Annotated in this window: 212 protein-coding genes and 10 tRNA genes (2 of these 222 running past the window's edge); 130 read left to right on the top strand and 92 right to left on the bottom strand. The window is 41.9% G+C overall.

Annotated features, from left to right (window positions below):
- Together gppA and rhlB are read right to left on the bottom strand one after the other, a co-directional pair.
- Positions 1–1402, bottom strand: the 5' portion of a protein-coding gene (gene gppA / locus PR767_RS04935) for a guanosine-5'-triphosphate,3'-diphosphate diphosphatase (RefSeq protein WP_004907271.1). 101 nt of this gene lie to the left of the window's left edge; 1402 of the gene's 1503 nt are visible here — the first part of the coding sequence; the start codon lies at positions 1400–1402; the stop codon falls past the left edge of the window.
- An 11-nt stretch (positions 1403–1413) separates the two neighbouring features.
- On the bottom strand, positions 1414–2700 hold the full coding sequence (gene rhlB, locus PR767_RS04930) for an ATP-dependent RNA helicase RhlB (protein WP_004907274.1): 1287 nt from the start codon (positions 2698–2700) through the stop codon (positions 1414–1416).
- A 117-nt stretch (positions 2701–2817) separates the two neighbouring features.
- On the opposite strand from rhlB, the gene trxA reads away from it, so the two are divergent.
- From trxA to PR767_RS04835, 19 genes are all read left to right on the top strand, one after another.
- The gene (gene trxA, locus PR767_RS04925; RefSeq protein ID WP_004907277.1) at positions 2818–3144 is read left to right on the top strand and encodes a thioredoxin TrxA; all 327 of its coding nucleotides are present in this window, start codon (positions 2818–2820) and stop codon (positions 3142–3144) included.
- Between the two features lie 718 nt (positions 3145–3862).
- On the top strand, positions 3863–5122 hold the full coding sequence (rho, locus tag PR767_RS04920) for a transcription termination factor Rho (protein ID WP_004906109.1): 1260 nt from the start codon (positions 3863–3865) through the stop codon (positions 5120–5122).
- Between the two features lie 629 nt (positions 5123–5751).
- Positions 5752–6837: a UDP-N-acetylglucosamine--undecaprenyl-phosphate N-acetylglucosaminephosphotransferase gene (gene wecA / locus PR767_RS04915; protein WP_004907283.1), complete on the top strand. Its 1086-nt coding sequence runs from the start codon at positions 5752–5754 to the stop codon at positions 6835–6837.
- A gap of 29 nt (positions 6838–6866) precedes the next feature.
- Positions 6867–7925 carry an ECA polysaccharide chain length modulation protein gene (gene wzzE / locus PR767_RS04910; protein WP_004907286.1) on the top strand — a complete coding sequence of 353 codons (1059 nt, stop codon included), beginning with the start codon at positions 6867–6869 and terminating at the stop codon, positions 7923–7925.
- Positions 7926–8022: 97 nt separating this feature from the next.
- Entirely contained in the window at positions 8023–9153 is a 1131-nt protein-coding gene (wecB, locus tag PR767_RS04905) for a non-hydrolyzing UDP-N-acetylglucosamine 2-epimerase (protein WP_004907290.1), read from the top strand.
- Positions 9150–10412 (top strand): UDP-N-acetyl-D-mannosamine dehydrogenase, encoded by a 1263-nt coding sequence (wecC, locus tag PR767_RS04900; protein ID WP_004907293.1) that lies wholly within the window; start codon positions 9150–9152, stop codon positions 10410–10412. Before wecB ends, wecC begins: the two co-directional genes overlap by 4 nt.
- The gene (gene rffG, locus PR767_RS04895) at positions 10403–11476 is read left to right on the top strand and encodes a dTDP-glucose 4,6-dehydratase (protein ID WP_181937065.1); all 1074 of its coding nucleotides are present in this window, start codon (positions 10403–10405) and stop codon (positions 11474–11476) included. Before wecC ends, rffG begins: the two co-directional genes overlap by 10 nt.
- An 8-nt stretch (positions 11477–11484) precedes the next feature.
- Positions 11485–12366 carry a glucose-1-phosphate thymidylyltransferase RfbA gene (rfbA, locus tag PR767_RS04890; protein ID WP_109912165.1) on the top strand — a complete coding sequence of 294 codons (882 nt, stop codon included), beginning with the start codon at positions 11485–11487 and terminating at the stop codon, positions 12364–12366.
- Positions 12344–13084, top strand: a complete 741-nt coding sequence (rffC, locus tag PR767_RS04885; RefSeq protein WP_109912164.1) for a dTDP-4-amino-4,6-dideoxy-D-galactose acyltransferase — start codon at positions 12344–12346, stop codon at positions 13082–13084. The genes rfbA and rffC overlap by 23 nt, the downstream gene beginning before the upstream one ends.
- Positions 13071–14201 (top strand): dTDP-4-amino-4,6-dideoxygalactose transaminase, encoded by a 1131-nt coding sequence (rffA, locus tag PR767_RS04880; RefSeq protein ID WP_004907307.1) that lies wholly within the window; start codon positions 13071–13073, stop codon positions 14199–14201. Before rffC ends, rffA begins: the two co-directional genes overlap by 14 nt.
- Positions 14201–15451 (top strand): lipid III flippase WzxE, encoded by a 1251-nt coding sequence (gene wzxE, locus PR767_RS04875; protein WP_272519959.1) that lies wholly within the window; start codon positions 14201–14203, stop codon positions 15449–15451. Before rffA ends, wzxE begins: the two co-directional genes overlap by 1 nt.
- Positions 15448–16530, top strand: coding sequence for a TDP-N-acetylfucosamine:lipid II N-acetylfucosaminyltransferase (locus PR767_RS04870; RefSeq protein WP_004907311.1), 1083 nt, complete (start codon positions 15448–15450; stop codon positions 16528–16530). The genes wzxE and PR767_RS04870 overlap by 4 nt, the downstream gene beginning before the upstream one ends.
- Positions 16527–17882: an ECA oligosaccharide polymerase gene (wzyE, locus tag PR767_RS04865; RefSeq protein ID WP_004907313.1), complete on the top strand. Its 1356-nt coding sequence runs from the start codon at positions 16527–16529 to the stop codon at positions 17880–17882. The genes PR767_RS04870 and wzyE overlap by 4 nt, the downstream gene beginning before the upstream one ends.
- A 9-nt stretch (positions 17883–17891) precedes the next feature.
- Positions 17892–18659 carry a lipopolysaccharide N-acetylmannosaminouronosyltransferase gene (wecG, locus tag PR767_RS04860; RefSeq protein ID WP_109912161.1) on the top strand — a complete coding sequence of 256 codons (768 nt, stop codon included), beginning with the start codon at positions 17892–17894 and terminating at the stop codon, positions 18657–18659.
- Positions 18660–18950: 291 nt separating this feature from the next.
- Positions 18951–20327, top strand: coding sequence for a bifunctional threonine/serine APC transporter ThrP (thrP, locus tag PR767_RS04855; protein ID WP_109912160.1), 1377 nt, complete (start codon positions 18951–18953; stop codon positions 20325–20327).
- Between the two features lie 167 nt (positions 20328–20494).
- Positions 20495–20571 (top strand) — tRNA-Arg (locus tag PR767_RS04850).
- Between the two features lie 79 nt (positions 20572–20650).
- A tRNA-His gene (locus tag PR767_RS04845) sits at positions 20651–20726 on the top strand.
- Between the two features lie 15 nt (positions 20727–20741).
- Positions 20742–20827, top strand: a tRNA-Leu gene (locus PR767_RS04840).
- A 50-nt stretch (positions 20828–20877) separates the two neighbouring features.
- A tRNA-Pro gene (locus tag PR767_RS04835) sits at positions 20878–20954 on the top strand.
- A gap of 1363 nt (positions 20955–22317) precedes the next feature.
- Here the strand turns inward: PR767_RS04835 and hemY are convergent.
- Genes hemY through hemC form a run of 4 tightly spaced genes read right to left on the bottom strand, consistent with a single transcriptional unit; the run spans position 22318 to position 26482 of the window.
- Positions 22318–23511: a protoheme IX biogenesis protein HemY gene (gene hemY / locus PR767_RS04830; protein WP_272519958.1), complete on the bottom strand. Its 1194-nt coding sequence runs from the start codon at positions 23509–23511 to the stop codon at positions 22318–22320.
- Positions 23512–23513: 2 nt separating this feature from the next.
- Positions 23514–24782, bottom strand: a complete 1269-nt coding sequence (gene hemX / locus PR767_RS04825; RefSeq protein ID WP_272519957.1) for a uroporphyrinogen-III C-methyltransferase — start codon at positions 24780–24782, stop codon at positions 23514–23516.
- 3 nt (positions 24783–24785) lie between these two features.
- Positions 24786–25541 carry a uroporphyrinogen-III synthase gene (locus tag PR767_RS04820; protein WP_272519956.1) on the bottom strand — a complete coding sequence of 252 codons (756 nt, stop codon included), beginning with the start codon at positions 25539–25541 and terminating at the stop codon, positions 24786–24788.
- Positions 25538–26482: a hydroxymethylbilane synthase gene (gene hemC, locus PR767_RS04815; RefSeq protein WP_004907329.1), complete on the bottom strand. Its 945-nt coding sequence runs from the start codon at positions 26480–26482 to the stop codon at positions 25538–25540. Before hemC ends, PR767_RS04820 begins: the two co-directional genes overlap by 4 nt.
- Before the next feature lie 592 nt (positions 26483–27074).
- Here hemC and PR767_RS04810 point away from each other — a divergent pair.
- Positions 27075–29651: a class I adenylate cyclase gene (locus PR767_RS04810; RefSeq protein ID WP_004907332.1), complete on the top strand. Its 2577-nt coding sequence runs from the start codon at positions 27075–27077 to the stop codon at positions 29649–29651.
- A gap of 51 nt (positions 29652–29702) precedes the next feature.
- On the opposite strand, the gene cyaY is transcribed toward PR767_RS04810, so the two are convergent.
- Complete coding sequence (gene cyaY / locus PR767_RS04805; RefSeq protein ID WP_004907335.1) at positions 29703–30020, bottom strand: iron donor protein CyaY; 318 nt, start codon at positions 30018–30020, stop codon at positions 29703–29705.
- Positions 30021–30255: 235 nt separating this feature from the next.
- Between cyaY and lptM the strand changes: the two genes are divergently transcribed.
- From lptM to PR767_RS04760, 9 genes are all read left to right on the top strand, one after another.
- Positions 30256–30441: an LPS translocon maturation chaperone LptM gene (lptM, locus tag PR767_RS04800; RefSeq protein WP_004906065.1), complete on the top strand. Its 186-nt coding sequence runs from the start codon at positions 30256–30258 to the stop codon at positions 30439–30441.
- 21 nt (positions 30442–30462) lie between these two features.
- Positions 30463–31287 carry a diaminopimelate epimerase gene (gene dapF, locus PR767_RS04795; protein ID WP_272519955.1) on the top strand — a complete coding sequence of 275 codons (825 nt, stop codon included), beginning with the start codon at positions 30463–30465 and terminating at the stop codon, positions 31285–31287.
- Between the two features lie 24 nt (positions 31288–31311).
- Positions 31312–32016, top strand: a complete 705-nt coding sequence (locus PR767_RS04790) for a DUF484 family protein (protein WP_109912157.1) — start codon at positions 31312–31314, stop codon at positions 32014–32016.
- Positions 31998–32927 carry a tyrosine recombinase XerC gene (gene xerC, locus PR767_RS04785; protein ID WP_272519954.1) on the top strand — a complete coding sequence of 310 codons (930 nt, stop codon included), beginning with the start codon at positions 31998–32000 and terminating at the stop codon, positions 32925–32927. The genes PR767_RS04790 and xerC overlap by 19 nt, the downstream gene beginning before the upstream one ends.
- Positions 32927–33643, top strand: coding sequence for a 5-amino-6-(5-phospho-D-ribitylamino)uracil phosphatase YigB (gene yigB / locus PR767_RS04780; protein WP_004907349.1), 717 nt, complete (start codon positions 32927–32929; stop codon positions 33641–33643). Before xerC ends, yigB begins: the two co-directional genes overlap by 1 nt.
- A gap of 87 nt (positions 33644–33730) precedes the next feature.
- Positions 33731–35893 carry a DNA helicase II gene (gene uvrD / locus PR767_RS04775; protein ID WP_004907350.1) on the top strand — a complete coding sequence of 721 codons (2163 nt, stop codon included), beginning with the start codon at positions 33731–33733 and terminating at the stop codon, positions 35891–35893.
- Positions 35894–36255: 362 nt separating this feature from the next.
- Entirely contained in the window at positions 36256–36801 is a 546-nt protein-coding gene (locus PR767_RS04770; protein ID WP_272519953.1) for a hypothetical protein, read from the top strand.
- Between the two features lie 261 nt (positions 36802–37062).
- On the top strand, positions 37063–37647 hold the full coding sequence (locus tag PR767_RS04765) for a 2OG-Fe(II) oxygenase (RefSeq protein ID WP_123382189.1): 585 nt from the start codon (positions 37063–37065) through the stop codon (positions 37645–37647).
- Positions 37648–37854: 207 nt separating this feature from the next.
- On the top strand, positions 37855–38124 hold the full coding sequence (locus PR767_RS04760; RefSeq protein ID WP_110731577.1) for a hypothetical protein: 270 nt from the start codon (positions 37855–37857) through the stop codon (positions 38122–38124).
- Between the two features lie 83 nt (positions 38125–38207).
- On the opposite strand, the gene prfH is transcribed toward PR767_RS04760, so the two are convergent.
- Both prfH and PR767_RS04750 read right to left on the bottom strand, forming a co-directional pair.
- Positions 38208–38819 (bottom strand): peptide chain release factor H, encoded by a 612-nt coding sequence (gene prfH / locus PR767_RS04755; RefSeq protein WP_272519952.1) that lies wholly within the window; start codon positions 38817–38819, stop codon positions 38208–38210.
- The gene (locus PR767_RS04750) at positions 38816–39952 is read right to left on the bottom strand and encodes an RNA ligase RtcB family protein (RefSeq protein WP_117162652.1); all 1137 of its coding nucleotides are present in this window, start codon (positions 39950–39952) and stop codon (positions 38816–38818) included. The genes prfH and PR767_RS04750 overlap by 4 nt, the downstream gene beginning before the upstream one ends.
- A 543-nt stretch (positions 39953–40495) precedes the next feature.
- Between PR767_RS04750 and PR767_RS04745 the strand changes: the two genes are divergently transcribed.
- Positions 40496–40639, top strand: coding sequence for a Hok/Gef family protein (locus tag PR767_RS04745; RefSeq protein WP_109912151.1), 144 nt, complete (start codon positions 40496–40498; stop codon positions 40637–40639).
- A gap of 151 nt (positions 40640–40790) precedes the next feature.
- Here the strand turns inward: PR767_RS04745 and PR767_RS04740 are convergent, their stop codons facing one another.
- From PR767_RS04740 to PR767_RS04725, 4 genes are all read right to left on the bottom strand, one after another.
- Complete coding sequence (locus tag PR767_RS04740) at positions 40791–42509, bottom strand: amidohydrolase (protein ID WP_109912150.1); 1719 nt, start codon at positions 42507–42509, stop codon at positions 40791–40793.
- A gap of 101 nt (positions 42510–42610) precedes the next feature.
- The gene (locus PR767_RS04735) at positions 42611–43963 is read right to left on the bottom strand and encodes an APC family permease (protein ID WP_004907367.1); all 1353 of its coding nucleotides are present in this window, start codon (positions 43961–43963) and stop codon (positions 42611–42613) included.
- Between the two features lie 804 nt (positions 43964–44767).
- Positions 44768–45661 (bottom strand): EamA family transporter RarD, encoded by an 894-nt coding sequence (rarD, locus tag PR767_RS04730; RefSeq protein ID WP_004907370.1) that lies wholly within the window; start codon positions 45659–45661, stop codon positions 44768–44770.
- A gap of 156 nt (positions 45662–45817) precedes the next feature.
- Positions 45818–46288 carry a thioesterase family protein gene (locus tag PR767_RS04725; protein WP_004907373.1) on the bottom strand — a complete coding sequence of 157 codons (471 nt, stop codon included), beginning with the start codon at positions 46286–46288 and terminating at the stop codon, positions 45818–45820.
- A 154-nt stretch (positions 46289–46442) separates the two neighbouring features.
- On the opposite strand from PR767_RS04725, the gene pldA reads away from it, so the two are divergent.
- The 5 genes from pldA to PR767_RS04700 all read left to right on the top strand — a co-directional run bounded on the left by pldA (position 46443) and on the right by PR767_RS04700 (position 52175).
- The gene (gene pldA / locus PR767_RS04720) at positions 46443–47336 is read left to right on the top strand and encodes a phospholipase A (RefSeq protein ID WP_004907375.1); all 894 of its coding nucleotides are present in this window, start codon (positions 46443–46445) and stop codon (positions 47334–47336) included.
- A gap of 110 nt (positions 47337–47446) precedes the next feature.
- Entirely contained in the window at positions 47447–49273 is a 1827-nt protein-coding gene (recQ, locus tag PR767_RS04715; RefSeq protein WP_272519951.1) for an ATP-dependent DNA helicase RecQ, read from the top strand.
- 20 nt (positions 49274–49293) lie between these two features.
- Complete coding sequence (pldB, locus tag PR767_RS04710) at positions 49294–50289, top strand: lysophospholipase L2 (protein WP_004907380.1); 996 nt, start codon at positions 49294–49296, stop codon at positions 50287–50289.
- Between the two features lie 13 nt (positions 50290–50302).
- Positions 50303–51115, top strand: coding sequence for a sugar/pyridoxal phosphate phosphatase YigL (gene yigL / locus PR767_RS04705; RefSeq protein WP_004907381.1), 813 nt, complete (start codon positions 50303–50305; stop codon positions 51113–51115).
- A 256-nt stretch (positions 51116–51371) separates the two neighbouring features.
- The gene (locus PR767_RS04700; protein WP_109912146.1) at positions 51372–52175 is read left to right on the top strand and encodes a tetratricopeptide repeat protein; all 804 of its coding nucleotides are present in this window, start codon (positions 51372–51374) and stop codon (positions 52173–52175) included.
- A gap of 3 nt (positions 52176–52178) precedes the next feature.
- Here the strand turns inward: PR767_RS04700 and PR767_RS04695 are convergent, their stop codons facing one another.
- The 4 genes from PR767_RS04695 to rsgA all read right to left on the bottom strand — a co-directional run bounded on the left by PR767_RS04695 (position 52179) and on the right by rsgA (position 58006).
- On the bottom strand, positions 52179–52517 hold the full coding sequence (locus tag PR767_RS04695; protein WP_004907384.1) for a hypothetical protein: 339 nt from the start codon (positions 52515–52517) through the stop codon (positions 52179–52181).
- 8 nt (positions 52518–52525) lie between these two features.
- A complete protein-coding gene (gene mscM / locus PR767_RS04690; protein ID WP_109912145.1) occupies positions 52526–55867 on the bottom strand; it encodes a miniconductance mechanosensitive channel MscM in 3342 nt (1113 codons plus the stop codon).
- A 33-nt stretch (positions 55868–55900) separates the two neighbouring features.
- Positions 55901–56797 (bottom strand): archaetidylserine decarboxylase, encoded by an 897-nt coding sequence (gene asd, locus PR767_RS04685; RefSeq protein ID WP_117162648.1) that lies wholly within the window; start codon positions 56795–56797, stop codon positions 55901–55903.
- 156 nt (positions 56798–56953) lie between these two features.
- Positions 56954–58006 (bottom strand): small ribosomal subunit biogenesis GTPase RsgA, encoded by a 1053-nt coding sequence (gene rsgA / locus PR767_RS04680; RefSeq protein WP_004907389.1) that lies wholly within the window; start codon positions 58004–58006, stop codon positions 56954–56956.
- A 110-nt stretch (positions 58007–58116) separates the two neighbouring features.
- Between rsgA and orn the strand changes: the two genes are divergently transcribed.
- From orn to PR767_RS04660, 4 genes are all read left to right on the top strand, one after another.
- Positions 58117–58662, top strand: coding sequence for an oligoribonuclease (gene orn / locus PR767_RS04675; RefSeq protein WP_109912143.1), 546 nt, complete (start codon positions 58117–58119; stop codon positions 58660–58662).
- 264 nt (positions 58663–58926) lie between these two features.
- Positions 58927–59002: transfer RNA gene (locus PR767_RS04670), tRNA-Gly, on the top strand.
- 40 nt (positions 59003–59042) lie between these two features.
- A tRNA-Gly gene (locus PR767_RS04665) sits at positions 59043–59118 on the top strand.
- Positions 59119–59157: 39 nt separating this feature from the next.
- Positions 59158–59233 (top strand) — tRNA-Gly (locus tag PR767_RS04660).
- A 686-nt stretch (positions 59234–59919) separates the two neighbouring features.
- Here PR767_RS04660 and queG read toward each other — a convergent pair.
- On the bottom strand, positions 59920–61101 hold the full coding sequence (gene queG, locus PR767_RS04655; RefSeq protein WP_110731582.1) for a tRNA epoxyqueuosine(34) reductase QueG: 1182 nt from the start codon (positions 61099–61101) through the stop codon (positions 59920–59922).
- 287 nt (positions 61102–61388) lie between these two features.
- On the opposite strand from queG, the gene tsaE reads away from it, so the two are divergent.
- From tsaE to rplI, 16 genes are all read left to right on the top strand, one after another.
- Positions 61389–61853 (top strand): tRNA (adenosine(37)-N6)-threonylcarbamoyltransferase complex ATPase subunit type 1 TsaE, encoded by a 465-nt coding sequence (tsaE, locus tag PR767_RS04650; RefSeq protein ID WP_004907392.1) that lies wholly within the window; start codon positions 61389–61391, stop codon positions 61851–61853.
- 14 nt (positions 61854–61867) lie between these two features.
- A complete protein-coding gene (gene amiB, locus PR767_RS04645) occupies positions 61868–63154 on the top strand; it encodes an N-acetylmuramoyl-L-alanine amidase AmiB (protein ID WP_109912141.1) in 1287 nt (428 codons plus the stop codon).
- Between the two features lie 11 nt (positions 63155–63165).
- Positions 63166–65139 (top strand): DNA mismatch repair endonuclease MutL, encoded by a 1974-nt coding sequence (gene mutL, locus PR767_RS04640; protein WP_115168106.1) that lies wholly within the window; start codon positions 63166–63168, stop codon positions 65137–65139.
- Entirely contained in the window at positions 65132–66073 is a 942-nt protein-coding gene (gene miaA, locus PR767_RS04635; RefSeq protein ID WP_109912139.1) for a tRNA (adenosine(37)-N6)-dimethylallyltransferase MiaA, read from the top strand. The genes mutL and miaA overlap by 8 nt, the downstream gene beginning before the upstream one ends.
- Before the next feature lie 107 nt (positions 66074–66180).
- Positions 66181–66474: an RNA chaperone Hfq gene (gene hfq, locus PR767_RS04630; protein ID WP_004906005.1), complete on the top strand. Its 294-nt coding sequence runs from the start codon at positions 66181–66183 to the stop codon at positions 66472–66474.
- Between the two features lie 92 nt (positions 66475–66566).
- Complete coding sequence (hflX, locus tag PR767_RS04625) at positions 66567–67847, top strand: ribosome rescue GTPase HflX (RefSeq protein WP_272519950.1); 1281 nt, start codon at positions 66567–66569, stop codon at positions 67845–67847.
- A 100-nt stretch (positions 67848–67947) separates the two neighbouring features.
- Positions 67948–69153 carry an FtsH protease activity modulator HflK gene (gene hflK / locus PR767_RS04620; protein ID WP_109912138.1) on the top strand — a complete coding sequence of 402 codons (1206 nt, stop codon included), beginning with the start codon at positions 67948–67950 and terminating at the stop codon, positions 69151–69153.
- Positions 69154–69155: 2 nt separating this feature from the next.
- Positions 69156–70157: a protease modulator HflC gene (hflC, locus tag PR767_RS04615; protein WP_272519949.1), complete on the top strand. Its 1002-nt coding sequence runs from the start codon at positions 69156–69158 to the stop codon at positions 70155–70157.
- A gap of 280 nt (positions 70158–70437) precedes the next feature.
- Complete coding sequence (locus PR767_RS04610) at positions 70438–71739, top strand: adenylosuccinate synthase (protein ID WP_004907406.1); 1302 nt, start codon at positions 70438–70440, stop codon at positions 71737–71739.
- Positions 71740–72068: 329 nt separating this feature from the next.
- Positions 72069–72491, top strand: coding sequence for a nitric oxide-sensing transcriptional repressor NsrR (gene nsrR, locus PR767_RS04605; protein WP_004907407.1), 423 nt, complete (start codon positions 72069–72071; stop codon positions 72489–72491).
- 42 nt (positions 72492–72533) lie between these two features.
- Complete coding sequence (gene rnr / locus PR767_RS04600; RefSeq protein WP_272519948.1) at positions 72534–75002, top strand: ribonuclease R; 2469 nt, start codon at positions 72534–72536, stop codon at positions 75000–75002.
- A gap of 84 nt (positions 75003–75086) precedes the next feature.
- The gene (rlmB, locus tag PR767_RS04595) at positions 75087–75836 is read left to right on the top strand and encodes a 23S rRNA (guanosine(2251)-2'-O)-methyltransferase RlmB (RefSeq protein ID WP_004907412.1); all 750 of its coding nucleotides are present in this window, start codon (positions 75087–75089) and stop codon (positions 75834–75836) included.
- A gap of 155 nt (positions 75837–75991) precedes the next feature.
- On the top strand, positions 75992–76387 hold the full coding sequence (gene rpsF / locus PR767_RS04590) for a 30S ribosomal protein S6 (RefSeq protein WP_004905988.1): 396 nt from the start codon (positions 75992–75994) through the stop codon (positions 76385–76387).
- 8 nt (positions 76388–76395) lie between these two features.
- The gene (gene priB / locus PR767_RS04585; protein ID WP_004907414.1) at positions 76396–76713 is read left to right on the top strand and encodes a primosomal replication protein N; all 318 of its coding nucleotides are present in this window, start codon (positions 76396–76398) and stop codon (positions 76711–76713) included.
- Between the two features lie 4 nt (positions 76714–76717).
- The gene (gene rpsR / locus PR767_RS04580; protein ID WP_000135199.1) at positions 76718–76945 is read left to right on the top strand and encodes a 30S ribosomal protein S18; all 228 of its coding nucleotides are present in this window, start codon (positions 76718–76720) and stop codon (positions 76943–76945) included.
- A 38-nt stretch (positions 76946–76983) separates the two neighbouring features.
- Entirely contained in the window at positions 76984–77433 is a 450-nt protein-coding gene (rplI, locus tag PR767_RS04575) for a 50S ribosomal protein L9 (RefSeq protein ID WP_004907418.1), read from the top strand.
- A gap of 124 nt (positions 77434–77557) precedes the next feature.
- On the opposite strand, the gene PR767_RS04570 is transcribed toward rplI, so the two are convergent.
- Positions 77558–78157, bottom strand: a complete 600-nt coding sequence (locus tag PR767_RS04570) for a LysM-like peptidoglycan-binding domain-containing protein (protein WP_272519947.1) — start codon at positions 78155–78157, stop codon at positions 77558–77560.
- 218 nt (positions 78158–78375) lie between these two features.
- Between PR767_RS04570 and PR767_RS04565 the strand changes: the two genes are divergently transcribed.
- Positions 78376–78996 carry a peptidylprolyl isomerase gene (locus PR767_RS04565; protein ID WP_004907421.1) on the top strand — a complete coding sequence of 207 codons (621 nt, stop codon included), beginning with the start codon at positions 78376–78378 and terminating at the stop codon, positions 78994–78996.
- Between the two features lie 124 nt (positions 78997–79120).
- Complete coding sequence (gene cysQ, locus PR767_RS04560; RefSeq protein ID WP_004907423.1) at positions 79121–79861, top strand: 3'(2'),5'-bisphosphate nucleotidase CysQ; 741 nt, start codon at positions 79121–79123, stop codon at positions 79859–79861.
- A gap of 44 nt (positions 79862–79905) precedes the next feature.
- Here the strand turns inward: cysQ and mqo are convergent, their stop codons facing one another.
- From mqo to PR767_RS04540, 4 genes are all read right to left on the bottom strand, one after another.
- Positions 79906–81399, bottom strand: coding sequence for a malate dehydrogenase (quinone) (mqo, locus tag PR767_RS04555; protein WP_109912134.1), 1494 nt, complete (start codon positions 81397–81399; stop codon positions 79906–79908).
- 8 nt (positions 81400–81407) lie between these two features.
- Positions 81408–81797 carry a cupin domain-containing protein gene (locus PR767_RS04550; protein WP_272519946.1) on the bottom strand — a complete coding sequence of 130 codons (390 nt, stop codon included), beginning with the start codon at positions 81795–81797 and terminating at the stop codon, positions 81408–81410.
- 319 nt (positions 81798–82116) lie between these two features.
- Entirely contained in the window at positions 82117–82704 is a 588-nt protein-coding gene (nudK, locus tag PR767_RS04545) for a GDP-mannose pyrophosphatase NudK (protein WP_004907428.1), read from the bottom strand.
- Between the two features lie 114 nt (positions 82705–82818).
- The gene (locus PR767_RS04540; RefSeq protein ID WP_115168329.1) at positions 82819–83223 is read right to left on the bottom strand and encodes a YgiW/YdeI family stress tolerance OB fold protein; all 405 of its coding nucleotides are present in this window, start codon (positions 83221–83223) and stop codon (positions 82819–82821) included.
- Between the two features lie 180 nt (positions 83224–83403).
- On the opposite strand from PR767_RS04540, the gene qseB reads away from it, so the two are divergent.
- Together qseB and qseC are read left to right on the top strand one after the other, a co-directional pair.
- On the top strand, positions 83404–84066 hold the full coding sequence (gene qseB, locus PR767_RS04535) for a quorum sensing response regulator transcription factor QseB (RefSeq protein ID WP_272519945.1): 663 nt from the start codon (positions 83404–83406) through the stop codon (positions 84064–84066).
- Positions 84066–85427: a quorum sensing histidine kinase QseC gene (gene qseC / locus PR767_RS04530; protein WP_272519964.1), complete on the top strand. Its 1362-nt coding sequence runs from the start codon at positions 84066–84068 to the stop codon at positions 85425–85427. Before qseB ends, qseC begins: the two co-directional genes overlap by 1 nt.
- Before the next feature lie 169 nt (positions 85428–85596).
- Here qseC and PR767_RS04525 read toward each other — a convergent pair whose 3' ends face one another.
- A complete protein-coding gene (locus PR767_RS04525) occupies positions 85597–86157 on the bottom strand; it encodes a YtfJ family protein (RefSeq protein WP_272519944.1) in 561 nt (186 codons plus the stop codon).
- 290 nt (positions 86158–86447) lie between these two features.
- Between PR767_RS04525 and PR767_RS04520 the strand changes: the two genes are divergently transcribed.
- On the top strand, positions 86448–86654 hold the full coding sequence (locus PR767_RS04520; protein WP_109912131.1) for a DUF1107 domain-containing protein: 207 nt from the start codon (positions 86448–86450) through the stop codon (positions 86652–86654).
- A gap of 75 nt (positions 86655–86729) precedes the next feature.
- Here PR767_RS04520 and PR767_RS04515 read toward each other — a convergent pair whose 3' ends face one another.
- Both PR767_RS04515 and msrA read right to left on the bottom strand, forming a co-directional pair.
- Positions 86730–88097 carry a hemolysin family protein gene (locus PR767_RS04515; RefSeq protein WP_109912130.1) on the bottom strand — a complete coding sequence of 456 codons (1368 nt, stop codon included), beginning with the start codon at positions 88095–88097 and terminating at the stop codon, positions 86730–86732.
- 253 nt (positions 88098–88350) lie between these two features.
- The gene (gene msrA / locus PR767_RS04510) at positions 88351–88992 is read right to left on the bottom strand and encodes a peptide-methionine (S)-S-oxide reductase MsrA (protein ID WP_272519943.1); all 642 of its coding nucleotides are present in this window, start codon (positions 88990–88992) and stop codon (positions 88351–88353) included.
- A 133-nt stretch (positions 88993–89125) separates the two neighbouring features.
- Here msrA and tamA point away from each other — a divergent pair, with 133 nt between their 5' ends.
- The 3 genes from tamA to PR767_RS04495 are packed head-to-tail and all read left to right on the top strand — an operon-like array spanning position 89126 to position 94992.
- A complete protein-coding gene (tamA, locus tag PR767_RS04505) occupies positions 89126–90868 on the top strand; it encodes an autotransporter assembly complex protein TamA (protein WP_004907439.1) in 1743 nt (580 codons plus the stop codon).
- Positions 90865–94641: an autotransporter assembly complex protein TamB gene (gene tamB, locus PR767_RS04500; protein ID WP_272519942.1), complete on the top strand. Its 3777-nt coding sequence runs from the start codon at positions 90865–90867 to the stop codon at positions 94639–94641. The genes tamA and tamB overlap by 4 nt, the downstream gene beginning before the upstream one ends.
- A gap of 3 nt (positions 94642–94644) precedes the next feature.
- Positions 94645–94992: a gamma-glutamylcyclotransferase family protein gene (locus PR767_RS04495; protein ID WP_110731586.1), complete on the top strand. Its 348-nt coding sequence runs from the start codon at positions 94645–94647 to the stop codon at positions 94990–94992.
- Positions 94993–95134: 142 nt separating this feature from the next.
- On the opposite strand, the gene ppa is transcribed toward PR767_RS04495, so the two are convergent.
- Positions 95135–95665: an inorganic diphosphatase gene (ppa, locus tag PR767_RS04490; protein WP_004905951.1), complete on the bottom strand. Its 531-nt coding sequence runs from the start codon at positions 95663–95665 to the stop codon at positions 95135–95137.
- A gap of 206 nt (positions 95666–95871) precedes the next feature.
- Positions 95872–96879 carry a class 1 fructose-bisphosphatase gene (gene fbp / locus PR767_RS04485; RefSeq protein ID WP_004907443.1) on the bottom strand — a complete coding sequence of 336 codons (1008 nt, stop codon included), beginning with the start codon at positions 96877–96879 and terminating at the stop codon, positions 95872–95874.
- A 163-nt stretch (positions 96880–97042) separates the two neighbouring features.
- On the opposite strand from fbp, the gene mpl reads away from it, so the two are divergent.
- Positions 97043–98425: a UDP-N-acetylmuramate:L-alanyl-gamma-D-glutamyl-meso-diaminopimelate ligase gene (gene mpl / locus PR767_RS04480; protein WP_109912127.1), complete on the top strand. Its 1383-nt coding sequence runs from the start codon at positions 97043–97045 to the stop codon at positions 98423–98425.
- Between the two features lie 89 nt (positions 98426–98514).
- On the opposite strand, the gene PR767_RS04475 is transcribed toward mpl, so the two are convergent.
- The 4 genes from PR767_RS04475 to argR form a co-directional block, all read right to left on the bottom strand.
- Entirely contained in the window at positions 98515–99690 is a 1176-nt protein-coding gene (locus PR767_RS04475; RefSeq protein WP_272519941.1) for an anaerobic sulfatase maturase, read from the bottom strand.
- Position 99691: 1 nt separating this feature from the next.
- Positions 99692–101416 carry an arylsulfatase gene (locus PR767_RS04470; protein WP_272519963.1) on the bottom strand — a complete coding sequence of 575 codons (1725 nt, stop codon included), beginning with the start codon at positions 101414–101416 and terminating at the stop codon, positions 99692–99694.
- A gap of 120 nt (positions 101417–101536) precedes the next feature.
- Positions 101537–101938: a DUF6122 family protein gene (locus PR767_RS04465; protein WP_115168097.1), complete on the bottom strand. Its 402-nt coding sequence runs from the start codon at positions 101936–101938 to the stop codon at positions 101537–101539.
- 87 nt (positions 101939–102025) lie between these two features.
- Positions 102026–102496, bottom strand: coding sequence for a transcriptional regulator ArgR (gene argR / locus PR767_RS04460; protein WP_004907450.1), 471 nt, complete (start codon positions 102494–102496; stop codon positions 102026–102028).
- 492 nt (positions 102497–102988) lie between these two features.
- Between argR and mdh the strand changes: the two genes are divergently transcribed.
- Positions 102989–103927 carry a malate dehydrogenase gene (gene mdh, locus PR767_RS04455; protein ID WP_004905937.1) on the top strand — a complete coding sequence of 313 codons (939 nt, stop codon included), beginning with the start codon at positions 102989–102991 and terminating at the stop codon, positions 103925–103927.
- 72 nt (positions 103928–103999) lie between these two features.
- Here the strand turns inward: mdh and PR767_RS04450 are convergent, their stop codons facing one another.
- Positions 104000–104974, bottom strand: coding sequence for a LysR family transcriptional regulator (locus PR767_RS04450; protein WP_004905935.1), 975 nt, complete (start codon positions 104972–104974; stop codon positions 104000–104002).
- 260 nt (positions 104975–105234) lie between these two features.
- Between PR767_RS04450 and PR767_RS04445 the strand changes: the two genes are divergently transcribed.
- The gene (locus tag PR767_RS04445) at positions 105235–106422 is read left to right on the top strand and encodes an amino acid permease (protein ID WP_227024203.1); all 1188 of its coding nucleotides are present in this window, start codon (positions 105235–105237) and stop codon (positions 106420–106422) included.
- Between the two features lie 25 nt (positions 106423–106447).
- A complete protein-coding gene (metC, locus tag PR767_RS04440; protein ID WP_110731587.1) occupies positions 106448–107620 on the top strand; it encodes a cystathionine beta-lyase in 1173 nt (390 codons plus the stop codon).
- Between the two features lie 93 nt (positions 107621–107713).
- On the opposite strand, the gene PR767_RS04435 is transcribed toward metC (PR767_RS04440), so the two are convergent.
- A complete protein-coding gene (locus tag PR767_RS04435) occupies positions 107714–107986 on the bottom strand; it encodes a helix-turn-helix domain-containing protein (protein WP_004907453.1) in 273 nt (90 codons plus the stop codon).
- Between the two features lie 516 nt (positions 107987–108502).
- Here PR767_RS04435 and PR767_RS04430 point away from each other — a divergent pair.
- On the top strand, positions 108503–108850 hold the full coding sequence (locus PR767_RS04430; protein WP_109912123.1) for a DNA-binding protein: 348 nt from the start codon (positions 108503–108505) through the stop codon (positions 108848–108850).
- A gap of 131 nt (positions 108851–108981) precedes the next feature.
- Positions 108982–109344 (top strand): DNA-binding protein, encoded by a 363-nt coding sequence (locus tag PR767_RS04425; protein ID WP_004907457.1) that lies wholly within the window; start codon positions 108982–108984, stop codon positions 109342–109344.
- Positions 109345–109384: 40 nt separating this feature from the next.
- Here the strand turns inward: PR767_RS04425 and ispB are convergent, their stop codons facing one another.
- Positions 109385–110356: an octaprenyl diphosphate synthase gene (gene ispB, locus PR767_RS04420; protein ID WP_004907459.1), complete on the bottom strand. Its 972-nt coding sequence runs from the start codon at positions 110354–110356 to the stop codon at positions 109385–109387.
- Between the two features lie 334 nt (positions 110357–110690).
- On the opposite strand from ispB, the gene rplU reads away from it, so the two are divergent.
- From rplU to cgtA, 3 genes are all read left to right on the top strand, one after another.
- The gene (gene rplU / locus PR767_RS04415) at positions 110691–110999 is read left to right on the top strand and encodes a 50S ribosomal protein L21 (RefSeq protein ID WP_004905925.1); all 309 of its coding nucleotides are present in this window, start codon (positions 110691–110693) and stop codon (positions 110997–110999) included.
- 19 nt (positions 111000–111018) lie between these two features.
- Positions 111019–111276: a 50S ribosomal protein L27 gene (gene rpmA, locus PR767_RS04410; RefSeq protein ID WP_004905922.1), complete on the top strand. Its 258-nt coding sequence runs from the start codon at positions 111019–111021 to the stop codon at positions 111274–111276.
- A 165-nt stretch (positions 111277–111441) separates the two neighbouring features.
- Positions 111442–112617 carry an Obg family GTPase CgtA gene (cgtA, locus tag PR767_RS04405; protein WP_004907460.1) on the top strand — a complete coding sequence of 392 codons (1176 nt, stop codon included), beginning with the start codon at positions 111442–111444 and terminating at the stop codon, positions 112615–112617.
- Between the two features lie 60 nt (positions 112618–112677).
- Here the strand turns inward: cgtA and dacB are convergent, their stop codons facing one another.
- A complete protein-coding gene (gene dacB / locus PR767_RS04400) occupies positions 112678–114126 on the bottom strand; it encodes a serine-type D-Ala-D-Ala carboxypeptidase (protein WP_110731588.1) in 1449 nt (482 codons plus the stop codon).
- Positions 114127–114372: 246 nt separating this feature from the next.
- On the opposite strand from dacB, the gene greA reads away from it, so the two are divergent.
- Positions 114373–114849, top strand: a complete 477-nt coding sequence (gene greA / locus PR767_RS04395) for a transcription elongation factor GreA (protein ID WP_004907463.1) — start codon at positions 114373–114375, stop codon at positions 114847–114849.
- Positions 114850–114967: 118 nt separating this feature from the next.
- On the opposite strand, the gene yhbY is transcribed toward greA, so the two are convergent.
- Positions 114968–115261, bottom strand: coding sequence for a ribosome assembly RNA-binding protein YhbY (yhbY, locus tag PR767_RS04390; protein WP_004905914.1), 294 nt, complete (start codon positions 115259–115261; stop codon positions 114968–114970).
- 135 nt (positions 115262–115396) lie between these two features.
- Here yhbY and rlmE point away from each other — a divergent pair, with 135 nt between their 5' ends.
- The 16 genes from rlmE (at position 115397) to PR767_RS04310 (ending at position 133699) form a co-directional block, all read left to right on the top strand.
- Positions 115397–116026: a 23S rRNA (uridine(2552)-2'-O)-methyltransferase RlmE gene (gene rlmE / locus PR767_RS04385; RefSeq protein WP_004905912.1), complete on the top strand. Its 630-nt coding sequence runs from the start codon at positions 115397–115399 to the stop codon at positions 116024–116026.
- 48 nt (positions 116027–116074) lie between these two features.
- Positions 116075–118084 carry an ATP-dependent zinc metalloprotease FtsH gene (gene ftsH, locus PR767_RS04380; RefSeq protein ID WP_004907466.1) on the top strand — a complete coding sequence of 670 codons (2010 nt, stop codon included), beginning with the start codon at positions 116075–116077 and terminating at the stop codon, positions 118082–118084.
- Between the two features lie 67 nt (positions 118085–118151).
- The gene (folP, locus tag PR767_RS04375) at positions 118152–118988 is read left to right on the top strand and encodes a dihydropteroate synthase (protein ID WP_004907467.1); all 837 of its coding nucleotides are present in this window, start codon (positions 118152–118154) and stop codon (positions 118986–118988) included.
- A 4-nt stretch (positions 118989–118992) separates the two neighbouring features.
- Complete coding sequence (gene glmM, locus PR767_RS04370) at positions 118993–120330, top strand: phosphoglucosamine mutase (RefSeq protein ID WP_004907470.1); 1338 nt, start codon at positions 118993–118995, stop codon at positions 120328–120330.
- A 220-nt stretch (positions 120331–120550) separates the two neighbouring features.
- Positions 120551–120895, top strand: a complete 345-nt coding sequence (gene secG, locus PR767_RS04365) for a preprotein translocase subunit SecG (protein WP_004905902.1) — start codon at positions 120551–120553, stop codon at positions 120893–120895.
- A 115-nt stretch (positions 120896–121010) separates the two neighbouring features.
- Positions 121011–121100, top strand: a tRNA-Leu gene (locus tag PR767_RS04360).
- Positions 121101–121159: 59 nt separating this feature from the next.
- Positions 121160–121236, top strand: a tRNA-Met gene (locus PR767_RS04355).
- A gap of 252 nt (positions 121237–121488) precedes the next feature.
- Complete coding sequence (gene rimP, locus PR767_RS04350; RefSeq protein WP_004907471.1) at positions 121489–121941, top strand: ribosome maturation factor RimP; 453 nt, start codon at positions 121489–121491, stop codon at positions 121939–121941.
- 23 nt (positions 121942–121964) lie between these two features.
- Entirely contained in the window at positions 121965–123473 is a 1509-nt protein-coding gene (nusA, locus tag PR767_RS04345; protein ID WP_004905898.1) for a transcription termination factor NusA, read from the top strand.
- A gap of 23 nt (positions 123474–123496) precedes the next feature.
- Positions 123497–126235 (top strand): translation initiation factor IF-2, encoded by a 2739-nt coding sequence (gene infB / locus PR767_RS04340; protein ID WP_109912120.1) that lies wholly within the window; start codon positions 123497–123499, stop codon positions 126233–126235.
- 85 nt (positions 126236–126320) lie between these two features.
- Positions 126321–126731, top strand: a complete 411-nt coding sequence (gene rbfA, locus PR767_RS04335; RefSeq protein ID WP_004905894.1) for a 30S ribosome-binding factor RbfA — start codon at positions 126321–126323, stop codon at positions 126729–126731.
- Positions 126731–127684, top strand: a complete 954-nt coding sequence (gene truB / locus PR767_RS04330) for a tRNA pseudouridine(55) synthase TruB (protein ID WP_109912119.1) — start codon at positions 126731–126733, stop codon at positions 127682–127684. Before rbfA ends, truB begins: the two co-directional genes overlap by 1 nt.
- Before the next feature lie 112 nt (positions 127685–127796).
- Entirely contained in the window at positions 127797–128066 is a 270-nt protein-coding gene (gene rpsO / locus PR767_RS04325; RefSeq protein WP_004905890.1) for a 30S ribosomal protein S15, read from the top strand.
- A 402-nt stretch (positions 128067–128468) separates the two neighbouring features.
- A complete protein-coding gene (gene pnp, locus PR767_RS04320; RefSeq protein WP_004907477.1) occupies positions 128469–130592 on the top strand; it encodes a polyribonucleotide nucleotidyltransferase in 2124 nt (707 codons plus the stop codon).
- A 93-nt stretch (positions 130593–130685) separates the two neighbouring features.
- Entirely contained in the window at positions 130686–131603 is a 918-nt protein-coding gene (gene nlpI, locus PR767_RS04315) for a lipoprotein NlpI (RefSeq protein WP_004907480.1), read from the top strand.
- 170 nt (positions 131604–131773) lie between these two features.
- Positions 131774–133699, top strand: coding sequence for a DEAD/DEAH family ATP-dependent RNA helicase (locus PR767_RS04310; protein WP_109912118.1), 1926 nt, complete (start codon positions 131774–131776; stop codon positions 133697–133699).
- Between the two features lie 248 nt (positions 133700–133947).
- Here the strand turns inward: PR767_RS04310 and btsR are convergent, their stop codons facing one another.
- On the bottom strand, positions 133948–134664 hold the full coding sequence (gene btsR / locus PR767_RS04305) for a two-component system response regulator BtsR (protein ID WP_110731590.1): 717 nt from the start codon (positions 134662–134664) through the stop codon (positions 133948–133950).
- A gap of 19 nt (positions 134665–134683) precedes the next feature.
- On the bottom strand, positions 134684–136369 hold the full coding sequence (locus PR767_RS04300) for a sensor histidine kinase (protein WP_004907485.1): 1686 nt from the start codon (positions 136367–136369) through the stop codon (positions 134684–134686).
- A 543-nt stretch (positions 136370–136912) separates the two neighbouring features.
- On the opposite strand from PR767_RS04300, the gene PR767_RS04295 reads away from it, so the two are divergent.
- The 3 genes from PR767_RS04295 to PR767_RS04285 are packed head-to-tail and all read left to right on the top strand — an operon-like array spanning position 136913 to position 140195.
- A complete protein-coding gene (locus tag PR767_RS04295) occupies positions 136913–137884 on the top strand; it encodes an HlyD family secretion protein (RefSeq protein ID WP_004907488.1) in 972 nt (323 codons plus the stop codon).
- 11 nt (positions 137885–137895) lie between these two features.
- On the top strand, positions 137896–139041 hold the full coding sequence (locus tag PR767_RS04290; protein ID WP_004907489.1) for an ABC transporter permease: 1146 nt from the start codon (positions 137896–137898) through the stop codon (positions 139039–139041).
- A complete protein-coding gene (locus PR767_RS04285) occupies positions 139041–140195 on the top strand; it encodes an ABC transporter permease (protein WP_004907491.1) in 1155 nt (384 codons plus the stop codon). The genes PR767_RS04290 and PR767_RS04285 overlap by 1 nt, the downstream gene beginning before the upstream one ends.
- Here PR767_RS04285 and PR767_RS04280 read toward each other — a convergent pair.
- The 3 genes from PR767_RS04280 to ubiU all read right to left on the bottom strand — a co-directional run bounded on the left by PR767_RS04280 (position 140192) and on the right by ubiU (position 142404).
- Positions 140192–140425 (bottom strand): hypothetical protein, encoded by a 234-nt coding sequence (locus tag PR767_RS04280; RefSeq protein ID WP_226537978.1) that lies wholly within the window; start codon positions 140423–140425, stop codon positions 140192–140194. The two genes, PR767_RS04285 and PR767_RS04280, sit on opposite strands and share 4 nt — an antisense overlap.
- Before the next feature lie 90 nt (positions 140426–140515).
- Positions 140516–141391: a U32 family peptidase gene (locus PR767_RS04275; RefSeq protein ID WP_109912114.1), complete on the bottom strand. Its 876-nt coding sequence runs from the start codon at positions 141389–141391 to the stop codon at positions 140516–140518.
- Between the two features lie 17 nt (positions 141392–141408).
- Positions 141409–142404 carry a ubiquinone anaerobic biosynthesis protein UbiU gene (ubiU, locus tag PR767_RS04270; protein WP_272519940.1) on the bottom strand — a complete coding sequence of 332 codons (996 nt, stop codon included), beginning with the start codon at positions 142402–142404 and terminating at the stop codon, positions 141409–141411.
- A gap of 514 nt (positions 142405–142918) precedes the next feature.
- Here ubiU and ubiT point away from each other — a divergent pair.
- On the top strand, positions 142919–143443 hold the full coding sequence (gene ubiT, locus PR767_RS04265) for a ubiquinone anaerobic biosynthesis accessory factor UbiT (RefSeq protein ID WP_004907497.1): 525 nt from the start codon (positions 142919–142921) through the stop codon (positions 143441–143443).
- The gene (locus tag PR767_RS04260; RefSeq protein WP_004907498.1) at positions 143437–143940 is read left to right on the top strand and encodes a GNAT family N-acetyltransferase; all 504 of its coding nucleotides are present in this window, start codon (positions 143437–143439) and stop codon (positions 143938–143940) included. Before ubiT ends, PR767_RS04260 begins: the two co-directional genes overlap by 7 nt.
- Here PR767_RS04260 and PR767_RS04255 read toward each other — a convergent pair.
- Positions 143913–144251, bottom strand: coding sequence for a GIY-YIG nuclease family protein (locus PR767_RS04255; protein WP_004907500.1), 339 nt, complete (start codon positions 144249–144251; stop codon positions 143913–143915). The two genes, PR767_RS04260 and PR767_RS04255, sit on opposite strands and share 28 nt — an antisense overlap.
- 270 nt (positions 144252–144521) lie before the next feature.
- Here PR767_RS04255 and PR767_RS04250 point away from each other — a divergent pair, with 270 nt between their 5' ends.
- Positions 144522–144773: a DUF1471 domain-containing protein gene (locus PR767_RS04250; protein ID WP_004907501.1), complete on the top strand. Its 252-nt coding sequence runs from the start codon at positions 144522–144524 to the stop codon at positions 144771–144773.
- Positions 144774–145067: 294 nt separating this feature from the next.
- Positions 145068–145517, top strand: a complete 450-nt coding sequence (locus PR767_RS04245; protein WP_184957458.1) for a YhbP family protein — start codon at positions 145068–145070, stop codon at positions 145515–145517.
- Here PR767_RS04245 and nrdG read toward each other — a convergent pair.
- The 6 genes from nrdG to PR767_RS04215 form a co-directional block, all read right to left on the bottom strand.
- A complete protein-coding gene (gene nrdG / locus PR767_RS04240) occupies positions 145514–145978 on the bottom strand; it encodes an anaerobic ribonucleoside-triphosphate reductase-activating protein (protein WP_004907505.1) in 465 nt (154 codons plus the stop codon). The two genes, PR767_RS04245 and nrdG, sit on opposite strands and share 4 nt — an antisense overlap.
- A 4-nt stretch (positions 145979–145982) precedes the next feature.
- Positions 145983–148121, bottom strand: coding sequence for an anaerobic ribonucleoside-triphosphate reductase (gene nrdD / locus PR767_RS04235; protein ID WP_109912112.1), 2139 nt, complete (start codon positions 148119–148121; stop codon positions 145983–145985).
- Between the two features lie 430 nt (positions 148122–148551).
- Positions 148552–148938: a 2-iminobutanoate/2-iminopropanoate deaminase gene (gene ridA, locus PR767_RS04230; RefSeq protein ID WP_004907508.1), complete on the bottom strand. Its 387-nt coding sequence runs from the start codon at positions 148936–148938 to the stop codon at positions 148552–148554.
- 162 nt (positions 148939–149100) lie between these two features.
- On the bottom strand, positions 149101–149565 hold the full coding sequence (gene pyrI, locus PR767_RS04225; RefSeq protein ID WP_004907509.1) for an aspartate carbamoyltransferase regulatory subunit: 465 nt from the start codon (positions 149563–149565) through the stop codon (positions 149101–149103).
- A 13-nt stretch (positions 149566–149578) separates the two neighbouring features.
- Positions 149579–150514, bottom strand: a complete 936-nt coding sequence (pyrB, locus tag PR767_RS04220; RefSeq protein ID WP_004907510.1) for an aspartate carbamoyltransferase — start codon at positions 150512–150514, stop codon at positions 149579–149581.
- 34 nt (positions 150515–150548) lie between these two features.
- A complete protein-coding gene (locus PR767_RS04215) occupies positions 150549–150680 on the bottom strand; it encodes a hypothetical protein (protein WP_255456629.1) in 132 nt (43 codons plus the stop codon).
- A 276-nt stretch (positions 150681–150956) separates the two neighbouring features.
- Here PR767_RS04215 and PR767_RS04210 point away from each other — a divergent pair, with 276 nt between their 5' ends.
- Positions 150957–151313: a hypothetical protein gene (locus tag PR767_RS04210; RefSeq protein ID WP_036958764.1), complete on the top strand. Its 357-nt coding sequence runs from the start codon at positions 150957–150959 to the stop codon at positions 151311–151313.
- Between the two features lie 61 nt (positions 151314–151374).
- Here the strand turns inward: PR767_RS04210 and phnV are convergent, their stop codons facing one another.
- From phnV to phnR, 5 genes are all read right to left on the bottom strand, one after another.
- Positions 151375–152172, bottom strand: coding sequence for a 2-aminoethylphosphonate ABC transport system, membrane component PhnV (gene phnV / locus PR767_RS04205; protein ID WP_004907512.1), 798 nt, complete (start codon positions 152170–152172; stop codon positions 151375–151377).
- Positions 152173–152174: 2 nt separating this feature from the next.
- Positions 152175–153035: a 2-aminoethylphosphonate ABC transporter permease subunit gene (gene phnU / locus PR767_RS04200; RefSeq protein ID WP_109912110.1), complete on the bottom strand. Its 861-nt coding sequence runs from the start codon at positions 153033–153035 to the stop codon at positions 152175–152177.
- Between the two features lies 1 nt (position 153036).
- Entirely contained in the window at positions 153037–154146 is a 1110-nt protein-coding gene (gene phnT / locus PR767_RS04195; protein WP_210850602.1) for a 2-aminoethylphosphonate ABC transport system ATP-binding subunit PhnT, read from the bottom strand.
- A gap of 6 nt (positions 154147–154152) precedes the next feature.
- Positions 154153–155166: a 2-aminoethylphosphonate ABC transporter substrate-binding protein gene (locus PR767_RS04190; RefSeq protein ID WP_004907517.1), complete on the bottom strand. Its 1014-nt coding sequence runs from the start codon at positions 155164–155166 to the stop codon at positions 154153–154155.
- Positions 155167–155293: 127 nt separating this feature from the next.
- Positions 155294–156013 (bottom strand): phosphonate utilization transcriptional regulator PhnR, encoded by a 720-nt coding sequence (gene phnR, locus PR767_RS04185; RefSeq protein WP_272519939.1) that lies wholly within the window; start codon positions 156011–156013, stop codon positions 155294–155296.
- Between the two features lie 138 nt (positions 156014–156151).
- Between phnR and phnW the strand changes: the two genes are divergently transcribed.
- Both phnW and phnX read left to right on the top strand, forming a co-directional pair.
- Positions 156152–157255 (top strand): 2-aminoethylphosphonate--pyruvate transaminase, encoded by a 1104-nt coding sequence (phnW, locus tag PR767_RS04180; protein ID WP_272519938.1) that lies wholly within the window; start codon positions 156152–156154, stop codon positions 157253–157255.
- Positions 157256–157264: 9 nt separating this feature from the next.
- Positions 157265–158074, top strand: a complete 810-nt coding sequence (gene phnX / locus PR767_RS04175) for a phosphonoacetaldehyde hydrolase (RefSeq protein WP_115168076.1) — start codon at positions 157265–157267, stop codon at positions 158072–158074.
- Positions 158075–158119: 45 nt separating this feature from the next.
- On the opposite strand, the gene argF is transcribed toward phnX, so the two are convergent.
- Complete coding sequence (gene argF, locus PR767_RS04170) at positions 158120–159145, bottom strand: ornithine carbamoyltransferase (RefSeq protein ID WP_196719599.1); 1026 nt, start codon at positions 159143–159145, stop codon at positions 158120–158122.
- A gap of 169 nt (positions 159146–159314) precedes the next feature.
- Between argF and rraB the strand changes: the two genes are divergently transcribed.
- Entirely contained in the window at positions 159315–159722 is a 408-nt protein-coding gene (rraB, locus tag PR767_RS04165) for a ribonuclease E inhibitor RraB (RefSeq protein ID WP_180359503.1), read from the top strand.
- A gap of 68 nt (positions 159723–159790) precedes the next feature.
- On the opposite strand, the gene PR767_RS04160 is transcribed toward rraB, so the two are convergent.
- The 4 genes from PR767_RS04160 to pepA all read right to left on the bottom strand — a co-directional run bounded on the left by PR767_RS04160 (position 159791) and on the right by pepA (position 165664).
- A complete protein-coding gene (locus tag PR767_RS04160) occupies positions 159791–160294 on the bottom strand; it encodes a GNAT family N-acetyltransferase (protein ID WP_272519937.1) in 504 nt (167 codons plus the stop codon).
- Positions 160295–160455: 161 nt separating this feature from the next.
- Positions 160456–163326: a valine--tRNA ligase gene (locus PR767_RS04155; RefSeq protein WP_272519962.1), complete on the bottom strand. Its 2871-nt coding sequence runs from the start codon at positions 163324–163326 to the stop codon at positions 160456–160458.
- Positions 163327–163363: 37 nt separating this feature from the next.
- The gene (locus PR767_RS04150; protein ID WP_004907529.1) at positions 163364–163813 is read right to left on the bottom strand and encodes a DNA polymerase III subunit chi; all 450 of its coding nucleotides are present in this window, start codon (positions 163811–163813) and stop codon (positions 163364–163366) included.
- 339 nt (positions 163814–164152) lie between these two features.
- Positions 164153–165664, bottom strand: coding sequence for a leucyl aminopeptidase (gene pepA / locus PR767_RS04145; protein WP_004907531.1), 1512 nt, complete (start codon positions 165662–165664; stop codon positions 164153–164155).
- A 339-nt stretch (positions 165665–166003) separates the two neighbouring features.
- Between pepA and lptF the strand changes: the two genes are divergently transcribed.
- Positions 166004–167101, top strand: coding sequence for an LPS export ABC transporter permease LptF (gene lptF, locus PR767_RS04140; RefSeq protein ID WP_110731596.1), 1098 nt, complete (start codon positions 166004–166006; stop codon positions 167099–167101).
- Positions 167101–168177, top strand: a complete 1077-nt coding sequence (gene lptG / locus PR767_RS04135) for an LPS export ABC transporter permease LptG (RefSeq protein WP_004907535.1) — start codon at positions 167101–167103, stop codon at positions 168175–168177. The genes lptF and lptG overlap by 1 nt, the downstream gene beginning before the upstream one ends.
- Positions 168178–168237: 60 nt before the next feature.
- Here lptG and PR767_RS04130 read toward each other — a convergent pair whose 3' ends face one another.
- The 3 genes from PR767_RS04130 to ampH form a co-directional block, all read right to left on the bottom strand.
- Entirely contained in the window at positions 168238–168735 is a 498-nt protein-coding gene (locus PR767_RS04130; RefSeq protein ID WP_109912102.1) for a hypothetical protein, read from the bottom strand.
- A gap of 124 nt (positions 168736–168859) precedes the next feature.
- On the bottom strand, positions 168860–169303 hold the full coding sequence (locus tag PR767_RS04125) for a hypothetical protein (protein WP_123382204.1): 444 nt from the start codon (positions 169301–169303) through the stop codon (positions 168860–168862).
- Positions 169304–169505: 202 nt separating this feature from the next.
- Entirely contained in the window at positions 169506–170729 is a 1224-nt protein-coding gene (gene ampH / locus PR767_RS04120; protein ID WP_272519936.1) for a D-alanyl-D-alanine-carboxypeptidase/endopeptidase AmpH, read from the bottom strand.
- A gap of 413 nt (positions 170730–171142) precedes the next feature.
- Here ampH and PR767_RS04115 point away from each other — a divergent pair.
- A tRNA-Leu gene (locus PR767_RS04115) sits at positions 171143–171227 on the top strand.
- Between the two features lie 317 nt (positions 171228–171544).
- Complete coding sequence (locus PR767_RS04110; protein ID WP_272519935.1) at positions 171545–172810, top strand: tyrosine-type recombinase/integrase; 1266 nt, start codon at positions 171545–171547, stop codon at positions 172808–172810.
- Positions 172811–172955: 145 nt separating this feature from the next.
- Here PR767_RS04110 and PR767_RS04105 read toward each other — a convergent pair whose 3' ends face one another.
- The 14 genes from PR767_RS04105 to PR767_RS04040 form a co-directional block, all read right to left on the bottom strand.
- Complete coding sequence (locus tag PR767_RS04105) at positions 172956–174425, bottom strand: serine/threonine-protein kinase (RefSeq protein ID WP_272519934.1); 1470 nt, start codon at positions 174423–174425, stop codon at positions 172956–172958.
- Positions 174422–174979 carry a hypothetical protein gene (locus PR767_RS04100; RefSeq protein WP_238795283.1) on the bottom strand — a complete coding sequence of 186 codons (558 nt, stop codon included), beginning with the start codon at positions 174977–174979 and terminating at the stop codon, positions 174422–174424. The genes PR767_RS04105 and PR767_RS04100 overlap by 4 nt, the downstream gene beginning before the upstream one ends.
- Positions 174972–176657, bottom strand: a complete 1686-nt coding sequence (locus PR767_RS04095) for an ATP-binding protein (protein ID WP_272519933.1) — start codon at positions 176655–176657, stop codon at positions 174972–174974. Before PR767_RS04095 ends, PR767_RS04100 begins: the two co-directional genes overlap by 8 nt.
- A complete protein-coding gene (locus PR767_RS04090) occupies positions 176647–177804 on the bottom strand; it encodes a hypothetical protein (protein ID WP_272519932.1) in 1158 nt (385 codons plus the stop codon). The genes PR767_RS04095 and PR767_RS04090 overlap by 11 nt, the downstream gene beginning before the upstream one ends.
- Before the next feature lie 2 nt (positions 177805–177806).
- Entirely contained in the window at positions 177807–178655 is an 849-nt protein-coding gene (locus tag PR767_RS04085) for a hypothetical protein (protein ID WP_272519931.1), read from the bottom strand.
- Positions 178656–178665: 10 nt separating this feature from the next.
- Positions 178666–182952, bottom strand: a complete 4287-nt coding sequence (locus PR767_RS04080; protein WP_272519930.1) for a hypothetical protein — start codon at positions 182950–182952, stop codon at positions 178666–178668.
- Complete coding sequence (locus PR767_RS04075) at positions 182949–184235, bottom strand: hypothetical protein (protein WP_272519929.1); 1287 nt, start codon at positions 184233–184235, stop codon at positions 182949–182951. The genes PR767_RS04080 and PR767_RS04075 overlap by 4 nt, the downstream gene beginning before the upstream one ends.
- A gap of 17 nt (positions 184236–184252) precedes the next feature.
- Positions 184253–185800: a restriction endonuclease subunit S gene (locus PR767_RS04070; RefSeq protein ID WP_272519928.1), complete on the bottom strand. Its 1548-nt coding sequence runs from the start codon at positions 185798–185800 to the stop codon at positions 184253–184255.
- A 2-nt stretch (positions 185801–185802) separates the two neighbouring features.
- Positions 185803–187956 (bottom strand): HsdM family class I SAM-dependent methyltransferase, encoded by a 2154-nt coding sequence (locus PR767_RS04065; protein ID WP_272519927.1) that lies wholly within the window; start codon positions 187954–187956, stop codon positions 185803–185805.
- Between the two features lie 62 nt (positions 187957–188018).
- Positions 188019–188372 carry a hypothetical protein gene (locus PR767_RS04060; protein WP_214214369.1) on the bottom strand — a complete coding sequence of 118 codons (354 nt, stop codon included), beginning with the start codon at positions 188370–188372 and terminating at the stop codon, positions 188019–188021.
- Between the two features lie 244 nt (positions 188373–188616).
- Entirely contained in the window at positions 188617–189531 is a 915-nt protein-coding gene (locus tag PR767_RS04055; protein WP_196554296.1) for a restriction endonuclease, read from the bottom strand.
- A gap of 439 nt (positions 189532–189970) precedes the next feature.
- Entirely contained in the window at positions 189971–190267 is a 297-nt protein-coding gene (locus tag PR767_RS04050) for a hypothetical protein (RefSeq protein ID WP_272519926.1), read from the bottom strand.
- Between the two features lie 119 nt (positions 190268–190386).
- The gene (locus tag PR767_RS04045) at positions 190387–190596 is read right to left on the bottom strand and encodes a helix-turn-helix transcriptional regulator (RefSeq protein ID WP_272519925.1); all 210 of its coding nucleotides are present in this window, start codon (positions 190594–190596) and stop codon (positions 190387–190389) included.
- 105 nt (positions 190597–190701) lie between these two features.
- Entirely contained in the window at positions 190702–191289 is a 588-nt protein-coding gene (locus PR767_RS04040) for an inovirus Gp2 family protein (RefSeq protein ID WP_272519924.1), read from the bottom strand.
- A gap of 489 nt (positions 191290–191778) precedes the next feature.
- On the opposite strand from PR767_RS04040, the gene PR767_RS04035 reads away from it, so the two are divergent.
- The 9 genes from PR767_RS04035 (at position 191779) to PR767_RS03995 (ending at position 197556) form a co-directional block, all read left to right on the top strand.
- A complete protein-coding gene (locus tag PR767_RS04035; RefSeq protein WP_272519923.1) occupies positions 191779–192546 on the top strand; it encodes a hypothetical protein in 768 nt (255 codons plus the stop codon).
- 52 nt (positions 192547–192598) lie between these two features.
- The gene (locus tag PR767_RS04030) at positions 192599–193462 is read left to right on the top strand and encodes a GTPase family protein (RefSeq protein WP_272519922.1); all 864 of its coding nucleotides are present in this window, start codon (positions 192599–192601) and stop codon (positions 193460–193462) included.
- 91 nt (positions 193463–193553) lie between these two features.
- Positions 193554–193979: an antirestriction protein gene (locus tag PR767_RS04025; RefSeq protein ID WP_272519921.1), complete on the top strand. Its 426-nt coding sequence runs from the start codon at positions 193554–193556 to the stop codon at positions 193977–193979.
- 14 nt (positions 193980–193993) lie between these two features.
- Entirely contained in the window at positions 193994–194830 is an 837-nt protein-coding gene (locus tag PR767_RS04020; RefSeq protein WP_272519920.1) for a DUF932 domain-containing protein, read from the top strand.
- Positions 194831–195040: 210 nt separating this feature from the next.
- Entirely contained in the window at positions 195041–195748 is a 708-nt protein-coding gene (locus tag PR767_RS04015; protein WP_272519919.1) for a helix-turn-helix transcriptional regulator, read from the top strand.
- Positions 195745–195921 (top strand): hypothetical protein, encoded by a 177-nt coding sequence (locus tag PR767_RS04010; protein WP_272519918.1) that lies wholly within the window; start codon positions 195745–195747, stop codon positions 195919–195921. The genes PR767_RS04015 and PR767_RS04010 overlap by 4 nt, the downstream gene beginning before the upstream one ends.
- 5 nt (positions 195922–195926) lie before the next feature.
- On the top strand, positions 195927–196400 hold the full coding sequence (locus PR767_RS04005; protein WP_272519917.1) for a hypothetical protein: 474 nt from the start codon (positions 195927–195929) through the stop codon (positions 196398–196400).
- A 150-nt stretch (positions 196401–196550) separates the two neighbouring features.
- Complete coding sequence (locus PR767_RS04000) at positions 196551–197039, top strand: hypothetical protein (protein ID WP_272519916.1); 489 nt, start codon at positions 196551–196553, stop codon at positions 197037–197039.
- Between the two features lie 64 nt (positions 197040–197103).
- Positions 197104–197556: an IrmA family protein gene (locus PR767_RS03995; protein ID WP_272519915.1), complete on the top strand. Its 453-nt coding sequence runs from the start codon at positions 197104–197106 to the stop codon at positions 197554–197556.
- Between the two features lie 722 nt (positions 197557–198278).
- Here the strand turns inward: PR767_RS03995 and PR767_RS03990 are convergent.
- Positions 198279–198461: a hemagglutinin repeat-containing protein gene (locus PR767_RS03990; RefSeq protein WP_272519914.1), complete on the bottom strand. Its 183-nt coding sequence runs from the start codon at positions 198459–198461 to the stop codon at positions 198279–198281.
- A gap of 288 nt (positions 198462–198749) precedes the next feature.
- Here PR767_RS03990 and PR767_RS03985 point away from each other — a divergent pair, with 288 nt between their 5' ends.
- Together PR767_RS03985 and PR767_RS03980 are read left to right on the top strand one after the other, a co-directional pair.
- Complete coding sequence (locus PR767_RS03985) at positions 198750–199640, top strand: LysR family transcriptional regulator (protein WP_004907568.1); 891 nt, start codon at positions 198750–198752, stop codon at positions 199638–199640.
- Positions 199641–199654: 14 nt separating this feature from the next.
- Positions 199655–200539, top strand: coding sequence for a dihydrodipicolinate synthase family protein (locus tag PR767_RS03980; protein WP_272519913.1), 885 nt, complete (start codon positions 199655–199657; stop codon positions 200537–200539).
- A 63-nt stretch (positions 200540–200602) separates the two neighbouring features.
- Here the strand turns inward: PR767_RS03980 and PR767_RS03975 are convergent, their stop codons facing one another.
- Both PR767_RS03975 and purB read right to left on the bottom strand, forming a co-directional pair.
- Positions 200603–201982 carry an MmgE/PrpD family protein gene (locus tag PR767_RS03975; protein ID WP_272519912.1) on the bottom strand — a complete coding sequence of 460 codons (1380 nt, stop codon included), beginning with the start codon at positions 201980–201982 and terminating at the stop codon, positions 200603–200605.
- Between the two features lie 77 nt (positions 201983–202059).
- Positions 202060–203427, bottom strand: a complete 1368-nt coding sequence (gene purB / locus PR767_RS03970) for an adenylosuccinate lyase (protein WP_109912793.1) — start codon at positions 203425–203427, stop codon at positions 202060–202062.
- Between the two features lie 392 nt (positions 203428–203819).
- Here purB and metC (PR767_RS03965) point away from each other — a divergent pair, with 392 nt between their 5' ends.
- Together metC (PR767_RS03965) and dcuC are read left to right on the top strand one after the other, a co-directional pair.
- Complete coding sequence (metC, locus tag PR767_RS03965; protein ID WP_272519911.1) at positions 203820–204995, top strand: cystathionine beta-lyase; 1176 nt, start codon at positions 203820–203822, stop codon at positions 204993–204995.
- 34 nt (positions 204996–205029) lie between these two features.
- On the top strand, positions 205030–206400 hold the full coding sequence (gene dcuC, locus PR767_RS03960; protein WP_004907576.1) for a C4-dicarboxylate transporter DcuC: 1371 nt from the start codon (positions 205030–205032) through the stop codon (positions 206398–206400).
- A 316-nt stretch (positions 206401–206716) separates the two neighbouring features.
- Here dcuC and PR767_RS03955 read toward each other — a convergent pair whose 3' ends face one another.
- The 13 genes from PR767_RS03955 to PR767_RS03895 form a co-directional block, all read right to left on the bottom strand.
- Positions 206717–207583 carry an MrpH family fimbial adhesin gene (locus PR767_RS03955; protein ID WP_272519910.1) on the bottom strand — a complete coding sequence of 289 codons (867 nt, stop codon included), beginning with the start codon at positions 207581–207583 and terminating at the stop codon, positions 206717–206719.
- A 6-nt stretch (positions 207584–207589) separates the two neighbouring features.
- Complete coding sequence (locus PR767_RS03950) at positions 207590–208120, bottom strand: fimbrial protein (protein ID WP_004907582.1); 531 nt, start codon at positions 208118–208120, stop codon at positions 207590–207592.
- A gap of 18 nt (positions 208121–208138) precedes the next feature.
- Positions 208139–208651: a fimbrial protein gene (locus tag PR767_RS03945; protein WP_042851490.1), complete on the bottom strand. Its 513-nt coding sequence runs from the start codon at positions 208649–208651 to the stop codon at positions 208139–208141.
- 2 nt (positions 208652–208653) lie between these two features.
- Complete coding sequence (locus PR767_RS03940) at positions 208654–209151, bottom strand: fimbrial protein (protein WP_004907589.1); 498 nt, start codon at positions 209149–209151, stop codon at positions 208654–208656.
- Between the two features lie 10 nt (positions 209152–209161).
- Positions 209162–209698: a fimbrial protein gene (locus PR767_RS03935; protein WP_226538001.1), complete on the bottom strand. Its 537-nt coding sequence runs from the start codon at positions 209696–209698 to the stop codon at positions 209162–209164.
- Between the two features lie 10 nt (positions 209699–209708).
- The gene (locus PR767_RS03930) at positions 209709–210317 is read right to left on the bottom strand and encodes a fimbrial protein (protein ID WP_109912791.1); all 609 of its coding nucleotides are present in this window, start codon (positions 210315–210317) and stop codon (positions 209709–209711) included.
- Positions 210318–210356: 39 nt separating this feature from the next.
- On the bottom strand, positions 210357–211133 hold the full coding sequence (locus PR767_RS03925) for a fimbria/pilus periplasmic chaperone (RefSeq protein WP_228367295.1): 777 nt from the start codon (positions 211131–211133) through the stop codon (positions 210357–210359).
- Positions 211134–211202: 69 nt separating this feature from the next.
- Positions 211203–213872, bottom strand: coding sequence for an outer membrane usher protein (locus PR767_RS03920; RefSeq protein ID WP_004907604.1), 2670 nt, complete (start codon positions 213870–213872; stop codon positions 211203–211205).
- 92 nt (positions 213873–213964) lie between these two features.
- Positions 213965–214501: a fimbrial protein gene (locus tag PR767_RS03915; protein WP_272519909.1), complete on the bottom strand. Its 537-nt coding sequence runs from the start codon at positions 214499–214501 to the stop codon at positions 213965–213967.
- Positions 214502–214568: 67 nt separating this feature from the next.
- A complete protein-coding gene (locus PR767_RS03910; protein WP_004907609.1) occupies positions 214569–215105 on the bottom strand; it encodes a fimbrial protein in 537 nt (178 codons plus the stop codon).
- Between the two features lie 164 nt (positions 215106–215269).
- Entirely contained in the window at positions 215270–215500 is a 231-nt protein-coding gene (locus tag PR767_RS03905) for a helix-turn-helix domain-containing protein (RefSeq protein WP_004907611.1), read from the bottom strand.
- Between the two features lie 10 nt (positions 215501–215510).
- A complete protein-coding gene (locus PR767_RS03900; protein ID WP_004907614.1) occupies positions 215511–215825 on the bottom strand; it encodes a helix-turn-helix domain-containing protein in 315 nt (104 codons plus the stop codon).
- Between the two features lie 400 nt (positions 215826–216225).
- Positions 216226–216774 (bottom strand): tyrosine-type DNA invertase, encoded by a 549-nt coding sequence (locus PR767_RS03895; RefSeq protein ID WP_004907617.1) that lies wholly within the window; start codon positions 216772–216774, stop codon positions 216226–216228.
- 430 nt (positions 216775–217204) lie between these two features.
- On the opposite strand from PR767_RS03895, the gene PR767_RS03890 reads away from it, so the two are divergent.
- From PR767_RS03890 to PR767_RS03830, 13 genes are all read left to right on the top strand, one after another.
- Complete coding sequence (locus PR767_RS03890; protein WP_109912788.1) at positions 217205–217876, top strand: heavy metal response regulator transcription factor; 672 nt, start codon at positions 217205–217207, stop codon at positions 217874–217876.
- Positions 217873–219237, top strand: a complete 1365-nt coding sequence (locus PR767_RS03885; protein WP_272519908.1) for a heavy metal sensor histidine kinase — start codon at positions 217873–217875, stop codon at positions 219235–219237. The genes PR767_RS03890 and PR767_RS03885 overlap by 4 nt, the downstream gene beginning before the upstream one ends.
- Before the next feature lie 85 nt (positions 219238–219322).
- Complete coding sequence (gene msrP / locus PR767_RS03880) at positions 219323–220333, top strand: protein-methionine-sulfoxide reductase catalytic subunit MsrP (protein ID WP_181937062.1); 1011 nt, start codon at positions 219323–219325, stop codon at positions 220331–220333.
- Complete coding sequence (locus PR767_RS03875) at positions 220333–220944, top strand: sulfite oxidase heme-binding subunit YedZ (protein ID WP_272519907.1); 612 nt, start codon at positions 220333–220335, stop codon at positions 220942–220944. Before msrP ends, PR767_RS03875 begins: the two co-directional genes overlap by 1 nt.
- A gap of 866 nt (positions 220945–221810) precedes the next feature.
- Positions 221811–222131 (top strand): helix-turn-helix domain-containing protein, encoded by a 321-nt coding sequence (locus tag PR767_RS03870; protein ID WP_004907630.1) that lies wholly within the window; start codon positions 221811–221813, stop codon positions 222129–222131.
- Between the two features lie 197 nt (positions 222132–222328).
- Positions 222329–222871, top strand: coding sequence for a fimbrial protein (locus tag PR767_RS03865; RefSeq protein WP_004907632.1), 543 nt, complete (start codon positions 222329–222331; stop codon positions 222869–222871).
- An 83-nt stretch (positions 222872–222954) separates the two neighbouring features.
- Positions 222955–223494, top strand: a complete 540-nt coding sequence (locus PR767_RS03860; protein ID WP_004907638.1) for a fimbrial protein — start codon at positions 222955–222957, stop codon at positions 223492–223494.
- Positions 223495–223568: 74 nt separating this feature from the next.
- A complete protein-coding gene (locus tag PR767_RS03855) occupies positions 223569–226046 on the top strand; it encodes a fimbria/pilus outer membrane usher protein (protein ID WP_110731616.1) in 2478 nt (825 codons plus the stop codon).
- A 41-nt stretch (positions 226047–226087) separates the two neighbouring features.
- Complete coding sequence (locus tag PR767_RS03850; protein ID WP_109912784.1) at positions 226088–226840, top strand: fimbrial biogenesis chaperone; 753 nt, start codon at positions 226088–226090, stop codon at positions 226838–226840.
- Positions 226841–226850: 10 nt separating this feature from the next.
- A complete protein-coding gene (locus PR767_RS03845) occupies positions 226851–227465 on the top strand; it encodes a fimbrial protein (protein WP_117162613.1) in 615 nt (204 codons plus the stop codon).
- A 2-nt stretch (positions 227466–227467) separates the two neighbouring features.
- Complete coding sequence (locus PR767_RS03840; RefSeq protein WP_004907648.1) at positions 227468–228589, top strand: fimbrial protein; 1122 nt, start codon at positions 227468–227470, stop codon at positions 228587–228589.
- An 8-nt stretch (positions 228590–228597) separates the two neighbouring features.
- The gene (locus PR767_RS03835) at positions 228598–229161 is read left to right on the top strand and encodes a fimbrial protein (RefSeq protein WP_004907651.1); all 564 of its coding nucleotides are present in this window, start codon (positions 228598–228600) and stop codon (positions 229159–229161) included.
- Between the two features lie 10 nt (positions 229162–229171).
- Positions 229172–230686 carry the 5' portion of an O-antigen ligase family protein gene (locus tag PR767_RS03830; RefSeq protein WP_272519906.1) on the top strand. The gene runs 156 nt beyond the window's last position, so the window shows 1515 of its 1671 coding nt (coding positions 1–1515); it begins with the start codon at positions 229172–229174; its stop codon lies beyond the right edge, outside the window.

Genomic DNA, 230686 nt, shown 5'->3' with positions numbered 1-230686 from the left:
ATAACCAACGATAAGGCAGCGTGATGGTTAGCCTTTGTGCATTCACATTAAGCCTTAGTGCTGGCAAGGTGTCATCACGTCTACGGCTCGCAAAAATAATGGCAAGGCGAAGTAAACGACATAAATTATATGCATGCTGCATAGGGAGCGCATTTTGTTGGCTTAATGGCGTTAAATCAACAGGGCCTTGCTGATTTATCAATAATGCAGCAAGTAACCGCTTTTGAGCTGGGGTAAAACCAGGTAAATCAAGGTGTGTTATGAGGTAGCTAGCGTGCTCGGGGCCTTTACGGAAATCAACACTCAAGCCAATTTCATGTAACGCGCATGCACTGGATAGTAAATCACGACAACGTGTATCTAAGCCCCAATCTTTCGCGACTTGTAAATAAAAATATTCTGCAAGTTGACGAACTCGGCTTGCTTGTTCGATATCGACTTGGAAGCGCCGCTGAATATTGCGAACGGTACGAGCGCGAATATCCTGCTCAATAGGAAGCTGTAGCATGCCATAGACAAGTCCTTCACGAAGTGCTCCGCCAGCGAGTGTCATGTTATCAATTTCTAATGCTTCAAAGATAGCGATCAAAATAGATAATCCGCTTGGAAAAACAAGAGCACGTTCGAAGGTTAGGCCATCAATTTCAAGCTCTTCAAGTTTTTGGCATTGAATGGCTTTACGCTTAAGCTGTTGTAATTTAGAAAGTGTGATCAGTTCATCCATGCCTTGGGCAATCATGATTTCCTGAATTGCTTGTACGGTGCCGGATGCACCAACACAAATCTTCCACCCATGTGTCTTAAGTGCATCTGCAATAGGGGCGATGACATTATGGGCAGCGGCTTGAGCTGCTGAGAAGTTTTCTTCTGTTAAACTTCTATCGCCAAAGTAGCGCTCAAGCCAAGTTACACAACCCATTTCAAGACTATAGAGTTGCTCCGCTTTTGCGCCTGTACCTGTAACGAGCTCAGTACTTCCTCCGCCAATATCAACTACTAAACGTTGGTCTGGCCCGCCAGTTGTATGTGCAACACCTTGATAAATTAAGCGAGCTTCTTCTTCTCCTTGAATAACTTTTACAGGGTTTCCTAAAATTTGGCTGGCTTTTTCGATGAAAATATCGGCATTTTTAGCTAAACGCAAAGTCGCAGTTGCGACAACACGAATTTGTGTATTCGGAATATCTTGTAAGTGTTCCGAAAACAGGCGTAAACATTGCCAGCCTCGCTCCATTGCTTGCTCAGAAAGTAGGTTGTTGTTGTCTAAACCTGCGGCAAGACGAACTTTGCGCTTAACCCTAGAGATTACCTGAATGCTACCAGCAGTTTCACGTACGACTAGCATATGAAAACTGTTTGAGCCTAAATCGATGGCGGCATAAAGAGAAGAAGATTTCAGCATATCGTTTTTACTCAGCCTGGACGTTTATGGTTGTTACGTGGGCCATTGTGGCGACGCTGCGAATTCGAATTACGACGTGGGCCTCCAGGGCGTGGGCGATGGCGGCGTTTTGGCGCAGGTAAATCACTCAATAATGCATCACTGTTATATTTACTAACAGGGATTGAGTGTTGGATATACTCTTCAATAGCAGGCAGGTTAAGTGAATATTCTTCACACGCTAAGCTAATTGAGTTTCCACTTTCACCCGCACGACCCGTACGGCCAATACGGTGTACGTAATCTTCGCAGTCATCAGGTAAGTCGTAGTTAAATACATGAGTTACTGATGGAATATGTAAACCACGAGCTGCAACATCAGTTGCCACTAAAATATCTAAATGGCCTTGTGTGAATTGCTCTAATATACGCAGTCGTTTTTTCTGTGCGACATCGCCAGTTAATAAACCTACACGATGGCCATCGGCAGCTAAATGCGCCCAAATATCATCACAACGGTGTTTTGTATTGGCGAAAATAATACAACGCTCTGGCCACTCTTCTTCAAGAAGCGTTTGGAGCAGGCGCATTTTTTCTTCATTAGAAGGGTAAAATAGCTCTTCTTTGATACGGTGACCTGTTTTTTGCAAAGGTTCGACCTCAACATATTCAGGGTTGTTCATTTGTTCGAAGGCTAATTCTCTGACTCGGTAAGATAAAGTTGCAGAAAACAGCAAATTAAGCCTTTCTGCGGCACCTGGCATACGACGGAAAATCCAGCGGATATCTTTAATAAATCCAAGGTCATACATGCGGTCGGCTTCATCAAGTACCACAACCTGAATCGCACTTAGGTCGACATGGCCTTGTTTTGCGTAGTCGATTAAACGGCCAGTTGTACCAATGAGGATATCAACACCGTTTTGTAAAACCTTAAGTTGCTCATCATAGCCGTCACCACCGTATGCTAGCCCCATTTTCAGGCCAGTGTACTCAGCTAGCTCTTTAGCATCCGAATAAATTTGTACTGCGAGTTCGCGTGTCGGCGCCATGATTAGTGCACGAGGCTGGTTCGCTTTTTTACCCTCGATAGCTGGGTGAGTTAATAAATAATGAAATGTAGACGTTAAAAAAGCTAACGTTTTACCTGTACCAGTTTGCGCTTGACCCGCCACGTCTTTGCCTTCGACAGTAAAAGGCAAGGTGGACGCCTGTATAGGCGTGCAAAAATTGAAGCCTTTTTTATTCAGTGCTTCAATGACTTTAGGGTGCAATGCGAAGTCGGAAAACTTCTTTTCTGTCAAGTGTGCTTTACTCATAGTATGTTAGAATATCAGTTAACGGTTGGTTTACGAAAGTGTATCTTTTGAAATAAAGCATACTGCTGCCAATAATGTTACACTAAGTCTGCAAAAGATGATCCTTTGGAGTACAACATGAGCGATAAAATTATACATATAACTGATGCAAGTTTTGCAACTGAAGTTCTGAACGCAAGTTCACCTGTTCTCGTCGATTTTTGGGCAGCATGGTGTGGTCCTTGTAAAATGATCGCGCCTATTCTTGATGAAGTTGCTGAAGAATATACAGGCAAACTGACTATCGCAAAACTGAATATTGATGAAAACCCAGGTACCGCTCCAAAATATGGAATTCGTGGTATCCCGACCTTGCTTTTATTCAAAAATGGTGAAGTCGCAGCAACGAAAGTCGGTGCATTATCAAAAACGCAACTGAAAGAATTTTTAGACGAAAATCTGTAAGTTATCGTTATATGTAAGCTAAAACGTTTAGCGGTATATCTATTTTATCTAGAGAGCCGCTAGACGTCTTCACTTAAGCATGATAAGTTATCCTCATTCCTCGTATAGCACCCATATGAATTACCTTGTATTCCATTGCTCTTATCTTACATATATAGCTTGTTAGTTCAGTATTGTGATGATTGTTTCGTAATGATTGTTATTGATCAAAAACTGATGGCGTAATGATTTTAAATATGAAAATTGAAAGTTTAGACATTGAGTTATAGTCGTATTCAATATCTTTGATTTCAATGTATCTCTCATATGAATTAAAGATAGTGCGTAAACGAACATAATGAAATTCAATATTTTTATATCATAGGGATGTAAAAATGAAGTGGGAGAAGGTTGGCACTTAGCAGTTATGTGTTTTTTAATGCTAATCTGCCATTAAATTTGCGATATTGGGATGGATGTTGTCCTAAATGTACAAAAAACTATTGCTAATATTGCGTGTGTTTCTAATAATATGTCACACATCATCAAGATGAGATGCATTCAGATGTTAGAGCAATCTTAGTAATGGCTAGCACAAGATTTTTTGCATTGTTGTTTGCTTTTGGTAAAAATTAGTGAGCAACAGGGCAGTATAAAGTTAAACTGGCACTTAATAATAAGCTGCCGTCAATTTACGTTCATAGTTCGAGAATTACCCCGAGTTAAAGAACCCACCATTATGAATCTTACCGAATTAAAAAATACGCCAGTATCAGAATTGATTACGTTAGGCGAAAACATGGGGCTAGAGAACTTAGCCCGTATGAGAAAGCAGGATATTATTTTCTCTATCTTGAAGCAGCATGCGAAAAGTGGCGAAGATATTTTCGGCGATGGCGTACTGGAAATATTGCAGGATGGATTTGGTTTCCTCCGTTCAGCAGACAGTTCTTACCTCGCAGGTCCTGATGATATCTACGTTTCTCCTAGCCAAATCCGCCGTTTTAACCTACGCACAGGTGACACAATCTCAGGGAAAATTCGTCCACCTAAAGAAGGTGAACGTTACTTTGCTCTCCTGAAAGTCAATGAAGTTAACTACGACAAACCTGAAAATGCCCGCAGTAAAATTCTATTCGAAAACCTAACCCCATTACATGCAAACCGTCGTCTGCGTATGGAACGTGGTAATGGTTCAACTGAGGATTTAACTGCACGTGTATTGGACCTTGCGGCTCCAATCGGTCGTGGTCAACGTGGTTTGATTGTTGCTCCACCGAAAGCGGGTAAAACAATGTTACTGCAAAATATTGCAGCAAATATTGCACACAATTACCCTGATTGCGTTCTGATGGTTCTGCTAATTGATGAGCGCCCAGAGGAAGTGACAGAAATGCAACGTTTGGTCAAAGGTGAAGTTATTGCTTCAACATTTGATGAGCCTGCTGCACGTCACGTTCAAGTTGCTGAAATGGTAATTGAAAAAGCAAAACGTCTAGTTGAACATAAAAAAGACGTTATCATTTTACTCGACTCTATTACGCGTCTAGCCCGTGCATATAACACCGTAGTACCTTCGTCTGGTAAAGTATTAACCGGTGGTGTGGATGCGAATGCATTACACCGTCCAAAACGTTTCTTCGGTGCTGCTCGTAATGTTGAAGAAGGTGGAAGCCTGACAATCATTGCAACGGCACTGGTTGATACCGGTTCGAAAATGGATGAAGTTATTTACGAGGAATTTAAAGGTACAGGTAACATGGAACTGCACCTTTCTCGTAAAATTGCAGAAAAACGTGTGTTCCCTGCAATAGACTACAATCGTTCAGGTACGCGTAAAGAAGAGTTACTTACATCGCAAGATGAATTACAAAAAATGTGGATCTTACGTAAGATTATTCATCCAATGGGCGAAATAGATGCGATGGAGTTCCTCATTAGTAAGTTAGCGATGACGAAAACCAACGAAGAGTTCTTTGACTTTATGAAAAGAGCCTAGCCGTTAAGGTTCGCTGTGTTTTATAAATAGGTGCCAGTTATGGCACCTATTTTTTTGTTTTTATACACCGCGTTAGTTCATAAAAATTAAAACATATCATATTAAATCAGGCCTAATATTTTGCCGATTTAGTTTCAATAGATTAAGATGATGTTTTATTACTTTGTTTATAAATAACGTTAAATAAATAGGCGAAGTTTTTATTAAAAATTAATAATGCACTATAAAAATATCAGTAATATGATGTTAACATTATGAATCAAAAGAAAAATGTTATGTTTATATTTGTTTTGTGACTAGTGTTAAATTTATTTTCATCACTTTATTATTTAATCATCGAGTGCTTATTTAAGCACCAGTCGATTAACTCGATTCTAGAGTGTTGTTTTTATGGCATGCATATTGCAGCTATTCAGTATAAAATTACGGGATGTTTCGTTATTAAATCAAACACCCTAATAAAGTGTAAGAACTAATAATGTTGCAGGAATTTCTTTATGAATAAAGATTCGTCTTATAGCAGATTTCAGTACCAAGATGATAATGCATTGGCTCCTGCTTGTTTATCGGCATTTGCCAAAAAAAATTTAGTTTTGAAAGTTAAATATAAAGATTAAGAGAGTCGAACAGTGGACACCATACACTTTGTAACCAATCTCTTCTACGTTTTCTTGTTTTCATTAGTTTTTATTTTTCTGGCTCGAGTTGTTGCAATAAAAATCGGGTTGGTTGATAAGCCTAATTTCAGAAAGAAACATGTAGGATTAGTTCCCCTTGTTGGGGGAATTTCCGTTTTCTTTGGGATCTGTTTTGCATTTTATATTACAGGTGAATACATTCCTCATAAGTGGCTATATATCGCTTGTGCGGGGTTATTGGTCTTTATTGGCGCATTAGATGATAGGTTTGATATCAGTGTGAAATTAAGGGCTGGTATTCAAGCAGTCGTTGCCGTTGTTATGATGACAGCGGCAGGATTGAAACTTGAGTCACTCGGTCATGCCTTTGGACCATGGGAACTCGTACTTGGCCCATTCGGTTATATCGTTACCTTATTTGCAGTATGGGCAGCAATCAATGCTTTTAACATGGTTGATGGTATTGACGGGTTACTCGGTGGTTTATCTTCTGTTTCTTTTGGTGCTCTCGGCTTTTTGCTATATCAAAACGGTAACTATGCGTTAGCATTTTGGTGTTTTGCCTTTATTGCAGCTATTCTTCCTTATATTCTTTTAAATTTAGGCGTGTTAGGTCGCCGTTTTAAAGTCTTCATGGGGGATGCGGGAAGTACACTGATTGGGTTCACGATTATTTGGATCCTTGTGGCTTCGACTCAAGAGGAAGTCCATCCGATTAACCCAGTTACGGCCTTATGGATTATTGCGATCCCTCTAATGGACATGGTTGCCATTATGTATCGCCGTATTCGTAAAGGTATGAGCCCATTTTCACCTGATCGCCAGCACATTCATCATTTAATTATGCGTTCTGGTTTTACACCCAAAGGGGCATTTGTGCTGATTACATTATCAGCGGCTGCTTTAGCGTGTGTTGGTATTATTGGTGAGCACTTAACATTTGTACCTGAATGGGTAATGTTGGCATTATTTTTGCTTGTATTTATGATGTATGGTTACTGCATCAAACGAGCTTGGAAAGTCGCCCGTTTTATTAAGCGAGTGAGACGTAGAGCACGTAGAGGAGCAGTACGGTAACGACAAAACGAAAATAGAGGTTCTGTGCAGTGAATAACTCAGAAACACAACCGAGTCAGCATCAATCGCCAATAGAGCCGGAATTGGATATCCGTGGTTTATGTCGCTCATTGTGGCAAGGTAAAATTTGGATCGTTGCATTTGCCGTTATTTTTGCTGCAATTGCCTTGGGAGCGTCCTATTTTATGCAGCCTAAGTGGAGTGCGACAGCAATTACGGATTTACCCACCGTCAATAATCTGGGAAGTTATTATTCTCAGCAGCAGTTTCTGCGCAACCTCGATTCCCGTATTAATAATACGGGACAAGAAGGGCAATTACCGACAATTGCAAAAGAAGCTTATCAAGAATTCACAAAGCAGCTCGGCTCTTATGATACACGTCGTCAGTTTTGGCTAACTACGGATTACTATAAGCAGCGCTTAGAGAATGACCCTAAAGCAGATGCCGCATTATTGGATGAGCTCATTAACGATATTGAGTTTACGCCAGCAGATGAAGTCAAAAATTTAACCGATAGCATTAAATTAGTGGCGGAAACATCCGCAGATGCGAACCAGCTATTACGTCAATACACTCAGTTTGCTAACCAACGTGCCACAACTAATCTTAACGATGAAATTAAAGGTACTTGGGCAACAAAGATGCAATCCATGAAAGCATTGGTTAAACGCGAAGATATGGTGGCAAAGGCCGCTTACGAACGACGTTTAAACGCGCTGGAGCAAGCACTAAAAGTTGCTGAAAAACAAGGTATTGTACGTAATCAAAGCGCAACACCTGTGGATGAAATTCCAGATTCTAAAATGTTTATGTTAGGTGCCCCTTTATTACAAGCACAGATTGAAACATTGAAAGCAACCGGGCCCGATCACGACAGTGATTACGACCAAAATATTGCCATGTTATCAACATTGAGCGTAGGGCCCACCCTCCAAGATAATTTTCAAGCATATCGCTATTTACGAACTCCAGAAGAGCCTGTTAAACGCGATAGTCCTCGTCGAGCCTTTATGATGGTTCTGTGGGGAGCCATAGGGATGTTAGTAGGTGCCGGAGTGGTACTTGCTCGCCGCCGCCCATCTTGATTTTGGGATAAGCCACTGGTGAATTCATCAGTGGCATATAAAGTTATTAAGATTACAAAAGCAGCTCACTGCGAAAGATAAATATAAGAGAGTCACTGTGAAAGTATTGACTGTATTCGGCACACGACCTGAAGCCATTAAAATGGCACCACTGGTTCATGCATTGGCTGGGGATGCAGACTTTGAAGCCAAAGTTTGTGTTACAGCGCAGCATCGTGAAATGCTAGATCAAGTACTGAAACTGTTTGAGATCACGCCAGATTACGATCTCAATATTATGAAACCAGGGCAAGATTTAACGGATATAACTTGTCGTATTCTAGAAGGGTTGAAAAGTGTTTTTGCTGATTTTCAACCGGATGTTGTTCTCGTTCATGGCGATACAGCGACAACGATGGCAACTAGCCTTGCGGCATTTTACCATCGTATACCCGTTGGGCACGTTGAAGCTGGATTACGTACCGGAGACCTGTATTCTCCATGGCCTGAGGAAGCAAATCGTAAAATTGCAGGGCATTTAGCGATGTACCACTTTGCCCCAACCGAAAATTCACGCCAAAATTTGTTAAAAGAATCAATCCCTGACAGCCATATTTTTGTCACCGGTAATAGTGTGATTGATGCGTTATTGTGGGTACGTGATAAAGTCATGAGCGACCAGTATATGATGGAAAAACTGGCCGCAAATTATCCGTTTATCGACCCAAATAAAAAAATGATTTTAGTCACAGGACACCGTCGTGAAAGTTTCGGTGGTGGCTTTGAACGTATTTGTCATGCTTTGGCAGAAATTGCACAAGCGCATCCAGACGTGCAAGTTGTCTACCCTGTTCACTTAAATCCAAATGTGAGTGAACCTGTTAAGCGTATATTGCATGATATTGATAATATTATTTTAATTAGCCCTCAAGACTACCTACCGTTTGTTTATTTGATGAACCATGCTTATTTGATTCTAACAGACTCAGGTGGTATTCAAGAGGAAGCGCCTTCTCTCGGTAAACCTGTTTTGGTGATGAGAGATACCACAGAACGACCTGAAGCTGTTGATGCAGGTACTGTTCGTCTTGTGGGAACAGATACACAAAAAATTGTGAAAGAAGTTAATCGGTTACTGACAGATGACGCGGAATATCACGAAATGAGCCGCGCACATAACCCATATGGGGATGGTCATGCTTGTCAGCGTATTCTTGCAGCATTGAAAAGTAATCAGGTGAAATTATGAGTTTTGAAACTATTTCTGTTATTGGCCTTGGTTATATCGGTTTACCAACAGCAGCCGCCTTTGCATCACGTAAAAAACAAGTGGTTGGTGTCGATGTGAACCAACATGCCGTTGATACTATTAATCAGGGAAAAATCCACATTGTGGAGCCAGAACTGGATATCGTGGTCAAAAAAGCGGTTGAAGAAGGCCACCTGAAAGCCTTTACTAAGCCGCAACCTGCGGATGCTTATCTGATTGCTGTGCCTACGCCATTTAAAGGCGAGCACGAACCTGATCTCGCCTATGTGCGTGCAGCCGCAGAATCCGTTGCTCCCGTGCTGAAGAAAGGCGATTTAGTCATTCTTGAGTCGACATCGCCAGTAGGTACAACAGAGCAAATGGCCGAATGGATGGCCGCAGCTCGTCCTGATTTAACTTTCCCTCATCAAGCTGGCGAAGATGCAGATATCGATGTGGCATACTGCCCTGAGCGTGTGTTACCGGGCCAAGTGATGGTCGAATTAATTAAAAATGACCGTGTTGTTGGTGGTATGACGCCAAAATCCTCTTTGCGCGCAAGTGAGCTATACAATATTTTCCTTGAAGGTGAGTGTGTAATTACTAACTCAAGAACCGCGGAAATGTGTAAGTTAACGGAAAATAGCTTCCGTGATGTGAATATTGCTTTTGCGAATGAATTATCATTAATTTGTGCTGAGCAAGACATCAATGTGTGGGAATTAATCAGCCTAGCGAACCGCCATCCACGTGTTAACATTTTGCAGCCAGGTCCGGGTGTTGGTGGGCACTGCATCGCGGTTGACCCATGGTTTATCGTCGCACAAAATCCAAAACAATCACGCCTTATTCATACCGCTCGTTTAGTCAATGATGGCAAACCAATTTGGGTTGTTGATCAAGTAAAAGCGGCTGTAGCCGATTGCTTAGTGGAAACGGGTAAAAAAGCCAGTGAAGTGACAATCGCCTGTTTTGGCCTGTCATTTAAACCCAATATTGATGATTTACGTGAAAGCCCAGCGATGCACATCACCAAAATGGTGGCGAACTGGAACCCAGGTAAAACGTATGCAGTTGAGCCACACATTCACGAATTACCAACCTCTTTAAAAGGTATTTCTGAGCTGGTTTCGATTGAAAAAGCCGTTAATGAAGCGGATGTGATCTTAATGTTAGTTGACCACAATATGTTCAAAGGCATCCAAGGTTCTGCAATCCCACAAAAATGGGTTGTGGATACAAAAGGAGTATGGCGTTGAAACGCATTTTAATCACTGGAGGCGCCGGGTTTATCGGCTCTGCTGTTGTTCGTCATATTATTGAAAATACTGACGACAGCGCAGTGGTTCTGGATTGTTTAACCTATGCAGGTAACTTAGAGTCCCTCGCAACGGTTGCGAGCAACCCGCGCTATGCTTTTGAGCAGGTGAATATTTGTGATAGAGCTGCATTAGATGCCGTTTTTGAAAAATATCAACCCGATGCAGTGATGCATTTAGCGGCAGAAAGCCATGTTGACCGCTCTATCGATGGTCCAGCGGCATTTATCGAAACGAACATTGTGGGCACTTACACACTGTTAGAGGCGGCACGCCATTACTGGTCCGCATTGAATGATGAGAAAAAAGCAGCTTTCCGTTTTCATCATATCTCAACAGATGAAGTATATGGTGACTTAGAAGGACCTGATGGTTTCTTCACAGAAACAACGCCTTATGCACCAAGTAGCCCATATTCAGCATCGAAAGCATCGAGTGATCATTTAGTTCGTGCTTGGCAAAGAACTTATGGCCTGCCAACGATGATCACTAATTGTTCAAATAACTACGGGCCGTATCATTTTCCAGAGAAATTGATCCCATTAATTATTTTGAACGCCTTAGCGGGTAAGCCTCTGCCTGTTTATGGTAAAGGTGAGCAAATTCGTGACTGGTTGTTTGTTGAAGACCATGCACGAGCACTTCATTTAGTTGCTACAACCGCGCAACCTGGCACCACCTATAATATCGGTGGCCATAATGAGCGCCGTAATATTGACGTTGTAGAAACGATTTGTGAACTGCTTGAAGAGCTACGTCCGCAAAAGCCTGAAGGTGTGGCGCACTACCGTGACTTAATCACGTATGTGAAAGACCGGCCGGGCCACGATATGCGTTATGCGATTGATGCTGCGAAAATTGAGCGCGAATTGGGGTGGACGCCACAAGAAACCTTCGAATCAGGTATTCGCAAAACGGTGCAGTGGTATTTGAACAATGAAACGTGGTGGCGTCGCGTACAAGACGGTTCCTATGCGGGCGAACGTTTAGGTCTAGGAAATTAGGTGACAGTATGAAAGGTATTATATTAGCTGGAGGGTCGGGAACGCGTTTGCACCCTATTACTCGCGGTATTTCTAAACAGTTATTGCCTATCTACGATAAGCCGATGATTTACTACCCGCTTTCAGTTTTGATGTTAGCGGGAGTTCGTGAGATTTTAATTATCTCTACCCCTGACGACTTGCCGATGTTTAAACGTTTATTAGGGGATGGCCATGAGTTTGGGATTGAGCTGAGCTATGCGGAACAGCCATCACCAGACGGCCTTGCGCAAGCGTTTATCATTGGTGAAGAGTTCATTAATGGTGATTCATGCTGCTTAGTATTGGGCGACAATATCTTTTTCGGCCATTCATTTAGCCCAAAATTAAAATCTGTTGCTAAACGAGTAAATGGCGCAACCGTTTTTGGTTACCAAGTGATGGACCCTGAGCGCTTTGGTGTTGTGGAATTTGACGATAATTTTAAAGTACTGTCTATTGAAGAAAAACCGCTTAAACCTAAATCCAATTGGGCGGTGACAGGGTTGTATTTCTATGATTCACAAGTGGTTGAATTTGCAAAACAAGTTAAACCTTCTGAACGCGGTGAATTAGAAATTACGTCAATTAACCAAATGTATTTAGAACGTGGTGAATTAAACGTTGAATTGCTCGGTCGTGGCTTTGCTTGGTTGGATACAGGCACTCACGATAGCCTCATTGAGGCGGGTACTTTTGTACAAACCGTTGAAAAACGCCAAGGCTTCAAAGTGGCTTGTTTAGAAGAAATAGCATGGCGTAATGGCTGGTTGACAGACGAACAAGTCGCTTTTTCAGCGCAACAGCTGAAAAAAACAGGTTATGGGCAATATTTAGAGGATTTATTACGTGTCCGTCCGCGCCAGTATTGAGAGCTTGCCATGGGAGAGCGAATTTTTTCATCGCTCAACAGCAAAGTTGAATTTTACAGGGGATAACCTCGAAACTCTCCTTGCTTATCAAATGGATGAATACAATATAGTGCAAGCAAAAGTCGCAGCGTCTGAAACGCAGCTGATTGATGATTTAGCTGGTATGGGGTTTTCATTTGTTGAAGGTGAAATCGATTTCGCTCTTACTATTGGCACAGAAAATGCTTATTTAAAGGCTGGTTTAACAGCGGAAGACCACGTTATTGTTGCACAAGTGGATGATATCCCTACGTTGCGGCAAGCCGCTGAGTCTGTCTTTAGCAAAAGCCGCTTTAGAGCACCTTGGTACCGTGATGGTGATAGCGGGCAGTTTTATGCGTTGTGGATAGAAAAATCAGTTCTGGGTACGTTTGACCACACTTGTTTACTGGTTAAAGATGCGTCTGGTGCGGTATTGGGCTTCGTGAGTTTGCGGCACCTTGATGCAGAAACGGCACGGGTTGGCCTACTAGCGAAAATGCCAGAAGCGAAAGGGCAAGGTGTGGGGCGTAAGTTGATGTCAGCAGCATTTAATTGGTGTGTGGAACACCAAAAAAGACAGTTAAATGTGGCCACGCAAATCAGTAATGTTGCGGCATTAAATCTTTATTCACGTAGCGGTGCAGCAATTGCCAGTACCGCCTATTGGTTATACAGGGGACAACATGATTCCATTTAATAAACCACCCGTTGTAGGTACTGAATTAGAGTATATGAGACAAGCCATGGAAAGTGGCAAACTGTGTGGTGACGGTGGCTTCACGAAACGTTGTGAAGAATGGATGGAAAAACGATTTAATTGCCCAAAAGTGCAGTTAACGCCATCTTGTACGGCCTCATTAGAAATGGCAGCGATCCTGATTGATACTAAGCCAGGTGATGAAATTATCATGCCAAGCTTTACTTTTGTATCAACCTCTAACGCATTCGTATTACGTGGCGCTAAAATCGTGTTTGTTGATATCCGTCCGGATACCATGAATATCGATGAAACTAAAATTGAAGCTGCAATCACTGAGCGCACACGTGCCATCGTTCCTGTCCACTATGCAGGTGTTGCTTGCGAAATGGACACCATCATGGCTATCGCAAAAAAACACAATTTATTCGTGATTGAAGATGCGGCGCAAGGTGTGATGTCGACGTATAAAGGCAAAGCACTGGGGACTATCGGCCACATTGGCTGCTATAGCTTCCATGAAACTAAAAACTACTCTTCAGGCGGTGAAGGTGGAGCTACGCTTATCAATGATAAAGACCTGATTAGCCGTGCCGAAGTGATCCGTGAAAAAGGGACAAACCGTAGCCAATTTTTCCGTGGTCAAGTCGATAAATACACGTGGCGTGATATCGGCTCAAGCTACTTGTTGTCTGATTTGCAAGCGGCTTACTTATGGGCGCAGTTAGAAGAAGCAGACAAAATTAATGACCGCCGTTTACTACTATGGAAACGTTATGATGAAGCGTTGCAGCCACTGGTTGATGCAGGGCGTTTAGTCCTAGCAACTGTGCCGGAAGGCTTAAAACATAATGCTCATATGTTCTATATCAAACTCAAAGATATCGAAGAGCGTACTGAATTCAACGATTACATGAAATCTCATGGTATTTTGACGGTATTCCACTACGTTGCATTGCACACGAGCCCTGCAGGTATTGAGTTTGGCCGTTTCCATGGTGAAGATAAATACACGACATCAGAAAGTGACCGCTTAGTGCGTTTACCGATGTTCTACAACATGACTGATGACGAGCAGCAGACAGTCATTGAGCGAATCAAAGCGTTCTTTGCCTAATGTCTCTCGCTAAAGCATCGGTTTGGACTGCTGGGTCTACCCTGATTAAAATCGGGGTGGGCCTGTTAATTGTTAAATTATTTGCAGTCTCATTTGGCCCCAGCGGTGTGGGGCTGGCGGGTAACTTCCGCCAATTGATTACTGTACTAGGGGTATTATCAGGTGCAGGAATTTTCAATGGCGTCACAAAATATGTAGCAGAGCACCACCAAGACTCACAAAAATTATGTGCAGTACTGGGAACTTCATCGACGATTATTCTTGGGTTTTCAGCGCTACTTGCGCTTATCTTTTTGCTTTGCAGTGCGCCAATCAGCATGGCGTTATTTGATAGCGAAAAATACAGTTCGGTTATTCAAATTGTTGCCTTAATTCAAATGGGTATCGCGTATGCGAACTATTTTCTGGCTATTTTGAAGGGTTACCGAGACGCATCAGCAAACGCATTAGCCATTATTTTTGGTAGTGTAATTGGTGTAATTGCTTATTATTTATGCTATCTAGTTGGCGGGTATGAAGGTGCATTAGCAGGGTTAGCATTAGTCCCTGCGCTAGTGGTACTGCCTGCGGCTGGGATGATAATTAAACGCAAGCAATTTGCGTTATCGTCATTGAAGCCAGCATGGGACAAAGCGATTGCGACTAATTTAGGCAAATTTACGGTCATGGCGATGCTAACCGCAGTCACACTGCCAGTCGCTTATATCATGATGCGAAATCTGCTCGCCCAAACCTATAGTTGGGATGAAGTGGGGTTATGGACCGGTGTGACCACCATTTCAGATGCCTATTTGCAGTTTATTACCGCGACATTTTCAGTGTATTTATTGCCGACGCTATCGCGTTTGCAGCATAAAAATGAAATTTCCGCAGAGATTGTTAAGGCATTGAAATTTGTTTTACCTGCCGTTGCCGTTGTGAGTTTTACGGTTTGGTTACTACGTGATTTTGCGATTTGGTTGCTGTTCTCAAAAGAATTTACCGGAATGAGAGACCTGTTTGCATGGCAGCTAGTCGGTGATGTATTGAAAGTGGGGGCGTACGTATTTGGCTATTTGGTCATTGCCAAAGCCGCATTGCGTTTTTATGTCCTCACTGAAGTTAGTCAGTTTATATTATTAACGGGCTTTGCGCATTGGCTTATCCCTGAACATGGTGCAGTAGGCGCAACTCAGGCTTATATGGCCACTTATATTGTCTATTTTACTTTATGTTGTTGCGTATTTTTGATTTACCGTAGGCGAGCATGACAACCTTAATACATGTACTGGGATCGAATCTCCCACACCACAACCAGACGGTACTGACGTTTTTTAATGACGTCATTTGCCAAGAAATGGCTCCGTCATCAAAGCCGCATTTTATGGTGGTAAGCGATGATGCGCAGCTTGCTGACGCTTATCCTCAGCTAAAAATAGATGTTTTTGCGAATAAACAGGCCATTGCTAATAGTGTTATACAGCGTGCCAAGGCAGACCGCCGTACTCGCTTTTTCTTTCATGGGCAATTTAACGCCCCTATTTGGCTAGCACTATTATTTGGGCAAATTAAATCCCACCAGTTTTGGTGGCATATATGGGGAGCTGACCTCTATGAAGAGTCTAGCGCTCTAAAATTTAAGTTATTCTATATTTTGCGTCGTTTAGCGCAGAAAAAAGTAGGGCATGTGTGTGCAACACGTGGGGATTTGTGCTATTTCCACCAGTCGAACCCTAAAGTGCCTGCGTCAGTGTTGTATTTCCCAACACGAATGGACCCTGCATTGACAATAAGCGAGCCTAAGGTACGTGAAGGCTCTCAATTGACTATTTTACTGGGTAACTCAGGTGACCGTTCTAATCGCCATGTAGAGGCTCTGAGTGCGATTAAACAGCAATTTGGTGATGAGGTTAAGGTTATTGTCCCTATGGGCTATCCTGCCAATAACCAAAGTTATATCCAACAAGTTGAACAGGCTGCGAGTAGTGAGTTTACCTCAGGGCAAGTGGAAATCCTGAAAGAGCGCATGGAATTTAGCGAGTACCTTAATTTGCTCAAAACCTGTGACCTTGGCTATTTTATTTTTAATCGCCAGCAAGGTGTTGGCACCGTTTGTTTGCTAATCCAATTTGGCATTCCATTTGTAATTAGCCGTCAAAATACCTTTTGGCAGGATTTAACTGCTCAAAATGTCCCAGTCTTTTTCTATGGTGACAACCTGACGACACCGCTAGTGGATGAAGCTCAGCGCCAAATGAGCCTATTAGATAAACACCATATTGAATTTTTTGCTCCCAACTTTATTGAGGGCTGGAAAGCCGTTCTCAGTGCCGTGGAGGAGCGAGCATGACGCTGACGGAATTGGGCGGCTTAGCACTGGTCTACCTGATATCAATTATTTTTATTGGTACTTTGTTATACAAAGAGTTTTTACGGGCTCGGTTTAACTTCAATATTTTCTTTTCCATGCTGTATTTATTGACGTTTTACTTTGGTTTCCCATTAACCTGCGCGTTAGTTTTTCAATTTGATGTTGCCGTTGTGAAGGCTGATTATTTACTTTACGCTCAACTAGCAGCGACTAGTTTTTATGCGATTTATTATGTTGCCTATAAAACTCGACTTTCTAGGCAACCAGACGCACCACGGCGTGCGTTGTTTAGCATGAACAAAGTGGAAACGAATCTAACCTGTCTGTTATTGATACTGGTTGCAGTCGTGACAGTAGGTATCTTTTTCATGCAGAACGGTTTTTTGCTATTTAAGCTAAAATCCTATAGCCAAATTTTCTCCAGCCAGGTTTCTGGCGTGGCATTAAAACGCTTTTTCTATTTCTTCATACCGGCAATGTTGATTGTTTATTTCTTGCGACCAACACAGAAACGCTGGATTTTCTTCCTCGTTAGTACCGTCGCATTTGGTTTCTTGACCTATGTTATTGTCGGAGGAACGAGAGCGAACATCATCATTGCTTTCGCACTCTTCTTATTTATTGGGATTGTCAGAGGTTGGATTACGCTGTGGATGCTAGCCGCGGCTGGGGTCGCCAGTATTGTAGGGATGTTCTGGTTAGCCTTAAAACGCTATGGCTTAGATGTCAGTGGTGCTGAAGCATATTACACTTTCTTGTATTTAACGCGGGATACATTCTCCCCGTGGGAAAACTTAGCATTACTACTAAGCCATTATGATGAGATGGATTTTCAAGGTCTAGCTCCGATTATCCGTGACTTTTATGTTTTCATTCCTTCTTGGGTTTGGCCTGAACGCCCAGACACGGTATTGAACTCTGCCAATTATTTTACGTGGGAAGTGCTGAACAACCATTCTGGGCTGGCAATTTCTCCAACACTGATTGGTTCATTGGTGGTGATGGGCGGAGTGATTTTTATACCCCTCGGAGCTATAGTTGTGGGGCTTATCATCAAATGGTTTGATTGGATCTATGGCATGAGCCTGAAAGAACCAAATCGCTATAAGGCAGCCATTATGCAGGCATTTTGTTTTGGCGCCATTTTCAACATTATTGTTTTGGCTCGTGAAGGCGTGGATTCTTTCGTCTCACGGGTGGTTTTCTTCTGCTTAATATTCGGACTGTGTCTGGTGTTAGCGAAATTACTGTATTGGTTATTTGAAAGTGCAGGGCTTATTCGCACAAAAACAGCTTCTTTTTTAAGAAGCCAACAGCGTGAAAGCCGCTAAAGGAGTATCATGGAATCGTCATCAACTCAGTCTTCATCCGTTACACAGTCATCTATTCCACAATATAGTATTCGTGGTCATAATATTTGGGGTTTTAAAAATATGGCCCATTTTTTAGACTATTTATTTGCTGGTGGAGAAACAAAAACGGGAACACTTGTTGCGATTAATGCAGAAAAAGTGATGATCGCTGAACAAGATACGGCTTTAAATACATTACTAGGCCAAGCTGAATATTTATATGCTGACGGAATTAGTATTGTCCGTGCTATCCGTCGTAAATACCCACAAGCTGAAGTTTCTCGTGTCGCTGGTGCTGACTTATGGGAAGGGCTAATGGAAAGGGCCGGTAAAGAAGGCACGCCAGTTTTCTTAGTGGGTGGTAAACCCGAGATTCTAGAGCAAACAGAAAGCAAACTACGCTCGCAGTGGAATGTGAACATTGTTGGCTCGCAAAACGGCTATTTTACCGCTGAAGACCGAAGCGCATTATTCGAACGTATTCGCGCAAGTGGCGCTAAAATTGTCACCGTTGCGATGGGGTCGCCGAAACAAGAAATTTTTATGCGGGATTGCCGAAGTGTGTATCCAGATGCGTTATATATGGGCGTTGGTGGGACTTATGATGTGTTTACAGGGCATGTTAAACGCGCCCCGAAAGTGTGGCAAAACTTAGGTCTAGAATGGTTATATCGCTTATTATCTCAACCTTCCCGTATTACTCGACAGTTTAAATTACTGAAATTTTTAGGCTACTATTACGGTGGTAAGCTGTAGTTTTTGTAGTAGTTTGATTTATATTGTTATTTTCAATGAATTTAACTCACTGTAAGTAGGCTTAACAGGCTTACTTACAGTTCGCACGGTTCCGAATAGCTGGTCTCTTCCTTCAAATATTTCTATAATCCCTCAAAAATAAGTATGTTCGCATCAGTTTGTGCTCAATCTTGCGGCTATGGCATTTTTTTAATCGCCTAATTGATACTTTTCGAATAATTGCAGTGATTATTACTAACTGAGTTTCAATTAAAACTGCATTTTAATTATCTAATTTTGACAGGGGTATGTATGGGAAATCCACAGCAGGGGCTTCAACGTGGGTTAGAAGCGCGCCATATCGAGCTTATCGCGCTCGGGGGAACCATTGGCGTTGGTTTATTTATGGGGTCGGCCAGTACGCTGAAATGGGCGGGGCCTTCGGTTTTACTGGCATATATCATCGCCGGGATTTTTGTTTTCTTCATTATGCGTTCAATGGGGGAAATGCTATTTCTTGAGCCTGTAACGGGTTCTTTTGCTTCATTTGGTTATAAATACTTAAGTCCGTTTTGGGGGTGCCTGACTGCTTGGGGCTACTGGTTTATGTGGGTGGCTGTTGGTATTTCAGAGATCACTGCGATTGGTGTATATGCCGAATATTGGTTCCCGGATGTGCCTCAATGGATTTTTGCCATTATCGCGGTGGTATTAGTGGCATTAGCGAACTTAGCCGCTGTACGGCTGTATGGCGAGCTTGAGTTTTGGTTTGCCATGATCAAAGTCACTACGATTGTGGTGATGATTTTAATTGGTTTAGGGCTGATTTTTTTTGGTCTGGGTAATAACTTTGAGCCGATTGGGCTTGCGAATCTCACTGAACATGGTGGTTTCTTTGCCGGGGGCTGGAAAGGCTTTTTATTTGCTTTGTGTATCGTTGTGGCCTCTTATCAAGGGGTTGAGCTGGTTGGGATCACCGCGGGTGAAGCGAAAAATCCGCAAGTCACGTTAAAAAAAGCGATCAATAATATTTTATGGCGCATATTAATTTTTTATGTAGGCGCCATTTTTATTGTAGTGACGCTATTTCCGTGGACGGAAGTGGGTTCACAAGGTAGCCCGTTTGTCCTTACCTTTGCGAAAGTGGGAATTGTGTCCGCAGCGGCGGTAATTAACTTTGTGGTGTTAACTGCGGCGTTATCTGGTTGCAATAGTGGCATGTATAGTGGCGGGCGCATGCTGTACGCTTTAGCACAAAATAAGCAATTGCCTCGCTCATTATTGAAATTAACAAAAAATGGCGTACCGGCACGTTGCGTGGGCTTTACTATCCTATGCTTAGTCGCGGGATCAAGCTTGAATTACATCATACCGAATCCAGAGAAAGTCTTTGTTTATGTCTATAGTGCGAGTGTGTTACCAGGAATGGTGCCTTGGCTGGTGTTATTGACTAGCCAAATCCGTTTTCGTCAACAAAACAAAGAAAAACTTGTAGGGCATCCTTTCAAATCGATTCTTTTTCCATGGGTTAACTATGCGACCTTGCTCTTTTTAGCCTGCGTATTGATTGGAATGGCGATTAACCCAGATACTCGCTTATCTTTAATCGTTGGAGCCATCTTCTTAGGGGGTGTTTCTCTCCTTTATTTCATCATTCGCCTGTTCAATAACCGTAACGGAAAAGTTTAACGGCGGGGTTTTGATAGATTTTTATTAGGTGCATAGCGAAAAAGAGGGTAAATATGCTCTCTTTCTCAACGAAATGGATAAAAGGCAAGCAATCGATATTTTTATTTCAAAAAGGACTAGACAGCGGGAGGATAAATCCGTACTATCCTCTCCCGCAACGGCGTTAAGCGCCCGTAGCTCAGCTGGATAGAGCGCTGCCCTCCGGAGGCAGAGGTCTCAGGTTCGAATCCTGTCGGGCGCACCAGTTTTAGCGCTTCGCTACGGTTGGCAAAATGACGTTGTATGTAGTAATATAGCAACGCTTTGAAAAAAGTGAAGTTATGGTGGCTATAGCTCAGTTGGTAGAGCCCTGGATTGTGATTCCAGTTGTCGTGGGTTCGAGTCCCATTAGCCACCCCATTTTTTTGTGACATTGCGAGGGTGGCGGAATTGGTAGACGCGCTAGCTTCAGGTGTTAGTGTCCTATGGACGTGGGGGTTCAAGTCCCCCCTTTCGCACCACGAAGAAATGTAATAGTACTATTCACTATTAATAAGTACTATAAAAATTTCGGCGAGTAGCGCAGCTTGGTAGCGCAACTGGTTTGGGACCAGTGGGTCGGAGGTTCGAATCCTCTCTCGCCGACCAATTTAAAGAAACCCGTCTTAATCGACGGGTTTTTTGCGTTTTATACTCTTCACTCTTCACACTTCAAACCGTAGCGTTATTGGCTTCGTTCATCTACCCAAATCACATACTTATTCGTACTCATCGGAATATCTTTACTTGCCACTTAGCCATAACTTGAATTGCTTAGAGTATACTCGGGGGCGTTTCTTCAACGAATGACAGGGGTATGGTTAATTGCTTGTTTTTATTTGTAATTTAGCAGCTTATCTTACTTGTGTCGTAAAATAGATACAACCCATCATATCAATGTCGTCAAAAGGTGACACTTTACTAGTTGATTTATAAGGAAATATAAATAACTGTTTTATGATGTCTCTAAACTGCGACAAAATAGAGTGGTAAGTTTCGGGCAACATATTAGTGAATTTTTTAAAGATAGAGCGGTTTACTACCAAGAAGAAAAATAGTTGTGTAAAACCGAGGGATAGGAAAGAAACCAAAAGAGTGAGCTAAAAAAATACTGTTTTAAAAAAGTTGGCACGTATTGTGCATTATTGTATATGTAGATGCTCATCTCACTTCTTATGACAGCGAAGCTTCATAAACCCAGAGATGACGCAAAGCCGATTATCGGTGCCTATTGTCCACTTTAGATGATCAAGAGCTCATCCTCTTACCATCAACGAACGGGCGAAACGTTGAGTGAGGCACCATCCGTCTGTAGACCTGATTGTATTTTACACCTGCCTTGTGCAGGTGTTTTTTTTTGTCTGTACAAAACACTTAGCCCCCTAGAAAATGACTAAGAGGCTGAAAATAAGATAGCTATTAGCTTCTACCTTCTACCTTTACTAAACCATTTACTGAACCAGCGAGTAATATAGGTATAGCAGAGGATAATGAATGTAATAATGAAAATGTCTTTACTAAGATCTTCGGTATTAAAACCAATAATCATAATAAAAACAAAAGGTGATAATACTAACAGCAGAAGATCAAAGAATATTTGTAAACGGTTTGGGGTTGCAATAATCCAGCGCCAAATAGTTTTAATTACATTCATATCGATATCCCTAATTCATGCAAAGCAAAGATGTATATAAAGCTTTATACACTATGTGTTTATTTTATAACATAGCGAAGTGTGTTTTCCTTATCCTTAAATAATGATTATTGATTAAACATTGAATTATTTACCTGCAATGTTGCCAATTATAAACCTCATATTTTCCTTTTATGATGATTTAATACGATTAACGCGATGTATTTAAATTGTTTTTACGTTTTTATTGGGGAAGGTCAGATTAGTCGCCGTTAAGCTTATGAATAAAAAAACTCCACCAAAATGAGTGGAGTTTTTAGATGAGGCCAAACAAGAATATTATTTCCGTTCTTGTTTTAATGAATGGTTTAATGCATCTTGGCGAATTTTTGCGGCATCGCTAGGCTTATGCTGCCGGTCAAAAGCATCAGCTAACCATGATGCATCTTGTACATCAAAACGTTGAGCTAAAGCGGCTTTAAAGTAATTTTCAGCTTTGTCCCATTGGGCATGCTGTAGCGATAAAACGCCTAATGTACTGTTAAGTAACGGGGTGGCACCGTTCTGCTTCTGCAGATGTAAAAGGGTTTTTTCTATAACTTCAGGGCGTTCGCTATTCAGTTTTGGCACCAACAGGATCAAGCGTTCATCATATTGCTGTTTTAAACCGTCAATAATCATTTTTTCTGCACTTGCAGTATCGCCACATTCAATCAAATGCTCTGCTAAGAAAGCTTGCAATGCGGTTTCATGACGAACTCGGCGAGGTTGTGCTTTCCACCAAGCTTTTAGCTCATCACTACCTCCTTCAGCCATATATTGGTTCATCAACCCTTTGTAAGCCTTTAATTTCAATGCATCGAGCTCATCTTCATTGTGTAACTGTACTTTAGCCATGACAGGAAGTAATTCAATCAGCGACTGATAGGCGCCTGAGCGTAAGTAAGCTTGTTCTGCTAGGCGCAGCACCTCAGGGTGCCTTGGAGCTTTGTCGAGAAGTTTATCAATGCCATTACGGGCAGCATGGACTTCTCCTTCCGCTAATTGGATACGGACACGGCTGATATCAACGGGGAGCTGGTCACTTCCTGCGGCTTCGGCAGCTCTATCCAAGTATTGGTGAGTGCGATATTCATCACCACGCTGTTGAGCAGCTTCGGCTGCCATGAGGTAGTTAATAACCGGCTGTTGAGAAAAATCAGCATGTTTGCTCATTAATTTTTCAACTTGCTCGAAATCACCTTCTGCTAATTTCAGCAGCGCTTTTTGTGTTTGGGTATGTGCTTTGTGGTATTTACGACCACTTACCCAACCTCGGGTACGTGATGTCGTGCTGATAAAGCGGCGGTAGCACCAACCAAGGAATAACAGCACAAACTGGAGCAAGATAAAGCCCAAAACGAGGCTGGTTACACTGGTCGTAATGTCATAATTATCTGTACGGATAAAAACATAACCTTGGTGACCCGCTAATAATGGGCCTAAGATTATCCCTGCAATAAGTACTATAAATAGGATCAAGACTTTTATCATAATTACCCCCTATTACCAGCAGGGTCTGCTGATTCAAAAGGGTGTGCATTGTCAGCTGACTCCGCTTTTTGCGTATCCGTGGCGGGAACTGCGGCATCTGCTGCGGCTTCTGTTGGCGCTTCAGTTGCATCCGCTGCGGCATCAACGGCACCATCGCTAACTTTTGCATTGTCAGACGACTGAGAAAGTAAGCTACGAACCCGTGTTTGCATGATTTTTTCTAGCTTTTCTTGGCTTTCTAAAGTATCAGGCATATCAATATCAATCGGCTGATTGATTAGGTCATCAATGGTTGATAGAAAAGCTTTAGTTTCAGGCGCCTCAGTATCAAAATAGGCTCTTACCCAAGTCGAAGCCTGCTCTAATGACTGTTTGTAAGTGGCTTCTTGATAACGTGGCACGGCTTGTGCTGCGATTAATAGTTGAGAGCGAATGTTTTCTCGTAGATAAATATCCTGATTTGGAGCTAAAAGCGGGGCTTCTGAGCCATCACGAGCGCGTACGGTGACGAAGTCATTTGCGAAACTTTTCCAGCTACGAGCCAAATTTTGTTTCCAATCCGAAATATCCTCGCTGACATCCGCGTTATCTTCATTTTTCGCATCGCCGCTGTTTAAATCCGCTAAACGTAAGTTGTCCACTTCATTACTGAGCTGGTTTAAACGTAAGATAATACCGTCATAGTCAATTTGATTGATTGCGGCTAATTTAGCCATATCACTGTTAATTGATTTACGAATGTCGAGTAGGCTCGGGTCATTCATTTCGGCTAAACTTGAGTCAGCACTTTTTAATAGAACCGCTGCGGTCACAGGGTCGCGATCATTCCACAGCTTTCTTCCCGCCATTTTAACCATAAAGTCAGCTTGTGCGAGAAGCCAACTTTTAACATCAGCGCTGGATAATGCCGTGACGTGCGCTTGTAGCTCTTGCATGCGACGGTTGAGATTCTCTTCATATTCACGAGAATGGCTTTTTATTTCAGTATTAGCCGCAACTAAAGCGTTTAACCGTTGCCTGTCTGAATTTTGCTGTTCGATTAAATCACTTAATTTTTGTTTTAATTCATTGTTTTCATTTACTAAAGTGGCAGTGCTTTGTTGGGTAAAATAGTATAATCCGCCACCAATAGCGATGATAATAGCAATAGCAATTACACCACCTATCAGACCAGAACGTTTTTGTTCCGAAGAAGGTTTGTTTTTTGGGCGCTGTTGTTCTGCACCAGCTTCTTGGGTAACCGTCTCGGTTGTTTTATCGTGTTCCGTCATAAATTAGCATCCCATATCGATTGAAATTAATGCTTCTAATAAAGCATTATTATCTGCGCTATTAGCTACACAGACCTTTTGCCATCCGCCTCTGCGGGCTTGGTCTGCAATCCGTTCACTGACGACAAGTAGGCGGCGGGAAAACCACCAAGTTTGGTATTCTTCAGTGATTAATTCGTCTAACAAGGCTAACATTTGACCACTCGTGATCACAACATCTGTAATACCCGTTTGAAACCATTGCTGATTGAACAGGGCTCTATCATAGTAAACAGGATGCCTTGTATAACATTCACAATAGCTGACTTTTGCGCCCCTAGCCCTTAATGTTGATGCGAGAAGCTCTCGTCCGCCATTTCCTCGTAATAATAGAGCGTTTTTCCCTTCGAGAAATTGAAGTTCAGGGTGTGTCAGTAGTACTTCACTGGTTTCACCTTGTTCAGCCCAACTTATGTTTTTTCCTGTTACTTGTTGAAAATACTGCCCTGTAGAGCGGCCAATTCCATAGTAAGATAACTTATCTGACCAGCTACGCGCCATTTGTTCAAGCGTTAAATTTGCATATTCGACTGCATTTTTAGATAAAAGAAAGACTAAATCATTTTCAGTAAGGCTATCAAGTTGAGGTATAAGGGTATTTAATTCAGCACCGGGTCCAATGCAAATTAAAGGGGAGGCGAAGGCTTCTCCCCCTTTGGCGGTGATTGCTGTGATCAGGTCCGAACCTGCTGGTTCAGGGCGAGTGACAAGCACCTTCATGCAGGCGGGTTTCCTTGGTAAACATCCGCCAGAATTTCCCTTGCACCACGCTCAAGTAATTCTTCAGCCAATGATACACCCGCTTGATTAGCTTCACTCGGAGAAACGAGTCGTTCCCCACGAATAATCACACTGCCGTCTGGCGCTCCTACCAAGGCCCGTAGCCATATTTTGTCATCTTGCCAAATAGCGTAACTGCCAATCGGAACTTGGCAACCGCCTTCAAGGCGCATATTCATTGCTCGTTCAGCTAGAACACAGGTTGATGTTGAGTCATTATTGAGTTTCGCGAGTAATTCGCGGGTTTTACTATCATTTAAACGGCATTCGATACCGACAGCACCTTGGCCAACTGCAGGTAAGCATTGCTCAGGTGCAAGAGCCGTTTTAATTCGAGTGTCTAACTCCAAGCGTTTTAACCCAGCAACGGCTAAAATAATGGCATCATATTCACCGTTATCTAATTTTGATAGGCGTGTACCTACGTTACCACGTAAGTCGCGAATGACTAAATCAGGGCGGAGTTCCCTTAATTGGCATTGACGACGTAAACTCGATGTCCCGACGATACTGCCTTTTGGCAATGCATCAAGATTATCGTAGTGGTTTGAGACAAAGGCATCTCGAGGGTCTTCACGTTCACAAATCGTGACTAATCCTAAGCCTTCAGGGAATTCAACAGGGACATCTTTCATCGAGTGAACGGCAATGTCTGCGCGTCCTTCCAACAAGGCAAGTTCTAATTCTTTGACGAATAAACCTTTCCCGCCGACCTTAGCAAGAGGGGTATCAAGAATGATGTCGCCTTTTGTCACCATAGGCACTAATTCAACCTGTAAGCCCGGGTGAAGCTGCTCTAATTTATCTTTGACAAAGTGCGCTTGCCATAGGGCTAAAGGGCTTTTGCGCGTCGCAATACGCACGATATTTGTTGATGTCATTTTACTGTTTTCTCTGGCTAAGAATGCCGCAGATTAACCATACAATTGGCATTAGTTTTAACATGTTAAGGATATTTTTTCCAGCTGGGTGCAAAACCGCGCTCTGAATTGTTTATAGCCGATTTACTTTTTCTACCATGATGCAAGAAAGTGATTCAAAATGAGATGACCTAGAATAGCTATTAAGCAATTTCTTTAGCTTATTGTGCTATTTTTTGTGTGGAACAATCTGTGTTTTCTATTAATTCGTGTTGAAGCGTGTAAGCACAGACGCTGTGCGTATTGTACTTAATATCGTTTGGTTTTGCTGTTTTACTAAACAACAGAGTAAAAAGAAATTATTCCATTGAAAAACAAGGGATATTTTACAGATTAAAAAATAAAAAGCCTTTTTATACAATATGTTGAAAAGCATTTTGTATCAAAAATAAGCGCGTAAAATTATGTGATCTACTTTACCCTTTTGATGCAAGGTGTTAAATTGATCACGTTTCCGACAATCCATTTGAAAATTATTTTAAATCTATCTCTATCTGTTGGGTGCTGGGAAATTCTCAGGTTTGTATTACTTTCATTCAATCAGGCGTAACCTTTGTATCTCTATATTGAAACCTTAAAACAAAGACTGGATGCAATAAACCAATTACGGTTAGAACGTGCAACAGCTTCTATGAGTGAAACCTTCTCGAAGGTTTATAGCTTGCTGCCTGTCTTGTTTCATTATCATCATCCCATGATGCCTGGTTTTATTGAAGGTAATGTCCCTCATGGTGTCTGCTTTTTCTCTCCTGATGCAGAGCAAAAAAAATGGTTGGCACCTTTTGAACGTTTTTTACCCGCGATTGAAACTGAAGCGAACGGTGAATTACCGATTACAGGCATTTATTCGATGGGTAGCACTTCATCTGTTGGGCAAAGCCAGTGTTCAGATATCGACGTTTGGGTTTGTCATCCTTCTTGGTTGGACCACGAAGAAAAACGTTTTTTGCAAAAAAAATGCACCTTAATTGAACAGTGGGCAGCATCTTTAGGGATTGATGTCACTGTGTTTTTAATCGATGAAAATCGTTTTCGCCATCATGCCAGTGGGCATATTGGTGGGGAAAACTGTGGTTCAACGCAACACATCCTATTGTTAGATGAATTTTATCGAACCGCTGTACGTATGGCGGGTAAACGTTTGCTGTGGACCATGGTGCCGGTTGAAGAAGAGCAGCATTACGATGAATATGTTATGGGGTTATATGCACAAGGAGTGCTAACACCGAACGAATGGCTTGATTTAGGCGGGTTAAGTGAGCTTTCTGCCGCGGAATATTTCGGTGCAAGCCTATGGCAGTTGTATAAAAGTGTTGATTCCCCTTATAAAGCAGTATTGAAGAGCATTTTGCTGGAATCCTATTCATGGGATTACCCTAACGGTAAATTATTAGCCATGGAGTTTAAGCGTCATTTACATGCAGGCGAAATTGTGTGTTATGGCTTGGACTCATACTGCTTAATGTTAGAGCGTGTGACACGTTACCTGACTGAAATTAATGATTTAACCCGTCTTGACCTTATCCGCCGTTGTTTCTACCTGAAAGTATGCGAAAAACTATCTGAAGAAGAGGGGAATACTTGCGCAGGTTGGCGCCGTGATGTGTTGTCTCAATTGGTTGAATCATGGGGATGGGGATCAGAGCGTTTGTCGATACTCGATACACGCAATCAATGGAAAATTGAGCGTGTCCGTGAAGCACATAACGAGTTACTTGATACGATGATGCAAAGCTATCGTAACCTCATTCGCTTTGCCCGTAGAAATAATTTAAGTGTTAGTGCAAGCCCACAAGATATTGGAGTATTAACCCGTAAATTATATGCGGCTTTCGAAGCTCTCCCGGGTAAGGTGACGTTAGTTAATCCACAAATCTCACCTGATTTGAGCGAAGCGCATTTAACCTTTATTTATGTGCCAGAGGGGCGAGCTAACCGTAGCGGCTGGTATTTGTATAACCAAGCGCCAAATATTGATGCCATTATTGGCCATCAACCTCTTGAATATAACCGCTATTTAAATAAATTAGTGGCATGGGCTTATTTTAATGGTTTGCTGACTGAAACCACCCAGGTTTACATGCATAATGGGAAATCCCAGTGTGATGAACGAAAATTGCTTGAACTGATGCACGATGTTTCAAGCCATTTCCCTATCAGGTTACCAGCCCCAACGCCAAAAGCGCTTTATAGTCCATGTGAAATTCGCCATCTTGCAATCATTGTTAACTTAGAAAAAGATCCAACACAGGTATATTCTGAGCAAGTCGTCCATGTTGATTTTAGAAAACTGGATATTTTCAGTTTTGGAGAATCACAACAGTGCCTGATTGGTAGTATTGATTTGTTGTATCGTAATTCGTGGAATGAGGTAAGAACGCTACATTTCAGCGGAGAACAGTGCATGTTAGAAGCACTTAAAACCATTTTAGGGAAAATGCATCAAGATGCATCGCCTCCTGAAGCGGTTGAGGTGTTTTGTTATAGTGAGCACTTACGTGGGTTGATCCGTACTCGTGTACAACAGTTGGTATCTGAGTGTGTTGAATTGCGTTTGTCAAGCAACCGAAATGACCCTGGGCGTTTTAAAGCATTGCGTATCGCGGGGCAGACGTGGGGGTTATTCTTTGAGCGTCTGAACGTATCGGTACAAAAACTTGAGAATGCGGTTGAGTTCTACGGGGCTATCTCCCATAACAAACTACATGGCTGGCCCGTTAAACTTCAGGCGAAGAGTGATAACCATTTGCCCGCAGTTGTTGATGGCTATGCGAGTGAAGGGATTGTACAGTTTTTCTTTGAAAATACGGCAGATAATACCGGTTTTAATATTTATGTTTTAGATGAGGCGAATCGGGTTGAAATTTATTCTCACTGTGAGGGGTCGAAAGAAGATCTTGTTCGTGACGTGAGTAAATTCTATTCTTCTTCCCATGACCGGTTTACCTATGGCGCAAACTTTATCAATTTCAATTTACCGCAATTTTACCAAATCATTAATCAAGATGGTAAAAATCAAGTTGTTGCATTTTCCGGGGCTACATGGCCATTCACAGCGGAAGAAGATGATGACGTTGGGTATGAAGTGCATTCGAACCAATCACCGCACCCACAAGCGCACTATTATTGATATTAATGGCAGGCAGTATAGCGTGCTGCCCACCTTCGAAACTTGTAATGCTTAAAATGAAAAGGGCTCTTGGCTTTGAAAGGCAATTGCCTCGGCTAATTTAGCTTTAAATTCATGCCCAGAGCGGTCACAAACCCAATTACCTTGTTGATAATCATAATGGTACCCACCCTGTTTAGTCGCTAGCCATATTTGGTGGAATGCTTCTTGCTTGTTGATAATAATTTTACTGCCATCTTCAAAGCTAAGAGTCATCACACCCCCATTGATTTCACAATCAATATCGGCATCACCCTCATAATTATCTAAATGCTCTTCGATGGTGCTCAGTAGCGTTTCTGCTAGCTGATGAAATTCGCTGTCATTCACGATTAATTTCCTGTTTGCTCACAATGGGTTAATTGAAATTATTATTGTTAGCTGAAATTATAGGAGGGAATCTGCATCAGGGTCAATCTAAGCATGCCCACTAAAAACTTCAGACTAAATTTAGCCTAAAGTATATAATATCAGCATGCTAGATAAACAGGCGTGATTTGCAAGGCCACTCCTGTTATTGTGTAAATTATCAGATGTCAAAAGTGAGCAATACGGGCGAAAAAGAATGAAAAAAAGTTTAATTGGGCTTAGTGCACTAGTTGTTTTATTTACCCTTTCTGGCTGTGGCTTAAAAGGCCCGTTGTATTTTCCGCCGGAAGAAACTGCAGCACCGGCTAAGGCATCTGATGTGCAACCTACCGCACAAGACAGCACTGCCAAAGAGCCTGCTCAAACAACAAATAATCAGTAAGCCACCTCTATGGAGCGTGAAATGCAATTTTCTAAAATGCATGGCTTAGGCAATGACTTCATGGTTGTCGATGGCGTTACACAAAATGTATATTTTTCGCCTGAATTGATTTGTCGGTTAGCGGATAGACACACAGGAGTTGGGTTCGATCAACTACTATTGGTTGAAGCACCTTATGACCCTGACCTTGACTTCCATTATCGTATTTTTAATGCAGATGGTAGTGAAGTTGCACAATGTGGCAATGGTGCGCGTTGTTTTGCTCGTTTTGTCAGGCTTAAAGGTTTAACGAATAAGCAAAAAATCAAAGTCAGTACTCAGTCCGGCCGTATGACATTAACCATAAATGAGAATGATGATGTCTGCGTTAATATGGGCGTGCCTGATTTTGAACCACAGAGAGTACCATTTCGCGCAGTTAAAGAAGAAAAAACCTATATTATTCGAGCACAAGAACGTACAGTTCTGTGTGGGGTGGTCTCAATGGGTAACCCGCATTGTGTCATTCAAGTTGAAAGTATTCATACGGCAGAAGTCGAAGTTTTAGGTCCCGCTTTAGAAAATCATGAGCGCTTTCCAGAACGTGCCAATATTGGCTTTATGGAAATTATCAGTGCTGACCACATCCGCTTGCGCGTTTATGAACGTGGGGCTGGGGAAACTCAAGCTTGTGGTAGCGGGGCATGCGCCGCTGTCGCGGTTGGAATTAGTCAAGGATTACTGGCGAAGCGGGTCAAAGTTGATTTACCAGGGGGCTCATTAGATATTTCCTGGGAAGGCCCTGGGACGCCACTTTATATGACAGGCCCTGCAACGCATGTTTATGACGGAGTCATTCAACTATAATTTTGAATAGCTGAAGAGGGAAAAATGGATAAAACCAAAAAAGCACAGGAATTGGCTCATCAAATTGATGAGGTCGATGTCGTGCGCTACTTAACGGAAAACCCCTATTTTTTTCTTCGTAATGCGCAACTGTTGGAACAGCTAAAAGTACCCCATGTTGTGCGGGAAGCTATCTCATTACCTGAGTTAGTGATGAGTCGTCAACGGTTGAAAATCAAAGAGCTCGAACAAGATATTCGTTTTATGGTTGAGCAAGCTCACGAAAATGTGGAGCTTTTTGATGAATTGTTAGTGTTGGTGATTGAAATGTCATCAGCAGAAAGTTTACAGCAAATGCTGCTAGCGCTAAATCGTTGGGCAAAAAAACTGGGTTTATCCGGTGCTCAAGTGCGTTTGTTTAGTGACAGCTGGCATTTATCCGCTCCTTTGGATGCGCATCAATTAGTTATTTCGCGTCGTGTATTTGAACCCGTGAGAATTCAACGATTTGGCGATAAACGTAACTATCTCGGTCGGTTGAATGGCCCTGAAATTCAATTACTTTTACCTGATGCATTAAATGTCGGTTCAGTCGCTATTTCACTGTTTGGTCAGCATGGTGAATCCGGTATGGTCATCTTTACTAGTCGGGATCGTGAACATTATCAACATGGTATGGGAACGGTCATGTTGGAGAAAGTCGCTCAGATTCTACCGAGGTTATTATGCCAATGGATAGAACGCCTATAAAAAATCAGCCTGAAGGGCTGATGACCCAAATTGAGACCTTTCTGTATTATCTGCGTGTTGAACGTCGGCTAAGCCCTGTCACGATAACTAATTATCGTCGCCAATTGAGTGTTATTGTGGAAATGTTAGTCTCACTAAATATCCACGAATGGCAAAAAGTTGATGCAACGATTGTGCGCAACGTTGCCGCTAAAAGTCGTAAATCGGGCTTACAAGCCGCAAGTATGGCGTTGCGGTTATCATCATTGCGCAGTTTTTTTGATTGGATGGTGCACCAAGGGGAATTACCCGCAAATCCCGCAAAAGCCATTCATGCCCCTAAATCCAAAAAGCGTCTTCCTAAAAATATGGATGTGGATGAAGTCTCCCAACTTTTGAATATGGAGAGTGGTGACCCGCTCGTCGTACGTGACCGAACGATGCTTGAAGTGATGTACGGCGCAGGGTTACGTTTATCTGAGCTAGTAGGGCTAGATGTTCGCCATCTTGATTTAAATACGGGTGAAGTATGGGTTATGGGGAAAGGGAGTAAAGAACGCAGGGTGCCAATGGGAAAAACTGCCGTGAGTTGGCTACAGCGTTGGCTTGAGATGCGAGAGCTCTATGAGCCAGAAGATGACGCTGTTTTTATTTCAACCCAAAGTGGTAAACGTATTTCGAATCGGAACGTACAGAAACGTTTTGAGCAATGGGGTATAAAGCAAGGGGTTAATAGCCACATTAACCCGCATAAATTACGCCACTCTTTTGCGACACATATCCTTGAATCAAGTGGGAATTTACGTGGAGTGCAAGAACTTCTTGGGCATGCAAATTTATCGACAACACAAATCTATACGCACCTTGATTTTCAGCACTTAGCAAATGTTTATGATGTGGCTCATCCAAGAGCAAAGAGGGAGAAACCTTAATGCATTTTTACCGTCCGTTATCACCCATTCTGGCGATCACGTTTGATTTGGATGACACGCTTTACGATAACCATCCAGTTATTGATAAAACGGAAGAAGAAGTTTTACGTTTTGTCCGTGAATATGACCCGCGTTTTAATCATTTTAGTAATGAAGATCTTTATGCTTTTCGTCGTCTTGTCGAAGAGCAAGAACCTGATATCTATCATGATATTTCACGCTGGCGTTGGCTTTCTTCCAAAATGATGTTTTGCCATTATGGCTACTCAAAAGAAGCCGCACAAAAAGGGGCAGATGACATCATGGCGCATTTCACTTATTGGCGAAATAGAATTGATGTCCCAAAGTCTACTCATGAAACACTGTGCCAACTGGCAGAAAAAATTCCGCTGGTGGCGATCACTAATGGAAATGCAGAACCGGAAGCGTGCGGGTTAGGTCAATATTTCCAATTTGTCTTGAAAGCAGGGCCTGACGGGCGCTCTAAGCCATTTTGCGATATGTATCGTTTAGCCGCGAAGCGGCTTGAGATTGAGCCACAATTTATTCTTCATGTTGGTGACAACTTGCTAACGGATGTTGAAGGTGCAATTAACAGTGGCATGCAAGCTTGCTGGATCAACACAAACCAAAAAACACTGATGGAAGAGAAAGAGGTGCGTTTATTACCGCATGTGGAAATTTCGCGGTTGGATTCTCTCTTATCATTGGTATAATCATTTACTGTATAAAAAAACAGTGGCATTCGCCATTGTCAACAACCTCACAGTGGTGTTAGCCACTGTTTTGCTTTGATGGTAACTATGGACGTCTCTTATCTGCTTGAAGGTCTTAACGACAAACAGCGCGAAGCGGTTGCCGCACCGCGTACCAATTTACTTGTCCTTGCGGGGGCTGGTAGTGGTAAAACTCGGGTGCTAGTGCATCGAATCGCATGGCTGATGTCTGTGGAAAATGCTTCTCCATTTTCAATTATGGCAGTGACATTCACGAACAAAGCAGCGGCAGAAATGCGCCATAGAATCAATCAATTGATTGGTACTAGTGAAGGCGGTATGTGGATAGGAACATTCCACGGCTTAGCGCATCGTTTATTGCGCCAACATTATATGGACGCTAATTTACCACAAGACTTCCAAATTCTAGATAGTGATGACCAATACCGTTTAATTCGTCGTTTACTTAAGGCGATGAATTTAGATGAAAAACAATGGCCACCTCGTCAGGGGATGTGGTACATCAACGGCAAAAAAGATGAAGGTCTGCGGCCTCAGCACATTGAAGCCTATGGTAACCCAGTTGAAGCCACATGGTTAAAGGTATACCAAGCTTACCAAGAAGCTTGTGATAGAGCCGGGCTGGTGGATTTTGCGGAATTATTGTTACGCGCCCATGAACTGTGGCTGAATAAACCCCATGTCTTGCAGCATTATCGTGAGCGCTTTACCAATATTCTTGTCGATGAATTTCAAGATACCAACAATATCCAGTACGCATGGATCCGTGTACTCGCTGGGGATACAGGCAAAGTCATGATTGTTGGTGATGACGACCAGTCAATCTATGGCTGGCGTGGTGCTCAAGTTGAAAATATCCAGCGCTTTCTCAATGATTTTCCTGGCGCAGAAACTATCCGTCTAGAGCAAAACTACCGTTCAACGAATAATATCTTAAAAGCGGCGAACGCACTGATTGCGAATAACAGTGACCGCTTAGGGAAAAATTTATGGACGGAAGGCGGAGATGGCGAGCCAATATCCCTCTACTGTGCGTTTAATGAGTTAGATGAAGCACGCTATGTGGTTGGCCGCATCAAACAATGGCATGAAAATGGTGGGGCCTTACAAGATTGTGCCATGCTGTATCGTAGTAATGCCCAGTCTCGTGTATTGGAAGAAGCGCTCATCCAAGGTGCAATGCCATATCGTATTTATGGTGGGCAACGTTTCTTTGAACGCCAAGAGATTAAAGATGCACTTTCTTATTTGAGATTAATAGCAAATCGTAATGATGATGCCTCTTTTGAACGAGTGGTAAACACACCAACCCGTGGCATCGGTGATAGAACATTAGATACTGTTCGCCAAACTGCACGGGATCAACAGCTAACACTATGGGAAAGTTGTGAGTACTTACTTCGCGAGCAGGTGTTGGGAGGTCGTGCAGCGGCCGCAATTGAGCGTTTCTTAGAATTAATCGATGCGTTAGCCAAAGAAACTCAAGATATGCCATTACATGTTCAGGCAGATAGAGTGATCAATGACTCAGGCTTGCGTGCGATGTATGAGCAAGAAAAAGGTGAAAAGGCACAGGCTCGTATTGAAAACTTGGAAGAGTTAGTCAATGCAACCCGTGATTTCAGCTATCAAGACGAAGACCAAGACTTAATGCCATTGCAGGCTTTTCTTTCTCATGCGGCATTGGAAGCTGGAGATGGGCAGGCGGATGTCAGCCAAGATGCTGTTCAATTAATGACTTTGCATTCAGCTAAAGGCCTAGAGTTTCCAGTTGTATTCATTGTGGGCATGGAAGAAGGCATGTTCCCAAGTCAAATGTCGATGGATGAAAGTGGTCGTCTTGAAGAAGAGCGTCGTCTTGCTTATGTCGGTATTACCCGTGCAATGGAAAAACTCACGATTACTTATGCAGAAAGCCGTCGTTTATATGGCAAAGAGGTTTATCACAGGCCTTCTCGTTTTATTGGTGAGTTACCGATAGAGTGTGTTGAGGAGGTTCGCTTGAGAGCGCAGGTTTCAAGACCCGTTAGCCATCAGCGCCTTGGTACACCGATTAGCCAAAATGATTCGGGTTATGCTCTAGGTCAGCGTGTCATGCACCCTAAATTTGGTGAAGGCACGATTATTAACCTTGAAGGTAGTGGGGAACACTGCCGCTTGCAAATTGCCTTTCAAGGTCAAGGGATTAAGTGGCTGGTAGCGTCTTATGCGCGGTTGGAGAGCCTATAAAATTCATGCTATCAATAATAAATATCACTGATAGTTATTTCGGTGATATTTATCATAATCTATGTAATAAATAATTAGCTCACTAATTATTTATTATTATTTTAATAATAAAGTTAGGCCAGTGTCTGTTGTATTATATAAATACTAAATTAGTTATTTATTACCTGCTCATGTATCATTTTTTTGCGGTACATATCAGTTTTATAGTATTAATACACTAAGGGATATAAAAATATGGGTGCTAATTTTGATATTAAAAATAATGAAAAGCATAAAGAAATTGAGTCATTACTTCTATCAATAGAAAATCGAATAAAAAAATAAAAAGCGTAGAGGACTCATTAAGACAAGAAATTGCAGAGTTGAAAGAAAGAAAGTATACAGATGATGGAGTATCGTCAGAACCATTAGTAAGAGAAATGAAAGGTAAATTAAAAGAGATTTTAATTAGTAAGGTAAAATACCAAAGAACACTCAAACTAGTGAATAAAACAATTAAAATTAGAACGGATAATATTATTGGTGGTTCAGAACTAAATCCTGAAGCTGATTCTACGATGAATGAAAGAATAAGTATGGTTAATTTAACTTCAATAGTGTCACATAAAACAAAAAATAAACTATCTGATTCAGCAAAGGGTAACATTATTAGTTTCAATAATCAGAGTATTAAAATACAAAAAGCGTTAACTAGAGTTATGGAACTAACAAATCAAATAAATAGCGAATATAAAGAAGCTAGATTGAAGCCATTAGTCCAAGCTAGTAATCAGCAAGCCATTAGCGAGCAAATGGCTTCTTTTTCTATGCCTGATAAAATGAGTGCTGTAATAGAATTATCAATAAAAATGAAGAGTATTACTCACCATAACTATGGTGGTTTAGATAGAACAGGGCAGTACTTATAGAGGCATTTAAGCTAACTAATCGTTTTACTTCTGGAATTAAAGGTATTCAACATAGAGTTGAATACCTTTTTTAATTTTATTGTATGGTTGAATGATAAGTGTGAGCATTGTGATTTTTACTTACTTTATGATAATTAACATTATATTTTTAGTGATTGGTATTGATTGATTGTTTTCATTATCAGGATTCAAGTTTTTAATTTTATTTTTACATCTTTTTGCCGTATAAAGTTTTACCGAGTAACCTTCCTAACATTCATCATGTCAATTAATAAACTTATTGATTCGCTTTCCTCACAAGGCTGGTATGTGTGGGACGATTTTCTGACCTTGTCAGATATCCAAAGGATAAAACAATGCATACCCAATACATTACAAGATGCGCGTATTGGGCATCGAGATTCATTACAAGGTAATAAAGCGATTCGCGGCGACCAAACGGTTTGGTTGGAGCCCGAAATGGGGAGTTCTATAGTTCATTATCTCAATAAAATGGAGCAGGTCAGGCAAGAACTTAACTGTCAGCTTTATCTTGGTCTACGTGATTTTGAAACACATTTTTGCCGTTATCCAAATGGTGGTTTTTATAAGAAACACGTGGATAACCCAAGAGGTGTCGGTCGACGAAAAATTACGACAGTTCTATATATGAATGAACAATGGCACCCTAGCGATGGTGGTGAATTGGTTGTCTATGACCAAGAAGATAATCAATTGTTTAAGTTAGAACCCATTGCAGGTCGTATGATCTTTTTCATGTCAGAAGAATTTCCTCATGAAGTGCTCCCGACAGAACAAACTCGCGAAAGTATCGCGGGGTGGTTTTTAACTGAAAAAATACTTTAACCCGTTCAGGCTATTACCACCTCTTATAGAGGTGGCTGATAGAAGTATTCTCATTATTTATACACATAACAAATTTTATAATAGTTATTTTAATATATTTATTTGATTTTCTGTTTTTCTTGATGTTAACTTTATTTGAACTTTGTTTTTTTATATTAAATTATATTTTCTGCTGTGTGACTAAATTATATAAAAAGGAGTTTATAAATGAACGGCACTGATAAGTTTGGTTATGGTTCTAAACAATTTCAACAAGGTGTTAGTATAGCGGAGTATAATCGCCAATTAGAAAAAGCTTTGAAGGAATTAAGCGAAAAAAATATTGGTGATACCGTGATGATTAATTCTAATAATGATATGTCATCATTAATACAAAGTGTAAATTATTTCCCAGTACCAAAAGACCATTGCTCGGTTATTGAGATGGGTTGCTACTCCTCTAAATTGAATAATTCGATTCTTTATGATTTTAAATAATCTACTTTAGAAATCGAATCATTAAATATTGTCTAATGTTGGATTAAATTATGTGCCACCTCTAATTCGAAGTGGCACTAATTTTACATTAATCGTTTAAATTCATTTCCTACAAAAGTCATAGCTGCATTTCCTCGTTCAATTTGATAGTGAGATTGATGGCGCTGTTTATCTAATGTATTTGATTGTTTCGATTGATACTCATCAAGTTTCCATTGTATTAATTGTTTTGCGAGTTTTTTATTTGCGTGTTGGCTGCGTTCAGATTGAACTTTAACTGTAATTCCCGTAGCAACATGCTTAGCTCTAACTGCTGAGGACGTTTTATTAACATGCTGCCCTCCAGCCCCTTGCGCTTTGGTGAACTCAAATTCAATTCCACTCTCTTCAATTGGTTTAATGGGAGAGAAACGGGTGACACTCAAAAACCAATTTTTACGTTTATGTCGCGGCCTAATAGGGCTTTGGCATTGCCATTGGACTGTACCGCACCAAGACTGGGCCAATATTTCTGCATCTTCACCTTCTAGGCAAACTAAGGCAGATTTTAGCCCTTTTTTAGAGGGAAATGACTCCAGTACGTCATAAGCGATATGATATTTTTTAGCCTCTTGTAGAAAGCGGGCAAGGGCCTTTTCAACAGCAATACAACATTCTTCAGGCCCCTGAGCAGCGGAAAATTGTAGCAATATCATGAGCAATCTCCACTGGTTTTATAGGTGATAACCGGCTTAAGTCGTGCAATAACTTGGATGATGCCAATATTCACCATGCTTTCAATTACAGTATCAATGGATTTATAAGATTGTGGGGCTTCTTCGTAAATCAATTGTTTGTTTGCACAGATAACACGACTGCCTAATGCCGTTCTTGATAATTGAATCGGTGTATATTTATGAGATAAGCGCCCTTTACACTCAGTTCGCATCCACTTGCGGCCAGCTCCGTGAGCAAGAGAATTCAGACAAACTTCACTTGGCTGTGGGGATACCAGATAGCTGTAATCACCTCGAGAACCAGGGATAACAACTAGCCCGCGATCTGATGGCGTGGCGCCTTTTCGATGTATCCACCCATCAATGCCATTGATTTTACAAGATTCAACTAGGTTATGATTAAGGTCGAGAACGCATTTACCTTTTGACTTTACTTGTTGCAGCATACGTAAACCGATCATTTGGCGATTTAGTTGGGCAAAATCTAAGGCATTTTGATGCGCTTCTAAGTAATTTTTAGCATCTTGAGAGCTATCTATAAGCCCATCATGACTATGATTTTCTACATGTTGACGAAGGATTGATTGGCCTAAACCACGAGAGCCACTGTGAACTAATAACAGTAATTGTTGTTTATTCAAACCACTCATACCGAATAATTCTGGGTTTAATATTTCGTCAACGGCTTGAAACTCAGCAAAATGATTCCCGCCACCAATAGAACTTAATGATGGCATAAAGTCATGTGATTGCATGTTATCTGGGACATGCTCTTCAAGCCAAGATAGAGGCGCATGATCTGACATTTCAAAAAGTTGTTTTTCGAGTTTATCGAGGTTAACTTTCGATTTTTTAATATCCGTTTGAAACAGCGCCATTCCACAACCGATGTCATTACCAACCAGCGCAGGGTAAAAACGCTTGGTAGAGAAAAATGCAGCACCAATTGGATAGCCGCGGCCTGGATGAAGGTCAGGCATGCCGACAACGGATACCATATCAGGTAAGTTTGCGGTTGTTTGTAATTGTTGGATTGCTTTACTTTCAATCCATGTTGATTCTGTGGCGATGTAGCTAACTTGCTGATCCACAGTATGTAAGGTATTGCCCATAAGCTATTAACTCATTTTTAATTGAAAAATAAGGTGATTAGCAGGCAAATTTAAGAAAATAGATTAACTAACGAGAGTGACTATTTCTGAGAGTGCCCGCAAAGAGTTTGATTAATTGTTGTCATGGTAAACCTCCTTGCAGTTAGTAGATGAATATAAAACGCTGCGGATACTAACGGTAACTTTTTTCTTTTGCAAGCGCTATTTTTAGCATTACGGATTTTTAGTCATTTTCTGAGATAAAAATATAAGTAAATAATTTAAACCTATTAATGATTATTTACCTAATAATTATTTAAATAAACTATTAGATAATTAAATTTATATTTTTATTTATTTCTATGGAATTAAACGTGAGTGAGATATAAAACTTTGTTATTATTTTGGCGGGTGCTTGAGCCTTTCTGGTTTAAGCATATTAAGTTGGAAGAAATGTTTGGATTAGAAAGGAAAAAGCCCCGTTAGTTATTATTAACCAACGAGGCCCGATCTAAACCTGAACAGTTGAGATTGTGCCTCTTAACCATTAAGAGGTCAAGGGAAATGAGCAAGTTCGCAGTGGTGGCGTTTGTTTTTGCGTGTATTACCGTGTTTGGTATTTCAGTATTAATGCGAGATAGGCTTTGTCTAATCGTGATTAGTCATGGAAATACAGTTGTTCAAACAACGTTTTCTTACGAAGAGTAATGTTGCTTTACGAGGGAAGTTATTCTCTCGTAATTTCCCGATTTAATTGTGCGTATTCAGGTTTGGAATTAAATGCCCAATTAAAAACACCCCAAGATATTATTTAATCTTTGGGGTGTTTATTTAATTAGCTATCTAAATAATTAAATTATTAAGCAATATGTACAGTTTTTCCGCCAATAATAGTACGTAATACTTTTACATTCTCAATATCATCTGCAGGGATCTCAAAGACATTGCGATCTAGCACAATCATATCTGCAAATTTTCCTGCTTCTAATGAACCAAGTACATCTTCACGGTGCTGTGCATAAGCTGAGTCTATCGTCGCAGAGCGTAAAACCTCAATGACCGTTAAGTCTCGGTCATTATCAAGTCTTGGCGCTTTTTGCCCATTTATGTCACGACCACGGCGTGTTGCAGCCACTTTTAAATCATACCACTCGTCGAAATCATCAATTGGCCAGTCACTACCAAATGCAACAACCGCGCCAGCGTCGACAAATTTAGCGATGGGTTCAAGTTGCTCAAAACGTTCATCACCGAGCATTTTTTTCTCAAAAGCGGCGAGTTCTGGCGTTGGGGCGGCCCACTGGAAAGATAAGCAAGCGATGGTTTTTAAGCGCGCAAAGCGGGCATAGTCATCAGCATGGACTAATTCATTATGAGCAAGCCCTGGACGAATATCTTTTTCTGGGTGAGCAGCACGCATTTTTTCAATCGCATCTAAAACGATAGAAACGGCACCTTCACCAACGGTATGCAAGTGTGGGTCATAGCCCGCAGCGGCAATTTTTTCCATTAATTCATCTAGAATTTCAGCCGTGAAATAGAGATCACCGTAGTTATCGGTTTCTACCCAATTCGGAGCGTCATCCGTGCCTTGATTGATACGGTATGGCTGCAATAACGATGCTGTCATTGTTGGAAATTGCATCACACCATCAACAAACATTTTAATATTATTTAAGCCAATGCCAGGGGCTGGCGTCCAATCGGCTTGGTGCCATTTTTTGGCAAATGCAACGGCTTTATCAACAGCTGCCGCTACTGAGGCAACATCCGGTGTTTCATCAGGGGTTATTTCACGGGCAGCTTGGAAACGGATCGTAAGGTCGCCACGTTGTTGTAATTGAGAAAAGGCTTCAAGCTGTTGTTCTGAAACGCGTGCATCCATCACCATTGTCACACCTTGCTGATTAAGTACTTTCTGTACTAATTCAGCAACTTCAATAGCTTGGTCGTCACGAATTGAAGGAATGCTATCGGCAGCACGCATAGCGGGAGCATCTTCTAAAATACCGTTTAATTCACCATTCTCGTATTTACCAATCTTACCATCAGGTGGTTCAGGCGTATCTTTGGTGATACCAAATAATTCGAGGGCACGGCTATTTGCTAGCAATGTATGGCAGTCATTTGAAAACAAGACGACAGGGCGTTTCGTATTGAGCTTGTCCATATCTTCACGGTACATATCAACACCTGCAGGGATCATACCTTGGCGCAGCCATGCAGTGACTTTGAGCCAATCATTTTCCCCGGTACGCGGGTCTTTATCGAGGTGATCTTGTACGCGTGCTAAAATTTGGTCGATAGTTAACGATTCATAATTTAAATGGCAACCGAAGAGTTGAATACCGCCCCAAAAAGGGTGCATATGACCATCAATGATGCCAGGCATCATCATTTTGCCTTCGAGATCGATACTCTCTGTCTCAGGACCAACATATTGATGAAGTTCATCAGAGGTGCCTGTGGCAAGAATATAGCCATCACGAACAGCAACCGCATCGACAACGCGATTTTTATCATCTGCGGTATATATATAACCGTTAAAGTAAATAACGTCAGCTAATTGATTATTCATTGTAAACCGTCTGTATCAGTGGTGCTTTGGTGGCACCAACGCTAAAAAAACAACGGGGAAGGCAAGTGCTCCCCCGTAATCATTTATAAGACTTGAAATGCTTAGTTAATAATCATTTCAGTTTCATCGTCAGAGATTGCAGGTGGACGACGAGTAAAACCATGGGTCAGAAGTGCTAAGTAAATTGCACCTGCAGCTAACCACCATAAACCCACTTTAAAGGCTTCGCTATCAAGACTTGTCCATAACCATAATGTTAGGATAACACCAATAGAAGGCATAATCAGGCATGTGATAATTTTTGTATTATCCAGTGGTGCTTTACGGTCAATATAAAAATGTTTAATGACCGATAAATTCACAAAAGTGAACGCAATTAAGGCACCAAAACTGATCATTGAAGCGACCATGCTGAGCGAAAGCACTAATGAAAGCAGTGACGCTAGCGCAACAAAAATAATCGAGTAAATCGGTGTATTGAGCCTTGGATGTAGATAAGCAAACAGTGAACGAGGTAATACACCTTCACGACCCATCGCATAGAAAATGCGTACAATACTGGCTTGTGAGGTCATTGCTGAGGCAAATACACCAATAACATAAGCGGTGATAAAGCTAGATGCCATCATCGCTCCACCAACTTGTTTCATTACCGCAAGGCTAGCAATATCGGTATTAGGAATAAAATCTTGCCACATCGGATAAACCAGATGCGCACCATAGGAAATGATGACAAACAGCGTACCTGCGATAAACACGGTGTATAAAATCGCTTTTGGTAGCGCACTACGTGCATCTTTGGTTTCTTCTGCCATGGTGGAGATCGCATCAAAGCCAAGGAAGGCTAAGCAAAGTACCGCTGCACCTGCAAATAACCCTGATACTTGTTCTGACATGACCGTAATAGGCGCCAATAAAGCGTCCGTATCCAATACAAATGAAGTTTTAAAACTCAAGTATAGGAACACGGCAATAAATACAAATTGCATTAAAATGATTAGCATATTCATTGAGGAAACTAATTTAATTCCCAAAATATTCATGATGCTAACAATTGTAATTGTGCTGCAAATAATGACGTACATTGGGATATCGGGGAACGCTTCGTGAACAAAGATCCCAATCGCAATGTAGTTAATAATAGGTAGAAAGAGGTAATCGAGCAGTTGTGCCCAACCCACTAAAAACCCGAGTGTGCCGCCAAAGGTTTTTTGCACGTATGAATAAGCAGATCCTGAAAGCGGAAGTGCGCTTGTCATGCGGCAATAGCTCATGGCAGTGAAAAAGACGGCAGCTAATGTAATTAAATAAGCGACAGGCAGATGGCCTTCACTTAATACAGTTACTTGTCCATAGGTGGTGAAAATTCCGAGTGGCACCATATAAGCCAGCCCGAAAAAAACTAACGCAGGTGTGGTCAGTACGCGTTTCATTTGAACGGTATTCTGTTGCATTTTTAAGCCCTTCCCAAAAGCCCTTAAACAACGTTAACTCTGTCTGAATGCACAGGCCGAGTGAACCTAAAATGCAGCCGTACTCGTCATACTTCGAATCACAACGTCGCTGGCTTTGCTCGCTCGCACTAGTCACATACTTTTGTATGCTCCTAGCGACTCCCTTGCTTGCGGCCTAGTTGTATTTTCGAATTATTTAGAGTCTTAACGCTACATGATTGTATTAAATTAAATTTTAGAACCGGCTGTATTCAATTTCAGAAAACCTCGCACCAGGACATTTTTAAAATGAAATGTCATCGTGCGCACTTTAATGAAACGTCAGTGATGAATCGGACCATCACCATCCGCTGGGGTGAATACAAGCGGCGTACAATATAATTACCAAGTCCCTATTAAGCAATCATTAATTGAAAAAAATAAACAACTACTTTTATTTCAAAGAGTTGTTTGATGGATATGTTTATTAATTGAAGTGGATTTAAGATAAATTAAATAATAGCCATTATGGATAGAAAATCAAGGTGAATTTTTTCGTTTAACTTATTGATTTTATATGGTTAAATTTATTTTTTCTCAATGGGTATTATAGATAAGAACAACGAGATTTGATTTAAGCTTAATTTATTATGAGGCAGGCAAAGAATTGGCTATAAAATTAAATAGCCTATTTGCATTAATTAAACTTACTATTCAAGTTCCATATAATGAAACACCGACTTCGTTATAAAATATAAACGAGAGTCGGTAATTTAATATTAACACTATTTATCGGTCATCTGAGTTTCTGAAAACCGTTATCCGTTATTTTCTTCTCAGTTTTTGCTGGGTATATAAAGCATCTAATGTAAATAAAATTAATGCAACCCAGATAAAGCCAAAGGTGACTAACAATTCAGGTGTCATCACTTCACCGTACATAAACACGGCGAGTAAGAACATAATACTTGGCCCCATATATTGGAAAAAGCCTAGAGTTGACAGCCTTAAGTGGTTAGCTGCCTCTGTAAATAGTAACAGTGGCACAGTTGTAATTACCCCTGCGGCAACCAGCAGTGCATTTAAATGCCAATCATTCATTGCCATATCGCTAGTTGGACTATCTGCAAAAAATAATAAGAAGATAATACCGACAGGAAGTAGCCAAAGTGTTTCGAATGTCATCCCTGTTTGTGCATCGACACCTAATTTTTTACGTAATAAACCGTAGGTAGCAAATGTAACGGCCAAACTTAGACCAATCACAGGCACTGAGCCGAATTGCCAAAGCTGGATCAATACACCCGTTAGTGCAAGACCAACAGCAATCCACTGCATGCGGCGAAAACGTTCTTGTAAAAATAGCATTCCAAACAGTACGTTAACTAGTGGGTTAATAAAGTAACCTAAGCTAGCTTGTAGCATATAACCATTATTAACTGCCCAAATATAAATTAACCAGTTACATGCAATTGTCGTTGCCGTCACCCCAAGAACTAATATTTTCTTTGGTTGCTTCAGTACTTGGCGGACATAACTCCAATGGCGTGAAACAGTTAATAATAAAATCATAAAGAAAAATGACCAAATAATACGATGAGTCAGGATTTCTTCTGCGGGCACTTCTTGGATACTTTTAAAATAAATAGGTGCGACACCCCAAATAAAATAGGCGCCTAAGGCACATAACACGCCTTTGGTAGTATTTTGCTGGCTCATTGTTGGCTCTGAAATTGAATTAAAGACTAAAAAGATACTTATACAGAGAGACCGAGCCGATTTAAGCGGCTCGATTTTTGATACCACTAATGTGACATTGCTCAGGTTTTTTTACAAGTTATTAGTTTAGTAGGTGACTAATTATTTGTATCTATTTTATCCCACCAGGTAAGTTGCCGTTGCTGTCGCAATATGCTGATTGTTTTCATTATGAAGTTCGCAGCGTGTAACGGCTATTTTATTACCATCTCTTAATAAGCTGGCACTGGCGGTAAAAAGTTGGCCTCGACCAGGGCGTAAATAATCAACTCGTAGGTCGATTGTTCCCATGCGAGACATTTTGTCGACAATCTCAGTATGAGTTAATGGATTAATGCGCTGCAAAATACGGTTAATACACACCATGCCTCCTGCAACATCTAAAACCGAAGCGATCACACCGCCATGTAAAATGTTCTGAGTGAAATTACCAATTAATTGCTGACGATTTTCAACGGTAAGCTGAACAAAATCATCATTTAGACTCATTAACTTAATCCCAAGTAATTGGTTAAATGGCATTTTATAAATAAATGCATGGCTCATTAACTCACTGGCTTCTTCTAAAGTATAAGTACGGTCATTCATCGTTTTCATCCTTTAAAAATATGTAAATAATAAGTTAACATTACGTGTAAATTATGTCTCTAACAAACGAATGAATAATCTTTCAACAGTTATTCAGTTTTGTGTGTAAAATAGGACAAACTTTTTTTGGACGATGTTGAAATAGGAATGACTAATGCGCGCTTTACCGATTTTGTTAAGTGCAGTGCTCAGCTTTTGGTCTGCTTCACTGTTTGCGACTGAAAATACAAGTATTCAGCCTGAACAAGATGTCAAAAATACCCTACCAATACGTGGAAGCATCATTTCAGGATTACTACAACACCATGATAATCCATTTGTATTGTATCCGTATGAATCGAATTACATCATTTATACCTATACCTCCTCGATGAATAAAAAAGCGATTTCTAGCTATAATTGGGGCGATGATGCGTTAAAGGATGAAGTTAAATTTCAACTAAGTTTAGCTTTTCCATTATGGGCCGGTATTGCTGGTGATGATTCCATTTTAGCCGTTTCTTATACTCAACGTTCTTGGTGGCAGTTAAGCAATAAAAAAGAATCTTCACCATTTAGAGAAACCAACTATGAGCCTCAGGTGTTTGTTGGCTGGCTAACTGACTACCAATTTGCGGGTTGGACGTTACGTGAGATTGAAACGGGCTTTAACCACGAGTCAAATGGGCGCTCAGAACCGACCTCTCGCAGCTGGAACCGTGTATATGCGAGGGCAATGGCGCAAAATGGTAATTGGCAAGTTGACCTTAAACCTTGGTACCGCATTCATGAAAGTGAAGGGCGTGATGATAATTCTGATATTACCAAATACATGGGCTACTATCGCTTAAAGGTAGGATATGCATTGGGAGATAGCGTATTTACTACGACTGGACGCTATAACTGGAATACCGGTTACGGTGGTGCAGAGTTGGGGTGGAGTTATCCAATTAGTAAACATGTGCGTTTTTATACCCAGTTGTTTAGCGGATATGGTGAGTCGATGATAGACTACAATTATCGCCAAACCCGTTTTGGTATCGGTGTTATGCTAAACGATATGTTGTAATGGAAGAAAAACTCAGTGCTCTATTCAGTTCTGAGTGAAATACCAAGTCATAAATCAACAACTTCGCTGCTCAATTGGGCAGCGGCTTGTTTTATCGATTGAGGAAGTTTGTGTCCACAGCTTGCGTCATTAACCAACTTTCATTGGCTGAACATGTGCTTAATAGTACATTTGGTTATCAGTCATTTCGCCCCGGGCAAGATGCTGTCATTGGGGCCATTTTAGATAACCGTGATTGCTTAGTGTTAATGCCAACAGGGGGCGGTAAATCCCTTTGCTACCAGGTCCCTGCTTTAGTTAAAGAGGGGGTCACACTGGTCGTTTCGCCATTAATATCATTAATGAAAGACCAAGTTGACCAATTAAGGTTACATGGGGTTAATGCGGCATGTTTAAATTCATCACAAACGTCACAAGAACAGCGTCAAATCATGGAGCTGTGCAGTCAGGGGGAAATAAAATTACTTTATGTTGCCCCTGAACGGCTATTAACTGATTATTTCCTAAGCCAATTAGCAGGGTGGAATATCACTTTGCTAGCCGTGGATGAAGCCCACTGTATTTCTCAATGGGGACACGATTTTCGCCCTGAATATCGTGCACTAGGCCAATTACGGCAATCATTACCTAATGTACCCGTGATGGCGTTAACCGCAACTGCAGATGAAACCACACGTGCAGACATTATTCGCTTATTGGAGCTACATGAGCCATTAGTTCATGTGAGTAGCTTTGATAGGCCAAATATTCGTTATACCTTAGTCGAAAAATATAAACCGTTAGATCAACTTTGGTTTTTTATTAAAGGCCAAAAAGGAAAAGCGGGTATTGTTTATTGTAACAGTCGCAGTAAGGTTGAAGAAACGACAGAGCGCTTGCAAAAACGAGGCCTAAGCGTTGCAGCATACCATGCGGGGTTAGAGGCTGCTCAACGGGAGTGGGTACAAGACGCATTTCTAAAAGATAATCTGCAAGTTGTCGTGGCGACAGTGGCTTTTGGGATGGGAATTAATAAATCAAACGTTCGGTTTGTCGCTCATTTCGATATTCCACGTAATATCGAAGCGTATTATCAAGAAACAGGGCGAGCAGGGCGTGACGGTGTTGAGGCCGAAGCCATTTTATTTTATGACCCGGCCGATATGGCATGGTTACGTCGTTGCCTTGAGGAAAAACCTGCAGGTATGCAGCAAGATATCGAACGGCATAAGCTGAATGCCATCGCGGCTTTTGCTGAAGCACAAACCTGCCGTCGTTTGGTGTTACTCAATTATTTTGGCGAAAATCGTCAGCAGCCTTGTGGTAACTGTGATATTTGCTTAGACCCGCCAAAACAGTACGATGGGTTAGTGGATGCGCAAAAAGCGCTATCCTGTATTTATCGTGTTGGTCAGCGGTTTGGTATCGGCTATATTGTAGAGGTATTGCGTGGTGCTAATAATCAACGTATCCGTGATTTAGGCCATGACAAACTGCCTGTTTACGGTATCGGTAAAGAACAAAGTAATGAACATTGGGTTAGTGTGATTCGCCAATTGATCCATTTAGGTATGATCACTCAGAATATTACGCATTTTTCAGCGCTTCAATTAACTGAGGCTGCACGGACTATATTACGGGGTGAAGCGGCACTAAAACTAGCAGTTCCGCGTGTTTTAGTGGTAAAAAGCCGTAATCAACAAAACAAAATTTATCATGGCAATTATGATAAAAAATTATTTGCGAAACTGCGTAAATTACGTAAGTCCATTGCAGATGAAGAAAATATTCCACCATTTGTCGTGTTTAATGATGCAACATTAATTGAAATGGCTGAGCACACTCCAACTTCACCTGCTGAATTATTGTTAATTAATGGTGTTGGCGAGCGTAAACTCGAACGTTTTGGAGTGGCATTTATGGCACTTATCCAAGACCATCTTGAAGGTTATGAATGAATAAATAAGGAAACTGCAGGATGACGCCTGAAAACCTAAAAGAGAGTTGGCTGAATCGAGAAACTCAATTTTCTGCTTTTACAAATGGCCCGCTTTTAGATTTCTGGCAACATCGAGAAGAATCTCAATTTATGGGAGTTGATGATATTCCCATTCACTATGTCCGTTTTATTCATCCAAAGCACCATAAAGCGATAGTCATTTCACCGGGGCGTAGTGAAAGCTATGTGAAGTACCCTGAAGTGGCTTATGATTTTTATCATTTAGGCTATGATGTTTTTATTATTGATCATCGTGGTCAAGGGCGATCAGGGCGCATGTTAGCTGATCCTCAAAAAGGTCATGTTGAAAAATTCACTGATTACATTGACGATTTTGAAAAGTTTATTGAGCTTGAGGTTAAATATCGGCATTACCCAAAATGTTATGCATTAGCTCATTCAATGGGAAGTGCTATTTTAGCCGGGTATTTGTTGCGAGATAACGTCACATTTGATGCCGCAACCTTATGTGCACCGATGATTGGTATTAATTTACCCATGCCTCGTTGGATGGCGAGCTTTATTGTTGATAGAGCGGAATCGCGTGAAAGCGTTCGTAATGATTACGCGGCCTCTACTGGGAAATGGCAGCCATTACCTTATTTAATCAATGTATTAACACACAGCTCGGAGCGTTATCGGCGCTACTTACGCTATTATGCCGATTACCCTGAATTGCGCTTGGGTGGGCCAACTTATCATTGGCTACGTGAAAGTTTTGTGATTGGCGATGAGCTAATTGCGAAAGCGGGAGAAATTGATGTGCCACTGATGGTGTTGGAAGCCAGTGAAGAAAAAGTGGTCAGCAATAAAGAGCTACAAGCTTTTTGTCAAAGCCGACAAAAAGCGCAAATAGGACGAGAAGAAAAATTACCTCTCATTATTGAAGGGGCACACCATGAAATCCTATTTGAAGTGGATGCATTAAGAGCGATGGCGCTCAATGCTATCTGTGATTTTTTTGAGCAGTATTAGTTAGGGTTTGAATATGAAATATCCTGTAGTTGCTTCCGATTTGGATGGGACACTGTTATCTCCCAATCATGATTTAACGTCTTATACAAAAGACACTTTGAAACAGCTAGTAACTTCGCAAGATGTGCATTTTGTGTTTGCAACAGGCCGTCACCATGTGGATGTTGCTCAAATCCGTGATGGTTTAGGCATCGATGCGTATATGATCACGTCTAATGGTGCGCGGATCCATAATACCCGTGGTGACTTAATTTTTGAGCACAATGTTGCCCCTCAAATTGCTCATGAGCTGTGTTTAATGGAATTTGATAACCCTGAGCTTGTCACTAATTACTACCATGGTGATGATTGGTTTATCAACCGTGAAAGCCCTGAACAAAAAGAGTTTTTTAAAGAATCGGTATTTAACTACCAGTTGTTTGACCGCCACAATTTTGTCACCTCTGAGGTCTGTAAAGTTTACTACACCAGTGAAGATCATGATTTGCTGGTGGATTTACAACGCCGTATTCAAGCTCGCTGGCAAGATAGAGTGAATGTAACGTTTTCACTGCGTAGCTGTTTAGAAGTTATGGCTGGTACTGTTTCTAAAGGGGAAGCTTTGAAGCAAGTAGCTGCTCTACATGGCTATACACCGAGTGATAGCATTGCGTTTGGTGATGGTATGAATGACAAAGAAATGCTGACGATGGCCGGAAAAGGCTGCATCATGCAAAATGCACATCAGTTGCTAAAAGATGCGTTACCACACATGGAAGTCATTGGCTCGAATAGTGATGATGCTGTTGCTCGTTATCTGAGAAATAAATACCTTAATAACGCATAATTCATTTTGTTATTTGAAATAGAGAAACCAGATAGGCAATATGTTTATCTGGTTTTTTATTATCGCAATTAGACTAGAAACGTAAGTTCCCACAGCGAAAATACAGCGAAACGTGCTTTTTGTGAAATTTAGGTCACTTTTCCTATTTTTTCTGACAAAAAGTAAATTTAAACTAGGGGGATGAGTGTTTAGGTCGATATTAATGGATAGCACTGTTTTCACAGGTTGCATATTGCACTGTTGAGGGTTCCTTAGGATGAAAAGAATTGCGTTAGTACTGTTGTTAGGCTCGATTTGTTTTAGTTCCGTTTTAACTGCTAAACCTACCACTGCGCCAGCATCGGCAACAGTAGCACAAGAGCCCTCGATTGAACAAATTACGCAGTTAGCGCAAAAAGGTGACCCTAAAGCCCAATTTCAGCTAGGTGAGCGTTATTTTAAAGGGTTAGGTGTTTCTCAAGATTCTAAAGCTGCGGCTGAGTGGTTCATCAAGGCAGGAAACCAAGGGAATTCAGATGCGCAATTCCGCCTTGGCACGATGTTCGTAAATGGTTTTGGTGTGCGTCGTGATTATGACAAAGCGATGCTGTGGTACGAACAAGCCGCTGCTCAAGGTGATACCCGAGCTGAAACAAACATGGCGATGATGTACGCGCAAGGCTTAGGTGTTACTCAAAACCTAGAAAAAGCGGCATTTTGGTTTAGAAAAGCTGCGCAGGGCGGGAATATACTGGCTCAATTCCAGATAGGCCAAATGTACTCGATTGGTAGTGGTGTTGATTTAGATGATGAGAAGGCGGTCTTCTGGTTTAGAAAAGCCGCGAAACAAAAAGATGCTAAGTCTCAAGACCGCTTAGGTGTCATGTACTCTGAAGGACGTGGCGTGAAGAAAAACTTGCAGCAAGCCTACGCATGGCTTGCAACTGCGGTTTACAGTGGTAACGCAGAAAGTCATCGTCTACAGAATAAGATTGCGGAGCAGTTAAGTCCTGAAGAATTACAGCAGGCACAAAAATTAGCGGAAGGTTATATTAAATCGTATGGTTTTAAAGCCAGCTAACGATTAAGCAGATGTGTGGGATACGATTTTGTATCCCACCAGTATGACAACCGATAATACAAGATAGCACCAAGAAAGCCGATAAAAACGGTTATTTCCCCAGCCTCGACGAATGGCAAGCTGCTGCTGTTTCGATGATAGCTTGCCACAAAGTACACGAAACCCGACGATATAAACCGCACAATACACTTGCCAAAGATATAGCGTATTAAATGCAAAAGCTTTCCCAACAATTAATAAGATAATTAATGGAATCAAAAAGAATAAAATCGACCCAACACGTTCAAGTTGGGCGATCCTCAATATCACTAATTCGTCTTTTTCATCTAATTGTAATGGCATAATACGGCTTACAGTTCCCCAGATTTACGGCTTGGATTACGTCCTGAAAGATTGTTTGTCGCACTTTGCAGAGAGTTATCACGGACATCCACCCTTGCTTGGAATGGTGGGAATGGCAAGGTAATCCCTTGTTCAGCAAAGGATACTAGGATGTTTTGATGTATTTCATGGCGCGCAGGTAACCGGTGGCCCATTTCTGCGGCATAGACACGTAATTCAAAAATCTGAATACCTTGTTGTAAATCAACAAGATATACTTCAGGTGCCGGGTTGTCTAAAATCATCGTAGAGCGTTGAGCTGCACGTAAAATAGTATCTGTCACTAATTCACTATTGGCATCAGAAGGTGCAGGAATCGTCATGACAATACGTGTGATCGTGTCAGAAAGTGACCAGTTAATAAATTGTTCAGTAATAAATGCCTTATTTGGCACAATAATTTCTTTTCTGTCCCAATCTGTTAGCGTGGTTGCACGGGTATTGATCTTGGTAATACTGCCGGTCAAGTTACGGATAGTTACTGTATCTCCAATCCGGATCGGTTTTTCAAATAAGATCATCAACCCTGAGATAATATTAGCGAAGATTTCTTGTAAGCCAAAACCAAGCCCGACCCCCATCGCCGCTACAAGCCATTGTAGTTTTGACCACTCAATCCCTAACATAGAGAAGCCAACAATGGTCCCGATAATAGTAATCGTATACTTGGTTAGTGTGCTGATAGCGTAACCGGTACCTGGCGTTAAATCCAAATGTTGGAGTACTGCCAGCTCAAGTAAAGCGGGTAAGTTACGAACTAATTGGGCAGTAACGATAATAGTCAAAATAGCAATGAAAATAGAGCCCATGGTGATAGGTTGTACCGTATCAACACCATTAACCGTTGAGGTCACATCCCATAAGCGAATATTTTCAAGGAAAGAGAATGCAGTATGTAGTTCAGACCATAGCCAAATTAATGAAACCAAGGCAATCATGGTTAAAATCGAACGAACTAACCCCACAGATTGGGTGCTAATGGTATCCAAGTCGATAACCTGTTCTTCGATATCAATATTTCCTTCGCTACTGGCGTTTGCTTGCTGGCTATCGTCTTCACCTTTAGCACGTTGCGCCAATATCTCAGCACGGCGTTGTTTCGCACGCTCGAAGGCTAATTTACGGCGCTGCATCGACATCCAACGGCGAATAGTATGATAAACGATAAGGATGACAAACCAAATGGCGACAGAAGTTTCTAAACGTGCAAGCAGGGCCTGTGAGGTTGAGAAATAACCTAAAATGGAGAAGAACCCAGCAACAATAGGTGCGAGTAATATCATCCACCACAAGGCCTTATTAACGATATTCTCACCGGACCCATGTCTATCTAAATAGAGAGGGATTTGTGAACGACGCAAGTTGTTGGTAATTAAGCTAAGTGCGACACATAAAAAGATAAAACAGAAACGACCAATACTGGCTGCAAATTCCCTATCGCTATAATGTTCAAAGGTAATAATTGCCATCACTAATGGAACGATGACAAAAATCGCCATTCGGTAATAACGCATCGCACGTTTAACGGAATCTTTGTCCCAACCGAAGTGAGAAATAAATAGCCCGGTTGGACGAGAAAAGGTTTCGCTGATCATAAACAGCCACAATAAAGGTGTCGTCGCACTGACACCATAACCTATCGCCGCGGCCATGGGGTATTGCCATGCACTTTGTAAGCCATAGCCGATGGCTGACCACATCATAGGTAGAGGAAGAGCAACAATAATTGACCAGAAAATAGTTCGAATGGTTAAGTAGAACCGGTCTTGTGTCACCTTACCAATACGTAAACTGGAACGGTCAAGAAATGCTTGGTAGTGCTTACGCGTGCTAATACTGAAAATGACTAATGCTATAGAACCAAGAAGATACAAAAAGGTATCTTGAGTTGTCAGCATAACGTTCAGTGCACCAGCAAGTTGGGACAAGGTATCCAGTGAAAGTAATTGAGTAATATCAGTTACTAACATGACAGGATAGCTGATGCTTATTGGTGGAACATCTGCGACCCAGAAAAGATAACGGTTGGAAGCATCTTTGACTTCTTTTAATGCATCGGTTAATTGCCCAGTAGCGACATTAAGCTTCGTTAGCTCTAACATTTCAGCATCGAGGCCTGAAATTAAAGAGGTCAGTAGCTCTCGGCGGGTTTTAATTAATGACTGATAAACTTGCACTTGAGCTGCATTAAGCTCATGCTCGGTTTCTTGCTCGGTTGTATCTACTTTACCTAATCTATCGAGGCTATCTTCATAATTTAAGCGTTGTACACGTAAATCAGCCATTTCACGATCAAGTTGTTGGCTTTTGGGTATATCAGGCAAACGAGAAAGCTGTGTTCTGAGAGCTTCCCCTAATGTACTTGAACTGCTGATCCACTGAGCTTGCTCGCGAATAGTTGTGAGTGCTTGGCGAGCATCACGGATACTGGTTGAAATTTCTGCTTGGCTATTAGTGATAGCGCTCATGCGCTGTGCCTGAGCGGTTAATTCCTGAGACATTTTGCGGTTAATATCAAGCTGCTCAGTTAAAAATGGCGTTAGCTCCCCTTGTGCGGCCAACATTTCCGTGTGTTCTAACGCTAAAATTGCTTTTTGTTGGCGTTGGGTATTTTGGAAATCACGTAGGTTTTGTAACTCAAGTTCCATACGTTGATAGCGTTTTTTGTATAATTCCAACGTAAGGCGTGAGATTTCTTGGCGGTTATTGGCAGAAAGCTGTGCCATTTCCAGTTCATTAACCGTTGACTTGCGAGCACTTACTTCGGCTTGAGCCAATGTGTACTGGGCATCGGCTAATGGCGTTGACGGTGTACTCAGAGACTGAAAGCGGGAAGTGGCTTCAGTGAGTAAACGTCTGGCTTCAGAAAGCTGTTGTGGCAGAATATTTAATGATTCACTGATTTCGCGGCCCTTATCTTGCTCTTGCTGAGTTAAGCGGCTTTGATCGAGTAATTGGCTGCTAAGCTGAATAATACGTTGTTCAAGTTCACCTAAGCTGATACCCACTGGTATTGGGGCCGGTTCATCACTTTCATTAAGAATTTTTTGTCTTATTTCTTTGATAATTCTAGGAAAGTTATCAATGGCTTCTTGATAAGATTTGGCTTTTGCATCGGACTCTCGTGTTTCACTCATCCAATTCAAAGCACCTTGTAATGCTTGTGCTATCTCTGCATCTTTGGGGTTGGTGCTTGACTCAAGTTGTTTGAGCTCCTGCTTAATCTGTGCTTCATCCTGCGCTGCAGTTGGTGCTGCAACGGAAGAGAAAACGATTAACAGACTAAGAAAAAAACTGATAATCACACGCACAGTGAGGAGCTCCTTCAAGAGATAATAATTTAACTAAACGTCGATGGATTCTTCTGTCACTGTATTTGCAACAGTTTCAGCGAGTAATTCGCCCATGCGAGTTGCATAACCGGGGATTAGTGATGAATTAAATGTCACTTTGTTAGGTTCAAATAAATTAATCACTGTTGAACCCAATTTAAACAGTCCCATTTCCTCACCTTTTTTCAAGAAAACAGCCCCTTCAGAGTCTAACTCAGGGTAAACCCAACGCTTAATGATGCCTTCACGAGAGGAGTTAACGCAACCGCTCCATACGGTTTCAATACTACCAACGATGGTTGCACCGACGAGGATCTGTACCATTAGGCCGACAGGGGTGTCAAAGACACAAATCAAGCGTTCATTACGTGCAAATAGATTGGGAACATTTTGTGCCGTCAACGGATTTACAGAGAATAAATCGCCAGGAACATAAATCATCTCTTTGAGCAAACCGTCACACGGCATGTGTACACGGTGATAGTCACTCGGGGAGAGGTAAGTGGTAATAAAGTCACCACCACGAAAACGTTCCGCTAATTGGTATTGGCCTGCAAGTAACGCTTCCACTGTGTAATTATGGCCTTTAGCTTGGAAGATAAGGTCATCATTAATCGGGCCTAATTGGCTAACTGCACCGTCAGCAGGTTGAGCAAGTTGGTGCTCTTTTTCGACAATCGGGCGTGCGCCTTCTTTTAGCAGACGGATAAAGAAATCATTAAAAGTGGCATAAGCAGTAAGTTCGCTTTTTTGCGCTTCATTCATGTTGACTTTATAGGCTTTTGCGAACAGTTTAATTGCCCATTGTGTCATGAAACCCGCATTGCGGCTTGCAAACCAGCCTGCAAATTCAGTAAGACATTGTTTTGGAAGCATATATTGCAAGCGAATTTTAATTTTATCTAGCACGTTAACCTCTGATTTTTAAAGGTATGTTAGCAAAAGGGCGGCTATTGTACACAGTTTACTCATCATATTTCAAACGGTCGCGTAACAGGCTAACCGTAATTAAATTATTTAGAGCTGTCTTAGCGTTAGGGAGTTAATTGTAAGCACTCACTAACATTATTTATCTTTTGCCGTAAAATTGCCACGAGGTTTGATTTGTTCCATGCTTTCTAAAATGCGATGGTAGTTTTCAAAACGTGATTCAGCAATTTTATTTGCTTCTACGGCTTCACGTAACAGGCAACCAGGGTCATCTAAATGTTTACAGTCACGGAATTTACAGCCACCAAGGTAATCTTTAAATTCGACAAATCCTTTGGTCACTTGTTCCGTTGTTAAATGCCATAAACCAAACTCACGCACACCAGGGGAGTCGATCACATCGCCACCCAATGGGAAGTGATATAAACGAGCTGTTGTTGTTGTATGTTGTCCTAGCCCTGAGTTGTCTGAAACCTCATTGACTAGAATTGTTTCTTCATTATGTGGGAGTAATGCATTTAATAAACTTGATTTGCCCACTCCAGACTGCCCAACAAATACTGAAACTTTACCTGCTAGCGCGTTAGTAAGTGCTTCCATGCCTTCGTTGGTATGGCTTGAAACTTCGAGAACTTGATAGCCAATATCGCTATAAATCGTCATTAAATCGCTTACCCACTCACGGTTTTCGTCGTCGAGTAGGTCGACTTTATTGAGAACGATAACAGGCTTAATCCCTGTGGTTTCGCAGGCAACTAAATAGCGGTCAATAATATTCAGCGAAAGCTCAGGTAAAATAGCGGAAACTACGACAATTTGGTCAATATTAGCAGCAATCGGTTTTAAGCCATCATAATAATCGGGACGAGTTAGAACAGAACGGCGTTCATGAACAGCTTCGACGATGCCATTTACTTTGATATCGCTCTGTGTGTTCAAGGCTGGCCGCCACACCACGTTATCCCCTGTTACGAGAGATGAAATAGTTCTACGCAAGTTACAGCGCTGGATAGTCCCGTCACTTGCTTGAATGTCAGCATGTTGCCCAAAACGGCTAATGACTAAGCCTTCTTGTGCTTCACCTAATTGGCTATCATCAATTTCAACTGTTTTTTGCTTTTTAAGTCTTTTTTGATGATTTTCTTGAACTCGGCGCTGTTGGCCTTTCGAAAGTTTCTGTTTAGCCACCTGTCCTCTCTTTACTATGGGCTGTATTTTAGGGGTTACTCACGCCTGTCACTGAAGGCATGAAGAGTGCTATCATACCTTAACTTCATAGAATGCAGTTAGGGTATATCATGCAAAAGAATGAGAATAATTTAATTTGGATCGATTTAGAAATGACGGGGCTCGATCCTGTTCGTGATCGTATTATTGAAATAGCGACTATTGTAACAGATAGCCATCTTAATATTTTAGCAGAAGGCCCTGTAATTGCAGTTCATCAAACGAATGAACAACTCGCTTTAATGGATGAGTGGAATGTAAACACTCACACCAATAGTGGTTTAGTTGAACGTGTGCGCAAAAGTACCGTGAGTGAGCGTGAAGCTGAGCTAGCCACCATTGAGTTTTTAGAAAAATGGGTTCCCCAAGGGGCATCACCGATTTGTGGGAATAGTGTTGGGCAAGACAGGCGTTTTCTATTTAACTACATGCCTGAATTAGAACGCTATTTTCATTATCGTTATCTTGATGTTAGTACACTTAAAGAACTTGCACGTCGCTGGAAACCTGAAATTTTAGCAGGGTTTTCGAAGAAAAATACCCACCAAGCTCTTGATGATATTCGTGAATCGGTCGCTGAACTGGCTTATTATCGGGAAACATTTATTAAAGAATAAATGATTCGTTATGAAAGTCGCCATTGGCGACTTTCATTCGCGGTTTTTTCTCAATAAGTTAACAATGTTAACGTATTGAAATCAGTTTATTACAACGGGTGTTGATAAAATCACCATTGTGATTGAATTGTCAGCAAACGAATAAAAAAATAAAAATTTTGAGCGCAAGGGCTTGCTAGTATCTGAATTTTTCGTATAATGCGCTCCCCGTACCGATGAAGTTTTTGTTATTGAGTCGGCACGTGAAACATCCAGAAATGTGATGCGGGAATAGCTCAGTTGGTAGAGCACGACCTTGCCAAGGTCGGGGTCGCGAGTTCGAGTCTCGTTTCCCGCTCCAAATTTTCTTGATGTTTTAGCTAGAACACTATTTTCGTGATGCGGGAATAGCTCAGTTGGTAGAGCACGACCTTGCCAAGGTCGGGGTCGCGAGTTCGAGTCTCGTTTCCCGCTCCAAACTTTCTTAGTGTTTTAGTTCGATAGTACCCACCAAATGCGGGAATAGCTCAGTTGGTAGAGCACGACCTTGCCAAGGTCGGGGTCGCGAGTTCGAGTCTCGTTTCCCGCTCCAATATTTTCTTTATCTCTTAACTTTTCTTCTTAATTAAATCTCACATAATATTCATTTAACTTAATTTTATTTAAGTAAAATCACTTAGTGCATATGAACTGCGTTTGTTCACTGTTTTTATCCCTTGAACACTGGGATCTAAAAGGGTTTCGCGATCTTTTTTGGATCATATCCAGATTTGTGCTTGCATTCATTTTCAGGGCGCCATAGAATAGCCACCCCTTAGCAATAGGGTGTTTTACTTCCATCTCTAAGATGAAAACATGAAGTTTAAATAATAAACAAAAATATGCTTTTTTATTTACTTCGAGTGTTTTTTCATTTTAATCTTACTTTTTGGTCACTTTTGTATTGCTAGTTAACGTAAAATCAGTGTTTTTCTTTTCAACGCGACATTAGAAAGTTATCCACAGCTAACTCAATCAATCTGAGTTTTTATTGCGATTTGAAATAACTTATTACACAGAGTTATCCACAGGCTAATTAACAAATTCCTGCTGTGCTATTTAATTCTAGCGTTTAAGTTGTATTATTATAACTTGTTGATTTTATTGGTCTGTGAATTATTTTGTCAAAATGAGGCTAGCACAGCTTGCAAATTCTTTACCTATTGTCAGGTAAGCATTTTTTATTTTATTCACATCAATTTGACAATTCTTCATTCCGGATTTATAGCAGGCTTTTTTCTAGGCGTCTCTCGGTAAACCTTTGTTAATAGCGCGTACAAGGCGTTTTTGCTGTGAAGTTTGAATTGTGACTTGGTTTGCATCGCGTCGGTTAAGCTGTTGTTGTATAGACCATTGGAAGTGCTCATCTAGCATTTCGTTGATCCCCAATCTATTTTGTAAAGCCAGTACAATACGGTCTTGATAAGGTGCATTACCTAGTGCCACACTGATATTTCGCAGCCACTTAATATAACCAATGCGGCGGATTGCAGAGCCTTCGGTCACCTTTAAAAAGGTTTTTTCATCCCATGAGAACAAGTCAAGTAGCTCTGGTGTATGTAAGTCCTTTCTTGGACTAAAATCATCTTCATCAGTAAGCTGGGAAAAACGGTTCCACGGGCAAATGAGCTGGCAGTCATCGCAACCATAGATCCGATTTCCCATGAGTGGACGAAATTCTTCTGGGATAGCACTATCTAGCTCGATTGTGAGATAAGAAATACAGCGTCTTGCATCGACGGTGTAAGGTTCAACAATCGCACCTGTTGGGCAGGTTGTCATACAAGCAACACAGCGACCACAATCTTCTTCGACAGGTTTATCAACAGGAACAGGTAAGTTAATCAATAACTCACCGAGAAAAAACCAAGATCCTGCTTCACGATTTAAGACTAATGAATGTTTCCCTGTCCATCCTAAACCTGCTTTAACTGCAAGAGGGCGTTCTAAGATTGGAGCGGAATCGACAAAAGGTCGAAAATTAAGATCATCGCTACTGGTGCCATCGGGCAGTATCACTCCGTTAAATTCACGACAATAGTCTAAAATACGATCTGAAAGTTGTTTTAGGCGTTTTTTTAATAGCTTGTGGTAGTCTCGTCCTAGGGCATAACGGCTGATATAACCTAATTCGGGGTTATTTAATGTACTGGCAAATGCGGCTTTGGCGGGCAAGTAATTCATACGCACACTAATGACACGTAACGTGCCTGGGTGCAGTTCGTGTGGTCTGGCTCGCATCATTCCATGGCGGCTCATCCATTCCATCTCGCCATGAAATTGTTTGTCTAGCCATGCTTGTAATTTGGGCTCTTCCGCAGAAAGGTCAGTATCGCAGATCCCTACTTGTTGGAAACCTGCTTCAATGCCCCATTGTTTAATATTCTGAGCGAGAAGATCGAGATCGAGGTATCTTGCCATCAGATCCTATCTTGATAAAGATTAAAACGGCAGGCACTCTATCATGACCTGCGTTGTTCATCAAAATGCATGAAAAATACCGTCAATATTGAGAACAATTATAGGATATTTCTGAACTCATCATTCAAGCAATGTTAATTAAGAAAAAAGCCCCATCTTAGGTTAATATAAGCGGTAATATTGATGTTTGTTGATATCTCTTTATGCATTTTGATCAGCAATATAAACTATGCATTTAAAGGATAAACAGGCGACACCGCCTATTAATGACATAATAAAAGAACAATATGAAAGAATGTACAATACAACTTGCCAATGAAGCGCAAACTGTTGCGTTAGGTAATGCTATCGCTAAGGCTTGCCATCAAAGCACTGTGATTCACTTATACGGTGATCTTGGTGCAGGGAAAACCACCTTTAGCCGAGGTTTCTTACAAGCGCTAGGTCATCAAGGCCATGTAAAAAGTCCAACTTACACATTGGTTGAACCCTATGAATTAGCAGATCGTCAAGTTTTCCACTTTGATCTCTATCGGTTAGCCGATCCTGAAGAACTTGAATTTATGGGAATTCGTGACTATTTTTCTGGAAATTCGATCTGTTTGGTCGAATGGCCGCAACAAGGTAAAGGTTTTTTACCTGAAGCGGATCTTGAGCTCCATCTGACCTATCAAGGCGAAGGGCGTCAGGCTCACTTTGTTGCTTTTTCTGCCAATGGGGAGTCGTTGTTAGAAGCATTACCCCTACTCTAAGGAAGCTATTGCTCATGTTGAATGCATCAATGCACAGAATAACAAAAAAGGGTTTTTTTACTGTTTTCGTCTTGTTTATGGTATCCGTTATGTGGCTGTTTGCTGCAAAAACACAAGCGGCAACATTATCGAATATTCAAGTTAACAATAGTCCATCACAAGCAGAAGTGGTACTAAGCTTTGTTGATGGTAAGCCTGATTACTCCTATTTCCCATTGCATTCACCTGAGCGCCTTGTTGTTGATATCAAACAGCGAGGCGAGATTATTGGCCTACCGCTTAAAGTTCCCGCAGGGGATCTTGTAAAACTAGTACGGGCAAGCCAACCTTCTGATAATCAACACAAACGCTTAGTTTTAGAGCTATCTCGTGCAGCTAAAACGAAAGCAGTACTTAAACAAGTTTCAGGTGAATATCAGTTGGTATTAATGATATCGACGGGAAATTCATCCGGTTCTACTTCCTTTAATCAAACCAATAATACGATTAAAGCAGCGGCAAATAGCGCTCAAGATAAACCATTGAAGATGAATAATCCTGCACCTGTTGCTACGCCAACACCGACTAAATATAAAAATATGCCGAAGGGCAGCAAGCAGGTAGTTATTGCGATTGATGCAGGGCACGGTGGAAAAGACCCTGGTGCGATTGGTAAGAATGGTTATAAAGAAAAGGATGTGACTCTTAGTGTTGCACGTAAGTTATACCAACGTCTTGAAGCCGACCCAATGTTTAAACCTGCGATGACACGTGATGGAGACTATTTTATTTCCGTTAGTGGCCGTTCTGATGTGGCACGTAAGAAAGGGGCTAATATGTTGGTGTCAATTCACGCAGATTCGGCTCCGAATAGCAGTGCACGAGGAGCATCAGTGTGGGTATTGTCTAATCGACGTGCAAACAGTGAGCTGGGTAGTTGGCTCGAACAACGTGAAAAACAATCTGAATTATTAGGTGGGGCGGGTGATGCGCTTAGTGGTGCGGACCCTTATTTAAGCCAAGCTGTTTTAGATCTACAATTCGGCCATTCTCAGCGTGTGGGGTACGATGTTGCGGTTAAAGTGATCGAACAGCTGCGAAAAGTGGGTAATATTCATAAAAGAACACCTGAGCATGCAAGTTTAGGTGTATTGCGCTCCCCAGATATCCCATCGATTTTAGTCGAAACTGGTTTTATTAGTAATACGGCAGAAGAACAGTTGCTAAAATCTAATGAATTCCAAGACAAAGTCGCAGAAGCTATCCATTTAGGATTACGTCAATATTTCTTGGCGAATCCAATACAAGCGGCACCACAATAAGGGGGGAAGACATGGCAATACATATTCTCTCCCCACAGCTAGCCAACCAAATTGCGGCAGGAGAAGTGGTCGAAAGGCCTGCGTCAGTGGTTAAAGAGCTCGTTGAGAACAGTCTTGATGCCGGGGCAACGCGTATTGATATCGACATTGAGCGTGGTGGAGAAAAACTGATCCGTATTCGTGATAATGGCTGTGGTATCGGTAAAGATGAACTGATTCTCGCATTAGCTCGCCATGCGACCAGTAAAATTGCCACTTTGGATGACCTTGAAGCTATTATGAGTATGGGGTTTCGCGGTGAAGCGCTAGCGAGTATCAGTTCCGTTTCACGTTTAACATTGACATCCAAGCCCGCAGACCAAACAGAAGCATGGCAATCATATGCCGAAGGCCGGGATATGGAGGTGATGGTTAAACCTGCAGCGCATCCCAATGGCACAACGGTTGAAGTATTAGATTTATTCTATAATACGCCAGCTCGCCGTAAATTTATGCGCACAGAAAAAACCGAGTTCGGCCATATTGATGAAATTGTTCGCCGAATTGCACTTTCTCGTCCTGATGTGGCTATTAACCTGACTCACAACGGGAAATTAGTAAAGCAATATCGAGCCGCTCATGATGAAGCGCAGCAAGAGCGGCGTCTCGGGACGATTTGCGGTACGGGTTTTCTGCAAAGCGCTTTGGCGTTATCTTGGGAACATAGCGACCTTGCTATCAAAGGGTGGGTTGTTTCTCCATCAATGACATCAGGTAGCGAAACGCAATATTGTTATGTTAATGGCCGTATGATGCGTGACCGCCTGATTAACCATGCTATTCGCCAAGCCTATGAAGGGCATTTAGACGAAAACCAACAGCCTGCTTATGTCTTGTATTTGACGATTGATCCAAAACAAGTTGATGTTAACGTACACCCAGCAAAACATGAGGTTCGTTTTCACCAAGCTCGCTTGGTACATGATTTTATTTATCAAGCGGTACGAACGGTATTATTAGAAGCTGCATCTATTGATGAGCTTCCGGGTATTGAACCAGCAAATATAGAGTTAGAAAATCGACCTTCTGCGGGGGAAAACTATTTTTCTTCACCAAACGTGACTCCCAAGCAGCAACATAAGACAGAAAATCATACGCTCATTGAAAATACCGTTCGAGAGTCTAAAATACCTTATGACCAGCCCAGCCACTTAAAGGATAGTGCCGCAAATCACGCTTTTTCTTCACCGAAGACAACGTCAGGTTTTTCAGAAAATGCGCCAGCAAAAACGTTTGGTTCAACGTATGACAAAAAAGCGGGTGAGCTGTATCAGAGCTTAATGTCAATTCCCGTTGCCTCTGAAGATAAAAAACCGCTTTTTCCTGAGCGTAAACCGATAAACTCGCCACCAATATCGTCACAACCTGTAGCAAAAAATGCGGATAACTACCTTTTTGGCAAGGTATTGACAATTTACGCAAAAAACTTTGCATTAATTGAGTCTTCGTTGGGGCTAATCCTGTTATCCTTAACGGAAGCTAATTATTTATTGAAATTGTCACAATTGTCGCCGGGTGGCGGAGCCTTAAAGCCTCAGCCATTGTTAATACCTCTAAAAGTGTCACTTAAAAATGATGAAATAGAGGTTTTACAGCGGTACAAGGAACAATTGACAATATTTGGTATCGAAGCCACGATATTACATGGAAAAGTAACAATTCATACGGTATCGTTACCATTAAGAACACAAAATTTATCACAGCTTTTTTCTGAACTACTCGATTTTTTATCGAGAAAAGAAAGTGTCACTGACGAAGAGATTGCACAATGGCTCGCTAAAGCAGTTTCACAGGTTAAAACAGAAGAAAGTTGGAGTTTAGCACAGGCTGTTCAGTTGCTGGCTGATGTTGAGCGGGTATGCCCTCAGTGGGTAAAAAATCCCCCACCAACATTATTACAATTAATTAATTTACAATCCGTGGTAGCTACACTAACAAATGAGTGATTTAGCAACTCAGAAAAAACCTGACGCAATATTCCTAATGGGTCCAACGGCCTCAGGTAAAACCGCTTTGGCGATCGAACTTCGCAAGCATTTGCCTGTGGAAATTATTAGTGTCGATTCGGCATTAATTTACCGAGGAATGGATATTGGCACAGCAAAACCAACAGCGGAAGAACTCAGCCAAGCTCCCCATCGTCTGATTGATATCCTCGATCCGTCTCTACCATACAGCGCTGCCGATTTTCGCCGTGACGCATTAAATGCCATGGCTGAAATTACCTCACAAGGTAAAATTCCGTTATTAGTTGGCGGCACTATGTTGTATTTTAAAGCCTTATTAGAAGGACTTTCACCACTTCCTTCAGCTGACCCAACAGTTCGTGCTGAAATTGAACACATTGCGAAAGAACAAGGATGGGGAGAAATTCATCGTCGTCTTACTGAAGCTGACCCAGTTGCCGCGGCAAGGATCCACCCTAACGATCCACAAAGATTATCCCGTGCTTTAGAGGTATATCTCATTTCGGGACAAACTTTGACTGAAATGACACAAACAGCTGGGGAAGAATTACCTTATAATGTGTTTCAGTTTGCTATTGCGCCACAAGATCGTAAAATTTTACATGAGCGCATAGAACAACGTTTTCATCTGATGATAGATGCGGGTTTTGAAGAAGAAGTTCGCAAATTGCATCAACGAAATGATTTACATGTTGACCTCCCTTCAATCCGTTGTGTGGGATATCGGCAAATGTGGTCATATTTAGATGGTGAAATTAGCCATGATGAAATGATTTATCGGGGAATTTGTGCAACTCGCCAATTGGCAAAACGTCAAATTACCTGGTTAAGAGGCTGGGAGAATGTTCATTGGTTAGATAGTGAACAACCTCAGCAAGCGCTTAGCACCGTTATGCAGGTTATGCGTGCATAGGACTGATGTTTGTGTACAATTAGAACGTTAAGCGCAATTTTTGAGTAGTTACTTTTTGGAATCTAAAAGATTCTCTTTTAAAAACAACAAAATAAGGAAAACATAGAATGGCTAAGGGGCAATCTTTGCAAGATCCGTTCCTGAACGCATTACGTCGTGAAAGGGTTCCGGTCTCTATTTATCTCGTTAATGGCATCAAATTGCAGGGGCAAATTGAGTCTTTTGACCAATTTGTCATTTTATTAAAAAACACAGTTAGCCAGATGGTTTATAAGCACGCTATCTCGACTGTTGTCCCTGCTCGCCCTGTTTCTCATCATAGCGGTACTGCGGGTAGCACTGGCAATGGTAATTACCATTCAGGTAACCCTGCAGCGCAAGATGGCGAAGTAACTGAGTAAGTTTGTACGCTAAAAGACAAGGAAAGCATGGGTAGGGAGACTGTACCTGTGTTTTTCCTTTGCAATTATTGTTTAGCCTAAGAGGTTACACCTTGTTTGATAGGTATGAAGGCGGTGAACTAGCTGTATTAGTCCATGTCTTTTTTTCTCAAGAAAAAGATGTTGATAATCTGGCAGAATTTGAGTCACTTGTGACATCTGCTGGCGTAAAACCAGTACAAATAGTCACGGGCAGTCGTAAAGCCCTTCATCCAAAGTTTTTTGTTGGGGAAGGTAAAGCAGAAGAAATTGCCCAAGCTGTTGAGGAAAGTGGTGCAGATGTGGTGTTGTTTAATCATACTCTAAGCCCTGCTCAAGAACGTAATCTCGAAAGGATTTGCCAATGTAAGGTGGTTGACCGTACAGGGGTAATTTTAGATATTTTTGCTCAACGCGCACGTACACACGAAGGTAAGCTTCAAGTTGAATTGGCTCAGTTAAGGCATTTATCGACTCGCTTAGTGAGGGGATGGACGCACTTAGAGCGACAAAAAGGCGGGATTGGCTTACGAGGTCCCGGTGAAACTCAACTTGAGACTGACCGCCGGCTATTAAGAGATAAAATTAAACAAATCTTATCTCGTCTTAGTCGGGTGGAAAAACAGCGTGAACAAGGGCGTCAAGCGAGAAGTAAGGCTGATATCCCGACTATTTCGCTTGTCGGTTATACCAACGCTGGTAAATCTAGTTTGTTTAACCGCATGACGGCCGCTGATGTTTACGCTGCTGACCAGTTATTTGCAACACTTGACCCAACACTTCGTCGTATTGATGTAGAAGATGTTGGTGTTGTCGTTCTTGCAGATACTGTGGGTTTTATCCGTCATTTACCCCATGATTTGGTTGCAGCTTTTAAAGCAACCCTGCAAGAAACACGTGAAGCAACGTTACTGCTGCACGTTATCGATGCAGCTGATAATCGCTTGGATGAAAATATTCATGCAGTTGAAAGTGTGTTAGAAGAAATCGAAGCGGATGAAATACCAACACTTTTAGTGATGAACAAAGTTGATATGCTGGAGGATTTTGTCCCGCGTATTGACAGAGATGAGGATAACAAGCCGGTTCGTGTCTGGGTTTCAGCGCAAACGGGCGATGGTATCTCATTGCTGCTACAGGCATTGACGGAACGTCTTTCAGGTGAAATCGCACATGTTGAATTGCGTTTACCACCGAATGAAGGCCGTTTACGTAGCCGTTTCTATCAACTTCAGTCAATCGAACGTGAATGGCAGGAAGAAGACGGCTCAATTGGCCTTGAGGTGCGTATGCCAATGGTGGATTGGCGGCGTCTGTGCAAACAAGAGCAGCAATTACCTGACTACGTTATTTAATTGTTTTGGTGATTAATGATGTAGTTAGGCAATGGAATTGATATTAAGAGCCCTATCGCTCTTAGCCCTGAAAATCAATCATAAAGAATGGAGCTAAAACATGGCGTGGAATCAGCCCGGTAATGACGGACAAGACCGCGATCCGTGGGGAAGCGGCAATAAAGGCGGCAACTCTGGCGGGAACAAAGGTGGTCGAAAACGTGGGGCTTATGATCTCGACGATCTCTTTCGTAAACTAGGCAGCAAGCTTGGTGGAAATAAAGGCAGCGGTGGTGATGGCGATAATAAACAACCATCACAAATCAGCGGCCGTTTAGGTATGTTAGCTCTTGCTGCTATCGTTGTTGTATGGGCAGGTTCAGGCTTCTACACCATCAAAGAAAGTGACCGTGGCGTAGTATTACGTTTTGGTGAATATAGTGGTGTTGTTGGGCCTGGTTTGAACTGGAAACCAACCTTCATTGATAGAGTTATTCCTGTCAACGTAGAAACCGTACGTGAACAAGCGACAAATGGCATGATGTTAACGTCAGATGAAAACGTGATCCGCGTTGAAATGAACGTTCAATATCGTGTTACCGACCCTGCGCAATATTTATTTAGTGTCACAAACCCAGACAATAGTCTGCGTCAGGCGCTAGATAGTGCTGTGCGTGGTGTAATCGGTCAGTCTGCGATGGAGCAAGTACTGACTACGAATCGTGCTTTTATCCGTGATGTAACACAAAAAGAGCTCGAAGCAACAATTGCGCCATACAAAATGGGTATCACACTGCTTGACGTCAACTTCCAAGCAGCGCGTCCGCCTGAAGACGTTAAAGCCGCATTTGATGATGTAATTGCAGCAAGGGAAGAAGAACAAAAAACCATTCGTGAAGCACATGCTTATCGAAACGAAGTTCTTCCTCTGGCAAAAGGTAACGCACAACGCTTAATTGAAGAAGCTGAAGCTTATAAAGCCAGTGTGGTCTTCAAAGCAGAGGGTGAGGTGGCAAGTTTTGCAAAAATGTTGCCTGAATATCGTGCTGCACCTGAGATTACCCGTGAACGTCTATATATCGAAACGATGGAACGTGTATTAGGTAATACACGTAAAGTGATAGCAAATGATAAGAGCAACAGCATGTTAGTGCTGCCGCTTGATCAAATCATGCGTGGTGCTAATACGAACGCTACATCAGCACCGAAAGTCAGTCCATCAGCCAGAATGGCGACGCCAAATAATAACGCGTCATCTAATGGCGCAACATCAGCTCAGCCAAACAGTGCTGTTCGTGGTGATGCAGTTAGAGTAGGGAGACAATAATCATGCGTAAATCGCTAATTGTTATCGTTCTGGCCATTTTGGCAGTCGCATACGCATCTATCTTTATTGTTCCTCAAACTGATCGCGGCATTGTCTTGCGTTTTGGTAAGGTTCTGCGTGATTCTGAAAACAAACCGATCATTTATGAGCCGGGTCTGCATTTCAAAGTACCATTTATTGAAACGGTAAAAATGTTGGATTCACGTATTCAGACACTGGAAATTCAGGCTGACCGCTATCTGACAAGTGAAAACAAAGACTTAATGGTGGATTCCTACCTGAAATGGCGCGTTACTGATTTCAGTCGTTACTATGTAGCGACTGGCGGTGGTAATCCATTCCAAGCGGAAACCCTGTTAAAACGTAAATTTAGTGACCGTTTACGTTCTGAGTTTGGTCGCTTAAGCGTAAAAGATATCATTACTGACTCACGTGGCCGTTTGACCATTGATGTCCGTGATGCTTTGAACAAAGGTACAGCAACTGACGATGCAACCAAAGAAGCGGATGCAGCGATTGCGGATGCAGCAAAACGTGTTGAAGAAGAAACAAACCTGAAGCCACTGGTTGTGAATGCAAACAGTATGGCGGCGTTAGGTATTGAAGTTGTCGACGTACGTATTAAACGTATCGAGCTACCAAACGAAGTTTCTGAAGCTATTTATGCGCGTATGCGTGCAGAACGTGAAGCAGTTGCACGTCAACACCGTTCACAAGGTCAAGAAGAAGCGACTAAGATCCGCGCTGTTGCAGATAAAACAGTAACAGAAACGTTGGCTGAAGCGGAGCGTACCGCACTGACTTACCGAGGTGAAGGTGATGCGATGGCAACAAAATTGTTTGCTGATGCATTCAACCAAGATCCAGAGTTCTATGCGTTTATTCGTAGCTTACGTGCTTATGAACAAAGCTTTAAGAGTGGTGATGACGTGATGGTCATGAGTCCAGACACTGACTTCTTCCGCTTTATGAAGGCACCAACTAAGCTTCGCGCGACAGATTAATAACAAGCTAAGTTGCGTGCAACCTAGCAAAATAACTGTTAATCTATTAAAGAAAAGCCCGCTTCGGTGGGCTTTTTTTCGCCTGTCGTTTTAAGTATAGGATTTTTCAGGGAAAATTTGAGCTGCTCAACTGATGGCATTCATTTTGAGTTTACGGCAGAAATAAAAAATACCATTTTACTTGCTTTCCAGAAAAAAATTTTTGTATTGCCAAAATATCACTGGAACAGTTCATTTTTGATGGTAGAATTCATTTTTAAGCAACCGAGTGTATTTCAAAATGGGTAAGAACGTTGTCGTACTGGGCACCCAATGGGGTGACGAAGGGAAGGGCAAGATCGTTGACTTGCTGACAGAGCGTGCTAAATACGTAGTTCGCTATCAGGGCGGCCATAATGCTGGCCATACTCTTGTTGTAAACGGTGAAAAAACCGTTCTCCACTTAATTCCATCCGGTATTCTTCGTGAAAATGTCATCAGTATTATTGCTAATGGTGTTGTTTTAGCGCCAGACGCATTAATGAAAGAGATGAAAGAATTGGAAGACCGCGGTGTTCCTGTTCGGGAACGTTTACGTCTTTCTGAAGCATGCCCACTGATCCTGCCTTATCATATCGCATTAGATAATGCGCGTGAAAAAGCACGTGGTTCCAAAGCGATTGGAACAACAGGTCGTGGTATTGGTCCTGCTTATGAAGATAAAGTTGCACGTCGTGGTCTACGCGTTGGTGATTTGTTTGATAAAGCCACGTTTGCAGAAAAATTAAAAGAAATCGTTGAATACCATAACTTCCAACTTGTTCATTATTATAAAGAACCTGCTGTAGATTACCAAAAAACGTTAGATGATATTATGGCTGTAGCGGATATCCTGACTGGCATGGTAATTGATGTTTCTGATCTGCTATATAAAGCAAATCAGAAGAATGAATTAGTGATGTTTGAAGGTGCACAAGGGACATTATTAGATATCGACCACGGTACTTATCCTTATGTAACCTCTTCAAATACGACCGCTGGTGGTGTAGCGACAGGTTCTGGTTTAGGCCCTCGCTATGTCAACTACGTATTAGGTATCATCAAGGCTTACTCAACGCGTGTTGGAGCAGGTCCATTCCCAACTGAGCTGTTTGACGAAGTGGGTGAGTTCCTGCGTGAAAAAGGCCAAGAATTTGGTGCAACTACGGGTCGTAAACGCCGTACTGGTTGGTTAGATATCGTTGCGATTAATCGTGCGGTACAAATTAACTCACTGTCAGGCTTCTGTATGACTAAACTGGATGTTTTAGACGGTTTAGAAGAAGTCAAAATCTGCGTAGGCTACCGTCGTCCAGATGGCAAAGTGCTTGAAACAACGCCTTTAGCTGCTGATGAGTGGGATGGCTTAGAGCCAGTTTATGAATCAATGCCAGGTTGGAAAGAAACAACTTTTGGTGTGAAACAAAGAGAATTACTGCCACAAGCAGCTCTGAATTACATCAAACGCGTTGAAGAATTAACGGGTATTCCAGTTGATATTATTTCAACCGGTCCAGATCGTTCAGAAACCATGATCCTGCGTGATCCATTTGACGTTGAGTAATAACACTGACTGCGCCTAATACAGGCGCAGTTTTTTACTGCTTTACCTCCTTCCACTATGCAGCTTCTTTGATAAAACAGTCAAAATTCCCCATAATGATTGAATCAAGTCACTTTTGTGTGCAAATTATGTGCAATTAAGTGCATATTTGACTTGTGTTATACGTTAAACTTTATTTAACGACATATAATTTATTAGCATGCTATATTTTGTTCAGAAAACTGAATGTGTTGGGTTAGAAATAGCAAGCGTGAATTTTAAAATGAGTCGCATTTTTTAGGCCAATGATTTGCGGCCAACAGCGTTATAGCTAAAATTTTGAGGTGATTGTGCAACTGACTAGTTTTACAGATTATGGGTTACGAGCTCTTATTTACCTGGCATCCCTAGGTGAAGGGAAAATGACCAGTATTACAGAGGTCACCGAGGTTTACGGTGTATCGCGTAACCATATGGTAAAAATTATTAATCAGCTCAGTCACCTAGGTTATATTAAAGCCACTCGTGGCAAAAATGGCGGGATTACACTAGGACAACCAGCGGAATCAATTCGTATAGGGGACGTTGTCAGAGCATTAGAGCCCCTGACTCTTGTTAATTGTAGTGGCGAATTTTGCCACATTACACCTGCGTGTCGTTTAAAAGGTGTGCTACACCAAGCAATACAGCAGTTTTTACAAGAACTTGATCAATACACGCTGGCGGACATGGTGAAAGATAACAGCCCGCTCTATCAACTACTGCTTGACTAGCATTTGCGGTAGTTATGAATTCTGATGACAACGGAGGTAACGATGTCACAAGATCCTTTTCAGGAAAGAGAAGCAGAAAAATACGAGTCCCCAATTCCAAGTCGAGAATACATTCTTGACCTTATCTCGAAGCGTACTGCACCCGCTAATCGCGAAGAAATCGCACAATTATTGAATTTATCGACAGAAGATGAATTAGAGGCACTGCGTCGTCGGTTAAGAGCCATGGAACGGGATGGGCAATTAGTCTTCACTCGCCGTCAGTGTTATGCATTACCGGAGCGTTTAGACTTATTAAAAGGGAAAGTGATTGGCCATCGTGATGGCTACGGCTTCCTGCGTGTTGAGGGTAAAAAAGAAGATTACTATTTATCTCAAGACGAAATGAAACGCGCCCTACATGGTGACGTTATTCTAGCGCAACCTTATGGGCAAGACCGTAAGGGGCGGACAGAGGTTCGTGTTGTTCGTGTGTTAGAACCGCGTAATAACCAAATTGTTGGCCGGTATTTTATTGAATCGGGTATGGGGTTTGTCGTACCGGATGATAGCCGTTTAAGCTTTGATATTTTGATTCCGAAAGATCGCGTCCTTGGCGCTCGTATGGGAAATGTGGTGGTGGTTGAATTAGTCACCCGCCCACAACGTCGCTCGCAAGCGGTGGGGAATATCATTGAAGTATTAGGCGAAACAATGGGAACAGGTATGGCGGTAGAGATCGCTTTACGTACCCATGAAATTCCACATTCATGGCCACCACAAGTTGAAAAACAAGTTGCGGACCTGAGTGAGAATGTCCCTGAGTCTGCAAAAAAAGGGCGCGTTGATTTACGTGATCTCCCTTTAGTGACCATTGATGGCGAAGATGCCCGCGACTTTGATGATGCGGTTTATTGTGCACCGAAAAAAGGCGGTGGTTGGCGCTTATGGGTGGCGATTGCGGATGTCAGCTATTATGTCCGTCCGCAAACAGCTCTAGATACAGAAGCTCGTAGTCGCGGTAACTCGGTATATTTTCCATCTCAAGTTGTTCCTATGCTCCCGGAAGTCTTATCGAACGGCCTGTGCTCACTGAATCCTGGTGTTGACCGCCTGTGTATGGTGTGTGAAATGACAGTATCGGCATCCGGTAAGCTTTCGTCATACAAGTTCTATGAAGCGGTTATGAGCTCTCATGCAAGGTTAACTTACACGAAAGTGTGGAAAATCTTGGAAGGAGACGAAGAGCTGCGTGAGCATTATAAAGCCTTAGTGCCGCATATTGAGCATCTGCACCAATTATATAAAGCACTGGATGCTGCACGTATTGAACGTGGTGCAATTTCCTTCGAATCCGAAGAAGCGAAATTTATTTTTAACGCAGAACGCCGTATTGAAAGTATCGAACCGGTTGAGCGAAATGATGCACATAAATTGATTGAAGAGTGCATGATTTTGGCTAATATTGCGGCGGCTCGGTTTGTTGAGAAAAACGAAGAGCCTGCTTTATACCGTGTGCATGACCGTCCTAAAGAAGAAAGCGTGATGAATTTACGCTCAGTATTCAGTGAATTAGGGTTGACCCTACCGGGTGGAATGAAGCCAGAGCCGAAAGATTATGCGCAGGTAATGAATGAAGTGGCTGAGCGCCCTGACCATGAATTACTGCAAACCATGATTTTACGTTCGATGAAACAAGCGATTTATGATCCTGAAAACCGCGGGCACTTTGGCTTAGGTTTGAAATCGTATGCTCACTTTACATCACCAATTCGTCGTTATCCTGACCTGACGTTACATCGTGGGATAAAATATTTACTGGCGAAAGAACATGGTCATTCAGATAAGCGCTGGACGGAAACAGGTGGCTGGCATTCAGATATGGATAGCATGTTACAGCTTGGTGAGCACTGTTCAATGACTGAGCGCCGTGCGGATGAAGCGACGCGTGATGTGGCTGACTGGCTTAAATGTGATTTCATGCAAGACCAAGTTGGCCAAACCTTTACAGGTTTAATCACAAGCGTCACTGGTTTTGGTTTCTTTGTGCGTCTTAATGATTTATTTATTGATGGTTTAGTGCATATTTCAACGTTGGATAATGACTACTACCGTTATGATGCGGTCGGTCAGCGTTTAATTGGTGAGTCATCAGGTACCACTTACCGTCTTGGTGATGAAGTGGAAATTCGTGTCGAAGCTGTGCATATGGATGAGCGCACCATTGATTTCGCTTTAATTTCAACTACTCGTAAAGCGAAAAACCCGGGTAAAACAGCGCGGGACAAAATGAAGCAAGAAGTGAAAAACGCGACGCGTCCAGCTCGTCGAAAAGCGGATGCGAGCAAAGATAAAAACTTCGAGCCTGATTCTGCATTTCGTTGCTCAGAGAAAAAAGGGAAAAAAGCTGAAGCTAAGCCCGAGGCGAAAGGGAAAGGAAAAGGCAAAAAACCGTCTGATAAAACCAGAAAAATTACAGCAAAATTAAAAGCTAAGCGTGTTGCAAAAAAATCCCAAAAACAAGAGGGATAATGGTATTGCTGTAGTTATGAACCATCGTTATTAACCAAAGTGGCGTATTAGCGCCACTTTACTATTTATATAAATAAGAAATTTATGAGCGAAATGATTTATGGCATTCACGCAGTGAAAGCCTTACTGGAGCGTTCACCGCAACGCATCAAAGAAGTCTATATTCTGAAAGGTCGTGAAGATCGCCGATTAATGCCGTTGGTGCATGAAATTGAAGCATTAGGTGTCGTCGTTCAAGTGGCGAATCGTCAATGGATGGATAGCCAAACTGAAGGTGCGGTTCACCAAGGCATCATTGCGAAAGTACTACCAGGTAAACAATATCAAGAAGGTGACCTGCCTGATTTATTGGAGAGCACACCATCGCCATTTTTATTGGTATTGGATGGCGTGACAGACCCGCATAACTTAGGTGCATGTCTACGTAGCGCTGATGCGGCAGGTGTTCATGCTGTGATTGTTCCTAAAGATAAATCCGCTCAGCTTAATGCAACTGCGAAAAAAGTAGCCTGTGGCGCGGCAGAAAACATCCCTCTTATTCGTGTGACGAATCTAGCAAGGACATTGCGCTTGCTACAAGAATACAATGTATGGATTGTGGGAACGGCAGGTGAAGCTGACCACAATTTATATCAAAGCAAGTTAACGGGCCCGATAGCTCTGGTGATGGGAGCTGAAGGTGAAGGTATGCGTCGTTTAACTCGTGAGCATTGTGACGAGTTAATTAGCATTCCAATGGCAGGTTCTGTGTCATCATTGAACGTCTCTGTAGCAACAGGGGTTTGCTTGTTTGAAGCCGTGCGTCAGCGCTTATCCGTTTCTGTAGAGAAATAATATTTAGCGTAAAATTGCATCCATCTCTTGAGTTTTATCTCAGGGATGGGTATAGTTACGCGTCAATTTTTTAGCCGCACTCAACAAGTTCCTTGCCTCCGCGGGCCGCGGTTAACCCAGACAGGAGGCTAATAATCCGTAAGGAGCAACTACTAATGCGTCATTACGAAATCGTTTTTATGGTCCATCCTGACCAAAGCGAACAGGTTCCGGGCATGATCGAGCGTTACAGTGCTGTTATCACTAACGCACAAGGTCAGATTCACCGTCTGGAAGACTGGGGCCGCCGTCAACTGGCTTACCCAATCAACAAACTGCACAAAGCACACTATGTTCTTCTGAACGTAGAAGCGCCGCAGGAAGCGATTGATGAGCTGGAAACTAACTTCCGCTTCAACGATGCCGTTATCCGCAGCATGGTTATGCGCTTAAAACACGCAGTAACAGAAGCTTCTCCAATGGTCAAAGCTAAAGACGAACGTCGTGGCCGTGACATGTCTGATGAATATCAGGATGAAGAAGTAGAAGAAACTGGGGATTCTGAAGAGTAATTGCGCAAGTGACCACTAATCGTTTGGTGCTCACAGGCACAGTCTGTAAAGCATTGATTCGAAAAGTGAGTCCGTCAGGCATTCCTCACTGCCAGTTTGTTTTAGAACATCGTTCGGAGCAACAGGAAGCGGGGTTGTCAAGGCAAGCATGGTGCAGAATGCCCATTATCGCCAGCGGACAAACCTTACAAGCTCATACTCACAGTATAACGGTCGGCAGTTGGATTACAGTAAGCGGTTTCATTAGTACCCATCAGGGTCGCAATGGGATCAGCAAGATTGTCCTCCATGCCGAGCAGATTGATTTGATAGATTCTGGAGACTAGCCATATGGCACGTTATTTCCGTCGTCGCAAGTTCTGCCGTTTCACAGCGGAAGGCGTTCAAGAGATCGACTATAAAGATATCGCAACGCTGAAAAACTATATCACTGAAAGTGGTAAAATTGTACCAAGCCGTATCACCGGTACTCGTGCAAAATATCAACGCCAGCTCGCTCGTGCTATCAAGCGCGCTCGCTACCTGTCTCTGTTACCATACACTGATCGTCATCAGTAATTGGTACAGTCCATTAACGACTAATAGAGGATAAGGTAATGCAAGTTATTCTGCTTGATAAAGTAGCTAACCTAGGTAGCCTGGGTGACCAAGTTAACGTTAAATCGGGCTATGCTCGTAACTTCTTAGTACCACAGGGCAAAGCTGTTCCTGCAACTAAGAAAAACGTTGAATTTTTCGAAGCTCGCCGCGCTGAACTGGAAGCTAAATTAGCTGACGTTCTGGCAGCAGCACAGGCTCGTGCAGCAGCTGTTACTGCACTGGGTTCTGTAACTTTAGCTTCTAAAGCTGGTGACGAAGGTAAACTGTTCGGTTCAATCGGTACTCGTGATATCGCTGACGCAGTTACTGCGGCTGGCGTTCAAATCGCGAAAAGCGAAGTTCGTCTGCCAAACGGCGTTCTGCGTACTACTGGTGACCACGAAGTTCACTTCCAGTTACACAGCGATGTTTTCGCAGAGCTGAACGTTATCATCGTTGCTGAGTAATCAATAATGATGATATGCATCATTGGGTTATCCATGGTGCAAATAAAAAACACCGGCTAAGTCCGGTGTTTTTTGCTTTTTAGATATCTGTTTTTTTTATTTCATAAGCGTTTTTGCACTAATACTAAGGCGTTCTGTAATAACTCCCATCGCTTAATCGCGCAAAGCTATAGGTTTTTCCATCAGAACCGGTAGTTTCTAATAATTGAACTTCACCTTTTGAATTGGCTTTTAATCGAATTTTTTGCCCTTGACGTAAATTACTCAGTGGTTTTTCTGCACCTTCTACGCGAGCCATAATAAAAGCGTCATTGGCTTGTAAGTTATTATCACGAAACAGTTGTGCGAGAGTCTTCCCTTTTTGAACTCGGTAGTTTTGCCATTCGCTAGTTGAAGGGCGAGTGGTTTTGGGCTCAGGCGCTTTTTCTGGTGAAGTCACTATTGGAGGCTCATTGGGTGTGGGCTCAATAGGTTCTGGAATAATCTCAGGCTCAGTAGGTAAAAGTGGGGAATTACCTTCAGGTATCGGCACTGGCTCTGGTACTGGTGGTGTAATAGTAGATTCAGGCATGACCTCAGGGGTAGTGGGTGGGGGAATGACAATCGGTTGGTTTTGAACAATATCGCTGGGGGATTTATCACTTGTAGGCCAAAAAAAAGCGACCACGACAATTAGAGCGAGCAGTGCAATACCATAGCGATGAAATTTTGAAAGTTTAAACATCACTCCTCCTTGATGAGGCAATGAGTAAATTAGACCGTATTAATACGCATACTAGCACCCTTTTTAGACATTTTTAGCGTTTAGCTGAATTTTTCAGAGAACACTGAATAAATTTGTCGGGAATCAATCAGTTTTATTCTTTAGATTCATTGTTTGGGTTTACCCATAAGGGTGAGGCTGCTATTCTTGGTTTTTCTCAAAATCATATGGGTATTTTCATGGCAAACCAAAATTTCGATTCGGTAGAAGCTCAAGCGAGTTATGGCATAGGTCTACAAGTTGGGCAGCAATTATTAGAGTCAGGGCTAGAAGGTTTAGTGCCAAATGCAATCCTAGCAGGTCTCGTTGATGCTTTAGAAGGCAATATGCCATCGGTACCTGTTGAAACTCTGCACAAAGCATTGCGTGAAGTGCATGAGCGTGCCGACGCTGTCCGTGTCTCTCGTCAGGCAGCATTAGCGGAAGAAGGCCAAAAATTCCTAGATGAAAACCAAAAACGTGATGGTGTTTCAACGACTGAGTCAGGCTTACAATTTTCAGTGATTAACCAAGGTGATGGTGCTATCCCATCCCGCTCAGACCGTGTACGTGTTCACTACACAGGGCGTTTAATTGATGGTTCTGTGTTTGATAGCTCAGTACAGCGTGGGCAGCCAGCAGAATTTCCTGTAAGTGGTGTTATTCCTGGTTGGATTGAAGCATTGACTCTGATGCCAGTTGGTTCTAAATGGGAATTGTATATTCCTCATCAATTAGCTTATGGTGAGCGTGGTGCAGGCGCATCAATCCCGCCATTCAGCACATTAGTATTTGAAGTTGAATTACTTGAAATTTTATAATTTCTGTTAATTTAGTTCACAGCTAAAAAGCCTCATTGTCTTTGGACTTTGGGGCTTTTTTTATGGCGTTAATTTCACACAATTGCTACTCTTGCTATAAAGGGTCATCAGAGAGGTGAATAATATGCTACAGCAAATTTGCGAATTAGCTCAAGAAGCGGGTTATGCGATTATGGAAACTTATAATGCGCAAGAACCTTTACAGGTTGAACATAAAAGTGATAATTCGCCTGTGACCGAGGCTGATATTGCCGCCCACAATGTGATTACAGCAGGCCTTGCTCGCATTGCCCCTGATATCCCTCAACTGTCTGAAGAAGACCCTCCACAGTGGTCAACCAGGCAGAATTGGCAACGTTATTGGTTGATTGACCCATTGGATGGAACGAAAGAATTTATTAATCGTAATGGAGATTTTACGGTTAACATCGCACTGATTGAGAATGGCGTACCAACGATGGGGGTGGTATATGCCCCCGCGAAAGGGTTGCTATATTATGCGGAAGGAAATCAAGCCTGGAAGGAAGAAGGTGGCCACAAGCAACTTATTCATGTGAATGATGCTAAGCCTCCGGTGATTGTTATTAGCCGTTCTCATCAAGACAATGAATTAATGGATTATTTAAAACAAATGGGTGAACACACGACAGTAGAAATTGGTTCTTCACTCAAATTTTGTTTGGTTGCGGAAGGAAAAGCACAGCTTTATCCACGTTTTGGGCCTACGAATATTTGGGACACTGCTGCGGGTCATGCGGTTGCCATTGGTGCAGGTGCGAAAGTCGTTGATTGGCACGGAAAAACGTTAGACTACACACCGCGAGAATCCTTTTTGAACCCAGGTTTTCGGGTCATTTTATTCTAAATATTGGTAAAGGTTGGGAAGCGATTTCCCAACCTAATTAATAACTAATTATCTAGTTTCAGCACTTTGGCAGTAGCTGTACGAATATCTAAACAGGCTTTTGCATCCGTTTTTAAATCAATCCCATAGGTTGGAATGATATCTTTTAAACGTGTTTCCCATCCATCGGCTTTGAGTTGGTCATCAAAACAGGTTTTTAATACATTTAGTGCAATAAATGCCGCAGTGGAGGCCCCCGGAGATGCGCCCATCAATACAGTAAATGATTTATCCGCACTGGTAATCAGTTCTGTACCAAATTCTAAAACCCCTTTCTTATCATGGTCAGGCTTAATAATTTGTACTCGTTGCCCTGCAACCACCTCTTTCCAATCCTCATGCTGTGCTTCTGGGTAGAATTGTTGCAACATGGCAAATTGGTGAGCAGAAGTTTGCAGAACTTGGCCTACTAAGTATTCTGCGAGTGACCAGTTATCTTTCGCAACCGCAAGCATTGGTTCAATGTTATTCAATTTAACCGATTCAAACAGGTCTAAATAAGAGCCGTGCTTAAGGAATTTACTCGAAAAACCGGCATAAGGCCCAAATAATAGAGAACGTTTACCTCCAATAATGCGAGTGTCCAAGTGTGGAACAGACATTGGTGGTGAGCCTTTATCTGCTTTACCATAAACTTTTGCATGGTGGCGAGAAGCAATTTCTTCGTTATCACAACGCAACCAGATACCACTAACAGGGAATCCACCATACCCTTTTCCTTCAGGGATCCCAGATTTCTGCAGTAATTCGATTGCCCGCCCGCCTGCACCAACGAACACAAACTTCGCGGAAGTGATCGTTTTTTCATGCGTGAGTAGATTTTTAACTTCAATATTCCATCTGCCATCGGGGGTCTTTTTAACATCGATGACTTCATGTTTATAGTGAATTGAAAAACCGGATTGTTCGCTTAATTGTGCAATTAATAAATGCGTTAGTGCACCGTAATCAACATCAGCACCAGTATTAACACGGGTAACCGCAATCGCTTCTTTAGGATCACGGCCTTCCATGATCAGTGGTGCCCATTCGTTGATCTGTTTTGGATCATCACTGTATTCCATATTGTGGTAACAGTGGTGAGCTGACATCTGTAGGTAGCGTTGTTTTAAGAATTTTACATTGTCCTCACCCCAAACAAAGCTCATATGTGGGCATGGGTGAATAAAGTCACGTGGATCTTTAATTTTACCTTTGGTGACTAGATAAGACCAAAGCTGGCGAGAGAGATCGAACTCCGTATTGACTTCAAGCGCTTTACTGATATCCACCGTACCATCTGGGTTTGGTGGAGTATAGTTCATCTCACAGTTAGCGGCATGACCTGTTCCCGCATTGTTCCACGGATGGGAGCTTTCTTGGGCACAGTCGTTTAGCCTTTCAAAAACAGCAATCGTTAGCGAAGGCTCTAGTTCTTTGAGAAATGTACCAAGCGTTGCACTCATGATCCCTGCGCCGATGAGAGCAATATCGACATTTTCAGCAATCGGTTTATTCATGATGGCCTCTATTTTTTTGTTGGAGTAAAGCTAAGATTGGTACCTTCTTGATAGACAACATAAGCACGACGCCATGGCTCATCACCAATAAGCCGCCATTTATGGCCGGTTCCTGTATTATCTTGCGCAAGTAAGATATCACCAGGATTGATGATAAATTTAGAACCATCTTTAGTTTCGAATTCTAAAGTGCCGGAAAGGGTAATGACATAACGAGGAACAGGGTCTTGATGCCAATCAAAAGAACCGCCGGAAACTGTTTCACGGAAGGTCAGTTCACTGGCTGCAATGGCGGAGGTTTGGCTATCTCCTCCTGTGACATTATTGAGCTCAAGAGTGCCTTCTTCAAATAGAGAATTTCCATCTTCTCCTATCCACATACGAACGCAGCGTATCATTTTATTTAGCTCCTTAATCACCGATTGTAGTGTATAACAATTATTTGATATTAATTGGATACAAAAATAAGACTCTTAAAATGATGATAAATAAAATTAAATATTATTTAAATTTAAGGTTTTTTAGCGGATAGGTCAAAGTGAAATATGTTTTATCTTGGAATTATGGTTTTATTTTTTAATAAAAGAATAAAATAATAAAAGTTGATTATCTTTTTACGATTGTTTTTATTTTTATCGTTCGTTTAATGATTGATAAAAAGTAGGAAAGCTCACTATGACTTTATTTTATCATTATGAGCTATCAGAGCTGGATTAGCTATTTTAGAATAGCGTTTAGGGCGAGGTATTGGATCAACATGATGGTTTTACCATCAACAATTTCTCCCGTTTTAATCGCATCAATGGCTTTAGAGAAAGGCCACTCTAAAACTTCAATATCTTCGCCTTCTTCCTTAAGTCCACCACCCGCGTTTTGACGATTATTATCACTGTATTCAGCGATGTAAAAGTGGAGTTTTTCGGTGACAGAGCCTGGGCTCATAAAGGCTTCAAAAACTTTTTGAATTTTATCGACTTTAAAACCCGTTTCTTCTTCGGCTTCAGCAATAATTCGTGTTTCTGGTGAGGCGTTTTCGAGTAAACCTGCGGCAGCTTCAATTAGAAAATCAGAATAGCCATTTATATAGACTGGCATACGAAATTGGCGAATTAATATAATGCTATTCTTTATTTTGTTATATAACAAAATAACGGCACCATTGCCTCTATCATAGACTTCACGTTCTTGTTGTTGCCAACTACCGTCTCGTCGTTGTAACTCATAAGTATATTTTTTTAAAATATACCAATTGTCTGAAAGCAGTTTCTCTCGAATATTACGTATGTTGGGGAGTTTTACAGTCATTAAGCAGCCTTAGTAAGCAAAAATGATTTTGTTAATTTAACACTGTTAATTTCTGTATGAAATAGGATTTAGATGGAACCTACTTTAAAGCAGATCCCATTGTAAAGCTGTGAATTATTTAATGATTTGGATTTGTTTAACTTCGACTTCTCTTGAATTCCAGTCTTTATCAATTTTACCGCGAATTTCAACTTTGTCTTTTGGCGTTACGTTGATACCGTTCCAACGCTTTTCACTGATTTCTAAATTAATGGTGCCAGTACCATCAGTGAACTCATAATGTTTATTGTCGAGTTGTTTAACGATATTACCACGTAAAATAACCCAGCTATCATCTGACATATCAAGTGCTTTTGCGACCGTCATTTCCCCACTATTTGGGCCGATGAAACCACCCGTTTGAGTCGTTTGAGTCGTTGTATTTGTGGCAGCACCTGGGCCATCAAATCCACCATTTGCAGCGAAAACAGGCGCACTTGCGAGTGCAGCAACTAAAGCGATTACAGGTAATTTTTTCATCATCAGTATCTCCAAATGGACATGAACTTGTTGTTTGTATGGAGGGTATTAAACCAAGTAAATCTTAACAGGATCTTAAGAAACATAATTAACGAATTATATTTTTAATTTTATTAATTATAGCTAGTCATCTCAAGACTGATGGGATAAATATAATAATATGCTGAGGTGGAGGATATTATGCGTATTCTATTAATTGAAGATGACAGGCTAATTGGTGATGGTCTAAAAGTGGGATTAACACAGCTAGGGTTTACGGTTGATTGGTTTATGGACGGTAAACAAGGGCAAATCGCTTTATTTGATGCACCCTATGATGCTGTTGTACTCGATCTTTCATTACCAAATATTGATGGCATGGATATTTTAAAATATTGGCGCAAGGAGGGGCGTGATGAACCTGTCTTGATTTTGACGGCACGAGATGCACTGGATCAACGTGTTCAAGGGTTACAACAAGGGGCTGATGATTATCTTTGTAAACCTTTCGCTTTAATGGAGGTTATGGCACGTTTACAAGCGTTGATCCGTCGTCGAAGTGGGCAATTGTCGTCTAAGCTTACACATGGTGATGTTGAAATGGACCCGATTGCAATGACAGTGACACAGCAAGGCGAACCTGTACAGCTAAAGGGTAAAGAGTTTGCCTTACTATCTTTATTTATGCATAACCCAAATAAAGTTTTCTCTCGTCCTTTAATTGAAGAAAAATTGTATAACTGGGATGAAGAGGTCTCTAGCAATTCTGTTGAGGTACATATCCACCATTTAAGGCGTAAATTAGGTAATAAGTTTATTCGAACCATTCATGGTGTTGGCTATCGATTAGGTGATGAGAAATGATGAAGACATTTAGTCTTAGGCTGAAACTCACTTTAATGCTGCTCCTGTTGGCTTTGCTGACATGGGGGATCGCCAGTTCGTTAGCGTGGTACCAAAGCTATAAAACGATTAATGAGCTATTTGATACCCAGCAAATGGCGTTTGCTAAACGGCTATCTGTTTTACCATCAGACTTTGAATTGAGCCGGCCTTCCCTGACTAAAACCAAAAAATTATTGCGCAAGAACCGTGGCCATCAGGATGACGATGCATTGGCATTTGCTATCTTTTCACAGAATGGCGAAATGGTATTAAACGACGGTGATAACGGTAGAGATATTGTCTACCAATTTAAGCGAGAAGGGTTTACCGATGGGATGCTCCAAGGAAGTGACGACCCTTGGCGTTTGGTGTGGTTAAAATCTCAGGATGGCCAATATGTTATTGCAGTAGGTCAAGAGTGGGAGTACCGGCAAGAAATGGCGACCGATATTATGGTTGCACAATTTATGCCTTGGTTGATGGCTTTGCCAATTATGTTATTGCTATTTTTATGGCTGCTCACACGTGCTTTACGTCCATTGAAGGATGTAGCAAAGCAGCTATATCACCGAAAGCCAGATGAATTAGCCCCAGTACAAGTAACGCGCATCCCCAGCGAAGTAAGACCCATTATTGACTCCATGAATGTGCTATTTGGCCGTATTAATGACATGTTTGCTCGCGAGCGACAATTTACATCGGATGCCGCTCATGAATTACGTAGCCCACTCGCAGCGTTAAGAGTACAGGCGGAAGTGGTACAAATTGCGGGGAATAATACAGATATCCGTAATCATGCAGTAGCTAATTTATCGGAAGGTATTGATAGGGCAACAAGGCTTGTTGACCAACTACTCATGTTGTCTCGGTTAGAGTCATCCTCGCAACTTGATGATATTACGGCGGTATCTTGGCCCATATTAATTGAAACAGCAATAAAGGATGTTGAACCCGAAGCTCAAGAGCAGCAAACAACGATAATAAACACCTTAATAAGTCGTCCCCCTGATTTTCAAGGTCAGCCATTACTACTCAATGCGTTGCTGAGAAATTTACTCAATAATGCAATACGTTATGGAAAAATAGCTGGGCGAGTAGAGATCATTTTGTATGCTGACCACCTTGAAATTCAAGATGATGGTAATGGTGTGACACCTGAAGTTTTACAGCGTCTAGGTGAGCGTTTTTATCGTCCACCAGGACAAGAAAAGACAGGGAGTGGTTTAGGACTCTCTATTGTTAAGCGGATTGCGCAATTGCATCATTTGCAGGTTATTTTTACTCATGGCACTAATGGCGGGTTTTGCGCCAAAGTGTATTGGAATGAAACTAAAGCGTGATAATGCGCACATTAGTCATGATTATTTATGAAAAAAACAATCATAATTATGCATGTTTAATGTAAGGGTATTTTAGCATAACTCACTATTTTTGACGTAATAGAGATAGACTGAATTGTAGGTGTAGTGTGCGAAATTACGCACACTACATAATAGTAAAAGTTTGACCTTATTGGTTTAGTGATGAGCTTAACAAACTAATGACTTTTTGAATTTCTTGGGGATTTAATTCACCATCTTTGAAAAACAACACCTTTCCTTGATTATCCAATACGATAATTGCTGAACTTTCTGGTTTCAAACCCCATGCACTCTTCACCGTACCCTCGCTATCAACAATAAATTGTGAATAAGGGAACTCTTTTTTGCTATCTTCAACACTATTTTTAACAAATACACCCGTACCGAACATTGCATCATCAGTATTAATGATTGTTGTTGTTTGATAGGTATCATGCGGGAATTTGGCTTGTTTGATGGCTTCAACTAAAGGGGCATTGAGCTCTTTTGCGGAAGAACGGCCAGCAATATGTTGAATTGTCCGTACTTTTCCAACGAGCTGTTGGCTTTTCCACGGTTGATAATCCAACTTCCCTTCATTATTTATGACAAGCTCACCTTTGTCGGTGACAGAAATGGTAGGAACAGATTGGTTTAATTGAATATTTGCAGCAGAAGCTATCGCTGATGCCCCTAGCAAGCATATTAAAAGTAAATAATTTCTTATCATAACAGCCCCTTGATTGATTATTTTGTCATGTGAGCCTAACGGTTTGTCTGATTACTACTATTTATAGCATAGCTCATCGGATGAGTTGCAAGAGGTAATTTAACATTTTTTTAAAATTCAGAATAAAAATAATGTTTATAGGGTTTTAACAGTTAGTTTACAGTGTCATGTTATGTCAGTAAATTGAATAAAACTGCAATTTTAGAACCAAAGTGAAAATTTCTGGTCTATGATTATTGTACGGTATGAGTTATTGAATATCGTAAGAACAAAGGGGAGGCAAAGTTCTAATGAAAATTTTTAACCGTTATAACCCATCAAAGATTGCTCTTTACGTCAAAACGCTATTCCGTGGCCGGCTCTATATTAAGGATTTTGGGGCATTTGAGTTTAACTATGGGAAAATTCTACCACCTAAAATTAGTGATAAGCGCCATTACAATGTGATGAGTGAGGTCAACAAACAGGTTTCATTATTGCAGGCAGAAATGGGGTAGGTTAATCAAGAATGTTTTGGTTAACAACGCGCCACATGGGTGGCGCATTGAAAGAAACGGCTTCGCCATCAAGCACTAATGTTCAGTATCTTTTGTTTGTTGTTTTGCGTCAGCCGTTTCAATAGTATTTTTTCCGGGCTGTACAACGACAGGTGATGGCACCGTAGTAAGACGAGTTACGAGTAATTGGTCAATTTTGTAATTATCAATATCGACAACTTCAAATTTGTATCCCGCATATTTCACATAATCTGTCCGCTTTGGCATTCTTCTTAACCGGTACATCATAAACCCTGCGATGGTTTCATAGTTGCTAAAGTCAGGGAAATCATCAATATCCAAAATGCGCATCACATCTTCGATCGGTGTTCCACCTTCAACTAACCAAGAATTCTCATCACGTACCACGATTTGCTCTTCTTGTCCTGGACCAATTAAGTCTCCCATTAAAGTGATCATTACATCATTGATGGTAATGATACCCATGACTAATGCATATTCGTTAAGAATAACAGCAAAATCGACGGCGTTTGTTTTAAATGCTTCTAAGGTATCTGATAATGAGAGAGTGTCAGGGATCATTAGCGTATTTCTAATGTGAGCACCATCTTTTAAACTTAAGCTCTGCCCATTGAGCACGCGATTAAGTAATTCTTTTGAATCAACATAACCGATAACATGATCGATATCCCCTGCACACACTAGGAACTTAGAATGGGGTTGGGTTGAAATTTTATGTTTGATACTGTCTTCTGACTCATCTTTGTCAAAATAAATAATGCTCTCACGTGGGGTCATGGCTGATGGCACAGTACGTGATTCCAGCTCAAACACATTCTCAATTAATTCGTGTTCTTGCTTACGTAATACACCCGCTACAGCACCCGCTTCAACGACCGCAAAAATATCATCAGAAGTGATATCTTCATTACGTGACGTCGGTAATTTGAATAACTTAAAAAAGAGGTTCGCAAGGCCATTAAAAAACCAGACGAATGGGCCCAGTACCACTAAACAGAAGCGCATTGGATTCACAATGCGAATCGCAATGGCTTCAGGTTTTACCATACCGATACGTTTAGGTGTTAAATCTGCCACTAAAATAAACAAGCTCGTCACAATGGTGAACGACAGTACTGATGAAACTTGCTGAGCCCAGCTTGGCGATAAAAATTGAATAAAGATATCGTACAAAGCTGGAGAAAAAGCAGACTCTCCCACAATACCGGCAAGGATAGCAACGGCATTTAAACCAATTTGAACGACGGTAAAAAACATTCCCGGCATTTCTTGTAATTTAAGCACGCGAGCCGCATTAATGTTGCCTTCATCGGCCATAAGTTTAAGTTTAATGCGGCGGGAAGCCGCCAGAGAAATTTCTGACAAAGAAAAGAATGCGCTGATTGCACATAATAATAGAACAATTAATAAACTGTTGAGCATAAGTTATCCAGCCAATCAAAGGAAGAATCCATAAAATTCAAAAATCTCTGAAGGCATAGTCTCGTGTATTTAAATATATTGAGTATGCAAATATATATTGCGCGATATGCGCAAATTGTTGATATGTTGCATTAGTATAGCACTGAGGTGATTTATCTGCCTAGATATTCATCATCATTCAGGCTGCTTTAAGTCATATTGAAAAGCAGCTTGAATGGTTGGGAAGATGAACTCACTGTAATAACTTATTGATTTAATTGTTTAACGAGGGTGGTAAACAGATACCAATTCCTCCTAATCCGCAATATCCATTCGGGTTTTTGTGTAAGTACTGCTGGTGGTAATCTTCGGCAAAATAGAAAGTGTCTAATGGCGCTATTTCGGTCGTGATTACACGAGTGTCATGCTGCGCTTTCATTGCATTTTGGTAAGCTTGCAGTGTGTCCATCGCTTGCTTATCTTGTTCGTCTGACACAGTATAAATGGCAGAGCGATATTGGCTGCCCATATCGTTCCCTTGGCGCATGCCTTGTGCTGGGTCATGGTTTTCCCAAAATAACGTCAATAATTGGGAGTAACTGATAACTTGCGGATCAAAAACAACCCGTACTGCTTCCGCGTGGCCAGTTCGTCCTGAGCAAACTTCTTCGTAGGTTGGGTTAGGGGTCACACCACCACAATACCCCGCAGAAGTTGAATAAACCCCAGCTTGCTGCCAAAATAATCGTTCAACTCCCCAAAAACAGCCCATGGCAAAATACGCAACTTCCATATTCTTAGGAATAATCTCAATCGAATGATGGTTAAGCGCATGATATGGTGAGTAGGTCATAGCAGTTGCTCTGCCGGGCAGAGGTTGTGCAATACTTGCAGAGTGAAATTTATTAAAAGGCATAATGATTCCTATATATAGTGACTACACAAATAATCTAAAAATAGGGATAAAAACTTGTGTCTATGGCGAATTTTACTCAAAATAAATTGATATGAAGTATTTAGTCAATCGAACAATCACCTTAGGAGTAGGCGTGTCGAAATACCCTCTAATTTGTTTTCTCTGCCTAACTGCGGCAGTGCCAGTGGTACACGCAGCTAATCTTCGTCTTAATATTGAAGGCCTTGAAGGACAACTTAATCAAAACGTTCGTGTACAACTGTCTAATATATCGCAAGATGAAGTTGTGCCAAACGGTCGTTTTCGAGCCCGTGTTGAGAAAGCAATTAAAGAAGGTTTAAAGCCTTTAGGCTATTACCAACCCACGGTTGAATTTAGCTATGAAGAAAAAACACCGCCTGCTCGTTCTGTTTTAACCGCCAAAGTCACTCCTGGGGAACCTATTTTATTAAAAGGGGTGAATGTTGAATTGCAAGGTGGCGCTAAAACGGACCCTGACTATGAAAAGATGCTCAAACAATATACGCCAAAGCTCGATACAGTTCAAAATGATGGTGAATACGAAGAATTTAAAGGGCGCTTTAGCAGTTTAGCCGTTCGCAAAGGTTATTTTGATGCGATGATGGAGAAAAGCCAACTGGGTATTTCTCTTGACCACCATGCGGCTTATTGGGATTTTGATTTTAACAGTGGCGAACGTTATCGGTTTGGCGCCATTTCTTATTCAGGCTCACAAATCCGTGAAGATTATCTGAACAACCTTGCGCCTTTCAAAAAAGGGGAATACTACACATCAGAGCAACTTGCTGAATTTAACCGCCGATTAGCTGAAACAGGGTGGTTCTCTTCTGCGATTGTGACTCCGCGTATCGTGAGTGCCCGAAAAGATAACTCCTATGAATTACCGATGGAAGCGGTGATGACGCCTAGAGCCAAAAATTTTATTGAGCTCGGTGGGGGTTATGCAACAGATGTAGGCCCTCGCGTTAAAACGACATGGAATAAGCCTTGGATTAACTCTCGTGGGCAGAGTTTAACGTCAAATATTAGTTTATCCCAACCAGAACAATTAATAGATGCAAGCTATAAAATTCCATTAAAAGCGAACCCACTTGAGCAATATTATGCGGTTCAAGGGGGCTTTAAACGGACAGATTTAAATGATACGCAAGCGAATACAACAACCTTGAATGTGTCTCGTAACTGGGATTATTCATCCGGTTGGCAATATGGTGTGAATATGCGTTGGATGCTGAGTAACTTTACCCAAGCCAACGTGACGAATACGACGATGTTGCTGTATCCCGGGGCCTATGTGAGCCGAATTCGCCAACGTGGAGGTGTGATGCCAACATGGGGGGATAGCCAACGTTACTCTATTGATTACTCGAATAAAATTTGGGGTTCAGACATCGATTTTGCGGTACTACAAGCTAAAAATGTGTGGATCAGAACGCCATGGGAAGGTCATCGCTTTATTGTTCGTGGAAATATCGGTTGGATTGAAACCAATGATTTCGATAAGGTTCCACCGGACTTACGCTTCTTTGCGGGGGGTGATGGCAGTGTGCGTGGATATGGCTATCAAAAAATCTCTCCAGAAGATAGTAAAGGTAAGCTGACAGGGGCATCAAAATTGGCTGTAGGCTCTGTGGAATACCAATATAACTTTACTGGGAATTGGTGGGGTGCGACCTTTATTGATAGTGGTGAAGCCGTTGATAATTTTAAGGATAATGATTTTAAAACGGGGGCGGGAGTCGGTATCCGTTGGGTCTCACCGGTTGGGCCAATAAAATTAGATTTAGCCAAACCTATTGGCGATCCAGATAACAACAAAATACAGTTTTATATCGGCTTGGGGACTGAGCTATGAGGTGGTTGAAGTGGCTAAAATGGACCAGTCTTTCCATTTTATTAATTCTTGTTCTGGTTGTTGCCGCACTCAGTTGGGTGATTGGAACGCAATCAGGTCTTCACTTTGCATTAAATACAGCGACACGTTTTGTTCCTGAATTAACCATTGATAAAATTGACGGTGATATTAGTGACTTAACGCTAAGTGGCGTTAAATATCAAATGCCAGGCGTTGATGTTAATGTAGGGAAATTAAATTTAGCGGTACGTCTAGGTTGTTTAACAAGCCGTGAGCTATGTGTCGACAACTTAGGCACGGAAAATGTCACTGTGACTGTCGATACCACCCAATTCCCCCCTTCAGAAGAAACGCCACCATCTGAACCACTGACTGAACTCAAGGCACCTTTGACCATTCGTTTGAATCAATTGGCTTTGGTTTCAACTCACGTCAATGTGGATGGCATGGACATCGATTTAGCGAAATTTACCACAGGGGTAACGTGGGAAGGGAAAGCGATCACGATCATTCCAACTGATATCATTGATTTAGCGATTAATTTACCTGAAACCAAATCAGATGCCGTCGTTGAAGAGAAACAGCCAGACCCAACTCCGATTAATGAACAAAAATCATTGGCAGACGAATTAAAAGCACTATTTTCTAAACCGTTACTTGCTGAATTACCAGAAGTTATCTTACCGATTGATTTAAATGTTAATGGCATTAATGCTTCGAATTTTCAGTTAACGGGGGCGGCTGATCTTAAAATTAACCAATTGCACCTGAGTTTTTCAAATCAAGGACAACAAGTCCTCGTTAAACAGTTAAAAGTCGATGCACCGCAGGGGAATATTGCGTTATCTGGCTCGGCAACCTTGCAAGATAAATGGCCAGTCTCATTATCAGTCGTGGGGGAAAGCCGTTTAGAAGATTTAAATGGGCAAAAAATAGACCTCTCCTTAAAAGGTGGTTTGATTGATGAGCTAAAATTAGCCTTGAACTTACATGGGCCAATTAATGCAAAATTAGATGCAGAAACGGATTTGTCCCAAGTAGACTTGCCGATTTTACTCACACTAGAAAGTGATAAGTTAACGTGGCCGTTAGTGGGGGAAGCACAATACCAACTCGATGGGACACGTCTGCGCCTAAATGGCCGCCCATCCGCTTATGACATGTCTGTACGTTCAGCTATCACTGGGCAGGATTTACCACCTTCGACCTTGCTATTAGATGCGAAAGGTAATGAAGAGCAAATTAATTTAACTCGCTTACGTTTAGCTGCTTTGCAAGGTCATGCTGATATTACTGGCGTTGCGGACTGGAGCAAGGCAATTAGTTGGAATGCAGTATTGACCCTTTCAGGTATTAATACTGCCAAACAGTACCCTGAATGGCCTGCTAAAGTGGAAGGTAAAATTGCCACGCGCGGAAGTTTATACGGCGGTAGTTGGCAGTTGGATATTCCTGAAATTGTTTTAGACGGCAATGTTAAAAATAACCTCTTAAAAGCACGCGGTAAAGCCAAAGGTAACGCAGCTGGTCAATGGGATATTCCAAACTTTAATTTGGCACTGGGTAAAAACCATGTCGATGTAAAAGGCTCTCTTGCCGATAAATGGAACCTTGATGCCAAAATTAATGCCCCTGCTCTCAATGGCTTGCTACCCGGCTTAGGGGGAGTGATTGCCGGTGATGTGAAATTGCGTGGTAATTTACAGACACCAGAAGCCCTTGTTGACCTTACGGCACGCGGCGTGAAGTGGCAGGATGACCTTGCTATCGAGAATGTTGTTATCAAAGGAAATGTAGCAACAGGCGAGCAAATTAAAGGGGATTTATCCGTTGTTCTTCGTCAGTTGAAGCAAGGTGATCTTGTCGTCAATAACCTAACTTTAGACGCGAAAGGAAGTGAAAAACAGCACACGCTCAAGTTGAACATGAAGGGCGAACCGGTTTCTGGGCAATTAGCATTAGCAGGTAGTTTTGACCGGCAGACTGAAGTGTGGAAAGGGAATTTAACCAATACCTTATTTGATACGGTGGTGGGTGAATGGCGCTTAAACCAAGCGATGTCACTCAATTATGCTAACCAAACTCAAGAAGTGACTATCGGCAGCCATTGTTGGGTTAACCCGAATGCCCGTTTGTGTGTACCAAAACCGATTAAAGCAGGTAAAAGTGGTAGCGCAGATATCGTGCTAGAACGTTTTGACCTCGCGATGATCAAACCGTTTATGCCACAAGATACTCGAGTCAGCGGCGTATTTACGGGTAAAGCCAATGCGATTTGGAAAGCAGATGGCAGTATGCCGCAAGTGAAGTTGGACTTGCGAGGAAATGATGTCAAAGCGGTTCAGTTTGTGGATGGCACTCGTTTACCTGTTGCTTTTGATACCTTAACGTTAAGCGCGGGCTTGAAAAATGGCAAGGCAGACCTTAACTGGTTGTTTGGGCTAACGAATAATGGCCAAATGCGCGGCAATATTCAAATTTCTGATATTGAAAAGCGCCGCTTACTGTCGGGTAATGTTGAAATCAATTCAGTGACATTAGATTTAATCAAGCCGTTGCTGGGCCAGAAGGAAGTGGCGAATGGGCGCTTGAGTGCGAACTTACGTTTAGGTGGGTCAGCGAATAACCCATTATTAAATGGTAATTTAGCGCTTTCGAGCTTAGAAGTGAGATCGGCAATGATCCCGTTTGATATCAAAAGTGGTCATTTAGGTATTAATTTCAACGGCACAAGCTCAGTAATGAATGGTCAGATAAACACGCCAGAAGGCTATCTGAACATTGATGGTGATGCAGATTGGCGCAATGTTAATGCATGGCGAGCAAAAGTCATGGCACGAGGTAATAACCTTCGAGTTTCTTTACCGCCGATGATCCAAATTGATGTTCAACCGGACATTGTATTTGATGCATCACCTTCGGTACTCACGCTAAACGGTACCGTCAATATTCCGTGGGCACGAATTACTGTTCAAGAACTCCCTGAGTCGGCGGTAAGCCCATCATCGGATGTGGTGATGCTAGATAGCAACCTGCAGCCAATTGAACAAAAAGCGCCGTCCATTCCTATTCAGACCAATTTAGATATTAAAATTGGTAATGATGTTCGATTGGATGCGTTTGGCTTAAAAGCGCGCCTGACGGGTTTATTGAAAGTGGTTCAGAATATCCATGGCTTGCACATCAATGGCCAAGTGGATATTCCAGCCGGTCGTTTCCGTGCTTATGGGCAAGATTTGATTGTCCGTAAAGGCCAAATTCAATTCTCAGGCCCTGCGGACCAACCATTCTTAAACTTAGAAGCCATTCGTAACCCAGACAACACGGCAGATGGCGTGATTGCTGGGGTGAAGGTCACAGGGCTTGCGGATAAACCGAAAGTAGAAATATTCTCTGAACCGGCGAAAACACAACAAGAAGCGCTGTCTTATTTATTAAGAGGAGAGGGCTTAGATAGTGGAGACGCAAATGGTTCACAAATGACATCTATGTTAATAGGCTTAGGTGTAGCACAAAGTGGGCAACTCGTGGGTAAAATAGGTGAGACATTTGGAGTCTCTGATTTAGCCGTCGATACCCAAGGTGTGGGGGATGGTTCTCAAGTCGTTGTAAGTGGTAAGATCACTAATGATTTACAAGTGAAGTATGGAGTTGGTATCTTTGACTCATTGGCGACGTTAACTTTACGTTATCGGTTGATGCCAAAACTGTATTTAGAAGCTGTGTCTGGTGTTAATCAGGCATTGGATCTCCTCTACCAATTTGAGTTTTAGATTATGCGTGTAATTGTTTATGGCAGCTTAAGACAAAAGCAAGGAAATCATCACTGGATGACTTATGCTCAGCTACTCGGTGAGCATAAGCTAGAAGGCTATGAACTGTATGATCTTGGATATTATCCTGCGGTTGTCAAAGGAGATGGGGCAATAGAGTGCGAGGTTTATCGAATCAACCCGTCCATTTTGACAGAGTTAGATGAGTTAAAGAAAAACTCTCAAGACTATGTGAGGGAGCTCATCTCAACGCCGTATGGCAACGCTTGGATTTATCTGTATAAACATTCTGTTGATGGTCTACGCCAAATAAAAAGTGGCGATTGGCTGAAGCGTGATGAAGAAGTATAACGGCTCAATAACCACTATCGAGTCGTAAAAATAAAAAACGCCAGCAATATTGCTGGCGTTTTTTATCAACGAATTGGCTTGTTAGGGCCCATAAAAAAGCTCTGGTATTAACCAGAGCTTTCATAATGTTCCGAGAGGGAGATTATTTTTTTGCAGCGCGTTCGAAAGATTCGATGATCTCTGCTTTTGCAGACGCAGCATCTTCCCAACCATCAACTTTAACCCACTTACCTTTTTCTAAGTCTTTGTAATGTTCAAAGAAGTGAGTAATTTGAGCACGCAGTAATTCTGGCAGGTCGTTCACATCTTTAATGTGATCGTACTCTTTGCTTAATTTAGTGTGCGGAACAGCAACTAATTTTGCATCTTCACCAGATTCGTCAGTCATTTTCAGTACGCCAACAGGGCGGCAACGAATGACTGAGCCTGGTTGTAATGGGTATGGTGTTGGGACTAATACATCAACTGGGTCGCCATCTAGAGACAGGGTGTTGTTGATGTAACCATAGTTGCATGGATAGAACATCGCTGTTGACATGAAACGGTCTACAAACAGCGCACCAGACTCTTTATCAACTTCATATTTGATAGGATCTGCGTTCGCTGGAATTTCGATGATAACATAGATATCTTCTGGCAGATCTTTACCTGCCGGTACATTGTTCAGGCCCATTTAAATGTATCCTTTGTGTGAATAATGAATTTACCCTTGCTAACTTGTTGGAGGGCATCACATTTATGGCGGCCTTCAGACAAATTAAATACTCGGGTAGATAGCGTGGGGAACATTATAGCCGTAAAGAGGGGTAAAACTCACTAGTTGGTGAAAAAAAGGAATAAAAAAGGCGGGAAGCCCCGCCTTATAATTAATGAATTAGATTATTCCGTGTCAGGGAATTCACGCATAAATGATTCTGCTTTCTCTACCATCGACTCAGTTCCGACAAAGAACGGTGCGCGTTGGTGTAATTCGCTAGGCATGATATCTAAAATGCGGTTTGCTCCGTCACTGGCTTTACCACCGGCTTGCTCTGCTAAAAATGCAATTGGGTTGCATTCGTACAGAAGGCGCAGTTTTCCATTTGGATGGCTTGCGGTACTTGGGTAAATATAAATTCCCCCTTTGAGCAAGTTACGATGGAAGTCTGCAACCAAAGAACCGATATAACGAGTGGTATACGGGCGATTTGTTGCTTTATCTTCTTCTTGGCAATATTTAATGTACTTTTTAACACCCATCGGGAACTTGATATAGTTTCCTTCGTTGATGGAGTACATTTTCCCTTCGGAGGGGAACATCACTTTTTCATGAGATAAGCAGAAAACGCCCAATGATGGGTCGTAAGTAAACGCATGAACACCAACACCAGTGGTGTAAACCAACATTGTTGATGAACCATAAACCACGTAGCCCGCAGCCACTTGGCGATTACCTGGTTGCAGGAAATCGGCTTCTGTAACCGGTTGACCAATCGGTGTAATACGATGGTAAATGGAGAAAATTGTTCCAACGGAAACGTTTACATCGATGTTCGAAGAACCATCAAGCGGGTCCATTAAAACAACATATTTTGCGTTTTCTGCACGGTCTCCTTCGAAAATGACAATTTCGTCTTCTTCTTCAGAGGCGATACCGGCGACTTCTCCGCGTGCTTTTAAAGCCGCTTTCAGTTTTTCGTTTGCATACAGGTCAAGCTTCATCTGAACTTCACCTTGAATATTCGAAACACCGTTAGTGCCAAGAATATCGACAAGTCCAGCTTTATTAATATCACGATGGATAATTTTAGCGCCCAGTTTGATAGCTGATAATAAAGAAGTCAGCTCACCTGTTGCATGAGGAAAATCTTGTTGCTTTTCGACGATGAATTCGCCTAATGTTTTCATGACGAAGGTCCTGAATAAAATTGACAGAGGTTTTGCGGGGCATTTACCCTCGCGCGGGAAGAGTTTAACTAAATAAAAAAAAGATTAATAGGTTAATGCATTTATAAACCTGTTTTTGATGGGTAGAATAGTGACCAACCTCATGCTAATTGGATGAAAAAGAATGCACATACATATTTTAGGTATATGCGGTACCTTTATGGGAAGCTTAGCAATATTGGCTCGTTCTTTAGGACATAAAGTGACGGGTTCGGATGCCAATGTATATCCACCGATGAGCACATTACTTGAAAATCAAGGAATTGAACTCATTCAAGGGTATGATCCGGCTCAGCTTGACCCAATACCGGATATGGTAGTGATTGGTAATGCAATGACGCGTGGTAACCCTTGTGTCGAAGCCGTGTTAGAAAGAGGTTTGCCGTATACATCTGGCCCACAGTGGCTTCATGACCATGTCTTACCTGAACGTTGGGTACTGGCTGTGGCGGGAACTCATGGTAAAACAACCACCGCGGGAATGCTTGCATGGATTTTAGAAGACTGTGGTTACAAGCCTGGTTTTCTAATTGGCGGTGTTCCAGGGAATTTTGATGTCTCCGCTAAGATAGGTGAAAGCCCGTTTTTTGTTATCGAAGCGGATGAGTATGACTGTGCATTCTTTGATAAGCGTTCTAAATTTGTGCATTACAGCCCGAAAACCTTGGTATTGAACAACCTTGAATTCGACCATGCGGATATCTTTGAAAACCTCGAAGCGATTCAAAAACAGTTCCATCATCTTGTACGTATTGTGCCAGCCAGCGGCAAAATTTTCACACCTGACAACGACAATCATTTAAAACAAGTGATTGGAATGGGCTGCTGGAGTGAACAAGAGCTGGTGGGTGGAGAGCATGGCGGATGGCAAGCTGAGAAGCTCAGCCACGATGGCAGCCACTTTGCTGTGTACTACCAGCAGGAAAAAGTTGGAGAAGTCACTTGGTCACAAGTGGGTAATCACAATATCCAAAATGCACTGATGGCGATTGCAGCGGCTCACCATGTGGGCGTTCCAGTAAAAGAAGCTTGCCTCGCTTTGAATCGTTTTATCAATGCACGCCGTCGCCTTGAGCTACGTGGTGTTGAAAATGGTGTCAGTGTTTACGATGATTTTGCACATCACCCAACTGCTATTTTGGCAACATTAGAAGCACTTCGCAGCAAAGTTGGGGGAACTTCACGTATTCTTGCGGTGCTTGAACCTCGCTCGAATACGATGAAAATGGGTATCAATAAAAATGATATTGCGCCTGCGTTAGGCCGTGCAGATGAAGTATTTCTGTTCCAACCTGCCAATATCCCTTGGATGGTCACAGACATCGCTGAAAAATGTGTTCAACCCGCACGTTGGAGTGCAGATATTGAGGCATTTACCAATATGATTATTGAAACCGCACAACCGGGCGATCATATTTTGGTGATGAGCAACGGTGGTTTCAGCGGTATTCATGGCAAATTACTCGCAGGTTTGAAAGCCAAATCAGAAACAGAGCAAGATGATTAATGGCCTCTTAATCATTTAGAAAATAACCCCCAGCATCAATGAGTCGAGGGTAGTTCATTGGTGAAGGGGGTTTATTATTAACTGAGAGACTAAGACATTATTGCCTGCCGCCATTGTTGCACACCCCGCATACTGCGTTCGTATTTTCGCACAGGGGCCATCACCACATCAAAAAATCGAAAATAACCATCGCACAGTGCATTTTTCCCAGTTGAATTGATATGCGCAGGGCAGCCGCCTTGGCAAACGCTCTTTACTGTGCAGGACTGGCATTCTCTGCGGGTACTTTTATTTTGCCCAAAAGGGAGAGAAATAGAGTTGGAGACTTGTTCACTAAATGGCGTTAACTCTGAAAAATGCCCCAAATAATGACTGGTGTTCATTTGGTGGTCACAGGCAAATATTTCGCCTTGCGTTTCCATGATTAAGTTAGTCCCACAGCACTCTGAATGGACGCAAGTTTGGCTCACATAAGTAAAATATTGGCTATATACCTGTTCAATATTCATCACAAATACTTGACCAATATGGTTTTGGGATTGCCAGCGTGAATAAATGTCCGTTAAAAATTGCCCCCAATTATGAGCAGACAACGTAAAATGATGCTCAAGCGCACTACCTTCAGCCATTAACGGTTGAAATTGAATGAATTTCACACCTAACTGAGTGAAGTGGTCATAAATAGTTACGGCTTGTTTGGCAATCGCATCATGTACAACCGTCAGAATATTAAACTCAATGCCAAATTCTTGTAATAATCGAATACCTTTTAGCACCGCATTATAACTTCCTTGTTGGTTTTTTTTATCTAAACGATAACGGTCATGAATTTCTTTTGGCCCATCTAAGCTGACACCAATAATAAAATCATGCTGTTTTAAGAAGCGGCACCATGCAGGGGTAAGCAAGGTGGCATTAGTTTGTAGGCTATTGGAAATTTTGACCTGACTTGGTGCATATTTTTGCTGTAACGCAATGGCCTTTTTATAGAAATCTAACCCTGCAAGTAAGGGCTCTCCACCTTGCCATACAAAATTAATTTCTTTGCTGTAGGCAGGTTGTGATGCGATATAGCGATGGATAAAAGGTTCTAACATCTCTTTTATCATGGGTTTAGATCTCGCCAGCTGATCTTCCGGATAATAACAATAATCACATTTAAGATTACAGCCAGCGCCAACGGGTTTAAGCAAAATATGAAAGGGAACGACCGCCCGTGTGGGCGGCGAAAATATCGGCGGGTTATCATGAAAGGCAATTTTCATGTTATTCCCCTGATTGAGTTAGTGCTGGCACAATGCGCTTATGTGTTTCTGGGTCAATACCAAGGTAATTACCCGTTTTTTCGTTATAACCAATATAATCAATAGCTTCCCCTTTAGCTTCAATAATCATTCCTGTTTTGGCAAACTGTTCATATTGTTGACGAAGTTTTTCAAGGATGTCAGGGTATTGTGCGGCAAGGTTTTGCGTTTCCAGCGGGTCGTCTTTTAAATTAAACAGCTCCCATGGCGCCATTTCTGCTTTGGCCGAGGTAGGGACAAGGCGACGTAGTTTCCAATTACCTTCAACTAAGGCTGCTTGGTTATGTAACTCCATAGCAAATGAATAACGCGTTTTTACTGGAGTATCTTGGGTGAAATGCTGTTTAAAGCTAACACCTCGAACTGGCACTGGGCTGATATCTTTAATCTTTTTATTAGGGTCAATACCAGCAAATTCATATAGGGTTGGAGCGATGTCATAAACGGCCATCGGAGTATTATCAATGCTTCCTGCTTTATTGATACCGGGACCAGTGATGATAAAATCGGTATTAATCCCACCTTGTGCACTGGTGGTTTTGTGGAAGTTTGCATAGGGTGCATTGCTGACATTTGCCCAATGAGGTCCTGCAGAGACAAAGGAGTTTTTACGGCCTAAGTTTTCGTAGCTATTATCAAACTGCTGCCAAAATGCAGAATCGCCCTCGTAATAAAAGCCTTGAGCCGGATTGGCTCCATTGTCTGTCGCAAAAATAATAATCGTATTCTTATCGCGGCCAGTTTCTTTTAATGTATTGAGTACATTGCCAATTTGTTCATCCATATTGGCAATCATTGCTGCATAGACTTGCATTGTTTTCGCTGCATAGCGTTTTTCTTCAGGTGTGAGTTGCTCCCATTCTTTATCTAAATCAAGATGGGGCATTGGGGTTTTATCTGTGATAATTCCAATTTCTTTTAATCGATTGATGCGCTGTCGATAAATTTTTCCATAGCCTTCATCATATTGGCCATCAAAATGTTGGATCCACTCATCTGGCGCTTGCAGAGGGTCATGAGGGGCAGTAAAAGCCAAATAGGCAAAAATAGGTTGGCCACTAGGGGTTTCTTTTATCCACTCTTCAAGTTTTTTTGCGTAGGCTTCACTGGAATAAAAGTTTGCGGGTAACGGTGTTTTTTCACCATTTAATGTGTAATAAGTGTGGAAACTTTCGACCGTTCCTAATGGAACTGCATCATCAAAGTGGCTAGTCCCCCCTCCCATAAAGGCAAAGGCTTGGTTGAATCCTCTATCTGTTGGCCGCGAGCCATGGCTATAACCTAAGTGCCATTTACCGGACATCAAAGTATTATAGCCTGCATCTTGGAAGCGCTCAGCCAAAGTGACCACACGGTCAGTAAGACGTAATTCATAGCCGGGCTCACCAACCGTATTCTCATACCACCACATTCCACCAATCCCCGCTTGTTGATTAGTTGCGCCAGTGAGCAACATGGAACGAGCGGGGGCTGACATTGGGGAAGTATAATACTGGCTCATCCTGACACCTTGTTCGGCCATAGTCTGCAAATTGGGTGTAGGAATTTCCCCTCCGAATGGGCTGATATCGGAATAGCCCATATCATCGGCAATAATAATTAAAACATTGGGTTTCTCAGGGGGAGCACTGTAAGCAAAACTCGATATTGCACTACTCAATGCAATAGCTAAAAGTGTTTTTTGAATCATTCGACAACCTTTAAATGTTAATAAAGTGTTTAATTAACATTAAATATTGTCGCGATAGATGACTATCGTTCTTTGGAATTATACCTGCAGTAATAAATCAAAAACGCTTTTATTTTATCATGAGGAAACGGAAATAGGGCATTGTTGTATTGTTAAACTCAATGTAATTGGAGCATTCATTTCTTTTTTTAAGCTTCCCATATAACAATCTAGTGAATCAGTAAAAAGGTGGAATAAACAACCAACGGCAATGGCTTTAAGTTTCCATGATGGCATGAATAATAACACCACATAGATAACAGCAGCCCAAAAAGAATGAAGCGGGTGGAATCCGATGCCACAGCGCTCTGGGTCGAAAATCGGATCAGCCAGCAGATGATCTAAGTCGATAGCCATTGTGGCAATCATAATCAGGGCGGCTAGTTTCCAATTTTTTCGCCAAAACAGGTAACCAAAGGCAATTGGCATCAGAAAATGAAAGCCGTAGTGTATGAAGTTACGAAAAATATCAAATAGCAAAATGATGTCCCAAAATCGAATAGAAATAGATAAAAACAAAAAGAGGGAAATTCAATTTCCCTCTTTTGATGCTTAAATTAGTATGGATTAGAGCTCTTGTTCAAACAACGCTAAAATCGCTTCATATAGCTCTTTTGTGGTAAAATTGTTTGCTGGTGTTGAGAAGATAGTATCATCACCAGCAATACTACCTAAAATTCCTTCCGCTTTACCTAATGAATCTAACAAGCGTGCAATAAGCTGTGCAGCCCCTGGGCTCGTTCTGATCACGACAACAGAAGGGTTATAGTCTATATCCAAAACCAAATTTTTGAGTGGGCTGGTGGCGGTAGGAACACCGGGCTCTGTAGGTAGGCAATATACCATTTCCATTTTTGCATTACGGGTGCGAACAGCACCAAATTTAGTTAGCATCCTGGAAATTTTTGATTGGTTAATATTTTCGAAGCCTTCTTCTTGCAAAGCCGTGACGATCTCAGCTTGCGAGCTAAATTTTTCTTCTTTAAGTAGGGCTTTAAAAGCCTTAACCAAGTCTTCTTGTTTAGACGGAGTGCGCATAATTAACCCATTCTTTTGCATTGAACTAAGTTGTATTATCCGTAAAAGTGCATTTTTATGCAACAAAATTGCGTTATGATGATTTTATAACCAGTAATCACTTGAAGTTAGGTAAGCGTGTTTTGAGTTGATAGTCAGAAGTATTTATTTATCGTAAATTATGGAAATGAAAAATTAGCATGATAGAGCAATGAATTTTTCAGATATTCGTTGTAAATTTATTGTTAATAAAAATGTTTTTGATTGAATAATATACACTAAAAACAACTTATTGTGCGAAATGCAATAGCTAGAAAAACTATTTGTTAAAAAAGTGCCCGTTATCTCATTAACAGATAAGGAATTTGTTTAGAATACTGGCAATTATTAAACAAGTTCTCTTGCGTTAAACTCTCTCTCTATCTGTTAACAAATTGTTTTTTATACGTAATGTGTTAAGTGTATAACAAATAAAGTGATATCTTTTTAAAGTACAAATTAAGGAGTTTCAGAATGAAAGTTGCAGTCCTAGGTGCAGCAGGTGGTATCGGTCAGGCTCTCGCCCTTCTTCTCAAAAACCAGCTCCCAGCAGGTTCAGAACTCTCCCTCTACGACATCGCACCAGTCACTCCAGGTGTTGCTGCTGACTTAAGCCATATCCCTACTGATGTTAAAGTGACAGGTTTTGCTGGCGAAGATGCAAAACCTGCATTGAAAGGTGCTGACATTGTCCTTATTTCTGCGGGTGTTGCTCGTAAACCAGGTATGGACCGTTCTGACTTATTTAACATCAATGCGGGTATTGTCCGTAACCTGATCCAACAAATTGCTGAAACTTGCCCTAAAGCATTGATTGGTATTATCACTAACCCAGTGAATACCACCGTTGCTATCGCTGCAGAAGTCCTGAAAAAAGCAGGCGTCTATGATAAAAACCGTTTATTCGGTGTGACGACATTAGATATCATTCGTTCTAATACGTTTGTTGCTGAATTAAAAGGCAAAAATGTTAATGATCTTGAAGTGCCTGTGATCGGCGGCCACTCTGGTGTGACCATTCTGCCTCTGTTATCTCAAATTGAAGGTGTTAGCTTCACTGACGAGGAAGTTGCTGCGTTAACTAAACGTATTCAAAATGCAGGTACAGAAGTCGTTGAAGCGAAAGCGGGTGGCGGGTCTGCAACTTTATCTATGGGCCAAGCAGCTGCACGTTTAGGTTTATCTTTAATTCGTGGTCTCCAAGGCGAAAGCAATGTGGTTGAATGTGTTTACACCGAAGGTGATGGTGAACATGCTCGCTTCTTCGCACAACCTGTTGTTTTAGGCAAAAACGGTATCGAAAAGCATTTACCAATCGGTAAATTAAGTGCATTTGAAGAAAAAGCACTGAAAGATATGCTAGATGTATTAAAAGCAGATATCGAATTAGGTGAAAAATTCATTAATGGCTAATGCCAATTAATTTTTCCTAATAGTAAAAGGTTGAGTTTCGTTTTGAACTCAACCTTTTTTATTGGTAAGTCATCATGAAGCATGCTGCCGCATCCAATGGTCCCAATGCGGATCTGATGGTATTTTCTCTACTAAAAAATCAATAAATGTCCTGATTTTAGGTGAGTGAGTGTGGGCTGGGTGGTATAAGGCATATAGGGCAAATGGAGTGGATTTAGGGTCATAATCCAATAAAACAGGGAGCAATTCCCCATTTTCAATATAATTGCCTAGCATATAAGTTGGTAAACAAACGATACCTTGATGGCAGCGAGCCGCCTCTAATAACCCTAAGCTACTATTTACCTCAATCATATTATTAATTTCTAGAGGATATGCGCTACCGTCTTTATCTGTCATGCGCCAAGTGTCAGGAATATTTGGGTTAATTAAACAATTGTGTGATGCAATATCGGCAGGAGATTGAGGAATACCATATCGTTCGAAATAAGTACGGCTCCCACAGTATACCCAATTAATATTACAAATTTTTCGTAACGCAAAGTTTTCGGGGGGATGGCTGGTAATTCGTAACGCAATATCAAAATCGACTTCATTTAAATTAATGAGCTCATCATTAAGGTCAACAGACAAACTCACTTTCGGATTGGTTTCTCGGTATTCACTGTATATTTGCATTAAATGACAGACTCCAAATGCAATAGAACAGGTAATTTTTAATTGCCCTTGAGCATGTTGATAGAAGCTGGCGGTATTGACCAATGAGTCATCGAGATCGGCCAATAAGTTTTGCGATCGTTGCAATAAATAGCGCCCTGCATCCGTTAAAATAAAATTTCGCGTTGTGCGCTTTAGGAGTACAACCCCCAACTGATCTTCGAGTTGTTGAAGACCTCGACTAACTGACGATGGTGTTACATTCAGCTTCTTGGCGGCAAGGCTGAAGCTATTGCACTCGACGATTTTAATGAATAACTCTAAATGCCGAAAAATCGCGTAGCTGTCAATTTTTGCTTTAAACGCAAAAGTGTTTTTATTTATTAGCATTGTCATGCCCTATTAAACCCGTTTATTCCAGCATACTATAATTGTGAATTTATCGCAGTTTACTCATGCCACACCAGTTTTAAAAAGAAACCTAGTTCCTACACAATAATGTTGTTCCTAACTTTTTTAATAATTAAATCTATAACGTTGAGGAATAGACTATGTCTAATAGTATTCAGGCAAGTGCAGATAATCCGATTAATACGAAAAAGATCCCCTTTACAAAATATGATGTTGGTTGGGTTATTTTGTGCATTGGCATGGCAATTGGTTCAGGAATTGTTTTTATGCCTGTGCAAATTGGTATCAAAGGTATTTGGGTCTTTATTGCAGCGACAATGCTTTCTTATCCAGCAATTTATTGGCTACAAAATTTATATCTAAGAACATTATCAGAATCTGAAGAATGCAATGATTACGCGAGTGTTATTACACAATATTTGGGGAAAAACTGGGGGATAGCATTAGGAATTGCCTATTTCTTGATGTTATTGCACGGGATGTTTTCTTACTCGTTGGCAGTCACCTTCGACAGCGCTTCTTACATTAAAACGTTTGGACTAACGGAAGGGCTATTATCTGATTCTGTTTGGTATGGATTGATTATTATATCAGTATTAGTCGCCATTGCTGCACAAGGGGAGCGGTTACTGTTTAAAGTCTCTGGTCCAATGGTTATTGTAAAATTTGGCATTATCGTACTGCTTGGTATAGTGATGGTGCCATATTGGAATTTTGCGAATATCACGGCTTTTCCTGATTTTCTCCCATTTATGCGGGATGTTTTTTTAACACTCCCATTTACCCTATTTTCTATATTATTTGTGCAAATATTGAGTCCCATGAATATTGCGTATCGTAAAATAGAAAGTGATAAACGCATTGCGACATACCGTGCAATACGCGCTAACCGTGTTGCATATATTATTCTCGCTGTTGCAGTCTTGTTTTTTGCTTTTTCTTTTACTTTTTCAATTAGCCATGAGCAAGCGGTATCGGCTTTTGAACAAAATATTTCAGCATTAGCGATTGCTGCGCAAGTGATACCCGGTGCCGTTGTAAAAGTAATGACCGCATTACTCAATATTTTTGCTATCTTGACGGCATTCTTAGGCATTTATTTAGGCTTCCAAGAAGCGATAAAAGGCATCGTAGTCAATTTACTGAGTCGATTTATTCCTGAAGAACGTATTAACCAAACAGTGCTACATTATGGGGTATGCTTAGGCGTTATCATTGCACTGTGGTTTTGGGTTTCAACACGGTTCTCAATTCTATTTTTTATGCAACTTGGTGGCCCATTATTTGGTATCGTTTCTTGTTTAATTCCTTGCTATCTGGTTTACAAAGTCCCTGCATTACACAAATTTAAAGGCCCAACAGTGTGGTTCATCATTTTCTTTGGTGTGTTGTTATGCCTATCTCCATTCTTTAAATTTTTCGAATAAATAATAATGTTGTTGAGAGGATCTCATGAAGAAAAAAGCGGTATCTGAATTTCATGTTGATACACAAGTTACCCAGTTAGGGAGAGACCCCGCTAAGCAAGCTGGGTTTGTAAATGCCCCCATTTATCGTGGCTCAACGGTCGTATTTCCAACGGTTGATGCTTTAATTAATGATAGGGCGGAATTTAATTATGGCACAGCGGGCACGCCAACAATTAAGCAATTGGAGCAAGCTTGGTCTGCTCTTGCTGGAGCTGAAGGTACGGTGCTTTCACCATCTGGTTTAGGCGCGATTGTATTGGCATTGCTGACAACCTTGAAAACAGGTGACCATTTATTAATGCCTGATAGTGTTTATCGGCCAACACGTAAATTTTGCCATGGTTTGTTGGATAAAATGGGGATCATCACGACCTATTATGATCCGATGATTGGTGCTGATATTGAAAAACTAGTAACGCCAAATACCAGCACAATTTTTTTAGAATCCCCTGGCTCTCAAAGTTTCGAAATTCAGGATGTTCCTGCAATTGTTGAGGTTGCAAAGCGCCATAATATTGCGACGATTATTGATAATACATGGGCGACACCTCTATTTTTTAAAGCTCATGAACTGGGTTGTGATATCTCGCTGGAGGCGGGTACTAAATATTTAGGTGGCCATTCTGATTTGCTAATGGGAGTTGTCTCAGCAAACCAAGCGTGGTGGCCGAAATTACGTGAAACTTATGATTACATGGCCATGCTGCCGGGAGCAGAGGACTGTTTTCTTGCGTTACGTGGTTTGCGAACCTTACCTATTCGTTTAAAAGAAGCCCAAGAAAGAGCTTTAAATATTGCACATTGGCTGCAAGAACGCACCGAAGTGATTCGTATTTTGCACCCTGCATTTGCGGATTGCCCAGGCCATGAAATTTGGAAGCGGGATTTCACAGGTTCATCGGGGCTATTTTCCATTGTACTTGATCCTAAATATACCCAAACAGATATTGCAAGAATGCTGGATGGTTTATCAATTTTTGGTATGGGGTATTCATGGGGGGGATTTGAAAGCTTAATTATTCCATTTAACTGTGCTGAATATCGAACTGTGACTAATTGGAATCCTGGAGGGCCGACATTGCGCTTGCAGATTGGCTTAGAAAATTTAGATGATTTAAAACAAGACCTTGCTGATGGTTTCGCGCGAATGAAGTAAACAAAGCTGTTTTTATTGATTTGCCATCAAAAGATAACGCCGTGAATAAATTAATTTATTATTCACGGCCTTATAATTTATTTCATTCAGTTTTTAATCTTCCACTGGTGTTTTTACTCTGACTTTTCTTTCTAATAAATCCCCTGTAATTGGATCGTAATAACGACTTGGCCAAATTTCAGCAGGGTGGATCGCTAAGAAATTTGCAATGATCCATTCCCCTTTAGGCCAAGGACGTGATAGTGCATTTGCTAACGTTGAAGAGCTTAACCCTGCCTCGCGTGAAATTGCGGCAAGTGTAGTTCCACGTTTACGTAAAGCTGCAATGATGTCTGCAGGGTGCCAGTCCGACTTCCGTAAAATCATTTTTTAGTCCTTTTTTCACTTAGAATCATGTAGAGTTAGTGGTACGAGTAACCGAAAATTATGATACATTCAGTACATCCGTTTAGTTATTGGAAATAAAATAACAGAAATTTCTCAAAATAATTTCTGAATTTTTCTTAAAAATTCATTTTATGAAACTGTCGTGGTTTTTATGAAATTAAATAGAAAGTCAGAATGAATAACTGTGAATTAGGATAAAACTTTGATGTTAAAACTAACTCTTTCTAGTTAGGGACAAGAATAGCGTATTTAATGCTACTTTTTACTTGTACGAGTAATATATCTAGATTAGTTAATAAAATTAGTTAAATTATTAGCAAGTAAATTATTTAATTATCTGTTATTAAAAGAAATTAGAATGCTAATAACAAATATAATTTGTATATTATTATTTATAGGTATAAATAAAACGAATGAGTCAATAAGGTTTTGAGAAAATATAGATAGTTTTCAACAACTGAAAATTAAATTGTCATCATGACTAGGAGGGTCAGCATGTACAAGGAATGGCTAACGGCAAAAGAGTTGGTTGGGTTACAAGGGCTTCCCATGACAACTCAAGGTATTAATGCAATGGCAAGGCGTGAAAACTGGTTAAACCGCAAAAGGCGGGGTATTCAAGGCAAAGCATTGGAATACCATATTAGTTCTTTACCTATCGATATTTTTGAAGGTCAGTTTGCTAACGAAACTTCACCACCTTATCAAGTAAAAAGAAATGATAATGCCTTTATTTGGCAGGAAGCTTATAACCAGCTTTCCAATGAGGAGAGAGACATTATCCTGACATTTATTATGCGTGAAGGGGCATTAGCGCTAATTAATTTAATTAATAATAAATAATTTACAATTACTTAAGGTGTAAATAATTAATATATAAAAATAATATTATATTGAATTTAAAAATTTTTTTAACTGATGACATTTTAGCAAAGCTGCAACAGCGGGTTTCATAATATAAGCGTGAAGTGAAAATGAAAAAATTGTGGTTCACTGCCAAAGAATTAGCAGGGTTAGAAGGGCTCCCTACATCACCCCAGGGAATTAACCTAATGGCAAGACGAGAAGGCTGGAAAAACCGCCGTAAAAGAGGGGTACAGGGTAAGGCTGTTGAGTATTACTTTGAAAGCTTACCGGGGGAAATCCAAGGGCAGCTTAGCCTGCATGAGCCTTCGGTAACTTATCAAAGCCAAAGAACCGATGCATTGCAAATCTGGTCGGAAGCGTATTACCAACTGACTGAGCCTGAGCGCAATAAAATAGTGAAATACATCCTGCGTTATGGTCTGTCATCACTGCTTGCTCAAATTGATGAAGAAGACAAAGGGGAAAAATAGCGTTTCCCCTTTTCTTGACCCGCTTTATCTTTTTTAGTGACTAAGAATGGCGTTGGATTGCGATATAAGCTAAGCCGATCAATGCATCTTTATAAATTGAATCTTCAATGACATGTAAGGCATCAATCGCTTTTTGTGCTTCTTCTTGGGCTCTTTCATAAGTATATTCAAGAGAACCACAACGTTTCATGGTTGCAAGAACAGTATCTAACAGATGGCGTCCATTACCTTGTTCAATGGCTTGGCGGATCAATGCTGATTCTTCTTCGTTACCATTTTGCATCGCGTGAAGTAGGGGAAGTGTAGGCTTACCTTCATCTAAGTCATCACCCGTGTTTTTTCCCAGTTGAGCGTTGTCTGCATCATAATCGAGGAGATCATCAATTAACTGGAAAGCGGTACCAATATAACGACCATAATCTTGTAGTGCTTTTTCTTGCACGGGTGTTGCATTGGCTAAAATCGCAGATGCATGAGCCGCTGCTTCAAACAGACGTGCGGTTTTACTGTAGATCACTTGCATGTAGTTTTCTTCAGTAATGTTAGGATCGTTGCAGTTCATCAACTGTAAAACTTCGCCTTCAGCGATCACATTCGTCGCTTCAGACATTAGTTTTAGCACTCGCATTGAATCAAGATCCGTCATCATCTGGAATGATCGAGTGTAAATAAAATCACCCACTAAGACACTCGCGGCATTACCAAAAACAGCATTTGCAGTTTGCTTTCCTCGACGCATATCAGATTCATCAACGACGTCATCATGCAGCAATGTTGCTGTATGAATGAACTCGATCAATGCAGCAACTTGGGTATGTTTATGACCCGAATAGCCTAAGGATCGACCTGCAAGTATTGCGATCATTGGCCGGATCCTTTTACCGCCACCACTGACTATGTAATAACCAAGCTGGTTAATTAGTGTAACATCTGAATTCAATTGACTGAGGATGGCTTCGTTTACCGCTGACATATCCTCAGTTGTCAGTTCAATAATAGATTCTAAATTCATCGTAATTTATTCATATTATTAGTTTTTGGTTCATTCCCGAAATAAAAAAATGGGAGACCGATAGAACAGTTATCTTTCTAGCATAACATTATTAATTATAAGATTATCAGGTGTGATGCAAAAAATGTTTAAATAAGTAACAATTGAGTGAATAGGGACGAAATCAATGCTCAAAAACGGTTATTGAGAAAAAAGTCGTATTTTTTGTCATCTAACCGCATTATTGGCTTGTGTTCTGCTGCTTTTTTGCGTAGAATTCGCGCCCTATTGTGAATATTTTATAGCGTACTCTGGAATTGAAATATTTAGCGGGTACGCGGAAAGCGGAGTTAATATGTACGCGGTTTTCCAAAGTGGTGGTAAACAACACCGAGTTAGCGAAGGTCAAACTGTCCGCCTAGAAAAGCTGGACATCGCAACAGGTGAAACTGTTGAATTTGATCAAGTTCTGATGGTTGCTAATGGCGATGAGATCCAAATCGGCGCTCCTGTCGTTGAAGGCGTTAAAGTGAAAGCGGAAGTGGTTGCACACGGTCGTGGCGAAAAAGTTAAAATCGTCAAATTCCGTCGTCGTAAACATAGCCGTAAACAACAGGGTCATCGTCAGTGGTTCACTGATGTTAAGATCACTGTCATCGCTTAAGATTTAGGAGAGCAGATTAATGGCACACAAAAAGGCTGGTGGTTCGACTCGTAACGGTCGTGACTCAGAAGCAAAACGTTTAGGTGTTAAACGTTTTGGTGGTGAAGCTGTATTAGCAGGTAGCATCATCGTTCGTCAACGTGGTACTAAGTTCCACGCAGGTAACAACGTAGGTTGTGGCCGTGACCACACTCTGTTCGCATTAGCGGACGGTAAAGTTAAATTTGAAGTTAAAGGTCCAAACAATCGTAAATTTATCAGCATCGAAGCTGAATAAGTTTTCTGACCTTTAATTCAGAATTAAAGCCCTGCAAAAACCTTTTGCGGGGCTTTTTATATTCAGATATTTGATCTTTAATGAACTACACACGTATTAAAGATACACCATCTCTGAGTAGAACAGCCATCCAGCGTTATGCGGCTCAGAAGCGGAGAAAGAATTATGAAATTTGTAGATGAAGCCAAAATATTGGTCGTGGCAGGAGATGGTGGCAATGGTTGTGTCAGCTTCCGCCGTGAAAAATACATCCCTAAAGGGGGACCGGACGGTGGTGACGGTGGCGATGGTGGGGACGTTTACTTACAAGCAGACGAAAACCTCAACACGCTAATCGACTATCGTTTTGAAAAATCATTTCGTGCAGAACGTGGCCAAAATGGCCAAAGCCGTGAATGTACAGGTAAACGTGGTCAAGACATCACTGTAAAAGTACCTGTAGGAACGCGTGTACGCGATTTAGGGACCAACGAAGTACTTTGTGATATGACACGTCATGATCAACGTCATATGGTCGCTAAAGGCGGTTTCCATGGGCTTGGGAATACCCGTTTTAAATCTTCAGTAAATCGCGCTCCACGTCAACGTACTATGGGGACTAAAGGTGAAACCCGCGAAATACTGTTAGAATTGATGCTGTTAGCAGATGTGGGCATGCTTGGTATGCCAAATGCAGGTAAATCAACATTTATCCGTTCTGTATCAGCAGCAAAACCAAAAGTCGCTGATTATCCATTTACCACTTTAGTCCCAAGCTTGGGTGTCGTGCGTATGGATAACGAGCAAAGCTTTGTGGTTGCCGATATTCCAGGATTGATCGAAGGCGCAGCAGAAGGTGCAGGCCTTGGGATCCAATTCCTGAAACACTTAGAGCGCTGTCGTGTCTTACTTCACTTGATTGACATTTGCCCTATTGATGAGTCTGATCCTGTCGAAAATGCGAAGATCATCATCAGTGAGTTAGAAAAATACAGTGAAAAACTGGCAGCAAAACCACGTTGGTTAGTCTTCAATAAAATTGATATCTTAGGTGAAGAGGAATCAGCACAGCGTGCGGCAGAAATTGCTAAAGCGATGGGCTGGGAAGATAAATTCTACATGATTTCAGCGGTTAACCACGAAGGTGTGAAAGCACTTTGTTGGGATATCATGGAATTTATGAATACTCAACCACGTGATATGGCAACAACTGAAGATGCACAGCAACCTGAAAAAGTTGAATTCATGTGGGATGATTATCATAAGGAACAACTTTCTGGTACTGAAGATTTTGATGATGACTGGGATGACGATTGGGATGAAGATGACGACGAAGGTGTCGAAATCATTTATCAAAAATAGTTTATCTTAGAAATATAAAAAGGCGCGAAAGCGCCTTTTTAATATCTAAATCACGTATGATCAGTTTTTCTGATACAGATCTTTATACAAACGGCTTTCAAACCGTACTAATGGTACTCGACGAGTACGTTGCTGGTTTTGCGGTACTGCATAAGCAGAGATAAACTGCACAAAAGCAACACGCTGGCCACTGGCAGTTGTGATAAAACCTGCGAGATTATAGACCCCTTGCAATGCCCCCGTTTTGGCGGAAACTTTACCATTTACACCAGCTTCATCAAAGCCGCCACGATAACGCAATGTACCATCATGACCTGCAAGTGGAAGCATGGAGATAAAATCGAGCTGTTGATCATTTTTTGCGATAAATTGCAAGATCTCCATCATTGTTGCAGGCGTGATCAAATTGTGGCGAGACAGTCCTGAACCATCAACCATCACAGTATTGCCAAGATCGATCCCCGCTTTTTGCTTCAGTACTTGTCTTACCGCATCGGATCCTGAACGCCAAGTACCTGGGACGCCATAATATTCTCGACCGATAGTACGAAAAACAGTATCTGCTATCATATTATCGGATTTTTTTAGCATCACTTTTAACAAATCATGCAGTGGTTTAGATTCAGTTTTGACTAACACTTGTGATTGAGGCGCTGGGAATGTGCGCTTTTTCACATGGCCGGTGAGCTCAATACCCGCAGTGGTTAACTCATTTTTGACAATCGCCCCTGAGTAACTCGCTCCGTTTTGCACCGCAAAGGCAAGTGGTAAAGGCTCGCTGCGTTGGGTTAAACAACCTGTCAGGGTATAGCGGTTTAGTTCACCAGGAACGACGTCAAGTTCGCAATAGCGCGCTTCAGGGGAGCCTTTAGCTAATGTTTTGACTTCGCTGAACATATTGACAGGGTAAAAACTAGCCGCCTTAATGAAGGCATAGTCACCTGCTTTTTCTGCGGGATAAAGAGAAACTGAAAAACAGTTGCGGTCAATGATAGCAGCTGCAGGTGGCGCACTAAAGCATTGGGTCATATCATTCCAAACCCAACCAGGCGCTTTGTCATGGCTAGTAAAAGCAGAAATATCAACGACGAGATCGCCATCAACCTTATGGATCCCAAGCTGCTTTAACGCATTAGCCATATTGCGAATTTGTTGACGGGTTAGTGTTGGGTCACCACTGAAGCGGATCACTAAATCGCCAGTCAATGTGTTGTTGCTAAGTTTTGCATCAGTTTCAAAATTGGTGACAAAACGGTAATCAGGCCCCAGTTGTAATAGGGCAGCAAGAGCGGTCACAACCTTTTGTGTACTTGCAGGTAATGCCATTTGCTGTGCATTATAATCAATTAATGGGGTGCTACTTCCCACTTTTTGCGCGACCAGAGCAAGGTTAGTGCCATCAGGTAAATATTGTTTGTACTCATCAATAGGAATCGCAAAAACTTGCGTACTGGCTAAGGTAATTCCTAAAGAGATGATCCATTTTCTGGTTAAAGTTAATAATGACATATATTTCACGCATTAGGGTGGACATATAATACATACTAAAGTGTAATGCCCAAGAAAGTAAACGGTGACCCGTTATTAAGTCTCAGTTAAAATAGCGTACATTATGATAAGATAAATGAGTACATAAGTCTGATTGCGTTTTTTTACTAGAACACCCCCCGGTTTTACGTAGGTGTTCGGTGTACTGTTGTTACAAAATCAGGAAGATACTTGTTTTTAGATAGGATTGAACCGAGGTATTTATTAATGAAACAGATCCCGATGACGGTACTTGGTGCGGATAAGCTAAGAGAAGAGCTTGAATTCCTTAAATCTGTCCGTCGCCCAGAAATTATTGCATCTATTGCAGAAGCGCGTGAGCACGGTGACTTAAAAGAAAATGCAGAATATCATGCAGCACGTGAGCAACAAGGTTTCTGTGAGGGCCGTATTCAAGAAATCGAAGGTAAGCTTTCTCACGCTCAAGTGATCGATGTAACTAAAATGGTCAATAATGGTCGCGTTATCTTTGGCGCAACTGTGACAGTACTGAATGTTGATACAGATGAAGAGCTAACGTATCGTATCGTTGGTGATGACGAAGCAGATATTAAGATCAATCTGATTTCTGTTAACTCCCCGATAGCACGTGGTTTAGTGGGTAAAGAAGTTGATGACGTGGTCTCAATTAAAACCCCAGGTGGCGATGTTGAGTTCGAAATTCTTAAAGTTGAGTATATCTGATTCCTATTTCCCTGAATTGGTTATATTATTTCCCTGATTTAAAGAAAAAGGCCGCAGGCGGCCTTTTTCATCATATAAAACATGCTTTCAATGGCATTTTTATATAAATGATGGGAAATTATTTAGGTAAAATGATTTTGCGGTCTGCCGAAGGACGGTAGATAACAAGAATTTTACCGATGATTTGTACATTTACTGCACCAGTTTCGCGAACAATCGCATCAGCGATCAAATTTTTAGTATCACGGTCTTCGCCTGCGATCTTGACTTTGATAAGCTCATGATGCGCTAATGAGAGTTCAATCTCAGCCAAAACACCTTCGGTTAAACCATTGTTGCCGATCATAACAACAGGGTTTAAATGGTGAGCGAGACTTTTTAGGTGCTGAATTTGTTTTTTATTAAGATTCATTGATTTTTTGCTTGGTTAGTATTGAAAATGGCTTATTCTACCGCCATCTGATATCTATCACCATCAATTATATCTTTTTGATGGTAAAGAAGCAGCAAGTTAGGTGAAGTTCTTTTAGTATAGTTGGAAAGCACAATGGCCAATAAAAAACGTTCGGCAAGCTCAAGTCGCTGGTTGCAAGAGCATTTTAGTGATAAATATGTTCAGCAAGCACAAAAAAAAGGGCTACGCTCACGTGCATGGTTTAAGCTGGAAGAAATCCAGCAAGGTGATAAAATTTTTAAACCAGGTATGACCGTTGTTGATTTAGGAGCAGCCCCTGGTGGTTGGTCGCAATACGTTGTTAGCCAAATAGGTCATAATGGGCGGGTTATTGCTTGTGACTTATTGCCGATGGACCCAATCGTTGGCGTTGATTTCCTGCAAGGGGATTTTCGCGATGAAGCCGTTCTCGCCGCTTTGTTAGAACGCGTTGGCGACAAAAAAGTACAGGTGGTCATGTCTGACATGGCGCCAAATATGAGTGGGACACCAGCGGTTGATATTCCTCGCTCTATGTATCTAGTTGAATTAGCATTGGATATGTGCCGTGCTGTATTGGCGCCTGGGGGGAGTTTCATTGTTAAAGTGTTTCAGGGAGAAGGCTTTGACGATTACCTTAGGGATATCCGCTCCCTGTTTACGAAAGTAAAAGTTCGTAAACCCGAATCTTCGCGGGCACGGTCACGTGAAGTATACATTGTAGCGACAGGGCTAAAACTATAGTACCCTGAGCGTTATTTGTTAACACAGTTGTAATATGAGGTTAATCCCTTGAGTGACATGGCGAAAAACCTGATTCTCTGGTTAGTCATCGCAGTTGTTCTGATGTCCTTGTTCCAGAGTTTTGGCCCAAGCGATTCGAATAGTCGCAGAGTCGATTATTCTACGTTTATCAATGAGTTAGCCCAGGATCAGGTGCGTGAAGTTCGTATCACCGGTCGTGAACTGAACGTCAGAAAGGCTGATAATAGCCGCTATACAACTTATCTTCCTATGCAGGATGAGAAGCTGTTAGACACTTTGCTGAATAAGCATGTGACGGTTGTTGGTGAACCACCAGAAGAACCTAGCTTACTGACATCTATTTTTATTTCCTGGTTCCCAATGCTTCTGTTGATTGGTGTCTGGATTTTCTTCATGCGCCAGATGCAAGGCGGTGGCGGCAAGGGGGCGATGTCATTTGGCAAAAGTAAAGCCCGCATGCTGACAGAAGATCAGATCAAAACAACATTTGCAGACGTTGCTGGGTGTGATGAAGCCAAAGAAGAAGTAGGCGAAATCGTAGAGTTTCTGCGTGAACCTGCTCGTTTCCAAAAACTTGGCGGTAAAATTCCAAAAGGCGTCCTGATGGTAGGGCCTCCAGGAACAGGTAAAACATTACTGGCAAAAGCTATCGCTGGTGAGGCAAAAGTCCCATTCTTCACTATTTCCGGTTCAGACTTCGTGGAAATGTTTGTGGGTGTGGGGGCTTCTCGTGTTCGTGATATGTTCGAACAAGCGAAAAAAGCAGCGCCTTGTATCATCTTTATCGATGAGATTGACGCAGTAGGTCGTCAACGTGGTGCCGGTCTTGGTGGTGGTCACGATGAGCGTGAGCAAACACTGAACCAAATGCTAGTTGAAATGGACGGTTTTGAAGGTAATGAGGGTATTATTGTTATCGCAGCAACTAACCGTGCTGACGTACTTGACCCTGCTTTATTACGTCCAGGTCGTTTTGACCGTCAGGTAGTTGTTGGCTTACCAGACGTTCGTGGCCGTGAACAAATTCTGAAAGTACATATGCGTCGTGTTCCTATCGACCCAAGCGTAGATACTTTCATTCTTGCTCGTGCAACACCTGGCTTCTCGGGTGCTGAATTGGCAAACTTGGTTAACGAAGCCGCGTTGTTTGCCGCACGTGCAAACATGCGTGTCGTTTCCATGGTTGAATTCGAAAAAGCGCGTGACAAAATTTGGATGGGTGCAGAGCGTCGTTCTCTGATGATGACCGAAGAGCAAAAAGAATCAACGGCTTACCATGAAGGTGGTCATATGATTATCGGTCATTTAATGCCAGAGCATGACCCTGTTCACAAAGTCACAATTGTTCCACGTGGTCAAGCACTGGGTGTGGCCTTCTTCTTACCGGAAGGTGATGAAGTTAGCCGTAGTCGCTTGAAACTCGAAGGTATGATTGCGACAGCCTATGCGGGGCGTATTGCTGAAGAACTGATTTACGGTCGCGATAAAGTAACGACGGGAGCATCTTCAGATATTCAGTTTGCAACTAATACGGCACGTAACATGGTAACGCAATGGGGCTTCTCAGACCGTTTAGGCCCAATGCAATACTCGAAAGAAGAAGGTCCAGCGTTCTTAGGTCGTTCTTCAGGTAATGGTTCTGGAATTTCTGATGAAACAGCACGTATTGTTGATGAAGAAATTAAGAAAATTTTAGACCACTGTTACCAACTGGCTTACAAAACACTGGAAGACAATATCGATATTCTACATGCAACGAAAGATGCATTACTGAAATATGAAACTATCGATATGCCAATGATTGATGATTTAATGAATCGTCGTCCAGTTCGTGAACCAGCGGGTTGGGATGAAGATAAAAAAGTCAGTAATGTGACGGGAACATTTGGTAAAGGTGCGGCAAATGTAGCAAAAACAGCCGAAAAACCTCAATCTGAAGAACCTAATAACAGTGCTGAAGAACCAAGTAATACCGATAATAGTAATAATACTGATGAATCAAAACCATCAGATAATAACGACAGCAAACCACAATAAGCGGTCGTGAAATAAAATACTAAGACCCCAGTTCGCTGGGGTTTTTTTTCGTTAAGGAAAAATAACAATGCAAATCAAAGCGAGAGGCAGTGTTCTTGACTTATCCACACCAAAGGTGATGGGGATTTTGAATGTCACTCCTGATTCATTTTCAGATGGTGGCACTCATAATCGTTATCATGATGCGCTTGAGCATGTGGCAAAAATGGTTCAACACGGTGCGGCTATCATTGATATTGGTGGCGAATCGACCCGTCCTGGCGCCGCTGAAGTTTCTGTGAATGAGGAACTTGACCGAGTTATTCCCATTGTTGAAGCGATAGCACAGCGTTTTGATGTGTGGATTTCAGTTGATACTTCGAAAGCGAAAGTCATGGCCGAAGCTGCAAACGCAGGCATGCATATTATCAATGACATTCGTTCGCTCCATGAGCCAGGTGCATTAGAAGTTGCTGCGAAAACAGGTTTACCCGTTTGCATTATGCATATGCAAGGCCAGCCAAGAACGATGCAAGAAGCACCAAATTATGAAAACGTGGTGCGTGAAGTAAAAGACTATCTTGACGCTGAAATCACCCGATGCGTGACTGCAGGGATAGAGAGACAGCAAATTATCCTTGATCCAGGCTTTGGTTTTGGTAAGAACTTGTCGCATAATTACCAGTTATTGGCAAACTTAGAGCAATTTCATAATTTCGGACTACCGCTATTGGCAGGGATGTCACGTAAATCTATGATTGGACAATTATTAAATGTTCCACCACAAGAACGTCTCGCAGGCAGCCTAACTTGCGCAGTGATTGCTGCGATGCAAGGAGCACACATCATTCGAGTTCATGATGTCAAAGAAACCGTGCAAGCGATGCAAGTGGTACAGATGACTCTGTCAGAAAAGGAAAAATAAGCGTATGAGCGACCGTAAATATTTTGGTACTGATGGTATTCGTGGCAAAGTGGGTGATAGCCCAATTACTCCTGATTTTGTTTTAAAATTAGGTTGGGCGGCAGGAAAGGTTCTTGCACGCCATGGTTCACGTAAAATTATTATTGGTAAAGATACGCGTATTTCTGGCTATATGCTGGAGTCCTCGCTAGAAGCCGGCTTAGCTGCTGCAGGTTTATCTGCATCTTTCACTGGCCCAATGCCAACCCCTGCGGTCGCTTATTTAACACGTACTTTCCGCGCAGAAGCGGGGATTGTCATTTCAGCATCTCATAACCCATATTATGACAATGGGATTAAATTCTTCTCAATTGATGGAACCAAATTGCCTGATGAAGTCGAAGAAGCTATTGAAGCTGAAATGGAAAAGCCGATCACATGCGTTGAATCAGCAGAATTAGGTCGTGCAAACCGTATTGTCGATGCTGCGGGCCGTTATATTGAATTTTGTAAAGGTACGTTCCCGAACGAACAAAGCCTAGCAAGTTTAAAAATAGTGATTGACTGTGCTAACGGGGCGACTTATCACATCGCACCAAATGTGTTTCGTGAATTAGGGGCTGAGGTTATCACTATCGGTTGTGATCCTAATGGGATCAACATCAATGAAGAATGTGGTGCAACGGATGTGCGTCAATTGCAACAAAAAGTACTGGAAGAAAAAGCGCACGTTGGCTTGGCATTTGATGGTGATGGCGACCGCATTATCATGGTTGACCACCTCGGTGAAAAAGTCGATGGTGACCAAATCCTCTTTATTATTGCTCGTGAAGCGCTACGTCAAGGCCAGCTAAAAGGCGGCGTAGTCGGAACACTAATGAGTAATATGGGATTAGAAATCGCTCTGAAACAGCTAGGAATTCCTTTTGAGCGTGCAAAAGTGGGCGACCGCTATGTCCTCGAAAAATTACAGGAAAAAGGTTGGCGCATGGGGGCTGAAAACTCAGGCCACGTGATTTTATTGGATAAAACGACTACTGGTGACGGGATTGTTGCAGGCTTGCAGGTATTAAGTGCTATGGTACGTAACCATATGAGCTTACATGACTTATGCAGTGGTATGAAATTATTACCTCAAGTGTTAGTCAATGTCCGTTTCAAAGGCCAACACGATCCACTACAAAGTGATGCGGTGGTTGCAGCGAACGAAGAAGTTGAAAAACAATTGGCAGGAAAAGGCCGTGTATTACTGAGAAAATCAGGAACAGAGCCGTTAATCCGTGTCATGGTTGAAGGTGAAAATGAAGCTGATGTGACTGCAATGGCAAACTATATTGCGGATGCTGTAAAAGCAGCGGGCTAAGTTATTATGGGTGAAGCTGAGCGATATTTTGATGATTTGTTGTTTTTTTCTGCAAATAATCAAATGGAATCAAAATAGACTTGCTTGTCGGCTCAGCTTTGGTTAGTATTCGCACCTGCTCAATCCCGTAAGAGTATTCTTTCACGGTCGAAATGAGTAGGTGTGCAGTGATAAAGGTCATAGCATTAGGCTATGCACCGCAACTGAATAGGTAACTCAAATGTATGTAGCTCTTTTAATTATTTTCTTGCTAGCGGCTATCGGGCTTATTGGTCTGATTATGTTACAGCAAGGTAAAGGTGCTGACATGGGAGCTTCATTCGGTGCGGGCGCTTCTGCAACACTGTTTGGTTCATCGGGCTCAGGTAACTTCATGACCCGTATGACTGGAATCTTGGCTGCTGTGTTTTTCATCATCAGTTTGATACTTGGCAATATGACTGCTAACAAGTACGGAACTGGTAGTGGTAGTAAGTGGGAAAACATTAGTGAACCTACAAAAGTCGAGCAACCAACAGACGTTCCGGCAGCACCAGCTACACCAACGAGCGATATCCCTCGTTAAGTGTGAAAGATTCCGAATGAAGGCAACTAATGCCATCATTAAGTAGTAAGCTCAGCGATGAGTGAGAAGTTAAAATTTGAGGTTATTGATTAACTATTGATAACCTCGCCTCAGTGCCGAGGTGGTGAAATTGGTATACACGCTACCTTGAGGTGGTAGTGCCTACAAAACGGGCGTACGGGTTCAAGTCCCGTCCTCGGCACCATTATTTTAGATGGCTTGTGATTTGCAGGTTATCTGTGTAGAATATGACACGTTTTCGAACGCGGGATGGAGCAGCTTGGTAGCTCGTCGGGCTCATAACCCGAAGGTCGTCGGTTCAAATCCGGCTCCCGCAACCATTTCTTATTCAACATACCTTGTCAGTATCTTAGTCTATAGTAGTTATCCGGTGTAGCAATCAAGTGCAGTTAACTAACAGCTCTCAAAATTTCTCATCGATTTCTCTAGATTTTACAGGTATAATAAGAATATGGTGAACCCGTGCACTACAGGGTCCAGTTGCATAAAGCCCCGAATTTCGGGGTTTTTTGTTATTTGACAATCGAATTAACTGGGCTTTTATAGCCCTTTTTTTATGTCTGGGGGTGGGCTTGTCCACATTAGAACAGAAATTAACAGAGATGATTTCAGCACCGGTGGAGGCGCTAGGCTTTGAATTTGTTGGCTTAGAGTTTATCCGTGGTCGCACATCGACACTGCGTGTCTTCATCGATAGTGAAGAAGGCATCACTGTTGATGATTGTGCTGATGTCAGCCATCAGGTCAGTGCAGTATTGGACGTTGAAGATCCAATTTCTGTCATTTATAACCTGGAAATATCGTCACCAGGGCTTGAGCGTCCATTATTCACTATTGCGCATTACGAGCGTTTTATGGGTGAAGAGGTGGCATTGACTTTGCGTATAGCAATGCAGAACCGCCGTAGGTGGCAAGGCGTTATTAAGGCCATAGACGGTGAAATGATTACGGTTACTGTAGATGGTAAGGATGAGGTGTTCGCCCTCGGCAACATCCAGAAAGCTAACTTGGTACCCCACTTTTAATAAAGTTCAATGAGGCAACTAGGATGAATAAAGAAATTCTGGCTGTTGTAGAAGCGGTTTCTAACGAAAAATCCCTCCCTCGTGAAAAAATCTTCGAGGCTCTGGAAACTGCATTAGCGACGGCGACTAAAAAGAAATACGAGCAAGAAATTGATGTCCGTGTAGAAATTGACCGTAAATCAGGTGATTTCGACACCTTCCGTCGTTGGTTAATTGTCGAAGAAGTCACAATGCCAACGCGTGAAATTACGTTAGAAGCGGCTCAATACGAAGATCCTGCACTGCAGCTTGGAGAGTACGTCGAAGACCAAATCGAGTCTGTTGTATTTGACCGTATTACCACTCAAACAGCTAAGCAAGTTATCGTACAGAAAGTACGCGAAGCAGAGCGTGCGATGGTTGTTGACCAATTCCGTGAGCAACAAGGTGAAATTATCACTGCTCAGGTGAAAAAAGTTAATCGTGAAAATATCACGTTAGACTTAGGCAATAACGCTGAGGCTGTGATTCTGCGTGAAGATATGTTGCCACGTGAAAACTTCCGTCCAGGTGACCGTATCCGCGGAGTCCTGTATGATGTTCGTCCTGAAGCGCGCGGCGCACAACTTTTTGTTACGCGTTCTCGCCCTGAAATGCTGATTGAGTTATTCCGCATTGAAGTGCCAGAAATCGGTGAAGAAATTATTGAAATCAAAGCCGCTGCCCGTGACCCAGGTTCTCGTGCAAAAATTGCGGTTAAAACTAATGACAAGCGTATCGACCCTGTTGGTGCTTGTGTTGGTATGCGTGGAGCGCGAGTTCAAGCCGTTTCTAGTGAATTAGGCGGCGAAAGAATTGATATTGTGTTATGGGACGATAACCCAGCTCAATTCGTTATTAATGCAATGGCTCCGGCTGATGTTGCATCTATCGTAGTCGATGAAGACAAATGTACGATGGATGTTGCCGTAGAAAGCAGTAATCTGGCGCAAGCCATCGGACGTAACGGTCAAAACGTGCGTCTGGCAGCGCAATTACTGAAAAAACACCGTGGTGATGACAAGTGGGAATTAAACGTCATGACCGCAGAAGAGCTTAATGCAAAACATCAGGCAGAAGCACATGCTTCTATTGATACATTCACCAAGCATCTTGATATTGATGAAGAGTTTGCCACTGCACTTGTTGAAGAAGGCTTCTCGACGTTAGAAGAACTGGCTTACGTGCCTATTAATGAACTTCTGGAAATTGATGGTCTTGATGAAGAGACTGTTGAAGTTCTACGTGAAAGAGCGAAAGCGGCCCTCACCACAATAGAATTGGCTCAAAAAGAGAGCCTAGGTGATAATCAGCCAGCAGAAGATTTGTTGAATCTTGAAGGTATGGATCGTACTCTTGCCTATAATTTGGCTACTCGTGGAATCTGTACACTGGAAGATCTTGCTGAGCAGGGCATCGACGACCTGATTGATATTGAAGGTCTGGATGATGAGAAAGCAGGTACGCTCATCATGGCCGCACGTAATATTTGCTGGTTCGGTAACGATGCGTAAACACTGTAGCAGGAAGGAACGGCATGACAGAAACTGTAAAAACATTGGCAACGGAAATTCAAACCACAGTTGATCGCCTGGTACAGCAATTTGCTGAAGCAGGGATCAAAAAAGGTGAGAATGACTCTGTTAGCCAGTCAGAAAAAGAAGCTTTACTGAGCCATTTAAACCGTGAACAAGGCGGAGTAGCGGGTCAGCCAAGCAAATTGACACTACAGCGCAAAACTCGTAGTACGCTGAGTGTCCCCGTCACCGGTGGCAAAAGCAAATCGGTAAATGTCGAAGTCCGCAAAAAACGCACTTATGTGAACCGTGATGCTGAAGAAGCAAAAGCGGAAGAGCAGGCGCAGCGTGAAGCGGAAGAGCAGGCACAGCGCGAAGCTGAAGAACTGGCACAACGTCAAGCAGAAGCAAAACGATTAGCAGAAGAAACAGCTAAACGTGAAGCGGAAGAAAAGGCAAAACGTGAAGCCCAAGAGAAAGCAAAACGTGAAGCAGCAGATAAAGCTACGCGCGAAGCAGCGGAAAGAGAAAAAGTGAAACCAAGCGAAAATCAACAAAAAGCAGGCAAAGCTGTAGAAAGTAATGCCGACAAACAACGCCGTGAAGCTGAAGCTGCGGAGCTAAAACGTAAAGCTGAAGAAGAAACTCAGCGCAAAGTTGAAGCAGAAGCACGTCGCGTGGCTGAAGAAGCACGCAAAATGGCTGAAGAAAACGGTGAAAAGTGGACTGCAGACACGAAAACTGAAGAAGATAGCGATTATCACACAACAACTTCGACGCACGCTCGTGCAGCCGAAGATGAAAGTGATGAGAAAGAAGAAGGCCGTCGTTCACGTAATCGTACTGCAAAAGCACCTCGCCAAAAGAAAGGTAATAAACTTTCTGAAAAAGCAGATCGCGAAGAAGAACGTGCCGCTGGCCGTTCAGGTCGCAGCAAAGGTAAGCAACGTAAAGGTAGTTCTTTACAACAAAGCTTTACTAAGCCAGCCGTTGCGGTTAACCGTGATGTGGTAATTGGTGAAACGATCACCGTTGGTGAACTTGCTAATAAAATGGCAGTAAAAGGTTCTCAAGTCATCAAAACTATGATGAAGATGGGCGCCATGGCGACTATCAACCAAGTGATTGACCAAGAAACTGCACAGTTAGTCGCAGAGGAAATGGGCCACAAAGTTATTCTGCGTCGTGAAAACGAATTAGAAGAAGCGGTAATGAATGACCGTGACACGGGTTCTGCACTTCAAGAGCCACGTGCGCCAGTTGTGACCATTATGGGTCACGTTGACCATGGTAAAACCTCTCTACTTGACTACATTCGTTCAACGAAAGTAGCATCAGGTGAAGCGGGTGGTATTACTCAGCACATTGGTGCTTACCACGTACAAACTGACAAGGGTATGATCACCTTCTTAGATACCCCAGGTCACGCCGCGTTTACTTCAATGCGTGCTCGTGGTGCTCAGGCAACGGATATCGTTGTTCTGGTTGTTGCCGCAGACGATGGTGTTATGCCACAAACAATTGAAGCTATTCAGCATGCGAAAGCGGCAGGTGTGCCAATTGTTGTCGCGGTAAATAAAATTGATAAACCAGAAGCAGACCCAGATCGCGTTAGAAATGAGCTGTCTCAGTACGGTGTTATTTCTGAAGATTGGGGTGGTGATACTCAGTTCATCAGCGTTTCTGCGAAGAAAGGTACCGGTATTGATGAGCTGCTTGATGCTATCTTGCTGCAAGCTGAAGTCTTAGAACTGAAAGCAGTATATGCAGGTATGGCAAGCGGTGTCGTTGTTGAATCGTACTTAGACAAAGGTCGTGGCCCAGTTGCAACAATCCTGGTTCAAGAAGGTACATTGAACAAAGGCGATATCGTCCTGTGTGGTTTCGAATATGGCCGTATTCGTGCAATGCGTAACGAATTAGGTAAAGAAGTTCAATCTGCAGGTCCTTCAATGCCTGTTGAGATTTTAGGTTTATCTAACGTGCCTTCGGCGGGTGATGAAGCCACCGTTGTACGTGACGAGAAAAAAGCACGTGAAGTTGCCCTGTACCGTCAAGGTAAATTCCGTGATGTTAAATTAGCTCGCCAGCAGAAATCTAAACTGGAAAACATGTTTGCTAACATGGAAGAAGGTAAAGTATCTGAGCTGAACATCGTTCTGAAAACCGACGTTCAAGGTACTTGTGAAGCGATTACTGACTCTCTAATGAAGCTGTCGACTGATGAAGTTAAAATTAAGATCATCGGTTCTGGTGTCGGTGGTATCACTGAAACTGACGCAACATTAGCTGCGGCATCGAATGCTATTATCTTAGGCTTCAACGTACGTGCAGATGCTTCTGCTCGTCGTGTGATTGAAAGTGAAAGTGTTGACTTACGCTACTACTCTGTTATCTATAGCTTAATTGATGAAATCAAACAAGCGATGAGCGGTATGTTAGCGCCTGAGTACAAACAGCAAATTATTGGTCTGGCAGAAGTTCGTGATGTGTTTAAATCACCGAAATTCGGTGCTGTTGCTGGTTGTATGGTCACTGAAGGCACCATCAAACGTAATAACCCAATCCGTGTATTACGTGATAACGTCGTTATCTATGAAGGTGAATTAGAATCACTGCGTCGCTTTAAAGATGACGTCAATGAAGTTCGTAACGGTATGGAATGTGGTATCGGCGTTAAGAACTACAACGACGTTCGCGTTGGCGATATGATCGAAGTCTTCGAAATCATTGAAGTTAAGCGTTCTATCGACGGTTAATTTTGTGGGAGCCCACGAAGTATCGTGATTACAAAATAGTGTTATAAGGGGGCGATAGCCCCCTTTATTGTCAGGAGATATAACGATGGCAAAAGAATTCAGTCGTGCTCAGCGCGTTGCGCAAGAGATGCAAAAAGAAATTGCGATCATCTTACAACGTGAGATCAAAGACCCACGTATTGGTATGGCTACTGTTTCAGGTGTCGAGTTATCTCGCGATCTTGCATACGGTAAAGTCTTTGTGACCTTCTTCAATATCGCTAATGATAAAAGTGAAGAAGAAATGGTTGCAGACGGCATTAAAGCATTAAATGAAGCATCAGGCTTTATACGTTCATTAATTGGAAAAGCAATGCGTTTGCGTATTATTCCTGAGTTAACATTTGAGTATGACAACTCTCTTGTTGATGGTATGCGGATGTCTAATTTAGTGTCAAATGTGATCCGCGATGATGAAAAACGTCGTGCGGATGTTAGTGATAAAGAGGAAAAATAATGGGGCGTCGTCGTAGCGGCCGTAATATTGACGGTGTAGTGCTGCTGGATAAACCCACGGATATTTCTTCAAATGATGCGCTGCAAAAAGTGCGGCGCTTTTTTAATGCCAATAAAGCTGGGCATACGGGGGCACTTGACCCTCTCGCAACAGGTATGTTGCCTGTTTGCCTCGGCGAAGCGACGAAATTTTCCCAGTTTTTACTCGATTCAGATAAACGTTATCGCGTCATTGCTCGTCTTGGACAACGTACTGACACGTCAGATTCACACGGCGAAATTATCAGTGAGCGTAACGTAGAGTTTACACAGCAGCAATTGGATGACGCTTTAGCGTTTTTCCGCGGTGATACATTACAAGTTCCTTCAATGTATTCTGCGCTGAAACATCAAGGTCGTCCATTGTATGAATATGCGCGTAAAGGAATTACGGTTGAGCGTGAAGCTCGTCCAATTACAGTGTATGAATTGCAGTTTATTCGTTTAGAAAACAATGAATTAGAGCTTGAGATACACTGTTCTAAAGGAACCTATATTCGTACTATTATTGATGACCTAGGTGAGATGTTAGGCTGTGGTGCGCATGTGATTTACTTGCGTCGAGTGCAAGTGGCTAATTATCCTTATGAGCGAATGGTAACATTGGAGCAATTAGCCGCTTTACGAGCAAAAGTAGATGCAGGTGAAGGGTCTTTTGAGTCCTTGCTTGATACTTTATTATTGCCAATGGATACCGCAGTCGTTCATTTCCCAGCTGTAAATATTACAGAGGAAACAGCGGCTTACTTTAAACAGGGGCAACCTGTAAGAGCTGCGGTTGAAGGCCTTGAAGAAGACGGTATGGTTCGAGTCACTTGTGGTACAGCGCAGCGGTTTATCGGCATTGCTCTGGTGAGTGAGGATGGACGTATCGCACCGAAGCGTTTGGTTGTGGAAAATGAACAGCCCGCGTAGTAGCGCTTATTGCTTTGCTGCCTTAAGCAGCGTAGAATAGCGGCGCTTAATCTTGAGATGCTAAATTAGAGATTGGCTCTCATCACTTACATTAATCATTTTGGAGTTTATTATGTCTCTAAGTAATGAAGCGAAAGCTAAAATCGTTGCTGAGTTCGGCCGCGGTGAAAATGACACTGGTTCAAGCGAAGTTCAAATCGCTCTGCTGACTGCACAAATCAACCACCTGCAAAGCCACTTTGCAGAGCACAAAAAAGATCACCACAGCCGTCGTGGTCTGCTGCGTATGGTTGCTCAGCGTCGTCGCTTACAAGCTTACTTGAAAGGTAAAGATATCGCGCGTTACACTGCTCTTATCGAGCGTTTAGGTCTGCGTCGCTAATCTTACTCTAGATAATTTGAGTTGCAGCTAGGCGACAAATGAGTGAGTTGCTAGGTATATACATCAGTATGTGGCTAGTACAAGTGAATGTAGTCAGCAACGTTGCAACTTGAAGTATGACGAGTAGAGTCAGTTTCAGAGAAAAGGGGCCAGAGGCCCCTTTTCTTCTAAAAGTTATTTTGAAAGTTGAAGTAATACTCGAATTATACTTAACTTAAATGCTAAGCTATAAGTCGTAGTAAGCTGTTTTATTAATGCCTCTTCGCTGCATCCGATTCGCGCGGCTAATGAGAGAGCTGATCACTGGAATATCAGTATTCTCATTAGTCGCGAGGCTGTAGTAGGAAGAGTAAGCCAATGCTCCCTGAGAATCTCAGGTAGCCTTACAAAAAGGGTAATATAGTGTTAAATCCTATTGTTCGTAAATTCCAATACGGTCAACATACTGTTTCGATTGAAACAGGTATGATTGCACGCCAAGCATCTGCTGCTGTTATGGTTAACATGGATGACACTGCAGTATTTGTGACTGCAGTTGCACAGAAAAAAGTGAAAGAAGGTCAAGACTTCTTCCCTTTAACTGTTAACTATCAAGAACGTACATATGCAGCGGGCCGTATCCCAGGAAGCTTCTTCCGTCGTGAAGGTCGTCCTGGTGAAGGTGAAACGTTAATCGCTCGTCTGATTGACCGTCCTCTACGCCCTCTGTTTCCAGAAGGTTTTTATAACGAAATTCAAATCATTGCGACTGTTGTGTCTGTTAACCCACAAGTTAATCCAGATATTGTTGCGATGATCGGTGCGTCTGCAGTATTAGCACTGTCAGGTGTTCCATTTAATGGCCCAATCGGTGCGGCACGTGTTGGTTTTATCAATGACCAATATGTTCTGAACCCTACAGCAGACGAGCTGAAAAACAGCCGTTTGGACTTAGTGGTTGCAGGTACTGATAACGCGGTATTAATGGTTGAATCTGAAGCTGATTTATTAAGCGAAGAGCAAATGTTAGGTGCGGTGGTATTTGGCCACGACCAACAACAAGTTGTTATTCAGAATATCAATGAATTAGTGAAAGAAGCGGGTAAAGAGAAATGGGATTGGCAGCCAGAGCCAGTTAACCAAGCTCTGCATGACCGTGTTGCACAATTAGCTGAAAGCCGTATGGGCGACGCTTACCGCATCACTGAGAAACAAGAGCGCTACGCGCAGGTTGACTTAATCAAAGAAGAAGTCACTGCAGTATTAGTTGCTGAAGACGAAAACGTTGATGTTTCTGAAGTTGCTGACATTTTAGCAAGCTTAGAAAAACAAGTTGTTCGTAGCCGTGTTATCCGTGGTGAGCCACGCATCGATGGCCGCGAAAAAGATATGGTTCGCGCTCTGGACGTTCGTACAGGAGTTCTGCCACGTACTCACGGTTCTGCACTGTTTACTCGTGGTGAAACTCAAGCACTGGTAACGGCAACGTTAGGTACAGAACGTGATGCGCAGGTTATCGACCAATTAATGGGCGAATATACTGACCGTTTCTTATTCCATTACAATTTCCCTCCATACTCTGTTGGTGAAACTGGTATGGTGGGTTCACCAAAACGTCGTGAAATCGGCCATGGCCGTTTAGCGAAACGTGGTGTGTTAGCAGTAATGCCAGACCACGCTGATTTCCCATACACTATCCGTGTTGTATCTGAAATCACTGAATCTAATGGTTCATCATCAATGGCATCTGTTTGTGGTGCATCATTAGCACTGATGGATGCTGGTGTGCCAATTAAAGCCGCTGTTGCAGGTATTGCAATGGGTCTGGTGAAAGAAGGTAACGATTTCGTTGTTCTGTCTGACATCTTAGGTGACGAAGACCACTTAGGTGACATGGACTTTAAAGTAGCTGGTAGCCGTGAAGGTATCAGTGCACTGCAAATGGACATCAAAATCGAAGGTATCACACGTGAAATCATGCAAGTTGCTCTGAACCAAGCAAAAGGTGCACGTCTGCACATTCTTGGTACAATGGAACAAGCAATTAATGGTCCACGTGAAGAGATCTCTGAATTTGCACCACGCATTTACACGATCAAAATTAACTCAGACAAAATCAAAGATGTCATCGGTAAAGGTGGTTCAGTGATCCGTGCATTAACGGAAGAAACTGGCACAACGATTGAAATCGAAGATGATGGTACTGTTAAGATTGCCGCAACTGATGGCCTGAAAGCGAAAGAAGCCATTCGTCGTATCGAAGACATTACTGCAGAAGTTGAAGTGGGCCGCATTTACCCAGGTAAAGTAACCCGTATCGTCGACTTTGGTGCATTCGTTGCGATTGGTGGGGGTAAAGAAGGTCTGGTTCATATTTCTCAAATCGCGGACAAGCGTGTTGAGAAAGTGACAGATTACCTGCAAATGGGTCAAGAAGTTCCTGTTAAGGTATTGGAAATTGACCGTCAAGGTCGTATCCGTCTTAGCATGAAAGAAGCGGTAGCAACTGAAGAATCAACTGCACAGCCGCAGGACTCAGCAGAGTAAGCTGACCTAACCGCGCTCTATTAAGTTAGGGCGCTATCAGCCTAAATTTGCTGAAACCATAATTTGTAAAGCGTGGTAATGTAAGGGCGGAGTATGTCGAACAGTATCTGTCTTCGGGTGAGAGATTATCGCACGTTACCGCGTGTGCTCTTGGCGCTTATCTTTTTTGTTATTATTGGATGTAGTAGCAAAGATTGGCGAAAGAACGAGGTATTTGCCGTTCCACTTCAACCTTCATTGCAACAAGAAGTGATACTGGCTCGTATGGAACAAATCCTTGCGAGCCGGTCTTTAACCGATGATGAATACGCACAGCTTTTATATGAGCGCGGTGTGTTGTATGATAGTCTCGGTTTAAGGGCACTGGCGCGTAATGATTTTTCAACTGCGTTAGCCATTCGTCCTGATATTCCTGAAGTTTTTAATTTTTTAGGAATATATTTTACGCAGGCAGGCAATTATGATGCTGCCTATGAAGCGTTTGATTCTGTTTTAGAGCTTGATCCAACTTACAATTTCGCGCGAATGAATCGTGGCATCGCATTATATTACGGTGAACGATACAAACTAGCGCAGGATGATCTGCTGGCGTATTATCAGATAGATCCAAATGATCCTTTTCGTACTCTGTGGCTTTATCTCGTAGAGAAAGACATAGACCCGCGTATGGCGCAAGATAATCTTGCCGCCCGCTACAACCAAGCGGAGAAAGGGCAATGGGGCTGGAATATCGTAGAATTCTATCTTGGCAATATCGATGAAAATACATTGATGGCGCGTTTGAAAGAAACGTCTACGGATAACACTTCGCTCGCTGAGCATCTCAGTGAAACTAACTTCTATTTAGGTAAGCATTACCTAAGTCTGGGGGATAAGGATAGCGCAGTTGCGTTATTCAAACTGACGGTAGCTAACAACGCTCACAGCTTTGTTGAACACCGCTATGCATTGTTGGAATTGGCGCTGTTAGGCCAAGAACAAGACGACCTTTTAGAATCGGGCCAGCAATAGCTGACGAACATTTCACGATATTTTTTTAAGTCATCATCCCTCGGGATGACGGCCTATTTGTTCGTTTAATAAACACAATTTGAGCCAGTTCACATTTTAAATGAAAATGACCGAAATGATTTTCGCATGGTTATGTAAACTGGCTGCCATTATGTATGAGGCACCTTTACATGACTACTGAGACCGATATTTCTTTTGCTGAGTTAGGTTTATCAGCATCTATTTTGACAGCACTAAACGACCTGGGATATGAAAAACCATCACCAATCCAACAACAATGTATTCCATTGTTAATGGATGGTAATGATGTATTAGGTATGGCACAAACAGGTAGCGGTAAAACTGCTGCATTTAGTTTGCCATTACTGCATAACATCGACCCAGATTTAAAAGCTCCGCAAATTTTAGTCCTTGCACCAACTCGTGAGTTGGCTGTTCAGGTAGCGGAAGCAATGAGCGATTTCTCTAAACATATGAATCGCGTTAACGTTGTTGCCCTGTATGGTGGCCAACGTTATGACGTACAATTACGTGCGCTGCGCCAAGGACCGCAAATTGTTGTGGGTACACCAGGCCGCCTTCTGGATCACTTAAAACGTGGCACGTTAGACCTCTCTAAATTAAAAGGCTTAGTTTTAGACGAAGCTGATGAAATGCTGCGTATGGGCTTCATTGAAGATGTTGAAAACATCATGAGCCAAATTCCAGCTGAGCACCAAACTGCGCTGTTCTCTGCAACAATGCCTGAACCAATTCGTCGTATTACACGTCGTTTTATGAAAGACCCGAAAGAGATTCGCATTCAGGCTAGCATTACCACTCGTCCAGATATTGCTCAAAGCTATTGGACTGTGTACGGCATGCGTAAAAATGAAGCGTTAGTACGTTTCTTAGAAGCAGAAGACTTTGATGCTGCGATTATTTTCGTACGCACCAAAAATGCAACATTAGAAGTGGCTGAAGCATTAGAACGCAATGGCTACAACAGCGCCGCATTGAATGGTGACATGAACCAAGCACTGCGTGAGCAAACGTTAGAGCGCTTAAAAGATGGTCGTCTAGATATCTTGATCGCTACTGACGTTGCAGCGCGTGGTCTGGATGTTGAGCGTATTAGCTTAGTTGTTAACTACGACATCCCAATGGATGCGGAGTCTTACGTTCACCGTATTGGTCGTACAGGTCGTGCGGGCCGTGCGGGCCGTGCGTTACTGTTTGTTGAGAACCGTGAACGTCGTCTGCTACGTAACGTTGAACGTACGATGAAACTGACTATTCCTGAAGTTGAGTTACCAGATGCAGATCTGCTTAGCCAACGTCGTCAGGCGAAATTTGCTGAGAAAATTCAACAGCAATTAGAAAGCAGCGATTTAGACCAATACCGTTCACTGTTAGCGAAAATGTCCCCATCAGAAGATGTTGATATGGAAACCTTAGCGGCAGCCTTGCTGAAAATGGCACAAGGTGAACGTGCGCTGATCTTGCCACCAGATGCACCGCGTCGCCCACGTCGTGAATTCAACGACCGTGATGATCGTCGTGGTGATCGTCGTGACCGTAATAGCAATGGTAATGGTTTTGACCGTGCAGAACGCGGTGAGCGTGGCGGTCGTCGTGAGCGTCGTGATGTGGGTGATATGGAGATGTACCGTATCGAAGTTGGCCGTGATGATGGTGTGGAAGTTCGTCACATTGTTGGTGCGATTGCTAACGAAGCGGATATCAGCAGCCGTTATATCGGTAATATCAAATTGTACGGAACGCACTCGACAATTGAATTGCCAAAAGGTATGCCAACGGACGTGTTAACTCATTTAAGTCGCGCACGCATTTTGAATAAACCGACTCAAATGCAGCTGATCGGTGATGCACAACCGTTCGAACGTCGTGGCGGTGGTGAGCGTCGTGGTGGTGGTCGTCGTGATGGCGGTAGCGAAGGTGGCTTCGGTGCAGGTCGTCGTAATGACCGTGGTGGTGAACGTCGTGGCGGCGGTGAGCGTCGTGGCGGTGGTAACCGTGACCGTGGTAACTCTGCTCCACGCCAAGATGGCACTAATGCGGCACCTCGTCGTCGTAGCAGCAGCCATAACGCATAATGACTTGGTTTTATAGGGATTAATTCCCTACTAAAACACAAAACCCGCATTTCATTGAAGTGCGGGTTTTTTTATTTAAGTTTGTTTAGCCCTTCTTTCAATCAACCTTCTTCTAGCTTCACTAACTGTCATTATACGATTATTATCCACGTTATTTTTAGCGGCCATAATCAGTTTTAATAAAGCATCTGATTGTTGTGTTTTCAAATTGTTATACATGTTAGAGAACAATTTTTCATATTATGATTTTAAGCTAACCCCAATGCCTCTTTTAGTGGTTTTAGATAACGACGGCTAACAGGAATGCGCTCACCTGAGCTCAGTACTAACTCCGCTTGCCCACTGTCACCAAATAAAATTTCGTTTAATTGGGTCATATTGACTAAATATTGGCGATGGCAGCGCACTAAAGGTGTTCGAGTTTCTAAGGTTCGTAAAGTGAGCTCTGTAAAACCTTCCAATCCTTGCGTACTCATTACATACACGCCACTCATTCGCGAGGTGGCATATAGCACTTCATCAAGTTTCATTAAATAAATACGGCTATGGCCAGTGCAAGGGATAAATTTTAGTGGCTCATTGTTACTTAACAGCTCTAGATTTTGTTTTTGCTTGCCTTGGCGTAGGCGGTTTAAGGTCTTTTCTAATCGTTCTGTTTCAAGGGGTTTTAACAAGTAATCAAAAGCATGTTCTTCAAAAGCCTGAATGGCAAATTCATTAAAAGCGGTAAGAAAGACAATATAAGGGCGGTCTTCTGGATCTAGCATGCGTACCATTTCTAAACCCGTTAGGCGTGGCATTTGAATATCCAAAAAGACCACATCAGGCTTTTTTTTATGGATGATGCCAATCGCTTCTATTGCGTTGGCACATTCGCCAATAATTTCAATATCATCGTGTTCTTCGAGCAGGCAACGCACATTTTCCCGTGCAAGAGGTTCGTCATCAACAATCAATACATTCATAGAGGTAATTTAATCATTATTATGTTGTAGCCAAATAAGGCAGGCGAATTTTCATTCGGGTGAATTTTTCTGGCTCGTGTTCTACGCTGATGCCATATTGCTCACCATATTTTAAACGTAAGCGCCTATCGACTAAGCCCATCCCTAAGCCATCAGACTGTTTTGCAGGCTTATACAGCCCTGCGTTATCTTCTATTTCGATATACACATGTTCACTGCCGATATAACTACGTATTGTAATATAACCCGTTTCTAATAACTGTGAGGTGCCATGTTTAATTGCATTTTCAACCAATGGTTGTAGGGTAAATGCAGGCAGTTCAACCTGTTTGACTTCATCAGGGATCTCAATATGAATTTGTAAGCTTTCTTGAAAACGGGCTTTTTCTATCTGTAAATAGGCATTGATATGTTCAATTTCTTCGCCGAGTGTGGCACTTTGCTCGGGCCGTTTTAGGTTATTACGGAAAAACGTCGAAATATACTGCACAAGCTGGCCTGCTTGTTGGCTATCTTTGCGGATCACGGCTTGCAGAGTGTTGAGCACATTGAACAAAAAGTGAGGATTTACTTGAGCGTGAAGCAGCTTAACTTCGGATTGCAACAATGATTGTTTGTTGCGTTCATATTGGCCCGCTAAAATTTGTGCAGAAAACAAGCTGGCAATTCCTTCACCGAGAGTACGGTTTATGGAACTAAACAGGCTATTTTTCGCTTCATACAGTTTAATGGTACCAATCACTTTTTCGTTTTCTCCGCGTAATGGGATCACTAACGCAGAGCCGAGTTTACAGGTGGGGCTTAATGAGCATTTATACGGAGTCTCATTGCCGTCAGCATAGACGACTTCATTATTCTCAATAGCTTGCCTTGATTGGCTTGACGAAATCGGTGTCCCGGGTCGATGGTGGTCAGCGCCAATGCCAATAAACGCGAGTATTTTTTCACGATCTGTAATGGCGACAGCACCAATTTCTAACTCTTGATAAATAATCTTAGCGACCTTCATGCTGTTGTCAGCATTAAAGCCTTTACGCAGAATCCCTTCAGTCGTTAAAGCAATTTTTAGTGCCTGAGCAGAGAACGCGGTAGTGTATTTCTCAACAATCGCACGGCGGTCGAGTAAAATTCGAATAAACATTGCCGCACCAATAGTATTCGCGATCACCATCGGTGCAGCGATATTTTTAACGAGTTCTAGCGCTTCATCGAAAGGTTTCGCCAGCAATAAAATAATTAGCATCTGTATGATTTCAGCGATAAAAGTGACACAACTGGCAATCATAGGATTAAAAATTTTATTAATTTCGCCACGTTTCATAAAGTAACGATGAACTAACCCGCCAATCAATCCTTCAACAATGGTCGAGACCATACAAGCAAAGGCGCTCATCCCTCCTAATGAATAACGATGCAGCCCACCAGTGAAACCGACAGCAAAGCCGACCACAGGGCCGCCTAATAGGCCGCCAAGTACGGCTCCAATAGCGCGAGTATTGGCAATAGAATCATTGATATGCAAACCAAAATAAGTACCGATAATGCAAAATACCGAGAAAATCAGGTAGCACATGACTTTATGCGGTAAGCGGATGGTCACCTTCAGAAGAGGGATAACTAATGGTGTGCGGCTAAGCGCCCAAGCAATAACGAGGTAGACACACATTTGCTGGAGTAGGAGTAATATTAAATCAAATTCGTACATGCTCGTCATAATTCGTGATGTGGGGGTGTTGACTTCGTCATCTCGCCCTAGTCACATACTGATGTATGCTCCTAGGGTCTCGCTTCCTCGTCGCCTACCCACATCGCGAATTATTTAGAGCATGGCTCGTTATGTTTCACGTTGTGGGGGTGTTGGCTGCTCTCGCCTACTCGGGTCACATGCTGATGTATGCTTCCCAAGATAGTCTCGCTTGCCGCCTACCCACATCGCGAATTATTTAGAGCATGGCTCGTCGTGTTCACGTTGTGGGATTCCTATTTGGGGTTGAGTTATTTACTATTGTTATCTATTTTTAGTATTTATTTGGCTAGTCATTATATCGTAAGTCATTGGCTAAGTAATCGGCATTTGAGAAAAGTGCACTCATCATTATTTGACATAAGGTAGAAATCGCTTCAATATTAGTCAATGTCCTACCTTTTCGTGATCTTGCGCACGAATTTATTAACGCTGTATTTAACTTTCTTGTCATACTCTAGGGATGATAGTTTCCCCCGTTATTATTTAAGGTTCACATAAATAATGAAAAAAAGAACAATAGCACTGATTTTGCTGATGCTTATCTTAATCGCAGCAGCGGCACTTTTTCATTCCCATAACCAATATTTATTGTTACAGGGAGAGGTGGATGCACCCGAGGTAATCGTCACCTCGAAGGCAAAAGGACGAGTGATAGAACGCCACGTAGAGCGTGGCGATGATGTCAAACAAGGGCAATTACTGATAACTCTAGAGAGCCCAGAACTGCAAGCGCAATATGAGGCATCGAAATCCGCGAGAGACCAAGCAAAAGCGCAACTAGAACAATCCATGAATGGGACTCGTGTTGAAACCATCCGCGATTTACAAGCCTCATTATCACAAGCCAATTCTCAATATCAAAATGCGTCTCGTGAATATGCTCGTTTGAGTAATTTGAAAGGTAAAGGGTATGTTTCCGCGAATGAGCTTGATAATGCACGTAAAGCCAAAGATGTGGCTTTTTCGCAAGTGCAAAGTGCAAAAGCGCGCTTAGATGAGGGCTTACATGGTGACCGTATAGAGCAACGCCAACAATATGAAGCGGCATTACAACAAGCAGAACATAAACTTGCTGAAATCCAAGTACAAATTGATGACTTGCAAGTAAAAGCCCCTGTAGATGGCGAAGTTGGCCCTATTCCTGCTGAAATAGGTGAACTTTTCAATGCCGGTAGTCCTTTAATTTCATTAATTCGACTTCCTCAAGCTTATTTTGTCTATAACTTGCGTGAAGATATTTTAGTTGATGTGAAAAAAGGCGACAAAGTGCAACTTGATGTGCCTGCCTTGGGGAATAAGTTAATTGAGGCTGAGGTTCGCTATATCGCACCGAAAGGTGACTATGCGACAAAACGAGCGACTCGTGCAACCGGTGACTTCGATTTAAAAACATTTGAAATTCGTTTATACCCTGTAGAGCCGATTGAAGGGCTAAGGCCTGGTATGAGTGTGTTATGGCACTGGGATAAGTAAAAGGTGTTGCCATGAAATTTAAGTTCGCTTGGCACGGTTTTGAGCACGCCTTTAGCCGTGAAACCCAAATGGCTATTCGTAGCCCTGTTTTTCATTGGTTAAGCTGGCTGTTTCCATTAATGCTGTTTACGTTAGTTAGTGCTAACTTTTCAGAGGGGACATTGATGGATTTACCCGTTTCTGTGGTGGACAATAACCATAGCCCAGTGTCTCGGCAAATTATTCGTGACCTCGATGCGGGTCCACATGCGGATGTGAAAACCATTGATGACAATCTCAGTACATCATTAAAAAGACTCGGTAGTTCAAAAGATTACGCGTTATTGTACATTCCTCATAACTTCGAAGAAGATGTCTTACGGGGGCGTCAACCTGAGCTACGTATGTATTATAATGCGCTCTTCTATGCATCAGGCAGTTATGCGATTCAAGATTTTAGTGGGTTAGTGGCAGAGCTGAATGCGAAGTATCGCCAAGAAATGGCCAAGTCAATGGGAAAGGCGTTGCCTCCGTTAGCCCAAGTGACACTTTCTTATGACAGTTTATTCAACCCGAGCGGTAGTTATATTTATTATCAGCAGTTTGCTGCAACCATTCATATGCTCCAGCTGTTTGTTGTTACCGCAACAATCTATACGATGTCACGAGGTTCTACCTTACAAAGTGTTAAACCGTTTGTGATGGCGTTACTTGGGAAGTTAGCCCCTTATACCTTATTTTTCAGTATATTACTTGCTGTAGAGATTGCTGCATTAGTTACTATTTTTGATGCTAAAGTGGTAGGAAACCCGTTGTATATGATTATATTAGGGTTTTTCTATGTCATAGCAGCGCAGAGTATTGGTTTATTGCTGTTTAGTTTTACCTCAAGTGCCATTATGGCGTATAGCTTGATAGGGATGCTGGTGAGTATCGCTTTGGCCTTTTCGGGTATGGCGGTACCGGAACTGTCAATGATATTGCCTGCACAAATTATTTCGAATATTGAACCACTTACACATACGTTAAATGCCATGTTTGATATTTTCTTGCGGGAGATTTCCTTTGCTCGCATTGTTCAAGTGTGTCTATTCTTATTGATTTACCCATTTGTCATTGGCTTTTTAATTCGTAAGCGTTTAGTCAAACGGTTAGAAAACCAAGGAGGGGTTGTCTGATGGCTATTTATTTTGCAACCTTTCGTAAAGTGCTACTGGGAATGTTGGAAAAACCGATGTGGCTATTATTGTTGGTTTCTCTGTGCGTCATGAGCTTAGTTTATGCAAAGCCCGTTCTTTGGGATTTACCTGTTGCTGTGATTGATATGGATCACAGCACAGCAAGCCGCGAGTTAATCCGTGACCTCGATGCGACACCGAAAGTGGAATTGCAAAGTTATGATAACCTTGCTCAAGCGCGTCAAGATATGATCGCGAGAAAACTATTCGCGATAATTATCATTCCAACGGATTTCCAACAACATTTACTGAGCGGTAAAAATATCACGGTGCCAGTGTATGGAGATGGAACCAACCGGCTAGCGAGTGGGCAAATTCAGCAAGAGTTATCAAAAGCCTACCAAACCCTGCTCAATGCTTATAACACCCAATTACTCACTAAAGCAGGTTATAGCCAAGAGCAGGCTAAAGTGATTATTACCCCTATCCGCAGTGAAACTGAGCCATTGTATAACCCAGGGATCAGCTTTGCAGCGATCGTTTTTCCTGGCTTATTGGTGATGTTATTGCAGCACTCCTTACTGATTGCCTGTGTACGAGTCAGTATCGCGGTGCGTTCTACGCCTAAAGGAAAGCCGCCATTAGCCGTTTATTTAGGGGCGTTATCTGCTTTAATTCCGATCTGGTTATTTTTATCCACTGTATTTTTCGCGCTTTGGCCATGGGTATTGGGCTACCGACAAGAAGCGCCATTGTATGTAATTTGGATGTTCACGTTCCCATTCCTATTAGCTGTTTTAGGGCTTGGCAAGTTAGTGACGGAATGTTTACGCAGTGTTGAAATGATTTACTTAACTTTGGCATTTATTACCACCCCGGTGTTTTATATGTCAGGCACGATTTGGCCACTACAGGCGATGCCTGATTGGGTACGTATGATTGCCTCTGCATTACCATCTACATGGGCTACAAACGCCATGGCAGGCCTTAACCAAATGGGATTACCGTTTAGTGATGTACTTATGGATATCGTGATGATGTTGATTTTAGGCGTTATTTACACGGTTATTGGGGTATTCATTGGTATGCTCCGAGATGGAGAATTACGCCATATTAGCCATATGTTTAACCGTTGGCGCAGGCATCGGCATTAACCGTTATTTTTGAGTAGGAAACCTATTGCTGAGTTGGGATCAACGGCTTTTGTTGCCATTTTTGCTTCTTGGCTTAAGGTTTCCCAGTCATCAGGAGGGCTACCTGTACTTAGCATTGAGGCAAATACTTGATAGGCATCACGTATAGCCGCAGGGATAGTTGTTTGGCTGCATTCGGTAAGGTGGGATTTTGCACGTAAAGACACGGTGCTTGGGTCTATATCAATCATTTTATTTACCTCAAAACTTTCCAGTCTATCCTCAGTGTAATGCAAATGCATTGTACCTGAGGATAGGTGGTTATAAGGTGGGTAATTGATTTAAGGCACCATCGACAATCCTGCAATTTGTCGCCAATAACCATTGCAATTTTTATCTGAAATATTCAATGGAATATCCCCATTTTCATTCGCTTTAAATTGCTTGAATATCTCAAGTGACTCAATACCTTCAGGGGATATGCGTACAATATCCACAAGGTCATGCATTGAATACAGGTCATTGCCAAGGTTATAGCAAGCACCACTGAGCGTTTGAATACCATTCAACGTAAACACCTGCTGATGTTCCTGAGAAAGCACCTTGCGCCCTTGTGGGTAGTTTATACAACAAGTTTCGCATTCGTCTTTTTGCTTATTTTCAGAGCGCGCAGTAAAGCAGCGTGCGGAATAGGCAAGTGGTAAGTGACCGTAGCTCATTACTTCAACATCAAATTTGCCACGAATACCGATGTCATCGCACTGATTTAGCAAATTAACCAGCCAGTCACGCGATAACTCTACAGGCATACACCAGCGCACCATACCTTGGCGTAACAGAATATTTAAGGTTTGTGCGTTATAGCAATTCAAACCGTGACCAGCGACAAAAGGAAGGTTTCTTTCGACTAACATGTTGATCACACCAAAATCATGGGCTTCAACGAGAAACTCGCCATTATCAACTAATTTGCTGATTTCTTTAAGTTCGGAAGGAGCTTGAAGAAGAGCAAGGGTACTCAGAACAATTTGTTTGCCACTCTTGGCGAGTTGTTGTGCGAGTTCTATCCAGTCATTGGGCTTCATTTCTCGGCGTTTACTACACACCGTCTCACCGAGATAAATAATATCAGCGTCGCTTTGCATGGCGTGTTGATAAAAATCTTCCAGCGTTTGTTTTGGCCAGTAATAAAGAATAGATCCTAACGAGTACTGCATGATATTTACCTTTTAAATTACTGCCATTTACGATGATAGGCACCCAATGTGGTTTGGCTTCCTTCAGACAGCCCACCTAACGCTTTTAGCCATTTCGGGTCAGTGACAAAATTGTTAGGGTTGGATTTGAAGCGGTCGATGGCTTGGCGCCAAATACGCGTCACTTCAGTCACATAAGAAGGACTGCGCTGGCGGCCTTCAATTTTGACAGAAGCAATATTTGCTGCCATCAGTTCAGGTAATAATTCAATGGTGTTGAGGCTGGTAGGCTCTTCAAGGACATGATATTTCTGTTCATCGACAAGATAACGTCCTTTACATAGCGTTGGGTAGCCTGCATTTTCATCTTTTTGGTAACGGTCTATCAACACATTATTGAGGCGTGATTCCATTCCTTCTTCCGTTTGTTGCCAACGAACAAAACGGGCTGGAGAGCATGCGCCTACCGTATTTGGTGACTCACCTGTGAGATAAGAAGACAGATAGCAGCGCCCTTCAGCCATGATACATAAACTACCAAAAGCAAACACTTCCAGTGGCACAGGGCTATTTTTGGCTAATTGTTTTACTTGGTGAATAGATAGCACACGTGGAAGGACAACGCGGTGGACTTGGAAATTACGTTCATAGAAGCGGATGGCTTCAGTATTGGTCGCTGAGGCTTGGACAGAAACGTGCCTTTCAATATGTGGGTATTTATTTGCAGCGTACTCTAACATGGCAATATCGGCTAAGATCAAGGCATCAGCACCAAGATCTGCGGCAAGATCGACGGAGTTTTGCCAACGTTCGTAACCATTAGGATGTGCAAACGTATTAATCGCAATATGTAATTTTCGTTTACGGTTATGGATATAACGCTCAGCTTCATGCAGTTTTTTTTCAGTAAAATTAAGTCCTGCGAAATGCCGTGCATTGGTATCATTTTTTAGTCCAATATAAACGGCATCAGCGCCGTTATCGACCGCCGCTTTTAAAGCGGGCAAATTCCCTGCGGGGCAGAGTAATTCCATTGTCCTATCCCTGTGTAAAATTTAACAGCTGACATTCTAGTCAACAGAACTGTTATAGATTTTGATTTAGAGCAGAGAAATTGTTAATGGATATCAGTATTCGTTAATTAAGGTCGTTAGGGAAATAAGGGGGCTGGTGGGTAATAAAGCAACTTTACCAAATGAAAGAGGATAAGTTTTATAAATAGGGGATATGAATTATTTATGACTAGTTTTTGATCGTTTATTGGAACGGATAGGTAATTAGGGATGATTTTTTATCCATGGGAAGTGAGAAATAAATATTGGCGGGATGGGCAAAAATTGATATAGGATCAAGCCAATAATAACATTTTTTGGCAAGATAACTTATCGTGAGTCAAATGTTAGGTTAATGGCTTCAATAAATGGGGTTATTAGCGTCGAAAATTTAATCGTCTAAATATGCAATATGTTACCCTAAATAATTCGAGCTGCTACTGCTGTTAAGTAGTTACACGAAAACGGGCAGACAATTACTACGGGAGTCAGTACTGTGTTAGGTAAAATTCGTTCTCAACTCATCACGAAAGGCCCTTCATTTTTGAAACTGCCTTTAAAAGTAACCCCATTCGCATTGCAGCGCCAAGTTCTTGAGCAATTACTAAGCTGGCAATTTCGTGAATCAGTGAAAGAAGGGGAACTTGATTTTCTCGAAGACAAATGGCTAAAGGTTGAAGTTCGTGACTTAGCGTTAGTCTGGTTTATCAGTTTGCAAGGTGGCCAACTGTCCGTCAAACAGCATGCAGAGGCTGATGTTAGTGTGAGTGGTAATGCGAATGATCTAGTACTGATCGCCGCGCGTAAAGAAGACCCTGATACGCTCTTTTTCCAACGTAGGTTGGTGATTGAAGGGGATACAGAGCTTGGCCTCTATGTGAAAAACTTAATGGATGCTTTTGAACTCGAAAATATGCCAGCTCCGTTGCGTTTTGCTTTATTACAATTGGCTGATGTAATTAAAACCGTGCATGAAAGTGAGGACGTAGAGCATAAGTCGCCTGCGTTAACTTCATGCTAATTCGAGTTGAAATCCCTGTCGACGCAATGGGTATTGATAAATTATTGCGTGAAACGTTTCCAACTGAAGCAGAAGCTAATCTTGTTCAACATTTACGTGAGGATGGTTTGCTAACTCTCGGGGTTGTGGCAACAAATGATGATGGTGAAGTGATTGGCTATGTAGGCTTCACGCCTGTCGACGTTAACGATGAAGACGTGCAATGGGTTGGCCTTGCACCATTAGCGGTAAATAAAGCGCATCAAGGCCAAGGGATTGCAGAAAAACTGGTCTATGAAGGGTTAGATAGCCTCAATGAGTTTGGCTATGGTGCAGTCGTTGTACTGGGGGATGAACGCTACTATTCGCGCTTCGGTTTTGAACCCGCTGCAAGTCACGGTATAAGCTGCCAATGGCCTGAACAACAAGCTCATTTTTTGGTTTGTGGCTTAGAGAATGGTGAAATTGGAGAACACCAAGGTTTGGTGACTTACTCTTCACACTTCAATAATTTATAGTTAGCTAAGTAGTTAACTAAGTCATCGGGCTGGTCTATGACCAGCCTTTCTTTTGTTTTTTTATTCAGTTGCTTAACTTGATATTCTATTTTCGACGCTGCTGAACGAGAACCAATAAAACACGAGAATGCTAATGTCAGTGGCATTTTCCCTTTCAATGCTTTTGCCCCTGTTCCTGCTTTATGTTGCTCAAAACGACGTTGCACATTGGTGGTGATACCACAATACAAGGCGTTATTTTTCTCTCTCACCAAGTAAAGATACCAGTCATTTTGTTCTAATTGGCTATTATTTAGTGTTGTTTTTATCATTTTGTGCTGATTTATAAGGGAAAAATATTGGGTGAACAACGAATATATTCGTTAAGTAAGATATTTATAACATATTAAAATTTAAATAAAAAATGATATGAAACTGTCACAAATTTGTAACCTCAATCTAAGTTATGATTCAAATTATTTGAATAACTATAGCAAAATTAGCTAATTTTCTTTTCAAACTAAAGCGCATAATATGATCCATATCACAGAGGGACAGTAAAAATCCCAACTAAAAATCAAGTTTACAAGAAGGAATATACAATGAAAAAATCAACATTATTTGCTGCTGCTTTAGCTTTAGGTGCTGCATCATTCGGTTCAATGGCTGCTGAAGAAGTTCAACATACTAGTCAGCCAGCTGCGGGTTATGTCTCAGTAACAGGTGCAGTGAGTGTCAATGACCTGACCGCACAATTAGCCAAAAAAGCTGATGAAGCTGGTGCAACTTCATTCCGTGTGATTTCTGCTGGTGGTGAAAACTCAATGAATGGTACCGCGGCTATCTATAAATAAATTTATTCGTCATATTTACTCGTCATACTTCGAGCCGTAGCGTTGTTGGCCGCGTTCATTCGCACTAGTCGCATACTTATGTATGCTCCTAGCGCCTCGTTCACTTGCCGCCTAGCTACAACTCCAATTATTTAGAGTAATGACTCGAATTTAGTTGGCGTATAGGCCTAAAAATATTTAGGTTAATATTTCAGCTAGTTAGAGTATAGTAATAGCGAATTTTATGCCTACGTTCAGAACGGTTTAAGCAAGCTTAAGGGGAATCCCCCAAAAGCTTGTTCTGAACGGGTTTACATGGAAACCGCTATGACGCCTGAACAAACTTTAAAGCACATCCAGCGCTATATTGCCCGCCAACACGTTTTCTCTCTTTTTACTCACCATAACAATGATATCTGGCCTGCCAGTTGTTACTATGCATTTGATGCGAAAACGATGTGCCTGGTTTTAATGACAGACGCGAATTCAAGGCATGGGCAATTGATGGTGGCTAACCCGCAAGTGGCTGGCACAATATCAGCGCAAACCAAAGCCGTTAATGCAATACAAGGTATTCAATTTACAGGTGAAATTAAAATATTAGAAGGTGAGGAAGAACGGCTTGCCCGCGGTTTTTACTGTCGTCGTTTCCCTGTGGCATTAGTAGCGAAACTGCCTGTTTGGCAGCTTCACTTGCGGAATGTCAAAATGGTCGATAACAAATTAGGTTTTGGTACCAAACTACATTGGGAATGCCAAATTTAACGCAATTTGTGGATCACTTGATTGGAGCTACCGCGCCAAATTAAGCGTGGGTCATGTAAATCCTGTTCAAATTTACCGTCAATTACGGTATTAACTAAACTCACCACTTTTTGTTGTTCAAGCGTCAAATCACTCAATATGTATCCTGTCCATAACCAAATATCCTTATCTGGGCAAACGGCTTTTACGCGTTTAACCAACTTGAGCACCGCAGGCAAGTTGGCTGGGTGTAGCGGGTCTCCGCCCGACAGGGACAAACCCTGTCGACGAATACGCGTGTCTTGCAAATCTTGGATAATTTGATCTTCCATTTCTTGGGTGAATGGCACACCTGAATCAACTCGCCATGTACTTTGATTGTAACAACCACGGCATTGATGAACACACCCTGCCACAAACAGTGTACAGCGAGTTCCGGGGCCATTGACGACATCAACAGGATAATATTGGTGATAATTCATAGTATTAACCTATTTGACCGTTACCTAAATGCTTAATACGGCGTTTTACTTCTTCTTGTTTACCTGCATTAAATGGTCTTGCATCTGGGCTGCCTAAATAGCCACACACACGGCGGATAACCGAAACTCGGTTAGTATCATGGTTACCACAAGCAGGGCAGGTAAAGCCTTTGCTGGTGCAGGAAAACTCACCGGAAAAACCGCATTCATAACACTCATCAATGGGTGTGTTAGTACCATAATAAGGCACATGTTGATAGCTGTAGTCCCACACGTCTTCTAAGGCTCTAACATTATGTTGTAAGTTTGGATATTCGCCATAACAGATAAAACCGCCATTCGCGAGTGCAGGGTAAGGCGCTTCAAAATCAATTTTATCGTAAGGATTCACCTGTTTTTCAACATCTAGATGGAAGCTGTTTGTATAGTAACCTTTGTCGGTAACACCTGGTATGACACCAAATTCAGCGGTATCGAGACGGCAGAAGCGGTCACATAGGTTTTCACTTGGTGTGCTGTATAAACTGAAACCATAGCCTGTTTGGGCTTTCCATTCATCAGTGGCTTGGCGTAAGTGGTTGACAATTTCGACGGCTTTTTCACGTAATTTTTCGTCATCATAGACATGGGTTTGTGTGCCAAAAAGTGCATTGATGGTTTCATGCAACCCAATGTAACCTAACGAAATGGACGCGCGACCATTTTTGAAGATCTCAGCAACGTTGTCATCCGCTTTTAAGCGAACTCCGCAGGCGCCTTCCATATACAAAATTGGGGCAACACGCGCTTTTACGGTTTCTAAACGGGCAATGCGAGTCATTAAGGCTTTTTTGGCAATGGCTAAACGTTCATCCAGTAATGCCCAAAACGCATCTTCGCTGCCCTGTGCTTCGATAGCAATACGAGGCAAATTGAGGCTAATAACGCCTAAATTGTTGCGCCCATCGTGAATTTGTTGCCCATTTTCTTCATAGATACCCAAGAAACTGCGGCAGCCCATCGGCGTTTTAAATGATCCAGTAACATCAACGACACGGTCGTAGTTAAGAATATCGGGGTACATGCGCTTACTGGCACACTCTAAAGCGAGTTGTTTTATGTCGTAATTAGGGTCACCCAATTTATGGTTTAGGCCATCTTTAATTGCGAATACGAGCTTAGGGAAAACCGCCGTTTTACGATTTTTGCCAAGGCCCGCAATGCGGTTTTTCAGAATAGATTGCTGAATTAATCGTGCTTCTTTAGAGGTTCCAAGGCCAAAACCAAAGGTGACAAATGGGGTTTGGCCATTCGCAGTGTGAAGTGTATTAACTTCATACTCTAAAGATTGAAAGGCGTCGTAACACTCTTTATCGGTGCGGCTGTGTGCATAACCCTCTGCGTCTGCAATTCCCCATTCTTTGGCGACGTTTAGGTGTTTTTCGAAGCTAATTGCCACATATGGCGCTAAAATTTCGTCAATACGGTTAATGGTTGTGCCCCCATAAATATGGCTTGCAACTTGGGCAATAATTTGTGCGGTAACGGCTGTTGCGGTTGAAATAGACTTTGGCGGCTCTATTTCGGCATTTCCCATTTTAAACCCGTTAGTTAACATGCCTTCAAGGTCAATTAACATACAGTTAAACATTGGAAAGAAGGGAGCATAGTCGAGGTCATGATAGTGAATTTCACCGCGTTCGTGTGCGATAACGACATCTCTTGGTAAAATATGCTGTTTTGCATAGTGTTTAGCGACAATACCCGCGAGTAAATCGCGTTGTGTCGGGATCACTTTACTGTCTTTATTGGCATTTTCATTGAGTAAAGAGACGTTACTTTGTTCGATTAGCCCACGAATGTCATGAGTCAATTGGCTGCGTTTTTCACGTTCGCTGTCTCTATCGTGGCGATATTCAATATAAGCACGAGCTAAGTCTTTATAAGGCCCGGCCATTAGTTGGTCTTCAACCGCATCTTGAATGTCAGCGATATCCACTCGGTCACGGCTGCAAAGTTGTTCTGTGACGACAGAAGCAACCTGAAGACAATAATCGTCATCCTTAACATTCACAGCAGCCGCTGCGCGTTTAACGGCTTCCTGAATTCGTGGAAGGTCAAAACCGACCTGACAACCATCTCTTTTAATAACAACCGTTCCCACGGGCATTCTCCTTGTTAAGTTATCCACAATACGACTTCAGCTATTCGCCATGTTTATCACGGGTACTAATCTGTGGATAAAATGTGAATAAATACTATATGTTGTGTCAATTGGTGTAATTAAAGCACAATATGTGGGATATTGCTTTTATTTAGATCGCTAACATTTGATTTAAAACAAAGAAAAAAATAATTTGTATGAAGATCAAAAGCGCAGAGGAAATAAATCTTTTCAGTTACTAGGATTCATTTTAATCATGCAAATAAAGTGTGTGTAATCGAATTTCCATCAGCGGAAAACGGGAAAAGTAGAGTTATAGTGTACAATCGGGAAGTTTTATGAGGACGGTAATACGTTTGGGGTGACAAAATCAGCGGGAAAAATAAAGACACCCCACTCAAAGCATGGGGTGTTTGGCTCGAACTAATCGTTATTTACGTACTGCGATTGCTTCGATTTCAATTTTTACGTCTTTTGGCAGACGAGCAACTTCAACACAAGAGCGAGCTGGGAATGGTGCATTATGTTGCTTGAAAAACTCTTCATAGGTGGCATTCACTGTCGCGAAGTCATTTAAATCTTTTACAAATACCGTTGTTTTCACGATATTAGCCGCACTTAAGCCAGCTTTTTCTAAAATTGCTTTTACGTTAGCCAGTGATTGGCGAGTTTGTGCTGCGATATCTTCAGGCACTTCACCGGTTTTAGGGTCAACAGGGATTTGACCTGATGTGATAACCATACTACCCAAATCTACGCCTTGAACGTAAGGACCGATCGCTGCTGGTGCGTTTTCTGTATTGATTTCGTATGACATAACTACTCCGTTTCATCACGTAAAGAGAAAATACTCATCATGTGGCAAGCCACAGCAGTGTTTGTGGCTTGGTGTGACTTTGAGTATAACTTTATGGGGTATTAGGCGCTATTATAAACATGGATTGCACCTAGACAACACCGCAGTCTACGCAAAAACAACCTACTGGTTATTGATCACAGCGTCTCTATCGAACTCTTTTTCGCAGAATTTACACGTCAGTGCGACTTCTTTGCCGATTTTTTTCACTCGGAAACTGCTTGATACGGGCTCATTATGGCTAATACAGTTGCTATTTGGGCAAATTAACACATTGTCGATATACTGAGGCAGTGTGAGTTCAAGCTTTTCGACCACTTGGTAATCTTCAATGCGATTCACAGTGGCTTCAGGGGCATACATAGCTAATTGGTTAGCTTGCTCAGGAGTTAAAAAGGTATTTTCAATTTTGATAATATCTTTCTTGCCTAAGTTGCTTGAAGGTAAATTTAAACCAATGGTGATGCGCTCATCCGTTTTGGTCAGTTTGAACAGTTTGAGTAATTTGAAGCCAATTTGAGCAGGAATGTGGTCAATCACTGTACCGTGGCTGATTGCTTCAACTTGTAATTTATGGTCGTGTGTCATGATGATTTCCTCCTCAGATAGCCAATTCTTTATTTAAAACCAGTGATAGCAATGCTTGCCTTGCATAAATCCCATTGCCTGCTTGTTGAAAATAATAAGCATATGGGGTGCTATCTACATCAACCGCGATTTCATCAACTCGAGGTAATGGATGTAAGACTTTTAAATTCGGTTTTGCACAATGCAGGTCAGCGGCACTTAAAATAAATTGGGCTTTCACATTCGCGTATTCAGAAGGGTCGAGACGCTCTTTTTGTACGCGAGTCATATACAGAATGTCGAGTTCTGGCATCACTTCATCAATGTTATTGTGCAGGCTGTAGGTTGCGCCTTTTTCTTCTAAGATGTGCAGAATATGGTTTGGCATTGAAAGCGCTTCGGGAGCAATAAAGTAGAAGTGATTACCTTCAAATTTAGACAGTGCTTGTGTAAGAGAATGCACGGTTCTACCATATTTTAAGTCACCAACCATGGCAATTTGTAGGTTCTCTAAACGGCCTTGCGTTTCTTGGATAGTAAACAAGTCGAGTAATGTTTGCGTCGGATGCTGGTTCGAGCCATCGCCTGCATTAATGACAGGAATATGGCCTGCAAACTGGCTAGCGAGGCGAGCGGCACCTTCTTGCGGATGGCGCATGACGATAGCATCCACATATTGGCTGATAACAGAGATAGTATCGGCCAATGTTTCCCCTTTTTTACCGAGGGAGGTGTTGGTGCTGTCAGAAAAGCCAACAACAGAAGCGCCTAAACGGTGGATAGCTGTTTCAAATGACAAGCGCGTGCGTGTCGAGGCCTCAAAGAAACAGCTTGCGATAACTTTATGTTTTAGGAACTCGGGTTGTGGCTGCTTTTTTAATGAAGCAGCGACGTTAAGTACTAATTCAAGATCTGAACGGTCTAAATCATTAATCGAGATGATATCGCGGTGGTATAAAGGGTTCGGCATTGTTGTTCTCCTGTGTCAGCAAGACATATTAGGTCTATAGGCCAAAAAAAAGCCCCTCATTGAGGGGCTTTTTTATAAATAAGAAGGGGAAAAACAGGCTGTCCAGACCGCCAGAAGGCAGTGCAGTGGAGGTGTTCTCTGTAAAAAATAGAGCAGCAACGTTCATGGTTTCTCCCGGCAAATTGTGGCGCATTATACGCATCTGATTCCATGACGCAAGCGTTTGCATAAAGAAAAATACATTTTTTTTATTTTTGCGTTTTGGTGAATATTTGAACTAACTGAAAAATGGGAGAAATAGTATCTCTCAATAGGGAATGCGCTGAGTATTGGTGTTTTTTAAACCAAAATTAAATCACATGATTGAATATACAGTACATTTATTTACACTTATTTTATGTGCGAGTAAGATAATTTTTCTTTTTAATTAAATATGATCATTATGAAATCACGACTTTTTATTCTATTGGCATTCCTTCTCTCTGGCTGTTCATCTGTTTGGGTACCTGTTTCCGGCGGTTCAAAATTCACTCAAGCTGAGGCGAATGCAGTTTGTAAACCTGAAGCCCTTCATTTGTACCCAATCAAAAATGAAGTTGCGCAGCGCTCTGTTATGTCTTATGTCGAAAAAAAATGCAAAAAAGATGATGATTGTGGCAAAGACAAAACTTATAAAGAACAAACACCAGTTATGGAAAGCTATGTGATTGATGTCAATGAAGACACCCGTAATAATTATTACTTGGAATGCATGGTGTCTAAAGGCTGGACAAAAAAAGATAAGTATATGTGGGAATAGCATACAAGCAGCTAAATAGCCCAGTAGGCGCAGTTTACTTGGCTATTTAGCATGACAACGTTTATTTTTGCCCAAGTCTTTTCGCTACTTTCTCTAATTTCATCATTAGTAATAATGTAATCGAAACTAATACAATCGTTAGTGCCGAACCATCTGCAATATTGCCTCTATCGGTTAAACTGAAAATTGAAACAGGTAATGTCGCCCAGCCGGGGGGATATAACATCATCGTGGCGCCAAGTTCCCCTAAAGACAGTGAGAGGCTTAATGCCAGTGCTGAAATCATCCATGGCATCAAGAGTGGTAAGGTCACATGGCATAAACGATACCAAGGGGAAGCGCCTAAGCTAAAAGCTACGTTTTCTATATCGGGAGAAATACGTGCTAAGCCAGTGGAAACATTGCTAAAAGTAAAAGCCGAAATCAACACAAAATGGGCACTAAATACAATCCAAAAGGTGCCGTTCATCTGTAAATAGCCTTGGCTGAATGCCACAAGGATCCCAAGCCCGATAGAAACAGAAGGAATGGCGCTGGGGAGGTAAAATGCAATACTCAGCCACTTTTGTATTTTCCCACTGTGTCTTCTTAATGCTAACGCAGCCCAAAGCCCACAAAACAGCGCAAATAGACTGGCACTAAAACCAACCACTAGGCTGGATAACATGGCGTCCCAAGCTGGCCCACTAAATGCGTTAACAAAATGTTCAAAAGTAAAGCCTGAAGGCAAAATGCCATTCCATTGGCGACTGAAACTCGACATTAAAATCATCACTAAAGGCAGTAAAAACAATAAACTAAATAAGCTGATGGCAATGATAGTAGCAGTAACTCGTCCTTTTTTAGACCAAATCAACATAATTAATTCCTTACACCAAGACGAGTGGTTGCCATTCTGTAGAGAAAAAATAACCCGAGTGAAAGCAAGATGTTAATTAAGGCAATCATGCATGCTACGGCATAATCTGACTCTAATATTGCCTTGCTATAGACCATCATCGGTAAGGTATTGACGCCTTTCGCCCCGATAAACAGTACGATGCCAAATTCATTGGTGGTTAACAGCAGGCACAGGCTACCCCCTGCTAATAGAGCGGGAAGTGCTGCTGGGAAAATAACTTGCGCGATAACCCGTGCAGGATGTGCGCCTAAAATACTGGCGGCTTCTAATTGGCTCTTGTCGATTTGGCGCAGTGCCGCCATAAGGGGACGCATCACCAAAGGGGTAAAAACGGTAATTTCTGCTAAGATCACGCCATGAATTGAATAAAGGAACTCAACGGGCGGCAATTCGAAATCAAACAATGCCATCAAGGTGCCATTGAGTAGCCCTGCAGAACCATAAATGAAGGTAAAAGCGAGTGTAATCAAAAAGGTCGGTAGAGCAATAAAAGTATCAATCACTTGCGTGATAAAACGACTTCCCGGGAAAGGAATAAACACTAAGATCAGTGATAAGATACTACCTATCACAAGGCAACCTAAAGTGGCCAAAATGGCGATGTAGAGTGTGTTCCATAACCCATTAATAAAGCGCTTTGACTCAATAAGTTGCCAAAATGCGTCTAACCCCCATTTTCCCGCCTCATTTTGTAGTGCTTGTTGCGCTATCAACAATAAGGGATAAAAAAACAGCGTAGCTAACACCAGTAATGGCGGTAATATCCAATAAATGGGCTTTATTGTTATTGATGAACCTTTTGGCACGCTAATATGTGACATGTTATTCCTCAATTAAAACGGTATCTACTGGTGAAAACCATAAGGTGAGTTTATCGCCGATTTTAGGCGGTGAGGCCAAATGGGTGATGGCAACACTCACGGTTTCACCCGCAACATCACAAATTAAATGCGTTAAATCCCCCTGCCAACGAATAGACGTTAATGTGGCTTGTAATTGATTGGTGGTATTGGCGTTTTGTACTAGCGTAATGTGTTGTGGGCGGATACACACCCATTTGTGGGTGCCAGCTCGCATACCTAATGTATGAGCTTCCAGCAATGTTCCACCACAACTGACATTTACTTTTCCGGGAGTTGTTGAAAAGCCAAGTGCTGTCGCGGCAAGAATATTGGCTCGGCCTAAAAACTCAGCTGCAAAACGGTTTGGGGGGCAGTGATATAAGGCATTTTTCTCACCATGTGCGACTAAATAGCCATCTTTCATAATGCCAATTTTATCACCAAGCGCGAGAGCTTCCGTTTGGTCATGGGTCACATAAAGAATGGTTAAATCAGGTAGTTCACGGTGTAACCGGGCGATTTCTTCAACCATATTATGGCGAATTTGCGCATCTAGCGCGGAAAGTGGTTCGTCGAGTAACAGAACACGAGGCCTTACGGCAATCGCTCTAGCAATCGCCACTCGCTGTTGCTGACCTCCTGAAAGTTGGTGAGGGTAGCGGGTTGCGTAATCCGTCATTCCGACGATTTTAAGGGCTTCAACGACTCGCTCATTAATGAGTGCTTTAGGTTGTTTTTGAGCTCGTAAGCCAAATGCCACATTTTCTTCCACTTTCATGTGGGGAAATAATGCGTAGTTTTGTACAACCATACCAAGTCCACGTTGGTAGGGGGGAAGGTGGGTGATATCCATATCACCTAATAAGATGCGCCCGCTATCAGGTTGAGCAAACCCGGCAATAGCACGTAATACCGTGGTTTTCCCCGATCCTGAAGGGCCGATTAAGACGAGTATTTCACCGGGGTCGATAGTGAGATCCAAGGGTTTCAATACCACATTGTTGTGGTAGGACACCCGCAAAGACTCGAGTTTGATCCCTGAGTGCTCGTTTTGCTGCATTGCAGTAGTGGCTTTTCGTTTCATCAACATCACAAGTTACTCACCATCAGTGACTTTTTGCCAACGTGAAATATCATCGGATAGGGAAACTTCAACTTCATTCCAATTAGGCTGCCAGGTTTTCACACCGTCTAACATTTGGACAGCAGTGTGGTATTGCTTATCAGATGGTGTGATATCTGAACGAACAGGCATTCCCCATGAAAGCTCACTGACCCGGCTTTGTGAGGGTTTATCTAAAAGGAAATTAATCAGCTTTTTGCCGTTTTCTGTTTCAGGGGCGTTGTTAACTAAGCCGATAACATAAGGTAAAACCAGTGCACTACGTTCCCCATTGGCATCTTTTGGCCAGAAAATTTGGACATTCGGGTTACGTGCCATTTGAGATAAATTCATTTGTAAGTCGCCATTAGCGACATACAGTTCCCCTTTATTGACAAGTGCGGTGAGTTTACCTGTGGAGGCCGATGGGCCAACGTTATTAGCCTGCAATTTACCGAGGTAATCAAACCCTGCATCTTTGCCATTAAAACTGTGGAAAACTTGTAACATCACTGCGGTGCCGTCCCCTGCTTGTCCCGGTGTTGAATATTGCAGTTTATTATTAAAGCGAGAATCGAGTAGGGAGTCCCAATTTTCAGGAGGAGACTTAAGCAGTTTAGCGTTATAGATAAAGGTCAGGTAATTATTGACTAACGGTGTGTAATAGTGATTGGAATTAGGAATATTTGCTGCATTTTCTGGCGTAAATTCAGCTAATAACTGGTTTTTTGCGGCACGTTGAATAAAGGGAGGAACAGTAATCAGCACATCGGCTTGTGGATTGGTACGCTCTTTAGCGAGCCTTTCAACTATCGCCCCTGAACCACTTTCGACATACTGTACTTTGATACCGGTTTGTTTGGTAAATGCTTCGAACTGATTTTTATACCAACTGTTGTTGCCATCGTGAAGCCCATCAGCGGAGTAAACAGTCACAACATCAGCAGCAAAAACAGAGGTAGAGCAAAGGGTTGCCATTAATAGGCCAGCTAAGTAGGTGCGTTTCATGGTTTTCTCCTGTTAAGGTAAAATGTATTCTGGTATATACCAGATGTTTTTTACGCTAACGGGTTTATATGACAGAAAGATGAAATGCAGATAAATAGCTAAAATTATTTTCTATAGGCAGAAATAATCACAAAGTATCGACTTCGATGCGCAAGCTATCATGACGCCAGTACTCAACATCATAATCTAAAATTCGGCCATGTTGGTCATAGTTTAAGCGCTGCAACAATAGGGCTGGGCGACCAATGGTAACCCCCAGTGCTTGTGCTGCTTGCGCCGGCATTGCTGTTGGGTAAAAAGACAAATGCATGCTGGTATAAATTAAATTGAAATGGGCTTCGTATACCTCCGTTAGGCTGCCATTGAGATCGTAACGTAGCAGCTCAGGAACGCGAGCAGGTAAGCAATGGTTTTCACAGTAACAAACAGGTCTGTCATCAGCAAAACGTAGGCGGGTGAGTAAATAAATTTGTTCAAACGATTGAAGTTTTAAGGGAGTCATCGCTTCGAGAGGAACGGGAATGACTTTTCCATCCAGTAAGACTGTCTTCGGTTGGCGACCTTGTTCAAGGCAAAGTTTATGGAAATTGGTATTTTGGGTTGGATCTAACCAGAGGCGCTCAGGTGTGACAAACCAACCGCGGCGTTCAGAGCGGTAAATGACTCCACTGGATTCTAACTGCGCCAAACTTTCGCGAATAGTGACGCGAGTAGTATTGAAAATGGTGCAAAGTTCGCGTTCAGAGGGGAGTTTATCCCCACATTTTAACGAACCATTTTGAATCCTTTCCTGTAATTGGGCTTTGATAAGCAAGTATTGTGGGGTTTCATCCGCTGATAATTTCATGGTTATTTCCTATCATTGTTTCAATCATATTATACATAGTTATATGAATTTTTTGTTTCACGCACACTTTTCCTTTGACCTTTTGAGTCGCCTACTACCATTATAATAGCAATCTGGTATAGACCAAAGGTGAATTGAATGACAAACAATAATTATTTGCTATTAACACCGGGACCGCTCACGACATCTAAAACGGTGAAGGAAGCCATGTTGTTTGATAGCTGCACATGGGATGATGATTACAATTTAGGCGTTGTACAACATATTCGCCAACAATTAGTGGCACTGGCAACGGCCAACGCAGGGTATTCATCGGTACTACTTCAAGGAAGTGGAAGCTATGCGGTTGAAGCTGTTTTAGGTAGTGCTATCGGCGATAAAGAGAAAGTTTTGATTATCAGTAATGGCGCCTATGGTGCTCGAATGGCACAAATGGCCCAAGGCTTAGGTGTTGCCCATTGTGTTTATGATTGTGGTGAAGTGGCTTTGCCTGATCTGCAGCGGGTCGAGCAGTTATTACAACAAGATAACCAAATCACTCATATTGCGATGGTACATTGTGAAACCACGACTGGGATTTTAAACCCGATAGAGAAAATCGCGAAGTTAGCGAAACAGTATCAAAAATGTTATATCGTGGATGCAATGAGCAGTTTTGGCGGGATCCCCATGGATATTGCTGAGCTTAACATTGATTTTCTCATTAGTTCGGCAAATAAGTGTATTCAGGGAGTTCCGGGGTTTGCTTTTGTCATTGCTCGTGCTGATGCATTTGAGGTCTGTAAAGGGCGTTCCCGTTCATTATCGCTAGATTTGTATGCGCAGTGGCGCTGTATGGAAGATTTCCATGGTAAATGGCGTTTTACTTCTCCAACCCATACGGTATTAGCATTTGCCCAAGCACTTAAAGAGTTAGCTCAAGAAGGTGGCGTAGCCGCGCGTTTTCAACGTTATCGACAAAATCAACACAAGCTGGTGGTTGGTATGCGTCAATTGGGTTTTACCACATTGTTAGAAGATGGTCTCCATTCGCCAATTATCACCGCATTTTACTCACCAAGTTCGCCTGATTACCAATTCAAGCAATTTTATCAAAATTTAAAATCACAAGGCTTTGTCATTTATCCGGGCAAGGTCTCGCAAAGTGATTGTTTCCGCATTGGAAACATTGGTGAAGTTTATGAAAAAGACATTGATGCCTTGTTGGTAGCAATAGAAAAAGCCATTTACTGGGAAAAATAAGGGAAAGAAATGAACCGTATTGAAGCTGTTATTCTTGATTGGGCGGGTACCACTGTTGATTTTGGTTCTTTTGCGCCTACTCAGATTTTCATTGAAGCATTTAAATCTGTGTTCGATATGGATATCACACTGGCTCAAGCGCGCATTCCTATGGGGCTAGGAAAATGGCAGCATATTGAAGCACTGGGTAAATTGCCTGAGGTAGACGCTTTATGGAACGCGAAGTTTGGCCGCTCAATGAGTAGTGAGGATATCGATAAAATCTATGCGGCCTTTATGCCATTGCAAATTGCTAAAGTGGTCGACTTTGCTGCGCCAATCGCTGGAGTTGTCGACACAATTGCTACATTACGCAGCCAAAACATTAAAATTGGTTCTTGTTCAGGTTACCCTCGTGCCGTGATGGAGAAGTTAGTTCCAGCAGCAAAGGTGTTGGGCTATCAACCTGACTACTGGGTCGCGAGCGATGATATTCCCGCGGGTGGGCGACCGGGGCCTTGGATGGCACTTCAGAACGTGATTGAGTTAGGTATCGGCTCCGTATCAGCTTGTATTAAAGTGGATGATGCTGTTCCTGGTATTGAAGAAGGACGTAATGCCGGGATGTGGAGTGTTGGTTTGTCTATCTCGGGTAATGAGTTTGGTAAAACATGGGAAGAGTATCAAGAGATGACTGTAGATACGGTTAACTCGTTAAAACAACAAGCCGCCGAGAAATTGTATGCTGCTGGTGCTCATTATGTGATTGATACGTTAGCGGATTTGCCATCGGTTATTGATTGTATCAATCAGCGTTTGGCGAAAGGTGAACGTCCATAATGATAGGTTACCCTCAACTCATTTGGTTGAGTTGAGGGTAGGAATTTAAAAAACATTAATAGGAAGTTCTGGCGCTAATGTCGCTACCATTACCGCTTTGATGGTATGTAAACGGTTTTCTGCTTGATCAAAGACAATACTGTAAGGAGATTCAAAGACTTCTTCCGTGACTTCTAACCCACCAAACATATTGAATTCTTTAGCAAGTTGTGCTCCCAATGTGGTGTCTTCATTATGGAATGCAGGTAAGCAGTGTAAGAACTTAACATTCGGGTTGCCAGTGAGCTTAATCACATCCATATTCACTTGGTATGGTTTTAATAAATTAATGCGCTGTGCCCATACTTCTTTGGCTTCTCCCATCGATACCCACACGTCAGTATAGATAAAATCGGCATCTTTAACACCTTCGGCGACATCTTCCGTGAGTGTGATTTTCGCACCCGTTTTTTGAGCCAGTGCTTGGCAAGTATTCACTAACTCTTCTTCTGGCCAGCAGCTTTTCGGCGCAACAAGGCGTAAATCTAAACCTGTGAGCGCAGCGGCTTCTAACATCGAATTACCCATGTTATTGCGTGCATCGCCTAAATAGGCAAATTTAATTTTTGAGAATGGTGTATTTGGTCGGTGCTCTTGAATAGTTAGCAGGTCGGCTAATAACTGTGTGGGATGGAATTCGTTAGTTAGTCCATTCCATACAGGCACTCCCGAGTGCGCGGCTAAGAGTTCTACTGTGTTTTGAGCGAATCCGCGGTATTGAATACCGTCATACATCCTGCCCAATACTCGAGCAGTATCTTTCATGGTTTCTTTGTGGCCGATTTGGCTACCAGAAGGCCCTAAATAAGTGACTCTAGCACCTTGGTCAAATGCACCAACTTCAAATGCACAGCGTGTCCGAGTTGAATCTTTTTCAAAAATAAGGGCAAAATTTTTACCTGAAAGAAAGGGCTGTTCTGTACCGGATTTTTTTTCTGATTTTAACCAAGAAGAGAGTTTTAAAAGTGAATGAATTTCGCTAGAAGTAAAATCAAGTAACCTTAGAAAAGGTTTATTATATAGGGGATTCATAATTGGCAGCCTTTTTGTTTTGAATTAATATTCAATTTATATTCATAAAAATTCAAAATCAACCCCCAACGCAAAAGAAATTATCTTTAAATATATGGTTTCACTGTCAACCGTATGGGAGAATGGCGCAAAGAAAGACGAGCGACAAAGAAATAAAAGGGGTGTGGATATGGTAGATAAAGCTGAATTGGATGCGCAGTACGAAGAAACTCGCTTAATTATCGAAGAATTATTGGAAGATGGCAGCGATCCTGATGCATTGTATGCGATTGAGCATCATTTCTCTGCTGACAACTTTGCACTGTTAGAAAAAGCGGCTGTTGAAGCTTTTAAACTAGGCTATGAAGTCACAGATGCGGAAGAACTCGAAATTGAAACGGGTGAAACCCTGATGTGCTGCGATGTGATCAGTGAAAGTGCTTTAAATGCAGAGCTGATTGACGCACAAGTTGAACAATTAATGAAACTGGCTGAGAAAATGGGCATCAACTATGATGGTTGGGGCACGTATTTTGAAGACCCAGACGCAGAATATGACGACGAAGACGATATCGACCCTGAAGATCGCGTTCATTAATTATTAGTCGCATCATGCAACTGCATAAAAGGATAGCTAAAAACTATCCTTTTTCGTTTAGCGTAGAATTATAATGCCTTTAACATGCGAATTTCACAGTCACTATGACCCGTATTTCCTAACGGTTCATCAATAAATTCAAACCCTAATTTTTCATATAACTTAATAGCCGCTTGGAGCTCTTTGGTTGTTTCTAGGTAGCAACGGGTGTAGCCTTGCTGTTTAGCGAACTCCAGAGACATCAGTACGATTTGCTTCGCTAAGCCTTTGCCGCGTAGTACTGAAGATAAATACATTTTCTGTAGTTCTGCTGTTTCGTTATTACCACCAGCAACTTGTGAAACACCGCCACCGCCAACAATTTCGCCATCCATTTCAACTACCCAGTAAGCACTGCGCGGTTTGCTATACACCTCAAATAAGGTATCTAAAATAGGGTCAGCAACGGCAAAGCCTTTGTCCGCAGTTAAGCCATGTTCAGCGGAAACTTCGCGAATAACGGCGGCGATCCCAGGGTTGTCTTGAGGTTGAATTAAACGAACTTTAACGATTTGGTTTGTGTCTGTTGTCATGGGAACATCTCTTTTATTTGTATTAATTATATTTTTCATTGCGGCATTGGTAGTCGCAATATGTATGATATTGGCACATTTTTAATATTTTCAATGCCCTAATACAAAAAAGCCCTGACTCATCAACGACGAGTCAGGGACAAATACTTAAAGCTTAATGATTACAAAGAGGCAATCGTCACTTTTTGTGCTTCAATTTTAGCTTTTGCTTCAATATTGGCAGTTAAGCGTTCACGCTCTTTTTCAACAACGGCAGCAGGCGCACGGCTCACAAAACCTTCGTTTGCCAGTTTGTTTTCAATGGTTTCGATTTCTTTCACCACTTTTTCCAGCTCTTTATCTAAACGAGCCAGTTCCGCGTCTTTATCAACCAGACCCGCCATTGGGATCAGTAACTCAGCACCGCCAACCAGTTTGGTGACAGAAACCGGTGCTTCTTCGCCTTCAGATAGCACGCGGATGCTTTCTAAACGCGCCATTGATTTGATAAAGTTTTGGTTTTCTTCGATACGGCGTTTTGCATCAGCAGAAGCACCACGCAGCATCACATCGAGCGGTTTACCTGGAGAAATATTCATTTCTGCACGAATGTTACGAACGGCAATAATCGCTTCTTTGATCCACTCAAGGTCACTCAGCGCAAGTTCATCCACTTTAGCGGCATCGAACTCAGGGAACGCTTGCAACATAATGGTATCAGCGTCAATACCTTTAACCACTTTAACTCGTTGCCAAATGGTTTCAGTGATGAATGGAATGATTGGATGAGCAAGACGCAGTAAGCCTTCCAGCACTTCGATCAGGGTGAAACGCGCTGCACGAACTTGCGCTTCATTACCTTTATGAACTGCAGGTTTAGACAGCTCTAAGTACCAGTCACAGAATTCATTCCATGTGAAATCATACAAAATACCCGCTGCGATATCGTAACGGTGAGTATCTAACGCTTCACGGTAAGCTTTTACAGTCTGATTAAATTGCGCCATGATCCAGCGGTCAGCCAATGAGAAGCTCATTTCACCGCCGTTTTGGCCGCAATCTTGGCCTTCGGTATTCATCAATACGAAGCGGCTCGCATTCCATAATTTATTACAGAAGTTACGGTAACCGGACAGGCGTTTCATATCCCAGTTGATGTCACGACCTGTTGAAGCTAATGCCGCTAAAGTAAAGCGTAGGGCGTCAGTACCGTGGGCTTCAATGCCTTCTGGATATTCTTTACGAGTACGTTTAGCAATTTTTTCAGCCAATTGCGGCTGCATCATGTTGCCAGTGCGTTTTTCAAGTAAGTCTTCTAAAGAAATACCGTCAATCATATCCAGTGGGTCAATAACGTTCCCTTTGGATTTCGACATTTTTTGGCCTTCTTCATCACGGATCAAGCCTGTCATGTAAACGGTTTTAAATGGTACTTGTGGTTCACCGTTTTCATCTTTGATGAAATGCATGGTCATCATGATCATACGGGCGATCCAGAAGAAAATAATATCGAAGCCACTGACCAATACATCTGTCGGATGGAATGTTTTCAGTGCTTCGGTATTTTCTGGCCAGCCGAGAGTCGAGAATGTCCACAAGCCAGAAGAGAACCACGTATCCAGCACATCATCGTCTTGACGCAGAGCGATATCTGCACCTAAGTTGTTTTCACGACGGACTTCGTCTTCATCACGACCCACATAGACATTGCCTTTTTCGTCATACCATGCAGGAATGCGGTGACCCCACCAAAGTTGGCGAGAAATACACCAGTCTTGAATATCTCGCATCCAAGAGAAATACATGTTTTCGTACTGACGAGGAACGAACTGAATACGGCCATCTTCAACGGCTTTAATGGCATCACGAGCTAAAGGCTCGGTACGTACGTACCATTGGTCGGTTAGCATAGGTTCAATAACCACGCCACCACGGTCACCGTAAGGCACTGTTAAGTCATGCGGTTTTACTTCAACCAGCAGGCCAAGTTGTTCGAACTCTGCCACGATAGCTTTACGAGCCGCGAAACGTTCCATCCCACGATACGCTTCTGGCATTTCGCAACTATAAGCGGTGGATGGGTTACCGTTAGTATCGAAAACTTCCGCTTCATTACGGACGTTACCGTCTAAATCCATCATGTTGATCATGGTTAACTGATGGCGTTTACCGACTTCATAGTCATTAAAGTCATGAGCTGGCGTGATTTTCACGCAACCAGTGCCTTTTTCCATGTCGGCATGCTCGTCACCCACAATTGGAATACGGCGGTTAACAATTGGCAGAATAATTTCTTTGCCAATTAAATCTTTATAGCGTGGATCTTCAGGGTTAACTGCAACACCGGTGTCCCCTAGCATGGTTTCAGGGCGAGTAGTTGCGACCACTAAGTAGTCTTTGCCTTCAGCGGTTTTTGCGCCGTCAGCCAGTGGGTAGCGCAGGTGCCACATAGAACCTTTAACTTCACGGTTTTCAACTTCTAAGTCAGAAATTGCCGTGTGCAGTTTCGGGTCCCAGTTGACTAAGCGTTTGCCACGATAAATTAAGTTTTCTTTATAGAGACGAACGAATGCTTCTTTAACAGCTTTAGATAAGCCTTCATCCATGGTAAAACGCTCGCGATCCCAATCAACAGAGTCGCCTAAACGGCGCATTTGTTGTGAAATTGTACCGCCAGATTCCGCTTTCCATTCCCAGATTTTGTCAATGAACGCATCGCGGCCGTAGTCGTGACGGTTTTTACCTTCTTCGGCGGCAATTTTGCGCTCAACGACCATCTGAGTTGCAATACCTGCATGGTCTGTTCCCGTTTGCCATAAGGTATTTTTACCTTGCATACGCTGGTAGCGGATCATGGTATCCATGATAGTTTGCTGGAAGGCATGCCCCATGTGCAGGCTACCAGTGACGTTCGGTGGCGGAATGACGACACAGAAGCTGTCTTGGGTGGTATCCCCATTAGGTTTAAAATAACCGCTTTTCTCCCAGTGAGCATACAATGACTGCTCAATCTCTGCGGGGTTATATGTTTTATCGAGCGAGGGCTCATTCATTGGGCTATCTGGTTTCTTTTCCATTATCTTTTTGTATTCAGTAAGTTGGCGGCGTCGCCATAGTCAAATTGAAGCCGACGCTACGGTACGTTTTATACCGTTCACGCGCCAACTGTTTTAAAGTTTCATCAATAGGTACGAAGTCTATCACTTCATGGAAAGCCGTGGCAAAATCTGCGAACTGATTTTGTAAATTAATCAGTATATCGCGAGGTGTTGTGCCTCTTTTGGCCGGCCAGCAAATTTCAATCGGTGCACCATAACGCGGGCCTTCCCCTGCCAAATTATGCGGGACAAACTGGTGTGGATCACGCTGCCAAAGGGCCTCATCAATCTTTTCAGCCTGTAGTTGTGTTTCGCAAGCAATCAAAACACGCTTTCCACTGCGCCACATCTGAGCGGCAAGCTCACAAGCTAGCCATTCATGGGCTTCAAGTTCAGAATGTGGTGATGTCTGTTCTAGTTGGTAAAATGTACCTTTTTTCATATACCCGTCATACTTCAATTTGTAGGGGTGTTGGCTACGCGCTTTCGCCTTAGTCACATACTTTTGTATGCTCCCAAGGCCTCAATTGCTTGCCGCCTACCTACAAACTGAATTATTTAGGGTATAGCGTAAATTGCCATACTTCAATTTGTAGGGGTGTTGGTTAAGTTTTTTGGTGGCATAGCTCAAAATTATTTCTATGTTGAATTATAACCTTTTTTATTGCTGCCTCAAAATGGCTTCTATGTGTATCGAAAAGCCAAAAATAATATCCCGAATCGCATAAGTGCTCATCGGGATATTTTTACGAGTGATGTACAGCTAAAATGCTAAATCGGGTTATTCATCACCATTAAGGCCTGCACGGTTCAACAAGAACTGCGCTAGCATGGAAACAGGGCGGCCAGTGGCCCCTTTCGCTGCACCTGAACGCCAAGCAGTTCCTGCGATATCAAGGTGTGCCCAGTTATATTTCGTCGCAAAGCGAGACAAGAAACAACCTGCGGTGATAGCACCCGCTGGACGTCCACCGGTATTGGCTAAATCAGCAAAATTTGGTGTGATTTGGTCAAAATATTCATCTGCTAATGGTAAACGCCATGCACGGTCGCCTGCTTGCTCAGAAGCATTTAATAGCTCGTGAGCCAGTGGATTATGGTTTGACATCAACCCAGTGTAATGGCTACCTAATGCAATCACACAAGCCCCTGTTAAGGTGGCTATATCGATAACCAGCTCTGGCTCAAAACGCTCAACATAGGTGAGTGCATCACACAGAACTAAACGGCCTTCGGCATCGGTATTGAGGACTTCAACGGTTTGCCCAGACATGGTAGTAAGGATATCACCTGGGCGATAAGCACGGCCACCAGGCATGTTTTCACAGCCAGCAAGAACCCCAATCACATTAATTGGCAATTGCAATTCAGTGATAAAGCGCATGACGCCATATACACTTGCAGCACCGCACATATCGTATTTCATTTCATCCATGCCTTCGGATGGTTTAATTGAAATACCGCCGGAGTCAAAGGTTAGGCCTTTACCAAGTAAAACGATAGGTTTGCTTTCTGGGTCTGGACTGCCTTTATATTCCATGATGGACATTAGCGATTCATTTTGTGAACCTTGACCGACCGCTAGATAGGCATTCATTCCAAGTTCTTTCATTTGCTCCTCACCAATCACTCGAGTGGTGAGTTTACTGTCTGAAATATCAGCTAATTGACGAGCTTGAGATGCTAAATAACCTGCATTACAGATGTTTGGCGGCATATTGCTTAAATCTTTCGCCGCTTTAACACCTGAAGCAATCGCTAAGCCGTGGGAAATAGCACGTTCACCACTAGTTAATTCACGGCGAGTTGGCACGTTGAAAACCAGTTTGCGTAGCGGACGGCGATGCTCTGTCTTATTACTTTTCAGTTGATCAAATACATACAGCGACTCTTTGGCTGTTTCGACGGCTTGGCGCACTTTCCAGTAATTATTGCGACCTTTGACGTGTAATTCAGTTAAGAAACAGACGGCTTCCATTGAGCCAGTTTCATTCAGTGTGCTGATTGTTTTCTGAATAATTTGTTTAAATTGGCGCTCATCTAATTCGCGTTCTTTACCACAACCGATAAGTAGAATGCGTTCAGACAGAACGTTGGGTACATGATGGAGTAGCAGGGATTGCCCCACTTTACCCTCAAGTTCGCCGCGGCGCAGCAGGGCGCTGATATATCCGTCACTTATTTTGTCCAGCTGTTCAGCAATTGGGGACAGACGGCGTGGTTCAAAGACTCCGACAACAATGCATGCGCTGCGCTGTTTTTCCGGGCTACCACTTTTTACACTAAACTCCATGCGTTCTCCTGAATCTTAAAGACAAAGGCCGATGCTCCCGCTAAAATTAGCGTTTCGCATGATCTACCTCATAGAGAATGAACTCTTTATGTTAAACTAACCATCTATACGCGAAATAGCTCACATTGTATGCTGTTAATCGCGATACACCATGAAGTATGGCGGGTATATCTGGTTTCTCGAATATTAAGCATGTTCTGATATTTCAATCAGTATAGATAATGCTTTTATATCATTCTAGCCATACAATAAACTAGAGTATATGTTAGTAAATGGCAGACATCGAACGAACTTAGCCATTTTCTTCCCAAAAGACAAGTTTTCACAGGCGTAATAAGCGTGATCATTATTAGATATTTGGTACGGGAAACCCTGAAAAGTCAGTTAGCCATACTTTTTGTATTGATGCTAATCTTTTTTAGTCAGAAGTCGATAGATATTCTTGGCGCTGCGGTTCAGGGCAATATTCCTTCAAACTTAGTACTTCCTTTGCTGGGGTTAGGTGTGCCTGAAATGGCTCAGCTTATCTTACCTTTGAGCCTATTTCTTGGGCTTTTGATGACCTACAGTAAACTTTATACTGAAAGTGAAATCACGGTAATGCATGCCTGCGGTTTAGGTAAAAGTGTTTTAGTGAAAGCTGCGTTAGTCCTTGCAGTCATTACCGCTATGGTCGCGATTGCTAATATTACGTGGATGTTGCCGTGGTCATCTCAATATCAAGAGCAGGTATTGGCTGATGCGAAAGCCAATCCCGGGTTAGCTGCAATGGTCGAAGGGCAATTTAAAACCACTAAAGATGGCAACTATGTGCTGTACATTGGTGATGTAAAAGGTAACAACTTCAAGAATGTATTTCTTGCACAACTACGCGCCGCTAATGAACAACGGCCTTCTGTTGTGGTTGCTGATAGCGGCTATATGAAAGAAGATCCTGATGGTCGACAAGTCGTTGTTTTAAATGAGGGTACTCGTTATGAAGGAACCGCGTTACTACGCGATTTTCGCATAACTGACTTTGTTAATTACCAAGCCATTGTTGATCACCAAACTGCAGAAACGCGTAGTGACCGAGTCGAGCAAAAAAATATGCTGCAACTGTGGTCTGAAAATACGCCTGAGGTGAACGCTGAGTTTCATTGGCGTTTAACCATTGTTTTCTCCGTTGTCGTCATGGCTTTGATGGTTGTGCCGTTAAGCGAGGTTAACCCACGTCAGGGGCGGGTACTCAGTATGCTTCCTGCAATGTTGCTGTACCTCATTTTCTTTTTATTACAAAGTACATTGCGTAACAGTGCTGATAAGGGCGACCTTGACCCAAGGTATACCATGTGGGCGGTGAATGTGGGGTATTTGGTATTAGCGATAGTCCTAAATGCGTGGAATACCGTCCCAATGCGCCGTATACGTCTTAAATTGAGTAAAGGGGTTGCCTGATGTTTGGTGTTTTAGATAGGTATATCGGTCGAACCATCTTAAATTCGATTTTAGTGACGTTATTTTTGCTCGTTTCCCTAGCTGGGATCATTAAATTTGTTGAGCAGCTTCGCAAAGTGGGCGATGGCGACTATACGGCATTGAGTGCAGGTGTATTCACCTTATTAACTGTTCCAAAAGATATTGATATTTTCTTTCCAATGGCGGCGTTGTTAGGTGCGCTCATGGGGTTAGGGGCACTGGCCTCACGTAGTGAGCTAGTCGTTATGCAAGCTTCTGGTTTTACTCGCTTGCAAATCGCATTATCGGTGATGAAAACGGCGGTTCCATTGGTCATTGTCGCCATGTTTATCGGTGAGTGGATCGCACCAGCGGGAGAGCAGTGGGCAAGAAATTATCGCGCAGAAAAAATCGTGGGTAATTCATTAGTTGTGACAGATGAAGGTATGTGGGCAAAAGATGCCAACGATTTTATCCATATTCAGCGGATTAATAATGCGACATCGATTCAAGATGTGTCGGTGTATCGTTTTGATGACCAACGTAAATTGAAGTCAGTGATGTTTGCTGCGAATGGCGAGTATGACTCGACAAATCAGCTTTGGGTATTATCTCAAGTGGACGAGTCAATTCTAAGTAGTGAGAAAAAAATTACAGGTTCACAGCGATTAACGGTTGATTGGAAAACCAATCTCACCCCAGAAAAACTAGGAATAGTTTCACTGAATGCTGACTCGCTTTCCATCCGTGGCCTATATCAATATGTCTCGTACTTAAAAGAAAGTGGCCAAGTTGCCGCGGTTTATGAGCTCAGTATGTGGAAAAAAATACTGGCGCCATTATCCGCAGCCGTCATGATGTTAATGGCAGTTTCATTTATTTTTGGGCCGCTGCGTACCGTTCCGATGGGTGTTCGTGTTATTTCAGGTATTGTGGGTGGGTTCTTGTTTTACGTACTCAACCAAGGGTTTGGTAACTGGAGCCTAGTTTATTCGGTACCACCCATTGTTGCAGCAATTTTGCCGAGCTTACTATTTTTAATTGTTAGTATCGTACTATTAGTAAAACGAAAATAACGTTTTATAGGTCATTAAAGGCTGTGTATCTTTGGGTATCACAGCCTTTTTCTTTTCTCGTCATTTACTGAGTAATAAATTCCCTAATTTGCTGATAATTCTTAATAGTTTGTTTTGAGGACGGAATAAAGCTTGTTGTTGTCTATTATCTGCAGATGTACTGATATATTCGCCTTTGATCCCAACAACATTAAATCGACTTTTATTAGCTAACTGTTGAGCATAAGAAAAAATACCGCCATTCGCCGTATATGATTGTCGAACAAGATAAGCTTTTTTCCATTCTTGCTTTGTGAATGCAGTTTGTGCTTCTTTTCGTGCTTCTCTGACAAGTTTTTTATATTCAGGTGTTTGTTCTAATTTCTTTTGATTGTTTTTTAAGGGATGAGAATTGAGTGATTCAAGACCGATTTCTACTGATGTCGGTTTTTGCGGGGCAGGGAATATGTTTTGGTGGTTATAGATTCTTCTAAGTTGGAGAGCTAACTCAGAAACTTTGCCCTGCTTAATGGTACAGGGCCGTGTTATATGATGTAAAAAAAATGGAGAAATACGCATTTTAATTCCTATTCACAAAGTAGAAGAGGGATTAAGATTAGCCTTGAATTAGCTTATAGCATTGCATAAAACGATAATAAACTTAAGAAATAGCTTGAATAATAGCGGATTAGTACTGTTATTATTAACCAGCTATTGCATAACCTAATGCACTGATAAAGGCTACTATCCTTGTTTGCGGTTGAAATAACTTTTTTCTGGCACCTGGGATATTACTTTGGTCATCAATAGCTAAAATATTTTGGCGACTCCGGTTTGCTAATTGCTGAGCAAGTGAAAAAATTCCACCTTTCATACTATTTTGTCGTTTAAATTTAAAAGCAGCTTGGCACTTTTCCCGATATATTCGTCTTTCTTCTTGTCGGCAAGCTTTGATAGCTTGTAATTCTGAGCCTTCGAAATACTTGTAGGGATATTGAATAGCAATAGACCTATTTTCTACATACTCTGGTTTTTTAGTACAATGGTCTTTAATACTATTTAAAACTTCTATCAATTCAAATTGGCTAATTTTGGGGTATTGTGTAGCCTGACAACTTGATGTTATCGCGTGGTTTTTTGTTCTCATTTTAGCTCCGCATGTGTTAATGGAAGGCTAAAAGATTATCGGTAATCTGAATGAATTGATTTTAAAAATGGATAGTAAAATTATCAAAAACAGCCTGAATTTATCAGGCTGTTGTCGCAATTAATGAGATAACGCGGGTAAATCCACGTTTTAGGGTCGGGGTGTAACTCGCCATTGTTTGTAACACTTCGGCGGTACTCCTTCAATGTTTCCCATACGCATGGTTAGTAGATAATGAGGCGACTAGTTCATTAACACCAATCGTTAATTTACTGAATTTACTGTTATCTTTGCGGGTCATTACCACAAATACCCCAATATTTTGCTGTGGGATCATCGCCATATAGGTGTTAAACCCGCCACCGCCACCTGTTTTTTGGTAAATACCAGGAATGCCATTTTTCGGTTTCATATACACCCACCCAAGGCCTAATCCATCAGCATGGCCTGCAACATCCATCCCTTTAATTTCTAAAAGTTTTTCACGGGGAAAATAGATGCCTTGTTCACGGGCTGCGGTGACTTTTCTTAGGTTACTGTCTGTCGATAAAAATTGCTGCATCCATTTTTGCATATCTGCAGGGGTGGAATACACACCACCACTTCCTGCTGCTGCAAGAGTGTTATGGCAAGGGCTGGGTTTCGTTCCTTCCATTAACCGCGCGCATTGTGCATTATTGGGGGTGTAAGTGGTATTCGTCATTTTGGCGGGAGAAGTAACATAGTGGTTAAATAGCTGAGGGTAAGAGACTCCTGAAGCTTTAACCATCGCATCTGCCAATAAGTCATACGCTAAGTTGGAATAAGAAGCTTCTGTTCCCGGTGTTGCATCTAACTTACCTGTTTTTAGCCAGGTCCAGCGGTTATCTTGAGTTGGCCAAATAAAAACAGGACGTCCCCATTTCCCACCGGGTTGTTCGCGAGGTAAGCCACTGGTATGGCTTGCTAAGTGATATAAGCGAATAGGTTGCCCGCTGGCATTATCAGGAACAGTAACGCCATGGTAAGCGTATTGTTGTAATGGGTCCGTAATTAATAGTTTCTTATCTTGTTCAAGTTTAATTAATATTTCGCTTGTCATTAATTTTGTAATTGATGCAATGCGAATTAATGAGTTTGGACCAGGTTTTTTACCATTACCCGGTGCGGTTTCACCATAATAACGCGATAACGCCTGATTATTATCGATAACAATGATAGCCATGCCCCGTGCATTGCTTTCATTAAAAATGCGATTAGCGTATAAATCGACAATCTTAGCGACGCGCTCGTAAGTCCTTCTATCTCCCTCAAAAACTTGCCAGTCAGAGGATTCAATATCATTACTTTGCAAAAACTTTGGTGTTTTTTCTGTCTTACTTGAACATGCCATTAACACTAAGGATAATGCAGATACAGACAGAACTTTTAGAAATGATTTCTTCATGTTGGAAGCCAGCCGATATGATTGTTTGCAAATGGCCTTTCAGCCATATTATTTTTTCTTCGCGAAAATCTTCATTACCACACCAATTAAGATGCCAATAAAGATACCTGTTGCTATCCACCCAACAAAACCCATGATTAAACCTTAAATATTGACATTAGATTGCAGATAAACTAACAAAAATAATGACCTGCCGCCAGTCACAGAGCCTCGTGATAAGAAAAATAATTTGGGAGAAGTTAACATACTCATTAATAGATATATAAACAAAAGAAGCTTTCCTTGTGATTTTATAAGATCTAAGGAATATGCTTTTTTTTTAATCGAACAAACCGTATCTTCACGAATAAGTGTTGCCAGTAGGCACAAGGCAAGTATAATGGCAGCGTTTTCCAAGAAACACATCACTTCGTGCCGGAGTGGCGGAATTGGTAGACGCAGTTGATTCAAAATCAACCGCCTTCGGGTGTGCCGGTTCGAGTCCGGCCTTCGGCACCATAAGAACATCAAGAGACGTCAACGGACGTCTTTTTTTGTATCTAAAATCCAGTGTTTGCAAGGCTTTCCCCTCATTTTCAGTCAATGCATGTCAACTTAACTCAACCCACATCAACCTTCGAGTGAGTATACAACTGAGTATATACATCGCTTCGATAATGAATGTATACTCATTTTACCTCGTATTACCGATGATAGTGCAATACAGGTGCAGCTTGTGGCGTAGGTGCATAGTTGGTTATGTAACTCGAAATTATCAACAGTAATCTGAGATATCTCGTTTATATACTCACTCTGGGGTGTAGAGGATAAAGAATATGGCATTAACCGATACAAAAGTTCGTGCAGCTAAACCTGACGAGAAAGCTTATACACTGACAGACAGTGATGGCTTGTTTCTTTATATTCACCCCAATGGCTCTAAATATTGGCGCTTCCGTTTTCGCTTTGGCGGTAAACAACATTTGATGGCTTTTGGTGTATACCCTGAAATTTCTTTAGCAGATGCAAGAGAAAGAAGGGATGCTGCCAGAAAGCAAGTTGCTTTAGGTATCGATCCACGCGAACTCAAAAAAGAATTAAAGGAAGAGCAGCAAAAGGAATTTAACACTTTCGAGAAGGTTGCTCGCGATTGGCACGCAACCAATAAGAAGTGGTCAGAAGGGCATAGCCATCGAGTGCTAAAAAGCCTTGAGGACAATATCTTCGCTGCTATTGGTAAACGCAATATTGCCGAACTGAAAACTCGCGATCTCCTTGAACCCATTAAAGCCGTAGAGACGTCTGGACGTCTTGAGGTGGCGGCACGTTTACAACAACGTGTAACCGGCATCATGCGCTATGCCGTACAAAGCGGTTTGATCGACTATAACCCAGCGCAAGACATGGCTGGCGCAGTTGCGACAGGTAAACGAGTTCATAGAGCGGCCTTAGAACTTAAACGCCTACCTGAGTTCTTACAACGCATCGATGATTATAAGGGAAGGCCTTTAACTAAACTTGCAGTTAAACTTACTTTGTTAGTCTTCATTCGTTCCAGTGAATTGCGCTTTGCTCGTTGGGATGAAATCGATTTTGAAAATGCCATGTGGACGATCCCCGCTGAACGCGAAGCGATAGAAGGGGTTAAACACTCCCATCGTGGATCAAAAATGCGCACACCTCATTTAGTCCCTTTAAGCCGACAAGCCATTGAGATCTTAAAACAGATCTACCAATTCAGCGGTAACCATGAACTGATCTTTATCGGTGATCATAATCCAAGAAAGCCAATGAGTGAAAACACGGTTAACAACGCATTACGTGTGATGGGCTATGATACGAAGACAGAAGTTTGTGGTCATGGTTTCAGAACGATGGCCTGTAGCTCGTTGATCGAGTCAGGACTATGGTCGAAGGATGCGGTAGAAAGGCAGATGAGCCACCAAGAACGCAATTCAGTAAGAGCTGCTTATATTCATAAAGCGGAGCATATTGAAGAGAGGCGACTGATGGTGCAATGGTGGGCTGATTATTTGGATGCGAATAGAGTGAAGGAAGTTTCGCCTTTTAGTTTTGCTAAGGCTAATCGTGTTTTCCAATAGCATTAGTTGTGTAATTGGGGACTTAAACTTTATTAATCAAATACTCATAATTTCAAGTCTCCTCCCCTTGGAGAGGAGATTTTTGTTCTTAATAATTCATAAAGAAAGATCATAGTTTGTATTTGCCTAGTTGGTGTTTTTTGTATCAAATAACCCCAAGCTTTGCATACAATTCTTTTTTCTCTTTCATGCTGTTATCCAATGGTGCAACTCGTAATGCTGCTTTCAAATAAGCCGCAGCACCAGAGTAATCACGCATTTGCTCGCAAACTAAAATGAGTTGGCTTAATACATGGAACTTCATTGGAGTTGTTTGGTTTACTCTCTCCAATAGTGCTCTTGCTTCAGGATATTTAGCTTCAAGGCCAAGGATAGAAGATTCTAAATACATGGTCGCAGCGTTTTCTGCTTCAGCTTGCTTTCGTTGCAACAACCAGCATTTTGCTTGACTGATATTGCGCAATTGTAGGTTTGCCTTAACAATCAGCTCGAACAAATCCGCTGGTTGAGTCAACTTTCCCTCAAGCAAGGTCGCTTTATTGTCCTCTACAACTTTTTCAAAGTCGAACAAGCGATTGGCTCGGTACAAGGCAATAAGTTGCTGATGTAGAGCTTGTAAATCTTTACTGCGGCTATACTCCTGCGATGCTAACTGAGCGGCTTTTTGGTAAGACTGATCGGACATTGCTTCAAGTACCGCACTTGACCAGTCTTGATCAGGCTTAGTATGAAAAACTGGAACAATGGCACCAACTTTTAGTTGCTTAATTGTGGCTGCATCAAATGCATGAATTAAGTCGGAAATAGTTGAAAAGCGATCCTCAGCTCGTTTTTGTAAGCAGGTAAGAACCACTTGCTCCAGGTCGGTATGAATAGAGCTATTAATCTCTGTCGGAAGCTTGAAAGGTGCGTGGCGCTGAACTTGTGCTGGCGTGTCATGGGGTAGCTTTCCTGTCAGCAGCTGGTATAGCAATACACCTAAACTATAGATGTCGCCCAACAGTAGCTCTTCTAGACTGCCTCTACGGCTATCGACATTGGAGAACTCTGGGGCCGAATACAACACAGTCCCACCATTTTCTCGGGTACGAACGTAGATCTCTTCTGGCAAAGCGGAGCTGCCAAAGTCCGTCAACTTCACCAGATCACGTTCACCAACCAAAATGTTATGCGGCTTAATATCTCCATGGGATATTGGCACTGGGAGCTCGGCCAGATAATGCACAGCACAGAGCACTTGACGATATATTTTGAACAATCGCTCATAGGTCTGGCCAAAATTACGCTGCCTGTCATCGAGCTTTTGCGCTAAGGTTTGGCTAGGAAAATACTCCATTTCAATATAGAACCATTCATTATCTATACGGCCCATATCAAAAATTTGCACAATATTCTCGTGCGGCTCGACGTCTAAAAGTTCTTTACCTTCGGCAAGCTGACGGTCTTCCCGAGTAATATCCTTAGGGATTTTTACTGCGACGATTTTTCCATCCTGCAGACGCTCCGATCGCCATACCCAACCATGACTACCATCACCAAGACATTCAAGTAACAGGTATTTGTTGCCAAGGCGTTTATTCGTCCCTGGCAAAAAATGTGCTGATTTTATATTCACATCAATACCTCATAGTGAATTCTGTCCAAAGCAATCATGCTCAGATTTTTGATAAATAAAAAGCGACTAAACACCACCTCAACATCAGGAGCGGCGCTTATTTGGGCACCAGTGGACGAAGTAAAACCCATGCGGCAAATGTCTTTCAGTTTTTGGGTATCAGGTGCACCTACTAAGCCTTGGCTCCAGGCACTGAGGGCCAGGGTTTTGGGGGAATGATTCCAGCGCTGTGCTGCTTCCAGTAAGTTTTTTAATTTTTCCTCTAGCTTTTGCTGTCCTTTCGCAGAACCATCAAAGCGTTCAAATTCGATTAAACACAGAGGCGATGCTGAAGCTTTATGAAACCAGCCCGAGTCTGAGCGAATATCAGCGCCAAATGTGCCTGGTGCTGGGCATTCCACCACCGCCATAAATGATTGCTCATGCCCAAATGTATTCCAAACACTGCAGCCTAAGCTGTGGACCAATACATCCTGGTCCAGTAGCTTACCGCTTGCTAAAAGTGGAAAATTTTCATTTACCCAAGCAACTTCAGGCATAGGCAGCTTAGCCATTGAAAGAGCCCCAAACGCGCAAGACTTCCGGTGATTCACCACCGTGAATCAATGCCTTACTACCGACTTTAACAAGCAGTGGTGCAGGGATTGAACGACCACATACCAAAGCCTCTCCAGTTGATAAACTCGGAAGCTCCTCTAGGTCAGCTTTACTCACCATGTCTGATGCTTTAGCTATAAAGCGTTGATCATCTGGGTTCTTTAAGCGCATTGTAATCAGGGTGTTGCACTGAGAAGTCACATCCGAGTCCAATTTCGAAGGACGCTGGCTCACAATGCCAAATCCAACACCAAATTTACGACCTTCACCGGCAATCTTTTTAATAATGCGGTGACTGACTGCATTGCCACCGGCCGGTGCAAAATTATGGCCTTCTTCGTAAATGATAAAGCATGGGCGCAGCGGGTCCGTCTTGCTAGATGCTGCTTTTAATATTTCACTAGATAACAGTGCACAAACGACCTGCTTGGCGGTATCACTCAAACCTTGTAAGTCCACAACGACTAAACGCCCCTGTTGATTGCTCGGGCGACCCACCATTTTGTAAATATCAGTTGGCTCAGCCATCGTTGCACTGTAAAAACTTTTGGCTTCATTAAGCACGCGTGAAAGCTTCATCGAGGCGACAGCGGCACTACGGCCCGATAACGCCTTCGCCTCAGCTTCAGAAAGGTCGTCCCACTCTTTTAACTCTTCAATGCCATCACCTAATAAGAAGCGCAGGCGGTTAATATCTCGTGGCTCTGTCTTATCAGCAGAGCGCCAATAACGAATTGCAACATCGAGTACTCGTTGCTGCGGTTCCGTTAAGCCAGGTAATATTTCAGCAATATCGTCCATTTCAAAATGGTCGAACTGAAGCGCTAATGGTGTGTTCTTGCTGGCGTATTTATGTTTAAAAGACTCGTGTTGCGGTGAGTAAATCTGAATACCCGCACCGACGGCTTGCAGCTTTTCAAAGGTCTGTTTAATCAGTGGCAGTGCTTCTTGATCACGCTTATCGTCAGTAGCATCTAAGAAGCTTGAGAATTGCAGATTACCACCAGCGAGGGCTTTACCGTATTCACCATGTGGGTCAAATACCACCACAGTTCCGTTATTAACCGCGACTAAACGTTCTATAATGCGGCCAACAGTATAAGACTTACCTGAACCCGTCATTGCCAGAACAGCCAAATGCTCAGTGACCAACTTGTTCACGTCAATAAAAACAGGAACTGTATTCTCGCCTTTGTCGTAGCCTACTAAGTTACCCAAGTGCAAACTGGAGTGTTCATTAAATTCGTAAAAATCACTCAAAAACTGAAAATCGACGGTTTCAACAGCGGTACCCGGGTTAAGTGGGCGACGTGGAATTTTGATCTGACGAGTCACAGGATCGCGGTAACCAACCAATTCGACCTGAGCAAACATATTCTCACCAGTTACATTCGCACCGGGCAAAAGCTCAAGCTCGGTTACACCATCGCCAAAGCCGGCGTTATAGAGCATATTAGTACGGCTTATCTTGGTCACTCGCCCCAGTACGGCGACTTGCCCCTCATCTTTGCGTTCCTGGTGCATAATGCGTATAAACTCACCACGGCGTACTGAAAACGAGTCTTGCACAACCATAGTTAACTGACTGGCATCACCAGTGTTACCGACTAATTTACCTAAAACTTTATAAGCCATTATTCAATCCCTCATCGAGGCCTGCCAACCACCCGGCCTCAATATCATTATTCTTTAGTGCCTGGTGTAAACCCTGGCGATAAAACGTAGCAAATTTAGGTAAAATACCAAGCTGTTGATAGCCAAGTAATTGTGGCAACGGCATTGCATTACCTTTGTTTTGCATATCCAGCACCATCAGGCGAGAGGCAACTAAATCGAGATCAGCACTTTTCCATTCTGGTTCGTCACCCGCTAATTGCACCATTTTTATCTGTCCACCTCTGGCACTACGGAAGTGAAAACCAATTAGACCTTGCTTAGCTTCAATATTGGGTTCAATGCGCTTTTCTTGTTCAGACAAACGAAATGCGATGGTGCGCGAATAGTTGCCTAAAATGCCATTGATAAATCGTAAATCCCCCACGCCAACCAAACTTTCATCCAGTCCTTCCAGATTTTGCATCAACTCTTTAGAAAACCCATCAGATGCTAAAATTTGTTTGCGTCCTTGTTCGGTACGTAAATCTTGTTTGGCGATACTTACAATGGCACTAAAGCGCTCAGCCAAAATGCTCGCAAGTACTACACCATTTTGATTCCAGGGAAAAATTCTGGAGCGATGGTTTTGCCAAAAAGTTTCTATCACTTGTCTGGTTTTTTCGTACTCTTGTTTATGACGGACATTTCGCTCCAGCGGAGCCATATCCCGTGCTAAAAACAACGGCGTATCCAGCAAAATTAAATCGCCAGGCTCATAACTTAAAATTTTTTTCTCAACTAACTGATAAGCCTGACGAATTTCAATTAAATCAAGCCGTTTACGCTGAGCTTCAAAATCAATATCATCCAGTTCTGATACCGAGTCGCTACCCACCGTGCTGACTTTATTGTCATCTATTAGCAAATCTGCGCGCACTGCTGCACTGGCATAAATAAAACCACCCAATACCTTGTCTAAGCACGATTTAGTCGCAATACCGGCTACGCGTAAATTAACGATTGTGGGCTTGGGGACCGCTTTCACTAAGCCAGCATCACGGAACAGCGGCGCCACTTGCTCAATATCACGGACCTGTTTAAGCAAGCGTCCTGCACTTCCCGGTAAGCGAAGCTGGCTATCGATGGCGAGCGATTGCGCTAAATTCATCGTTTTGTTCTCATTCATGTTTATAGCGTTCCTGTGTGTAGCTGCTCGCTAAGTAATGGGGCATAAGCCCAATATTGCGAGGCTTGTAGGCATGTTTTACCGGTAGCTGTTATGCCCGCGTCGTCGATAAAATCGTGCTGCCGCAACATCTCACCCCGCTTGACAATATCAAGGCTATTAACATCAAACATCAGCTTAACCGCATTATGCTCAGACAACGCTTGTAAGCTCATGCCACTTCCAGCGTAGAGTAGTAGCAATACAACCAGATCGTGCTTATCTGGTGTGTAGTCAGTTGATGGCGCTTTAGGTTTGATTATTCGTTCAGCAATGCCTGCATGGTCCACAAACCAATTCAACCAGCTCACCAGGATCTCACTATGATCGAGTAAAGTCAGCGACCACAAAGGTAACGTGGTAAAGGCTAATAGCCCACTGTTGCTGTGTTTTCGTATGTAGCGGGTATGCACTACATCACCGGCCTGGTGCTGGTAGCGATCTGCGCTGCCAGTAAAGCCAGCAATAGCCTGGTCTGTTTCACTGGCTAGCAAAGCGGTTAGCCCCGGTTCCTGCACCCTCAAGCTCGCTGGTACTAACTGCCAATCCAGTTGGGAGGGCAATTGCGCTAATAAGGTAAATTGTTCAGCTTTCAGGTTTATTACCAAAGCGGTACAACCTGCCTGCATAGCCCAGTGATACAGGTGCTGAATAGTATTAGCGTCAGTCAACTCTTCTGCTTGCGCTATTAACAAACCGCTGGCAGGCGGCGAGCTAATCCAATCCTTCGTTAAGGGAGTAGCCTCCGCAACAGTTTGCAAAAAACGGCCTTTACGATTACTGGCCAGTGCCGCAGATAAATAAAGACTCATCGCGTCACCTCTATAAACCAGTGGCAAAGGTAAGGCGCATTTTTACAATGCCTTTGTCTACAAGTCCTTTCTGTTGCTCAGGTGTTAACACGGGTTCCTGATTTTGGCTCAAAGCCTGATAAATCGGTTGCCAATCCGCCAGTGTTAAGCCTGTATCTTTTAATATTTGCTCACCTTGACTCTGCCATTTGGCTTGGGTGCTTTCACACACCTGTTGAAGTTCTCTAACACTCAAATTGCTCACATCCTCCAGAGTCAACGCTGCTGGTTCCGCTTGCTTTTGAGAAGCCAATAGCGGTTTTAATAACGGCAGCCAGCTGTTTACTTGCTCAATGCAGTTGCGTCTTACTTGGTTTAGACGCTCTTCAATTTTAAGTAGCTGGCCTTGAATCGGTGTAAGTTGACCGCGTGCCGGTTTTAAAAGCTCTTCTGGTAAATCCCGTAACGATGAAAACTGCCCATTGCGCAAACTGTTTTGCATACTTTGACGCTTGCTCTCGGCATCGTTGGGGAGATCGGCAATAGCATCTTCAATTAGCTGTAATTTCATTACCAGTTTTGGTAGCTCTGCAATGTCATCGGTGAACTGATACTCAGCCGTGGCGCTACTAAGCCATTCTTGCAGTTGTTGTGCACGTAGTTTTTGCTCTGTGAGGTTATTAACCAGCTTACTAAATCGTTCTTTGCAGTTGCGGTAGCTGGACAAAATATGCCCCTGAATCTCCGCTATCGGCAACTGTTGATCACTGTGCAGGTTTAAACCCACTTCTTGCGCTAAGGCTGAAAGCTTGTCTTGCGCTTTACCTAAATCGAGTTTACGCAGGTAATGCAGTAAGGTATCGCTGTCTGCTTGCTGCTCTTTTCGGCCAGTTGCACTGCTGGTATCGTCTTTTAACGCTCCGTCTAAAATATGACCTATGGTGCGCAGCGTGTTGGTGTACAGACGTTTCGGGAAATTCGTCAGCGGGGCACACTCTGTTTCAACATCTATGATTAAATCAGCGAGTCGGTTGTTGATACGCTCAGCGCTGCGCTCAACAAACTCGGCAAATAAACAGGCCTGTTCAATCCGTTGATAAAGCGAGGTCGTTTTGTCTTCTAAGCTGAGAATATGGGCATCTTTTAGCATAGGCCTGGAACTATTAAGCGGTTTAACCTTTGCTACCAGCTCCAGCACTTCAGCACGTTTGTGGATAAGCCCTGCCAATACTTTCGTGTCGTTGGCCTCGACCATATCAGCCAGTTGTTCTTCTTGTTGTTTGAGCACGTTAAATAGCGATTGTGCTTTTTCCAGCTGCTCTTTAGCTTCCACGGTGACGAAACCCAGCTTATTTTTACCCAGTGGCGCGAACATTTCATTAATGCGTGCATAACCATACACGTGGCTCATGACTTCCACATTGGCTGTGTAGCTGCCCATATCGTTACCAAGGAACCAGTTTTGCGCTTCCCTAATGGAATTTTCTAAGCGGGAGCGCGGGTAGTGCTCCCAAATTGCCTGTTTTTCTGTTGGATTGGTTAAAGTGAGTAAGTTCAGCTCTCCACACCACCACATCCAGTCATTAAACACGCCTTTGGCGGTAATACTCGTTTCAGCCACATAGGCGAAATAAAACTGTTGCTTAAAGCCTTCGAATTGCCACTTGTGCTTTTTATTAGGGTGAGCAATACGGGCTAAAAATAATGGGATCTGCGCCTGGCTTCGCTGCACATTATTAAGTTCAGTAAATAGCCCGGCATGTTCATCGGCCGTGTAACCTTTGGCAATATAGCTGCCCGGCACCTTAAGTTTATCCAACAAGCTGCTCAGCTCATTCACTGGTACGCCGTGTTGCTGTTGTAAATCGAGAATGCCATTTAACTCAGGGTGAGCAATGGCCAGCTGATACCAGCCTTTAAACAACAGGTCTCGGTCATTCGGTGATAATTTACCATCTACTTTTAACGGCCAGGCAATTAAACCGCGCTGCTGTAAACGTTGGCGCCACTTGTGAATGGCATCTGTGGCAAAAGTTGTCAAGGCATGCAGCTTGTTTTTGAATTTCGCGGTAAAGCTGTCGGCAGTTAAATTCACGCCGTGCAACTGGCATGCTGCCAAACTTAAGCCAATACGCTCTAACTGGTCTGCTTCGCTTGGGTTGACATAATGCAGCAGTATCGCATCACGCAACTCATTTCTTTCATCCAGTCGGCTGTATTGCTCCATGAGATGTGCAGATGCGGTTAACGCTAATACTGGAGTGCGACCATTTTGGTGGCTGTGGTTTGCCGCAAAGGAGTGAAGATTGTTCAGCTCAATTAGGTTACTGACCCAGGCAAACAAGGCTTTACCTTCTGGGTGAAGCTTAAATCCATCCAGGGTAAGTAAACCACCCTGGCGGCCACGGGACTCGGTTAAAATGGCCAGAGGTGCATCGTCGCTACCCGCTTTATTACTCAGCAAGTTTTCATCATAGGTCCAGTTATTATCCAGTAATCTCACAAAGCCAGTTACACGGGCTAATGCCTTGATGAGCGGCTTCTGGCTACTTTGTTTGCTAAGTTCAGCCATAGCCTGTTCATGACTATCACCCATGGCGGGATCTTTAAAAATCAATGAATTTTGCTGGGCGCTGCGATAGCGCAAATCCAGGCGCAGCAACATAGCCACACTGGGACCAATATGGGTTGCTTCGCTGGCGTCCAGTTCGGTAGTTTCGCCTACTAATTTATGCCATAAGGCATCGGTGGCAAATTCAATCGCTGGGTGGTCGTACAGTAAGCTGAGCAAGTATTTAAACTCACCTTTTGACAGTGGCAGTAATACTGCGCCTTTATCACCGCTTGCGGCTTGTTCTTTAATCGAAAAAGTACGCAGGTTATCCAGCAAGGTATCTAAGCTCAGCGCCTGATCTACTGCTGGATAGTACCATTCGTCTTTATCGCGGCGGAATTTGGCTTGCTCCAGGGCTTGTCGGCACTGTAGGCGATCAAGGCTCAGTTTGCGGTAATGAGCGGCAATTGGTTCCAAATCTTCGTTTTTCAGTGCCAGTATTTTTGTTGCATGGCTCACTTCAGTTAAGCGCACGGGCAATTGGCCGTAGAGCAAACTACGGCATTCGGCCAATAGTGCCTGGTCGCGGGTTTGAATGCCTTCTATCGCGCCTTTATCCAGCACATTCCTGGCTACTCGGCCAGAACCTGCCAGCACAGCTTCAAATAAATCGCCCACATCCTTAATACTACGGCCTGCTTCTTGGTATTGACTCAGCACCGCATCCACATTGGCCATGACCACGTTAAACCAACCGAAGTTGGCACCACTCATGGCGTAAGCAGCTTCAACTAAACCAGACGGGTAATTAAAACCCAGCTTGCCGTCTTTTAAGAGGCTTGCCACATAGTCCGATACATCGGCAAAGGCGTTGTGTTCAAGCTCCACTAACTCAAAGCGGCGCGCGACCGATTGAATTTCGCGCAATTGCTGGCCAAGCAGGGGTGAACACAGTGCCACATAGCGCAACCATGGAAGTTTACGGCGCGGGTCTTCTTCTTTGATTGCTTTACCAATCAGGCGAATGGCCTGGCCATCGAGGCGTTTGTCTTGTTCGTCTTCCAGGCCAAAGGTGGCGGCTTCGGCCACGGTTTCCAGCTCGTCCAGTACCACCAACATATACTGCACGCCAAAGCTCTTTAATACCTGGTAGGCTGCTTGTACCAAACTTACTACCAGGGTTTGGTCGGTATAGAGAGCTTCTTCACTGTGGTTGGCGTTCAGCTGTAAGGCATCTGCTAACAGTTCGGCTTTAAAGCCAAATGGCATTAAGCGCTCATAGGCTTGTTTGGCTATTTCACTTTGAATCGATCCATCAAAGGCTTGCGTGGCCAGTGGTAATAGCGCCTGATATAAACCAAAAGCAAACCAGTTATCCGAGTTTTGATAATCTGATGCCACTTGCGAGTAGCGAATATAGAGCGCCAGGTATTTATCTTGTGCGTCGCGATTAAACAGCTGCTTATCGTGAAGTTGGCCTTGTTCATCGCGGACAAACCAGCCCCTGGAACAGTCGTTGATTTGTGCGACCAATTCATGGCCTAAACGTGATTTACCCCGGCCCCATTCGGCTTCGACGGCAAACACATGGGCAAAGCGATCATCGTCGTGATCTACCGTATGCAAAAAGGTTTGAAAGCGTTTAAAAAAGCGGCTCTGGCCAACTAACGGGTCGCGAGGTGGGTAATCTGATACGCCCGTCGCCGCCCAGCGATGTTGTTTTGCCAGGCTATCAACCATCTGTTCGTTTAATTCAAAACTCATAACGACGATCCTTGAAGGTTTATTCTATTGGCGGCGCGTTTTTGATTGGCATAGCAGTTCTGCGCCAGTTGCTTAATGGCCCGTTGTAAAGTTTGGCTTTTGTAGCTAAATAGCGGTGCTAACGGCAGGCTGTAGCAGGCATCGCTAAAGCTTGCGTGAATTCTATAGTGGCCGGATTCGCCACGACCCGCCTCGGTAAATTGCCAGATTTTTTGTGCCAGCAATTCAGCAATGAATGAGCTTAGGACGCGGTTTAGGCGGTTGATGCTTTCTGTGTTCGCATCGAGAGCCGGGTAGAGGGTGATATTGAGCTCACCGAGCAGAAGCACAAGAAACTCAGCCAAACTGCCCAGGCTCACCTCATCACCTTCAACGCCTTGTACCGCCACATTTATTTGACCGGGTGCAAAGGCATTTTGCCTGGCAGGTAAGGTGAGCAACAAGCCGCCACGTTGCTCGGCAGCCCAGGCATCTTGCACAAAGATAATGAGACTGAGTAAAAATAACCAGGGCTGTTGGGCGAATAGCTCGGTAAGCGGCACGTTGTCATGACCTGAGCGGGACACCAATAACCAATCGGCATTAGGTTTCAGATCATGTTCATTTAGCAAGGTATTGGGGAGTGCTAACAAACGCCCGCTACACCAATTGTTTGCAAGTTGCTTTGCGGTTACATCCACCGCTTGTATAGGTGCGGGTGGTTCATTTTGTTCACTTACGGTAAATAGGGTATGGCAGGTGCGCAAAATACGGCATAGAGCGGGAATGGCAGCGTTTTCTTTTAGGCTATGGCCGAGTAAATCGCGTTCGGTTTGCGCCAATGGGCCTGCAATAATTTGTGGTGAGGAGTCTGAGTTTTCCAACAGGGCTAAGACCCATTCACTGGCATTGCCCAGTTGCTGAATGAGTTTAACCAATACCATTGTGTCATTCATCGCGCCTGCTTCCTGGCAGCGAGCGGCGGCTAAATTTATCCAATGTTGGCGAACATCTGGGGTTAAGCCCAACAACGCTAATTGCCATTCACCTGGCTGACTTAAATCGTTAAAGGCATCAAGCAATGGTACAGTGAGGCTATAGGCGCTAACGATATCACTTTCAGCGTCGTTCTTTTTCGTCTGTATTATTGGTTGTAGCAGTGACCTAAGGGCAGGCACAGCCGCCAATAACAAAGCTGCTTTACTGGCGATTAAACCGCCTTGCTGCCAAAGCTGCAGGCAGAGGTTAAGTGCCGCTTTGCTATTTAAGGTGTCGTTATTTTGCCTAGTTATAATGCTGTCCATGCCCCTTGTCACCATCTTTACTCTTCAGCCTCCGCTTGCGCCGCCTCTTCCAGCAAACTGTATAACTCATCCACATCGCTAAATAGCGGTGTGGCACCTTCAATGGCATAACCCTCAGCACTTAGTTTACTTAAAATCGCCTGATCTAAGCTGTTGTCGCCATCTTCCAGGGCTTGTTGGGCCTGGATTAATTGTTGCTCGGTCAGTTGGCCTTCGATCAGGGCTTCGACCAGGGTTTTAGCTGTGTTTGCTAGTAATTTAGACAGATTTACAGCACTTATCTGCTCGAACAGTAGTTGCTGTATCTCGTTCTGAAACTCCTGTGATGCTTTCCAAATAGCAATTGAACTCAACTCTTCAATGTTTATATTCAACTGTACAGCACCATTTTCTAGCCTTCGAAATTGTTGTTGACCTACCCATGAATTCAAGTACCAACTCACATAGGCAGGTAAATATAACTTATTTGAGAGTGTGCATTTTATAATGAAAGAACCATACCAATATTTCGCATACTCTGAAGTCACGTGAGCTGCTACTCCGACAGTACCACTTCGGGTTATTAATATATCATCCTCTTCGATGCAGTAATTATTGCCCTCATCTTCTAGCGATCTATTTAGATAAACTATGTCGTCTTTGTTAATTCTGTTAGGTGACAAAGCATTGCCTCGAATGAAAGGCAATCCATCAGTGTTTACGTAATTTGCAGCAATAGACGCGCCATATTTAAATTTCGAGCAAATACTACCAAGGCTTTCAAAGTCGTCGGTGAATTGAGCATAAAGATCGAGGTGTTTGTTAGCATAGTAACGAGCATCTAATCTATTTTCTGTTAGGTACGATAGGGTAGCCTTTGAGTGTTTGGCTTCTCTGACAACATGCTTTGAGATAGGTATTTGATTTTCGAGCAATGCTAATCTTACTTCTAGCCGCTTCGCCCAAGCGCGCAATTTCTCGGCTTGGCGAACTTTATCCCCGATGTATTTTTGAGCTTTTTCTTTAAACTCAATAACAGGAATTGAGTACAATGCATCTTTAGCAATGTAGTTAATAATTGTATTGCTGGTTAGACGGTTCTTTAGGATCTGTCCGTGTTTCGATTTTAAAAATGCGAGCAGATAATGTGAATCTACTCTTTTAGGGTCCAAGGTCGCTTTATACAAAGACCCGCTTATCATCAAATTCTTTGGGAACGCCGAAGGGACAATACCTACTTTTGATACATTGCCTTTAACTTCGACTAAAATCTCGCCAGCTTTACCTAATCCTTTTGGATATTGATCTTTGTAGTACAGAGGAAGTTTATCAGTATCTTCGAAATTGATTGAACCATTGGCATCAATTTGCGTTGGGGATAAAAACGGAAGTACCTCAGAATTTTTTAATCCGTTAATAGAATCTGTACCGTGGTAAACAACTCGATAGCCTTCATCAACCAGGTTCCCAAAAGTTGTAACCTTACCTTTGGTTTCCATCTTCTTCAACGTACTCAATGCTGCCGGGTTATAGTATTCAGCATCTAGCCGATCATCGATTTCTTGTAAAACTCGGACGTTGTACATAACTATTCATCCCGCTTATAAGCAGAAACAATCTTATCCAGATCGTTGGTAACACCGGCGTTATAGTCTTCTATGTTGTTTTTCACCACATAACCCAATGTTTCCGCCACCGCCATAAATACGTCGGTTTGTGGCTCGGGCAAAAATTGCTCTGGCTGCCTGGGGTTACCATGGCGTTTTTGTAAATACAAAATCGAGGTTTTGGCGCATGTGCCGGAGAGTTTAAAGCAGTCGCTCGGCAATGAAATTACCGCTTTTACAATGGCTTTACCGCCAACAAACTCGCCGGTTTTTTCGTCTTTTTTCCCCATGATGTACTCACGTACATAACGGTCACCGGAGTTACATAAAATACCATCGGGCAGCACTATTAACAGACGGCCACCGGGTTTAAGCAGTTGCAGGCAGCGGTCGATAAATAGCACAGCCGGATCAATGGTGGCACCGACCGGTTGCCAGTTGCCCTTGCTGTCGGGTTTACTGCCGAGTGCTAGTCCTCCGGTTGTTGGCTGCAGGCTGTAAAACGGTTTTTTATCTGTACCACCCGTTTTGCGTAAATCGGTACGATAACCCGCCCATTTAGGTTCGCCGTTGTCATCCAGCTCTAAATCGCCAGTATCTTGCCACTTCATTTTTACATGGTCGTACCAAGCGTTGTAGCTATCAACGACTTTTTGGGTTGGACGAAAACCACCGAGAACTTGCTCCATATTGGCTTCGTAATTGGCTTTTGAGTTTTGACCATTTTTGCCTTTATCAAATTTAGGCGTGCCGAACGGCGGGTTGGTGCAAATTAAGTCAAAGCTATTGGGCTTCAGAGCGTTAGTGGTGAGTGAGTTGTCGGTATAGAAAATCTGAGCTTTGGGGGCTCCTTGTAATGCCATATTCACGCGGGCCAGCATCACCATGCGCGGTGCAGCATCGGCACCGGTAAATGCACAATCGCGTAATTTTTGTTTCAATGATTCTTTTTTATCGTCGGCCAGCACCAGCTTAAAATCGATCCATTTATCAATCTGGCTTAACGCCACCGAGCCGAAACCAAAGGAGCCACAGGTTGGGTCGCAGAAACGAAAATCGCCATTGGCTAAGCTCGACCGCATTTCATCGTCATCGTCGATGTCGTGCATAGCAATTTCTAGCATGGCCTGTTTTACTGGGTTAGGTGTTAAATAAACGCCAAGGCCACCTTTGGATTCAAAGTTGGCACGCAGGAATACATCAAACACTCTGCCGAGTAAATCTCCTGACACATCAGCCAGCGTGCCGTGTTCTTTAGCGATTTTGCCATCGTTGGTTTTTACCGGCCCCAGGTTTTGTATTGCTTCCAGCAAATCCTGATAGTTTTTCGCAACAGACAGGCGCAGGTGTGTTTCTTTACTAAAGATGGGATTACGTGAGCCATCATCTGAGATCACAACGTAGTTTTCGTGGTTTTTAAATTCCTCAAAGGCGGCTTTGATTTGGGCAACGGCTTTATCGCCGTGGCTCTCCACATATTGCCAATCAAAGACATCACGAAAACGCAGGGTATTTCCCTCATCATCTTTAAAGGTAAGGTCTTCATCGTGATGCACGCGGAAAGTTTCTAAAAACAGAAGCTTAGCTACTTCCTCAATAATGTCATTCTTGTCGTTTACCTTGTCTTTGGTAACGCGGTAAACATTTTCATGGAAGGCATCAAATCGCTGCATTAAGCGTGTATAAACACGCATCGACCAGCGAAAGGTTGGATCACGCTCCATGCGATCAACGCTACGTAATTCTTCCAGACTTGGCAGGGTATCTGCACCGTGGGTACCGTCAGAACCATCGGCACCGAACAAGGCCAAAATACGTTGGTTCATGCCATCGTCCACAACGGCAAATACTGGCCAGTCACCTTCGATATCGCTTAACAGCTGGTAGGCTAAATCATCAAACTTTGCAGTGTCAGCGGCGTATTCCCAATGGCCTTCTGCCAGCGCAATCAACATGACCGGTGGCGTTAAGTTGCCTTCAACCAAGCCTTGAATCAGACCCGCCTTCGCGAATTCATGTTCGGGTAATCCGACCAATGGCTGAGTAAACTCGGAGTGCTGTTTGACCAGTTTATTGAACAGTGCTTCTAGCTGCTGTTGCGGGTCTTGTTTTTTTGCTTTTGCTTCTTTTGCCATTTGGCCTTCTTACTTTACTTTAGTAATGCAAATGATTGATAGTGCTAGTCTATCAGCAATGATTAATTTACCAATACCAGTAGGGGACCTTTAACCTCTAATTGCATGTGATTTTGTACTAATCTGCGTATTTGTTGCTCACTGGTCGTAATACCAGCTGGAAGTTTTTTCAGTACTTGCGTTAAAGGCATTCGTCCACCAGCATTTTGCAGTAGCGACATCAAATGCTCTGTAATATCATAAGTTATCTGATCAGTTGTATTGTGTTCTTTGGATAGAGATAATGACGCCAGCCAAAGCGTTACTTGAGTATGACTGAAACCTAGTGATTGCCACAATGTGATATTATCATTGAATATAGTTGTAACATTTTTAGGTGTTAATTTGAGTTGTGAGATTAGTTGACTAATTTCCATGAGCACATTCCAAGTAAGGCCATCTATATCAAATCGTAAAGCTGTTCTAAGTATTTTTTCAGAAAGAGCTCTACATCATCATCTGGTCCACGTTAATTCTTATTTTTTTAGTCCATACAGGTCAGTATTTTGTTTTACTAATACTTGACGCATTTTATGTTAGTAGTCTAGCATGTCAATTCATTAGGTTAATTTATGAGTTTTAGCTATTAAGCTTAGGATAGAAATAATTGAATCAATATCACTACTCAAAATAATCCATATCCAGCTTTGGTAACTTAATAACTTGTGAACTAACACCTATCTCATTATCCATCATTAGGTTAACTAAGCGGTTACCATCAATAAGAACTAATCCCTCAACGGATTTAGCAAAATCAATCGCATGAGCGGTATAGCCAGAGGTAGTAATAAAAATGCCACGTTTGGCTTTTTGCCCTGCAAGAGCGCCATAAAAGGCTTGTAAGTCAGGGCGACCTACGGTGCCTTGCCAGCGTTTTGCTTGTACATAAATTCGTTCTAACCCAAGTTTGTCTAACGAAATGATCCCATCAATCCCACCGTCACCTGTACCGCCAACTCGTTGTAAATCATCACGATGACTGCCATAACCTAATTTATGTAGAACATCTAATACAATGAATTCGAAGCGGGTAGGGGATATTTGAAGTAAATTTGCCAGTAAATCAATGGCGACAGATTCACGAATTTCTTTCAGTGCATCATTTAAGCGATCATCAGGGCTGCGGGCTTGCGAAGGTGTGTCTGAATCTATTTGTGTATCTTCATCGAGTAGAACAGCATCAGGATTCGTTTTAAGTTTTATGTTCATAAAGTCAAAAGCTAAGTGATTAACTTGATCTTTACTCAGAGGGAATGGGTTATTTTTAATCCATTCTAAGCCACTCTCCGTTAAGCACCACTTTCCTCGAGATAGGCTTTGTGAAAGCCCAGCTCGTTTTAACCTGTCATGAGCCCAACCAGCACGGTTTTTATAGACTAATTGACCACTTGAAATCAGTTCAGAGCGCTGGTCGTCATCTAACCCCAGAATGTCTGCAGCACCTTCATGAACATCTTTGGCAGCAATACCTTCAGGGTGATGTTTTAAAAACCTTAGTACAGGCTCAATAAATTTATCGTAGGTTGGAACTGTCATGGAAACCTTCTATAAGAGATACTTAACATGAATTTCTATACTATGGCATTTAACATCATGGATGTTAAGTTAGACATTGGATATTTAATTGTGTGTAACTCTCATATCCAGAATTTATGTAAAGTCATGCATAAAATATCAAAATGTTTCCAACTACCTTGAGTTTATTATTAGCAATGATATAAACCTATTTTCATTATTGTTGATTAATTGAAAGAAAAATGTCGTTTGTGGATGTTAAGTAATACATTAGCATCCATTATCCTTGTATCCTTGGTTTTCAATTTGCTAGCCAATGATCAACTTCACCAGCTGTTCTTCAGTTTTCGTCTTCAGGATATTTAGCCAATTATCTAACGGGAAACCCAGCATTAAATCATACCAGCACAGTCACATCAGTTTGGGATGTAGTTCAGGATTATTGAATTGGTTAAACAGACTAATCAGTTTGTTGGCAAATGGACGTTGCCCAAACGTTCTCGTTGAGAAAGATACCCTTGAGCATCGGATGGTATCTTAGCAGGCGGTTATCGACGATTAATCTGACATCCATATCAGTTTGAACAGATAATGGCTCAGAAAGCGTTGTACTGTGCATTAAGCGGTACAGGCATCTGGGGATGACAGCGGGTACGCTGTCGGTATCAGGAAAGCGTATATCAGCTATCACTAGCTGGTGACTATTTTCGATAGGAATGGCACATTCCTGGATAAACCGCGAGTTTAGTAAAGTCATCCAGCCAGCCTTGGTAGTAGAATAGCTATGCCTCATGGGGAACATGATACTTTTTAATGGTTGAAGTTTCTGTGTGAGTTAATGTTGCGGTTGGTACGGAAAGGGGAATGGTACGATGGTTATGCTCTGGATTCGGCAATACGTGTTTGTAACCAATCTTCAACCTCGCTCTTTAACCAACGAGAGCTACGCCCTAATTTTATCGGTTTAGGAAACTCCCCATCTTGGATCAATTTATAAAACCATTTATCAGTTAATCCAGTTAAACGGGTTATAAATTTCATATCAACGCATTGGTCATCTAATAAGGGAATCGCTTGAGTGCTCATTATTGAACTCCTGTCTTTAAAGTTAAAAGGCAGAAGGGATATCGATAAGTGTTTAGGGATATCTCTCTTCCAAAAGATATCCCCCTCATGTTTTTTATTGGTAGATTAACGGCTACATCCAAAAGAACGCTCACCATCACCATAATATTTTGTATGTTCTTTGGCTAAGTAACGACAGCGTTGGTTTAATTCGAATATCGCACTTTCATTGTTGGCATTATTGTTATCTAGCCAAGTAACAGCGTTATCTGGGATATGAACTAAATAACGCTCCGTAGAGTAGTTAACACCAATTGCACTACACCATGCTTGTTGTACTAATGCATAAAGCGTTCCTTCCGCTCTAGTGTAATCACCTAAACTCCAATAGACGTCCTTATTGACTAGCAGCAACAAGTGATAGTGTTTCCTGCGATTGATTTCACCAAACTCTCTCACCCAAACATAAGATAAGGGGCATGAATAGTTGCGATCCCATACTTTATTTTTACGTTTAAGGTCTGCATCTATTTTGGCTTTTAGGGATTCAATGAAACGAGTTATGACAGTTGAATCCTCATGGTAACAAGTTGTCGATGATGGGAAGCGTAAATCGACGCGAATAGCTGTGACACGATTATAGGTTAATAGTGATTTACGGACTGTTCGGTCTATCTGACGAAGATAGTCCTCATTGTAGGTATAACTAGACATGATTTATTCCTTAAGGTTTTTTAAGTCATATCTAGTTCGATGGATGTAAAAAATAGATAAGTTAGTCAAAATTGCTTGAGTGATCTTTAGGTCTATAAAATGCCATTCTTACTCTATTAAATATATAACTATACCAGCACCGTTTTTACACACAGAAGTCCTGCTTGCCAGAGGCTCAGTGACTCATCTCATTAAAAAGTACTCTGATATTAATTTTCTAACGCGAAATGGATAACAGCGTCACTTTCACAATATTAGAATTATTTTTTTAGTATGCTTATCAATAAAAACAGCACTATTGTATTAGTATAAGCCTAATAATCTATGTATAACCCTTTAAAATTAAGGAATGAAAGAACATGAATATCACGATTAAATCATGAATAAAAATGTATTTTAATTAGCTATTTATTAGTGATTTTAATAGTTTTTTATTACCATATAATAAAATAATCATCATATTTTAATTGATAAAAAAATGAGGCTTTCATGACGATGAGTTATTCATATATAGAGAACGAAATTTATGGTTATATGAGAAAGAATAAAGTTTTTTGTTACCTCATATGGCGTGTGTTGAGCAACAGCAAAGACGCTAATTTTTATATGTTTAAAATACGAAACTACTTAACAGATCTCACAGTTAAGGACGACTTTAGTAGTGTTATAAAAACAGTAACGAACGGTTTTTTTGATAAGAAATTTATTTTTGCACCGAAGAGTCATGAAGGGCGATATGTAGAATCTATTGAATATATTAACTTTGTTGTAGCTAGGCTTAATGCTTTTCAATACTCAGATTATGTTACTGATATATATAGTATGCTTGACTACTTAAGAAATGACGTAATTAAGAAAACCTGCCATTACAAGTACTTTGATTGGTTAAAACCATCCGATATAAAAATGTGCAAGTGGGTCTATAACTATCTGGTCAAAAGTAAAGCATTGACTAAAACCGAATATCAGGATAGTGAAGAGCTTTATCTTTACATTGTGACTGGTTTTTATTTATGGCAATCACCCCAAGATGAAAAAGATAAGCGCTATAAAAAATTACTCCTAGCTCGAAATGAGCGAAAACACAGAACAACTACTCAATCAAAAGGTTCGGTAAGGCCAAAAAAAACACCGAAAGATATTCAACTTTCAGCAGAGGCAAGAACTAAATTGACAGAGTTAGCCCTTAACTATGGTGTACCCGCGTCGGAGTGGTTAAATAGCTTCATTATTGATGAATATGAAAAAATGAAATAAATTTCAAATATATATCATCTATGCGAACTTAACATATATTAAGGTTGCAACGATGAATAAACTCGAAAATCATTTTCTTTTCCTCCCTAAAGGGGCTAAGGATGTGTTTTTATCCCATTTGAATAAACTTATCAATTACTCCCCCACCATAGGTCTGATGGGTAAAACAGGAGCTGGAAAATCCAGCTTAATCAATGCCCTATTCCAATCCCAACTATCGCCTGTGAGTAATGTCTCTGGCTGCACACGCCAAGCTCAACGCTTCAGTATAACAATGAGCAACCATAACCTCACTTTTGTAGATTTACCTGGTGTGGGTGAAAGTATCGAACGTGATAAAGAGTACCACCAGCTCTACCGTAACTTATTGCCAGAGCTGGATTTAATCATTTGGGTACTCAAAGCCGATGATAGGGCATGGTCTTCTGATGAACAGTGTTATCGCTTTCTCACTGAGCAATGTGGTTATCAACCAAACCGCTTTCTATTTGTGTTGAACCAAGCCGACAAAATAGAGCCCTGCCGCCAATGGGATGAACAGTGCCACCAGCCATCCCCTGAACAAGCGGTTAACTTAGAATTGAAACAACAAGCTGTGATAACAGCATTTAAACCGCATCATCCAGTGATGACGGTTTCTGCGGCAGAAGGTTTTCAGCTCACTGAATTAGCAGAGCAATTAATACAGGCGTTACCGGCGAAAGCCAGTAGCGGTGTGGCTAGGCAACTGAATAACACTTACCGGACACAATCCGTGGAAGACTCAGCACGTAACGATTTTGGGCAATGTGTTAGTGATATCGTCGATACACTGATAGACATCCTTCCCCTGCCTGTCTTGATAAAAAGCACGATTGGTACAGTCAAAAAGAGCATCGTTTCCGTCGCTAAATCCCTGTGGAGCCTATTCTTTTAACCTCCTACGTTAACTCATTATTCATCACTCTCAGCGCCAGTCCTTAACAGGATTGGCGCTTTTTTATTTCTTTTTATTGGAGTATCAACTTATGAATCATTCAACCGAATCCACTATTGCAGTGACTCTCGTTCCCGATGAACAACGCCTTGATTTTTGGTTCAACCATTTTGGTGCAGTTAAAGGCTGGGCTACTTTTGAGATAGTGACCTTCACTACGATGGGACAGTTTTGTGAGGCCTATAACGGCGGCTATTGGGAATATTGCACCCTCTCCAATGGTGGGGCGTTTATTTATCCGGATATATCAAAAGAGGTACTAACCTTATTCAACATGCACAACGGCAATGAAGCCACGGTGAGCCAAGAAGCGGCAGGGATTGCTGTGTGTCTGATCCTGTACAGCATCTGGTCATTCCAAACAGAAAGCGAAGTGATGTGCGACCGCTTTTATCAGCTGCGTGACTACGCTTCACAACATCCCGAGTCCTCTGCCATTTTCCACTTAATTGATTAATCCGGAGTTTTATCATGAGTTTATTAGCTTCGCGTTTTGGCTCTGCTAACAGTATTCGCCGTGACCGTCCACTCACCATCGAAGAGTTATTCCGTACTGTACCGAGTGTATTTTCTGAAGAGAAGCACGATTCCCGCAGTGAACGCTATACCTACATCCCGACCATTACCTTGTTAGATAGCCTGCAAAAAGAAGGCTTCTATCCGTTCTTTGCCTGCCAAACTCGGGTGCGTGATATCAGCCGTCGAGAGCACACCAAGCATATGTTGAGGCTGCGTCGTCATGACCAAATCACGGGCGTACAAGTCCCTGAAATTATTTTGCTCAATAGCCATGATGGCTCAAGCAGTTATCAGATGTTGCCGGGACTCTTTAGAGCCGTGTGCTCCAACGGTTTGGTGTGCGGTGATGTATTAGGGGAAGTGCGTGTCCCCCATAAAGGGGATGTGGTGGGTAAAGTGATTGAAGGAGCCTATGAGGTACTCGATACGTTTGAGCAGGTCGCTGAAAAACGCGAAAGTATGCAGTCGTTATTGCTACCTCCACCCGCCCAGCAAGCCTTTGCTGAAGCGGCGTTGACCTACCGCTTTGGTGAAGAGTTCCAGCCCGTCACACGAAATCAAGTTCTACAACCTCGACGCTTTGAAGATAAAAAAGAAGACCTCTGGACGGTGTACCAACGTCTACAAGAAAACCTGATTAAAGGAGGATTATCAGGCAGAACCGCAAAAGGTAAACGCGCTCGCACTCGTGCAGTCAATGGTATTGATGGTGATATCAAACTCAATAAAGCCCTGTGGGTGATGGCGGATACCTTATTTAACCAATTCGCCCCTTGCCAGCCCAACTAATTTTCCCGCCCTGACAGGTTGTGTCGTTACGCGTTGCTTTCTTATCGTTTAAATAAAAAGCATAACTTTATTTATCAAATAATTAGATATAGCCATTTTTCATTAAAAAGCCCAATGAGAATTTTTCCCAACAGACATAACCTGTCAATCCCCTAAGTTAAACTCCTTCCTTCTTAATTTCCTAACGTCTGTTATTGAGAGCAATACGTTATGTTTCAGACCAACCGAAAATATGACCGCATGGCTGTGCGACTCTCTGCGTTGATTGCCCGCTTAATGGCAGGAGAAAGCCTTGTTCTCTCATGTTTAGCCCAAGAATTCAATGTTTCTGAACGCACGTTACAACGGGATTTACGTGAACGCTTGGCTTATCTGGGTGTAGAAGGGCGGCAAGGTTGTTATCGCTTGCCCATCAATACGCTAAAAGCTTATCGAGACAAAGATGTTCTTACCTTTGTGAAACAGATTGGGATGACCCGGTTGTTTCCGGGGCTAGACAGTCGCTTACTCGGGTTACTGTTAACCCAGCAGCCCCATGCACCTTGTTTAATTTGGCACCACGCCCATAAGATTTCGGCTTTACATGCAAACCATTTCTATCAATTGGTGTATGCCATTACCAGTAAGCAATCTATTAGTCTACTCACGCCTGAGCGTCGTTTTAATCCACTACAACCCTATCAACTGATTTACCGTGAAGGACAGTGGTATTTACTAGCGGAATATCACCAGCAAGTACATGTCTTGTTGTTAGAGGATATCCAGCAAGTTCAACCACTCAATACCCCCTTCACACCGAAGCACGCAGTGATGCAATTGTCACAACAAAACAGTTTTATTGCAGCCTTACCGCATTTTCGATTGATATCACAATTACTTACCTCTCTTCCATCACACAAAGAAAGGAGCCGATCATGACGTTACTAACCCCTCCAGCATCGCATCCCACACATTGCCCTCACTGTTCTTCTGAGAAAGACATCATTGCATGGGGTACGGGCTGGATGTGCCGTGATTGCGGTCACGAATGGGCCATGCCTATTCAAAATAACCATTACATCGTGAATTCATCATCACATAAGGAAGCATAAAAAATATGAACACCGTTTCACACTTACAACTGGGTTTAGAACGGATCGCTGTCGTTATCAGTATTTTGTTATGCCTTTGGATCACTGGCGTATTGTTAACACATTTCCAGCTTATCGCTCTCATCATGAACCCGTATGGGATCACATTGATGTACTTCGTTTTATACCTCTTGGCTTTGGTTATCCCACAACTCTTGGCGCAATTGGGCTTATGGGTTTTGAGTGCCTTTAAGGGAATTGATTATAAAATCCATTTCAACTCCAAATTAATTGCCATTATCTCGTCCATCATTATCGGATTAGCCCTCTCTAGCCTACTGATTATCATGTCATCCGGTTGGTTATACGGTTTTACTGAAGGTATCGCCACCACGATATTGCTGATTGATTTGCTGATCGCCACTGGTATTGCCTTTTATCTTCATCGACGAATTCGTCACTGGGTTTCAGTGCGACTAAACCGTCAACCATCACATTAAACATGATCAGCAATTTTTGTTGTGGATACCTTATTCACCATTCATCCGATAACCATCGAATACGCCATATCAGGGAAAACCAAGCACCCATTAGACGGTGTTCATCAAGCGTCAATATGACGTTTCTATTTATGTTGATAGGAATTTATAATGAAAAGATATGTAGTTGTGACTGTATTGGCCTCACTGTGGTTGATGACATCACCCGCCTCTGCCACCAGCCAGCCCCCTAAAAATACCATTTGGGAGTATAAAGGGGATGGCGGTAAAACCTTATGGCAAGTGTGTGGAAGCCAAAACAGTACCTGTAGGATTGTGGGCTCAACCAAGCATTATGTTGCTGTACTGAATCATAGATCCGCGTCAGGTTGCTCATTTGGTGATTTTTATATCGTGGCAAGAACCGATGGAAACTGGCAACAACGCGATACAGGCACTTGTAGCCCTAATGCCTATGTCCAAAAAGGAACCATTAATAATGGTCAGTACTCCTCGGTCGATATTGGTGTTGGTGGGACGATTGTAGCCCGTTACCCCATTGGGTATTGGAGTATGCAAAAAGAGTTCTCAGGCAAGAATCGACCGCGCTGGAAAGAAAAAGACCGTACTAGAGGTGGATTGCAAACCAATCAACAATAAATAACATTCTCGCTACCGTCACCTGCGGTAGCGAGGACGATAAAAGATAACAAAAGGTAACGTAATGAATAAGATAAAAAGTGTATTTGCGATAGGACTATTGGCAGTTAGCACATTTAGCTTGGCTGAAGAACAACAGCGTTATGCGAGCATCACACATACCAGCTCAAATTTTATTAACCAAGGCTACTGTGGTTATTCATTTACCCTCGATAATGGCGGTAGCCATATGGTTTTAGACCATGCGGAGTTTGGCGCTCTTGAACTAACGCTGCGCATGAAAGATAGGCAAGGAAAAGTATTAGGGGATACGGTGCTGGAAGTGGAACCTTTTGGCGATTCTAGCGCCACGCGTGCCACGTTTACTGGATTAGAAATACCTTGTGAAGATGTTGCTGAATTTGAAGTGGTTAAAGCGCTGGAAGATCAGAACGGGCGTAAGGTTGAATTGCCGCTATCGATCTTTGAGGCCAATAATCCTGAGTTGGCGAAGATGTCGGTTGCAAGGAAGAAATAATTTATGTAACTTCAGATTTGATCTGAAGTTACTAGATGTTAGTTGCTTATCAAATTTTCAAACCTCAAACCACCGAGTATACATTTAAGTATACAAAATTTTATCTATAAATTTATATCAAACAAAAACAATGTATTGCCTATAAAAAGCGAGTCCGGCCTTCGCACCATAAGAACATCAAGAGACGTCAACCGACGTCTTTTTTGTATCTAAAATCCAGTGTTTGCAAGGCTTTCCCCGCATTTTCAGTCAATGCATGTCAACTTAACTCAACCCACATTAACCTCCGAGTGAGTATATACGTCGCTTCGATAATGAATGTATATTCGTCATACTTCGAATTACATGGTTGTTGGCTTCGTTCAGCTATCCGAGTCACATATTTATCTATGCTCCTCGGCTATCTTCACTAGCTGCCTACACGTAATCCGAATTATTTAGAGTATATGCTTGCTCAGAGGTGAGAGGATAAAGAATATGGCACAATCTACCCGCAGCAGCGGATTGATTATTTAGCTCAGCAATAACAGCGCATAACGCAGCATATGCCATGGCATTCGCGGCTTTATTATCTTCATCTACTTGCTGTTTTATCAATGTCGCTTAGTACGGCGACGAGGCATTTGCCAATGCACCTGCTAAATTATCACCTGCCAGGCCTTGTAGCCGCCCCGACGCTGACCTCTTGTTGTTTGGCATCATAGTCCGGGTCGATTTGGACGCTATCGCCCGTGAGGTTCAAGTCTTTTTGAGCAATCAGCTCCGCCCACATGCAGTTTGTTGCCGGCGGTGATGTTGACATTGTTGCCAGCGGTTAAGCTGACATCGTTTTCTGCGACCACCGAGGAGCCTTTAACGTTCAGGTCGTTCCCTGCGGTAATGGTGACTTTTTCGCCACTGAGCAAGCTGCCTTTTTCACGAGTGGTCTCATCGTGTTGGATAGTGTGCTCACTGCTGGCGCTTAAAAAGCCTTTACTGCTACGCTGCTCTTCGACGGTTTTTTGTTTTCTTAATTCTGCAAGATTAACGTGTTATGGCGGATATTCAAGTGGTCAAATTTATTATTAAGTAGCTACAATTTAGAGCCAAACAATTGAGCTCTAACATAGATTCTTTAAGGCTTTTTTCTTAGTATGTAAATTAAACACTCTTGTTTAATGATATCTTATACCTTAAGAAAAGAGATAACTAAAATGCCAGCTGCTAAACGCCCTATTTTTAATTTGGAGCTTGACTTACTTCGTACTTTTATTGCGGTTGTTGATGGTGCAACTTTTGCCGCCGCTGCAGAATCTGTTTGCCGAACGCAATCAGCGGTGAGTCAACAAATGCAAAGGTTGGAGTCACTCATTGGCAAGGAGTTATTTGTGCGGCAAGGCAGAAACAAAGCATTGACAGATTCTGGTACACAGCTATTGAGCTATGCCCGTCGTATTCTGCGGCTTAATGATGAGGCATGTTTATCGCTAGTTTATGAAGAAATTGACGGGGTATTAAAAATTGGTTCGCCAGATGACACAGCGAATACCATATTACCTGATTTACTAGCCAGATTTTCAGGGGCTTATCCAAATTTGATCATGGATATTATTGTCAAACGTAGCCCATTTCTTATGTCAATGTTAGAGGATAATGAACTCGATTTGGCCATTTCAACCGAGGAACATGTTGGTTACCCTAAAATTGTCTTACGTGTTTCCCCTTCGCTATGGTATTGCGGGAAGCATTTTACCTTTAATTTAGAGCAGCCACTGCCATTAGTTGTGCTAGATGAACCGAGCACTTACCGTGAGATGATGATCAATCACCTCGATCAACAGCAAATACCTTGGCGAATTGCGTACATGGCAACAACATTATCTGGTGCACGTGCTGCGGTTAGGGCGGGATTGGGCATTATGGCGCGTTCAATTGAACTTTCAGGGGAGGATTTACGCATACTCGGTGAAGATGAAGGGTTACCAGCACTTCCGGCAATTCGATATAACTTGTACCTCAACTCAAAAAGCCCAACTAAAGCCGCCCAAATTCTTTTTAACTCATTAAAAAATGAACAAACAGACGTTATCTCCCATAACAACTAAAATTAGGAGTGATTATGACCCATTTTCACGGTATTTTTCCTTATCTTGTTTCACCAGTTGACCAAGCTAAAGGGGTTATTCTTGAATCATCCCTTCGTCATCTAATTGAACATCTTATTTCGAGCGGAGTTCACGGGTTGAGTCCGTTAGGGAGTACAGGTGAATACGCATATTTGTCACAAGAATTGCGAAATGAAGTCGTTCGCATTACGGTTGATCAAGCCGCGGGGCGGGTACCCGTATTAGCGGGGGTCGCCGGTTTCTCAACATCAGATGCGTGTTCACAAGCAGAGCAATATGCCAAGTTAGGTGTGGATGGTATGGTACTGATATCCCAAAAAATGTACCCTCTGAGTGACAAAGCTCAATTGAGTTATTTCCAGACAATAGCAGAGTCTTTTCCTGAAAAATCGATGACGGTCTATACCAATCCTGGTTTATTAGGGGATGTGCTGTCAATTTCTCTTTTGAATGAATTAAGTTATATCCCTAATATCGAATATGTTAAGGATGCATCGAGTAATACTGGAAGGTTATTAACAATGCTCAACACCTTCGGTGAGCGAGTTAAAATTTTTAGTGCTTCAGCTCATATTCCTTTATTAGTCATTAAATTAGGTGGCGTGGGCTGGATGGCGGGTCCTGCCTGTGTATTGCCAAAACAATGTGTTGAACTATATGAGTTGGCCACTAGAGGGGATTGGGATACAGCGTTAGCAAAACAGAAAGAAATGTGGCAAATCAACGAAGCTTTTACGCAATATGCATTAGCATCATGTATTAAAGCATCTTTAAACATTCAAGGGTTTAATGTTGGTGACCCGATCCTTCCACAAGAACCTCTCAATGATGCTGCTATTGCTCATTTACAGCAAATTATTGCTCAGTTAAATGAATAATAATAAGGGGAAAGAAAAATAGAAGCCCATTTAGTGTGGGCTTCTATTCGTTAGTCGGTATTATTAAATACCGACACGCAATAACTGTGTGATAGCCGGTATAGTTTTCGTTTCGAAGGACAATACACTTTTAGCAAGCTGCGCAGCTTGTTCATTTTTCATTACCAACTCTGCATTGTCATAAAATTTGCTCACAATATCCTCCAACGACATTGGATTTTGTGGGTTACCGTATTGGATATCTAATCGTTCCGTTATTGTTTCACCATTAGTTAATGTGACAAAAATTAAGCCGGGAAAATAGGTTGGAAAAGGAATTTCATTTTCAGTGGGATAACGATAACTGACTTTTTTCGCGAGGTTTTGGATATCTGTTCGCTGTAAATTTTGGGCTGAGAGCAAACTTAATGTTAATTTGTCTTCGATAAAGCCTGCGGCAAACAACCACGGGAGGCTAAATTTCGCTGCATAGGCACTCTGAGGAGCCCATTTTTGTTCTGGTGGCTCACAAATTAAGGCAGCTGCAACGGGATCGACAACGCATTCTACTTTAGCAATTTGCTCGAGGGTTATTCCTTGTTGTAATAATCGTCTCCCACAATCGACAGTGGCATGAGCAAAATGGCAAGCAGGGTAGGGTTTAATAGAAACATTCATGAACTGCCAAATATTACCTAAGTCTTGGGTGACTTGCTCGGGATGCGCATTTTCACGAAGACCATGTGTTTGGTACAGGCTATAGCGCCCTTCAAAAATAGTTTCTGGCCCTGTCATTCCGCCTTTAGCTAAACAAGCTGCAATAATGCCTGATTGCGCAGCCCAGCCCGCATGAAAACATTTTGCAGACGAGCTATTGGTTAGGTATTCAGCAACACCACTGGCTTGGCTTCCTGTTAGTCCAAGAGCATGAACCGTTTGTTCCCGAGTTAATTTAAGTAATGAAGATGCACAAGCTGTCGAGCCAAAAATACCAGCTATGGCTGTAGAATGGAAGCCGCGTTGATGGAACCCGCTGTGGCTTGCTAATCCCACTCTGGCAGCAACTTCCCAGCCAATAATCCATGCAGTAAGGAGCTCTTGCGTTGTTGCTTGTAAATGTTCGCCGAGTGCAAAGGCGATAGGGGTAAGTACGGCGCTACCGTGAGTGATTGAGTCGGTGTGTGTATCATCAAAATCTAATGCATGTGCAGAAATACCATTTACTAAAGCGGCGGTGGTAGTTGAAACGGTTTGGTTACTTCCCCAAATTGGAATTTTTCCTTGATGATCAGGTAAATAAGCGACTCCCTTACGGCATTGTGTTGCACTTTGTTGGAGACTTCCGGCAAGTGCAACGCCTAATGTATCGAGTAAATGATATTTGGCGCGTTCAACAACCTGCGGTGGAATATCAGAAAATGATAGGGATGTGATAAATTGGCTTAGCTGTTGGCTTAATGTCATAGATACCTCCGGTGAATGAAAAAGCCAGCACTTGACTGGCTTTAAGAAAGTAAAGATTTAAACTTTGCTAAAATGAATTAGTCATTAAGCCAACCGGATGCTTTGGTTTGTTCTATTACTCGAGTGACTTGTTCAGGAGCATTTCCCACATAGGTCGTTGGATCTAATAGGGCATCAAGTTCTTCTTGCGTTATATGGTCACGAATGCGCGTGTCACGGTTAATGGCCTCAATAAAAGTGATGCCTTCTTCTTGGCCAGACATAGAAGCTTCATAAACAATTTCATGGGCAGTTTGTTTACCCGCTTTGTCTGATAAAGCAAACATGACGCGCTCAGCGAGCATAAATCCACCTAAAATATCTAAATTTTGGCGCATCTTATCGACATGCACGTTTAATCCCCCTAATACCGTTTTCATGTTATCGAAGATCACCGAAAGCATCAGGCACATTTCTGGCATCACTTTCCATTCCATCTTCCAAATCGCACCATCTCTTTCGTGTTGGTGTTTCATCATGTCGGTAAGCACTGAAAGATTAGCTTTCAATGTATTACTGACACATGCCGCATTTTCGACAATGGCAGGATTACGCTTGTGTGGCATCGTTGAGGAGCCAACTTGACCTTTACTAAAAGGCTCTGAAAGTTCATCAATTTCATTGTGAGCTAATAATAAAATTTCATTGGCAATTTTTCCTAACGTGCCGCTAATTAAACCAATCAGCATGCCATATTCACTAAATCGGTCGCGAGCGGGTTGCCAAGAGATTTCAGGAGTGCCTAAACCGAGCCGATTTAATACACGAACTTCAAGCTCATCTGCTTTGTCGCTCAATGAGGCCTTAGTTCCAACAGCGCCAACAACGCTACCAACGAATAAGCGAGGTTCGATTTCTTTTAATCGTTGATAATGGCGTGCTAATTCCGTTAGCCAAATTGCAGTTTTGTGTCCAAAGGTAATCGGTAAGGCTTGTAAGGCTAAGGTTCGTCCTGCCATTGGTGTATTGCGATGCTTTTCGCTTAACGATAATAAAGAACGCCCTAATATTTTGATATCACGTAAAAAAACGTTATGAGCCTCTTTAAGTTGAAGCACTAAGCCTGTGTCCATAACATCTTGTGTCGTGGGTCCAAAGTGGACGTATTCACCAAAATGTTCAGGACAAGCATGTTCTAAACCACGGATGGTTGGAACAAGTGGGTGACGAGTTAAACGCACTTGCTCTAAGATGAAATCCATATCTAATTTTTCCAGTTTTGCTGTATCAGCAATGATCTTCGCAGCTTGCTTTGGAATCAAGCCTAATTCAGCTTGTTCAATTGCTAATGCTGCTTCGTAATCAAGCCAATTTTGCATTCTGACCTTATCAGAAAAAATAGCTCGCATTTCTTCTGTAGACCATAAGTTCTTTAATAATACCGAATCAAAAACACTAGTACCCATAATATTCCCCTGTGTAAGAATAATATTGAAAATTAAAAAGCAATTATTTGTTAGAGAGTTTCTTTATTTATGCAACAAATAATAAAAATAAACACCTTAATAAGATTAATGTTAATTAAAGGCTTTCTTATGTGTTTAGAATTTCATTAAAATCAATATGTTGTATTTTTATTTATTGTTTATTATCTATCGATTTTAATTCTTAATTTTCTCTTAAGTTTTCATTAATTTAATTAATGCTCATTTGTATGATGAAGATCATCTTTTTAAATAAGACATGTTTTAAAAGAAAAGTAATTTGATATACATAATATGAATTAAAAATTATTAAAAATAAATAATCTTCCTTTTAATTATCAGGGGATCTATTCCTATATTTGGAGAAATAAATAATGACATTAAATAAATATACAAAATTGATACATAGTGGACGACAAACTATTACAACATCAGGACCAATCAATCCACCAGTAATGCGAGCGAGCACTATTGTTTTTGACTCAATTAAAAGCTGGCGTGATGTTCGCGATCGCCGCGCAACGGAACGTGTTTTAAGTTACGGTGCGCGAGGTACAGAAACAGCATTTGCACTTGAAAGCTTGGTGACTGAATTAGAAGGAGGTTATAGAGCACAGTTATTTCCTACAGGTCTAGCCGCGATTGCCGTCACTATTATGGGCTATGTACATAGTGGTGGGCATGTATTGTTTGTGGATTCGGTTTATGAGCCTGTGCGCAAAATTGCCGATGCTTTTTTAAAACCAAACAATATTGCCTATAGCTTCTTTAAAACAGATGGCTCAGATTTTGAACAAAAAATTCAGAGTAATACACAGCTTATTTTTGTTGAGTCCCCAGGTTCATTACTTTATGAAATGTTGGATTTACCCGAAATATGCCGCATCGCACATGAACGAGATATCCCTGTCGGCGTTGATAATACTTGGGGCTCAGCATGGCTTTATAACCCACTAGAATTAGGCGCGGATGTTTCTGTAATTGCAGCAACAAAATACCTCTGCGGGCATTCTGATGTGATGATGGGAATTATGGTCGCGACAGAAAAAGCTTGGAAACAAATTGGTGCCTTGCCAGAAGCTTTAGGTCAAGCCAGTAGCCCCGATGATGCAGCTTTAGTTTTACGAGGAATGCGGACTTTAGGGCAGCGATTAGCTGCGCATGGCAAAGCCGCGTTAGCGATTTCACAATGGCTGGAAACGCGTCCTGAAGTGGAAAAAGTCTGGTTCCCTGAATTACTATCTCATCCGCGACATGATCTATGGAAGCGTGACTGCAAAGGTAGTAACGGTTTATTAACCATTGAATTCAAAAAACAATATACCGCGAAGCAAACAGAAAACTTTATTGATGCTTTAGCCCTGTTTGGTATCGGTGCATCGTGGGGCGGGTTCGAAAGCCTCGCACTACCCGCTAACGTAGTCGGTGCAAGAACAGCATCAGATTGGCGTGAAGGCCACGGGCCTTTTGTTCGTTTACATATTGGCTTGGAGTCTGTGGATGATTTGATATCCGATATTACACAAGCATTTTCAACATTAAACCAATAAAAATAAAGCTGCACCAATACTGGGGAATTCTTCTATGACAGGTTTAATCATTGCCGCGCTAGTTACAGCGCTGGTTGTTTACCTGCTGGCTCGAGGTTATAAGCCTCAGCCAGTCTTGTTGCTAGGGGGCTTGCTTTTGCTGCTCCTAACCGCATCTTTAGATCTTAATTCATTGTTACCAGAAAACAAAACTACGCATTTTAAGTACTTTGATATCTTCCAAATTTTTACTGATATCATGAGTTCTAGATTAGCAGGTCTAGGGTTAACATTAATGGCGATTGCTGGATTCTCCCGTTATATGGAGCATGTGGGGGCAAGTCGCGCATTATTTGCCATTTTTGAAAAGCCACTAAAGACTATTAAATCACCTTATTTGTTATTAGTGATTTCATTTTTAGTAACGCAAATTCTCGTTATTTTCATTCCAAGCCATGCCGGGTTGGGGATGCTACTAATGGTGACTATGTACCCAATATTAATTCGTTCAGGTATCAGCCCGCTTTCTGCTTTAGCAGTTATCGGTTGTTGCCAATTTATTGACCATGGACCCGGTTCCGGTAATGTCATTATGGCAGCGAAAACAGCAGATATTGAACCCGCCGTTTACTTTGTTCAGTATCAATTACCCGTAACTATCCCTATTATTATCGCAGTGGCAATCACCCATTTCTTTATCCAGCGTTGGTGGGATAAGCGTGAGGGGTTTGTTTTTGACTTGAGCAAAATTGATTCTATTAAAGAAGATAGCGGTAATAAAGTTCCATTGTCTTATGCGTTGTTACCAGTTATTCCATTGATCTTAATTATCGGATTTAGCCCATTATTACATCCATACATTAAGTTGGAAGTCACCACTGCGATGATCATCAGCACTGTCATTGCACTGATTTTTGAATACGTCCGTTTACGTGATGCGAAAGCCGTCATGGACAGCTTTATGTTGTTCTTTGAAGGCATGGGGAAACAGTTTGTTTTAGTGGTTTCTTTGATTGTTTCAGGGGAGTTTTTCGCAAATGGATTACTCAAAAGTGGAGCGGTGGATACGTTAATTAGTGCTGCTCAAGATGCTGGCTTTGGTATCGGGGCGATGATTATTGTTATGAGCGCCATCCTTGCACTTGCGGCGTTCCTAATGGGCTCAGGGAATGCAGCATTCTTCTCTTTTGCTGCATTGACACCGAAAATTGCTGCTTTTCTCAAAGTGGATGTGGTGACGCTCATTTTACCAATGCAGATCATGACAAGCTTTGGACGTACAGTTTCACCTATCACTGCAGCAATTGTTGCAATTGCAGGGATTGCAGGGGTTTCACCGTTTCAAATAGTAAAACGGACGGCAATCCCAATGGCAGTTGCCGCAATAGTTAACCTTGTTGTAACTTTCTACTTCTTATACTTCTAATTAGACTCGCGCATTTATCCCTTAAACTTTTCGTTACTCTTCGGTTTAAGGGATTTTTTTATTGATTGGAGGGCTATTATTCATCCTTTTATCAAAAACTATCATCAATGATAGTATGGGTATGTGAATATTTTTGTCGCAGTAACCGTTGATTGGATTATTAGTAATAAGGTTGATAAATCAGGCACTGAAAGAAATATCAGTGCCTAGATATGAAAAGCAAAACTAATTAATATTCATAAAAGTAGCGTATTTTATTAAAAAATACGCTACTCAACTATCAAGTCAGTGAATTGGGTTAGAAGGTTTTGATTAACTAATTAAATGCAATAATGACGACTGCATTTCCAGTGTAATACCCAGGTGTTACCGTTCCTGATGCATGTAATTCAGAAGTGAATGTAAATGAATTCGCCGCATTATTCCCAGAAATGTTCATGTTCGCGCCATTCCAGCCATTTTGATTATTAATTAATGGATTTGAATAAAAGTTAGAAGTCGAATTTAAATATACATAACGCTCACCCGTGGTTGAACGAGCAAATAAATTGATATTTGTCGCCTGTGTACAAGTGATATTGCCAGAAACTGAGTTTGTTTTACCATTTAAACTCGTGTTACTGAGCGCCCCGTGATTAACAAAAGCAGGCAAAGAAATACTACATGTTTGATTTGTAGGTGGAATTTTACCACAGACGCTACCTGGCCACTGGATTGCATTCCTAACTCCCGGGGTTGGTTTATGGTTAACATAGAATAATCCAATACAAGTCGCATTTGGGCTATCAATGACAAACGATGCACGATAAGGAATTCCCTTTGCACTACGAAAAGCCGCTGCGACTTCTTCCGCTGTTCGATACTGGTTAATTCGAATGCAGTTACCATAATCTAAGCAAGATCCACTCAACGATGGCGCACCAGATGCATACAGAACATCAGGGCCTACCCAGCACTCGGTTGATCCATAACAAGGGTTAGTAACACCACTTGCTTCACTCCAAGAAAGAATGTCCATCTCAACACGAGGCCAAGCTCCAGAGGTCATACTCACAGGCATTACATACGCAATCGCATTGGCAGGACGAGAAGGAAATAGAGACGCTAATGTGATGATTAATAATAAAATACTCAAACGGCTTGTATTTAACATTCCGTATATTTTTGCTTTTTTCGCATACATAATGATTTACTCATAATCTAATTTGAACGTGGCACTCGCAGCCCATGAACCGAGCACAATTGATTTATTTTGCAATGCAACTGGCTCAGCTCTCACATACGCTTGAAATCGTAGGTCATTATTATTTCCGGTATACAACCCTTGGGTATAACTGCCACTATTAATTTTGATTGCTGTACCGGAAATACTTTCAATACCAACCGCCACACCTGTTGCTTGGCTTCCAGCATCTAACGCTAATAAACCAGGTAAAGCCAAACTTTCTGCGCCCATAAATGTGACTTTCACTTCATGGCCTAACGCTAAATCGCAATTGATTAAGCGAATGGTAAAAGGTTGGCTATTTGTTTGAGTATTCAGATACAGGTATTTATCCACGATCGTTCCGAAATCTAATTCAATCGATTCGTCGCCAGGATAAACGTCACAAGCATCTTCAATTAGCGTGCCATCAAATTCCACATTTGCAGAAAAAGCGGCAGTGGCACCCAGAAACCATAAGCCAAAGGCAAAGCTCATATTACGTTTAATATTCATAGTTATGACTGCCGCCTCCTATTCAAAAATAATGGTTAACGTGCCTGATGCAGTAAAATTATCCCCTACGAGTTCGCTTCCTGAGCGCATGACAGGAACCGCTGAAAGGGATGGTAGTGAAGCCGCATTAATCAAAAAGGGTTCATTCAATGGTTGAGGTTGGCCATTTTTCTGAATTTGAATGCCTAATTTGCCATTATTCAACGGTGTCACCGTTCTTAATGTCGCATTATCAAATCCACTTCCCGCAGGTGTTCCTCCGAATATCAAGCTGATATCCCACGGTTGTGTCATATCGCCAACACAATCTAATTGAAAAGGAATAGATTGCTTGAAGGCGGTACCATTGATTTTTCGTACACCGACTTTACCGAATGAAACCTTTATCGGGTCGTCATGGCTTAATTGGCAAACAGGAGGAATAATTAACGTACCATCAAATGCCCAATTTGCTTGCGCTGAAGATATGGACATCACCATTATAAATCCTGCCATCCAATGCTTAATTTGATTGTTATTCCACATAATCATTCTCACTGATACTCAATTTTCAGTGTTGCCAGCGCTGTAAAAAATCCGCCATCGGTATTGGTAAAATTGGCATTACTGTTTTTTACTGGAGCAACCTCCAAGGTTGGCAGCGCTGTATATAACACATTGAAAGGCTGGTTAATAACTTGCTTAGCATTGTTCACATAAAAGGAAAGCCCGAGTTTTGGGTTACTCGTTTTTAATGCGCCATTGCTATTAAATGATGTTCCATCGCCGACAAGCGTGAGCTTTATAGCGTTTTTCGCTAGATTTGTGCAGCTGAGTCTCATCGGTACAGTACGCTTGTATTGAACTCCATCAATACGCGGAAGCAATATATCGCCAAAATGTATAGTTTCTTGTTGGTTGTTATTCAAAATGCACTCGGGCGGTGTTACCAATAATCGACCTTTTAGCTGGATACCAAGTGTTGCTGCTTGGCTTTGGCTAAACAGGCTAAGCATCATGCAGACCGAGAGAAGATAACGGAATAATTTCATTGATATCATCCTATTGGTAATCCAATACCATCGTAAGATTGCCCGTAAAATCCCCACCTGATGTTAAGTTTACTCCTGTAGGCTTAACGGGGACGGCATACAAAGCAGGCGAACTTCCATAATTAAAATTGAATGTCGCACCATTACTAAGGCGGGTTCCATCACGGTAAATGGCAATACCTAAATTCGGGAGATTGGTTGTCACGGATGACTCACCATTAATTTGCCTATCAGTCCATTTCAGCGTCATCTTTAATGTATTCTTATATAAGCCATTACATATCAAGTTGTAATTAATAGGTGAGCGCCCATAAGCACCATCAATCTTTGCCTGATGTATATCGCCAAAATCTACCGAAGTCGTTGTTGCACCGCCAAGGGTACATTCTGGCTCACCGTATACTGTCACGCGGATTTGGATATTAGTGCTTAGGTTTGCAGCGATAGCATTGTAAGAAAAACTGAGTGAAATCAGAGCACCAAAGAGAATTACCCCAGCGAGGACAAGCGCTTTAAAGCATATCGTAAGAAAATAAGTTCCTCTCATCTCCATGCTCCTATTCATAACTTACCTGAAATCTAATTAACGCCTGATAAGCACCAGCATTTAGTTGAGCGGAGGTACGTACCGGCGTTACATAGTAAGTTAATTGGTTTTGTCCAGGTGAAACCAACTGTGGTGTACTGTACTCACCTAAGTTAATTGGTGAACGCGCTGCATCACTTAATTGCAGGCCAATCCCCTGAACACCGATAACAGCTGCCAAGCGCGGGTCTTGAGTATCTATAGGAGCCAAAAAGCGGATCTTCATTGAAGGCATTTGTTGGCTCCACAAAAGATTCCCCTGTGCAGTGCGGCTGCGGCTTTCACCACTTAGACAATCTTCTAAACGTAGCTCAATCGCAACAGGATTACCTGTTTGCCCGACATGCTGAAGCTGTCCGGTTCCCACAGTACCTAAATTAATAGTTTGATATGCTGATGACATTGCTAAACGACAAGCACTTTCCGTCAAGGCCCCATGGACATATAGCGTGCCATGTGAACCATCTACATCCCAGTTATCAACTTTATTTAGAGCTGTTCCCATCGCCATGTTACTGAATAAATTCAGCGCTAAACTTCCTAAGCCCACATAACGGAGCATCCTGCTTGTGTTTGCCATGATATTCTCCTGCTATCTCATCGCACATTTCAAATCAGTCTATTTTTTTTCAGGTACCACATGGCAGCTATTTCCCTGACATGTAAACGACAGTGTTGGACGACCACCGTAATCATTGATATAGGTCAGCACAGGTTTATTACCTAATGCGTCTGCACTGACGTTCAGTGCTTTGCTGCTTTTTGGTGCCACCATCACTGGCTCAAACCCTGCGACCGTTTGTCCATTTTTGTTGGGAACAGCATCGACAAAAGAAACGTAATAGGCAGTTGGGTTATTAATCGTATACTGGTTACCTTGGCGAGTAAGAGTCACTTTTTCCTGCCATGGGTTATCCATTTGCTCACGTGTCGGAATGATTGCTTTCGGTCGATAAAACAATTTGATACGTGTCTGTAACGCCAGTTGCAGTGTATTGGGCTTATCACTTTTTGGTGGGATCTCACGCAAATTAAAGTAATACACGGATTCTCTGTCTTGCGGCAGTGCCGCTGCACTTGGCAGTGCTTGGATTTTGATTTGGCTTTTTGCCCCTGGCTCAACACGTTGCACCGGTGGCAATACCGTAAATGGATCGCTTATTTTTTCACCTTTCTCATTTTCCACCCAACCTTGAGCGAGATAAGGTAATTGTTTGTTTTCATTGCTGATATTTAAACTGATCGATTTTTCGTCTCCCGTAATAATCGCTCGAGTTCTATCTAATGCAACTGCCGCTTGAGCAGAAGATAGCGTTGTTGAAGTCAACACAACGCCAGCCAATGCGAATACTGCTCTATGGGCATTTTTTTTGTTCATCAATTTGTTTTTCATCATGTTATTCATCATATTGTTATCTTCTATGGTTAAGGAGCACTCATCGCTCTTTGCGTACCACCATTTTTATTATTTTTGTAACCAGCGACTTGGTTCCTTTGGCGCCGTTCTTTCAACTACAGGCACAACAAGTTCTGCTGCTTTCGGCATTGCTTCTAATGCACGACTCGCTGATTGTGTCTTTATGGTCGCTGGCGATGCGGCTTTTGCTCCCGGTTTGTGGCACGGTAGTAACCAGCTTGCCTGTAAATATTCATCTTCTGGCAAGGTATTAGGGAGTGTGATTTCACACTGCACTTGGTCATCCCAACGAACTTGCAAGGTATCTTTTGCATTTAAACCAGTAAGATAGGTATTTCCATCATCACCCACCATACCGACTTGCTGACCACGACCGTTTAAGACTATTGCTCCGAAAGGTGGTGTGCTATTGTCCGATAGCCTTAACAACGCCATCGCACTGTTTCCTGCGACAACATCAAATTGACGGTAGCCAATTGCCCCTTCTGTTAAAGTGCCTTGCTTTATAGATTGAGACACTTGCGCTTCATCTGGTAATGCATTCAAATCAACGCTAATTTGGTTACGGTAATAGCTATTCACGTCACTAATAACGGCTTGTCCAAAGCGGTTGGTACGCACAATAGAGCCGTAACCACGTAGTGGAATATTAGGTACACCATCGGTATCAACAAATATGCGAGTACCGCCAATTTGACTACCACGATGCAGTACGGCACCTTTCTCTGTTGCGGTGAAACCACCTTGCAAAGAGAACCCCGCAGACCGATAACGGTCTTGTTGGTACGTTGCGTTTGCGTTGAGCTGTGCTAAGTCCCCCTGATGAGTGTAATAGCCACTCACGAGCGCACCTGAACGCGCCCATCCGGTACTTAGCTGATAGTTATTTCTCTCATCGATGGTGCTGTAGTAACTCACACGTTGTGAGTTATCATTTTTATCCCAACTACTGTTATAACTAACGGAGCTTTTTTCACCCCAAGGCACGGTGAGTGACGCATATACGCCATCATCATTACTTTCACGATAACGATTTCGATAGGCCGTCAAGTTGAGGCTAAGATTCTTCCATTTACCAATATCAAAGTAGCGCGCTAACGAAATACTATAGCGGTCGTTATCGGGTTGATCCCAATAGGTTTGATGGTAATAGTTAATGAACGCACTTAGTCCTAACTCTGAAAATTGTTGGTTATAAGAGATGGTATACATTTCTTTGCTGTTGTATTGGCGAGCACCTGTTTCCTGCGCATCCAAATACTCAGACATACTCATAAAACCTTGCTCAGAGAATCGATATCCTGCAAATGTCACTTGGCTGTTATAGGTATCAAAACGTTTAGAGTAACTTAAACGATATGAGCTCCCACGATACGTTTTGTTGCCAATATCACTTAAGTTGGTTAGATGCGCCCGAGCATGAGTGATATCGAATGACAATGCACCGAATACCATTAAGTCACGACCAATCCCTATAGCCGCGGATGCATAGTTTTCCGCACCAATTCCACCCCCATACAGTGACCAGCCGTTGTTAACTCCCCAAGAGAACTCGCCACTTGCGAAGGTATCGCCACTAACATGATGGCGCCAATTTGTTGGGCGCCCAGCGGCTAATTTGTAACGCAGTTGTCCCGGACGTGTTAAATACGGAACACTTGCAGTATTGACAGTGAAATTCTGTGTTGAGCCGTCTTGTTCTTTAACTTCAACATCGATTTGCCCAGCTAATGCATCATTCAAGTCTTGGATACGAAATGGACCCGCAGCGACTTGAGTTTGATAAATAATTCGTCCTTGCTGGCTCACAATAACTGTCGCATTACTTTTTGCGACCCCAGTAATTTCTGGTGCGTATCCACGTAGATTGGGTGGAAGCATATTGGTATCGGTAACCAGGCTAAGCCCTGTAAATCTGAAACTATCAAAAATATCAGAGGTTAAATAATCCTCACCTAAAGTGAGTTTTGCACCTAATGATTTGATTGCTCGGTAGACATAATAACGAGTCCAATCTAGTGATGTGGTCGTGCTTTGTCCTTGCTGCTTATCAATACGCATTTGCCAGTCAGCGCGAACACGCCAAGCACCCAAGTTAACACCAGCAACCCCATTACCGCTGGTACTGTAGTTGGTTTGTTGTCCAGAGCGGGTTTGCTGGCCCACTTGTGCATTTAGGTTGTAATCAAACAATGCGCCGGGTAACCCTTCTTCCCAGCGTGCGGGAGGATCCCAATTCTCAGCGGTATATTCGAGGTAGGCTTGCGGCAAACTAATATACATAGCCGAAGTCGCAAGGTCGGCTTTAACCTCAGTTCCGGGTAAACTTTCAAGTGATAAACACTGTCCTTCGTGCCACCACTTCAATGTCGACATCAATTCAGGCTTGATACCGAATTTTTCAACTAAAGCAGGGTTCAGGCAAGGGAGGCTTTCATCCGACTCACCTTCAGGCGCATAGTAAAAGACAGTTTCTTCCGGCATGCTTTGCTTGTTTAAGAAAACCGTAAAACTGTATTCACCAGGCATGAGATAGCCTGGACGCGCAAATTGGCTTAAATCAATGTTGTTACGATCATTGACGTCTAGCATATCCATATTAAATGTAATATCGGATGCGTGACCACCAAAGCTAATAGCCAACGCGACTAAAAGCCCTAATCTGCAAGGCCGAGTTATCCGTAACACAGGCGTGTGAATGAAATTCAGGGTCATCATCTCGACCTTCTTTTGCGTTCTTTTATCCGTAATGTCATTTCGCTCACGAAGCTCGTCCTACAAAGGAGATCTTCATTTCTTAGAGGAACCGACTATTCATAATCCAGTTTGAAACGTAATTGACTGTAGTATTGACCTGATGCCAATGGGCGGTTATTCGCCACCAACCGTAGCCGATAGGTGAGATCTTTTGTTCCAGCTGTTAGTGCGCTCATTGACATTCCTTGGCCTGGTATGGCAATTTCACCATCTCCCTCACGTTGAATTTGTAATCCAACACCTTGAGCTTGTCCGCTTACACCAAATAACCCCCTGTCATGGGAGCCATCGAATGTTACGCGAAAGTATTGCCAATTCGGTTTGTCAGGATTTTGGCGTTCAAGAACACAATTCACTAATCGGATAACAAAAGGGCGAGCAGGTCCTTGCCCATCACGGCGAATTTGAGTCAGCGCAATACTTCCCATATCAATAGTTTGATCACGGCTGCCGACATCAATTGCACATGCTGTTTCAATAATGCTTCCATTCATACTCACTGAGCCTTGAGCATGTGCAGTTGATACCGCAGTCAACGTGCCTATACTTAAGATCAATGAAAACACTCCACTGGTTATCGAATGATTCATTGCTTCCTCTCTTACACCCAATTCAGTCGGAATGAGCCAACAAATTAATTTGTTGGCTCAAGATGAATTACTCGTAAGACAGAGTGAAATCCGCTACTGAGCTAAAGTCACCGGCAGTGATAGTGTCGATATCGCCACCATTACCTTTTAAGTAAGCAGCGAAATTCAGTGTGTTGTTACCATTTTGAACTTGTTGGAATGGTGCAGCTGTTCCTAAAGTCACCACATTGCCGCTACCATTAGTGATCTGAACACCAGCGCCAGCACCAGTACCAACAATACCCAGTGTTTTATTGGTATTGTCGAAAGATGCAGCAGCACCACTAAAGGTTAATTGAACACCTTTAGTCAGTTTAGTGATATCACAGTTCTCTAAAGTGATTTCGAATGGACGTGGAGTTGATTTACCGCCATCAACTAATGCCATGTTAGAAATTTGGCCTAATTCAACTGTTTGGTCGATTGAGCTAGGAGAGATTGAGCATGGAGCATCGATAATAGCGCCTTTGAACGTTACTTTACCGTGGCCTTGATCAGCAGCATTTGCTGCAGAAGCTAAACCCAGAGCCATAAAAGTTGCCATTGCAATAGATTTCATTTTCATGAATATAAAGTCCTATGTTTTTTGTTAAATAAAGAATGAGTGTCAATTTTCATTGCTCATTGCAGACACTCTATTTGCAATGAACTGGAAAAAAACAAAGCACTAGTATTTGATTTAAAAAAATCAAATACTAAAAATTAAATTTTAATAATTAAAAAATATATTTAGTCTTCTATTAAAAAAATTTGAATTGGTACTTTAAATAACTCAGATAATTGAGAAAGAAAATCAATATTAATATGATTAATTCCTGATTCATAACGGGAAATTTGCTGTTGACTTACGCCGATATATCTCCCTAACTCCTCAGCAGTTAATTTCATTTCTTTTCTATATCTTTTTATTTTCTTTCCTACAATAATATTAAATGTTGGTTTTATTATATTTTCTGACATAAGGTTAAGCCTATTTCATAAATTGACTAGATCCTGAAAACCATCCTTCAGCTTTAAAATAACATTCCATATTATGGATATAATTTACTGAGTTATTTTGAAATCCAACGCCATCTAATAAACAATTAATATCAATATCAAGTGAGTTCGCAATTTGCTTAATTTGCTCTAGGTGTAGTCGAATAACGCCGCGCTCAATACGTGAAACATGCTGCTGTGAGCATAAAAGTAAGTCAGCTAGCTCAGAACCACTTAGCCCTTTAGCTCGGCGAGCTTTATGTATATTGCTCCCAACAATTTCTTTAGGAGATAAGTTAGATTGCATAAAATCCTCCTCATGAAACTGAATGATTTACTAATTTAACTGTTGTCAAAATGCACCAAATTGACAATAGTTGTATATTGTTAGTTAAATATTTCATTAATTACTTATTAACTTAAATTTTATATTTTTTTTTAAAAATTATCGGATGATTATTCCAAATAAAACATTTCAGAATATTACAATGTGTAAGTTTGAGATGTTACGGAGAGTTTTAACGTGTGAAAAAATTAATAAATTCAATGATCTTTTAATAATGGAATGTGCTTATTTTTAGTAATATATACATAGCGTTATTTACACGCTACGTATTTGACGTGTATTTTCATTTAACTTAAGATGCACCTAATTCATTACGTTTGTCAATTTGGTGCATTTTGACAACTCTTTTAACGCCTTTATCTCACCATACTCCCCGAAATCTTGCTGGGTTACTTGCTGTGTATCGTACGGTATGTTGTATATTCGTGTGTCCCAAATAATCCTGAATTAGACGTGTATCGGCGCCTCTATCCGCCAATGCATAACCACATGCATGTCGTAACATGTGGGGATGAATACCTAGGGTTAGCTCAGCTAGCTCACCAAGTCGTGAAAAAAGTTGATAAAAGCGCTGACGAGTCATGGCAGTCCCTCTTTCAGATAAAAATAACCACTGACTTTCTTTCCCTTTCCATGTATTTCTAGTTTTTAGCCAAGCTTTAATGAGTGGGATCTCTTCATCAATCAGTGGGTGATTAACTGAAAAACCATTCTTTAAACGATGTACATAAAGCTCATTACTTTCTAAGTTAAGATCAGATAATTTTAGTGATAGGGCCTCGCTTGCCCTTAGACCATGTATAAAGCACATATAAATTAAGCAAGAATTACGTTCGGGATGTCGCGACAAATGACAAGCAGCTAAAAGTCGAGATATTTCCTGTTGAGTTAAATACTTACGAGTGGACATGAACGTTTCCCCATTTAGTCAAAAAAGGTCAATCATATCTAAATTAATCGGCCTAACATATTAATTTTTTTAGATAAATATAATGCTTTTATTCTATAGGTGAAATAAAAAATTATTTATTATCCGTCAGGTCAGTAATCAAAGATTAATTAACTAAAATTTTATATTTTATTAAGCAGTTTTTATTCTGCTTTATAAATGTGAGAGAAAAGAGATTATTTACTTGTAAAACAATACTTACTCGTCGATGAAAGCAGCTAATTTCCATTTTTCGTACCGAGCTATTAATCATTCTACGAGTTATTTTTAAGGAGCTAGTGTTATGTTTTCTCTGAGTATTTTATGGTTAAATTCCTACCCATATCTTTAAATTGAAAATTTCTTTAATATGAAATGAAATTAAGTCAAATAAAGTTACTGTTAGGTTCTCATGAGAATACTATTAATTGAAGATCACCTAAAAACCCAAGGGTGGGTCAAAAATGGGTTAGAAGAAGCAGGTTTTCTTGTGGATGTGGCTGATGATGGTCGCGACGGTCTCTATTTTGCTTTAGAAAACAGTTATCAGTTGGTGATCCTCGACATCATGCTGCCCGGTATGAATGGCTGGGAGATTTTAAAAATCTTACGCACAGCAAAAAATATTCCTGTTATCTGCCTCACTGCACGGGATGCCGTTGATGACAGAATTAAAGGCTTAGAGCTGGGTGCTAATGATTATCTCGTTAAGCCGTTTTCATTTTCTGAATTATTAGCTCGGGTTAAAAACCAATTAAAAGTTAACCAGCCAGTCTCAACCACCATGGTTATTGCGGATTTAAAAATCGACTTAACTCGCCATGATGTTGAGCGGGCTGGAAAGAAAATCATCTTAACTCGGCAAGAGTTTTCCTTATTACTGTTCTTTGTTCTACATTGTGATGAAATTTTACCTAGAACCTTAATTGCTAGCGAAGTTTGGGGGATCGATTTTGAAAGTGACACGAATATTATTGATGTGGCAATCCGTCGATTGAGAAAAAAAATCGATGATGAATTTGACGTTAAACTCATTGAAACTATTCGTGGGATGGGATACCGCTTAAATAGGCCGATAGAATGAAAAAGAAGTCACTTCGTTTTAAACTTATTTCTTTGTTTATCATTCTTATGATTGCTAATGCCGGAGTGGTGACATGGGTTTTATATCATTCACTCAAAAATGAATTATCTGAACAAGATAATAACTTACTGGTTAACCGTGCGGAGCAACTTGCTAAACTCATTGCTGGTGGCATTGATATCAAAACACTCCCCATGTATTTTCAAAGCATGATGGATATGCGACAAGACTTAATCCAAATTTCTGATGCGGCGGGGCACATATTGGTCACCACCAATCGCGAATTACTGGGTTCTCAACCTCTTCAGTTAGTCAAACTTGAACAGCTAAATATTAATGCCATCAACCATTGGCAAACCGCTCAAGGTATCCCTATTTCTGCGGTTTATTTCTCGATGAATTCCCCAAAAGGGCCGCTCCATGTGGTACTTGGTAAAGTATCTGTCGACCGTAGTGGCGTGTTGACTCAATATCTCACCCAAAGCGTAGTGATTTCTGTCCTCTCAATTTTGTTGATGGGGCTGCTCAGCTTATGGCTGTTGAAAAAAGGGTTATCCGACATTCAAGCATTGAGCCAGATAACGGTCAAAACAGATGTTCATGCGTTAAATGACCCAATCGATATTGACCAGCTACCACAGGAGTTGAAAGAGCTGGGCGAATCGATGAACACGATGCGCCAGCGCTTAAAGCATGATTTTGTCAAACTTACTCAATTTGCCGATGACTTGGCGCATGAACTGAGAACCCCAATTAATGCGATTCGGGTACAAAATGAAATTACACTCCAGCGCTCGCGTAGTGTTAGCGAATATGAAGGGATGATAGTCAGTAATATTGAGGAGCTCGATAAACTGTCACAAATGATCCAAAGTACTTTGTTTATTGCCCGTGCTGAAAATAAAAATATTACCTTAAATCGAGAAAACCTTTCTTTATATACGCTAGTTAACGATGTCTATGAACTTTTTTCTGCCTATGCAGAAGAAAAACAGATTGAACTGTATAGCGAGCCCTCATCTCTGACTCTTGATGCTGACCCTGTATTACTCAGCCGAGTTTTAGTGAATATTGTCTCCAATGCGATTAAATATTCTTACCCGGGCACCCGTGTCGTTACCCAAATTAATACGCTTCCGCAACAACGGGAAATTAAAATCACTAATCAAGGAGAACTTCTACAAAACAGTGATGAAATTTTCACCCGTTTTTGGCGTGGGGATAATGCTCGAACCACAGAAGGAACTGGGCTAGGGTTGGCGATTGTGAAAGCGATAGTGGAATTACATGGCGGGTCAGTGAGTTTTGAACATCATACAGGAACCAGTACTATTACACTGAAATTTCCTACAATTAAGTAAGATGACAAATTTGTCATCTTACTGTCAGCCGTTTTTACTGCGCTTTCGGTATAACTGATCTCATTTCCCTTTTGCTATGGAGCGCATGATGAAAAAGTTACCTAAAATTCCCGCATCTCAAATCACGGATGAATCCCTCTTTTTTATGAAACGCCGTCAGTTACTTAAGGCATTAGGCATTGGAGCCGCTGGTTTAACCGTTGCGGCGACGGCTAATGCAGGGCTGTTTTCTTGGTTCAGTGACGATACACCAGCACCTCCGATGACGCCAAGAAAACCGCTGACATTTATTCAACCTGAAGAGTTTCAGCCATCATTAACCCTCACACCTGAAGATAAAGTGATTGGTTATAATAATTTTTATGAATTTGGGTTGGGTAAATCCGATCCTGCCGAGAATGCCCATACTTTAGTGACGGATGAGTGGACGGTAACGATTGATGGAGAAGTAAATCGTCCCCTGACCCTTAATCTAGATGATATAAACACTAAGTTTCCCTTAGAGGAGCGCATTTATCGTATGCGTTGTGTTGAAGCTTGGTCGATGGTCATCCCATGGGTTGGTTTTCCTTTAGCGAAATTATTGGCTTTAGTCGAACCCACTAGCAAAGCCAAATATGTGGCTTTTGAAACACGCTATGCTCCAGAACAAATGCCAGGACAAAAAAGTCGTTATATTGGTGGTGGCTTATCGTACCCCTATGTTGAAGGGCTACGCTTAGATGAAGCCATGAATCCACTGACTTTGCTGGCGACTGGCGTTTATGGCAAAACATTACCCAACCAAAACGGAGCACCGATCCGGTTGGTCGTACCATGGAAATATGGCTTTAAAGGAATTAAATCTATCGTCAAAATTCGCCTTACTGAGCACATGCCTGAGACTACATGGAACCTATCAGCACCGAGCGAATATGGCTTTTTTGCCAATGTGAATCCAGATGTAAGCCATCCTCGTTGGTCACAAGCCACCGAACGTTTTATTGGTGCAGGAGGCTTAGGCCAAGTGACTCGCCAACCAACATTGTTGTTTAATGGATATGGTGAACAAGTGGCAAGCTTGTATCAAGGAATGGACTTGCGGAGAGATTATTGATGCCCCAAGACAATAAGTTTATTGTTGGATTAACCAAAGGGAGCTTTCATCTTCTTGCTTTGCTCCCTTTGGTATGGCTGATTTTTTTAGTCGATACCCAACAGCTTGGAGCTGACCCCGCCAAAGATATCCAACATTTTACAGGAATAGCGGCTTTACGTTTGCTCGTCGTTATTGTATTGATCCCTCTGGTTGCAAAATTATTGCGATTTACGGCATTGTTTCAAACGCGAAAATTACTGGGATTATGGTGTTTTTTCTGGGCTGTGCTGCATTTAAGTAGCTATCTATTACTGGAAATTGGTGTAAATAATTTAGCGCTATTTTTCGAAGAGATTTTTTCGCGACTCTATTTAGTGATTGGCGCGGTAGCTTGGTTGTGTTTATTGTTGATGGCGGTCAGTTCATTCAACCGTATACGCTTTTATTTGGGCGTATGGTGGAAAAGAATTCATATGCTGCTTTACCCAACGATTTTACTCGCATTTTGCCACTACATGCTGTCATTAAAAACCTTAACACCTGAGCCATTTATCTATTTAGCCGCCGTTGGGAGTGCATTTGCGTATCGCATGTGGAACCAGCAATCACAACGAATAAAACCTTCATAAAGGTTGGCGTGCTTAAATTGTATTCTTACTTGGTATTATAAAATGCCTAATACTGCGGTTTGCTAGGATTAGGCATTTGGTGTGCATTACAATATAGTGTAAAGCAAATCTATGCTTCGTTTTATGATAATACTTTACCACCTTACTCAACCCCTTCTTACGATAACCGTTAAATCGTCACTCTTTGAATTGATCTTAAACTTAGTGTGGCTAGCAAGGCTCTCACCTTTCTATAGATAAAAATATTTAAAAGAAGTTTTCATTAGAATTTCTTTAAAGCTTAAAGTTATACATTGATATATAATTTTTAAATACTCGTTATTTGCGTAATTAATATCCTTATTTTTGGGTAATATCGGGATTTATTATATGTGGGTGATGATTTTTGTGAGATATAATTTCGTTGATAAACTTTACAATTATTTATAATTAATTTGTTGGTGTTTGTAAATAATGAAGTTAAGATAAATCTTAAAAAAAATATTTAATAATTTACAAACTCAAAATTCGAGTAATACTACTTTTTTAAGTTGTATTTTATGGTTGAAATTTAACCGTAAAATACATCTGATTAGTAAAAGATATGTTTTAATATTTTCAAATGTATCAAAATGTAATTTGAAAGGTGATTGGCTGAAGTTTTATGTCTATAACATGCTGTTATTTATATTATAAATTTCAGTGTGGTTATTTTCTGTTACATTTATCCTATGTTAATAGAGCGATAAATGATTTTAATGGTAATCAATTTGCCCTATCGATTATACAAAATAAATAATCAGACATATAATCATCAAAAATTTTAGGACGGTATCTATGGTTCAGATGGTGCCTATAATTAATTTTTAATATAAAGGTTAAATTAAATGACTTATTTTTCTAATGAGATAAATAAAGAAATAGGGCAGTATTTGAGAGGAATTAGAAAAGAGCAAAACTTAACAGGGGAAGATTTGGCAAAAAAGTTGAATATTAGCCAACAGCAGATATCCCGATATGAAACGGGAAAAACAAAGCTGACATTTGAAATGATGGATACAATTTTAGTGATATTCAATAAGTCATGGAGAGACCTTTTTAATCATGTAATAGATAGATACGATAATGAAAGATTACAGTATACCATAAAAAATGAAAATAATTATTTTGCTATCTTAGATAAAGACACTAAAAAAATGTGGCGTTAATTCGGCCAATAAAAAATCAAATCTTTTTGGTGAAGTGTAATTAGTAAATATAATAAATTTAGCCTATTCATATGATAACTTTATTAAAAGTAATCATTAATTTAATTAAAATAATGATTACTTTTATCTAAAGTTGTTATTAACAACTCTTATGGCGAAACATACATTATACAAGTATTATACAGGATTAAATAATCATGAAATTGAATAAATTTGTAATGGGTGCTGTATTTGCATCAGGCTTTGCTTCGTTCGCAGCAATGGCAGCTTATACGGGTACACCTACTAACGGTACTATCGAATTTTCAGGTGAATTAGTGAATTCTGCTTGTGGTTTAAGTGAAGAATCAAGTCCTGTAAAAGTAAACTTTTATCAGATCCCTGTTTCTAATTTAAAAAATGGTGAGCGTGCAGGTAATATTAAGAAAGATATCGTTCTGCAAGGTTGTGATACTACTGTTGCACAAACTGCAACTGTAACTTACACACCATCAACTATTAACCCTAATGATAATACATTAGCGGCATTCACTTCAGGTACTGCAAGTGGTGCTGGTATTGGTTTAAGAGACAATGGAAATAAAGATGTTGTTTGGGGACAAGCTTCTACTGCAGTTAACTTAACTGAAGGTAAAACTGCTATTCCATTCGTTGCTTATTTAAAATCTGATAATGCATCTAATGCAGTGACTCCAGGTAGCTTTGATTCAACTATCAATTTCAAAATTGATTACCAATAATTTGTAATTGGTTTTATATCAATATGCGGAGTATTTAATACTCCGCATTAATAAAATCTACCAATAACTAAATGGTATTGTCCATGATAATTCGGGTTGCAAAAATAGCACTAGGCTCTAGTTTGTTATGGCCTCTATTAAGTTGGGGAATGACCGGCAATAACACCCCTGGTGATATTGTAATGCAAGGTGAATTAATAGAAGCTTCATGCACGATTGATCCTGAAAGCCGAGAGCTTTGGGTTAATTTTGGGGAAATCAGTGCCCGAGAAATCACGCCTGAAGTCAATATGTTGGTGAGTAAGAATTTTGCTATAAAACTTGTTGGATGTACGTTGCCTTCTAATGACAAAGGTAGTGCATCGCGCGCGCAAATAACCATGATGGGAACCTCTGTTAATGATGATCAACTTTTACAAGTGAGTGGTGATTCAGAAGGGTTTGGAATTCAATTTAGGGACTCTCACGGTGAAATACTTAAACTTAATAGAAAAATGCCGGATTACACATTATTAGAAGGGCGTAATAGATTAGATTTTACTGCAATTTTAGTTGCTTATCAAAAGCATATTAAGGCAGGTGATTTCGCAGGAGTTCTACGATTTAGAATGGATTATTTCTAAAACTAATAATAATTACATATAAAAGAGAATTGAGCTAAATCTCTAGCCTAATGAGTGAATACTGAGTAACTAAAATGATTATTTTAAATGGAAATATAAATAATATAAAAAAACTATTTGCAATATATATTGCAGTACTTTGCTATTCACCAAATATGTCTGCAAATGATCTTGTTGAGTTTAATGTTGACGTATTAGATGTTGGTGATCGTAACAATATTGATTTAACTCGATTCTCTAAAGATAACTTCGTATTTCCAGGAACTTATTTATTGGATGTCTATATTAATGGACAATCATTGTCGCAGCAGAAGGTCACTTATATTACCGATCCTCAAGATAGTGAAAAATCATTAGTCTGTTTTACCCCTAAGCAAATTGAAATGTTAGCGCTCAAAGAAGATGCGTTAAAAAAAATCCAAGCCATATCTCCTGAATGTTCAAATATTTTACCTATTTCAGGTGTTAAAATTAATAATCATGAAGGCAAACTGGATATCACTATTCCACAAGCATGGATGAAATATTCCGATCCTAGTTGGGTGCCGCCTGAGCGTTGGGATTCAGGGGTTTCAGGCCTTATATTTGATTATAACCTGACAGGGTCAATTTCACGTTCTTTGACGACACATACGAATAAGCATTCATTGTCAGCATATGGACAAACCGGGTTTAACTTAGGAGCGTGGCGCTTTAGAGCTGATTATCAAGCTAATTATAACGAGCGTGGTGATAGAAAATTCGATTGGAACCAGTTTTATGCATATCGCCCTCTGATCCACATGGCGGCTAAGCTGACACTGGGTGAAATTTATTTAAATTCTCAAGTTTTTGACACGATTCGTTTCACTGGCTTTAACCTTGCCAGTGATGAGCGTATGTTACCGCCAAATCTGCGAGGATACGCACCACAGATTAATGGTATTGCGAAAAGCAATTCAAAAATTGTTGTAACCCAAGCTGGGCGTGTCGTTTATGAAACGACGGTACCTGCGGGGCCATTCAGTATTCAGGATTTGCAAAGTTCAATTCGTGGAACCCTAGATGTCAAAGTTGAAGGTGATGACGGTGAGGTATCGACTTTTCAAGTTGATACGGCAAATATCCCTTATTTAACGCGTCCGGGCTATGTGCGTTATAACGCTTCGGTCGGTAAACCATCACGATTTAATCATAAGCCTGAGGGGCCAATGTTTGCCACGGGAGATTTCTCTTGGGGGCTGAGCAATAACTGGTCACTCATTGGTGGTCTACTTTTTGCGGGTAGGGATTATACCGCTATATCTGCTGGATTAGGCCGTGATTTATCTGTATTTGGAGCACTTTCTGCGGATGTCACACAATCCATTAGCCGAATGCCAGGTGATAACACGCAAACGGGTTCTTCTTATCGCCTGAGTTATTCAAAGTCATTTGATGAACTTAACAGCACGATTACTTTTGCGGGTTACCGCTTCTCGCAGGATAAGTTTAGAACACTGTCGCAATATTTAGATGAGCGTGAAAACAAATATCTGGGTATTGGCCGTCAAAAAGAGATGTATACCGTAACAGGGAATAAAACTTTTTGGGCTGATGATCCTGATTGGAGAACAACAGTATTCTTAACGTATACCCATCAGACCTTTTGGGACCAGACATCTCAAGATAGATATGGCTTATCTGTGGGTCGAACATTTCGTTTAATGGGCATCAATGGTGTTTCAACCAATATTGCGGCCTACCGTTCTGACTATCGGGGTCGACGTGACGATAGCATTTCACTTTCGGTTTCAGTGCCTGTTGGTGATAGCCGTTGGGCGGGATATGACTTGCAAAATAGTGGTAGTAAGACCAGCCACATGCTGTCTTACAGTGACAATAGGGATATGAATAACTTATGGCGAGTTAGAGCCGGTCGAAGCAGTGATGATCGCGTACGGTTTGATGGATATTATCAAAAACGGACGCAACTTGCTGAAGTTAATACTAATGTCAGCTATCAAGAAAGACAAACGGCATCGATCAACGGGACATTGCGCGGTGGTTTCACTGCTACCAAGCATGGAGCTGCATTACATAACAGTACCGGTACAACGGATACAGCAAGAATTATGGTCGATACCAACGGTGTTGGTGGCGTGCCGTTTAACCATGAAAAAACACGAACTAACTGGGCCGGTATTTCTGTTGTGCCTGATATTGTCAGCTATTACAGCTTCGACACGCGTATTGATGTCGATAAGTTAAAAAATAACGTTGATACCAATAAGGCGATAGCAACATCGACATTAACAGAAGGCGCAATCGGTTATCAGCGCTTTGATGTTGCAGAAGGTGAAAAGCTCATAGCAACTATTCGTTATAACGATACGGTACCTCCATTTGGTGCTGATGTGACAAACGCTGATGGCATTAACATTGCCATGCTGATGGAAAATGGATTGGCGTATTTGATGGCAGTAAATCCTAAAGAAACATTAACGGTATCTTGGGGCGGAAAAGCGCAATGTAAAATTCAACTGCCTGAAAAAATTAATTCGGGTATGTCAGTTTTGCTGCCTTGCCAATAATGTAATGACAGTTTGAAAAAGTATTCTATAAGGTAGAGAAAATGGCGATTCGTATAAATAAATGGGTAGGTGGTTTGCTAGTTATGATGGTTGGCGTAGGGCAATCATATGCGGGTATTTCACTGGATAGAACACGACTGATTATTACAGGCGATGAAAATTCTGCGAGTGCTAATTTATCAAACACCAGCTCAAGTATTCCTTTTCTTGCTCAGTCATGGGTTGAAGATGCCAATGGGAAAAAAATCACATCGCCATTAGTTGTATTGCCACCATTACAGCGCATTAATGGTGGGCAAAAAGGGGTTGCCCGTGTTTCAAAAACAGCCGAGATAGATAAGTTACCCCAAGACCGAGAAAGCCTGTTTTATTTAAATGTGCGCGAAGTTCCGCCAAAACCCGATAAACCGAATGTTTTACAGTTAGCGATGCAATCGCGCATTAAATTATTTTATCGGCCGACAGCCATTATTCCTGAGTCTAAAAGTGCAGTTTGGCAAGACCAAGTCATATTTTATAAACAGGGAAATAATTGGCGTGCTGAAAACCCAACCCCTTATTTTGTGACCATTATTAGCCTTAATAATAAACCGGTGGCAGAAGGTGGAAAAAAACTAACTGATTTTCCAGGGGTGATGATTGCACCTAAATCGCATCTCGATATTAAGGTCAATAGTTCAGGCGAGAGTTTCACCATGATGTATGTGAATGATTATGGTGGTCATCCAGAACTTAAATACAGTTGTAGCGGAAATACGTGTAAAGCGTTACCACCAGAGCAACAGATTCGCTAGGAGTATTGATATGAACATTAGGTGCTTAGGGATCGTGTTATTGGGGCTAGGAAGTTTTTCCGCAGTTGCAGAAATTGCGGATGAAAAGCTGTCCCGCCAAACATTGCTAGACGTACATAGTACTGTGCATTTTACAGGGAGCGTCTATGCATCGCCTTGTGTTCTTGAATTAGAAACACAAGAGCAGTATGTCGATTTAGGTGAAATCAATGCTAGAGAGTTTCATCGTATTGGCGATAGAAGTACTCCTGTTGCATTTAATATTCGCCTCAAAGATTGCCAACGCGGAGCATCCAAGTCATTTGTGAATTCTGCCGGAGAAGCAACTCAAAATGCGCAGCGTTATTACTTGACGGGAGAAAGCGCTGTTTCATTGAGCATTGCGGGAGATACGGATTTTTTTAACCCTGATCTGGTGCGAGTGACAGGTGATATTCGAGGTGCCGGGTTGCGTATTTCTAGTAAAGAACATCAAAACCTAATGGTCAACCAGCCAACAAGTTCATGGGTGATCAAACCTGGCGATAATAACATCACACTTAATGCATCATTGGAATCTACAGCACGGTCTGTTTCGGCGGGAACCTTTAGCGGATTAGTTAGGCTAAAACTGGAGTATTTATAACCATGTTTGTATCCAACAACAAAAAACTAAAAGATATGACTATTGTGGCTGGTTTACTCACAATAGGGGTCTTGCCGTTATCTGCTTTAGGTTATCCTCACGGTTCCGCTATACCGGACGGGGGAACTTATACATTCGAAGCGAGAATGAATAATCAATTACTCGTTAATGAGAAGGATGCAGAAACGGTATTCAATTTTGATGTGGGTAACTGGCCTTACTTTGATATTTACTGCCAAAGCTACATGAATCCAGGAGGGGTTGGGAATACCGGTCCTGATTCAGGAATGACATTTGATTTAATGTCAACTATTCCTACATCAATGCAAAACCCGGGGTACCTGAACCTTAATGAATATTTTGATGTAAAAGTTGAAATTCAAATAGGGGGAAGGGTTGGTCAGAAAGTCACTGTTCCAGTGAAGGATATGTGGAATGGGGGTTCTGACCCAATAGAGTGTAGACCACCGAGTGTTAATAGCCGTGATTATGGTGTCGAGCTACGGACAGGGTCGAGTGGAACAATCACGTTTAGACTGAAAAAACCGATTATTAATGGCATTACCATCAACCAAGCGGAACTGGTGCAGGTTTTTGCTAAAAAAGGCAGTCCAGCGAATGGCAGTACAGCTTATGCGCCAATTCCATCAACTCGAGTCGTTTTAGGGGCAGGAATTATCACGGTTGCTGATGAGTGTACGATTAATGAAGGCAACCCAATAGATATTAATTTTCTTGATGTGGCAAACACGAGTGAACAGTTAAATGGCACTAATTATGCTCAGCCCTTTAAGATCCCAGTTAAATGTACCGGTGGCAGTTTTACGACAGGTGATTTAAATATTAAGCTGTCATTGTTGCCAGGAGCGTCAGGCAGCGCGGATTTTAACCCTGATTATTTCGGTACGTTAAAGAACGGTGTGAAACGCACAAATCTTGGCATTGTGGTGACTGATAATTTGACCGGAACCTTGGTAAGACCAAACCAAGCTTATCAAGTGCCTAATTTTATCAATAACCAAGGCACTTGGAACTTAACGGCTGCGCCAATAGCTGCGCCTGGTAGCAGCGTGGAAGAAGGTGAATTTACAAGTACCGGGACAATTCTTGCTGAATTCCAATGAGGCCGATCATGCGAAATAATAATCAGATAAAGCGTAATAAATATTTATTGTCGATTGGCTTATATTTACTAATCTCAGGGTCGGTGAGTGCAAGTGTGATCCCGAGTAATATGGGAAGCTATTCATTCAGAGGCATGGTTGTTGCTACGCCATGTCAGATAGCGCCGGGAAGTGAGAAGGTCCCTGTTGATTTTCAACAAATTTCGGTTAAAGACCTTTATAAAGAAGGTAAGTCGAAACCTTTAATTTTCTCAATCCATTTAACGAATTGTAATACGACCATATTTAAATCGGTGACAGTGACTTTTAATGGAATTGAAAATAAAAATCTTCCTGACCATCTTGCGATTAGTGACCAAAGTGAGGCAAGCGGAATCGGTATTGGGTTATTAAACTTAAATGAAACACCCATAGAATTGAATACGCCATCATTAGCGCAAAATTTGGCAAAAAATGATACGGAAATTCAATTCAAGGCTTATGTCGAAGCTGAGCCAGAAGCGAGAATTAACGAAACGATTACCTATGGGAATTTTTATAGCACTGCATACTATACATTAAATTATCAATAACGAATGAAACATGATGTTTGCAATCAAAATTAAAGATAATAAAAAAGAAAGTTATCCATGGGTACTTTTAGTTTTTGTCGTTATATTTTTTGGCATTATATTGCATATTTATCTGCCGAATATGGGCGGAACAGGTTTGTCATTGCCATTCAATATAATTAGTGGTTTTTTTATTGCTTTTTTTATTGTGATGATTAGTATTACAAAAATTAAAAATTTAACCTTATACTATTCTAAGTCGAGTAATTATATTACGATTGGGTTAGTCTTATTATTAGGCTTGTGTTTTTTTGCGCCAGAAAATTACCAGCTTAATGCGTACTTGACTGCGTATTGGTTATTGGGGGCGCTGTTTTTTTATCAAGCTTTATTGCAAATAAATATTTCAGAAACTGTATTGAAAATAATTGTTTGCAGTGTATTATTTGCTGCTATTATTGAGAGTCTATATTCAATAGCACAGGTTTTTAATTTTTTTCCGATATCAGGGGATAGGCCATATGGTGTATTCCAACAAGTTAATGTTCTTTCTAGTTTTATTTGTGTTGGTATTGCCAGTGCAATAGGCATGTTTATTTTAATGAGAACTGTCACACGGTATGCGTTTGCCATTATCATTGTGAGTCTCATTTTAATGAGCATGGTATTGCCATTGTCCCAATCATTAACTGGATATTTAAATTTATTATTAATTGTTATTGTTTTTTATTTTTTCGCAAAGTATCATCGTCAATATATTGTTTACTCTTTAATAGCGATTGTTATCGGTCTTATTATTGGTTATGGAATAAAAGTTAGTTTTAATATTTCTGACTTTTCTGAAAGTAAATTACAAACATCACATATTAGATGGGTGCTATGGCAACATAGTTTATATTTATTTAGCGAAAATATTTTATTTGGCTCTGGGGTTGGTAGTTTTGAATCTGTATTTTTAGAGCGTTTTGGTGGTGGTTTGCTAGGAACCAGTGAAAAGGTTATTTCACATCCACACAATGAGATATTGCGTTGGATGGTTGAAGGTGGGTTAGTTGGTATTGCGGCAATATTGTTAGTTATTATTGGTGGTGTGCATCTACTTTGTTCTTCATTAAAAAATAAAAATAACAATTATGTTTTTTTAGTTATTGCGTTACCAATTGTTTTTCATATGATGACAGAGTTTCCATTGTGGCTATCCATACCTCATGGTGTGGTATTGATATTGTTAATACGTTGTGCCGATGTTCCAACTAAAAAATATTCATTGAATAAGTTTGTAGGGTATTTTTCGAAAACAATTATTGCGTTAGGTGGTTTGTTATCCATGGGGTTATTGTATTTTACTTTGCAAACACAGCAATATTTAACATATATAGAAAAAACAGGACAGCAGTATCTTCTTTCAATGAATGAGCCTGATTATAGTGAATGGAAATACTATTTAATCGATGATCGTTACAAATTAGATCTCAATATGGGGTATTTATTACGCTATAACGAGACACAAAACCCTTATTATTTGAATTTATTTTCATCTTGGGCA

The organism is Providencia sp. PROV223, from assembly GCF_028479245.1.
Taxonomy (GTDB): Bacteria; Pseudomonadota; Gammaproteobacteria; order Enterobacterales; family Enterobacteriaceae; genus Providencia; species Providencia rettgeri.
This window is presented reverse-complemented; position numbering and strand designations above follow the sequence as displayed.

What these genes read in the sequence shown, in the direction of transcription:
- PR767_RS04005 (WP_272519917.1), top strand. Translation starts at nt 195,927, where the DNA reads ATGAACACCGTTTCACACTTACAACTGGGTTTAGAACGGATCGCTGTC.
- phnT (WP_210850602.1), bottom strand. Translation starts at nt 154,146, where the DNA reads ATGTTGATGAAACGAAAAGCCACTACTGCAATGCAGCAAAACGAGCAC.
- PR767_RS03850 (WP_109912784.1), top strand. Translation starts at nt 226,088, where the DNA reads ATGGCGATTCGTATAAATAAATGGGTAGGTGGTTTGCTAGTTATGATG.
- PR767_RS04080 (WP_272519930.1), bottom strand. Translation starts at nt 182,952, where the DNA reads ATGAGTTTTGAATTAAACGAACAGATGGTTGATAGCCTGGCAAAACAA.
- yhbY (WP_004905914.1), bottom strand. Translation starts at nt 115,261, where the DNA reads ATGAATCTTAATAAAAAACAAATTCAGCACCTAAAAAGTCTCGCTCAC.
- PR767_RS04540 (WP_115168329.1), bottom strand. Translation starts at nt 83,223, where the DNA reads ATGAAAAAATTACCTGTAATCGCTTTAGTTGCTGCACTCGCAAGTGCG.
- PR767_RS04050 (WP_272519926.1), bottom strand. Translation starts at nt 190,267, where the DNA reads ATGACTTTACTAAACTCGCGGTTTATCCAGGAATGTGCCATTCCTATC.
- PR767_RS03935 (WP_226538001.1), bottom strand. Translation starts at nt 209,698, where the DNA reads ATGAGAGGAACTTATTTTCTTACGATATGCTTTAAAGCGCTTGTCCTC.
- hemY (WP_272519958.1), bottom strand. Translation starts at nt 23,511, where the DNA reads ATGATAAAAGTCTTGATCCTATTTATAGTACTTATTGCAGGGATAATC.
- tamB (WP_272519942.1), top strand. Translation starts at nt 90,865, where the DNA reads ATGAGGTGGTTGAAGTGGCTAAAATGGACCAGTCTTTCCATTTTATTA.
- PR767_RS04550 (WP_272519946.1), bottom strand. Translation starts at nt 81,797, where the DNA reads ATGATACGCTGCGTTCGTATGTGGATAGGAGAAGATGGAAATTCTCTA.
- PR767_RS03985 (WP_004907568.1), top strand. Translation starts at nt 198,750, where the DNA reads ATGCCAGCTGCTAAACGCCCTATTTTTAATTTGGAGCTTGACTTACTT.
- PR767_RS03930 (WP_109912791.1), bottom strand. Translation starts at nt 210,317, where the DNA reads ATGGCAAACACAAGCAGGATGCTCCGTTATGTGGGCTTAGGAAGTTTA.
- PR767_RS04700 (WP_109912146.1), top strand. Translation starts at nt 51,372, where the DNA reads ATGAAAAGAATTGCGTTAGTACTGTTGTTAGGCTCGATTTGTTTTAGT.
- rlmB (WP_004907412.1), top strand. Translation starts at nt 75,087, where the DNA reads ATGAGCGAAATGATTTATGGCATTCACGCAGTGAAAGCCTTACTGGAG.
- PR767_RS04435 (WP_004907453.1), bottom strand. Translation starts at nt 107,986, where the DNA reads ATGATTTTACGGAAGTCGGACTGGCACCCTGCAGACATCATTGCAGCT.
- PR767_RS04065 (WP_272519927.1), bottom strand. Translation starts at nt 187,956, where the DNA reads ATGGCAAAAGAAGCAAAAGCAAAAAAACAAGACCCGCAACAGCAGCTA.
- PR767_RS04295 (WP_004907488.1), top strand. Translation starts at nt 136,913, where the DNA reads ATGAAAAAAAGAACAATAGCACTGATTTTGCTGATGCTTATCTTAATC.
- PR767_RS03950 (WP_004907582.1), bottom strand. Translation starts at nt 208,120, where the DNA reads ATGAATATTAAACGTAATATGAGCTTTGCCTTTGGCTTATGGTTTCTG.
- wzyE (WP_004907313.1), top strand. Translation starts at nt 16,527, where the DNA reads ATGACGCTGACGGAATTGGGCGGCTTAGCACTGGTCTACCTGATATCA.
- PR767_RS04160 (WP_272519937.1), bottom strand. Translation starts at nt 160,294, where the DNA reads ATGACAACAGACACAAACCAAATCGTTAAAGTTCGTTTAATTCAACCT.
- argF (WP_196719599.1), bottom strand. Translation starts at nt 159,145, where the DNA reads ATGAATCCCCTATATAATAAACCTTTTCTAAGGTTACTTGATTTTACT.
- PR767_RS04285 (WP_004907491.1), top strand. Translation starts at nt 139,041, where the DNA reads ATGGCTATTTATTTTGCAACCTTTCGTAAAGTGCTACTGGGAATGTTG.
- PR767_RS04425 (WP_004907457.1), top strand. Translation starts at nt 108,982, where the DNA reads ATGAAAAAATTGTGGTTCACTGCCAAAGAATTAGCAGGGTTAGAAGGG.
- ubiU (WP_272519940.1), bottom strand. Translation starts at nt 142,404, where the DNA reads ATGGAATTACTCTGCCCCGCAGGGAATTTGCCCGCTTTAAAAGCGGCG.
- PR767_RS04190 (WP_004907517.1), bottom strand. Translation starts at nt 155,166, where the DNA reads ATGAAACGCACCTACTTAGCTGGCCTATTAATGGCAACCCTTTGCTCT.
- rffG (WP_181937065.1), top strand. Translation starts at nt 10,403, where the DNA reads ATGGCGTTGAAACGCATTTTAATCACTGGAGGCGCCGGGTTTATCGGC.
- rpsR (WP_000135199.1), top strand. Translation starts at nt 76,718, where the DNA reads ATGGCACGTTATTTCCGTCGTCGCAAGTTCTGCCGTTTCACAGCGGAA.
- PR767_RS04790 (WP_109912157.1), top strand. Translation starts at nt 31,312, where the DNA reads ATGGATAAAACCAAAAAAGCACAGGAATTGGCTCATCAAATTGATGAG.
- PR767_RS04015 (WP_272519919.1), top strand. Translation starts at nt 195,041, where the DNA reads ATGTTTCAGACCAACCGAAAATATGACCGCATGGCTGTGCGACTCTCT.
- PR767_RS04150 (WP_004907529.1), bottom strand. Translation starts at nt 163,813, where the DNA reads ATGAAAAAAGGTACATTTTACCAACTAGAACAGACATCACCACATTCT.
- rplI (WP_004907418.1), top strand. Translation starts at nt 76,984, where the DNA reads ATGCAAGTTATTCTGCTTGATAAAGTAGCTAACCTAGGTAGCCTGGGT.
- PR767_RS04760 (WP_110731577.1), top strand. Translation starts at nt 37,855, where the DNA reads ATGAACGGCACTGATAAGTTTGGTTATGGTTCTAAACAATTTCAACAA.
- amiB (WP_109912141.1), top strand. Translation starts at nt 61,868, where the DNA reads ATGTTGAATGCATCAATGCACAGAATAACAAAAAAGGGTTTTTTTACT.
- rffA (WP_004907307.1), top strand. Translation starts at nt 13,071, where the DNA reads ATGATTCCATTTAATAAACCACCCGTTGTAGGTACTGAATTAGAGTAT.
- lptG (WP_004907535.1), top strand. Translation starts at nt 167,101, where the DNA reads ATGTTTGGTGTTTTAGATAGGTATATCGGTCGAACCATCTTAAATTCG.
- qseB (WP_272519945.1), top strand. Translation starts at nt 83,404, where the DNA reads ATGCGTATTCTATTAATTGAAGATGACAGGCTAATTGGTGATGGTCTA.
- phnR (WP_272519939.1), bottom strand. Translation starts at nt 156,013, where the DNA reads ATGAAATTATCAGCGGATGAAACCCCACAATACTTGCTTATCAAAGCC.
- PR767_RS03905 (WP_004907611.1), bottom strand. Translation starts at nt 215,500, where the DNA reads ATGTCAGAAAATATAATAAAACCAACATTTAATATTATTGTAGGAAAG.
- rarD (WP_004907370.1), bottom strand. Translation starts at nt 45,661, where the DNA reads ATGAGCCAGCAAAATACTACCAAAGGCGTGTTATGTGCCTTAGGCGCC.
- PR767_RS03915 (WP_272519909.1), bottom strand. Translation starts at nt 214,501, where the DNA reads ATGAATCATTCGATAACCAGTGGAGTGTTTTCATTGATCTTAAGTATA.
- pepA (WP_004907531.1), bottom strand. Translation starts at nt 165,664, where the DNA reads ATGGAGTTTAGTGTAAAAAGTGGTAGCCCGGAAAAACAGCGCAGCGCA.
- PR767_RS03895 (WP_004907617.1), bottom strand. Translation starts at nt 216,774, where the DNA reads ATGTCCACTCGTAAGTATTTAACTCAACAGGAAATATCTCGACTTTTA.
- PR767_RS04100 (WP_238795283.1), bottom strand. Translation starts at nt 174,979, where the DNA reads ATGGCTAAGCTGCCTATGCCTGAAGTTGCTTGGGTAAATGAAAATTTT.
- trxA (WP_004907277.1), top strand. Translation starts at nt 2,818, where the DNA reads ATGAGCGATAAAATTATACATATAACTGATGCAAGTTTTGCAACTGAA.
- dacB (WP_110731588.1), bottom strand. Translation starts at nt 114,126, where the DNA reads ATGTCATTATTAACTTTAACCAGAAAATGGATCATCTCTTTAGGAATT.
- truB (WP_109912119.1), top strand. Translation starts at nt 126,731, where the DNA reads ATGGGGCGTCGTCGTAGCGGCCGTAATATTGACGGTGTAGTGCTGCTG.
- PR767_RS04210 (WP_036958764.1), top strand. Translation starts at nt 150,957, where the DNA reads ATGAAATCACGACTTTTTATTCTATTGGCATTCCTTCTCTCTGGCTGT.
- nlpI (WP_004907480.1), top strand. Translation starts at nt 130,686, where the DNA reads ATGTCGAACAGTATCTGTCTTCGGGTGAGAGATTATCGCACGTTACCG.
- PR767_RS04300 (WP_004907485.1), bottom strand. Translation starts at nt 136,369, where the DNA reads ATGTACGAATTTGATTTAATATTACTCCTACTCCAGCAAATGTGTGTC.
- PR767_RS04740 (WP_109912150.1), bottom strand. Translation starts at nt 42,509, where the DNA reads ATGAATAATCAATTAGCTGACGTTATTTACTTTAACGGTTATATATAT.
- queG (WP_110731582.1), bottom strand. Translation starts at nt 61,101, where the DNA reads ATGGCAAGATACCTCGATCTCGATCTTCTCGCTCAGAATATTAAACAA.
- rplU (WP_004905925.1), top strand. Translation starts at nt 110,691, where the DNA reads ATGTACGCGGTTTTCCAAAGTGGTGGTAAACAACACCGAGTTAGCGAA.
- PR767_RS03900 (WP_004907614.1), bottom strand. Translation starts at nt 215,825, where the DNA reads ATGCAATCTAACTTATCTCCTAAAGAAATTGTTGGGAGCAATATACAT.
- PR767_RS03860 (WP_004907638.1), top strand. Translation starts at nt 222,955, where the DNA reads ATGATAATTCGGGTTGCAAAAATAGCACTAGGCTCTAGTTTGTTATGG.
- PR767_RS04125 (WP_123382204.1), bottom strand. Translation starts at nt 169,303, where the DNA reads ATGAGAACAAAAAACCACGCGATAACATCAAGTTGTCAGGCTACACAA.
- rpsO (WP_004905890.1), top strand. Translation starts at nt 127,797, where the DNA reads ATGTCTCTAAGTAATGAAGCGAAAGCTAAAATCGTTGCTGAGTTCGGC.
- purB (WP_109912793.1), bottom strand. Translation starts at nt 203,427, where the DNA reads ATGGGTACTAGTGTTTTTGATTCGGTATTATTAAAGAACTTATGGTCT.
- PR767_RS03940 (WP_004907589.1), bottom strand. Translation starts at nt 209,151, where the DNA reads ATGAAATTATTCCGTTATCTTCTCTCGGTCTGCATGATGCTTAGCCTG.
- mdh (WP_004905937.1), top strand. Translation starts at nt 102,989, where the DNA reads ATGAAAGTTGCAGTCCTAGGTGCAGCAGGTGGTATCGGTCAGGCTCTC.
- miaA (WP_109912139.1), top strand. Translation starts at nt 65,132, where the DNA reads ATGAGTGATTTAGCAACTCAGAAAAAACCTGACGCAATATTCCTAATG.
- infB (WP_109912120.1), top strand. Translation starts at nt 123,497, where the DNA reads ATGACAGAAACTGTAAAAACATTGGCAACGGAAATTCAAACCACAGTT.
- PR767_RS04075 (WP_272519929.1), bottom strand. Translation starts at nt 184,235, where the DNA reads ATGGACAGCATTATAACTAGGCAAAATAACGACACCTTAAATAGCAAA.
- PR767_RS04035 (WP_272519923.1), top strand. Translation starts at nt 191,779, where the DNA reads ATGACGATGAGTTATTCATATATAGAGAACGAAATTTATGGTTATATG.
- rraB (WP_180359503.1), top strand. Translation starts at nt 159,315, where the DNA reads ATGGTAGATAAAGCTGAATTGGATGCGCAGTACGAAGAAACTCGCTTA.
- cysQ (WP_004907423.1), top strand. Translation starts at nt 79,121, where the DNA reads ATGCTACAGCAAATTTGCGAATTAGCTCAAGAAGCGGGTTATGCGATT.
- PR767_RS04765 (WP_123382189.1), top strand. Translation starts at nt 37,063, where the DNA reads ATGTCAATTAATAAACTTATTGATTCGCTTTCCTCACAAGGCTGGTAT.
- rpmA (WP_004905922.1), top strand. Translation starts at nt 111,019, where the DNA reads ATGGCACACAAAAAGGCTGGTGGTTCGACTCGTAACGGTCGTGACTCA.
- wzxE (WP_272519959.1), top strand. Translation starts at nt 14,201, where the DNA reads ATGTCTCTCGCTAAAGCATCGGTTTGGACTGCTGGGTCTACCCTGATT.
- hemC (WP_004907329.1), bottom strand. Translation starts at nt 26,482, where the DNA reads ATGACATCAACAAATATCGTGCGTATTGCGACGCGCAAAAGCCCTTTA.
- metC (WP_272519911.1), top strand. Translation starts at nt 203,820, where the DNA reads ATGACATTAAATAAATATACAAAATTGATACATAGTGGACGACAAACT.
- qseC (WP_272519964.1), top strand. Translation starts at nt 84,066, where the DNA reads ATGAAGACATTTAGTCTTAGGCTGAAACTCACTTTAATGCTGCTCCTG.
- PR767_RS03855 (WP_110731616.1), top strand. Translation starts at nt 223,569, where the DNA reads ATGATTATTTTAAATGGAAATATAAATAATATAAAAAAACTATTTGCA.
- PR767_RS04570 (WP_272519947.1), bottom strand. Translation starts at nt 78,157, where the DNA reads ATGTTTAAACTTTCAAAATTTCATCGCTATGGTATTGCACTGCTCGCT.
- PR767_RS03890 (WP_109912788.1), top strand. Translation starts at nt 217,205, where the DNA reads ATGAGAATACTATTAATTGAAGATCACCTAAAAACCCAAGGGTGGGTC.
- pldA (WP_004907375.1), top strand. Translation starts at nt 46,443, where the DNA reads ATGCGCGCTTTACCGATTTTGTTAAGTGCAGTGCTCAGCTTTTGGTCT.
- ispB (WP_004907459.1), bottom strand. Translation starts at nt 110,356, where the DNA reads ATGAATTTAGAATCTATTATTGAACTGACAACTGAGGATATGTCAGCG.
- PR767_RS04445 (WP_227024203.1), top strand. Translation starts at nt 105,235, where the DNA reads ATGGCAATTGGTTCAGGAATTGTTTTTATGCCTGTGCAAATTGGTATC.
- yigL (WP_004907381.1), top strand. Translation starts at nt 50,303, where the DNA reads ATGAAATATCCTGTAGTTGCTTCCGATTTGGATGGGACACTGTTATCT.
- PR767_RS03840 (WP_004907648.1), top strand. Translation starts at nt 227,468, where the DNA reads ATGTTTGTATCCAACAACAAAAAACTAAAAGATATGACTATTGTGGCT.
- PR767_RS04290 (WP_004907489.1), top strand. Translation starts at nt 137,896, where the DNA reads ATGAAATTTAAGTTCGCTTGGCACGGTTTTGAGCACGCCTTTAGCCGT.
- PR767_RS04695 (WP_004907384.1), bottom strand. Translation starts at nt 52,517, where the DNA reads ATGCCATTACAATTAGATGAAAAAGACGAATTAGTGATATTGAGGATC.
- PR767_RS03925 (WP_228367295.1), bottom strand. Translation starts at nt 211,133, where the DNA reads ATGATGAAAAACAAATTGATGAACAAAAAAAATGCCCATAGAGCAGTA.
- PR767_RS04070 (WP_272519928.1), bottom strand. Translation starts at nt 185,800, where the DNA reads ATGTACAACGTCCGAGTTTTACAAGAAATCGATGATCGGCTAGATGCT.
- nrdG (WP_004907505.1), bottom strand. Translation starts at nt 145,978, where the DNA reads ATGAATTATCACCAATATTATCCTGTTGATGTCGTCAATGGCCCCGGA.
- orn (WP_109912143.1), top strand. Translation starts at nt 58,117, where the DNA reads ATGCAAAAGAATGAGAATAATTTAATTTGGATCGATTTAGAAATGACG.
- PR767_RS04520 (WP_109912131.1), top strand. Translation starts at nt 86,448, where the DNA reads ATGAAAATTTTTAACCGTTATAACCCATCAAAGATTGCTCTTTACGTC.
- thrP (WP_109912160.1), top strand. Translation starts at nt 18,951, where the DNA reads ATGGGAAATCCACAGCAGGGGCTTCAACGTGGGTTAGAAGCGCGCCAT.
- phnX (WP_115168076.1), top strand. Translation starts at nt 157,265, where the DNA reads ATGAACCGTATTGAAGCTGTTATTCTTGATTGGGCGGGTACCACTGTT.
- PR767_RS04000 (WP_272519916.1), top strand. Translation starts at nt 196,551, where the DNA reads ATGAAAAGATATGTAGTTGTGACTGTATTGGCCTCACTGTGGTTGATG.
- PR767_RS04040 (WP_272519924.1), bottom strand. Translation starts at nt 191,289, where the DNA reads ATGTCTAGTTATACCTACAATGAGGACTATCTTCGTCAGATAGACCGA.
- PR767_RS04060 (WP_214214369.1), bottom strand. Translation starts at nt 188,372, where the DNA reads ATGGAAATTAGTCAACTAATCTCACAACTCAAATTAACACCTAAAAAT.
- mpl (WP_109912127.1), top strand. Translation starts at nt 97,043, where the DNA reads ATGCACATACATATTTTAGGTATATGCGGTACCTTTATGGGAAGCTTA.
- PR767_RS04450 (WP_004905935.1), bottom strand. Translation starts at nt 104,974, where the DNA reads ATGCTAATAAATAAAAACACTTTTGCGTTTAAAGCAAAAATTGACAGC.
- PR767_RS04215 (WP_255456629.1), bottom strand. Translation starts at nt 150,680, where the DNA reads ATGAACGTTGCTGCTCTATTTTTTACAGAGAACACCTCCACTGCACTG.
- PR767_RS04275 (WP_109912114.1), bottom strand. Translation starts at nt 141,391, where the DNA reads ATGCAGTACTCGTTAGGATCTATTCTTTATTACTGGCCAAAACAAACG.
- uvrD (WP_004907350.1), top strand. Translation starts at nt 33,731, where the DNA reads ATGGACGTCTCTTATCTGCTTGAAGGTCTTAACGACAAACAGCGCGAA.
- PR767_RS03920 (WP_004907604.1), bottom strand. Translation starts at nt 213,872, where the DNA reads ATGATGACCCTGAATTTCATTCACACGCCTGTGTTACGGATAACTCGG.
- wecC (WP_004907293.1), top strand. Translation starts at nt 9,150, where the DNA reads ATGAGTTTTGAAACTATTTCTGTTATTGGCCTTGGTTATATCGGTTTA.
- PR767_RS04250 (WP_004907501.1), top strand. Translation starts at nt 144,522, where the DNA reads ATGAAAAAATCAACATTATTTGCTGCTGCTTTAGCTTTAGGTGCTGCA.
- fbp (WP_004907443.1), bottom strand. Translation starts at nt 96,879, where the DNA reads ATGAAAACATTAGGCGAATTCATCGTCGAAAAGCAACAAGATTTTCCT.
- metC (WP_110731587.1), top strand. Translation starts at nt 106,448, where the DNA reads ATGAAGAAAAAAGCGGTATCTGAATTTCATGTTGATACACAAGTTACC.
- hfq (WP_004906005.1), top strand. Translation starts at nt 66,181, where the DNA reads ATGGCTAAGGGGCAATCTTTGCAAGATCCGTTCCTGAACGCATTACGT.
- phnV (WP_004907512.1), bottom strand. Translation starts at nt 152,172, where the DNA reads ATGTTGATTTGGTCTAAAAAAGGACGAGTTACTGCTACTATCATTGCC.
- PR767_RS03955 (WP_272519910.1), bottom strand. Translation starts at nt 207,583, where the DNA reads ATGTATGCGAAAAAAGCAAAAATATACGGAATGTTAAATACAAGCCGT.
- PR767_RS03875 (WP_272519907.1), top strand. Translation starts at nt 220,333, where the DNA reads ATGCCCCAAGACAATAAGTTTATTGTTGGATTAACCAAAGGGAGCTTT.
- PR767_RS04260 (WP_004907498.1), top strand. Translation starts at nt 143,437, where the DNA reads ATGCTAATTCGAGTTGAAATCCCTGTCGACGCAATGGGTATTGATAAA.
- PR767_RS03865 (WP_004907632.1), top strand. Translation starts at nt 222,329, where the DNA reads ATGAAATTGAATAAATTTGTAATGGGTGCTGTATTTGCATCAGGCTTT.
- PR767_RS04475 (WP_272519941.1), bottom strand. Translation starts at nt 99,690, where the DNA reads ATGAAAATTGCCTTTCATGATAACCCGCCGATATTTTCGCCGCCCACA.
- tsaE (WP_004907392.1), top strand. Translation starts at nt 61,389, where the DNA reads ATGAAAGAATGTACAATACAACTTGCCAATGAAGCGCAAACTGTTGCG.
- PR767_RS04430 (WP_109912123.1), top strand. Translation starts at nt 108,503, where the DNA reads ATGTACAAGGAATGGCTAACGGCAAAAGAGTTGGTTGGGTTACAAGGG.
- folP (WP_004907467.1), top strand. Translation starts at nt 118,152, where the DNA reads ATGCAAATCAAAGCGAGAGGCAGTGTTCTTGACTTATCCACACCAAAG.
- PR767_RS04565 (WP_004907421.1), top strand. Translation starts at nt 78,376, where the DNA reads ATGGCAAACCAAAATTTCGATTCGGTAGAAGCTCAAGCGAGTTATGGC.
- msrA (WP_272519943.1), bottom strand. Translation starts at nt 88,992, where the DNA reads ATGCCTTTTAATAAATTTCACTCTGCAAGTATTGCACAACCTCTGCCC.
- PR767_RS04010 (WP_272519918.1), top strand. Translation starts at nt 195,745, where the DNA reads ATGACGTTACTAACCCCTCCAGCATCGCATCCCACACATTGCCCTCAC.
- PR767_RS04495 (WP_110731586.1), top strand. Translation starts at nt 94,645, where the DNA reads ATGCGTGTAATTGTTTATGGCAGCTTAAGACAAAAGCAAGGAAATCAT.
- PR767_RS04110 (WP_272519935.1), top strand. Translation starts at nt 171,545, where the DNA reads ATGGCATTAACCGATACAAAAGTTCGTGCAGCTAAACCTGACGAGAAA.
- dcuC (WP_004907576.1), top strand. Translation starts at nt 205,030, where the DNA reads ATGACAGGTTTAATCATTGCCGCGCTAGTTACAGCGCTGGTTGTTTAC.
- pldB (WP_004907380.1), top strand. Translation starts at nt 49,294, where the DNA reads ATGACGCCTGAAAACCTAAAAGAGAGTTGGCTGAATCGAGAAACTCAA.
- PR767_RS04130 (WP_109912102.1), bottom strand. Translation starts at nt 168,735, where the DNA reads ATGCGTATTTCTCCATTTTTTTTACATCATATAACACGGCCCTGTACC.
- hflK (WP_109912138.1), top strand. Translation starts at nt 67,948, where the DNA reads ATGGCGTGGAATCAGCCCGGTAATGACGGACAAGACCGCGATCCGTGG.
- pyrI (WP_004907509.1), bottom strand. Translation starts at nt 149,565, where the DNA reads ATGACACACGACCATAAATTACAAGTTGAAGCAATCAGCCACGGTACA.
- rpsF (WP_004905988.1), top strand. Translation starts at nt 75,992, where the DNA reads ATGCGTCATTACGAAATCGTTTTTATGGTCCATCCTGACCAAAGCGAA.
- PR767_RS04255 (WP_004907500.1), bottom strand. Translation starts at nt 144,251, where the DNA reads ATGATAAAAACAACACTAAATAATAGCCAATTAGAACAAAATGACTGG.
- PR767_RS04820 (WP_272519956.1), bottom strand. Translation starts at nt 25,541, where the DNA reads ATGAAGGTGCTTGTCACTCGCCCTGAACCAGCAGGTTCGGACCTGATC.
- lptM (WP_004906065.1), top strand. Translation starts at nt 30,256, where the DNA reads ATGAAAAAAAGTTTAATTGGGCTTAGTGCACTAGTTGTTTTATTTACC.
- yigB (WP_004907349.1), top strand. Translation starts at nt 32,927, where the DNA reads ATGCATTTTTACCGTCCGTTATCACCCATTCTGGCGATCACGTTTGAT.
- PR767_RS04745 (WP_109912151.1), top strand. Translation starts at nt 40,496, where the DNA reads ATGAGCAAGTTCGCAGTGGTGGCGTTTGTTTTTGCGTGTATTACCGTG.
- hflC (WP_272519949.1), top strand. Translation starts at nt 69,156, where the DNA reads ATGCGTAAATCGCTAATTGTTATCGTTCTGGCCATTTTGGCAGTCGCA.
- rbfA (WP_004905894.1), top strand. Translation starts at nt 126,321, where the DNA reads ATGGCAAAAGAATTCAGTCGTGCTCAGCGCGTTGCGCAAGAGATGCAA.
- PR767_RS03910 (WP_004907609.1), bottom strand. Translation starts at nt 215,105, where the DNA reads ATGAAAATGAAATCTATTGCAATGGCAACTTTTATGGCTCTGGGTTTA.
- wecG (WP_109912161.1), top strand. Translation starts at nt 17,892, where the DNA reads ATGGAATCGTCATCAACTCAGTCTTCATCCGTTACACAGTCATCTATT.
- PR767_RS04280 (WP_226537978.1), bottom strand. Translation starts at nt 140,425, where the DNA reads ATGATTGATATAGACCCAAGCACCGTGTCTTTACGTGCAAAATCCCAC.
- PR767_RS04030 (WP_272519922.1), top strand. Translation starts at nt 192,599, where the DNA reads ATGAATAAACTCGAAAATCATTTTCTTTTCCTCCCTAAAGGGGCTAAG.
- PR767_RS04870 (WP_004907311.1), top strand. Translation starts at nt 15,448, where the DNA reads ATGACAACCTTAATACATGTACTGGGATCGAATCTCCCACACCACAAC.
- PR767_RS03945 (WP_042851490.1), bottom strand. Translation starts at nt 208,651, where the DNA reads ATGATTATGTGGAATAACAATCAAATTAAGCATTGGATGGCAGGATTT.
- PR767_RS03845 (WP_117162613.1), top strand. Translation starts at nt 226,851, where the DNA reads ATGAACATTAGGTGCTTAGGGATCGTGTTATTGGGGCTAGGAAGTTTT.
- PR767_RS04045 (WP_272519925.1), bottom strand. Translation starts at nt 190,596, where the DNA reads ATGAGCACTCAAGCGATTCCCTTATTAGATGACCAATGCGTTGATATG.
- PR767_RS04750 (WP_117162652.1), bottom strand. Translation starts at nt 39,952, where the DNA reads ATGGGCAATACCTTACATACTGTGGATCAGCAAGTTAGCTACATCGCC.
- rnr (WP_272519948.1), top strand. Translation starts at nt 72,534, where the DNA reads ATGTCACAAGATCCTTTTCAGGAAAGAGAAGCAGAAAAATACGAGTCC.
- PR767_RS04610 (WP_004907406.1), top strand. Translation starts at nt 70,438, where the DNA reads ATGGGTAAGAACGTTGTCGTACTGGGCACCCAATGGGGTGACGAAGGG.
- PR767_RS04020 (WP_272519920.1), top strand. Translation starts at nt 193,994, where the DNA reads ATGAGTTTATTAGCTTCGCGTTTTGGCTCTGCTAACAGTATTCGCCGT.
- xerC (WP_272519954.1), top strand. Translation starts at nt 31,998, where the DNA reads ATGGATAGAACGCCTATAAAAAATCAGCCTGAAGGGCTGATGACCCAA.
- msrP (WP_181937062.1), top strand. Translation starts at nt 219,323, where the DNA reads ATGATGAAAAAGTTACCTAAAATTCCCGCATCTCAAATCACGGATGAA.
- dapF (WP_272519955.1), top strand. Translation starts at nt 30,463, where the DNA reads ATGCAATTTTCTAAAATGCATGGCTTAGGCAATGACTTCATGGTTGTC.
- PR767_RS03835 (WP_004907651.1), top strand. Translation starts at nt 228,598, where the DNA reads ATGCGAAATAATAATCAGATAAAGCGTAATAAATATTTATTGTCGATT.
- PR767_RS03980 (WP_272519913.1), top strand. Translation starts at nt 199,655, where the DNA reads ATGACCCATTTTCACGGTATTTTTCCTTATCTTGTTTCACCAGTTGAC.
- PR767_RS03995 (WP_272519915.1), top strand. Translation starts at nt 197,104, where the DNA reads ATGAATAAGATAAAAAGTGTATTTGCGATAGGACTATTGGCAGTTAGC.
- pyrB (WP_004907510.1), bottom strand. Translation starts at nt 150,514, where the DNA reads ATGCCGAACCCTTTATACCACCGCGATATCATCTCGATTAATGATTTA.
- mutL (WP_115168106.1), top strand. Translation starts at nt 63,166, where the DNA reads ATGGCAATACATATTCTCTCCCCACAGCTAGCCAACCAAATTGCGGCA.
- ppa (WP_004905951.1), bottom strand. Translation starts at nt 95,665, where the DNA reads ATGGGCCTGAACAATGTACCGGCAGGTAAAGATCTGCCAGAAGATATC.
- nudK (WP_004907428.1), bottom strand. Translation starts at nt 82,704, where the DNA reads ATGACTGTAAAACTCCCCAACATACGTAATATTCGAGAGAAACTGCTT.
- PR767_RS04155 (WP_272519962.1), bottom strand. Translation starts at nt 163,326, where the DNA reads ATGAATGAGCCCTCGCTCGATAAAACATATAACCCCGCAGAGATTGAG.
- nusA (WP_004905898.1), top strand. Translation starts at nt 121,965, where the DNA reads ATGAATAAAGAAATTCTGGCTGTTGTAGAAGCGGTTTCTAACGAAAAA.
- phnU (WP_109912110.1), bottom strand. Translation starts at nt 153,035, where the DNA reads ATGTCACATATTAGCGTGCCAAAAGGTTCATCAATAACAATAAAGCCC.
- ridA (WP_004907508.1), bottom strand. Translation starts at nt 148,938, where the DNA reads ATGTCATACGAAATCAATACAGAAAACGCACCAGCAGCGATCGGTCCT.
- mqo (WP_109912134.1), bottom strand. Translation starts at nt 81,399, where the DNA reads ATGAATAAACCGATTGCTGAAAATGTCGATATTGCTCTCATCGGCGCA.
- phnW (WP_272519938.1), top strand. Translation starts at nt 156,152, where the DNA reads ATGACAAACAATAATTATTTGCTATTAACACCGGGACCGCTCACGACA.
- PR767_RS04515 (WP_109912130.1), bottom strand. Translation starts at nt 88,097, where the DNA reads ATGCTCAACAGTTTATTAATTGTTCTATTATTATGTGCAATCAGCGCA.
- PR767_RS04310 (WP_109912118.1), top strand. Translation starts at nt 131,774, where the DNA reads ATGACTACTGAGACCGATATTTCTTTTGCTGAGTTAGGTTTATCAGCA.
- rfbA (WP_109912165.1), top strand. Translation starts at nt 11,485, where the DNA reads ATGAAAGGTATTATATTAGCTGGAGGGTCGGGAACGCGTTTGCACCCT.
- PR767_RS04090 (WP_272519932.1), bottom strand. Translation starts at nt 177,804, where the DNA reads ATGAATGAGAACAAAACGATGAATTTAGCGCAATCGCTCGCCATCGAT.
- cgtA (WP_004907460.1), top strand. Translation starts at nt 111,442, where the DNA reads ATGAAATTTGTAGATGAAGCCAAAATATTGGTCGTGGCAGGAGATGGT.
- PR767_RS04725 (WP_004907373.1), bottom strand. Translation starts at nt 46,288, where the DNA reads ATGAATGACCGTACTTATACTTTAGAAGAAGCCAGTGAGTTAATGAGC.
- PR767_RS03885 (WP_272519908.1), top strand. Translation starts at nt 217,873, where the DNA reads ATGAAAAAGAAGTCACTTCGTTTTAAACTTATTTCTTTGTTTATCATT.
- PR767_RS04055 (WP_196554296.1), bottom strand. Translation starts at nt 189,531, where the DNA reads ATGACAGTTCCAACCTACGATAAATTTATTGAGCCTGTACTAAGGTTT.
- greA (WP_004907463.1), top strand. Translation starts at nt 114,373, where the DNA reads ATGAAACAGATCCCGATGACGGTACTTGGTGCGGATAAGCTAAGAGAA.
- hemX (WP_272519957.1), bottom strand. Translation starts at nt 24,782, where the DNA reads ATGACGGAACACGATAAAACAACCGAGACGGTTACCCAAGAAGCTGGT.
- rhlB (WP_004907274.1), bottom strand. Translation starts at nt 2,700, where the DNA reads ATGAGTAAAGCACACTTGACAGAAAAGAAGTTTTCCGACTTCGCATTG.
- PR767_RS03870 (WP_004907630.1), top strand. Translation starts at nt 221,811, where the DNA reads ATGACTTATTTTTCTAATGAGATAAATAAAGAAATAGGGCAGTATTTG.
- PR767_RS04525 (WP_272519944.1), bottom strand. Translation starts at nt 86,157, where the DNA reads ATGATAAGAAATTATTTACTTTTAATATGCTTGCTAGGGGCATCAGCG.
- PR767_RS04735 (WP_004907367.1), bottom strand. Translation starts at nt 43,963, where the DNA reads ATGCAACAGAATACCGTTCAAATGAAACGCGTACTGACCACACCTGCG.
- rho (WP_004906109.1), top strand. Translation starts at nt 3,863, where the DNA reads ATGAATCTTACCGAATTAAAAAATACGCCAGTATCAGAATTGATTACG.
- argR (WP_004907450.1), bottom strand. Translation starts at nt 102,496, where the DNA reads ATGCGCACTCCGTCTAAACAAGAAGACTTGGTTAAGGCTTTTAAAGCC.
- PR767_RS04085 (WP_272519931.1), bottom strand. Translation starts at nt 178,655, where the DNA reads ATGAGTCTTTATTTATCTGCGGCACTGGCCAGTAATCGTAAAGGCCGT.
- rlmE (WP_004905912.1), top strand. Translation starts at nt 115,397, where the DNA reads ATGGCCAATAAAAAACGTTCGGCAAGCTCAAGTCGCTGGTTGCAAGAG.
- btsR (WP_110731590.1), bottom strand. Translation starts at nt 134,664, where the DNA reads ATGAATGTATTGATTGTTGATGACGAACCTCTTGCACGGGAAAATGTG.
- secG (WP_004905902.1), top strand. Translation starts at nt 120,551, where the DNA reads ATGTATGTAGCTCTTTTAATTATTTTCTTGCTAGCGGCTATCGGGCTT.
- PR767_RS04245 (WP_184957458.1), top strand. Translation starts at nt 145,068, where the DNA reads ATGGAAACCGCTATGACGCCTGAACAAACTTTAAAGCACATCCAGCGC.
- PR767_RS04095 (WP_272519933.1), bottom strand. Translation starts at nt 176,657, where the DNA reads ATGGCTTATAAAGTTTTAGGTAAATTAGTCGGTAACACTGGTGATGCC.
- PR767_RS03975 (WP_272519912.1), bottom strand. Translation starts at nt 201,982, where the DNA reads ATGACATTAAGCCAACAGCTAAGCCAATTTATCACATCCCTATCATTT.
- ampH (WP_272519936.1), bottom strand. Translation starts at nt 170,729, where the DNA reads ATGAAGAAATCATTTCTAAAAGTTCTGTCTGTATCTGCATTATCCTTA.
- PR767_RS04025 (WP_272519921.1), top strand. Translation starts at nt 193,554, where the DNA reads ATGAATCATTCAACCGAATCCACTATTGCAGTGACTCTCGTTCCCGAT.
- prfH (WP_272519952.1), bottom strand. Translation starts at nt 38,819, where the DNA reads ATGATATTGCTACAATTTTCCGCTGCTCAGGGGCCTGAAGAATGTTGT.
- glmM (WP_004907470.1), top strand. Translation starts at nt 118,993, where the DNA reads ATGAGCGACCGTAAATATTTTGGTACTGATGGTATTCGTGGCAAAGTG.